Origin of the sequence: Mycobacterium sp. E2699, from assembly GCF_001666745.1 — a bacterium.
Classification (GTDB): domain Bacteria; phylum Actinomycetota; class Actinomycetes; order Mycobacteriales; family Mycobacteriaceae; genus Mycobacterium.
The window spans coordinates 1-230686 of the sequence record NZ_LZJH01000055.1; the positions used below are offsets into that span (position 1 = coordinate 1).

Below are 230686 nucleotides of genomic sequence, written 5' to 3' on the forward strand. Positions count from 1 at the left end.
CCCACCGCGACGATGAACCGCGGGATGAACATCGTGTTGATCAGGCCGTAGAGGGTCGTCAGCACGATCGTCCCGACGCCCCAGAGGATGAGGTCGTAGGCGGCGATCCGCCACGGGGCCAGAAAGGTGTTGCGCTCGTCGTCGCGGGTCGGCATGCGCTCGTCGATCGCCCAGCGCAGGGCGATCACGGTCTGGCGGGTGATCCAATACGTGCCCAGCGCCAAAGCCAGCGCGATGTAGGCCGGCACGACTCCGAACGTGAGCCACGCCGGCGCGTCGTCGAACACGCTGGGTTCCGGAACCGCCACCGTCACGATCAGCATTACCGCGGCGATACCGATGAGGTTCGCACCCAGCACCAGCACGGTCATGATGATCTGGATGCGGATGCGCCGCCGCCGCTGGCTTTCCGTCACCCGCCCGAGGAGCAGCGACCCGTACGCAGGCGTTTCCGGTAGCCGGCCGCTCTGGCGGGTAATCCGCTCGAGCACCCGGCCGATACGTTGTGCCATGCTCTTTTTGGCCGACATGGTGGCGCAAGCCTAATTTGTCGCCCAAGCTCTAAGGTGAGTCGGGTGCGCCTCGTCATCGCCCAATGCACCGTCGACTACGTCGGCCGGCTCACCGCACACCTACCTTCCGCGCGGCGACTGCTGCTGTTCAAGGCCGACGGGTCGGTCAGCGTGCACGCCGACGACCGCGCCTACAAGCCGCTGAACTGGATGAGCCCGCCCTGCTGGCTGACCGAGGAGGACGCCGGACAGGTGCCGCTCTGGGTGGTGGAGAACAAGGCCGGCGAGCAGCTGCGCATCACCGTCGAGGAGATCGAACACGACTCCAGCCACGATCTGGGCGTCGACCCGGGCCTGGTGAAGGACGGCGTCGAGGCCCACCTGCAGGCGTTGCTCGCCGAGCACGTCCAGCTGCTGGGCGAGGGGTACACGTTGGTCCGTCGCGAGTACATGACCGCGATCGGGCCCGTCGATCTGCTCTGCCGCGACGAAAGCGGCGGCTCGGTCGCGGTGGAAATCAAGCGGCGCGGGGAGATCGACGGCGTGGAGCAGCTCACCCGCTACCTCGAGTTGCTCAACCGCGACAGCGTGCTGGCGCCGGTCAAGGGCGTCTTCGCCGCCCAGCAGATCAAACCGCAAGCGCGCACGCTGGCCACCGACCGCGGGATCCGCTGCGTCACACTGGATTACGATCAGATGCGCGGCATGGACAGCGACGAATACCGGTTGTTCTGACGTGCCCAACTAGACTGCGGGGCATGCCTCGGCGCCGCCCACCGCCACGCCGGCAGCGGCCGGCACCCCTGGCGCCGGTCCCGTGCCGGGTCGAGACCGGACCCGACGGCTACGAATACGAGGTGCGACCGGTCGCTGCGGCCCGCGCGGTCAAGACCTATCGCTGCCCGGGTTGCGATCACGAAATCCCTTCCGGCACCGCACATCTGGTGGTGTGGCCGACCGAATCCCCGCAGGGAACCGATGACCGGCGACATTGGCACACCCCGTGCTGGGCCAACCGTGCCACCCGCGGCCCGACCCGCAAGTGGTCGTAGAGGCGAGCCGCTAGGAGGCCGGCTCGACCAGCTCGATCAGGACCCCGCCGGCGTCCTTGGGATGGATGAAGTTGATCCGAGAGTTAGCTGTGCCGCGGCGGGGCGCCTCGTAGACGAGTCGCACACCCTGCTCATGCAGCTGCTCGCAGATGGCGTCCAGATCGCTGACCCGAACGGCCATCTGTTGGATGCCCGGTCCGCGCTTCTCCATGAACTTCGCGATCGTCGACGAGTCGTCGAGCGGGGCCATCAGCTGCAGCTGCGCGGTGGTCCCGGGGACGGCCAGCATCGCCTCGCGGATGCCCTGGTCATCGTTGACTTCCTCGTGCACCAGGATCATGCCGAGGTGGTCGTGGTACCAGGTGATGGCGGCGTCCAGGTCGGCGACCGCGATGCCGACGTGATCGAGGCCGGTCACCAACGAGGTGGCCAGGAGGTGACGGGCGTCAACTTGATCGGTCGTCATCACGTAACGGTAACCTGACGGCAAAGATTGCGCTTCTCCAGGATGCCGAATCGGCCGTCCGGGCACGCTCAGGAGGTTCTCATGACGACGTCGGTGATAGTTGCTGGGGCGCGAACGCCCATCGGGAAGCTGATGGGTTCGCTGAAGGATTTCTCGGCCAGCGATCTGGGCGCCATCGCGATCGCCGGGGCGCTGGAGAAGGCGAGGGTCCCGGCGTCGGCGGTCGAGTACGTGATCATGGGCCAGGTGTTGACGGCCGGCGCCGGCCAGATGCCCGCGCGTCAGGCGGCGGTCGCGGCGGGCATCGGATGGGACGTTCCGGCACTGACCATCAACAAGATGTGCCTGTCCGGCATCGACTCCATCGCCCTGGCTGACCAGCTCATTCGCGCCGGGGAGTTCGACGTGGTGGTGGCCGGCGGCCAGGAGTCCATGACCAGGGCGCCCCACCTGCTGATGGACAGCCGGGCGGGCTACAAGTATGGCGACGTGACGGTGCTCGACCATATGGCCTACGACGGGCTGCACGACGTGTTCACCGACCAACCGATGGGCGCGCTCACCGAGCAGCGCAACGACCTCGACAAGTTCACCCGCCAGGAGCAGGACGAGTTTGCCGCACGGTCCCACCAGAAGGCGGCCGCAGCGTGGAAGGACGGCGTCTTCACCGACGAGGTGGTGCCGGTCAACATCCCGCAGCGCAAGGGTGATCCGCTGCAGTTCGCCGAGGACGAGGGGATCCGCGCCAACACGACCGCGGAGTCCCTGGCCGGGCTCAAGCCCGCCTTTCGCCGCGACGGCACCATCACCGCCGGTTCGGCGTCGCAGATTTCCGACGGCGCGGCGGCGGTCGTGGTGATGAACAAGGCGAAAGCGCAGGAGCTCGGGCTTTCCTGGCTGGCCGAGATCGGCGCGCACGGCGTTGTGGCCGGGCCCGATTCGACGCTGCAGTCCCAGCCGGCCAACGCCATCAAGAAGGCGCTCGGCCGCGAGGGCATCTCCGTCGACCAGCTCGACGTCGTGGAGATCAACGAAGCGTTTGCGGCGGTGGCCTTGGCCTCGACCCGCGAACTGGGTGTCGACCCGGAGATCGTCAACGTCAATGGCGGTGCCATCGCGGTCGGTCATCCGATCGGCATGTCGGGCGCCAGAATCACCCTGCACGTGGCGCTGGAGTTGGCGCGGCGCGGGTCCGGCTACGGCGTCGCGGCCCTGTGCGGGGCCGGCGGTCAGGGCGACGCCCTGATCCTGCGGGCCGGTTAGGCACCTTTGCTGGCGTTGCTGGCATCCGCCGCGCGGAAAAGTTTGTGATCTTGGTCATAACGCCCGATGAGCGCAGGCGCGACCGGGTGGCTCGGTCATCGCAGCGCATGACAAACTTGACGGCGTGACGCGTCCGCGACCCTCGATCGGGCCCGCACTGGCCGGTGCGGTCGACCTCTCCGGGCTCAAGCAGCGAGCCCAACAGAACGCTTCCGCCTCCGGCCCGGCGGGCGCCGCGGCGCCCGCGACGCCAGGTGGCACGGAGGTCACCGAGGCCAATTTCGAAGAGCAGGTGATCGTCCGGTCCGACGAGGTGCCGGTCGTGGTCTTGTTGTGGTCGCCGCGCAGTGACGCGTGCGTCCAGCTCCTCGAGACGCTCTCCGGCATGGCCGCCGAGGACGGCGGCACCTGGGCGCTGGCGACGGTCAACGTCGACGTGACGCCAAGGGTGGCCCAGATCTTCGGCGTCGACGCGGTCCCCACCGTCGTGGCGTTGGCCGCCGGGCAGCCGCTGTCCAGCTTCCAGGGCGTCCAGCCGCCCGACCAGTTGCGCAGATGGGTGGACTCGCTGTTGTCGGCGACGGCCGGAAAGCTCAGGGGCGCAACCGGTTCCGGACAAGCGGAACTGGATCCCGAACTGGCTCGGGCGCGCCAGCAACTCGAGGACGGCGACTTCGACGCCGCCAAAGCGTCGTATCAGGCGATCCTGGACGCCAACCCGGCCAGCGCCGAGGCCAGGGGTGCGATCCGGCAGATCGAATTCCTCACGCGCGCAACGGCACAACGCCCCGATGCCGTCGCGATCGCCGACGCCGCGCCGGGCGACATCGAGGCCGCCTTCGCGGCCGCCGACGTGCAAATACTCAATCAGGACGTGAGCGCGGCGTTCGAGCGCCTGATCGCGTTGGTGCGCAGCACATCCGGCGATGAGCGCACCCGGGTGCGCACCCGACTGATCGAGCTGTTCGAGCTCTTCGATCCCGCGGATCCCGAGGTCGTCGCCGGCCGGCGCAACCTCGCCAACGCGCTGTACTGAGTCGGCCCTTACGGGGCCGACATCCCGTTCGTTCCGGCCAGGCCGAGCAGGCCGCCCGTGCCGCCGTTGCCGCCGTCGCCGAGCGGCACGGCGTTGCCGCCCGCCGCGCCGGCCCCACCGGCGGCGGTGTTGCCGATGAGCACGGAATTACCGCCGGCCCCGCCGGCGCCGAACAGTCCTCCGCCACGCCTGGCGTCCCGTAAGCCACCGGTTGCACCGCCGAGACGGCCGGTCCCACCGATACCGCCGGCCCCCCACAACACGCCGCCGGCACCGCCCGCCCCGCCGATGCCGAAGAGCCCCCCGCTCCCGCCCTTGCCGCCCGGCTGCCCGGGCGCGCCGGCCCCGCCGTTGCCGATCAGGGTTCCGCCGGCGCCGCCCGGCGCCCCGGTGCCCGGCGCCCCGTCGGCGCCGTTGCCGATCAGCGGGCGGCCCAGGAGTAGCTGGGTGGGCGCGTTCAGCGCACCGAGCAACTGCTGCTCCAACGCTTGCAACGGTGACGCATTGGCGGCATCGGTGGCGGCGTACGACGTCGCACCCGCTGCGAGGGCCTGGACGAACTGCGAATGAAAGGCCTCCGCCTGCGCACTGATCGCCTGGTACTCCGCGGCGTGGGCCGAGAGAAGCGCCGCCACGCTCGCCGACACCTCGTCGGCGGCCGAGGCGACCATTCCCGTCGTCGGCGCCGCCGCCGTCGCGCTTGCCGCGCTAATGGTCGAGCCGATATTCGCCAAATCCGACGCCGCCCCCGAAACCATTTCTGGTGCCGCGAACACGAACGACATGCATGCCTCCCAGCGAGTACGGCGAGTTAGCGATGACACCTGGAGAGTGGATCATATCCAGACTTAGCGAAACTGGGAAAGTAGCTGCGCATTACTGGGCCAGCAATTAAATGCTGCTTTACTTATTGCAGTGCACCCGGTATAAGCACCGCCGGTCGTTTGACTATTCGGGTTCGAGCCACAACGCCGACGTGGGCGGCAGGACCATAACGGCCGAGGCCGGGCGGCCGTGCCACGGGTCTTCGGTGGCGTCGACGCCGCCCATGTTGCCGATTCCCGAGCCGTTATAAATGGTCGCGTCGGTGTTCAGCACCTCGCGCCAGCGGCCGGCGCAGGGCAGGCCGAGGCGGTAGCCGCTGTGCTCCGAACCCGCGAAATTGAATACGCAGGCCATCACCGAGCCGTCGTTTCCGTATCGGAGGAAACTCAGCACGTTGTTGGCGGAGTCGTTGGCGTCGATCCAGGAATAGCCGTCGGGAATGGTGTCTTGGCTCCACAGCGCCGGACGGCTGCGGTAAATCTCGTTGATGTCGCGCACGAAGCGTAAAACGCCGTTGGAAAAGCCTTGTTCGTCGAGCTGCCACCAATCCAACCCGCCCTGCTCGGACCACTCGGCGCGCTGACCGAATTCCTGTCCCATGAATAACAACTGCTTGCCCGGGTGCGCCCATTGATAGGCGAGCAGGCTGCGTAGGCCCGCGGCCTTGACGTGGTTGTTGCCCGGCATCCGTCCCCACAGGGTCCCCTTGCCGTGCACCACCTCGTCGTGACTGATCGGCAGCACGTAGTTCTCGCTGAACGCGTACAGCATCGAGAACGTCATCTCGTGATGGTGGTAGCTGCGGTAGATCGGGTCGCGGCTGATGTAGTCGAGCGTGTCGTGCATCCAGCCCATGTTCCACTTCATCGAGAAGCCAAGGCCGCCAAGGTTCGTCGGCCGCGTGACGCCGGGCCACGACGTCGACTCCTCGGCGACCGTGACGATGCCGGGCGCGGCCTTGTGCGCGGTGGCGTTCATCTCCTGGAGGAACTGCACCGCCTCCAGGTTCTCGCGCCCCCCGTAGACGTTCGGGGTCCAGCCGCCCTCGGGCCGCGAGTAGTCCAGGTAGAGCATGGAGGCGACCGCGTCCACGCGCAGGCCGTCGATGTGGAACTCCTCGAGCCAGTACAGCGCGTTGGCCACCAGGAAGTTGCGCACCTCCGCGCGGCCGAAGTCGAAGACGTAGGTGCCCCAGTCGAGTTGTTCCCCGCGCTTGGGGTCGGCGTGCTCGTAGAGCGGGGTGCCGTCGAACCGGCCGAGCGCCCAGGCGTCCTTCGGGAAGTGCGCCGGCACCCAGTCCACGATCACGCCGATGCCGGCCTGATGCAGGGCGTCGACCAGCGCCCGGAATTCGTCCGGCGTGCCGAAGCGCGACGTGGGCGCGTAGTAGGAGGTGACCTGGTAACCCCATGAGCCGGCGAACGGGTGCTCGGCGACCGGCAGCAGCTCCACGTGGGTGAACCCTTGCTCCACAACGTAATCCGTCAGCTCACGGGCGAGCTGGCGGTAGCTCAGGCCGGGACGCCAGGAGCCCAGATGCACCTCGTAGGTGCTCATCGGCTCGAACACCGGGTTGCGCTGCGCGCGCCGCGTCAGCCAGTCGGTGTCCTGCCAGGTGTACTCGCTGCGCGTTACCTTGGACGCGGTGTGCGGGGGCACCTCGGTGGCGAATGCCATCGGGTCGGCGCGTTCGGTCACCACGCCGTCGGCGCCGTGCACGCGGAACTTGTAGAGGCCGTGCAGGGGGAAGTCGGGCCAGAACAGCTCCCACACCCCGGAGGAGCCCAGCACGCGCATGGGCGCCTCGTTGCCGGTCCAGCCGTTGAACTCCCCGATCAGGCTCACGCCCTTGGCGTTGGGCGCCCACACGGCGAACGACACCCCGTTGACCACCCCGTCGGCCGTCGTGAACGAGCGGGGGTGCGCGCCGAGAACCTCCCACAGCCGCTCGTGGCGGCCCTCGCCGAAGAGATGGAGGTCGACTTCGCCCAGGGTGGGCAGGAAGCGGTAGGCGTCGGCGACGACGAACGGATCGGCGCCCTCGTAGGTCACCTCCAGCCGGTAGTCGATGAGGTCGACGAACGGCAGCGACACGGCGAACAGGCCGGAATCGATGTGCTGCAACGGGAACCGATCGTCACCGACGAGCGCGACGACTTCGCGCGCGTGCGGTCGCAACGCGCGGATGACGGTGTGGTCGCCGTACTCGTGGGCCCCCAGGATGCCGTGCGGGTTGTAATGCGCGCCGGCCACCAGGCGCGCCAAGTCGGCTGGGTCGGGCGCCAGATCCAGTCCGGCGAGTTCATCGGTTCGGCTCACAGCCCGTCACCTCCTACGCAGCAGCGTGATTCGGGATTCGTACGGTATGAGTGGCATGTTGATGATGTGCGCGACGGCCCGCGACGGGTCGAGCCTGATGTAGTTCGATTGTCCCCACTGGAATTCCTGACCGGTGATCTCGTCGCGCACCCAAAACCTCTCATAGGGCTCCATACCCAATGCGGCCATGTCCAACCACAGCGTCGCTTCCTCGGGGCCGAACGCGTTGAGTGTCACCACCACCAGCACGCAGTCACCGGTGGCCGGGTCGAACTTGCTGTAGGCCAGGATCGCGTCGTTGTCCGCGCCATGGAAATGAATTGTGCGCAGTTGCTGTAGCGCCGGATGCACCCGGCGGATCGTATTGAGCTGCTTGATGAACGGCTCGAGCGACCGGCCTTCGGCGAGAGCCCGCGCAAAGTCGCGCGGCCGCAACTCGTACTTCTCGGAATCCAGGTACTCCTCGCTGCCCTCGCGCACCGCGCGGTGCTCGAACAACTCGTAGCCCGAGTAGACCCCCCAAGCCGGGCCCATGGTCGCCGCCAGCACGGCGCGGATGGCGAACATGCCGGGACCGTTGTGCTGCAGCACCGCGTGCAGGATGTCCGGGGTGTTGACGAACAGGTTCGGCCGCCGAAAGTCGGCGAGGGCTGCGATGTCGTTGCCGAATTCCGTGAGCTCCCACTTGGCCGTCCGCCAGGTGAAGTAGCTGTAGGACTGCGTGAAGCCGAGTTTCGCCAGGCCGTACTGGCGGGCCGGCGGGGTGAAGGCCTCGGACAGGAACAGCACATCGGGGTCGCTGTCTTTGACCTGACCGATCAGCCAGGCCCAGAAGTCGGGCGGCTTGGTGTGCGGGTTGTCGACCCGAAAGAACTTGATGCCGTGGTCGATCCAGTGCCGAACCACCCGCAGCACCTCGTCGTACAGACCCGCGGGGTCGTTGTCGAAGTTGATCGGGTAGATGTCCTGATACTTCTTGGGCGGGTTCTCCGCGTAGGCGATGGTTCCGTCCGGCAATTCGGTGAACCACTTCCGGTGTTCGCGGGCCCACGGGTGGTCCGGTGCGCATTGCAGCGCCAGGTCCAGCGCCACCTCCATGCCCAGATCTCTTGCGGCGGCGACGAACTCGTCGAAGTCGTCGATCGTGCCCAGGTCGGGGTGAACGGCGTCGTGGCCGCCCTCGTCGCTGCCGATCGCCCACGGCGATCCCACATCGCCGGGAGCGGCGGTCGGGGAGTTGTTGCGGCCCTTGCGGTGTACCTTGCCGATCGGGTGAATGGGCGGCAGATAAACGACGTCGAAGCCCATGTCGGCGATGCGCGGCAGTTGCGCGGCCGCGGTGGCGAAGGTGCCGTGCACCGGCTTGCCGTTCTCGTCCCACCCGCCCGTCGAGCGCGGGAACATCTCGTACCATGCGCCGAAGCGGGCCAGCGGCCGGTCGACCCACACCCCGAACTGTTCACCCCGGGTGACCAGGTCACGCAGCGGGAAGGCGGCCAGCAGCTCCTCGATTTCCGGGCTCAGGGCCAGCGCGGTGCGGGTGACCGGGTCCCCCGGGGCCCGCAATGCCTCGGCGGCCGCCAGCAGCGGATCGCGTCGCGCCCGCGGCATACCGGTCGCCGCGCGCTCGAACAGCGCGGCCCCCACCAGCAGGTCGTTGGACAGCTCCTTCTCGCCCTGACCGGCGTCGAGCTTGGCGACCAGCCCATGCCGCCACGAGTGGATCGGGTCACCCCACCCGTCGACGCGGAAGGTCCACAGCCCGACCCGGTCGGGGGTGAACACACCATGGAAGACGTACGGCTCGACACCCTCGGTCATCGGCAGCAGCAGCGGCTTGATCCGCTGCTGCTCCGCGGTCTTGCCGTCGAGCGCGGGCGCCGGACGTTCGGGCGCCTGGACCGCCTTGATCCGGCGGGATTCAGTGACTTGCGGATAGCGCTGGCCGAGGTAGCGCACGACCAGGGTGGCCGCGACGGCCTCGTGGCCCTCGCGCCAGACGGCGGCGCTGACGGGGACCATCTCGCCGACCACGGCCTTGGCCGGGTACGCGCCGCAGGAGACGACGGGCTGGACGTTATCGATCTCGACACGACCGGGCACAAACACTCCGTTTCGATTGTGTGGCGGGACCGCGCTGTGCGTCGTCGCGGAATGCCTCGCCTCTCAGAAACTTCCTGTCGTGGGGACTTTCCCTGACGGACCGCAGCGTTGCGGCCCCAACAACTAACCGATACCCACCCTAGTGCGCCGTCACACGCCCCCGAGGGGGAACGTCCGTCGGTCGCCCTGCGAGCGCCGGAATCCTCAGTAAGCTAATGACGCGTGAAAGCCCTTCGCCGCTTTACCGTCCGCGCACATTTGCCCGAGCGTCTCGCCGCGCTGGATCAGCTTTCGACCAACCTGCGGTGGTCGTGGGACAAGCCCACCCAAGACCTGTTCGCGACCGTCGACCCGACGCTGTGGGCACGGTGTGGCTGCGATCCGGTGGCGCTGCTCGGTGCGGTGAGCCCGGCGCGGCTCGACGAGCTGGCGCTCGACGAGGAGTTCGTGGGCCGGCTCGATGCGCTCGCCGCCGACCTGAACGATTACCTGACCCGGCCGCTCTGGTATCAGCAGCGCGAGCAGGCCGGCGCCCCGATGCCGGCCGCGATCGCCTACTTCTCGATGGAGTTCGGGGTCGCCGAGGTGCTGCCCAATTATTCGGGCGGCCTGGGCATCCTCGCCGGTGACCACCTGAAGTCCGCGTCCGATCTGGGCGTCCCGCTGATCGCGGTGGGGCTCTACTACCGCTCCGGCTACTTCCGGCAGTCGTTGACCGCGGACGGTTGGCAGCACGAGACCTACCCGGCGCTGGACCCGCAAGGGCTGCCGCTGCGGCTGCTCACCGATGCCGCGCGCGATCCGGTGCTGGTGGAGCTGTCACTCCCGGATTCGGCCCAGCTGCGGGCGCGGGTCTGGGTCGCGCAGGTGGGACGCGTGCCGCTGCTGCTGCTGGATTCCGACGTCCCGGAGAACGAGCACGAACTGCGCGGCGTCACCGACCGCCTGTACGGCGGCGACCAGGAACACCGGATGAGGCAGGAGCTCCTGGCCGGCATCGGCGGGGTGCGGGCGATCCGCGCCTTCACCGCCATCGAGGGGCTTCCGGCTCCCGAGGTGTGGCACATGAACGAGGGCCATGCCGGGTTCCTCGGTGCCGAACGCATCCGCGAGCTGATCACCGATTCGGGCCTGGACTTCGACACCGCCCTAACCGTGGTGCGCTCGGCCACCGTGTTCACCACGCATACCCCGGTGCCGGCCGGCATCGACCGCTTCCCGGTCGACATGGTGCGGCTCTACTTCGACGGTGGTTCCAGCGGCCCGGGCGACGACCCCGATGTGGATGCCAAGGCCAAGGGCGCGCCCGCCCTGCTGCCGGACGTGCCGACCGCGCGGATCCTCGCGCTCGGGGCCGAGGACGATCCGACGAAGTTCAACATGGCCCACATGGGCCTGCGGCTGGCGCAACGGGCCAACGGTGTTTCGCTGTTGCACGGCCGGGTGAGCCGGGCCATGTTCAACGAGCTGTGGCCGGGCTTCGATCCGGACGAGGTGCCGATCGGCTCGATCACCAACGGCGTGCACGCGCGCACCTGGGCGGCGCCGCAATGGTTGCAGCTGGGCCGCGAACTGGCGGGCTCGGACTCCTTCGGTGACCCCGGCGTGTGGCTGCGGCTGCAGGAGGTCGACGCGGGCCACCTGTGGTGGATCCGCTCGCAACTGCGCTCGCTGCTGGTCGAGGACGTCCGGCGCCGGTTGCGCCGCTCCTGGCAGGAGCGCGGCGCGCCGGATGCCGAATTGGGCTGGATAGCAACGGCTTTCGATCCCGACGTGCTCACCATCGGGTTCGCCCGTCGGGTGCCGACCTACAAGCGGCTGACGCTGATGCTGCGGGATCCGGATCGGCTCGAACAGCTGTTGCTCAACGAGGAGAGGCCGATCCAGCTCATCGTCGCCGGCAAATCGCACCCCGCCGACGACGGGGGCAAGGCGCTGATCCAGCAGGTGGTGCGTTTCGCCGATCGGCCGGAAGTGCGGCACCGCATCGCCTTCCTGCCGGACTACGACATGTCGATGGCGCGGCTGTTGTATTGGGGCTGCGATGTCTGGCTGAACAACCCGTTGCGGCCTCTGGAGGCCTGCGGCACCTCGGGGATGAAGAGCGCGCTCAACGGCGGGCTGAACCTGTCCATCCGCGACGGCTGGTGGGACGAATGGTACGACGGCGAAAACGGTTGGGAGATACCGACTGCCGACGGCGTGGCCGACGAGTCCCGGCGCGACGACCTGGAATCCACCGCGCTGTACAACCTGCTGGAGCAGGCGGTGGCACCGAAGTTCTACGAGCGCGACGAACACGGTGTCCCGCCGCGGTGGATCGAGATGGTGCGCCACACCCTGCAGACCCTCGGCCCGAAGGTGCTGGCCTCCCGCATGGTCCGCGACTACGTCGAGCAGTACTACACACCGGCGGCCGAATCGCTGCGCCGGACCACCGCGGCCGAGGACGGCGGCGCCGAGTTCGACGCGGCCCGCGAGCTGGCCGCCTATCGGCGGCGCGCCCGGGAGGCGTGGCCCAAGATCACCATCTCCGACGTCGACAGCACCGGCCTGCCGGACTCGCCGGTGCTCGGTTCCAAGCTGACCCTGACAGCGACCGTGCAGCTGGACGGGCTGGCGCCCGACGAGGTCACGGTGCAGGCGCTGGTGGGCAGGGTGGACGCCGGCGACGCGCTGCTGGACCCGGTCACCGTCGAGATGTCGTACACGGGCACCGCCGAGGGCGGCAACCAGGTGTTCTCGACGACCACGCCGCTGCCGCTGGCCGGCGCGGTCGGATACACGGTCCGCGTGCTGCCCAACAACCCGATGCTGGCCGCCAGCAACGAGCTGGGTCTGGTCACGCTGGCGCGTTAGTGACGATCGCAAGCGCGGGGGACCGGGCGCAGCGGGTCGTCACGCTGGCGTGTCAGAGGTTCTCAGCCGCCGCAGGGCCTCGCGCACCTGCACCGGGTTGGTGGTCTGCCAGAACGGCGGCAGCGACGCGCGCAGGTAGGCGCCGTAGCGCGCGGTCACCATGCGGGAGTCCAGGATCGCGACCACGCCGCGGTCGCTGACGCGACGCAGCAGCCTGCCCGACCCCTGCGCCAGCAGCAGCGCGGCATGGTTGGCGGCGACGGCCATGAAGCCGTTGCCGCCGCGCGCGGCCACCGCGCGCTGCCGCGCGCCCAGCAGCGGGTCGTCGGGCCGGGGGAACGGGATGCGGTCGATCAGCACCAGCGACAGCGACGGGCCCGGCACGTCGACGCCCTGCCACAGCGACAGGGTGCCGAACAGCGAGGTCTCCTCGTCGGCGGCGAACCGCTCGACCAGCGCCGAGGTGCTGTCGTCGCCCTGGCACAACACCGGCGTCGACAGCCGCCCGCGCATGGCCTCGGCGGCGGCGCGGGCGGCCCGCATCGACGAGAACAGCCCGAGCGTGCGGCCGCCGGCCGCGGTGACGAGCTCGGCGATCTCGGTCAGCTGCTCCGCCGAGCCGGTGCCGTCGCGGCCGGGCGGCGGCAGGTGCGCGGCCACGTACAGGATTCCGGCCTTGGCGTGCGCAAACGGCGACCCCACGTCGAGCCCGCGCCAGCTACAGTCCCCGCCCTCGCCGCCGGTCAGCCCCCACGCCGCGGCCATCGCCTCGAACGACCCGCCGATCGCCAGCGTCGCCGAGGTCAATACCGTCGTCGAACGCGAGAACACCTCGCCGCGCAGCAGGGCGGCGACCGACAGCGGCGCCACCCGCAAGACGGGACGCACCGAGCCGCGGTTGTCCTCGTGATCGAGCCAGACCACGTCGCTGCGATCCGGGATGGCCGGGGTGAACGACGCCAGGATCCGCGACGCCGTGTCGGACACCTCACCCAGGGCCGCGACGGCTTCGGCGCGCGCCGCCGCCGCCTTGGGGTCGCCGGTGCTGTCGATCGCCGAGCGTGCCGCGGTTGCCGAGTCGCGCAGCGCCGTCAGGTAGGTCGCCAGCTCGTCGTCGAGGCGATCGATGCGGCCCGGTGTGGCGTCGTGGACGGCCGCGGCGAAGTTGGCGGTCGCCGCCTCGAGCCGCTGGGTCAGTTCGGGGCCCACCAACCGGGCGATCCGCCGCGCGACGACGCCGAGGGCGGCCGACGTCAGCTCCGCGGTGGCCACCGACGTCACCCGGTCGACCAGTTCGTGCGCCTCGTCGACCACCAGCAGCGCGTGCTCCGGCAGCACCGCCGAGTCCGCGACCGCGTCGATGGCCAGCAGCGCGTGATTGGTCACGACGACGTCGGCCCGGCCGGCCTCGCCTCGCGCCCGCTCGGAGAAGCACTCGGAGCCGAACGGGCAGCGCGCCACGCCGACGCATTCCCGCGCCGAAACGCTGACCTGTGACCAGGACCGGTCCGGCACCCCGGGCTTGAGGTCGTCGCGGTCGCCCGAATCGGTCGTCGATGCCCATGCGGTGAGCCGCTGCACGTCGCGGCCCAGCGCGGTGGCCGCGACGGGATCGAACAGCTCTTCCTGCGGCCGCTCGTCCTCGGCGTCGGCGGCCGCGCCGCCGTTGTGGACCTTGTTCAGGCACAAGTAGTTTCGCCGCCCCTTCAACAGGGCGAACCGCGGTCGGCGGGGCAAGGCGCCGGCGAGCGAATCGGCCAGGCGCGGCAGGTCGCGATCGACGAGCTGGCGCTGCAAGGCGATCGTGGCGGTCGACACGACGACCGGCCCGTCCTCGCTCACCGCGCGGACGATCGCGGGCACCAGGTACGCCAGCGACTTGCCGGTGCCGGTGCCGGCCTGCACGACGAGGTGCTCGCCGCTGTCGAAGGCCCGCTCGACCGCGGTGGCCATCTGCAGCTGGCCGGGGCGCTCGCTGCCACCGAGGGCCGCCACGGCGATGGCGAGCAACTCGGGCACGGACAGGGACGCGTCGGACGTGGTCACTCCTCCAGCTCAGGCCCGGATCTGCGTCGTCGGGATCGCGGGCTCGCCGTGCGACAGGTTCAGGCCCTCCCATGGCAGGCTGCGCAGGCCGGCGGCCACCAGCTCGCGCGCCGCCGACAGGCTCGGGCGGCACACCGCCTCCCCGCCGCGGACCAGCGGCGTCGTCAGCGCCCGGTACGGCTCGGCGGTCTCCGGCGGGCGGCCCGCCGGGTACACCATCTCCTCGGTGATCGTTCCGGTCGGGCGTGCCAGCCGCAGCGCCTCCTTGCGGCCGCCCCGGGATTCCTTGTGGCTGCTCCGCTTTTGCACGGGCATCCCGTCCACCTCGACCAGCTTGTAGACCATGCTGGCGGTCGGCGCGCCGGAGCCGGTCACCAGCGACGTGCCGACACCGAAGCTGTCCACCGGCTCGGCGCGCAGGGCGGCAATGCTGAACTCGTCGAGATCGCCCGACACCACGATGCGGGTCTCGGTGGCGCCCAGCCGGTCGAGCTGGTCGCGCACCTGGCGCGCCAGCACCGCGAGTTCGCCGGAGTCGATGCGCACGGCGCCCAGTTGCGTGCCGGCGGCGGCCACCGCGTTGGCCACGCCGGTCGTCACGTCGTAGGTGTCGACCAGCAGCGTGGTACCGGCGCCGAGCGCATCGACCTGCGCGCGAAACGCCGCCAGCTCGTCCGGGCCGTCACGCATGGTGTGCAGCATCGTGAACGCGTGCGCCGACGTGCCCTCGGTGGGTATCCCGTAGCGGCGCTGGGCGCCCAGGTTGGAGGTCGCGGCGAAGCCGGCGATGTAGGCGGCGCGGGCCGCGGCGACCGCCGCCCGCTCGTGGGTGCGGCGCGAGCCCATCTCGATCAGCGGGCGGTCCGCGGCGGCGCTGACCATGCGCGCCGCCGCAGAGGCGATCGCGGTGTCGTGGTTGAAGATCGACAACGCCAGCGTCTCGAGGACCACGCATTCGGCGAAGCTGCCCGTCACGGAAAGCACCGGCGAACCGGGGAAGTACAGCTCGCCCTCGGCGTAGCCGTCGATGTCTCCGCCGAACCGGAAATCGCGCAGGAAGCCCACGGTGTCGGGGTCGAGGAACTCGGCCAGCAAATCGCACGCGTCGTCGTCGAACCTGAACTGCGGCAACGCTTCCAGCAGGCGGCCGGTTCCGGCGACCACGCCGTAGCGGCGGCCGTCGGGCAGCCGGCGGGCGAACAGCTCGAAGGTGGTCCGGCGGTCGGCGGTGCCGTCGCGTAGCGCCGCGGCCAGCATGGTCACCTCGTACCTGTCGGTCAGCAGCCCGGCCAGGACCGGCTCGTTCATTCCGCAACGGTAACGGCTGACGGCGGCGGGCGTGTGTCTCGGTATCGTAGGGGCCATGGTTGTTGCGTCAGCGCCCACGAAACCGGGCACTACCGGGCAACGTGAGTCGGCTCCGGTAGACGTCACGGCCAGCCCGTGGGTCACCATCGTGTGGGACGATCCGGTCAACCTGATGACCTATGTGACGTACGTTTTCCAGAAGTTGTTCGGCTACAGCGAGCCGCACGCCACCAAGCTGATGCTGCAGGTGCACAACGAGGGCAAGGCGGTGGTCTCGGCGGGCAGCCGGGAATCCATGGAAGTCGATGTGTCCAAGCTGCACGCCGCCGGTTTGTGGGCGACGATGCAGCAGGACCGCTGAGGTCGAGGTAGTCCGGGACTCCTTGTGCGCAAATGGAAGCGCGTCGAGACCGCCGACGGTCCGCGGTTTCGGTCCGCCCTGGCCCCCCATGAGGCCACCCTGCTCACGAACCTCGTCACCGCGATGATCGGCCTGCTCGACGAGCGCGAATCCTCAGCGCCCACAGACGAACTCGAGGAGATCACCGGCATCAAGACCGGGCACGCGGAACCGCCGCGAGATCCGACGCTGCGTCGGCTGCTGCCGGATTTCCACAAGCCCGACGACACCGAGAACGAGGACGACGAGAACCGGGCCGCCGGCGACACCCCCGACCGCCTCAACGCCGCGCTGCGCAGCCTGCACGAGCCGGACATCATCGACGCCAAACGCTCTGCCGCACAAAGCCTTCTGAGCACTATTCCGAACAACGGCGGCCGGTTCGAGCTGACCGACGCCGAGGCGAACGCCTGGGTCGCGGCCGTCAACGACATCCGGTTGACGTTGGGGGTCATGCTCGAGATCGGGCCGGACGGCCCCGATCGGCTCCCGGCCGACCATCCGCTGGCGGTGCACTTCGACGTCTACCAGTGGCTGACCGTTCTGCAGGAGTACCTGGTCCTGGCGTTGATGCGGAAGTCGCCCGGATGAATTCGATCACCGACGTCGGCGGCATCCGCGTCGGTCACTACCAGCGACTCGACCCCGACGCGTCGTTGGGCGCCGGCTGGGCCTGCGGCGTGACCGTCGTGCTCACCCCGCCCGGGACGGTCGGCGGCGTCGATTGCCGCGGCGGCGCTCCCGGCACCCGCGAGACCGACCTGCTGGACCCGGCCAACACCGTGCGCTTCGTCGACGCGGTGCTGCTCGCCGGCGGCAGCGCCTACGGCCTGGCGGCCGCGGACGGAGTGATGCGCTGGCTGGAGGAGCGCGGACGCGGCGTGAGCCTGGACGGCGGCGTGGTGCCCATCGTGCCGGGCGCGGTGATCTTCGACCTGCCGGTCGGTGGCTGGGACCGCAGGCCGACGGCCGAGTTCGGCTACGGCGCGTGCGAAGCCGCGGATGCGGGGCCGACGGCGATCGGGACCGTCGGCGCGGGGGTGGGGGCGCGCGCCGGGGTGCTCAAGGGCGGGCTCGGCACGGCCTCGGTGACTTTGACGACGCCGGCCGCTTCTGGCGTCACCGTCGGCGCGATCGTCGCGGTGAACTCCGCGGGTGACGTCGCCGACCGGGCGACCGGCCTGCCCTGGATGGCGAGCCTGATCGAGGAGTTCGCGCTGACGTCGCCGCCGGCCGCGCAGGTCGACGCGTACGCCGAGCTGCCTTCGGCGCTGAACCCGCTGAACACCACCATCGCGGTGGTCGCGACCGACGCCGCGCTGAGCGCGGCCGCGTGCCGGCGCGTCGCGATCGCCGCCCACGACGGCCTGGCCCGCACCATCCGGCCGGCACACACCCCGCTGGACGGCGACACGGTGTTCGCGCTGGCCACCGGGGCGGTCGAGGTGGCCCCGGCGGTCGATTCCAAACCGGTGCCCGCCGCGTTCTCGCCCGAGACGGGGCTGGTCGCCGAGGTGGGCGCGGCCGCGGCCGATTGCCTGGCCCGCGCGGTGCTCGTCGGGGTGTTCGCCGCCGCGTCGGTGGCCGGCATCCCGGCCTACCGCGACGTGCTGCCCGGCGCGTTCGGCTGAGCGGGGAAGTATCGGTCTACCGGCGCCTACGCCGGTAGCCTGGACGGTGCCGAGACCGCGCGAGAAGGGCAGCTATGGGCATGAGCGGGCATGTCGGGCAGCCGCGCACGCCGGCGAAGCGATCAAACAAGCGACCGCCGTGGGCGGTCGGCGCCGCCACCATCCTCACCTTCGTGGCGCTGCTGTACCTCGTCGAGCTGATCGATCAGCTGATGAACCACTCGCTGGACCGCAACGGCATCAGGCCGTTGGAAGCCGACGGGCTGTGGGGGATCATCTGGGCGCCCTTCCTGCACGCGAGCTGGACGCACCTGTTGGCCAACACCGTCCCGGCCCTGGTGCTGGGCTTCCTGATGACCCTGGCCGGCATGTCGCGGTTCGTCTGGGCCACCGCGATCGTGTGGATCGTCGGCGGCTTCGGCACCTGGCTGATCGGGAACTGGGGCGGTTGCCGCTTCGAGTCCGACCACATCGGGGCCTCCGGCCTCATCTTCGGTTGGCTGACGTTCCTGCTCGTGTTCGGGATCTTCGTGCGCAGGTTCTGGGACATCATCACCGGCCTGGTGGTCTTGTTCGCCTACGGCGGCATCCTGGTGAGCGCCGTCCCGGTGCTGGACAAGTGCGGCGGCGTGTCCTGGCAGGGCCACCTGTGCGGCGCGCTGGCGGGCGTCCTGGCCGCCTACCTCCTGTCCGGCCCGGAGCGCAAGGCGCGCGCCTCGAAGAAGGTCGGCGCCCGGCGCCCCAAGACATGAGTTCGCCGTTGGCGCCCGTCGGGGTCTTCGACTCCGGCGTCGGGGGACTGACCGTCGCGCGGGCGATCATCGATCAGCTGCCCGACGAGGACATGATCTACGTCGGCGACACCGCCAACGGCCCGTACGGTCCGCTGACCATTTCCGAGGTCCGCGCGCACGCGTTGGCCATCGGTGACGACCTGGTCGAGCGCGGCGTCAAGGCGCTGGTGATCGCCTGCAACACGGCGTCGGCCGCCTGCCTGCGCGATGCCCGTGAGCGCTACGACGTTCCGGTCGTCGAGGTGATTCTGCCGGCGGTGCGCCGCGCGGTCGCCACCACCCGCAACGGACGCATCGGCGTCATCGGCACGCGGGCCACCATCGCCTCGCACGCCTACCAGGACGCCTTCGCCGCCGCCCGCGACACGGAGATCACCGCGGTGGCCTGCCCGCGGTTCGTCGACTTCGTCGAGCGCGGGGTGACCAGCGGACGTCAGGTGCTGGGGCTGGCCGAGGGTTATCTGGAGCCGCTGCAGCGCGCGCAGGTGGACACGCTGGTGCTGGGCTGCACGCACTACCCGCTGCTGTCCGGGCTGATCCAACTGGCGATGGGCGACAACGTGGCGCTGGTGTCGAGCGCCGAGGAAACCGCCAAGGAGGTGCTGCGGGTGCTCACCGAACAGGACCTGCTGCGTCCCCATGACGCGCCGCCCGCCACCCGCGTGTTCGAGGCGACCGGCGACCCCGACGCGTTCACCAAACTGGCGGCGCGATTCCTGGGTCCCGCGGTGACCGGGGTTCAGCCCGTGCGCCACTCGCACGGCCGGTAGCGCGGCGAGATTCTGGTCACATCAAAGCGGCGATGTTTTCTCCATCGCGCGACCGGGCATGGCACAGTAGTGCCTGTGCGAATAACCGTGCTCGGCTGCTCGGGCAGCGTGGTCGGTCCGGATTCGCCGGCATCGGGTTATCTGCTCAGGGCACCGGACACCCCGCCGCTGGTTCTCGACTTCGGCGGCGGTGTGTTGGGCGCATTGCAGCGCTACGCCGACCCCGGTTCGGTCCACGTGCTGCTGTCGCACCTGCACGCCGATCACTGCCTGGATGTCCCGGGCCTGTTCGTCTGGCGTCGCTATCACCCGTCCAAGCCGCTCGGCAAGGCGTTGCTGTACGGCCCGAGCGACACCTGGTCGCGACTCGGCGCCGCGTCGTCGCCCTACGGCGGCGAGATCGACGATTGCTCCGACATTTTCGACGTTCGTCACTGGGTCGACGGTGAGCCCGTGACGTTCGGCACGCTCACGGTGGTGCCGCGCATCGTCGCGCACCCCACCGAGTCGTACGGCTTGCGGATCACCGATGCCAGCGGCGCGTCGTTTGTCTACAGCGGCGACACCGGACCCTGCGATCAACTCGCGGAGCTGGCCCGCGACGCCGACGTTTTCCTCTGCGAGGCCTCCTGGACGCACGCGCCGGATCGCCCGCCCGCGCTGCACCTGTCCGGCACCGAGGCGGGCCGGGTCGCCGCGCAGGCCGGCGTTCACGAGCTGCTGTTGACCCACATTCCGCCGTGGACTTCGCGCGAGGACGTGATCAGCGAGGCCAAGGCAGAGTTCGACGGTCCGGTGCACGCGGTGGTGTGCGGCGAGACGTTCGACGTCCGCCGCTCCGAAAGGGTCTGAGCACCCGGCGTTGGCTAGGGTTACTGCGTGTCCAAACGAGAAGACGGCCGCCTCGACGACGAGCTTCGCCCCGTGGTCATCACCCGCGGATTCACCGACCACCCGGCGGGTTCGGTACTGATCGAATTCGGTCACACCAAGGTCATGTGCACCGCCAGCGTCACCGAGGGGGTGCCCCGCTGGCGCAAGGGATCGGGCCTTGGGTGGCTGACGGCCGAGTACGCGATGCTGCCGTCGGCCACCCACTCCCGCTCCGACCGCGAGTCGGTGAAGGGGCGGCTGAGCGGCCGCACCCAGGAGATCAGCCGGCTGATCGGCCGGTCGTTGCGGGCGTGCATCGACCTGAGGGCGTTGGGGGAGAACACGATTGCCGTCGACTGCGACGTGCTGCAGGCCGACGGCGGGACCCGCACCGCGGCCATCACCGGCGCCTACGTCGCGCTGGCCGACGCCGTCACCTATCTTTCGGCGGCGGGCAAGCTGTCGGATCCGCGGCCGCTGTCGTGCGCCATCGCGGCGGTGAGCGTCGGCGTCGTCGACGGCCGGGTCCGGGTCGACCTGCCCTACGACGAGGACTCGCGCGCCGAGGTCGACATGAACGTCGTCGCCACCGACACCGGAACGCTGGTGGAGGTCCAGGGCACCGGCGAGGGCGCCACGTTCCCGCGCTCGACGCTGGACAAGTTGCTCGACGTGGCGTTGGCCGCCTGCGACCAGTTGTTCGCCGCGCAGCGGGAGGCGCTCGAGCAGCCGTACCCGGGCGTGCTGCCGGAAGGGCCGCCACCGTCGAAGGCGTTTGGCAGCTGACTGCCAGCCTCGACCCTGGTCTAACTGCCGCGCGGTCTACCACCGCCGACACCGCGGCCAAGACGAGACCCATTCCGGTCAGTCATGACTCGTCCTCCCGCAGTTCGAATATCGGGATGGTGCGCTTGGTTTTTGACTGGTACTTCTCGAACGCGAACGCGGGTACGGCCGCGTTGATCTTGGGGATGATCGTCTCACGTTCGGACGCGTCGAGCTCGTGCGCGACGACGTCGAATGAGGCGGTGGCGACTTCAACACGCGCCCGCGGGTTGGCCCGCAGGTTGTGCACCCACGCCGGATTGATGTCGGCGCCACCGTAACCGGCGACGATCAGCAGCTTGCCGTCGATACGGAAGACCACGAGCGGCGCGACACGCGGCTCGCCGGACTTCGCGCCCTTCGTAGTCAGTAGCAACAGCTCGTTGCCTTCGAATCGGCCGCCGACCTTGCCGGCGTTGGCGCGAAACTCGTCGGTGATGTTGTGATTGAGCGCCTTGAGCGTCTCGGTATCGGGTTTTTGACTCACGCTGGACGCAGCCACTCGATCGACCTGTCTATTCCTGGGAGCGTCCCGTTGTACGCCGTGCGCCGGGCACTGCAGAATGCAGCTCGCGTCGCCGACCCTTCGTGCCCGCAGTCCGTAAGGTGGCCGGGGTGCATCGGCAACGGCCCAGACGCATGTTTAGGAACAGATGATGACCCGGCTGCTGGTTGCCAGCCGCAACCCCAAGAAGCTGGCCGAGCTGCGCCGCGTGCTCGACGGCGCCGGCCTGTCGGGGTTGACGCTGGTCTCGCTGAACGACGTCGCGCCGTTCGACGAATCCCCCGAAACCGGCGCGACGTTCGAGGACAACGCGCTGGCCAAGGCGCGGGACGGGTTCGCCGCGACGGGTCTGGCCTGCGTGGCCGACGACTCCGGTTTGGAGGTGGCCGCGTTGAACGGGATGCCCGGCGTGCTGTCGGCGCGCTGGTGCGGCCACCACGGCGACGACGGCGCCAACACCGCGCTGCTGCTGGCGCAGTTGCGTGACGTTCCCGACGAGCGGCGCGGCGCGGCGTTCGTGTCGGCCTGCGCGCTGGTGTCGCCGTCCGGCGAGGTCGTCGTCCGCGGCGAGTGGCCCGGCGCCATCGCGCGGGAGGCGCGCGGCGACGGCGGGTTCGGCTACGACCCGGTGTTCATTCCTGACGGGGATGACCGCACCGCGGCGCAGTTGAGCCCTGCGGAGAAGGACGCGGTCTCGCATCGCGGCCGTGCGCTGGCGCTGTTGGTGCCGGCTCTGCGGGAGCTGGCGACACCGTAGCGGATGTGATTGAACCGTCCTACAGGCCGAAGCGCGTCTTGACGTCCTTCGTCTGGAAGTGCTCGACGATGATGCCCAGCAGTGGGATGGTGCCCGACAGCAGCACCCCGATGGTCTTGCCGATCGGCCAGCGAACCTTGATCGCGAGGTTGAACGCCGCCAGCACGTAGACGAAATACACCCAGCCGTGCACCACCTCGATCCACCGGATCTCGTGGTGGAAAACGACGTGCGAGACGATCTCGTAGCACAGCGCGATCAGCCACAGGCCCGTCGTCCACGCCATGACCCGGTAGCCGAGCAGTGCGGTGCGGATCTTTTCGACGGGGAAAGCGGGCGCGGGCGCCCCGGGTGTCTCCGGTGTGGTCATGCGGTGGTCCTGTTCTGCTTCTCGGCATCTTCTTTGGCGAGCTCGGCCAGGTAGGCGTTGTACTCCCGCAGCGCGGGATCGTCGATTGTCTGTGGCGCCGCCTTGGGCCGCTCGGGCAGCAGGCCGGCGGGTATCTCGGTCATCTCGCCGCCCGTGCGCGGTGCTGGCGGCGCATCTTCGTAGCGCACGAACTTGCGGTACGCGTACACGCAGAACCACGCGAACAGCGGCCACTGCAGCGCATAGCCCAGGTTCTGGAACGTTCCCGAGACGGATTGGAATCTGGTCCACTGCCACCAGCCCAGGGCCAGGCAGCCGCACGCCGCCACGATCACCAAGGCGATCAGCGCGGGCCTGCGGCGGCGGGTAGTCGGCACCCCTTGAAGGTACCGCTCACGATTTGGGACCGACGAACTCATCGAAGCCGAGCGGTACGATCGGCACGCTGCGGGCGTGGCGAAATGGCAGACGCGATGGTTTTAGGTGCCATTGCTCGAAAGAGCGTGAGGGTTCGAATCCCTCCGCCCGCACCGATGTGGTGAGCCTGAAGGCGCTCGCTCCCGGCGCCACTCAGGAAGCATCCACGGGAATCCACCACCCAGATGCATACGGGGACAACCGGTTGCCGTTTAGGCGCGAGCTGAGCCGGTCTGGTCCGTTTCACTCGCGGGGCGACGGGGGTAAAGAGCTTTAGGGCGCAGCGGGCACGGGCTCGCCGCGCGCTCACTCGGTTCTGGGCGGTCATGATGGCGGCTGCCGAGGGCACCCTTCCCCACAGGTAGAGGTGAAGAAATGCGGAAACCACCAATCATCGCCGCGGGGCTGGCGCTAATCGCCTTGGCGTTCAGCGCCGGGGTCGCGCAAGCCGACTATGTGGATCCGGACCCGAATGATCCCGGTCTCCAGGCCAACTGGCCCTGCGGCGTGACGGTCGGGCCGGTGACCACGAGCACGGGATTGAGGATCATTGGAGTACGCGGCGGCAAGCCGTGCCCACCGCCGCCCGCACCGGCGGAACAACCCTGACGGGTCCGTTAGTCATTCGACGGAACCTCCAGGCCAGTTCGCGCGGGTTCGCTCCCCACTTCTCACGTCGTCAGATGGCGGTCGGCGCGCTCGTGACGGTCTTCTCCAGCACGCGTAGGTGACCGGATCGATCCCAAGCATTCGGCTCGAAAGTTTTGTCGTCGGACAGCATTTCGACGGAGCGGCAGAAGGCGCACAGCTCGGGGCCAAGAGTGGGGTAGCCACACGCGGGGCAGACTTCGACGGTCAAGATTCCCGCACCTCCGGTGATGTCTAGTTGACATGTGTTCAATGAACCTCCGCATACCCCGGTGTCGGCTGGCTAAACGCGGCAAAGGCGCGTCAGACGCTTCACGGCGGGTACATGAACTCGACAGGACAACGGGAGGCGCCATGGACACCGGAGACGGCAAGCCAACATCGAGCGACGAAGCCTTCACCGCAGAAGATGTAAACCTCGCGGAACGCGGGGCCGCACAGGCGCGGGAACGCGCCGCGCACGCGGGACTGTCGGCCGCCCAGAGCATCGCGGCGTCGGCGCAGTGCCACCAACGGCTCGCTCAGGTGCAAGACGAGACCGTCGCGCAGGGAGTTTTGGACGCCGACACGCACCGCGGGTCCGCGATCCGCCACCGCCAAGCGGCCGCCGACGACCGCGAGCTGGCCGAAGCCAAGCGCAAAGAATCCGAAGCCGACCTGACTCTGGGCGAAAATGGCTAGCAATCCGACCGTTCGGTATACGGAACCGGCGTATTCGGCTGTCGGGCAACGGGCTTGGCGCGCACGTTAACACCCAGGCAGCGCGCGTTGTGGCGCCCCGTCGGCATCCACTGAGAGAACACGTGTTTATCGAACGCCACGGCTGGGAAGCCGATGGGGAAGCGTGAGCCGACCGCTCACGGAAGTTTCGATCAAACCGGTGGGACGACTATGGTTTCTCCGCTTCGCAGCCTCACCCGATGGAGCACTGCGCCCGCGAAGGGCGTGCAGACCGCAAGGTCCTGGGTCAATGTGCCGCGCGGTCTGGCCGCCCGGGCGACCACCCCGCTGCTGCCCGACGACTACCTCAAGCTGCTCAACCCGCTGTGGTCGGCGCGGGAGTTGCGCGGCCTGATCGTCGACGTGCGCCCCGAAACCGCCGACTCGGCGACCGTCACGATCAAGCCCGGATGGGGCTTTTCGGGCAGGTACAAGCCGGGCCAATACGTCGGGATCGGCCTGCGGATCGACGGTCGGTGGCACTGGCGCTCCTATTCGCTGACGTCGGTCCCGCGCCGCGACAACAAAAACATCACCATCACCGTCAAGGCCACCCCCGAGGGCTTTTTGTCGACCCACCTGGTCAAGGGCGTCAAACCGGGCACCATCGTGCGCCTGGCCTCACCCAAGGGCGACTTCGCGCTGCCCGACCCGGCGCCGGCCAAGATCCTGTTCATCACCGCCGGCAGCGGCATCACCCCGGTGATGGCCATGCTGCGCACCCTCAAGTCGCGCGGGCAGCAGGCGGACATCGTGCACATCCACTCGGCGCCCAGCGCCGACGACGTGATCTTCCACGACGAGCTGCGCGAGCTGGAGAAAGCACAGCCGGGATATCGACTTCGCTTGCAGCTCACCAAAACTCAGGGCCACCTCGAACTCGACCACCTCGCCGACATCGTGCCCGATTGGCGGGAACGCCCGGCCTGGGTGTGCGGCCCGAACTCCCTGCTGGACGCCGCCGAAGAGGCGTGGAAAGGCGCTGACTGCAGCGATCAGCTGCACATGGAGCGCTTCACCATCGCCGCCACGGACAAGGGCGGGGAAGGCGGCACGGTCACCTTCGCCATATCCGATAAGACCGTCGAAATCGACGGTGCCACATCGATTATGGAGGCCGGCGAACAGGTGGGGATCCAGATGCCCTTCGGCTGCCGGATGGGAATCTGCCAGACGTGCGTGCTGCCGCTCGAGGCGGGTCACGTGCGCGACTTCCGGTCGGGGACCGAACACGGCGCGGGCGACCGCATCCAAACCTGCATCTCCACGGCATCCGGAGACTGCACCATCAAGATCTAGGGGAGAACCGATGGCAATCACCGACATCAAGGAATACGCGCACCTGACCACCGAGGACGTCGAGCAGCTCGCGCAGGAACTGGACGCGATCCGCGCCGACATCGAAGAGTCCCGCGGTGAGCGCGACGCCCGCTACATCCGCCGGTCGATTCAGCTCCAGCGCGCGCTGGCCGCCGGCGGTCGAATCGCGTTGTTCGCCAGCCACAACAAGCTTGCTTGGCTCTCCGGCACCGCCATGCTCGCCATGGCGAAAATCATCGAGAACATGGAATTGGGCCACAACATCATTCACGGCCAGTGGGACTGGATGAACGACCCGGAGATCCACTCCACGGAATGGGAGTGGGACACCACCTGCCCGAGCGTGCAGTGGAAGCATTCCCATAACTTCGTCCACCACAAGTACACGAACGTCGTCGGCCTCGACGCCGACGTGGGCTACGGCATCATGCGCGTGACCCGCGACGAGCCGTGGGAGCCCTGGATGCTCGGCAACCCGATCTACAACATGCTGCTGGGCACGTTCTTCCAGTACGGCGTCGCGTTGCACCACATCGAGACCGCGAAGCTGCGGAAGAAGCAGAAGAGTTACGCCGAGGCGGCCAAGGACCTGCGGGTGATCATGAAAAAGGTCGTCCGGCAGGAGGGGAAGGATTACCTGATCTTCCCCGCGCTGAGCGGGCGCAACTGGAAGCGCACCATCAAGGCCAACATGACCGCCAACCTGATCCGCAACATCTGGGCCTACATGGTGATCTTCTGCGGACACTTCCCCGACGGCGCGGAGAAATTCACCGTCGAGGAGTTCGAGAACGAGACCCATGGGGAGTGGTACCTGCGGCAGATGCTCGGTTCGGCGAACTTCAACGCCGGCCCGCTGATGGCCTTCGTCAGCGGCAACCTCTGCTACCAGATCGAGCACCACCTGTTCCCGGACCTGCCCAGCAATCGCTACGCGGAGATCGCGGTGCGGGTGCGCGAGCTGTGCGACAAGTACGACCTGCCCTACACCACGGGATCCCTTGGCCGCCAATACCTGCAGACGTTCTGGACGATTCTCAAACTCGCGCTGCCCGACAAGCTTCTGCAGGCCACGCCCGACGACGCCCGCGAAACGCGCTCGGAGCTGAGGTTCCGCGTGCGCGAGGGACTACGGGAAAGCTTCACCGATCCGGCCACGGGCAAACGGCGCGGCCTGCGCACGGCCATGCGGGAGTTGCGGGGGTCCGGGCGGGCGGCGTAGCCCCCAGCCGAGTTGACCTTTGGTAAGGCAACCCTTAGTTTGTGGGGGTGAGCTACCGAAGCGAAGGGCGCCGGACGCCATCGGCCGGGCAGGACTGCTGATGGCCCGCGGTTTGCAGGGGGTGATACTGCGCGGCCTGGGCGCCCGGGACCACACCGCGACCGTGATCGAAACCGTCCGCCTGGCACCACATTTCGTGCGGGTCCGATTGGGCTCGCCGACGCTGTTCGAAGACGCGCGGGCCACCCCCGCGGCGTGGCTGCGGTTCTGGTTCCCCGACCCCGAGGGGTCCAACACCGAGTTCCAGCGGGCCTACACCATCTGCGAGGCAGACGCTGACGCCGGGCGCTTCGCGGTCGACGTCGTGCTGCACGAGCCCGCCGGTCCGGCGTCACTGTGGGCACGCACCGTGAAACCCGGCACGACGATCGCGGTCATGTCGATGATGGGGTCGGCGCGTTTCGACATCCCCGAGCAGCAGCCGGCCGGTTACCTGCTGATCGGCGACTCCGCGTCCATCCCGGGCATGAACGGGATCATCGCAACGGTCCCCGACGACGTCCCGATCGAGATGTACCTCGAGCAGCACGACGACCACGACACGCTGATTCCGCTCGCGCAGCACCCCAACCTGCGGCTGCATTGGGTGGCGCGCGGCGACGAGACGTCGCTGGCCGCGGCGATTGAAAGCCGGGACTGGTCGGGGTGGTACGCGTGGGCGACGCCGGAGGCCACGACCCTCAAGCATGTCCGGCGGCGGCTGCGCGACGAGTTCGGATTTCCCAGGGCCGCGATGCACGCTCAGGCGTACTGGCGCACTGCGCGCGCGATGGGCACCCGACGCGGTTAGGCAGGCAGCGCCATCTCGGCGCCGCGGAGCCTCGGCCGCGACGCTTGCCGTATGCCTTACAGTTAGGCAGTCGGTCGACCGTCGGGAGTGCTGGAGGCGTGCAGATGAGTGCTGTGGTGTCGATTCCGCGGTACCCCGGCGACGTGACACCCGAATGGCTGTCGGCGGCGCTGTCCGGGCGCGGCGCACCCGTCGAGGTCTCCGACGTCGACGTGGCTGCCATCGGCACCGGCCAGACCGGCGCGACCTACCGCGTGGCGGCCAGGTATGCGACGGACCCGGGTGGCCTGCCGCAGACCTTTGTGATCAAGCTGCCGGCCCAGGATGACACCGTGCGCGACCGCGTCGTCGTCGGATACCGCAGCGAATGCGCATTCTATTCATCGGTGGCCGATCGGGTGGGGGTGCCGACGCCGGAGTGCTTCTACTGCGAGATCAGCGAGGACGCAATGGATTTCGCCCTGTTGCTCGCCGATCAGGCGCCGGCGGTGCAGGGCGACCAGCTCGCCGGCTGCGGCGAAGCCGAAGCGCACCTTGCGGTGACCGCCCTTGCGGGCCTGCACGCGCCCAGCTGGTGTGATCCGGTCTGGCTGGACTTCCCGGGCATCGCGTTCGCGCGGCCGGACGAAGCCGGGGCCGGCGGCATGGGCGAGGTGGCGAAGATGAGCGCCGACATCACCCTCGAGAAGCTGGGCGATCGAATGACCCCGGAGGACCGCCACACCTTCGGTGCGGCAATGGGTTTGGTGGCGCCGTGGCTGCTGGCCGAGTACGACCGCTTCGCGCTGCTGCACGGTGACTATCGGCTGGACAACATGCTGTTCGACCCGGACCGGACACGGGTCAGCGTGGTCGACTGGCAGACGCTCGGGGTGGGCCTGCCGGCCCGCGATCTCGCCTACTTCACCGCCACCAGCCTGAATCCGGAGCTGCGGGCGACCATCGAGGAAGACCTCGTCACCGCCTATCACCGGGAGCTGTCGCGCTCGGGGCTCAGCGACTACGACCGGGACACCTGCTGGCGCGACTACCGGCTCGGGGTGTTGCAGGCGCCGCTGATCTCTGCGCTCGGGTTCGCCTTCGCGGCCGCCACCGAGCGCGGCGACGACATGGTGCTGGCCATGCTCAGCCGCGGCTGCCGGGCCATCCGCGAACTGGGGACGCTGGAGCTGATCGCCTAGAGGTCGCCGGTGAAATCGGCGGACAACCACTTGTCCGGCCGGATGGTGAACAGCACTTCCTCGACGCCCTCCATGCTGCGGACGAACGCGCGCCCACCTTCCTCGCCCAGGTAGCGAATTGCGATGGCTTCCTGCAGGTCCGCCGGGGCGGGGGTGGTGGTGTCGACGACGCTGCCCTCCACCACCACGTACTGATACGGCGGCTCCTCGCGCTGGACCACCAGCGTCACCGCACCGGCCCGCTGGATGAGCCGAGCCTTACGACTCGACGTCCCGGTCATGATCCGGATGTTGCCGCCGGGCGTGTAGTCGTACCAGATCGGGACGCTGGCCGGCGGCCGGCCGTCGGCGGCGACGGACAGCACGGCGACGTGCGTGGCGGCGAGAAACTCCTGACGTTCGGCTTCGCTGAAACTCCTCATGCGCACTACGAACGCCGGACCGCCAGGGCTATTCCCGGTCAGTACTGCGTCGAGCCCTGGTCCACCGGGATCTGCGCGGCGGTGACATTGCGCGATTCGTCGCTGGCCAGCCAGCACACGGCGTCTGCGACCTCTTCGGGCTCGGCGGCCCAGTTGGGCAAGAACGGCGTGAGCATGTTGGTCAGCTGCGGGTTGGTTTCCATGGCCTTGGCCATCGCCGCGATCATGTCGCCGGAACCCATCGGGGTGTTCACCGGCCCCGGATGCACGCTGTTGACCCGGATCGAGTGTTTGCCCAACTCGGCGGCGAACGCGCGCGCCATCCCCGCGACGGCATGCTTGCTGGTGGTGTAGTGCACCATGAACGGCTGCAGCTTCATGCCGGCCGCGGAACTGATCAGGATGATCGAGCCGCCCCGGCCGCCCTCGATGATCCTTTGGGCGCCGGCCATCACGGTATTCCAGGGGCCGGTGACGTTGATCTCCATGACATCGCCGAACGTCTCTGGTGTGATGTCGTTCCAGGCCTGGGGAGCCGAGATGCCGGCGTTGGCGACGATGATGTCCAGGCGGCCGAGGGCGGCGACGCCGTCGTCGACCACCCGGCGGAGTGCGTCGAAGTCACGAACATCGGTCGCGGTGGCCAAGATTCGACGCCCGGTCCCTTCGACGAGGCGGACGGTCTCGGCGAGGTCGTCGGGCGTGGCCGAATCGTAGGGGACACACGACGGGAGCTTGCCCGCGAGGTCGACGGCGATGACGTCGGCGCCCTCCCGGGCCATCCGAACGGCGTGCGCGCGGCCCTGGCCGCGTGCCGCCCCGGTGATGAAGGCCACCCGGCCCGCGAGCCTGCCGCTCATCGCTGCGCCGCCTTGACGAGATTCGACCCGATGATCAGGCGCTGGATCTCGCTGGTCCCCTCATATAACCGCAGCAGGCGCACGTCGCGGTAGATGCGCTCGACCGGGACGCCGTGCATGTAGCCGCTGCCGCCGTGGATCTGCACCGCGAGATCGGCGACCTTTCCGGCCATTTCGGTGCAGAACAGCTTGGCCGCCGACGGCGCGACCCGGCGGTCGGAATTGGTGACCCACAGCCGCGCGGCGTCGCGGACCAGTGCGCGGCCCGCAAGCACCCCGGTCTGCTGGTCGGCGATCATCGCCTGCACCAACTGAAAGCTGCCGATCGGCGTGCCGCCCTGGGTCGCGGTGGCGGCGTACGCCACCGACTCGTCGAGCGCGCGCTGGGCGGCGGCGACCGCGAGGGCGGCGATGTGCACCCGGCCACGCGCCAGGGAGGTCATCGCCGCCCGGTAGCCGATGTCCTCGCTGCCGCCGATCAGCGCGTCGCTGCCGACGCGGACGTCGTTGAAGGCGACGTCGGCGGTCCACGCGCCCTCCTGGCCCATCTTTGTGTCCTTGGCGCCGACCTGAACGCCCGCTGCGTCCGCCGGCACCAGGAACACGGCGATCCCCGGGCCCTGGTCGTCGGCCGGGCGCGTGCGCGCGAACACCACGAACAGGTTGGCGACCGGCGCGTTGGTGATGAAGCGCTTCTCCCCGGAGATCACCCACTGATCGCCGTCGCGGACGGCCTTGGTCCGCAGGCCGGCCGGGTTGGATCCGGCGCCGGGTTCGGTCAGCGCGAACGAGGCGACGACCTCGCCGGAGGCCATCGACTCCAGCCAGCGGCGCTTTTGCCCGTCGGTGCCGAAGCCGACCAGGACCTGTCCGGCGATGCCGTTGTTGGTGCCGAACATCGACCGCACCGCCAGCGAGGTGTAGCCCAATTCCATTGCCAGCTCGACGTCTTGGACCAGGTTCAGGCCCAGGCCGCCCCAGCGCTGCGGGATCGCGTAGCCGAACAGGCCCATCTTCTTGGCCTGGTCGCGCAGATCGTCGGGCACCCGGTCGTCGGTCAGGATCTCCTGCTCGCGGGGGACGACGGCGGTCCGTACGAAGTGGCGGGTCTGGGCAAGGATGTCCCGGAAGTCGTCGTCGGGCACTTCCTGGACTTCGGCGGTGGTCATGGCGGACGCTCCTCTGTGGCACTCATCGCTCGGGTTACCCACCCGGCGCCGGACGCGATCCTATATGAAATATGATATTTGGCCGTCGGGTACCCCGCGATGGAAGCGAACCCAAAGGGAGGCGTGATTCAGGTGTCGTTGCTCAACGGTCAGACGGCGGTCGTCACAGGAGGCGCACAAGGACTCGGCTTGGCCATCGCGCAGCGATTCGTCGCCGAGGGCGCGCGGGTGGTGCTCGGTGACCTGAACCTGGAGGCAACCGAAGTCGCGGCGAAAGAACTGGGCGGCAGCGATGTCGCGTTGGCGGTGCGCTGCGACGTCACGAAGGTGGCCGATGTCGAAGCCTTGATCCAGACCGCCGTCGAACGTTTCGGCGGCCTCGACATCATGGTCAACAACGCCGGAATCACCCGCGACGCGACGATGCGCAAGATGACCGAGGAGCAGTTCGATCAGGTCATCGACGTACACCTGAAGGGAACGTGGAACGGCATCCGGCTGGCGGCTGCGATCATGCGGGAAAACAAGCGTGGCGCCATCGTGAACATGTCGTCGGTGTCGGGCAAGGTCGGAATGATCGGCCAGACCAACTATTCGGCGGCGAAGGCCGGGATCGTCGGGATGACCAAGGCAGCGGCCAAAGAGCTTGCCTACCTGGGTGTCCGGGTCAACGCGATCGCCCCCGGCCTGATTCGTTCGGCCATGACGGAGGCCATGCCGCAACGCATCTGGGACGAGAAGGTGGCCGAGATCCCGATGGGTCGCGCCGGTGAGCCCAGCGAAGTCGCCAGCGTCGCCCTGTTTCTGGCCTCCGATCTGTCGTCCTACATGACGGGCACCGTCATGGAGGTCACCGGCGGCCGGCACATCTGAGCGGAGAACTGGCAATGCGCGAAACCGTGATCTGCGAGCCCGTCCGCACGCCGATCGGCCGCTACGGCGGAATGTTCAAGTCGCTGACCGCCGTGGACCTCGGGGTGGCCGCCCTCAAGGGGCTGCTGGAGCGGACCGGGATTTCGCCCGAGGCGGTCGAGGACGTCATCCTCGGGCACTGCTACCCCAGCAGCGAGGCGCCCGCGATCGGGCGCGTCGTCGCGCTGGATTCCGGACTGCCGGTGACGGTTCCCGGGATGCAGGTCGATCGGCGCTGTGGGTCGGGCCTGCAGGCCGTGATCCAGGCGTGCCTGCAGGTCGGCAACGGCGACAACGACCTCGTCATCGCCGGTGGCTGCGAAAGCATGAGCAACGTCGCGTTCTACTCCACCGACATGCGTTGGGGCGGTGCGCGTAGCGGAATCCGGGTGCACGACGGGCTCGCACGCGGGCGCACGACCGCCGGCGGCCGCCACTACCCGGTGCCGGGCGGGGTGCTGGAGACAGCCGAGAATCTGCGCCGCCAGTACGGCATTTCGCGCCTCGAGCAGGACGAGCTGGCGGTGCGCTCGCACCAGCGCGCGGTGGCCGCGCAGAAGGACGGCCTGATGGCCGAGGAGATCATCCCGGTCTCGGTAAGCACGCGCCAGGGCGAGGAGCTGATCGACACCGACGAGCACCCGCGCGCCGACACCTCGGTGGAGTCGCTGGCCAAGCTCAAACCCGTTCTGCTGGGCGAGGATCCGGAGGCGACGGTCACCGCCGGCAACGCCAGCGGTCAGAACGACGCCGCGTCGATGTGCGTGGTGACCACGCCCGAGAAGGCGGCCGAATGCGGGCTGACGCCGTTGGTCCGCCTGGTGTCCTGGGGGTCGGCGGGCGTGGCGCCCAACGTCATGGGCATCGGGCCCGTGCCGGCCACCGAGGTCGCCCTCGCCAAGGCGGGCCTGCGGCTCTCCGACATCGACGTCATCGAGCTGAACGAAGCCTTTGCCGCGCAGGCGCTTGCGGTGATGCGGGAATGGAATTTCGGCGCCGCCGACCACGACCGCACCAACGTGCACGGGTCGGGGATCTCGCTGGGCCATCCCGTCGGCGCCACCGGCGGCAGGATGCTGGCCACGCTGGCGCGCGAACTCGAACGCCGCGATGCCCGCTATGGGCTGGAGACGATGTGCATCGGCGGCGGACAGGGGCTCGCCGCGGTGTTCGAGCGGGTCGCCCCGGCATGACCGGCCCGTTGAGCGGCCTCACCGTCGTCGAGGTGTCGAGCTTCGTCGCCGCACCGCTGTGCGGCATGACGCTGGGTCAGCTTGGCGCTCAGGTGATCCGCATCGACCCGATCGGCGGGGCCTCCGACGTCCAGCGCTGGCCGCTGGCCGCGGGCGGCGCGTCGATCTACTGGACCGGGTTGAACAAGGGAAAGCGTTCGGCCACCATCGATCTGCGCTCGGCCGAGGGCCAGGAGCTGGTACAGCGCCTCATCGTCGAGGGCGACGGCGTCGTCGTCACCAACGCCGCCGGCCTGTCCTGGCTGAGCCATCAGGTGCTGGCCGCCAAGCGTTCCGACGTCATCCACGTCCAGCTGCTGGGGCGCGGCGACGGTTCCACCGCGGTGGACTACACCGTCAACGCCGGTGTCGGGTACCCGCTCGTCACCGGTCCGGCCGGGCACGCCGGCCCGATCAACCACGTGCTGCCCGCCTGGGACGTGTGCTGCGGCCTGTACGCGGCCCTCGCGGTCGTGGCCGCCGTGCGCCGCCGGGACCGGGCGGGCGAGGGGGCACGCGTCAGCCTGGCGCTGGAGGACGTGGCGCTGGCCACGGCGGGAAATCTCGGGCTGCTGACCGAGCCGCAGGTCAACGGGACGCAACGACAGCGGTTGGGCAATGCCATCTATGGCCAGTACGGCCAGGACTTCGACAGCCGCGACGGGGCCGCGTTCATGGTGGTCACGTTGACGCGCAGGCACTTTCGCGATCTCGTCGACGTTACCGGGACCGGTGCGGCGGTGTCGGCGCTCGAGGGCGCCCTGGGCGTGGACTTCGGGTCGGAGGGCGACCGTTATCGCTACCGCGACGCGCTGTCGGGGCTGTTCGCCACCTGGTTCGCCGACCACTCGGCCGACGAGATCACCGCCGCGCTGGCGGGCACCACGGTGTTGTTCGAGCGCTACAGCACCTTCGCCGACGTCGCGGCGGGGCCGAAAGTGACCGCCAATCCGCTGTTTTCGCGGCTGCACCAGCCTGGCGTCGGGGACTACCTCGCCGCGGGCCTGCCGGTCGCGTTCGACGGCGCCCATCCCGCCGGCGCGCCGGCGCCCGCGCTGGGACAGGACACCGCCGACGTCCTCGCCGGGTGCCTGGGGCTTTCGACCGCCGACATCGCGCGTTTGACCGACGCGAAAACGATCGCCTGAAGGGACCGCCCGTGACCAAGCTCGCCCAAACCCTCGGCCTGACCGAGTTCCAGACCGAAATCATCGCCACGGTGCGGCAATTCGTCGACAAGGAAGTCATCCCCAACGCGCCGGAACTCGAACGCGGCGACATCTACCCACAGCACATCGTCGACCAGATGCGCGAGATGGGGCTGTTCGGGCTGATGATCCCGCAGGAGTACGGCGGGCTGGGGGAGTCGCTGTTGACCTATGCGCTGTGTGTCGAGGAGCTGGCGCGCGGCTGGATGAGCGTTTCCGGGGTGCTCAACACTCACTTCATCGTGGCGTACATGCTGCGCCAGCACGGTACCGACGCGCAGAAGCAGCGGTTCCTGCCGCGGATGGCGACCGGCGAGTCCCGGGGCGCGTTCTCCATGTCCGAGCCGGAGCTGGGCTCCGACGTCGCCGCGATCCGGACCCGGGCGGCGCGCAACCCGGACGGGAACTACACCATCAACGGGCAGAAGATGTGGCTGACCAACGGCGGCAGTTCGACGCTGGTCGCCGTGCTGGTGCGCACCGACGAGGGCGCCGACAAGCCGCACCGCAACCTGACCGCCTTTCTTGTCGAAAAACCAACGGGCTTCGGTGAAGTCGTGCCCGGCCTGGTGATCCCCGGCAAGATCGACAAGCTGGGCTACAAGGGCATCGACACCACCGAGCTCATCTTCGACGGCTACCAGGCCGGCGCCGACGACGTCCTCGGCGGCACGCCCGGTCAGGGCTTCTTCCAGATGATGGACGGCATCGAAGTCGGCCGGGTCAACGTCTCGGCGCGGGCGTGCGGCATCGGCATCCGCGCCTTTGAGCTCGCCGTGCGGTACGCCCAGCAGCGGCACACCTTCGGCAAGCCGATCGCCGAGCACCAGGCCATCGCGTTCCAGTTGGCCGAGATGGCGACCAAAGTGGAAGCGGCGCATCTGATGATGGTCAATGCGGCGCGGTTGAAGGATTCCGGTGAGCGCAATGACGTCGCCGCCGGCATGGCCAAATACCTTGCCAGCGAATACTGTTCGGAGGTCACGCAGCAGAGCTTCCGGATCCACGGCGGCTATGGCTACTCCAAGGAGTACGAGATCGAGCGGCTGATGCGCGACGCCCCCTTCCTGCTGATCGGCGAGGGGACCAGCGAAATCCAGAAGTCGATCATCAGCAAGCGACTGCTCGCCGAGTATCAGGTGTGACGCGATGACCGTTCCGGATTTCGCCGCGCGAACCCAACTTTCCGACGACGTCGCGCGCCTGATCCGTACGAGGATATTCGACGGCGTCTACGCCGCGGGGTCCTACGTCCGGCTGGATCAACTGGCCGCGGAACTGGGAATCAGCGTCACGCCCGTGCGTGAGGCGCTGTTCGCGCTGCGGGCCGAGGGCCTGATCGCCCAGCAGCCGCACCGCGGGTTCGTGGTGTTGCCGGTCACGGGACGCGACGTCGCCGACGTCGCGAACGTGCAGGGTTACGTCGGTGGGGAATTGGCCGCGCGCGCCGCGGTCAACATGACGGACGACCAGCTGCGCGAACTCAAGCAGATCCAGGCCGAACTCGAGGAAGCCTATGCCGGCGCCGACAACGAGCGGACCGTCCGGCTCAATCACGAGTTCCACCGGGCCGTCAACGTCGCCGCGGACTCGCCCAAACTCGCGCAGCTCATGTCGCAGATCACCCGTTACGCACCGGAATCGGTGTTTCCCGCCATCGAGGGCTGGCCGGAACAGTCGATGAAGGATCATCGGCGGATCCTGTCCGCGCTCAAGAAGCACGACGAGGAGCTCGCGCGCGCGGCGATGTCACAGCACCTCGCCGCCGGCGCGGTTCCCCTGATCGCGCACCTGACCGCGCGGGGCGTGGTCGTCGACGGGACCCGTCCGGCGCCGAACTAGTTGTTGCCGAGGCGCACCTGGGCATAGGCTGCCCTCTGAGGGGGCAATGACATAGAGCGAGGAACAGTGCCCCGAAAGATTCGCGCAGCGGCCGTCTTCGTTGCATCCGTCGTGGTGATCGCCCTCGCGCCGCCGGCGAGCGCAGACCTGCTCGATCCGATCCCCGGCAACGGTGTCTTCGTCGTCGGGCCTGACATCGCGCCGGGCCTGTACCACACGGCCGGTTCCGCGTCGGCGTTTGGGGTTTGGATCAACAACGTGCCGACCCAGGACTCCATGTGCGCATGGTTCACCTACAGCACGCCGGACGCGAACAAGGACCACGTACTCCAGACGAACATGTCCGTCGGTCCGATGTACGCGAACATCAACACGTCGGTCAAGGCGTTCGAGTCGCAGAACTGCCAGCCCTGGACGCGGGTCCCCTAGGGCGGATTCGCTTCGATCAACATCTCGCGCAGCCGCCGGGTGTCGACCTTGCCGGTGGCGCCGCGCGGTACGTCATCGTCGGATTCCAGCAATACCCAGACCGTCGGAACCTTGAAGGCGCTCAGCAACTCTCGGGCCGCGCCACGCAGCTGGTCGGCGGTCAAGTCGCTATCGCATACCACCGCCGCTCCAACCCGTTCGCCTTGGGTGCCGGGCAGATTGGTGACGTGGGCGTTGTGGACGCCCTCGATGGCGCGCAGCGCCCGCTCCACCTCGCCGGGGTAGACGGTGGCGCCGCTGACCTTGAACATGTCGTCGGAGCGGCCGTGGTAGAACAGGAACCCGTCGTCATCGAGGCGGCCGAGGTCGCCGGTGGGGTAGAAGCCGTCCGGGGTGAACAGCTCCTCGCGGCCGCGACGGCAGATGCCGCGCAGCGTGTGGGGTCCGCGGATCTGGATCTCGCCAACGGATCCCGGCGGCACCGGCCCTCCGCCATCGGTGTCGACGATGCGGACTTCCATGCCGGGGAACGGTTTCCCGCAGCTGCCCCACGCCGACGCCGGCATGTCGGTGTCGGCGGCGTACCCGCAGTACGGCCCGAACGCCTCCGTCATGCCGAACAGCGTGGCCCGGGCTCCCGGTTGGGCCCGCCGGTCGGGGGGCAGCAGGGCCTCCAGGCTGCCCGGTCGCAGCGCCGACAGGTCGGCGCCCACCGTGCCGGCGTGCCGCGCCAGCGCCTCGGCCTGATCCGGCCACCCGCGAAACACCGTGACCCGCTCGGCTTCCAGCAGCCGCAGGGTCGTCTCTGGTCGCGGAATTTCCTCGGTCACCAGGGTGGCACCGGCCAGCAGCGTGGACAGGATCCCGCTGCCGAAGCCGCCTACCCAGAAGAACGGCATCGGCAGATACAAGCGGGTGTCGGACGTGATGCAGCGCGCCGCAAGGCCCGCTCGCACCGCGCCCAGCGCGCTGCCGTGGGAGTGGATGACGCCCTTGGGCGTTCCGCTGCTGCCGGAGGTGAACATGACGACCAACGGGTCTGCAGCCGTGACTGTTTCGGTGAGTGCGTCGACAATCCGCCGGGCCGGGCCGGCGGCGGCGCGCGCCAGGTTCTCGGCCGGCCAAACCCCGCGCAAGGCGGGGAGCTCGAGGGGCGGCACGGCTTGCAGGTCATCCAGGTAGCGGTGGCCGCGGAACTCCTCCACGCTCACCAGGAACTGCACCGACGCCGTCCGCAGCTGCGCGACGAGTTCGCCGGGCCGCAGCAGGGTGCTCAACGGGACCAGCACGGCGCCAATGCGGGCCACGGCGATCGCCACCTGTACCCAGCGGGCGCCGTTCGGCATGATCAGGCCGACGCGGGTGCCCTTGCCGACGCCGGCTTCGACCAAGACTGCGGCTAATTGGCTTGTGGTTGCGTCGAGTTCGCGATAGCTGATCCGCGCCGACGGGTCGATCACCATCGGCTTGGCGCCGTGCCGCGCGGCGCGGGACCGCACGAGTCGGTCGATGATGGCCTCAGTCATCGAACAGCTTTCTCAACCGCTTCGCGTCGACCTTGCCACTGGACAGCAGGGGAACCTCCGCCGGCGCCAGTGCGACGAATCGCTTGGGAATCTTGTACGAAGACAACTCCTCCTTGAGACGCTCCCGCAGCGCGACCTCGTCAAGGTCCGGCTGCGCAACCACGGCAACAACCAGCTCTCCACGTTGCGCGTCGGGAATGCCCATGACGTGAGCCTCCGCGCCGGTGACCTTCGCGATCGCCTTCTCCACCTCGGCCGCCGAGACATTGGCACCCGCCGTCTTGATCATTCCGCTGATCCTGCCGACGAAATAGAAGAACCCGTCGGCGTCGGCGCGCACCAGATCGCCGGTGTGGAACCAGCCGTCGGCGTCGAAGCACTCCTCGCGGCTGCGCTTGCAATAGCCCTGCATCACATACGGCCCGCGGATGCACAGCCCACCAACACCCGACGCATCCGGCTCCACAATCATGGTGTCGAATCCGGGCGCCGGCTTGCCGAAGGATCCGCGTCGCACCTCGGGCTGGTCGGATTCGTCACCGCTGATCAACACGACGCTCCCGGCCTCGGTCAGCCCCAGCATGTTGTGCCGCAGCTCCGGGTCGGCCGGTCGCGCTCCGGGCGCCATGATCGGGTAGAGGTTGCCGCGGCGCATCGACGACAGATCGCGCCGGGGAAAGCTCGGGTGCTCCGCCAGGTGGGCGATCCCGGCCGCGAAACCATTGGTGATTGTGGGCTTTTCGGCCTCCAGCAGGTCGAGCGTCTCACCGGCATCGGTGGCATTGGAGCACACCAGCGTCGACCCGGCGACCAGCGTGGCGAGCAGGCCGAACGCGAATCCGCCGATCCAGAAGAATGGCGAATTGCAGAACAGCCGGTCCGCCGCCGTCAGACCGCGGATGTCGTTGAGGTTGCGCTGATGTCCGAGCAGGCCGGCGTGCGTGTGCATGACCCCCTTCGGGGCGCTGGTGGAGCCGGACGTGTACACGATGGCCAGCAGATCGCAGCCGTCGACGTCGTTCTCCATCGCCGCCAGCAGTGCGGGGTCGACGTCGCCCGCGAGCCGGTGCGCCCGTTCGGGATGGAGCACGACGTGGCGCAGTTGCGGCGTGGCGGGGACGAACAGCCGGTCGTCGGAGTCCAGGTCGGCATGCGCGAGCACTTCGGCCAGTCGTCGCAGGTAGTCGTGGGAGCGAAACGACGGCGTGGCCAACAGGATTTCGGTGTCGCTGTCGACCAGCTGCTCGCGCAGCTCCCGGGCGGTGGCGAACGTGGAGAACGGGACCACGACCGCGCCGATCCGCGCCGCCGCCAGCATGCCGACGACGAACTCGGCGCCGTTCGGGTAGAGCAGTCCCACGTGGGTGCCCTTGCCCGCCCCGCGCGCGATCAGCCCGCGGGCCAGCTCGGCGGAACGGCGGTCCGCCTCGGCGTAGCTGATGCGCTCGTCGTCGCAGACCAGCAGGGGGTGGGCGCCGCGCGAGCGGGCTTGGCGCCGCAGGGTTTCCGCGACCGTCAGCGAGTCACCCGGCATGGTCGCGCCGGGCTGTGACCTCCGAGGAGCCGCCGAAAAAGAGCCTGACCGCCGCGAGATCGGGCTTGCCCGAAGGAGTCCGCGGGATGGCGTCGACGATCGCGATCTCGGTGGGGATTTCGTAACGGGCCAGTCGGGTCCGCAGATAATCCAGCAACGCGTCGGTATCGGCCGAGTCGCGCAGCTGCACCATCGCGACCGGGGTCTCACCGAGGCGTCGATCGGGCCGCCCGACGACGGCTGCGCCCACTACCGCGGGGTGGCCCTCCAGCGCGATGCGCACCTCGTCGGGCATCACCTTGAACCCGCCGCGGATGATGGCCTGGTCGGCCCGCCCGACGATCCAGAGGAAGCCGTCGGCGTCGATGCGCGCCAGATCCGTCGTCCGCATCCAATCCGCCGCCGGGCCCAGTTGCCCCGGCTTGACCTCCAGCAGACCGACCCGGTCCGGCGCGAGGGTCGCCCCCTCGTCGTCGACCACCCGAAGCTGCGCGCCCGGGTTGGCCCGGCCCACGCTGCCGCGCTTGGCGTGCCAGTACTGCCGGTGGTCGGCGAGGGTCCAGCCGGCGACGCCGCCGCCGAATTCCGTTGCGGCATATGACGTCAGCACCGGGATGCCGTACTTGTCGGTGAAGGCGTCGGCGTCGTCGGCCGAAAGCGGGGCCGTGCCGCACGTGACGGCGCGGATGCTGTCCAGGTCGGCCCGCGTGAGATTGGAGTGCAGCACCGTTCGCAGCGCGGCCGGCACGAGCGACACGGTGCGGGGCCGGTGCCGGCGCACCGCCTCGGCCCAGGCCTCGAGCTCGAATCGTTCCAGCAGCACAAAGGGTCTGGCCTCGGCGACGCACTGTAGGACGCGGAAGACGCCGCCGATGTGCACCAGCGGCGAGTTGACGATCGCGACGCCGCGGCGCGGCTCTGTCGGCGCCGGCGTGGCGACGGGGTCGGCGCCCATCACGCTGCGCGCCAGCATGTCGTAGCTGAGGTCGATCCGTTTGGGCGGTCCGGTCGTTCCGCTGGTCAGCATGCGCACCGCCACGCCGTGCTCCGCGCTGGGTGCTTCGGCAGGGCGGGCCGAGGCGTTTTCCAGAGCAGCCGAAATCGCCAGCGTCGCGGTTCCCGGTGGAACCAGCGCTGCCAGATCGTCGGCCTCGCCGATGATCAGCGGCAGCCGCAGGGCGGCGATGTCGGCGCGGGTGCGCTCGTCGCCGCGGGCGGGGTTGATCGCCACGACCGTCCCGCCGCCCAGCAGCACCCCGAGGAAGGCCGCCACCTGGCCGGGCCGGTTGCGCAGCAGCATCCCGACGCCCGCGCTTGCACCGGCGAGGGGCGCGATGCTGCGCGCCGCGTCGCCCACCCGCCGCCACGAGAACCATTGGCCCTCATACTCGATCGCGTGCGCGTCGGGACGCAGATCGAGCACGTCGGCGATGCGCCGACTCAGCGGATGCATCAGCGGATCTTCGGCTCGCGCGCGCCGGCCTCGCCGTGCCTTGCGGCCAGTTCGGCGGTGCCAAGCGGGTTGCCCAGCCGCGTGTAGATGAGCCCCTGTTCCATGGCGGCGCGGTAGGGCTTGTCCAGCGATTCCCAGATCGCCTTCACGGTGCCCTGGGTGGCCGACGGCGGCTTGGCGGCGATCGTCGCGGCGATCTGGTGGGCGCGGTGCCACAGCTGGTCGGCGGGGACCACCTCCGTCACCAACCCGATGCGCAGCGCGGTGTCGGCGCCCACCCGCTCGTCGTTGCCCATCAACGCGATCCGCAACGTCTCGCCCAGGCCGATGCGCCGCATCAGGCCGATGGGTTCCAGCGCGCACACCAGGCCGGCCGAGACGTGGGAGTCGAAAAACGTTGCGCCCTCGGAGCAGATGACCACGTCCGATTCGTTGATGAAGTAGAAGGCCCCCGCGGTGCACATGCCCTGGACGGCGCACACCACGGGCTTCCACATCTTCTGCCACTTGGGGCTGAGCGCCTCGCCCGGATCCTCGTGATTCCAGACGTTGTCGGGTTGGCCGTACGGCGTCTTGATGTCGAGTCCGGCGCTGAACGCCCGGTCGCCGGCAGCCCTCAGCACCACCGCGTGCACCGACTCGTCGAGTTTGACGGTGCGCCAGGCGCGGGCCATCTCCTCGCACATGGTGCGGTTGAACGCGTTGAGCTGCTCGGGCCGATTGAGCGTGATGGTGGCGACGTGGTCGCCCGCGTCGACGTCGAGCAGGATGGTTTCGAACCGCGGTGCCGTCACCGGCATTTCCAATTGGGTTGACGTTTCTCGACAAAGGCCCTGGGGCCTTCCTGGGCGTCCTCCGTCCGCAGCACGCGTTCGCGGAAGGTTTCGGCGAGTATCTCCGCCTCGTGCAGCGGCACGTTCAGGCCCTTGAGAATGGCCAGCCTGGTGCCCCGGACCGCCAGCGGCGCATTGGAATTGACGATGTCGGCGATCTCGCGGGCCCGCTCCAGCAGTCGGTCGTGCTCGACGATTTCGCTGATCAGCCCGAGATCGTAGGCGCGTTGCGCGCTCATCCGCTCGTGCCTGCCCATCAGGGCCATCCGCAGGGCGATCGAGCGGGGCAACACCCTGGATATCCGCACCAGTTCGCGACCGGCCACCAGCCCGATGCTGACGTGCGGATCGAAAAAGGTCGCCTGCTCGGATGCGATGACGATATCCGTCGTGGTGACCCAATCCATGCCGGCGCCGCAGCACAGACCGTTGACGGCGGTCAGCACGGGTTTGGCCATGGTGCGAAACGGGGGAGTGCCCTCCTGTGGGGCCTCCCACTGGTCATACGTCGAGAGGTACGGCCGCTCGTAGATCACCTTGCCGTCTTCGGGGATCTCTTTGACGTCGGCGCCCGTGCAGAACGCGCGGCCGGTGCCGGTGACGATGAGCAGCCACACGTTGTCGTCGTTCTCGGCCTCGTCGTAGGCGGCGCGCAGTTCGGTGATCATGTGCGGGCTGAGCGCGTTGAGGGCCTCCGGGCGGTTCAGTGTGAGGGTGGCGGTATGCCCATCGACCTCGTACGTGATGGTGTCGAACGTCGGCATGTTCATCGGCCCTCGAACTTCGGTGCACGTCGTTGCTGAAAGGCTTGCAGTCCCTCTTTGAAATCGCTTGTCCGGCAGGACAGTTCCAGATTGAACAGCTCCTGCGTCATGGATTGGGCCAGTGTCGCGTGCTGGCCGAAGCTCAGCGCCTGCTTGGCCAGCCCGATCGCGGCGGTCGGCCCGCCGGCCAGGCGCTCCAGCAGCGTGTCGGCCGCAGCGTCGAGTTCGGCCCCGCTCACCGCTTGGTGGATCAGGCCCCAGTCCGCCGCATCGGCCGCGCCGACCTTCTCGCCGAGCAGCAGCATCCGCCTGGCCCGCGCCACACCGACCAGTCGGGGCAGCAGCCACGTGGACCCCGAATCGGGGCTGAAGCCGCGTTCCACGAACGGTTCCCAGAACACCGCGTCGTCGGCGGCGACGGCGAAGTCGGCGGCCAGCGCGAGGTTGCAGCCGAAGCCCACCGCCCAGCCCCGCACGCTGCAGACCACCGGCAGCTGGATGCTCGCGACGAGTTCGATCACGCGGTGGGCGGCGTGCGGGATCCGGCGCACCAGATCGCCGGCGCGCGGGCGCTGACCGCGGGGATCGTTGGCGGCCACCCAGTCGGCGCCGGCGCAGAAGTCGTCCCCGGCGCCACCGATGTGAATCGCGCGCAGCGAGTCGTCGGCGGCGGCATTCGTCAGCGCGTCGACCAAAGCCTCGATCATCAAGTGGGTCAACGCGTTACGCCGGGCGGGACGGTCGAGGGTGACCCGCAAGACCGCGCCCTCGCGGCACGCCGTCACCGAACCGTCGGCGCCGGCCGTATCGGCCTCGTGATCCACCGTGTACCCGGCCTTTCCCCGCCGATACGGTTACCCATACAGTAGGCAATACGATTGATACGAGGTATAAGTTAGCAAGGAAACGCTAACGACGGAACAACCGGGTGAGCCCGGTGAAAGCGGGCAGCATGGTCGGTGACGCGAAATTCGGCGAAGCGCCGCTTGCCCAGACGGTGGTGGCCGCCGGCGCGATGCGTCGACTCAGCTCGCTGCTGCTGTCCCTCGAGCACCCGCATCCGACCGTGGATGCCATGCTCGCGAGGTTCGCCGAGTGGGAGGGCGAGCTGGCCCCCGCGGCCGCGGCGGACCCGGCGCCGCGGATCGGCGAGATCCCCGACGATCCCCGGCGGGTATATCTGAACCACGCCACCGACATCGGCGCCTACAACCCGTGCTTTCCCGAATACCGGTTCGATCAGCTCGACGCCGAGAAAGCCACCGGGCTGGTGTGCTTCCCGCTGGTCTACGAGGGGCCACCGGGGTTGGTGCACGGCGGTTTCCTCGGCGTCTTCTTCGACTGCGTGATCCAGCACCACAATTGTGTCACCGGTCTTTCCGGCAAGACGCGCTCGCTGCTGGTCAACTTCCGCCGGCCGACGCCGGTGCTCACCGAACTACGTTTCGACATCGATCGGTCTCCAGTCGAGCGGGGCATCACGTCGACGGCGCGGCTGCTGCTCGGCGACGAGGTGCTCTGTACGGGCGAGGTCACCACCTTGGCGTCACCGCCCGAGCAGCTGACCGGATTCAAATTCGGCAGGCGGCGAAAGGAATCCGACAGGTGAGCTCCTCCAACGTTTCCGACGAACGGGTGCTCTTCGAGGTCGAACCCGATCGGCGCATCGCGACCATCACCCTGAACAACCCGAAGCGGCGCAATTCTTACGACGCCACGATGCGCGAGGCCATCGCCCGCTGCCTGGATCGCGTGGCCGACGACGACGACCTGACGGTGGTGCTGTTGCGCGGCGCCGAGGGCGTCTTTTCCACCGGGGCCGACATGAACAACGCGTATGGCTGGTACGGTCCCGGCAGCGACGACCAGGCCACCCGCCGCCCCAGTCAGCGCCGCCGGCTCACCGTGGACCGCAAGTCTTTTGGCTTCTACCACAACCTCATGGGCTTCCCGAAGGTGACCGTGGGCGAGATCGCCGGCTACGCGCTGGGCGGTGGGTTCGAGATGGCGCTGATGATGGACATCTCGGTCATCGCGCGTGACACCGAAATCGGCATGCCGGCGACGCGCTTCCTCGGCCCGGCGCTGGGCAGCCTGCATATGTTCTTCCACCGGCTGGGCCCGGTGCTGGCCCGGCGTCTGCTGCTGACGGGTGACATCATCCAGGCCGGCGAGATCGGGCACCTCGGAATCTTCACCGAGACATGCGATTCCGGCTCGGTGACGGCGCGGGCGCGGTATTGGGCGGAGAAGGCGGCGAAGATGCCCGCCGACGGGGTCGTCATCGCCAAGGAAGCGTTTCGCCTCGTCGAGCAGACGCAGGTGTACAACGGCGAGGAAGTCGCGAGCTATCTGTTCCATGCCTTCGGGACCAACCTGCAATTCGCTCCCGGCGAGTTCAATTTCGTCAAAACCCGCGCACAGCACGGCGCCAAGGAGGCGTTCCGGCTGCGCGACGAGCACTTCCACGTACCGGAGCCGGAGGCATAACCAGGCGTTCACGCCGAGCGTGCAGTTAGGGCGAAAAATCGGCCAAAAAGCCGCCGTGAGTTCACGTTCGGCGGTGCGCAGCGGCGAGGTCGGTCCTAACGCGCGGCTGCGGCCTTGCTCCGTCCGCCGCGCTGGGCCGTCGACTTGGCCGCCTTGCGTGGCCGGGACGCCGCGCCCTTGGCGCCCTTTTCGATCAGGCTGCCGGCGTGGTCGAGGATGCAGTCCAGCCCGAACTCGAAATTCGCTTCGTCGGGAGCCCCGATGCGGTGTCCCTGGCCGGTCACCTGGGCGATCAGCGGGGTAGTGGCCGGATCGATGGCCACCGCGTCCTCGATGGCGCGCGGTCCGCTGTCCGGCGTCTGGTTCTTGTCGTAGAGCCGTTGCAGCACCACCGAACCGCGGACATGTAGCGAGACCGCGGAATAGGTGTCGAAGGCGTCCTCGGGCGACAGGCCGGCCTCCACGAGGTTGGCGATCGCGCGCTCCATCTCCTGAGCGCCCACCCGCGCCGCCTTCGGGCTCAGGGCGGCGCGAATCAGAATCAGGTCGCACAGAATCGGGTTGCCCATGAATGTTTTACGCATCAGGCGGGCGTGGTTGCGCAGCGTCTCGCGCCAATCGCTGGCCTCGACATAGGGGGTGGCGAAAACGTACTTGCCCAGGGCGCGGTCGGTCATCGCGTTGAGCAGATCGTCCTTCTTGCGGAAGTACCAGTAGATGCTGGTGACGCCCACGCCGAGGTGTTTGCCGAGCAGCGGCATGCTCAGGTTGTCGATCGACACCTGCTCCGCGAGTTCGAATGCACCGCTGATGATGTCGTCGGGGTTGATGGACCCGCGTTCGCGTCGTTGACGCTTATCAGCGGTTGCCTGCTTTGCCACTACGGGCACCTCCATCAGGATCTGACCTTGCCACCGGTATAGTGAAATCTACCGGTAGTTCCTCTCTGACCTGCGCATACGCAGGCGTGTCGACGCGTTTTCCGTCTGCTACTGTAATACCTATCGTAGGCTTTTTGGTAAAACGGCTGGACACATGGATCTAGGGCTGGCGAATGCCACGGCCGTCGTGGTCGGTGGTAGCCGCGGGATGGGCCTGGCAACGGCCCGCTGCCTCGCCGATGAAGGAGCCCGGGTGGCGGTGGTCGGGCGCAGCCGCGACGCGCTCGATTCCGCGGTGGACGATTTGACGCGACGCGGCAGCCCGGAAGCGCTCGGGCTCGCGGCCGATATCGGCGATGCCGCCGCGGTCGACAAGGTGTTCGCCGATCTCGCCGGGCGCTGGGACGGCGAACTCAACGTGCTCATCAATACGGTCGGCCCGGGCGCAGCGGGCCGCTTCGAGGACCTGACCGACGACGAGTGGCACCGGGCCGTCGAGGACGGGGTCATGGGCATGGTGCGTTGCGTCCGTTCCGCACTTCCCCTGCTGCGCAAGGCGCAATGGGCCCGGATCGTCAACTTCTCGGCGCACTCGACCCAGCGGCAAAGCGTACTGCTGCCCGCCTACACGGCCGCCAAGTCGATGCTGACCAGCGTCTCGAAAAACCTCTCCTTGCTGCTGGCGAAGGACGAGATCCTGGTCAACGTGGTCTCTCCCGGCAGTATCGCGTCCGAGTCACTCGTCGGCTGGGCGACGTCCGTCGGCGTCGACGGCACCGACCCCTACGCCCTGATGGACGCCATCGCCGAGCATTTCGGCCATCCCGCGCAGATGCCGCGGGCCGGCCTGCCGGAAGAAATCGGCCCGGTCGCCGCGTTTCTCGCGTCGCGGCGCAACTCCTACATGACCGGCGCCAACATCAACGTCGACGGTGGTTCGGACTTCACCTGACCCGAAATCGTTTGGCCGACAGAAGGAGTCATTGTGGCGACGGCGAGTGAGGCGCGCACCTGGGCGCGGGCGGCATTGCGGGGGATCGGCGACTCCCTCTACACGCCGTTCTGCGGGACCGACGGCGACGACATCGACTGGGACGCCTATCGGACGCTGGTGCGCTACTGCGTCGGCGATCTCGGGCACCCGATGTTGTGGTGTACCAGCGGCATCGCCGAGTTCTGGTCGCTGACCCTCGAGGAGCGAAAACGCCTGTTGGAGGTGGCAATTGAGGAGTCGCGCGGCCTGAATCCCGATGTCGTCGTGCAGGCCTGCACGGCGGCGACGTCGGCCAAGGACTGTTTGGAATTGACCCGGCACGCCCAGGAGGCGGGCGCCGACATCGCCTACATCCAAACGCCGATGATGGAGGCGCACGGCGGCGAGGGCGTCTTGAGGTTCTTCAAGTACATCGCCGCGCGCACCGATATCGCGTTGGGCATGTTCAACTCCCCGTCCTCCGGCTACGTCCTGACCCCGGCGGAGAGCGCGCGAATCTGTGCCGAGGTGCCCGCCGTGTGCGCCACCAAGGAGGGCGCCTTCCGGCCGGAGGCGAGCCGGCGCCTGCACGAATTGGCGCCCGACCTCGCGGTCTGGGAATGCGACCGGACCGTGTACCGCGCCGGGTGGCTGCGCGCCGGTATCGTCTGCCCCGCACAGCTGGGCACCGCCGGCTATCTGTTCGAGACCCCGCAACGGCGGTTGTTCTCCGAATATTGGGAGCTGGTCGTCAACGACAAGCTCGTCGAGGCGATGGATTACGGGCGCGAGTCCGGCATGGACCAGTTCGGCCTCGACATAGGCTCGTGGTGGACGTGCTACCCGGGGCGATCGGACTACTTCACCCACTGGGGCGGCGCATTCAAATACGCCGCATCGCTGCTCGGGCTGCCGATCGGCGACTACCCGCATTCCCGACCGCCGCAGGCGGAGCTGCCGCCCGAGGCGAAGGACCAGATCGAGAACGCGTACCGACGCCTCGGCCTGATCGAAACCGTGTTGCGGTAGAACGACTTACGCATCGAAGCGGGCCCGCTGTGAACCGGGCCCGCTCCGTATGACCAGCGGTTAGTTCTGCTCGGCCCGCTCGCGCTCCTCGGCCGCCTTCGCCTTGCCGCGCGCCTTCTCCGCCGCGGCTTCCTTGCGTGCGACATTGCGCTGCGCGTCAGCCTTGTCCTGCTGGGCTTCGCCTTCGTTGACCAGGTCATTGCTGCCGATGACCGTGCCGATCAACTCCTTGGCGTTGCCGATCACGCCTTCGACGATTCCCCGAATGGCCTGGACCGGCCCGCTCTTGGCGTCAACCATTGCATCTCCCTCCCATTGATGGATGGCTTGCCTTGCAGGCTTCCCGCACACGCCACCTACGCAAACATCTCGCCCAGGTGGCCGACGCCACAGCCTCAATCCGCCAGGACCGGCGCCTCCGGCTCCGCTTGCGACTGACGGTGCCTGGTCCACGCCCGCAACGCGAGCCCGGCCACAACGCCGATCAGCGCGGCCCAGAAGAGGATCTGCGCGCCCGTCACCGCCAGCTCGGCCCGCAGCACCACCGAGCGCACCCGGCGCAGGCCCCTCCACGCTGTGTTCACGAGTCATCGATAACCCCCGCATGGCCATCCCAAACCCCTGCACCCGCGGTTAGGATCGGACGGTGCTCACGCTGGGTGTCATCGGCTGGATCGTCGTCGGGGGCTTGGCGGGCTGGGTGGGCAGCAAAATCACGGGGACCGACGCCCAGATGGGGCTGCTGCTCAACATCGTGGTCGGTGTGGTCGGTGGATTGCTCGGCGGTTTCGTCCTACGCGGCCTGGGTGTCGACGTCAATGGTCGGGGTCTGTTCTTCTCCTTCCTGACATGTCTGTTGGGGGCCGTGATCCTCCTGGCGATCGTCAAGCTGGTCGCCCGGCGGCGGCCGTCGCGCTGAGTGCGGCCGCGCCCGGCTGAACGCGCCGAAAAACGCTGTGTGGTCGCGGTTCGCGTGCAGGTAGCGCCGGTTGTGGAATGCGCTACCGATAGGTATACAGTATGCGTACAAAGTCGGACGATTATCGGGTGCGCGAGCGTGAGGAGGTGCCGCGACAGGTGTCCGGCAGCGACGGTGCTTCCGAAGACGCGGTGCTCTACGAGGCCACGGCGAGCGGTGTCGCCATCCTGACATTCAATCGCCCGGATCGCCTCAATGCCTGGGGCCCCGACATCGCCGCCGCGTTCTACGCCGGAATCGACCGCGCCGAACAGGATCAGGACATCCGGGTGATCGTGGTGACCGGTCGGGGCAAGGGATTCTGCGCCGGCGCGTATCTGGGCGCGCCGAGTTCGGCGGCGACTTACGACAAGACGATGGAGAAGGCGGCCCAGACCGACCTTGCCGCATTGGTCGGCGAGCGCCCACCCCACTTCGTCACCACGCTGCGCAAGCCCGTCGTCGCGGCGATCAACGGGGCCTGCGTCGGCATCGGTCTGACCCAGGCCCTGATGTGCGACGTCCGCTTCGCGGCCACCGGGGCCAAGTTCGCCGCCGTGTTCGCCCGCCGCGGACTGATCGCCGAATTCGGCGTCTCCTGGATTCTTCCGCGGCTGACCAGTTGGGGAGTGGCCCTCGACCTGTTGCTCAGCGGCCGCACCTTTCTCGCCGAGGAGGCGGCCGAGCTGGGCCTCGTCAAAGAAGTCGTCGCCCCCGAAAGCCTGATGTCGCGTGCCCTCGAGTACGCCGAGGACATCGCGCGAAACTGTTCGCCCGCTGCGATGGCGGTGATCAAACAGCAGGTCTATGGCGACGCCACCCGCGACGTCGTAGACGCCACGGCGCGGGCCGAGGTTCTGCTGCACGAGGCGATGCCGCGACCGGATGTCATCGAAGGGATCACCAGCTTCCTCGAGAAGCGCCCGCCCCAATTCCCTTCTTTGTTGGGGAAGCTCACTTCAACAGAAGCTTAGTTTTGCCGGTTGCACCGGAAAGGATGATCATGGCCGACTTGGATTACCGGGCGATCGACGTCGACAACCACTATTACGAGCCGCTGGACGCCTTCACCCGCCACTTGGACAAGAGGTTCAAGCGACGCGGCGTGCAGATGCTCAGCGACGGCAAGCGCACCTGGGCCGTGATCGGGGACCGCGTCAACCACTTCATCCCCAACCCCACCTTCGACCCGATCATCGTGCCCGGCTGCCTGGACTTGTTGTTCCGCGGCGAGATCCCGGAGGGTGTCGATCCGGCCTCGCTGATGAAGGTGGAGAGGCTGAGCGACCACCCCGAGTACCAGAACCGCGAGGCGCGGATCGCTGTGATGGACCTGCAGGACATCGAGACGGCTTTCATGCTGCCGACTTTCGGTTGCGGCGTCGAGGAGGCGCTCAAGCACGACATCGACGCGACGATCGCGTCGGTCCACGCATTCAACCTCTGGCTCGACGAGGACTGGGGCTTCGATCGGCCCGATCACCGGATCATTGCCGCGCCGATCATCTCCCTGGCCGATCCGGCCGCGGCGCTCGAAGAGGTCGACTTCGTGCTGGCGCGCGGCGCCAAGCTGGTGCTGGTACGGCCGGCGCCCGTGCCCGGCGTGGTCAAGCCGCGGTCGCTGGGCGATCCCAGCCACGACCCGGTGTGGGCCCGGCTGGCCGAGGCGGGCGTGCCGGTGGGCTTCCACCTCAGCGACAGCGGCTATTTGCACATCGCCGCGCAATGGGGCGGCAAGGCGACCTTCGAGGGATTCGGCGAAAAGGACCCGCTGGACACGGTGCTCCTCGACGACCGCGCCATCCACGACACGATGGCCTCGATGATCGTGCACGGCGTGTTCACCCGCCACCCGAAACTCAAGGCGGTCAGCATCGAAAACGGCTCCTACTTCGTGCACCGGCTAATCAAGCGGCTGAAGAAGGCGGCCAACAACTATCCGCGGCATTTCCCCGAGGACCCGGTCGAGCAGTTGCGCAGCAACGTCTGGATCGCGCCCTACTACGAGGACGACCTGGAGGAGCTCGCCGACGCGATCGGCATCGACAAGATCCTGTTCGGGTCCGACTGGCCGCACGGCGAAGGCCTCGAGTCGCCGGTGTCCTTCACCGGAGAGCTCGTCGGCTTCAGTGCTTCCGACGTCCGAAAAATCATGCGCGACAACGCCCTCGACCTCCTCGGTGTCCAGGTCGGATCGTCCGCCTAGCCGCTGACACCATGAGCGAGTGGACCGTGGGCGCCGTTCTCGACGCCATCGCCGACGTCATCGGAGACCGTCTGATGACCGTCTGCGGTGACCGCCGAAGCACGTTCGCCGAATCGGCGGCCCGCACCACCCGGCTGGCGAACTTTCTGCACGGCAAGGGGTTTGGCGCCCACGCCGAGCGCGAGACGCTCGAACCTTGGGAATGCGGCCAGGACCGCGTCGCGCTGCTGATGTACAACGACCTGTACCCCGACATGGTGATCGGATGCCTCAAAGCGCGCACCGTCCCGGTCAACGTCAACCACCACTACTCGCCGCGCGAAATCGCCGACCTGCTCGCCTACGTGCGGCCCCGGGCAATCATCTACCACCGCGCCCTCGGCGCCCGGTTCGCCGATGTGCTGCCCCCCGATGGGACCGAGCTGCTGATCTCCGTCGACGATGGCAGCGGCGCGCCCGAACTGCCGGGCGCCGTGGCGCTGGACGACGCCCTGGCCGCCGGCGACCCGAACGCGCGCCCGGTGGGTTCGCCGGACGACGTGATCATGATGTGCACCGGCGGAACGACCGGCCGCCCCAAGGGAGTCCTGTGGCGCCAGAGCGACATGTACGTGTCGTCCATGGTCGGAGCCGACCACGACAGCGTCACCGAGATCCACGACAAGGTGCGCGGTGGCGGTCCGCCGTGGTTCGCGGTTTCTCCCCTGATGCACGCGGCGGGCATGTGGACCGCGTTCGCGGCGCTGTGCGCCGGGCTGCCGGTCGTTCTCTACGACGACCGCAACAAGCTCGACGTGCGTTCGGTGTGGGAAACCGCAGAGCGGGAGAAGGTGGGCATGATGACGATGGTCGGCGACGCGTACGCCGGGCCGCTGATCGCCGAACTCCGCGCGCGTCGCTACGACCTCTCCTCGCTGAACGCCATCGGCACCGGCGGGGCCGCCACCAACGCGAAATACAAACGGGCACTGATGGAATGCCTGCCGCACGTCACCATCATCGAGGGCTATGGGTCGTCCGAGAGCGGCAACATGGCGTTCGGGCACAGCCGCGAGGGGACCGCCAGCGAGACGTTCCAACCCAGGGAGGGGGCCACCGTCGTCTCCGCCGACCGCACGCGCTTCCTGCGCCCCGGCGAACAGGAGGTCGGCTGGGCCGCGAGGACGGGCCGGATTCCGCTCGGCTACTTCGGCGACGCCGAGGCCACTCGGCTTACCTTCCCGCAGATTGACGGCCGCCGCGTGGTCATCCCCGGCGACCGGGCCTCTCTCGAAAAAGACGGTACCATAAGGCTTTTCGGTCGCGACTCGTTGGTCGTCAACACGGGCGGCGAGAAGGTGTTCGTCGAAGAGGTCGAAGAGGTGCTGCGCGCGCACCCGGGCGTCGCCGACGCCCTGGTGGTGGGACGGCCGAGCGAGCGGTGGGGGCAGGAGGTCGTCGCGCTCGTCGCTGTGCACCCGGGCGGCGACCTGAGCGCCGACGGGCGGGCGCTCTACACCTTCTGCACCTCGCAGCTGGCGCATTTCAAGGCGCCCAAGGCGTTCATCTTCGTCGCGCAGATCCAGCGACTCGGCAACGGCAAGCCCAACTATCGATGGGCCCGCGAGCAGGCCGAACAGAAGGTGCCATGAACACCAAAGCGATTGACTGCCTGGTCAACGTGCATTTCGGGGAGTCCGACGCACAGCCCGCCTGGATGCTCAAGGTCCGCGACGACTACTTCAAGGGCCCGGAGTCGATGTTCGCGCCGGTCGATCTGGCCGAGCTGCTCGACGAGATGGACGCCCACGGCGTGCAGAGGGCGATCCTGATGGACTCCCTCGCCGGCCCGTCCACCACCGCGCGCAAGTTCGTCGAGGCCAGGCCGGACCGGTTCGCCCTGGCGATGGGCGGGGTCAACCTGCTGCGCCCGGTGCGGTCGCTGCGCGAACTGACCGCCGCCGTCGGCGACCTGCCGGTCGCGTATGCCGTCGTGGGACCCAGCTTTTGGGGCGACGGGCAATACCCGCCCAGCGACGCCGTGTACTACCCGCTCTACGCGAAGTGCGCGGAGCTGGAACTGCCGCTGTGCGTCAACACCGGCATCCCGGGCCCCCCGATTCCCGGCGAGGTGCAGCATCCGATGCACCTGGACCGCGTCTGCGTGCGGTTCCCGGAGCTGAAGCTGTGCATGATCCACGGGGCCGACCCGTGGTGGGACGTCGCCATCCGGTTGCTGCTCAAATACGCCAACCTGCGCCTGATGACGTCGGCGTGGTCGCCCAAGCGACTGCCGGAAAGCCTGCTGCACTACATGCGCACGCGTGGCCCGGACAAGGTGATCTACGCGTCGGACTGGCCGGTGCTGCGCATGCACCGGGTGATCCCCGAGGCCCGAGCGCTGGACCTGCCGCCCGAAGTACTGGACAACTACCTGTACAACAATGCGCAGGAATTCTTCTTCGGGAAGGACCATTGACCATGGACCGCTTCGAGCTGCGCAGACTCGACTACAGCCTGTCCGATGACCACGTGGCGCTGCAAGACGCGTACAAGCAATTCTTCAAGACGCACTGCTCGATCGAAACGGTCCGCGCGGCAGAGCAATCCGGTTTCGACCGGAACCTGTGGGAACGGCTGTGCGCCATGGGCGCGACGACGATGGCGCTGCCGGAGTCCTGCGGCGGCGACGGCGCGACACTCGTCGACCTCACCCTGGTGGCCGAGGAGATCGGCCGGTCGCTGGCCCCGGTCCCGTGGATCGACCACGTGTGCGCCACCCGGCTGCTGGCACGCCTCGGCGCCGACACCGCCGGTGTGGCCAGTGGTGAACAGCTGGCCGCGCTCGACGCGCGCATCGACGCCGGGCCGGGTGTGCGCCTGATTCCGACGGGCTCGATCGCCGACCACATCGTCGTCCGCGACGGCGACCGGGTGGTGCGGCTGACCTTCGGCACCCGGCCGGCGAAGGTGGACAACATCGGCCGGTTGCCGATGGCCTGGGTGGATCCGGCCGCCGCCGACACCCGCGCGGTGGTGGCCGAGGGGCCCGACGCGGTGGCGAGTTACCAACGGGCCCTGGACGAATGGCGGCTGCTCACCGCGGCGGCGCTGGTCGGCCTGGTCGAGGAGACGATGACGATCGCCGCGGAGTTCGCCAAGACCCGCTACACGCTGGGCGTGCCGATCTCCACGCTGCAGGCGATCTCGCACCCGTTGGCGAACATGGCGATCACCGTTCAGGGCGGGCGTAACCTCGCCCGCCGGGCCGCCTGGTTCCTGGACAACGAACCCGACGAACGCCCCGACTTGGCGCCGTCGGCTTTCGTCTTCATGGCCGAGGAGGCCGCCAAGGCCGCCACGATGGCGGTGCACATCCAGGGCGGCCTGGGGGTGTCCTCCGAGGCCGCGGCCACGGCGTATCTGGTGCGGGCGCGGGGCTGGCCGCTGGCCGCCGGCGATCCGGGCGCCACCGCCGCGCGGGTCGGCGAGCTCGTCGCGGCCCGCGAGACCGCACGCCGGCCGGCCTAGGGTAGGAGCGAAAAGAATGGACTTCTCCCGAGTCGAGCTGTCGACGGAAGACGAGGCCTTCCGCGACGAGGCGCGGAATTTCCTGAGCACCCACATGACCGAAGAGGTCCGGCGTCGCGATCGCGAGACGGGCGACAACTTCGACGAGGGTCTGCACCTGAAGTTCGGCGCCGCAGGCTATTTGGAGGCAGAGTGGAAACCGGAATCCGAGGGCGGGTTCAGCCGGCTCCGGCGCCGCATCTGGGAGCTGGAGAAGCGGCGGGTCCACGTGCCCTGGGTGACCTGGGGGACCACCGCCATGGTGGCCCGCTCGGTTGCGAAGTTCGGGTCGCCCGAACTGCGCGACGAGGTGCTGCCCAAGGTTTTCAGCGGCGAGGTTCGGCTCTGCCTCGGCTATACCGAGCCCGAAGGCGGTTCCGACGTCGCCACCTGTAAGACCCGCGCCGTGCGGGAGGCGGATGGATCGAGCTGGGTCATCAATGGCTCCAAGATGTTCACCACCGGCGCGCATAACTGTCAGTACGTGTTCCTGATCACCAACACCGACCCCGACGCGCCGAAACACAAGAGCCTGACCATGTTCCTGGTCCCGCTCGACTCGCCGGGCATCGAGATCCAGGGCATCCGCACGGTGGACGGCGACCGGACCAACATCGTCTACTACAGCGACGTTCGCGTCGACGACAAGTACCGGCTCGGCGACGTGAACGCGGGCTGGACGGTGCTGCGCGAGCCGCTCAACGTCGAGCACGGCGCGGTCGCCGCAGCGCCTGACGGTCTGCAGGACACCTCAATCATGATGCACCAGGCGGGATTCATGGCCGAGGCCGTCGACAAGGCCGCGGCCCGCGTCAGCCGGCCCGACCCCGACGGGGGCCGGCTGATCGACGACAAGTCCGTCGCCTACCGCCTGGGCCGCAGCGCTGCTCGATTGGAAGTCGCGCTATCGTCCCCGAGCATCTTCGGCCGCGTCGCGATCGCGCAGACGATGCGCGACATCTCGCCGGACCTGATGGACATCCTCGGCGCGGCCTCTGCCTTGCCATACGGGACCGACGGAGCCGCCGACGACGGCAGCGCCGAGTACGCCTACCGGTTCGCCCCGCTGGTGGGCATCTATGGCGGCACGCTGGAGGTGTTCCGCAACATGATCGGCCAGTACATGCTCGGCCTGGGCAAGCCGAATTACTCACCGCCAGTGCAGAAGACGCCGTAGCCGTTCGCGCGGCCGTGCCGAGCAGCTAGTGCGTGACGACGGCCTTCTCCGCGCCGATGCCGGTAAGCGAACGGACCTCCATCTCGGCGTTGCGCACGGGATCGCCGCGATCGGGCGACGACAGCGTGCCGGCGATGCCGAGGATGAACGACAGCGGGATCGACACGATGCCCGGATTGGAGAGCGGGAACCAGGCGAAGTCCGCGCCGGGGATCATCGCGGCTTTGGCGCCCGACACCGCGGGGGAGAAGACGATCAGCACGATGGTCGAGATCAGGCCGCCGTACATGCTCCACAGCGCGCCGCGGGTGTTGAACCGCCGCCAATACAGCGAATACAGGATCGTCGGCAGGTTGGCCGAGGCCGCGATCGCGAACGCGAGCGCCACCAGGAAGGCGACGTTCTGGCCGTTGGCCAGGATGCCCAGCGCGATGCCGAATATGCCCAGCACCACGGCGGTGATGCGGGACACCCGCACCTGTTCGCTCTCGGTCACCGTGTGGCGCTTGATCAGGCTGGCATAGATGTCGTGGGCGAACGACGTCGACGCGGTGATCGTCAGACCCGCGACCACGGCGAGGATCGTCGCGAATGCCACCGCGGAAATGACGCCGAGCAGGACCACGCCGCCGAGCTGGAACGCCAGCAACGGTGCCGCCGAGTTCTGGCCGCCGGCGGCCTTGAGGATCCGGTCGGGCCCGACGACGGCGGCGGCGCCATAGCCCAGCGCCAGCGTGAACAGATAAAACGCGCCGATGAGGCCGATGGCCCAGACCACCGACCTCCGCGCCTCTTTCGCGGTCGGCACCGTGTAGAAACGCATCAACACATGGGGCAGGCCCGCGGTGCCCAGCACCAGCGCAAGGCCCAGCGACAGCAGGTTGATCTTCGACGTCGTCGACCCACCGTATTGCGCGCCGGGGGCCAACACGTTGCGGCCGCCGACGCCCTTGGTGGTGGCGTGCGAGACCGCCGACTGCGCCGACCCCAGGATGTCGGAGAAGTTGAAGCCGAACTTCGCCAGCACCATCACCGTCATCGTCGCCGCACCGAGTATCAGCAGCACGGCCTTGATGATCTGCACCCACGTGGTGCCCTTCATCCCACCAACCAGGACGTAGACGATCATCAGAACACCGACGACCGCGATGACGATCGACTCACCAAGGCGCCCTTTGACATTGAGCAGCAGGGCGACCAAACCACCCGCTCCGGCCATCTGCGCGAGGAGGTAGAACAAGGACACCGTCAGCGTCGAGATCGCAGCGACCAGCCGCACCGGGCGCTGCCTGAGCCGGAAGCTCAGCACGTCCGCCATGGTGAATTTGCCTGTGTTGCGTATCAGTTCGGCGACCAAGAGCAGGGCCACCAACCAGGCCACCAGGAATCCGATCGAATACAGGAACCCGTCGTAGCCGTAGACCGCGATCGCGCCGGCGATGCCGAGGAAGCTGGCCGCGGAAAGATAATCGCCGGCGATGGCGATGCCGTTCTGCGGGCCCGTGAACGCCCGGTCGGCGGTGAAGAACTCGGTCGCGGTGGCGTTTCGCTGGCTGGCCCGGATCACCACGTACAGGGTGATCAGGACGAAGACCGCGAAGATCGCGATGTTGGCGATGGGATTCCCGATCGTCTGCTGACCGGCGGCCAGTAGGGTCATGAAGCCTGGCCTTCCGCGCGAATTGCTGCGGCTCTCGGGTCAAGCTCCCGGTCCGCGAACCTTACGTAGAGCCCGGTGATGATGAATGTCGTCAGGAATTGGCCCAGTCCGATCAGCAGTCCGACGTTGACGTTCCCGAAGACCTTGGTCGCCATGAAGTCGTGCGCGAAGGCGCCCAACAGCACGTAGGCGGCGTACCAGGCGAGGAAGAGCGCCGTCATCGGAAACACGAACCGGCGTAGTTTGCGCCGAAGTTCGGCGAACTCGGGGCTCGCCTGGATGGTTACGAAGTGCTCATCCGCGGCCAGTGGGACGTCCTCGGATGGAAATTCGGTAGTAGACACCGCAACTCCTGACCTCGACTTCGAGCAGGTTTTTCCGGCGTTAGCCTACGAGCAAACCCGATGACAACAGCAGTGCGATTTCTGCCTGGGATTTAAATTAACCCTGACGTCGCTGCGTGGGCACCCGGCGGCAACCCGATCAAGGGCGTTTGTTAATCCGGTGGGTTAGGCGCTCGGCGCGGCTGTGGCATCGCTCTTGAAGGCCTCGCGGCGGACCATCTCCCACATGGTCGGAATGTGTTGGGTTGTCGAGATGACAACGGTCCTGGATCGTGTGGTGCCGTCTTGGGCAAGTTTGACGAGGTAGTCCGCCAGGTCGACGCGCGCCGTGAAGGCGCCGACCGGATCAAATTCTCCCGCAACATAACTCGTCAACTCCGTTAAATCGAACAACCCGGACGGACGCACGATCGTCCAGTCCAGGCCGCTCTCGCGCACCACCGCTTCCATCCGGCGGTGTCCTCGTAGACGGTCTTGCCGATGGTCCGGGTGATGATCGGCTCGAACAGCCGCTACGCCAGTGGCGCACGGCGCCGGCCGCGCGCCGCGTAGGCGCCGGTGGAACTCACCACGACAAGCCGGATGACGCCCGACTCGCGCATCGCGTTCACGATATTGCGGGTGCCGACGGAATACGTGTCGACGGGCCTGCGCGTGAACGGCACGCCGAGCGTCGACAGCACGGCGTCGGCGCCCGCGACGATCCCGGCGAGGTCATCGCGCCGCACGTCCGCGCCCGCGACGGTCAGCCGCGCGGCGGAGATGGGGAACTGGTCGGGCCGACGGGTCACGGCCACCGCTCGTCGCTCCCGGCGCGGTTCAAGCGATTGCTCCCGAGTCCTTGAGTTCGGCGATGCGGTCCCAGTCCATGCCGAGCTCCATCAGCACGAGCTCGGTGTGCTCGGATGCCTGCGGCGCCCGAGTGGTCACCAGCGGCTCGTGATTGAACTGAACGGGGCCGCGCACGACGCGGAAAGGCTTTCCGCCACCGGCCAGTTCGACCTCGGAGATCATGTCGTTGGCGATGGCCTGCTCGTCGTCGACCAGGTCGAGGAGGCTCTGGAAGGGCGCCCACTGGCCCTTCATCGTCTTCAGGTGCTGGCGCCAGTAGCCAAAGGGCTTGGCCGCGAAGGCCTTCGCGATAAGCTCGGCGGCCGCGTCGGCGTTTTGGATCAGCGGGAGCACCTCGGAAAACCGGGGATCGTCTGCGGCCTCCGGGATGCCGAGGTGCTCGAAGGTGTCACGAATCAAGCCGGTCGGGCTGATGATGCACAGGTTGATCGTGCCGCCGTCGGAGGTTTCGTAGTTACCCATGAAGGGATTGACGGATCGCGCGCCGGGACCCGGCATGGGCGTGCGCATCACCTCGCCGGTCTCCATGCCCTGCGTCACGCTGGCCCCGGCGGCCCACCAGGCGGTGCTCAACAGCGAGACGTCGAGCTCGACGGCCTCGCCGGTGCGTTCGCGATGCAGCAGCGCAGCCGCGATGCCGCCCGCGATGAACATGCCGCCGATTGAGTCGCCGAACGCGGGAATGCCCTGTCCCAGTGCGCCGCCCAGCTCCGCCGGAGTCAGCGCGTAGCCGATGCCGCTGCGCGTCCAGAACACCGTGCCGTCGTAGCCGCCGATGTCGCGCTCGATCCCCTTGTCGCCGTGCGCCGAACCGCGCGCATAGACGATGTTCGGGTTCACCGCGCGGATGTGCTCGACGTCGAACTTGTGCTTCTGGCGCTGCGCGGGAAGGTAATTGGTGAGGAACACGTCGGAGGCCTTGGCCAGTTCGTAGATCACTTCCTGACCGCCCGGTGTGGCGATGTCGATGCCCACGCTGCGCTTGCCCCGGTTGGGATGCTCCATGAGCGGGTGTCGCTCGGGGTCGACCTGGATGCCGCCCATGTTGAGGAAGCCGCGCTGGGTGTCGCCGCGCAGTGGGTGCTCGACCTTGATGACGTCCGCGCCCCAGTCGGCGAGGATGGCCCCCGCCGCCGGGACGAAGGTGAATTGCGCTAGTTCGAGGACCCGGAAGCCCGACATGACTTTTACCATTTTCGGACCCTACTTCGCGTCGAACGTGACCGGAAGCGCGGTCGGCGAACGGAAGGGCTGGCCGTGGATGTGTGGGTCGCCGGCGGTCAGCAGGTTGAGGTTGGTCAGCCGATTCAGCAGGCATTCGAGGGCGACCCGCGTCTCCAGCCGCGCCAGGTTCAGGCCAAGGCAGGTGTGCTCGCCGGCGGCGAAGGAGATGTGCGGCAGGTGCGGACGGAAGACGTCGAATTCTTCGGAACGTGGCCAGCGCCGCTCGTCACGATTCGCGGAACCGATGCACACTCCGACCACGGCGCGGGCGGGGATCTCCACACCGTCCAGTTCGGTGTCCTCCGTGGTGAATCGCTGCACCGTGGTCAGCGGGGTCTCGTAGCGCAGCCCCTCCTCGATCGCCTGGCCGATCAGCCCATGGTCCGCCTGAACCGCCGCGAACTGGTCGGGATGGGTGAGCAACAGATACAACAGGTTTCCCGACGACCGGTAGGTGGTCTCCAGGCCGGCGGGCAGCAACAGGCGCAGGAAGGAGTAAATCGCCTCGTCGCTGAGCTTTTCGCCGTCGATCTCGGCGGCCACCAGGTCGCCGATGATGTCCTCGGTGGGCGCGGACCTGCGTCGCTCGATCTGCTCGAGGAAGTAGTCCTTCAGCGCCGCCGACGCCTCGAAGGCCCGCTCGTAATTCACGTGGTAGCTGATCAATTCCACCGCGCGCCGGCGAAACACCGGCAGGTCTTCGGCCGGCAGGCCCAGGAGCTGGGCGATGACCCGGGTGGGAAATTCGAAGGTGAACTGCCGGACCAGGTCGGCCTCGCCGGCGTCGATGAACTCGTCGATCAACGTGTTGCAGATCGGCCTTACGATGGCGGGCTCCCACCGGGCCAGCGCCCTGGACTTGAACGCCGCCGAGACCAGATTGCGATGGTCGCGGTGCTCCTTGCCCTCCATCGCCAGAATCGTCGGCCCCATGAAGAGTCCGATCGTTTTGTCATACGGTGCGGAGCTGAACACCCGGCCGTCCCGGAACACCGTGTTCACCGCGTCGAACGACACCGCCGAATACTCGCGCTTGGGCAGCAGCGACTCCGGCGTCTTGGAATAGTCCATGACCGTGCCGCGGAAGGCGCCGGCCTGCCGGCGCTTGTGGGCGAAGAAGGGGTAGGGGTCACGCAGGCTGACGGTCTCCGGGCCGGTGTGGACGTTGGTCGTCACCTAGATCTCCAGCATCTTCCGCAGGAACGGGCGGTCCTTGCGCAAGATCCTACTGTAATTCTTACAGTAGACAACATGGGGTCGGGGCTGGTTGCGGCCGATCCCCGTCGTTTCCCCGTCCGGACCGACCCGTCCGTAACATGATCCCCCAGCGCGCCGTCCGGTACCGCGCCTGTTCATCGCCGAAGAAGGTGACCTGATGACGGTCGAAACGATCGCCGACGGGCTGGGCTTCACCGAAGGACCCGCCTATCTGCCGGACGGCAGGGTCGCGCTGGTCTCGGTCACGCACGGCTGTGTATACATCGTCGACCCGGCCGGCGGCTCGCCGGAAAGGATCGACACGGGTGGCGGGCCCAACGGCCTGTGCGTCGGGTCCGATGGATCCATCTTCGTCGCCCAGAACGGCGGCAGTTTCGGTTCCGACGCGACGGAGCCCGGGGTGCAGGTCATCCGCGACGGCCGGGTCGACTACCTCGCCGAAGGCATGGACGCGCCGAACGATCTCGCGTTCGGGCCCGACGGCCGGCTGTGGGTCACCGACACCCGCGCCGAAATGGAGCTCTTCCACCCCGACCAAAGCAAGCGCGGATGGCTGTGGACCGTCGATGCCGACACCGGCGCTAAGGATTTGATCCTCGAAAACGGGCCGGTCTGGATCAATGGCCTTGGCTTCAGCCCGGATTGGCGCCGACTGCTGGTGACCGCCACGTCCGGCGCGCAGCTCGTGCGCTATCCGATCGGAGCGACGGGCTCCCTCGACGGCACCGCCGGTGACGTGCTGTGCACCTTCGAGCGCGGCTGGCCGGCGGGAATGGCGGTTCGGGCTGATGGGGCCTGCTGGGTGGCGTTGACGGGCGGTGACCGGCTCGACCTCGTCGGCGAGACGGGCCGGATCCTGGATGCGATCGTCCTGCCCGGCGGGTCACTGCCGACCAACGTGTGCGTGCGACAAGGCCGCGACGAACTGCTCGTCACCGCCTCGTATCGTCAGGCGCTGTTGAGAATTCGGCTCCCATCACCGGTTTGAGGTGTCAGCCGGTCACCGCCTGCTCGCGCGCCCACCGGTAGTCGGCCTTGCCCGACGGACTGCGCTCGATCACCGGACGGAAGACGATCGCCTTGGGAAGTTTGTAGCGCGCCAACGACTTCGCCGCGTGGGTGACGAGCTCGTCGGCGTCGGCACTTGCACCCTCGGCGAGCGCGACGATGGCCACCACCTCCTGGCCCCAACGTTCGCTGGGCCGCCCGGCGACCACCACGTCGGCCACCGCGGGATGCGATGCGATCGCGGTTTCGACCTCCTCGACGAAGATCTTCTCGCCGCCGGAATTGATGGTCACCGAGTCGCGGCCCAGCAATTCGATGGCGCCGTCGGCGCGGTGGCGCGCGCGGTCGCCGGGGACGGCATACCGCACGCCTTCGATCACCGGGAAGGTCTTGGCCGTCTTGGCCGCATCGCCCTTGTAGCCCAACGGAACATAGCCACGTTGTGCGAGCCAGCCCATACCGTCGTGACCGGGCCGAAGGATCGCGGACAGATCCTCGGCCACCACGAAGGTGTCGGGCCCGGCGTTGAACGTTCCGGTCGACACCGCGCCCGGGGCGGACAGGTGGTGCATCTGCGCCCCGGTCTCCGAGGATCCGACGCCGTCGACCACGACGGCGTTCGGCAGCGCCTCGATCAGGCGTTGCTTGACGTACGGCGTCAACAGCGCGCCGCCGTTGGCGACCACGGCCAATGACGACACGTCGGCGGTGCCCTTCTCGATGGCGGCCACCAGCGGTCGCGCCATCGCATCCCCGACGACCGTCACCACGCTGACCCGCTCGCGCTCGATGGTGCGCACCACGTCGTCGGCGTCCAAATGGTCTACGACAGAGGGGAAGACGACGGACTGCCCGGTCGTGATCGCGGTCATCACGCTCCACTGGGCGGCGCCGTGGATCAGTGGCGGCAAGATCAGCAACTTGGTGCCCGGGCCGGTGCTCAGCCGCGCAACGATCTCCTCGACCGACGCTGATGGCTCGCCGGTCATCAGGTTCCGCCCGCCGAATGACGTCATGAAGATGTCGTGCTGACGCCACAGCACACCCTTCGGCATCCCCGTCGTGCCGCCCGTGTAGAGCACGTAGAGGTCGTCGGGCGAATGCTGCACGGGCGGCGGCTCCGGCGCGCTGGACGCCAGCGCGGCCTCGTAATCCACTGCGCCGTAGATCAAGTCGTTGCCCGAGTCGTCGGCGATCTGTATCAGGACGCGCAGCTGCGGCAGCTCCGGCAGGATCTCGGCGACCCGCGGCGCGAACGCTGAGTGATAGATCAGGGCGGAGGCCCCGGAATCCGCCAGTAGGTATTGCAGCTCGCTTTTGACGTAGCGGAAGTTGACATTGAAGGGGGCGACCCGCGCGGCAAAGGCGCCCAGCAGGGCCTCGATGAACTCGTTGCCGTTGTAGGCGTACAGGCCGAGCAGGTCCTGGCCGACCTCATGGCCCGCGAGCGCGGAACGTTCGGTGTGACACCCCAGACCGCGCGAGTGCAGGTATGCGGCAAGCCGGTTCGCCCGCTCCAGGACCTGCGCATAGCTGTATCGGCGGTCGCCCCGGATCACCAGGTCGCGGTCCGGGATTGCCGCGGCGACGGCTTTGGCGACCTCGGGCACGGTGAATTGCGTTGTGGTGTCGGACATCGTGCCTCTCACGGCTGGTGGGGTAGCAGGCGGACCATCAGGCCGTCGGCCTCGCTGAGCAGCGTGCCGTCGGCAGCCGTCATGGTAGCCGCAACGAAGAATTTCCTGCCGTCGACGTTCGTAATCCGGCCACGGGCGGTCAACGGTTCGTCGATCGGGGTGATGTTGCGATAGTCGACGTGCAGGAAGGCGGTGCGGGTGGGCGGGCAGCCCGCGGTCGAGACGACCATCCCGAACAGCCAGTCGTAGAAGAGCGGGATCATGCCGCCGTGCACGGCGTTGTTCCCGCCGACGTGGGCGCGGGAGAAGTGCCCGTCCATTGTCACCCCATCCGGCCCCGATTCCGTGACCAGCCAGGGCGGCAGCAGCGGGTGCCCCAGCCCGGGCAGCTCGATGACCCGCCCGCCAGGTGCCGCGCCTTCGGCCACCTGATGCCCGTCCAGCAGCGCGCACGCCCGTTCGACGTGCTCGGCCGCGGCCTCCCACGCCGAGCTATCGGTGGAGACGGTGAGATCCTGCAGGCGGCGCAGCGCGGCGACGAACCGGCCCAGCCCGGCGGGCGCCTGCTCGGCCGGCTTGATCTCGGGGAACCCGCCGCGAACCCCGGGCTCTGTCTCGGTCATGGGCGCTCCCACGCCCGAAGCAGGTCGTCGGTGGTGGTGATCGTCGCGAGCAACGACAGCGTGTTGGCGATGATGGCGGCGCCGTACTCGGCGGGCACGCCGGCGACCGCGTCTTTGGGCACGACGACGCGGTAGGCGGCGTTGACCGCATCCATGACGACGTTGGGTATCGCGATGTTGAGCGACACGCCCACCACGACCAGGGTGGTGACCCCGAGGTTGCGCAGCACCGCGTCGAGGTCGGTGCCCCCCATAGGTCCGACGCCGTGCCAGCGGCTGAGGACCAGATCCGTTGGCTCGGGCCCTAGTTCGGGCAGCAGGGCGGCCCCGGGTGTGCCGGGGGTGATGTCGATGCCCCCTCCTCCGATGGCGAAGATCTTGGCGTTGTGGTTGGAGCCGAGCCCGTCGGGGCGCCGGCGGACCAGGCAGTGCACCACCCGCACACCGGCGGCCCGGGCCGCGGGCAACAGCCGCACGATGTTCGGCAGGGCGAATCGGCGCGCCTCGGTGGCCAGCATCCCCAGGCCGGCGTTCGGGCCCATCACGGCGCCCTGGCACTCCTGGGTGACGATCGCGGTGTGCTCGGGCGCCGCGAGGTCCTCCAGCGCCGTCATGCCGGCACTTCGTAGAACTGGGTCGCCCATTTGCGCAGTGCCATATACCCTTTCGCATCCGCCTTGGACAGGGCCGGACGATCGACGTACTTCTGGTAGCGCCAGATTTGCAGGTCGTCGAAGACGGTGGACAGGAACTGCTTCTCGATGACGTCACGCAGCGTGCCCTGCGGCACGTCGGCGGTGTCGCCGGGGACCCGCGGCCACCGGATCGAATAGAACAGGTCGGAACACTCGTCGTCGACCGGTGTGCAGGTGAAGATCAGCCGGTGATTCTGCGCCCCCTCGAAGACGCTGATAGCGCCGCCGAGGCCGAACAGGTGGCTGTGGAAGCGCAACGCGAGATCCTCGGGGTCGTCGCTGCGCGCGTCCGGCCACCCCGCGACGAACTGCCACTCGTGGTCGACGATCTTCCAGTCCAGCACCCGCGGCGTCACCGTGGCGTGGTGCACGTACTCGAAATGGGCGCCGAGGTGCTTGCAGTGCGCCTCCGGCACATGGAGCTCACCGGACTCGTCGCGGTAGGCCACCAGGTCCTCGCCGAAATAGTGCAGCGGCCGGACCTCGCCGGTCGGGAACTCGGGCGACCACCCGACCATGAACCACCCGGTTACCTTCCAGGTGAAGGGCACTTTCACGCCGGGCCTCCGATTGATTGATACTAAGCCGTTTACAGTATAGATTTCAGCAGTTCCTCGATCATGCGGCAAGGGAGCTTTATGGAACGCTTCTACGCCCTGGTGATCGGCGCCGGATTCTCCGGGCTCTACATGCTGCACCGGCTGCGGGAGCTGGGCATTCGGACCCGGGTGCTCGAGAAAGCCGAAAACGTCGGCGGCACCTGGCTGTTCAACCGGTATCCCGGCGCACGCTGCGACATCGAAAGCATCGAGTACTCCTACAGCTTCTCCGACGAGATTCAGCGGGACTGGGTGTGGACGGAGTCCATGCCGGCTCAGCCCGAGATCGAGGCCTACCTGAACTTCGTCGCCGACCGCCTGGATCTGCGCCGCGACATCCAGTTCCACACCGAGGTCGTCGCGATGGCCTTCGACGAGGACGCCGGGGCATGGGTGGTGCGAACCGCTGCGGGCCAGACGTTCAGGGCCCCGTTCGTCATCGCAGCGACCGGCATCCTGTCGGTGCCGCTGGAACCCGGCATCCCCGGGATGGACACCTTCGCCGGAACCTCGCTGTTCACCAGCCGCTGGCCAAGGGCGGGTGTCGATCTCACCGGGAAGCGCGTCGGTGTCATCGGCACCGGCTCGACCGGCGTCCAGCTCATTCCGGTCGTCGCCCGGGAAGCCCTGCGGTTGACGGTGTTTCAGCGCTCGCCGGCGTACACGCTGCCGTGGCGGGTGCGGCGCCTGGAGCCCGGCGAGCTGGACGAGATGAAGGCCCGCTACGACGAGATCCGGGCGGCGCAGCGGGCCCATCCGGTCGGCGCGGCGCGGCTGAGCGCCTTCTCGGTGCTGCTCGGGATGCTAGGCAGGCCGCCGCTGAAGTCGGCGACCCGCGAGGAGCAGCTGCGCGCCATCGAGGACAACGGCATCCTCGGCGCGCTGAACTGGGGAGACATCTTCTTCGACATCGAGGCCAACCGGATGGCCGGCAAGCTGTACGGGGAGGCGGTGGCCAGGATCGTCAAGGACCCGGACACCGCGACCGCCCTGGTGCCCGATCATCCGTTCGGCTGCAAGCGACCGATCATCGACCAGGGGTACTACGAGACGTTCAACCGGGACAACGTCACGCTCGTCGACCTGCGCGCGGCGCCCATCCGCGAGGTGACGCCGACCGGCATCCGCACTGACCGGGGTTGCCACGAAATGGACGTCATCGTCTACGCCACCGGATTCGACGCGATGACCGGCGCGCTCAGCCGCATCGACGTCCGCGGCCGCGGCGGCATGTCGCTCGGCGATTTCTGGGCCGGCCACGGGCCGCTGTCGTACCTGGGGTTGGCGGTGGCCGGCTTCCCGAACCTGTTCACCATCCAGGGGCCCGGGAGTCCCAGCGCCGCAACCAACTTCGTGGCCGCGCTGGAGCAGCACGTGGAGTGGATCGGCGACTGCATCGCCCACCTGCGCGGCAACGGGATCCGCACCATCGAGGCGACGCCCGCGGCCCAGCAGGAGTGGATCGACCACGCCACCGCACTCGTCGCACCGACCGTCCTGATGCACCCGTCCTGCAACTCCTGGTACAACGGTGGCAACGTGCCCGGCAAGAAACGGATGTATATGGGCTATACCGGCGGAATCCCCGAATACCGGCGCCGCTGCGACGAAATCGCGGCCGGCGGATACACCGGCTTCAAGCTGGCGTAATGCTGCGCCGCGCACTGGACGTCACCCGCGAGCTGGGCATGCTGCTGCCGCGCACGGTGTCCGGCCTGAACGAATCAACGGGCTGGGCCCCGGTATCGCCGCGAGGCGTCCGGCAATTCGGCGAGGTCATGCTGGATGAGCTTGTACTGAGCGGCTTTTCGCTGCTGAGCGGCAGTCCGCCCGCGCCGCGGCCGCGGGAGGCCTGCGCGGCGGCGGCCGAGGAATTGTCGGCGCTGGGCATCGACGGGGCGCATGCCGAGCCGGAGCCGTTGCGGGCGACCTCGGTGCAGCGGCGTCGGATCGCCGGCCTGGCCTACGAGGGGATGACGTTCGAACACGATCCGAGGCTGCCGGCAACGCTGGAGGCCGACGGCCTGGGCGGCCCGGCGCGGGCGGTGGTGCACGTGTGCCGGCACCGCGGCGGCCCCCGGCCGTGGCTGGTCTGGGTTCACGGCGCCGGCCAGGGCGGCACGGAGGACCTGTTGCTGTCCCGCATCGGCCGCATCCATCACGGGCTGGGGTTCAACGTCGCCATGCCGGTGCAACCCGGTCACGGTTGCCGGCGCGGTGAATGGCCGGCCTACCCCGACGTGGACCCGCTGGGCAACGTCGCGGGCATGATGCGCGCGGTGTCGGAGGTTCGCGCCGTCGTGCGCTGGGTGCAGCCGCAGGCGAGCGCCGTTGTGGTGGCAGGCATTTCGATGGGGACGCCGGTGGCCGCGCTGGTTTCCCATCTCGAACGGCAGGTCGACGCGGTGGCGCTGTACACCCCGATCCTGGGGCTCAACGCGATGATCGCGCGACACATGGGGCGCTTCGGGCACTCACGCGCGGGATTCCGCGAGCTGCTCGGGTCTCCGGAGGTGTCGAGGCTCACGTCGGTGATCGACCCGCTGCGGGCCGAACCCGCGCCGCCGCCGCAGCGCCGGCTCATCGTCGGGGCGTGGCACGACCGGATGGCGATGCGCGAGCCCGCCGAAGCGCTGCAGGAACGCTGGGGCGGCCAGCTGTACTGGTACGACGGCGGCCACGTCGGTCACATCTTCTCCCGGCGCGTGCTCAAGGTGACCGAGCGCTTCCTGGGCGAGGTGGCCGGGTGACCACGCGGACGGCGCGCGAGGTGGTCGAGCTCTACAACCTGGTGGTCTGGAACGAGCGCGACCTCGCGTTGGCCGGGGAGTTGTTCGCCGACACCGTCGTCCGGCACGAGGTGGGCGAGGCGCACACGCTGACCCACGCGCAGGCGGTCCGACGCATCGCCGACGTCTGGGAGATGTTCGACCGGTTGCGCTTCGATCTCAACATCGTGGTCGCCGGTGACGACGGCGAGCACGTCGCGATCGTCTACGACTCGACGATGACCACCACGGACGGCGCCGACACCCACGTCGCCAGCATCGAGGTGTTCCGCGTCGTCGCCGGCAAGATCGTCGAGGTCTGGAATTGCGGCTACCAGCAAGGGGTTTGGAATTGAGCGAGCGCGCACTGGACGAGCTGGGCTACTACCTGCTGGCCGGCGCCGGCGGCGAGGGGCCGGCCACCCTGATGGACGAGGCCCGCCGCGGCGAGGAACTCGGGTTCGGTACCGCTTTCATCTCCGAGCGCTGGAACGTCAAGGAAGCGTCCTCGCTCGTCGGGGCGGCCTGCGCGGTGACCAACCGAATCCAAATCGCCACGGCCGCTACCAATCACAACACCCGCCACCCGCTGATCACCGGATCCTGGGCGACCACCATGCACCGCCTTTCCGGCGGGAGGTTCACGCTCGGCATCGGCCGCGGCATCGCCGCCATCTACGGCGCGTTCGGCATCCCGGCCGTCACCACGGCGCAGATGGAGGACTGGGCACAGGTGATGCGCCGGCTGTGGCGGGGCGAGCTGATCTTCAACCACGACGGCCCGATGGGCAAGTACCCGATCCTGTTCCTCGATCCGGACTTCAACGAGGACATTCGCCTGGCGCTGGTGGCCTTCGGACCCAACACGCTCGCCCTCGGCGGCCGAGTCTTCGACGACGTCATCCTGCACACCTACTTCACCCCGGAGACGCTGCAGCGCTGCGTGGCGACCGTCAAGACCGCCGCGGAGCGGGCCGGGCGCGATCCCGACGCCGTGCGGGTGTGGTCGTGCTTCGCCACGGTCGGCGATCACCTTCCCGAACAGCTGCGGCTGAAGAAGACCGTCGCGCGCCTGGCCACCTACCTGCAGGGCTATGGCGACCTGATGGTGCGCACCAACGGCTGGGATCCGGCTGTGCTGCAACGCTTTCGGGAAGACCCGGTGGTGACGTCGATCGCGGGCGGCATCGACCACAAGGCGACGCCGGAGCAGATCGAGCACATCGCGACGCTGATTCCCGACGAATGGCTGCAGCCTTCGGCCACCGGGTCGGCCAGCCAGTGCGCCGCGCGCATCCGCAAGGAGTTCGACTACGGGGCCGACGCGGTGATCCTGCACGGCGGCACACCCGACGAACTCGAGCCCGTGGTGGCCGCCTATCGGTCGGGCGCCTAGGTAACGCGAGCAGACGCAAAAGCCCCCAATTTCACGGCGAAATGGGGGCTCTTGCGTCTGCTCGCGGGAGAAATTTAGGGCATGATGACCGTGCGCGCAACGGGTTCGGCGGCCGCCTGCCGGCTGGACAGGCCGCGCCGCAACGAGGCGAGCAGCGCGTCGCGCGTCTCGCGGGGATCGATGAGCTCGTCGAAGCCCATGTGCTCGGCCGATCGATACGACGCCTGCAGCTCGGCGCTGCGCAGCTTGGCGGACAGGTCCTCGCCGGCGTGAGATGCGCGGGTGAGCGCCGCCGCGCTCATCGCGCCCATCGTCGCCCCCGGGTAGGCGAAGGTCGCGACCTGATGGTCGAAACTCAACAGCGACATCACCATCGAGCCGAACCCGTACGCCTTGCGCAGCGTCAGGTGCAGCTTCAGCGTGGTGGCCGCGGTCTGCGCCGCGAACATGCGCGCACCGGCGCGCAGCACGCCGCTGCGCTCGGACCGGCTGCCCGGCAGCATGCCGGGATTGTCGGCGAGGAACACGATCGGCAGGTGGAACGAGTCGGCCACCATGATGAAGTGCGCCGCCTTGTCGGCTGCGTCGGCATCGATGGAGCCGGCCAGCACCTTGGGCTGGTTGGCCACCACGGCAACGGGGTGGCCGCCTAGATGGGCCAGCGCGCAGATGACCGCCTTGCCGTACAGCGGTTGCACTTCGAACCAGTCGGGACTGTCGAAGACCGCGTCGAGCACCGCGCGCATGTCGTAGACGCGGCGGTTGTCGCGGGAGACGATGTCGAGCAGCTCCGGCGTCGGCCGGGGCTTCGCCGCATCCGAGCCCGGCAGTGCGGGTGGGTACGACCACGCGCTGGGCGGGAAGTACGACAGGTAGCGCCGGATCTCGTCGAGGACAGCCTCGTCGTCCTCGGCGACGTTGTGGATGACGCCGCTGGGTATGGCGACGTCCGGCCCGCCGAGGTCCTCCTTCGAGATGTCCTCTCCGGTCGACTCTTTGACGACGGGCGGTCCGGCGGTGAAGATCGCGCCCCGGGCGCTCATGATCCGGAAGTCGCAGACCGGGGCCACCAGCGCGCCGTGCCCGGCGGAGGGGCCGAGCACCGCGGCGACCGTCGGGACGCGGCCCGAGCACTGCGTCTGGGCCAACAGGTCGGTGGGGCTGCGCCCGTAATGCCCTCCGGTGGGCCGAAATCCGGCGCCTTCGAGCAGCATCACCAGCGGAATCTTGTCCCGCAGCGCCAGTTCGGCGATGCGGTATCGCTTGGAGTTGCCCCCCGGGCCGATGCTGCCGGCCATGGTGGTGAAGTCCTCGGCGCCCAGCATCACCGGCGAGCCGTTGATCTCACCGGAGCCGACGATCAGTGCGTCGGCCGCGACGTCGCCGCCGACCAGCGTGCCGAACTCGCGGAAGGTGCCGGGGTCGAGGAGTCGCTCGATTCGCGCGCGGGCGTCCAGCTTGCCCTTGTCGCGATGCTTGCCGAGGCGTTCCGGGCCGCCCATTGCGCGCGCATGCTGGCGGCGACGCTCGAGGTCGTCGAGCGTTTCGCCCCAATCTTGGGCTTTCGTCATGCCTATGTCCTACCATGCCCACTCGACCGGCAGGGTCACATACTGGATTGCTTACTGTAAAGTTACCCGCATGGGTAGCAGCCCCCGCCTCAAGCTCGACGGGGGCATCCCCAATCAGCTCGCCGAGGTGCCGTTCGTCGCCGGCGCCCTGGAGAAGGACGGGTACGACGCCGGGTGGACCGCCGAAACCAGCCATGATCCGTTCTTTCCGCTGCTGTTGGCGGCCGAACACACGTCGCGGCTCGAGTTGGGCACCAACATCGCGGTCGCGTTCGCCCGCAACCCGATGATCGTCGCCAACATCGGCTGGGACCTGCAGGCGTATTCGCAGGGCCGGTTCATCCTCGGCCTCGGCACTCAAATCCAGCCCCACATCGAGAAGCGGTTCAGCATGCCGTGGAGCCGTCCGGCGCCCCGGATGCGCGAATTCGTCGCCGCGCTGCACGCGATCTGGTCGGCGTGGAAGGACGGCACCAAGCTTCGGTTCGAGGGCGACTTCTACACGCACAAGATCATGACGCCGATGTTTACGCCTGAGCCGCAGCCTTATCCGCCGCCGAAGGTGTTCCTCGCCGCGGTCGGCGAGACGATGACCGAGATGTGCGGCGAGGTTGCCGACGGTCACCTCGGCCACCCGATGGTGTCGAAGCGCTACCTGGAGGAGGTGACGCTGCCGGCGTTGCTGCGCGGGATGCAGCGCTCCGGGCGCGATCGCGGCGTCTTCGAGGTGTCGTGCGAGGTGCTGGTCGCGACCGGCGGGAACGACGACGAGCTGGCAGCGGCCAGCACCGCGGTGCGCAAGCAGATCGCGTTCTACGGATCGACGCCGGCCTATCGCAAGGTCCTCGAACTCCACGGCTGGGACGACCTGCACACCGAACTGCACCGGCTCTCCCTGGCGGGGGAGTGGGACACCATGGGTTCGCTCATCGACGACGAGATGCTCGCGGCTTTCGCCGTCGTCGGTCCGGTCGACACGATCGCGGCCGGTCTGAAGAGCCGCTGCGAGGGCGCGGTGGACCGGGTCCTGCCCATCTTTTTGACCGCTTCGCAAGCCTGTATCTCTGCCGTGGTGAAGGAGTTTCGCGAGTGAGCACGTCGACGATGGACGAGGCCGCCAAGCTGTTGACGGACCCGCTGGCCTACACCGACGAGCGGAGGCTGCACGCGGCGCTGGCCCACCTGCGCGCCTGCGCGCCGGTGTCGTGGGTCGACGTGCCGAACTACAAGCCGTTCTGGGCGATCACCAAGCACGCCGACATCATGGACATCGAACGCGACAACATGCTGTTCACCAACTGGCCGCGCCCCGTGCTGACCACCGTGGAGGGTGACGAGCAGGCGCTCGCGGCCGGGGTTCGCACCCTGATCCATCTGGACGACCCGCAGCACCGGGTGGTGCGCGCGATCGGCTCCGATTGGTTTCGCCCGAAGGCGATGCGGGCGTTGAAGGTTCGCGTCGACGAACTGGCCAGGATCTACGTCGACAAGATGCTGGCGGCGGGGCCCGAATGCGACTTCGTGCAGGAGGTCGCCGTCAATTACCCGCTCTACGTGATCATGTCGCTGCTCGGGCTGCCCGAGGCCGACTTCCCGCGCATGCTGAAACTGACCCAGGAGCTGTTCGGCAGCGAGGACGCCGAATTCAAACGGGGCACCACCAACGAGGACCAGTTGCCCGCGCTGTTCGACATGTTCCAGTACTTCAACGGGGTGACCGCGTCGCGCCGCGAGCATCCGACCGAGGACCTCGCGTCGGCCATCGCCAACGCCCGCATCGACGGCGAGCCGCTCTCGGACATCGAAACCGTCTCGTACTACCTCATCGTGGCCACCGCGGGGCACGACACGACCAGCGCGACCATCTCCGGCGGCATGCAGGCGCTGATCGAGAACCCGGACCAGCTGGAGCGCCTGCGCGACAACCTCGACCTGATGCCTTTGGCGACCGAGGAAATGATCCGCTGGGTCACCCCGGTCAAGGAGTTCATGCGCACCGCGGCCAAGGACACCACCGTGCGCGGAATACCCGTCGCCGCAGGCGATTCCGTGTTGCTGTCCTACGTGTCGGCCAACCGCGACGAGGATGTCTTCGACGACCCGTTCCGCTTCGACGTCGGCCGCGATCCCAACAAGCATCTGGCCTTCGGCTACGGCGTGCACTTCTGCATGGGGGCGGCCCTGGCCCGCATGGAGGTCAACAGCTTCTTCTCCGAGTTGCTGCCGCGGCTGAGATCCATCGAGCTGACCGGCGAACCCGAACTGACCGCCACCACCTTCGTCGGCGGGCTCAAACACCTGCCGGTGCGCTACTCACTGACGTGATTCCCTAGCCTCTAGGCAATGGGGCGCAGGACGATCGTCATCACCGGTGCCAGCGACGGCCTCGGCGCCGCCGCGGCCCGCCGGCTGCGCCGGTGCGGCCACGACGTCGTGGTCGTCGGCCGGGCGCCCGATAAGACCGCCGCGGTGGCCGCGGAACTGGGCGCCGACCACTTCGTGGCCGACTTCGCCGACCTGTCTCAGGTGCGGGCCCTCGCGGACCAGGTTCGCGCGCGGTGCCCCCGTATCGACGTCTTGGCCAACAACGCCGGGGGCATGTTCACCAAGGCCCGGCGCACCGTCGACGGGCACGAAATGACCCTCCAGGTCAACTACCTGGCGCCGTTTCTGCTCACGACGCGGCTGCTGGACCTGCTCGTCGAATCCCGAGCCACCGTCATCAACACCACCAGCTCATCGCACAAGCTGGTTCCCCGCGTGAGAGTTTCCGATCTGGAGGACACGAGCGGGCGCCGACCCAGCTCCGCTTACGCGCTGACCAAGCTCGCAATCGTCTTGTTCACCAGGGAATTACATCGGCGATACCACGACCAGGGCTTGTCAGCCGCGACGTTTCACCCCGGCTTCGTCAACTCCAATTTCGGCGAGGCGTCGGGATCACGGTTTCTGGTGTTCATGAAGTACCGGGTGCCGATCTCGGCCCGGTTCACCGTCACCGCGGACGAGGCGGCCGACCAGCTGGTCCGGCTGGCGACGAGCGTGCCGGGCGTGGACTGGACTGCCGGCGAGTACTACGCGAAGGGCAAGCTCGCCAGGGCCAACCGCGCGGCCTACGACCCCGTTCTTGCCCGCGAGTTGTGGGATCGCACCCTCTCGAACATCGTGTGACCGCCAGGAGTGTCCAATGGCAGTCGGCGGTGGGACCAAAGTCACCAGTATCCGCCACGCCGGGACATGACCACCAAGGTGCCCGTGTCCCGCAGGATGATTCGTACATGCAGCACAGCAGCGCCTCGACATCTCTCACCCATCCGGTGGTCACCGTGACGATCGGCGAGCACCGCGGCAGGACCAACGCGAAGGCCGAGTTGCAATGGTGCGGTGCGCATTTGGCCGGTGTCGGCGTCGCGTATCGTCATCCGGCCGACTGCCTGGCACGGGCGGCCCGCCACGAACTGGCGACGGCTCGGGCGCTGGCGGACCTGGCGGACCAGCTCACCGAGCTGTCCCGCGGCACGGCCTAAGGGTTACCTGCGAAGCCGAGTGCCGCTATGACGACGACCTGGCCGACGCAGCACAGCAACGGTACGAAAAACGCTCGTCTTCGCGTCCTCCTGCGCCAGATGACGAGGGCGAGGTCGAGGACCATCAGCACCACGCTGACGCCTATCGCGATCGGGGCCCCATTGCTGCGCCAGGGGTTACTGCAGTCGAGATTGTGATACCGGCACCTCGACTCCAAGTATTCCTGCTCGTTGGCGAGGCTGGCCGCCATCCCTATCGTGTACAGCACCAGCAAGCCGTGCACTACCAGCAGCAGAACGGTCACGGCTGTGTCGGCCAAGCGTCGGGGGACGGGAGACTGGCCGGTTGACATGGTCTGATTATCCACACCCTGGCAACCGGCGGCAGTGGGATTTACGCTCGCGGAACGGCCTGAAGCAGAAGGGAAGCCCATGCCAGGTATCCACCACGCCGCGATCTGCACCGCCGACGTCGAACGCTCGATGAAGTTCTGGCGCGACGGCCTGGGATTCACCGAACTTTTCGACCACGCCTTCACCGGGGACTGGCCTGAACTCTTTGGCGCAAAGACCGATCGCCTGCGGTCGGTGTTCCTTGGCGATCCGCAGGCGCCCGACACGGGCATCGTGGAGTTGGTCGTGTTCGAGGGAGCCGACAAGGCGCCGGCGATACCCCAGGGGCCCCGGCACGGGTTCTTCCTGCTCTCCCTGCAGTGTGAGGTCGACCAGACGCTCTCCGCCCTGGCCGCACTGGGTTTCGCCGACGGCGTGCGCCGCATCAGCGTGCCGGCCCCGGGCGGCGCGACGGTCCCGATGGCGGTGGTCACCGCGCCCGACGGCGTGCTCGTCGAGTTGATCGGGCCCGCGCGATGACCGCGCTGGTGACCGGCGGCGCGTCCGGCATCGGTCGCGAGGTCGCCGCGCGGCTGCGCGAGGCCGGTCACGACGTCGTGGTGTGGGACCTGTCCGGCGGCGACATCGGCTGCGATGTGAGCGATCCCGACGCGGTATCGGCGGCGATGGAACAAACCGTGCGCGACCACGGCGCGCCCAACCGGATAGTGACCTGCGCCGGGATCGGCGCGTCGGGCCTGCTGCTCGAACAGCCGACCGCCGAATGGCAACGGGTCTTGGCGGTCAACCTCACCGGCACCTGGCTGACGATCCGGACGGGGGCACGGGCCATGATCGACGCCGGCGTGGGCGGCTCGATCGTCGCGGTATCGAGCATCAGCGGCACCCTGGCGGATCGCGACATGGGGGCCTACTGCGTCTCCAAGGCGGGCGTCGACATGCTGGTGAGGGTCGCCGCCGTCGAATGGGGCGTGCACGGCATCCGGGTCAACGCCGTGGGACCCGGCGTCACCCGCACCCCGATGCTGGCCAAGCCCGAACAACTGCCCGGCTGGGTGGAGGGCCTGTCCGAGCGCACGGCGTTCGGGCGCCTGGGCGAGGCCGCCGATGTGGCCGGCGCCATCGTGGGCGTCCTCGAATTGCCCTGGGTCACAGGTCAAATCGTGCACGCTGACGGCGGCCTGGCGTTGCACAGCCCCATCGACGCGTACGGCCAACTCCAGCGGGTGCTGGCCGGCGAGGACGTCAGCCGATCCCGAAATCGATGATGCCCCGGACGATCTTGCCGTCGAGCAGGTCGGCGTAGGCGTCGTTGACGTCGTCGAGGCGATAGCGCCTGGTGATCATCTCGTCGAGCTGCAGCTGCCCGGTCTCGTAGAGCCTGGCCAGCCTGGCGACGTCCGCCTTGGGGTTGCACGAGCCGAAGATGGTGCCCGCCAGCGTCTTGTTCATCAGGATGAAGTCCTGCAGGTCGATCTTGACCGACCGGGTCAACTGCGACGTCATGCCGGTGAGCACGCACGTCCCGCCCTTGCGGGTCAGCTGCACCGCGTCGCGCACGTCCTCCGGGCTGATCAAGGACGGCGAGACCACCACCGCGTCGGCCATCACCCCGTACGTCAGGCCACGCACCAGGTCCAAAGCCTCGGCCACGCTTGCGGCGCTGTGCGTCGCGCCGAACCGCAGCGCCGACTTCTGCTTGAACTCAACGGGATCGACCGCGACGATCTGCGCCGCTCCGTTGATCCGGGCGGCCTGGATCGCGCCGGTGCCGATGCCGCCGACGCCGATCACCACGACGGTGTCGCCGGCGCGCATGTTGGAGCGGTTCGCGACCGAACCGTAGCCGGTCGGAATGGCGCACGACAGGAGCGCGCTCGGGGCCAGTGGCAGGTGTGGCTCGATCTTGACGAGCGAATTCGTCGACACCACCGTGTGTTCGGCGAACGCACCGACCTTGGCGATGTGGCCCAGGTTCCGGCCGTCGGCGGTGTGGTGGCGGAAGGTGCCGTCGGTGGGCATGCCCGGGACCATGGTGCCGATGCCGACGTCGCACAGGTACTCGATCCCGCTCGCGCACCAGCGGCACTGCCCGCAGACGGCGACGAACGACATCACCACGTGATCCCCGGGCGCGAAATCGGCGACGCCCGGCCCGACTTCGCGCACGATGCCGGAGCCCTCGTGGCCCCCGATCATCGGGAACATGGTTGGCAGGCCGAGGGATCGCATCACCTCGTTGGGCGCCGACATGTCGCCCTTGAGGATGTGGTCGTCCGAATGGCACAGCCCGGCGGCGGCCAGTTGGACCAGGACCTCGCCCGCGCGGGGCGGGTCGAGCTCGAATTCCTCGACAGACCAAGGGCCGCCGACGTCGTGCAGGATTGCGGCGCGGCTTCTCATGCGGCCGGGTCGAACGTGACGGGCAGCTTGTTGGGTGACCGGAATGTCAGCCCGACGATCCTGGAGTCCTCGCCGGTTCCGTCGTCGGGGACGAGGGCCAACTCGCTGACGCGGTCGAACAGGCTGTTCAGCATGACGCGCGTCTCCAGCCGCGCCAGGTGCATGCCGAGGCACATGTGGATGCCGGCGGCGAACGCGATGTGGGCGTGCCGCGGCCGGTGAATGTCAAAGGTGTCGGGGTCGGGCCAGCGGCTTTCGTCGCGGTTGGCCGAGCCCATGCACATGTCGATTTGGGCGTCGGCCGGTATTGTCTTGCCGCCTATTTCGATTTCCTCGGTGGTGGTGCGCATGACCATGGTCAGCGGCGTCTCGACCCGGAGGCCCTCCTCGATGGCGGCCGGGATCAGTGACCGGTCCCGCTGGACCATCGCCAGCTGCTCGGGGTGGGTCAGCAGCAGGTACAACAGGTTGCCCGACGAGCGATAGGTGGTCTCCAGGCCGGCCGGCAGCAGCAGTCGCAGGAACGCGATGATCGCCTCGTCGGTGAGCTTCTCGCCGTCGATCTCGGCGGCGACCAGGTCGCCGATGATGTCGTCGGTGATCTTGCGGCGCCGTTGCTCCACCTGGTCGAGGAAGTAGCCGTGCAACTCGGTGGCCGCGTTGAGCCCGGCCTCGATGTCGGTCTGGATCGAGATGAGGTCGAGGGATAACCGCCGGAACATGCCGAGATCCTCGGCGGGCAGGCCGAGCAGCGTCGCGATGATCCGCGTCGGAAACTCGAACGTCAGGGCCTTCACCAGGTCGGCGTGGCCGTCGTTCTTGATCTCATCGATCAGTCGATCGCAGACCGGCCCGATGACCGACGGCTCCCAGCGCTCCAGCGCGGTGGCCCGGAAGGCCTTGGCGACCAGGCTGCGGTGGTCGTGGTGCTCCTTGCCGCCCATCGCCAGGATGGTGCGGCCCATCACCAACCCGATCGTCTTGTCGTACGCGGCCGAGGTGAAGACGCGGTCGTCGCGGAAGGCCTGGAACACCCCGTCGTAGCCGAACAGAACCCACTCGTCGGCGGGCCGCAATTCCTCCGGCATCTGCGAGTGGTCCGTCAGCGCACCGTGCCACACGGGATCGGTGCGCCGCATGTATTCGAAGAACGGATACGGGCTGGTTTCGCCGGTGAGGTCTAGGGTGACGGGCTGGCCGTCGGGATCCGTGCTGAGCGTCATTCGCGCTCCTCCTGGGCGGCAATTCAACGCCGGATAGGTGGCGGGGGGAATAATCGCTATCATAGTATAAATAGCAACCAAGCTTAACGGCTTGTGGTGTCTTCCAGGAGGCGGTGACTCTCAGGTGCCTCAGCGGCAATTCGTGTGCTCCCTCGACGAGCTCCCGCCCGGCGGGATGAAACTGGTCGACGTCGGAAAGTTCGGCGTCGGCGTCTACAACGTGCGCGGTGAGCTGTACGCGATCGTCAATTACTGTTCACACGAGGGCGCGCCGCTGTGCCTTGGCCTGATCGGCGGCACCAACGAGCCGGCTCCGGAATCACCCGACGGCATGCGCCGCGTGCGCGACGGGCAGATCGTTCGATGCCCTTGGCACAACTGGGAATTCGATCTCGCCACGGGCCAAAACGTGGCCGATCCGAGCCGCCGTGTCCGCACCTACCCGGTCGATGTCACCGACGGGGAGGTGTATTTGACCGCATGAGCCCCATGATCATTGACGCATGCGTGCAACCGCACTTCCGCTACAACGCCGAGATACGGCGTTACCTACCGCCCGCCCACCAGCTGCGGTCAATCCCCGACGTCGAGCAGCAGTGGTATCAGGCGCCCGGCGGTGACTACCGGGAGGACCTCTACGGGGAGCACTACCCGGGGTCGGATCCAGAGACCGTGAGCCGGCACCTGTTCGGCGACACGGGCGTCAATTACGCCATTTTGAACCCGCTGACCCGGGGCAACATCGCCGATTACCTGCTGAACAGCCGAATCTGCGGGGCGGTCAACGACTGGCTGCTCGATCGTTGGCTGGAGCCCGACCGCAGCGACCGATACACGGACCGGTTTCTGGGCACCATCCGCGTCAACCCCGAGGACCCGAGGGGCGCGGTCGCCGAGATCGAGCGCCTCGCCGGTCACCCGAAGCTGGTGCAGGTCGGTGTCCCCCTGCAGTCGCGCGAGCCTTACGGCAAGCCGATGTTCGAGCCCATCTGGGAGGCCGCCGCCGCGCACGGGTTGCCGGTCGCGGTCCACATCAACGGCGGCAACGGCGTCGACCACCCGCCGACCTTCGCCGGGCACGCGCACACCTACCCGGGCTATGCGGCGTTCATGCCGCTGAACTACTTCGTGCACCTGGCCACCCTCATCATCGAAGGCGTCTTCGGCCGGCACCCGGGCCTGAAGTTCGTGTTCGCCGACGGCGGCTACGACATCCTCACCCCGCTGATGTGGCGGCTGGACACCTTCTGGTTGTCGATGCGCGACCAGACGCCTTGGGTCGACCGCTATCCCAGCGAATACCTGCCCGGCCACGTCCGGTTCTGCTCCTCGGCGTTGGACGGCCCCACGGAGGCCGACGCGATGCAGCGGTGGATGGACTTCACCGGCAAGTCCGACCTGCTGATGTACGGATCGGGCTACCCCCACTGGTCCACCTCGCCGCCGGAGGCGATCGCCGAGGGGCTGGACGCCGACCAGCGCGAAAAGGTGTTGTGGCGCAACGCCAGTGAACTCTACGGGCTGAAGGAGCGTGTGCGATGACAACGATCGAGCGGATGGCACCGGAGACCAACCAAGAGATCGCGGTCACCATCGTCGATACCGACGTGCACCCGTTGCCGGTCTCGGCCGAGGTGCTCAAGTCCTACGCGCCGCCCGAATGGGTGGACAAGATCTGGCCGACGGGCAACGCGGTCAGCCCGGTGCCGCACTTCTACGACACCCCGGACTCGTACAAGACGATGTCGCTGCGCCTGGACGCCGCGCCGCCCGGCGGCGGAGTCGCCGGCAGCGACCCGGATTTCGCCGCCAAACAGTTGCTGCTCGACGCCGGCGTCAGCATCGCGACGCTGGAACCCATGTGCGACGCGCAACTGCCGCAGGCCGAGCACGTGCTCAAGTCCACCCACAACGACTGGCTCGCCGACGTCTGGCTCGACAAGTGCAACTGGCACGGCCGCTGGCGCGGCTCGATCAGCATCAGCGCGCAGACGCCGGAACTGGCCGCGCGCGAGGTGGAGCGGTGGGCCGGGCACCCGTACATGGCCCAGGTGCTGATGACACCCCAAACCCGCGGAATCCCTTTCGGGAACCCGCATTTCGACCCACTCTACGAGGCGGCCTCGCGCAACGGCTTCCCGGTCGCCACGCACCTCATGGGCCAGACACCGTTCGAGCTGATCCCGATCTACCCGGTCGGCAACCCCGCGCACTGGCACGACTTCTTCGCGTCCTGGCCGCTGCTGTACGTCTCGCACCTGATGAGCCTGGTGTTCGACGGCGCCTTCGACCGCCACCCCGATTTGCGGGTGGTCTTCGTCGAAGGCGGCTTCACGTGGGCGATGCCGGTGATGTCGCGGATGGACCGGATCTGGGAGGCCCGCCGCGGCGACCTGCCGCACGTGCGCCGGCGCCCGTCGGAGTACGTGCGCGAACATGTCCGGTTCACCACCCAGCCGCTGGAAGACGTCGACACCGTGCAGTTCCGCGAGTACCTGGAGATGATGGACCTCGGCGACAACCTGATGTTCTCGACGGACTACCCGCACTGGAGCTACGACTCGCCCACCTACGCGATCAACCGGTTCCCCGCCGACCAGCGGGAGCGAATCATGCGCGGCAACGCGACCGCCCTGTACGGGCTGCCGGCCACGGTCAAGGCGCTGCCCGGAGAACGGTGACGCGTTGGCGGACCTGACGCAGACCAACCTGACACGGCCGCAAGGCCTGACCCGCATCGACCCGGCGTTGCGGGAGGCCGCAATCGACTTGGGCGTCGTGGAGTTCCGCGCCGAGACGCTGCCCGCCGAGCGGCAACGGGCCAACCTGCGCGCCGCGGAGCGGGCCGCGGCCGTCGACACCGACGGCGTCGCAGTGGATTCGCGATCCATCGCCGGTCCCGACGGCCGGCGGCTGGACCTTCGCCTGTACCGCGGGGGCGCGGGATCCCCTGCGCCCCTGGTGGTGTACGCCCACGGCGGTTGCTTCGTGACGGGCAGCCTGGACACGGATCACGCCGAGTGCGTGGAGCTGGCCCGTGCCGCCGGCTGTCTACTCGTGTCCGTCGACTACCGGCTGGCGCCGGAAAACCCGTGTCCGGCGGCGCTGGCCGACGTCGAGGCGGCCCTGCGCCACGTCGTCGCTAATCCCGCCGAGTTCGACGCCGACCCCGGCCGCATCGCGGTGATGGGCCGGGATGCGGGTGCGGCGCTGGTCGCGGGTCTCGCCCAGCGGATGTTCGACGAAGAAGGACCGCCGATCCTGGTGCAGATCCTGCACCAGCCGATGCTCGACTCCGACACCACGCCGTCGCGCCGCGAATTCCAGCGCACTCCGGGCCTGAACGGCCCTGCAGTCAGCCGCGGGTGGGGCCACTACCTGGGTCACGCGTCCGCCGGCGGTCAAGACGTTCCCGCCCACCGGGCCAATCTCGAGGGGCTGCCGCCGGCATTCATCAGTTGTTCGGAAATCGACCCGTGCCGCGACGAGGCCATCGACTATGCCAACCGGCTGCTACACGCCTATGTGCACACCGAATTACACGTCATCGCAGCGACATTCAACGGCTTCGATTCGCTGGTTCCCGATTGGATTGTCTCCCGGGAGAACCGTGCGTTGCACGCGCAGACGCTGCGCCGCGTCTTCGCGATGTAGGCGGCTAGACCGGACTGAACTTGGTGATGAGCCAGTTGCCGCCGACCCGGCTCATCTTCACCAGCACGCTGCGGACCGCCACGGACGGCTGCGGGCTGTCCTTGGTCGTGGTGACCTGATCGACGAAAACCAGGGCGACGGCCGAATCGGGATGCAGCTCGGACACGGCGGCGCCGGTCACCTTGGCGGTGGTCTTCATCGACTTCTGCTTGGCCATCGGGGCCACGGTCTGTTGACTGAATTGGTCGTAATAGGACAAGAAATCGCCGGTGAGATGCGACCTGGCCTTCGCGAAGTCCTTGTCGAGCGAGTCGGCCGAGTACGACAGCAACGCCACCGTTGCCTCGGACGCGGCCGCGGCCACCGTTCGGGCGACGTCGTCGTTGGTTTGTTGATCGGGCCGGTACCAATCGAAGTACAGCCACGTCGCCACCCCGCCCGAAACCAGCAGGAGCACAACCAGAACCGACGCGATGGCTTTGCGCAGCCCCGGGGAAAGGATGCGGCGCGACGGCTCGCCCTCCTCGGGGGAGTCCTCCTCCTCCGCGGTCTCTTCGGCCTCGACTTCCGGCTCGGCACCCGGTGCAGCCGAATCGATGTCGCGCACATCTTCGGTCACGGTACGTACTCAACTTTCGACATCTTGTACTGCCCGGCGACATTGGCGACCGTCACGCGCAGCCGCCAGACCAAGGGCGGCACGTCCTTCCCGGGCGGGGAATTGGTGACCTGCGAGGTCGCCGAGACCAACACCACCGCGGAGTTCCCGTTGAGGGATTCCAGCGCGGCGGCGTTCACGGTTCCCTCGGTGACCGCCTTCGACTGGGTGACCACCGAGATGAAGTCGTTGGCCCGTTGCTGGAAGTCGTCTTTGAATTGGCCTGTGGAGCCGTCGATCACGCGCTGGATGTCTTCCTTGGCCTTGTTGTAGTCGAGCGAGATCATGTTGAGGACGTTCTGCTTGGCCCCGGCGACGAACGCGGCTTCCCGCTGTTGGTGCCGGGTGGCGTCGCGGTGTTGAACCACCATGTAGGCGCTCACCGCGGCGAAAGCGACGACCGCGATCGCGGTGGCCACCGCGGCGATCGCCGGCAGCCGCCGTCGCCAGCCCGCTTGCTCCGTGACGGACTCGTCGTAGTCCGTCTCGTATTCCTCGTCGGCGGCCTCGTCGTAGTCCTCTTCGTAGTCTCCTTCGTAAGCCTCGTCGTCGTATGCCTCGGCATGGGCGGGCCGGCCGAGGGCCTCGCGCCGCAACCGGGCGGCGGCGGCGCGGGCCTTGGCCGCGGCGGCCAGCGCCTCGGCCGCGGCGGCCTCCGCCGCCTGCGCCTCTTCGAGCAACGCCTTCGCGTCGGGGTCCGGCTCAGCCATCGCGATTACCGCTCGTCACGACCATTATCGATTGCACTCCGGTATCTCTTACGGTATTGCTCGTTGCTAACATCAGAATCCCCAGCGAATCCCGACGAGAACCGACCAGGCGGATGATCAACCACCCACGCTTTCTCCCGAATGCTCCGGCATCATGACCGCTGTCGACTCTCCCGAAAAGATACTCTTCGCTTCCACGACCCAGGCCTTTCTACAAAAAGAAGCGCCGCTGCGTCGCGTGCGGGAATTGCACGCGGCCGGCCAGTCCTTCGACCCGGCGTGGTGGCGACGCGCCGCCGAACTCGGCTGGACGGCCCTGCTGGTGCCCGAGGAGCTGGGCGGCGGCAGCGTCTCGGGCAGCGGTCTCGAGGACCTGGCCATGGTCGCCGAACAACTCGGCAAAACCGTCGCGCCGGGACCGCTGTATCCCGTCAGCGTGGTGCTGGCCGCGCTCGCCGAGTGCGCCGACCCGCGGTCGCACGTCGACACCATCGAGTCGCTGATGTCCGGCGCAACCGTCGCGTCGTGGGCGGTCTGCGAGCCGGGCCGGGCCTGGGAGCCGCTGGACCCGTCGGCGGCGGCCACCCGGACGGACGCCGGCTTCACCATCACCGGCACCAAGGACCGGGTCGAGGCCGGCGCCCAGGCCGCGGTGCTGCTCGTCGTGGCGCGATGCGGCGGCGAGATTCGTCAGTTCCTGGTCCCGACGGACGCAGCGGGCGTCCGCATCGAACCTCAGCAGTCGGTCGACCTGGTCAAGCAATACGCGCGCGTGCATTTCGACGCGGTGGTCGTGGGGCCGTCCGCGGTTGTCGGCAGCGCGACCGAGACCGCCGCCCTGATCGACCGGCAGAGCCAGATCGCCCAGGTGCTGCAGTGCGCCGAGGTAGTCGGCATCCTGCAGACGGTGTTCGACTTCACCGCGCAATGGGCGCTGGACCGGCACACCTTCGGCCGCCCGCTGGCGTCCTACCAAGTGCTCAAGCACGGGTTCGCCGACATGAAGTTGTGGCTGGAAGCGTGTCGCGCCACCACGGCGGCCGCGGTCGCCGACGTCGCCGCCCGCTCGCCCAACGCGGGCCTGTCTGCCAGCATCGCCAAGTCCTACGTCGGTGAGATGGCCGTGCGGGTCGTCCAGGCGTGCGTGCAGATGCACGGCGGCATCGGCGTCACGTGGGAACACGACCTGCACCTGTACCTGAGGCGAGTTACGTTGTACCGCTCCATGTTCGGCACGCCCGAGGAACACAACCTTCGCGTGTACGCGGCGGAGAAGGCGGCCCGATCGATGACGAACGCCGGATGACCACCACGGAATCGGTTACGGCGTTCGCCGCGCGCGCCCGGGAGTGGCTGGCGGACAACATGCCCGCGATCGACCCCGAGCACCCGCCGCCCGCCCCGCGCGACGACGAGCGGTCGTGGCGGCGCGCCCGAGAATTGCAAAAGCGGCTCTATCAAGCGGGATTCGCGGGCATTTGCTTCCCCCGCGAATACGGTGGACTGGGCCTGGATTACGAATACCAGAAGGCGTTCGACGCCGAGTCCTTCGGCTACGAGATGCCGTTGATCCTCAACACCCCCACGTTCACCATCTGCTGCGCCACGCTGCTCGACACCGGCACCGAGGAGCAAAAGAGGCGCCACATCGCCGCGGCGCTGCGCGGCGACGAGGTGCTGGTGCAGCTGCTGAGCGAACCCAGCGGCGGCTCGGATCTGGCCGGTGTGATCACCCGGGCCGAACGGCGCGGCGACCGTTGGGTGATCGACGGAGCCAAGACGTGGAGCACCAGCGCGTTCGCCGCCGACTACGGACTGTGCCTGGCGCGCACCGACTGGGATGTGCCCAAGCACGAAGGGCTGACCATGTTCCTGGTGCCCATCGCCCATCCGGGAATCACGTTGCGGCGCATCACGATGCTGAGCGGATCCACCGAGTTCTGCGAGGAGTTCCTGGACGGTGTGGACGTGGGCGACGACGCCGTCGTCGGCGAGGTCAACGGCGGCTGGGCGGTGGCCTCGCGGCAGCTGTACCACGAACGGCGGGCGGTCGGGCAGGGTTCGGAGTTCGCCAGTGGCAGCGGCAGCGAGGGCGGCTCTTCCAAGCCCGTCGACTACGTGGCCCTCGCCGAGAAGACGGGCCGGGCCGACGACGAACGCGTCCACGAGATGGCCGGCCGGGTGCTCGTGCACCGCGCGGTGGCCGAGCAACTGATCGACCACGTGTTCCGCAACGTCCGGGACGGCGTGCTGCCACCCGCCGCCGGAACGTTGATCAGGCTCTTTCACTCCGAGACTGTGACCCTGGACATGGACACCGCCCTGGCGATCGCCGGAAGTGCCGGAGTCGTGGGGGAATTCGGCGAGGGACTGGAGACTGGGCTGAGGTACCTGTCCCGGCAGAACGTCGCCATCGGCGGCGGCACCACCGAGATGGCGCGCAACGTCATCGGCGAGCGCGTGCTGGGCTTCCCGCGCGAATACGCCGCCGACCGTGGGGTGCCGTTCAGCCAGGTCCGGCACGGCCAGGGTCTGGATCAACGCTGACGTTGTTGACAAAGGGCATCTGGACCAGCGACAGGACGTGATGGGCCGGGCTGCCCGGAGGGGCCACCAGCACCAAGGCGCCACCCTGCGTCTGGGCCCGGTCGCGGGCGGCGGCCAGCGCGCTGACGCCGGCCGAGCCCAGGTGGGTGACCCCGCTGAGATCGATGGTCAACGACCCTATGCCGGAACGGCTTTCGACGGCGATCTGCCGGTCCAGGGTGGATGCGGTGGTGGTGTCGACGTCGCCGCTGACGACGATGTGGCCGGCACCTCCGACCAGGGAGACGAATTCGGAGTTGACGGGTCGCCGGCGGGTGGACCGGCTGACGGTCGCGGCGGTGATGAAGTTGGCCGGGCGCGACAGGCGGTGCGTCAGGCTGGCGGTCGTACCGCCGTCGTCGTGCGTGACCTGCGCCTGGGACACCAGCGCTTCGGCCATCGCGAGTCCGCGCCCGCGGCCCTGCTGGCCCTCGCGGTAGTCCTTCCAGTGCCCGTGGTCGATCACCGAGGCATGCAGGTTGCCGTCGCCGGACAGCGCGGCCTCGACGATGACGTCATTTGGCGCACCATGGGCCGCGGTCGCCGCATACCCGTGCTCGACAGCGTTTTCCACGAATTCGGAGACCGCGTGCACGATGTCGCAGATGTCGTCGGCGTCGGCGCCGATCTCCGTGAGCCAGCCGCGGAGCCGCGTGCGGATCGTGCGCGCGGCCTGGATCGTCGCGTCCACCGTGACGCGCAGCGGTGCCGGTGGCGTGCGCCGTTGCGCCGCAAGCAGGGTGACGTCGTCCTGGTAACCGGTCGACCGCAGCAGCAACTCCAGTGTCTCCGAGCAGAGCCGGTCGATCGGGCGTCCCGGCGCGCCGATGACGAAGCCGCCGCTGCCGTCGGCGATATTCGCCGCCAATTCGGCGAATTCCGCGGTGCTGGCGCCCAGCGGCCGGCCCGGGCGTTCGATCAGGCCGTCGGAATAGAGCAGGACCGAGTCGCCCACCTCCAGCACCTCCGTGCGCACCGGAAATCCCGTGCCGCTGCCGAGAGGTCCCGCGCCCGACGGCTCGGCGTACCGCGAGACGGCGCCGGCGCTCACCAGTAGCGGTGGCGGGTGTCCGGCTGTGCAGTACTGGAATTCGCCCGTCACGAGGTCGAGGGAACCCACGCACAGGGTGGCCGACTTCGACCCCGGCACATGTTCACAGAAGCGATCGAGCGCCTCGAGCGCCTCGATGATGCTGTGCCCCAACGCAATCTGCATCCGCAGTGCCGTGCGCAATTGCGACATGACCGCCGCGGCCTCGACGCCATGGCCGACGACGTCGCCCACGACGAGAACCAGCCGGTCCCCGAGGGCCATGGCGTCGAACCAGTCGCCGCCGGCCGCGGTGTCCTCCGCGGCGACGAGATACTCCGCGGCGATGTCGGCGCCCGGAACGACCGGCACCGACGGGGCCAGCAGCGCCTGCTGCATGACGATGGCCGAATCTCGCACGCTGCGGTAGCGCTCGGAGAGCTCATCGATCCGCGCCTCGGCGGCCGCCCGTGCCCGCACCCGCTCGGTGACATCGTCGAAAATGATCTGCACACCCTCGACCGACCCGTCGTCCCCGCGGCGCGGTGTGACCACGAAGTCGAAGTATCGTTCCTGGATGCCCGACCCGTCGTAGTCGGCCTGCAGCCGCCACTCCGTCCCGGATTGCGGTTCGCCGGTTTCGTACACCTGGTCGAACATCTGATAGATCTGCTGGCTCTCCAGCTCGGGGAACACCTCGACCGCACGCTTTCCCACCGGGTTGCCCGTTGGATTGAACGCCCGGTAGGCCGCGTTGACCGCGACAAACCGGTGCTCGGTGCCTTTCAGGCCGACCAGCATCGCCGGAACATTCTCGAAGACGCGGCGAACTTCGTCCGCCGCACCAACGGTCTTGTCCCAATCCTTTTTGGCGACCATCTGGCCGTCCCTTCGAGGTGTTTGCACACGTAGATAATCAGATTATCAACGCCCGCCACGTAATCACCCGATCAGTTCGTTTGGCGGCCACGCCGCGCAGCGTCGGCGGCCCGCGGCGGTTACGCCGGGCGTGTGCGGGTACCTCCGGTCAGATGAGCGATCCGGACGCCGTCATCGGAGGACCTGGAAGCGATCCTGCGCCAGCACGGCCACCAAACAACCGCCGACGTTCGCCTCGCGGTGTTCGAGACCAGGGGCGTCGTCTCCATCCTCGACGACGCCGACCGCTCAGGCTGAGACCGGCTTTTTCGCGGGCTCGGACACTTTCATCAGTTTCATGAGGTTGCCGCCCATGATCTTGGCAACGTCCTCCTCGCTGAAGTCGGTCAGCTCGTCGACGAAGGAGATGGGGTCCTTCAGGCCCTCGGGGTGCGGCCAGTCCGAGCCGAAGAGCACCCGGTCGGTGCCCACCATCTGGACGATCTCGGTGAACCGGTCCTCCCAGAACGGGGTGATGTACACGCAGCGCTTGAACGCCTCGATGGGGTCCTCGCTGAACGACTGGGGCATCTTCTTGTAGACGCCCTTGAGGCCCTTGAACAGGTCGGGCACCCAGTCGGCGCCGTTCTCGATCGACAGGATCCGCAGCTCCGGGTTGCGCGACAGCGCGCCGTGGCACACCAGCGCACCCATGGCGTCCAAGATCGGCCGGTGGCCCATCGCGAAGCTGCGGAACGCGGTCGGCTTGAACGGCAGGAACTCGTCGCCGGGCTCCCACACGTTCGCGAATTCCGAGTAGCCGCTGTCCGAGGCGTGCATCGACACCGGGATCTCGGCCTTGATGCAGGCCTGCCAGAACGGGTCGAACTCCTCGAGGCCGAACGACCGGCTGCCCTTGTATCCGGGCACCGGCGCCGGGCGGACCAGCACGGTGCGGGCGCCGCGCTCCAGGACCCACTCGAGTTCTTCGAGCGCACGCTCGACGATGGGCAGGGTGATCACAGGGGTGGCGAAGATGCGGTCCTGGTAGTTGAACGACCACTGCTCGTACATCCACTGATTGAGCGCGTGGATGACGTCGTGGGTCATCTCCGGGTCGTCCTTCATGCGCTCCTCGACCAGGCTGGCCAGCGTCGGGAACATCAGGGCATAGTCGATGCCCAGTTCGTCCATGACCTCGAGTCGCGCGCCCGGTTCGCGGAAGGCGGGGATGGCCTTCATCGGCTCGCCCAGGATCTCGCGGTAGCTCTTGCCCTGCGCGCCGTGGCGGAAATAGTCTTCCTGGGCTCCCGGGCGTGCCACCACCTCGAACGTCGGGTTGGGGATGTACTCGCTGATGTGGCCGCGTACCACGATCTTGGTGCGACCGCGCACCTGCACGTAGTCGATGACGTTCTTGCGCTTCTCCGGCAGGAACTTGGTCAGCGCCTCCTGCGGTTCGTACATGTGGTTGTCGGCGTCGAACACGGGGAAGGAAAGTTCGCGAGACGGCATGGCGATCTCCTTGGGAGAAGTCTTGGATTCTCGGTAGGTGGTAATGACGTTACCACTTCTGCCGAGCGGCGTGTAGTGGCCTAGTCGCCGGCCCGCAGCCCCGCCGTCGGGGTCGTTCCGCTGATGATCGCGAAGTTCACCGTCGCGGTCGCGGCGAGTTCGTCGCCGTCGCCGTAGATGTCGACCTGCATGACCATCGCCCGGCGACCGGCTCGCAACATCCGCGGCACCGCGCGCGCGGCGCCCTGCTTGATCGGCCGCAGGTAGCGGACGAAGAGGTCGGCGGTCGTCATCGTGGTTCCCGGCTGCAGGTATTCCAGCCCGAACTGTCCGCCCGCGACGTCGACGAGCGTGGCGATCAGGCCGCCCTGCAGGGCGCCGGAAGTGTTGGTCACGTGCGGGCTGACCGGCATCGTCATCGCGAATTCGCCATTGTGGGTGCCAGGCCGCATGCCGATTTGGGCGAACAGTTCGGCCAGCGAGGGCTGGGCCGTCTCCTCGTCGGTGTCCCGGATGCCGAGCGCGCGGCTGCAGAAGTCGTACAGCTGGCCGGCGTCGATCGGTGTGCTGATCAATTCCGTTCCGAGCCAATGCAATCGCTGCGCGCCCATGATCGTCTGCATGACGATCGCGGCCGCGGACCCGACATCGAGTCCCGGATTGAAGACCCCTTCGGTGATGCCCTGCCCGACGATGTCGCGGATCAGTTGGTGCAGGGGGGACAGCACCCGGGCGTAGTCACGCGGTCGCGTCTCGGCCAGGTGCTGGTTGTAGAGGGTCAGGGCCCTGTTCAGGCTGTCCTGGGTGGTGGACTCCGGTTGCTGGCTGACCCGGTCGATCACCAGCTTCAGCGCGGCCGTGCTGTCCAGCCCGTTGGTCTCGGCGCGCCAGCCCTGCACCGATTGCGCGATGGTCCTGTCGAACAGCGCCAGCAGCAGCTCGTCCTTGCCGCTGAAATGCTGGTAGAACGCCCGCAGCGAGGTCTTCGAGCGCGCGACGACCTCCTGCACGGTGAAGTCGGTGCGTCCCGTTTCGCCCAGTATCTCGACGGCCGTCTTGATGAAGCGGTCGCCGCGCGTCACTTCGGCTTCCTCGTTCGGTTCAGCCATGAGAATGAGGTTACCGCGCGCGGCGCCGCCCGACGACCCGTCGCTCGGTCACGCCTTGGGGCAGAAGATGCCGAGTATCTGCTGGCAGTTGTCTCTGTTGATCAGGGCCGGTGGGGGTGGCGGCTTCGGCGGCGGGTTGTCGCCGTCCCAGATCATGTTGGAGACGTTGCCCATGCCGGGATACAGGTAGTAGTAGGTGTGGCAGACGCTCATGTTCCACCCCCGGAAGGGGTCGGTGACATGGTTACCGTTCGCCGGGAGGGGTTGCCCCGGGCACCAGTGATGGGCGGGGCCCCAATCGGGGTTGTCGGCCTGCGCGGTGCCGGCGCCGAGACCGAGACCGGCGACCACCAGGCCGCCCGACAGCAGGGCACCCGCGAAGACCTTCTTGAACTTCCGGACGGACTGCACGACGCGTTCCTTTCGCTCTTGGCGGCCGCAGGTCACGGCCGACGACTTGCGAAAGCTTCGCGTGTGCTGCCGGCTACCGATCCCAAAAGCCGTCCTTAAAACGGCGGCGGGTCCTCGTCGTCGGCGGGTGGGGGGAGCCTGAAGTAGTTGGGCCTGGCGGCTTTTCGGGCCAGGCGGGCGTTGCGGTTGTGGCGGCGTTCGGTGGCCACCCGCGCGGCGTGGTCTTGCGCGCGGGTCCGTCGCCGTTTGGGCATCATCGCGGTGCGCTCGGCACACGGCTTTTGGGCCGGTGTTTCGGCGGGCGGCATAGCACCGGTCGGTACGCACAGCGCGGGAAACAGCAGCGCGCTGCCCGGGGTGGTGACGTAGGTCTGCCCGGCCGGGGAGGTCAGTACGAGCGTCCCGTCGGGCAACTGCTGGTCGGTCCAGCCGCAGAACGTCTTCACTAAATGATGAGTTCTGCAGTAGCACTTGAGATTTGATGCGTGCGTGCGCCCGCCGGCGGCGTAGGGGATCGTATGGTCGAGGTCGCAGTCGATGGCGGGGTGGTCACAACCGGGCCAGCGGCACGTCAAGTCACGACAGCGTACGAAATCGGCCAGCGCCTTGGACGGCACATAGCCTTTCTCCGGTGGGGCGTCGAGGGGGTGGACGAGGGGCATCAGCTTGGCCGACTTGGCAAGCTCGGCGACCAGGTCGGCGGTGATCAGCCCGTCGGCGCCGAGCGCCGAGGCGGGTGCTGGCGAGCGGCCGTCAACGGTGGCCTGCTCGGCGATCACATGAATCACCACCGGAGCAGCCGGGGGGCGTTTTGCGGCCGCGCAATCAGCTCGCCCGCACCGGCAGCCCAGCCGGTCGGCGCCTGCGGCCAACGCCCCCAGGGCATCGGCGCGGCGCTGGTCGCGAGTGCGCGGATCGTGGGCGCACACCGTGGCCGCTAACGCCGTCAGGCGCTGGTCGAGTGCCTGGGCATCCGGAGTCAACACGGTCGCGCTGATGTCCGAGAGCCCGTCGCCCACCGGACCGATCCAGACCTCGCGGTCCGCCACGCGCTCGCGGCGTCGTCGCACCGCATCGGCGTCAGCTCTGGCCACGATCTTGTCGATTTGGGCGCCCAACCGGCCCTGCGTCATCGACGGCCAGCGCGTCACGGCGGCGGCCAGTTCGGCATCCACCGCCGCCAACACCTCGTCATCGGTGATCAGATCGCTGCGATACACCAAGGTCTGAAACGTCCGGTAGTCGATGTCCCCGGCTTTGAACACCTCACCCACCTTCGGCAGGCGTTCGCGCAGCGCGCGGGCATAGCGCAGCCGACTGCACGCCTGCCCCTGGCTGATCCGCAGGTGCGCGGCGAGCTCCGCGGCCACCGCCGCCATCGTGTCGACGGCCCAGTCCTCGGTGTCCGAACACCGCGACAGTCGGTAAGCAAACAACCGCCCGATCAACTCCAATTGGACCGCGGCCTGCCGGTTCTCGGCGCGCGTCGCCGCGCTGATCTGCTCCAGCAACGCCGCCGACTCCGCCGTCTTGGACGGATGGCACCGTTCGATCATCTCGTCCAACCGGGCAACGGCCTCCCGCGACACCCGCTTCAATTCGAACATGCGTTCGAGTATACCGAAAGCGGCCGACACGGGTCGGCCCGCAGCTGGTCGCGCCGAGCGTCGAGGCCGAGCGCTGATTGGTGAGGTGCTGTGGCGGTGGCGGCGGGCATAGGATGGCCGCTATACGCCCGTGGGGAGGTAATCGGCGATGGTTTTTGCGATGGAGCCGGCGGAAGTGAGGGCTGCGGCCGCGGCCCAGGCGGAATTGGCTGCCCAGACTGGCGCTGGTGCGACCGCGGGCGCGCCGACGTTGTTGGGAGTTCTGCCGATGGGTGCGGATGCCGATTCGGCGGAGTTCGCCGCGGCACTGGCCGCGGTGGGTGCGGCTTATGTGGCGACGGCTGCCGAGCATGCCGCCCAGCGCGGGCTGTTTTCTGATGCCCAGTCGTTGGCGGGGGTGACGACGGTGGCCAGTGAGGCGGTCCGCGCGGCGGCGATCTCGCTGTAGCGGTAGGGGAGTTGCAATGGGGCATCCGTGGCCGACGTTCAGCCCGGAGGCCAACTACACGGCGTTGATGTCGGGGTCGGGGCCGGCGTCCACGCTGGCGTATTCCGAAACGCTGAGCGCTGAGGCGACGAATCTGCAGACGATCGCGGCGACCTCGACGGTGTCCGGCGGAGCAACCTACGGCACGAGTTGGCAGGGCGCGGGTGCGGCGGCCTCGGCAACGTCGCAGACCGCGCTGGATACCCAGCATGAATTGCTGGCCGCGGCGTTGTTGGAGAAGGTGCCGCATGTGGCGGCGGCGGCTGCCGCTCATCAGACGGCGTTGGCGTCGATGGTGACCGCTGAGCAGGCGGTGGCCAATCGGATGGAAGAGGCCGCCGATCAGCAGATCAATTTGACCGTGTTGGGGGCGTTGACCCCGCGGATCGCGGCTTTGAATGCGGAGTATTACGGGCAGATGTGGCCGCGCAATGCCGCCGCGGGTGCGGCCTATGGGGCGGTGTTGCGCGCGAGTACGGCGGCGCTCATGGTGCCGTTCCCGCCGGCGGTGGCTGGGGCGCCGGCGGCGGCTGCGGCGGGGTTGGCCGAAAACGCGGCGATGAGCGCGGCCGGGGCGACGATGCAGGCCGGCGAGCAAGCCGTCCAAGCGGCGATTACCCCGGCCATGGCGGTATCGCAGGTGGCCGCGACGTCCCGTGCTGCCCCGATGGCGACCACACACACCCCTGCCCAGCCGGTGGCGAAGGCTCCGCAAGCCCCCTCGGGCATGTTCGCCAGGCCCCCGCAGGCCGCGGTTCCTCCCGCGCCGAACGTGGCGACACCGGGCGGTCAGGGGCTGACCGCTGCCCAGATCGACCAGGCGTTCGCGTCGCGGGCCGAAAGCCTAAGTCCGCGACCAGGATCGGTGCCTGGGCCGAGTTCGGTCGGCAGTTATCCGGGCGCGGGATTGACCAGCTTCGTGCGGCCCCCCGGCGACGGCTTCACCCCACCACCCGCCGAGCAGGCCGGCGGCGCGCGCCCCGGCATGCTCAATGCAGCGGCGCTGCCGGGGCCGGTCGCCGCCGCCCTCCTGACCACCAGCTCACCGACGACGGCCGCGCAGCCGCTGGCCTACGTCCATCCCGAACCGCCCCGGCCCACCGTCGCCACCTCACCGCAACCACCGCAGCTGGACCTTGGCGACACCGCCCAGAAGCTGAAGTCCCCGCCGCAGCCACCGCCGCCGCCGAGCCCGGAGCCAGCCGCGCCGCCGAGCCCCGAGCCTGCCGCGCCGCAAAGCGGTCCGCCCGGGCCGCCGCCGCCCAATAGTGCAGGCCCTGGTGGACCCGGTGGCCCCGGCGCCCAAATGCTCGGCTCCGGTCCGGGCGAAATGCCGCAGGCGCCACCCACCCCGATGCCGCTTGCTCCGACACCGCCCGTTCCGCCGCCTCCCCCTCCGTCACCGGGCGAGCCGCCGCTACGGCCGCCGCCTACCCCTTCGTGGGCCAGCCCACCGGTACCGAAATCGGTGGAGGCAGCGCAACGGGCATACGAGCAGTTGATGAAAGACATCGAGCGCCACAATTCTTGGCGGCCTGACCCCACCAATTTGGATGCGGTGAACGCCTACAACCAAGAAGCCTGGACCTACAATTCGTGGAAGTCGCAGCTTGAAGGGCAATTGAATTCGGCGAACGTACAATACTCGCCTGGCAAAGAGGCCATACGCACGGACATTCCGTCCTGGACGCAGCCGGCGCCAGAGCAGCCCCATGCGCCCGGTGGCCAACCACAGATACCGCAGAACGTGCGAGACACATTGAACCAAATAGACGCTGGGAAATGGCCTCAGGCTGCGAACGCGCCAGGCACTAGGGGAGGGAGGCTCTTTGAAAACGACGGCGATCCATTGCCTACGACGGATGCATCCGGCAAGCCGATTACCTACCAAGAATGGGACGTCAACCCGAAAGTACCGGGCCAGGCCCGTGACGATGAGCGCATCATCACCGGAAGCGATGGATCGGCCTGGTACACCACCGATCATTACGGCACATTCCACAGGATTCGTTAGCGGAGGCACAGAACTGTGAACTTAGCCGAGTTCGTCTTAGGGGCGGCAGCTCACGAGGCGTGCATTGGTCTACACCGCGCGATGCCAACGCCTTTGGTGCCTCCGGTCGGCGTCGAGCTTCGAACGGTCGACGCAGCGCACATGAAAACGCTCGATGCTCTCTTCGACGCCTTCGCCAAAGCGTGGCACTTCCCGCCATGGTTCGGGCGCAATATGAACGCATTTAATGACTTCATGCGCGACTTGGACAACATGATTAATACGGCCGAAGGTAAACCGCCCGCTCCCGGTTACCTAACTGATATAACTGACGCGCAGTTGCTTCTGATTGATCAACCCGAAGCATTTTCCTGGTTTGCCAAGAAAATCGCTTTCTATCGAGATTACTATCGTGACGAAGCTGACCCGCCAGCAGCATTCGGCCTATTGCTGTCGGCTCCGACCAGTGAACTCGACGCAGTTCGCGAGCGGTGGCAATCCGCCGGCGTTCCTGTCGTGACCGTTGCCGTCTGACCATGGACTTAGCCGAATTCGCTCAAGGGGCCGCTGGTCACGAGGCGTGCGTGGGTGTCCACGGCCCCATACCCCCGACTTTGGTGCCCCCTGTCCGGTTCGAGCTTCGAAAAATCGAGGGCTTACACACCACGACTCGCGATGCGCTTTACGACGCCTTCGCCGAGGCATGGCACTTTCCGCCATGGTTCGGGCGCAACATGGATGCATTCGATGATGTAATGCGCGACTTGGACAACATGGTGACCACAGCTACCGGAAGGCCACAGGCTCCCGGCTATCTCACACTGATAACCGATGCACATCTCATCCTCGCCGAACAACCCGACCGCTTCTCGTGGTTTGCGAACACCATGCCCTTCTACAGGGATTACTACCGTGACGAACTCAACCCACCCGCCGCCTTCGGCTTGTTGCTTTCCACTCCTGCCGACCACGTCAACGCAGTTCGCGAGCGGTGGCAAACCGCCGGCATCCCTGTCGTGACCGTTACCGTCTGAGCACGGTTTGGCTAGAACTGCGCATTGGACATCGAAGCGGGTTCCCGCGATCGCCCGCGTGCGGCAGACTGTCGCCCGGCCCCGCGCCGAAGTGCAGGGCGATGAGCCGACTTCGGGCCGCTAGCCGCCCCGCGCCTCGATCATCGCCGAACGATTGACCTTCGTGGCCGCGGTGCGCGGGATCGCGTCGACGAACTCGACGGTTTTCGGCGCCTTATAGTGCGCGAGCCGGCTCTTGGCGTACTCGATCACCTGTTCTTCGGTCAGTGACGCGCCGTCGGCGAGCTGAACCACCGCGTGCACGCGTCGGCCCCACCGCGCGTCGACGAGCCCGATGACCACCACGTCGGCGATGTCCGGATGGCCCGCCAGCGCCGACTCCACCTCCGCCGGAAAGACATTGGCGCCGCCGGTGACGATCATGTCGACGCGGCGGTCGACGATGTAGAGGTAGCCGTCCTCGTCGAGGTACCCGATGTCGCCGGCGGAACGGAAGCCGTCGTCGGTCGACGGCAGCGGCGCCGCCCCGCCCAGGTATCGCGATCCCGCGGCCATCGGTGAACGCAGGTAGACCTCGCCGTGTTCGCCGGGCCCCAGAGGTGTCCTGCCGGCGTCCAGGATCCGGATCTCGGTGTCCCGGAACCCGCGTCCGACGCTGCCAGGATGGGCGAGCCACTCGTCGCCGCGCAATGCGGTGAGTCCGAGGTTCTCGGTCATGCCGTAGGCGGACACGATCTGTTCGGGGCTCAGCAGCTCGAACCAGGTGTGCATGAGCGACGGCGGCATCACCGCGGCGCCCTGCAGGATGAACACGACGCTGGACAGGTCGCGCTGCCGGATGTCGGGCCGCGCCGCGATACGCGCCAGCATCGTGGGCGTGGCCGTGAAGTTGGTGATCCGGAAGCGCTCGATCACGTCCAAAACCAGTGCCGCGTCGAACTTTTCGAGCACGACCAGGTGGTCACCGGCCAGGAGGAAGAAGAAGGTGGCGAAGCCGTTGGTGTGGTACATGGGCGCGGGCACCATGATGGTCTGCGGCTGCGCGACCGGTGTCCAGTTCGACAGGAACGGCTCGCCGTGCTGCGGCGTCCACAGCGACGGCGCCAAGCTGAGGATCACCTTGGGGACACCGGTGGACCCGCTGCTGCAGATCCCGTTGGCGTGGGGGGAGACCGCCGCGGGCAGCGGGCTCGCGGATTCGCCGGCCGCGCGCGACTGCAGCTCCCACCGGGTTCGTTCGTCGACGACGACGGCGGGGGAGATCACGTCGCGTACCCGGTCGCGTTCCCATTCGGGCAGATCCCAATGCATGGGGACGGGAACCGCGCCGATCTTCCAGCACCCCAGCGCGGCGAGCATCAGGTGCACTGAGTTCGGGATAGCAAGGGCGACAAGGGAACCCGGGCCGGCGCCGTTGGCCGCCAGCGCACGCCCCCACTGGTTGGCGCGGGCGTCGAGTTCACCGAAGGTCAGCGACTCGGAGGTGCCGTCGAGTGCGACGACGGTCACCGCCGGAGCGTCGCGCCGTTCTTCGGCGAGCTGCTGGAGTTTGGTTCCGAACGGGATGCCGTCTTCGAGCGGGTTAAGAGCGACGCCCGATTCAACAGGCTCGGTCGTCATGCGGGTACCGGCCCGCTGAACAGCGTCTCCAGGTGGCCGTCGCGCACGTCGGGAATCAGGCGCAGCGCCAGCGCCTCGGCGCTCAGCGGCAACCGGATCAGCGGCTGGGTGTGCCGGTCGAGAACGCTGACGTCGGACTCGTCGCAGAAGCCCAGGGCGCCGAGGAGCTGGTGCGAGGTGCGCAGCACCTGTCGCGCGGTGTCGGCGGCCTTGTACCGGAGCAGGAGCGCGTCGGCCGAATGCACCTGCACCGGTAGCGATTCCGGTCGGGAAACGGTATATTTCGCGAGTTCGTAGAGGCCCCGCACCCCGACGGCGGCGTCCGCCACCGCGAACCTGACGGCCTGGAAGTCCGCCAGCGGCTTGCCGAACTGCACCCGGGCGCGTACGTGGTCGGTGACGATGTGCAGCGACTGCTGCAGGGCTCCCAGAATCCGCCATGATCCCAGCACGAGATGAAGGTTAACGTCGCCGACCGGAACGGTCCCGTCGGGTGCGCTCAACGTGGCCGGCACCAGAAACGGACCCAGCTTGGAGGTGGTGCGCGACGCCGCCCGCAGGCGGTAGCGGTGACCGTCCAGGTCGGCGGCGACCCACTCGCCCGGCAGGTCGCCGTGGTCGATGCGCGGCGCCTCGGGGTTGACCAGCGCCAGGCGGGCGCCGTCGATCGCCAGCAGTTCTTCGACGACGGGATAGGGCAGGGCGCTGGCGCCGGCGGCCTGGCAGAGTACCGCGGCGGCCAACAGGTCATCGTTCGACGACCGCACGTCGAGGTCGAACGCGCCGACGTCACTCAGGGCCATGCGCGCCGCATCCCGCACACCGTCGTCGGCCTCGGCGCGCAGCGCCGCCGGGGGACCGCCCAACCGGGTGAGTCGCTTCGCGGCGACGGCGGCGAAGTCGCTGATATCCTGCGGCAGTTCGGTTTTCACCTGTGCTCTCCCAGAACGTCGCGTGCCACCAGCATTCGCTGCACCTCGATGGTGCCCGATGCCACGGTGGCGGCCTGTGCGTAGCGCCAATGGTCCTCGATGGCCCCGTGTAGCGGCGCCGACGTGCCGCTGTCGAGTGCCGTGGGACCCAGCACGTCGAAGAGCAGCTCGGCAACTTGTTGGTCGCAGGTGGTGGTGGCGATGCGGGCGGCGCTGGCCGCCGCGCCGGCCGACGGGTCGTCCTGCAGCGAGATGGCCCGGTACGCCAGCAGCCTGGCCACCCGTAAGTCGGCGAGCGCGCGCACCCAGCGGGCGCGAATGGACTCGGGCAACGAGTCCCAGTCCTCGCCGAGCTGCCTGCGCATCCGGTCCAGCAGCGACTCGCACCGCGCGTAGCGCGCGATGCCGACCCGCTCGAACGCCAGCGCCTCGCGCATCACCCGCCACCCGTCGCCGACCTCGCCGAGGACGTCGCCGGGGAAGGCCTGCACGTCGTCGAGGAACATCTCGTTGAGGTGATGGGGTCCCAGCATCGACCCGATGGGCCGCACGGTGAAGCCGGGCCGGTCCATCGGGATCAGAAAGAGTGTGAGCCGCTTCGGTTTTGGGGCCTCCGGATCGGTGCAGGCGGCCAGCACGCACCACGATGCCATCAGCGCGTACGACGTCCACACCTTCTGGCCGGTGATGCGCCAGCCGTCGCCGTCTTTGACCGCGCGGGTGCGCAGCGAGGCGAGGTCGGTCCCGGCCTCCGGCTCGGAAAAGCCCTGGCACCAGATGACGTCGCCGGAGGCGATGGCCGCCAGGTGCTTGGCCTTCTGCTCCGCCGTGCCGTAGCGCATCAGCGCGGGGCCGACCCAGTTGATCCCCATGTACTGCGGTCCGCGCGGCTCGTGCTGCGCCCACATCTCCTCGCGCAACACCGTCTGCTGCCACACCGAACCACCGCCGCCGCCATGCTCTTTCGGCCATGCCAGCGCCAGCAGGCCCTCGGCGGCCAGCAGCTTGCAGAACGTCTCGGTGGTGGCCAGATCCTGCGGATTCTCGGTGCAGGCGCCGAGAAAGTCGGCGGGGATGTGCTGAGAAACCAGCTCGCGCAGATGGTTTCGCAGTTGTGCGGCGTCCTCGCCGAGGTCATAATCCATCGTGGTCATCCCTTCGGCAGCCCGAGCAGCCGCTCGGCGATGATGTTGCGCTGCACTTCCGACGTTCCGCCGTAGATGGTCGCGGCGAGCGCGTCCTGGCGTTCGAACAGCAGATCCGGATCGCTCACCCCATCCTGTCCCTGAGCGACCGCGGCCAGCTCCCAAACCCGTTGCAAGGTAACGGATCCAAGCAGCTTGAGGATGTCGGCCTCGGGGCTGGGCCGGCCCGCCAGCTCGTTGCCGAGCGCGCGGTATCCGGTGGCCCGCAGCGCCTCGGCGTCGGCGAGCAGCGAGCCGAGCTCGGCGCAGATGTCGTCGGTCGGCCGCGCCCGGCGCACCGCGTCGAGCCCGCGCTTGATCTCGACCCAGTTCATGATCCAGATCATCTGTCGTTCGTGATGCAGCGACGACAGCGCCACGTTCCAGCCGCCATGCAGCGGCCCGAGCAGGTTCTCGACCGGCACCTCGACGTCGTCGAGGAAGACCTCGCAGAACGTCTCGTCGGAGATCGATGCCATGCGGATGGGTTCGACCCGCACCCCGGGCGCCTGCAGGTCGAGGATCAGGCAGGAGATGCCGCGGTGCTTGGGTGCCTCGGGATCGGTGCGGGCATACAGGGTGCACCACCGCGACAGGTGGGCCTGCGTGGTCCAGATCTTGTGGCCGTTGACGCGGAAGACTTGACCATTGGGGCCATCGCGCTCGGCCCGGGTGCGCAGCCCGGCGAAATCGGATCCCGCCTCCGGCTCGGACATGCCCAGCGCCCACCATTCGTCGCCGCGCAGCAGGGGAACCAGTAGCCGGTCGATCTGGGCGGGTGTGCCGAACTGACGGATGCCCGGCGCGGCAACGCCGGGCCCCTGGATGTTGGGCAGCTTGGGCGCGGAGCGCAGCGCGCCCTCGATCCGGACCTCCATCGCGTCGCGCAGACCCAGCGACCGGCCGCCGTGCTCGCGGGGCCAGGTCGGCTGGAGCCATCCGGCCTCGAACGCGGCCCGCTGGTAGTCCCGCCGCAGCGTCAGGTCCCAGCGGTACTCGCGATACCGCTCGTAGTAGTCCTTCGGCAGAAAGTCGGACAGCCACCTGCCGAATTCCTCAACGACAGCCGTCATCCCGCGCCTCCCGCGAACCGGCGGCCCACCTCGTGGTAGAGCGCGCGGCTGTCGCCCAGCAGTGCGGCGCCCTGCCAGGCGTGCCGGACGTAGAGGTGGATGTCGTGCTCCCAGGTCTGACCGAGCGCGCCGTGCACCTGCACCGCGGTGCGAGCGCAATTCACCGCCGCATCGCCGGCCGCCGCCTTGGCCAGCGCCGCGGCGGTCCAGGCGTCCCCGGCGTCCGGATCGGCGAGCCGGGCCGCGGCCGCATAGGTGAGACTGCGCGCGCGTTCCACGGCGACGTGGTTGTCGGCCAGCGCGTGTTTGACCCCCTGGAAGGCTCCGATCGGCGCGCCGAACTGGCGGCGCGCCTTGGCGTGCTCGACCGCGCGGTGCAGCGCGCCGCTCGCCACGCCGACCAGGTCGGCGGCCGCGGCCACCAGCGGCGCGGCCAGCGCCGCCTCGAGCTCCACCGCCGCGGCGGCCACCGGCTCGGCCTCGATCTCGACGTCGGCCACCGGTTGGGCGGGGTCGGTCGACTCGACCGGCACCACGGTCACGCCGCCGGCACTGTCGCAGCGCGCGACCGCGACCATCACACCGTTGTCGGCGTGCGCCAGCGTGACCACCAGTTCCGCGCGGGTCAGGTTCGGAACCGCAACGGCCCGTCCGCGCAGGCGTCCGCCGCGCAAGGTCATCGGTGCGCCCGGCAGGCGGGACCCTTTCGCGTGGACGGCGAGCGTGGCGACGACGCCGCCGGCGATGTCGGCGAGCACCGCGTCCAGGCCGCTGGACCGCAGGGCGCCCGCGGCCAGGCCGACGCTGCTGAGCAACGGGATCGGCGCGAGCGCGGCCCCGCATTCCTCGAGGACCACCGCGGTCTCGACGGGCCCGTAGTCGCCGCCGTCGGGCGAGGCGAGTTCCGTCCAGCCCAGGTCGACGACCGTCTTCCACGGGGCACGCCAGCGTTCGGGGTCCGTCAGGGCCTGGCGGGCGGCGTCGGGGGGACACTCGGTGCGCAGGATGCCGCGCACGGTGTCGCGCAGCGACAGCTGCTCCGAAGTCAGACCGACATCCATAAGACCCCTAACATAATAAAAATAGTAAACTAGCGGCTTTGTTGCAATCGGCGCGAGCATAGGTGGCCCCATGGTGGAGTGGTATCTGTTCCTGCCGCAGGTGCGGTTGTCTCCGGCCGACATCGCGGAGCGGGCCCGCCATGCCGAGGCCGGCGGTTTCGACGGGGTGGCGTTCATCGATCACCTCGAGGCGCCGGGGCTGGCCGACGAAAACATTTGGGAGGCAATGGGCATCGCCACCTGGGTGGCGGCCAAAACGGAGCGGTTGCGGATCGGCCACCTGGTGCTGTGCGACGCCTTCCGGCACCCCGCCGTGCTCGCCAAGCAGGCCGTCACCCTCTCGGACGCGTCGGGGGGCAGGTTCGAGCTCGGCCTCGGCGCAGGGTCCTGGCCCGCCGAATTCACCAGATTCCATGTAGGCCAGCAGGATCCGAAGGCCAGGGTCGCCGAGCTCGGGCGGCACCTCGAGCTGATCAGGCAGTACTGGGGCGACGACGAGGGCGACGCCGCGCAGGCTCCGCGCAGATCCCATCCCATACCGCTGGTCCTGGGTGGCACCGGGCCCCGGATGATGGAACTCGTTCGCAGATACGCGGATTGGTGGAACGTGCCGGCCAACCACCTGGACAGGTTGCCCGAGCTGGCACCCGCAGCGGGGCCGGCGCGCGTGTCGGTCCAGCAGATGGTGGGATTTGTCCGGACAGGCAGCGACCCGGACAAGGTGCGCGAGGTGAGTGCCCGGCGATTCGGCAACCTGGGGTCGGGCCTGGTCTGCGGGGACGCCGACGAATTGATCGGGCACTTCGCCGGCCTGGCCGCCCAGGGCGTGCAGCGGTTCTACGTGTGGTTCGCCGATTTCGCGGTCCCGGATTCGCTGCACGAGTTCGGGGAGTCGGTGATCAAGGCGTTCGCTGGCGCCGGCGCCGGGCTTCCGTAGGAACCACCGGCGGCCGGGCGTACGGACCGCGTTGCACGGCGGACAGCCGGATCTCCGGCAGGTCGACGGACGGGTCGACCGTGTCGAGCCAGGCGACCGCCTCGGCGACGTCGGACACCTGGATCGCGTACATCTCGAAGGGAACGTCCTGCAGCATTTCGGTTTCCACCGGGCCGGGCGTCACGATGTGCACGGCGATGCCGTCGCGGTCGACCTCGAGCGCCAGGGCGCGGGCAAACGCGTTCATGCCGGCCTTCGACGCCGAGTAGGCCGTCCGCGCCATCATCGGCTCATGCGCCGCCGAGGAAGAGATGAACACGAACCGGGAGCCCGCGCGCATCAGGGGCAGCGCGGCGGCGGTCACCACGAAACACGAATCCAGGTTCGCCGAGAGGATGGTCCGCCACTGCTCGAACGTCTGCTTGCGCGCGTAGGTTCCGCCCAGCGTGCCGGCCGCGTGCACGACGAGGTCGATCCTCCCCAAACCGCTTATGGCGGAGGCGAATCCGTCGGGGTCGGACGCGTCGGCCACGAGGTGGCGGGCGCCCAGCTCCGCCGCGGCCGCGCGCAGCGGGGCTTCGCGCCGCGCCGCGAGCACCACGTCGTAACCGAGCTCGCTCAGCTTGCGGCCGCAGCCCTTGCCGATCCCGCCGCTGCCGCCGGTGACTAGTGCGGTTCGCATCAACGTCAGGGACGCCGGATGTCCCGCGAGCGGGACCCCGAACGCGAAAGGGCCTGCGGCGACAGCGCATAGATGCGTTGGTCGGGCCGGCCCGACAGCACATAGGTCTGCGTGTCGGCGAGGTGGCGGCCGGCGATGCGGCGCGCGCGGTCGACGTCGCCCTCCGCGATGGTCTCGGTCAGCTTGACGTGGGTGGCGAGCACCGCGCGGCGTTGCGCCAGCGAGGGGTAGGTGCCGCTGGCCGCGCTCTCATCCGCCCAACGCTGCTCGTGACTCGTCCACAGGGTCTCCAGGCTGCCCACCACGGCGATGATGGTGTGATTCCCGCACCCGCGGACCACGAGATCGTGGAATTCACGGCCGATTTCGGTAAAGAGCCGGCCGTCGTCGAGATTTTCTGCCATCGACTCGTTGACCCGCTTGAGATCCGGCACCAGTGTGTCCGCCCGGTCGGGCCGCTGGGCCGCCAGGGCGGCGCAGGCCGGTTCGAGCTCCCGCAGCGCGAAGCCCAGGTCGGCGACCTCGACGGACTCGCTCTGCAGCAACAGGCCGAGCATGTAGGCCGCGCTGGTCTTGGCGGGCGCGTGCACCACGGCGCCGCCGCGGTTGCCGCGCCGGACCGAGACGAGCCCCTCCGTCTCCAGGATTCGCAGCGCCTCGCGCAGGGACACCAGGCTGACGTTGAACTGCTCGACGAGCACCTCCTGGCGCGGCAGGAGATCGCCATCGGCGAGTTCGCCGTCGATGATCTGGCGGCGTAACTCGTCGGCTACGATTTCGGCGATCCTCGGCGCCGAGAGTCGGCGACGGGCGTCTTGGCCAATTCCCAGGGTGGTCATCCAATCCTCGCGTGCTCGGCTGGCTTAGCTATTTTAGCAGTAATGGTATAAATAGCCGGGTGAGGCGCGAGCCCGGCCGTCGGCCGACACCGCTCGACGCGTTGCGTGTCGTCGAGATCAGCGACCGGATAGCCGGCAGCTATTGCGGCAAGCTCCTGGTCGATGCCGGGGCGCAGGTGCGCAAAGTCGAGCCGCAGCAAGGGGATTGGCTGCGTCGGTACTCGGCCACCTGCTCTCCGGTGCCCGACGGCGACACCTCGCCGTTCTTCGACTATCTCAACGCCGGCAAGCGCAGCCTGACCGTCGCGGCAAACTCCGAGCGATACCGCGCCATCCTGGCCGCCGCCGACGTCGTGGTCATCACCGCGGGCCGGTCGCGGGCGGCGGCGCTGGGCGTCGATCCGCAACGGTTGCTCGCCGAATCGCCGCAAGCGATCGTCGTCACCATCTCCGACTTCGGTTGGGACGGACCGCATGCCGACCGCGCCGCCAGCGAATTCACCCTGCAGGCCTGGGCCGGCTCGCCGGGCTTTCGCGGCGATCCCGCGGGGCCCCCGATCGCGATCGGCGGCGACCTGGGGGAGTACATGGGCGGGGTGTACGCGGCGTTCGGCGCACTGGCGGTGCGCCGACGCGTCGAACGCGGCGGACCCGGCGAGCACCTCGACCTGTCCATGCTCGAGGCGTTGACCGCGATGCAGAGCAGCGAATGGTTGCATTCGCAGTTGCTGCGCGTCCCGCCGATCCGCCGGACCCTCGAGGTGCCTTCCATCGAACCGGCCAAGGACGGCTACGTCGGGATCACGATGGTCACGGGCCAGCAGTGGCTCGACTTCTGCGCGATGGTCGAGTGCCCCCAGCTGGAAGAGATCGAACAGCTGCGTTTCCAGATCGGCAGGTGGGCCTACCGCGACCTGATCCGGGAACAGATCGGCCCGTGGCTGGCCGAACGGACCGTCGCGGAGATCGTCGAGCTCGGGCAGCTGTTCCGGCTGCCGATCGCGGCGCTGGGCAACGGCTCAACCATCCGTGATCTCGAGTACGTCAAGCAACGAAACGTGTTCGCCCGCAACCCCGCCGGCTTTCACCAACCCCGGCCGCCGTGGCTGATGTCGGCGTGCGCCCCCGCGCCGCCGGGCACCACACCGGCGCTTGGTGACGCCAACGCCGAGGAGCCCTGGGAGAGAAGAGAGTCCGGGGACTTGGCGCCGCGGGGGCTGCCGCTCGAAGGGGTGCGCATCGTCGACCTCACCGCGTTCTGGGCCGGACCGGCCGCGACACACCTGCTGGCCGCGTTCGGCGCCGACGTGGTCAAGGTGGAGTCGATCCAGCGGCCCGACGGCATCCGCTACTCCGGCGGGATGCGCACCGACGTGGACGACTGGTGGGAGTACGGCTGGGTGTTCCACGCGATGAACACCAACAAACGTTCCGTCACACTGGATTTGGGTTCCGCTGAGGGACGCGAGCTGTTCAAGAACCTGGCGGCCGGCGCGGACGTCGTGATCGAGAACTTCTCACCGCGGGTGATGGAGCAGTTCGGCCTCACCGCCGACGTGTTGTTGAACGTGAACCCCAGGCTCGTCGTCGCCCGGATGCCGGCGTTCGGGCTGGACGGCCCGTGGCGTGACCGGGTCGGATTCGCCCCGACCATGGAGCAGATCGCCGGGCTGGCCTGGGTGACGGGGTTGCCGGAGGCCCCGCCGGTGACGCCGCGCGGGGCCTGCGATCCGCTGGCCGGCGTGCACGCCGCCTTCGCCGTGCTGGCCGCGCTGAGCTTCGCCGAACGGACCGGATCGGGCCAGCAGGTCGAGCTGCCGATGCTGGAAACGGTGCTCAACGCCACCGCGATACAGGCGATCGAGGCCGAGGTGTTCGGGGTGACGCTGGGCAGGCGAGGCAACCGCGGCCACTGCGACGCCATCCAGAACCTCTACCGGTGCGCCGGTGAGGACGACTGGATCGCCGTCACCGTGCGCGACGACCGGCAATGGCTGGCCTTGGTCGGGGTGATGGGCCGGCCCGCCTGGTGCGACGAGCGGCTGGCCACCGCCGCCGGACGGCGCGAGCGGGCCGACGAGGTCGATGGCCGGCTGCGGGACTGGTTCGCCGGGCAGCCGCTGGAGTCGACGGTGGAGCGGCTGGCCGGAGCCGGCGTTCCCGCCGCGCCCGTGGTGTCGCCGTCGGCGGTGACCGGGAACCCGCAACTGCGGGACCGGGGATTCCTCGAGGCACTGAGCCACCCGAGCACCGGCGCGGGCCTGTATCCCTGCCCGCCGTTCGCCAAGCTGACCGGCCAGGACAGGTGGCTGCTGCGCCCACCGCCGAGGCTCGGCGAGCACAATGGGGAGGTGCTGCGCGATCGGTGCGGGCTGACCGACGAAGAACTGGCCAGGCTGGCAAGCAGCGGAGTGATCGGGACCCGTCCGAAGGGCCTCGAGAAATGAGCGTTGAGGAGGGCGTGCGATGCGCGTGACGGTCGACGAAAACCTGTGTGAGGCAAATGGTTTCTGCGAGTCGCTCGCCCCGGAGGTGTTCGAACTGGGCGACGAGGACGTGGTGCAGATCGCCGACGGCCCGGTGCCGCCGCGGCTCGAGATCGACGTGCGGGCCGCGGTGGACCAGTGCCCCAAGGCCGCGCTGCGGCTGATCGATTGAGCTAGCGGCGCTCGTTCAGCGATATCGCCATCTCGTCGTAGATCGACATGTTGGTGAGCAGGTTCGGGTAGGCGACGGTGGCCGGACCGAGGGCGATGTCGTCGCAGCGCAGCAGCAGTTCGTCGAGCACGGCGCGAAGCTCCGCGCGGGCCAGCATGGCCCCCAGGCAGTGATGCGGTCCGCCGCCCCCGAAGGCGACCTGCGGATTGGGCTGGCGTCCGATGTCGAAGGTGAAGGGCGAGGAGAACACCTCCTCGTCGCGGTTCGCCGAACGCAGCATCGAGACCACCCGCTCGCCCTTCGCGATGTGCTGACCGTCCATCTCGACGTCGACCTTCGCGGTGCGCGTCCAGTAGGCGACCGGTGACGCCCAGCGCAACACCTCCTCGACTGCGCTCGGACGCAACGCTTCCTGCTCGCGGTACCGCTCGATCTGCTCCGAGTTCTCCACGAACGCCTGCACCCCGATGGCCAGCGCGTTCTTGGTGGTGTCGCTGCCGGCGAAGGTCAGCACGAAGAAGAAGAACTCCAATTCGTTAGGGGGCAGGCTGAATTCATCCCCGTCCTCGCCCGTGATAACCGCCGTGGCCAGTGTGCTCCAGATGTCATCGCCGGGATTGCGCCGTTTCTCCGCGGTGAGCTCCATCGCGTAGCCGAAGACGGTGGCGTAGAGATCCGTATAGTCCTGCCAAGTCGGCCGCGCCCCAGGGGAGTTGGCCTTCAGGATGCGGTCCAGGGAATCGAAGATTCGCGGCCGGTCCGCCTCCGGTATGCCGATGATGTCGCCGATGACCGTCATCGGCAGGGCGTCGGCCACGTCCTCGATCCAGTCGCCGCCGCCCCGCTCGAGCAGCCGGTCGATCATCGCCGCTGCGCGCGCCCGGATACCGTCCTCGAGTTTGCCCACCGCGCGGGGGTTGAACGCACCGGAGATCAGCTTGCGGCGCTTGTTCAGCCCCGGCGGGTCCATGTTGATGATCGTCGGATAGGACGCGAACATCCCGACGGGCTGGATGAGCGGGCCGTCCACCGCGGTGAAGGACTCGGTGTCGCGGTGCAGCCGGACCGCGTGCCGGTGCTTGGTCGCCACCCAGAAGTCGCGCTGGACCGCCTCGGCGACCCCCGGCGTCAGGTCGTGGCGGAACAGGGGCCTGCTTCGTCGCAGCTCGGCGAACAGCTCGTCGGGAAAACCGTTGCGCCACAAGGCGAAATCGGATAGGTCGACTGCCGTAGCCGTCATCTGTAACCCCGCTCTGCGCGGACATGGCTGTGCGCGCGTTGACGTTCTATGCTTAAGATAGTAAAAATAGATCCGGTCGTCGAACTTGGAGCACTCGTGACGGACACTCTTTCGGACTCGGCATCGGATTCGGCCGCGGATCCCTCGGAACGCGAATTCGGGCAGGCCGGCATCGCGCTGTCGACCTACCGCTTCCCGACCGGCTGGTTCATCGTCGCCTTCGCCTCCGACCTGGCCGCCGGCCAGGTCAAGCGCGCGCACTACTTCGGCGAGGAGCTCGTGCTGTTCCGCACGGAGTCCGGCCGGGTGCATGTCATGGACGCCTACTGCCAGCACCTCGGCGCCAACCTGGGCGTCGGCGGCACCGTGGAGGGCGAGAACATCGTCTGCCCGTGGCACGGCTGGCGGTGGCGCGGCGACGGCACCAACGCGCTGATCCCGTACAGCAAGATCGGCTGCAAGAACAACGTCCGGATCCGCACCTACCCGAGCGTGGAGTGGTACGGGTTCATCCTCGCGTGGCACGAGCGGCACGGCCGGGCCCCGTACTGGCAGCCCCCGGTCCTGCCCGAGCTGGAAACCAACGAGTACTACCCGCTGCACCCGCACACCCAGATGCTCAACCGGGTCAAGGTGCACCCGCAGATGATCATCGAGAACGCCGCCGACCCGTACCACGTTCAATACGTGCACAAGGCCGCCAACCCCGCCACCACCGCCTCGTTCGAGGTGTCCGGCTACCACCTGCACGCCACCGTCCACGCGCATTTCGGCGGCGGGCGCGCGTCGACCTGGTTGACCCCGAACGGGCCGGTCGACGCCAAGATCATCTACGACAACTACTCGTTGGGCCTGGGACTGGTCCGCTTCCCGAGCGAACTGGTGGCGACCGTCCAGGTGACCGGGCAGACCCCGGTCGACGAGGACTACACCGACTACTTCTATACGCAGGCCTCCATCCGCGAGCCCGGCGACACCGGCGACGTGCCCACCGGCCGCGCCGCCAGGTTCCTGGCGCTGCAGCAAGAGGTCATCAAGCAGGACTTCTTCACCTGGGAGAACATGAAGTACCTCGAGAAGCCGAACCTGGCTCCCGAAGAGGCGCACGACTACGCCGCACTTCGGCGCTGGGCGCACCGCTTCTACCCGGGCCCACAGCCCTCGTCGTCGGACTTCGGCTACACCGCCGACGGTGAGCCGGACCCGGCGGCCGCGAAGGCCTGATGCCGCGGCCCACCGACTTCGGGGTCGACAGCTTCACCGTGCCGGCCGTGCTCGATCGGCGGGCCCGGCAGCACCCCGACCGGGTGATGATGTCGATCGCCGGCGTGGACGTCACCTTCGAACAGATGCGGCAGCGTTCCCGCGCGGCGGCGAACATGCTGGTCGGGCTGGGCGTCGGTCGCGGCGACTGCGTGGCGTTGTTCACCGCCACCTGCCCGGAATGGGTGTACTTCTGGCTGGGCGCGGCGCGCATCGGCGCGGTGAGCGCGGCGGTGAACGCGGCGAACAAGGGAGAATTCCTGCTGCACACGCTGCGGCTGGCGCGGGCAAAGGTGATCCTCACCGATCCCGAACGGCGGCCCCGCGTCGACGAGGTCGTCGACCAGCTCGACACCGTGACCGGCGTTGTGGTGCAAGACGATTCGCTGACCGCGACGTTGCACCTGGACGCCGAGGTTCCGGTGTCCGACACCCCCGCCGGCCCGACGGAAGTGGGGGTGCTGTTTTACACGTCGGGCACCACCGGGCCCTCGAAAGCCGTTGCCACGACCTGGCATTACCTGTTCTCGGTGGCCGCGACCGCCGCGTCGGCCTGGGAGTTCGGCCCCGGGGAGGCGCTGTGGACGGCGATGCCGCTGTTCCACCTCAGCGCGGCGCCAAGCGTGCTGGCCCCGATGCTGGTGGGGGGAACGACCGTGTTGGCCAAGGCCTTTCACCCGGGCCAGGTGTGGGACGACATCCGCGCCCGCGGCGCCGTCGGTTTCGCCGGCGCCGGCGCGATGGTGTCGATGCTGCAGAATTTGCCCCCGGACCCGCGGGACGCGCAGCTGCCGCTGCGGTTCATCTCGGCGGCGCCCATCGACGCCAAGTCCTACCGCGACATCGAAAAGCGTTACGGCTGCCGGATCGTCACGATGTACGGGATGACCGAGGCGTTCCCGATCGCCGTCAAAGGCGTGTCCGACGAGGGGGTGCCCGGGACGTCGGGGCGGCCGAATCCCGATTTCGACGTTCGCATCGTCGACGAGCACGGCGATCCGCTGCCGCCGGGGACCGTCGGCGAGATCGCGTGCCGCCCCAGGTCCCCGCACGTGATGAGCGAAGGCTACGTCGGTGCCGATTCGCGGGTGGAGCCGCACCCGGAGTGGTTTCGCACCGGCGATTTGGGCAGACTCGATGCCGACCAGAATTTGACATATGTGGACCGCGTCAAAGACTCGTTGCGCAGGCGCGGCGAAAATGTCTCCTCGGTGGAAGTGGAGGCCGTCGTCATGCGCCACCCGGCCGTGGCCGAAGCCGCGGCGGTCGGGGTACCCAGCGAGTTGGGCGAGGACGACATCCTGTTGGTCGCGACGTTGCGACCTGGCGCCACACTGGATTGCGCCGAGTTGCTCGATTTCTGCGCGGCCCGGATGCCGTACTTCTGCGTGCCGCGATACGTGGAGACGGTCGATGAACTCCCGAAGAACGTCATCGGACGGATACGTAAAGATTTGTTGCGTAGTCGTGGCTTAAATGAGGCCACTTGGGATCGCGAAGAACACGGTTATATCGTTAGTCGCTAAGTTAAGTTAGTGTTACATGAGACAATTTTTCCGTCATTTCCCTACAGAGGCTGGAGAGCCACGATGACGCTGACCTATCAACAAGAGCAGTTCCTCGACGCCGCGACGGGGCGCGCTGCCATCCTCGACCTGAGCGCCCGGCACAACCGGGCCTACTCCGACGGCGACCGCGAGCGCTGGATCGCCACCTTCCGCCACTCCGGCGCCAGCTACACCCGCGACGGCGACCTGTTCACCGATCTGCGCGCGGCCTTCGACGGCGGCGACGGGCAGCGCCTTGTCACCCTCGATCACGAGATCCACATCGACGGCGTCAACGCCAGCCAGCGCTGCGTCGCGGTGTTGTTCGCCGCCATGTATGGCGACACCACGCTCCGGGCCACCGGGACCTTCCGGGACACGCTGATCTACGAACGCGGCGGCTGGTACTTCACTTCCCGTGTGCTCGCCTGGGATTCGGTGCCGAGCCGGCACCCGCTCGTCATGTGAGCGACACCGCTACGTGGATCCGGACCTCAGCTACCAGCTGGCCTTCGGCAGCTACGAAGACGCGCTGCGCATGGTCGGCGCCAAGAGCGAACCGCGCACCGCGGCGACCCCGGTCAGCGGCGCGCGCATTCAACTGTTCGCCGCGATGGTCCACGACGGGAATCGTTCGTATTGGGACGCCGAGTTCGCCCTGGAGCGATGGGGCGGGCTGCTCGCGCCGCCGGCTCTGTTGATGGGTTGGCTGATACCCCCGCCCTGGGAGCCGGCCGGTCGGCCACCGGTGGCGTCGGTGGTGCTGCGGGTGCCGTTGCCGGGCACGACGTTCATCAACGCGGCCAACGACGTCGAGCTTCTGCGGCCCATCGTCGAGGGGGATCTGCTCACCGTCGTCGAGGAACTGGTGTCGGTGTCGCCGGAGAAGCGGACCCGGTTGGGCGTCGGTCATTTCGTCGAGACCCTGGAGACCTATCGCCGCCAAGACGGTGCCGTGGTGGCCACGTGCCGCAATACCTTGTTCCGCTTCACGCCCGCGGCGCCGTCGTGACCGACCTGGCCTGGGACGAGATCGCCGTTCCCGTCGACCTGCCCGAGGTGGTCGATCACATCAGCTACCAACGGGTGGTGGAGAACGCCGGAGCGACCTGGGATTACTTTCCGGGCCATTTCGATCCCGCCTACGCTCAAAGCCAGGGCAATCCCACGATCTACGTCAACACCATGCACCTCGCGGGATTCGCCGACCGCGTCGCGACCGACTGGGCCGGGCCGGGCAGCCGCGTGGTGCGCCGCTCGATGCGGCTGGCCGGGTCGATCTACGCCGGGGACACCATGATCGGGCGGGGCCGCGCGGTGGCCAAGCGGCGCGACACCTCGGCGGACCCGCCGCGCTGCCTGGTCGACATCGAAATTCAGGTGACCAATCAGCATGGCGCGCTGTGCTGTCCGGTCGAGCTCACCCTGCAGCTGCCCGAAAGTCGTTGACATTCAGCCGCTATAGCGGCGGCAACTTCCCCTTGCACACCAGCGTCTGCAGCTCGACGTACTCGTGCAGACCCTCCGGGCCGAACTCGCGACCGATGCCCGACTGCTTGAAGCCGCCGAACGGCGCGCCGATGTCGAGCGTGTACATGTTGATGCCGTAGGTGCCGGTGCGCACGCCGGACGCGATCTCCAGGCCGTGCGCGACATCGGAGGTCCACACCGAACCGGCCAGGCCGTAGTCGCTCTCGTTGGCGATTCGGATCGCGTCCTCCTCGTCGCGGTAGCGCAGCACGGTCAGGACCGGGCCGAAGATCTCCTCCCGGGCGATGCGCATGTCGTTGGTGGCGTCGGCGAACAGCGTCGGCCGCACGTACCAGCCGCGCTCCGACGGGCTGTCGTCGCCGCCGAGCACGATGCGGGCGCCCTCGGCGCGGCCGGACTTGATGTAATCCTGGACCCGGCGCTGTTGCCGTTGCGCCACAAGGGGCCCGATGTCGGTGGCCTGGTCGGCCGGGTCGCCGACGGTCAGCGCCGACATCATGTCGGCCAGCGCGTCGACGACCTCGTCGTGGCGGCGGTCGCTGACCAGGATGCGGGTCTGGGCGACGCACGCCTGGCCGTTGTTCATCAGCCCGGCGGTTTTCAGCCCGGCCGCCGTCTTGGCGATATCGGCGTCGTCGAGGACGATCGCCGCCGACTTGCCGCCCAGTTCGAGGCTGTAGCGCTTCAGCTGCTCGCCGCAGAGTGTGGCGATCCGGCGCCCGACCGCGCTGGACCCGGTGAACGCGATCTTGTCCACGCCCGGATGGCGCACCAGCGCCTCACCGACGTCGGTGCCCCCGGGCAGCACGGACACCACCCCGTCGGGCAGACCGAGCTGTTCGATCATCTCCGCCAACCACAAAGCGTCCAAGGGCGTTTCGGGCGCGGGTTTGACGATGACCGTGCAGCCGGCGATCAGGGCCGGGATGAGCTTGGGCATGATCAGGAATTGCGGCACGTTCCACGGCACGATCGCGCCGACCACGCCGACGGGAGCTCTGTTCAGGTGCACCTCGCCGAGCACGCCCTGGCGGCGTTCGGTCCACGGGAAGTCGCGCGCGGCGGCCAGCGAGAGGTGGATCAGCGATGCGGCGGCCGCCCCTTGGCCGAGCCGGCTGAAACTGCGCGGCGACCCCATCTCGTCGGTGATCAGGTCGGCCATCCCGTCCATATGACCGGCGTAGATCGCGGCGAGCTGTTCGACCTTGGCCATCCGCTCGGCGTGCGTCATGCGCGGCCAGGGGCCGTGGTCGAAGGCGTGCCGCGCGGCGGCGACGGCGGCGTCCACGTCCTCGGGCCCGGCCGCCTGGACGTGGCCGACCGGTTCCTCGGAGTGCGGGGAGATCACCGCGAGCTGCTGCGGGTTGGCGGGTTTGCGCCACTGCCCGCCGATGAAGATCTCGTCGTAGGAGCGATGGCGGGAATTTTCTGTCATCGCGCACTTCCTCGAGGGTTGGGGCCGCGACCGTGACTGCGCTATTGACGCTAACATAGCTAAAAAAGCAGCGAGGCCTGACATGAGCAGCGATTGGCGCAGTTACCCGTTCCGGTTGGTGCCCGGCGATTCCCAGCTGGATTTCCCGGCGGCCGAAGGCGAACACCCGGACCAGGAATCCGACACCTGGTTCCTCGCCGGCCGGCTCGATGCGACCGGCAGTGACCGGTCGTTCGCCTTTTTGACCATCTTCAACAAGAACCGTCCCGGTGGGACGGTGGTTGCGGACTTCTACACCATGGCGCTGTTCGATCTGGACACCGGCGACTACGGCACCTATACGGACTACGACATGCCGCCGGCCAACATGGAGCCCGGGGCGCGGCGCAAGCTGGAGACGGCGTCGGGTCATCTCGACATCAGCTACCACGGCGACGCCGGCACCGCGTCGTGGATCACCTGCCGCGGCGCCGACGGGAACCTGCTGCCGTTCACCTACCGGGTCAGCCTGGTGGGCGTGGACCACTCCGGCCGGCCGATGCGGCTGGACCTCGCCGTGACCCCCACGCGCGCACCGACACCGGTGGGCGCATCGAAGTACAACGGGAAGATCGTCTGCTTCGGCCAGAGCGAGACGTACTCGTATTTCCAGACCGGAATGACGATGACCGGAACCCTGCGCTGGGGCGGCGTTGTCGAGCAGGTGTTCGGCAGCGGCGGGCACGTCGACCGGCAGTGGTTCCCGAAGTACGCCGGTGGCGGGGGATCGGGCGGCGACCCGCGCGCCAGGTCGCACGAGTGGCGCACCATCAGCTTCGACAACGGCGTGGATCTGAGCATCTGGCGCCAGTTCGACCGCACGAACGGCAATGCGCTGCAGCCGTTCACCGGAGTGACGACGAGCCATCCCGACCCGGCGATAGCACCCGAGTGCGCCGAGGACGTCGAGGTCACGATCAGCAGCTACGTACGCTGGCCGGAAGCGGTGCGGCCGCTGGTGCGCCCGGTGGCCCCGGCCCGATACATGCCGGACCGGCACCGGATCACCTGCGCCACATTGCGATTGGACATCGTGGGGGAGCCGATGGTGCCGGCCCCGGCGCACGGCCTGCCGATCGAATACATGGAGGGCCCCTACCGCTACCACGGAACGCTATGGGGAAAACCCGTGGCCGGATTTGCGTTCAACGAGCGCTCGCTGGCGCTGTACCGGGATTGGGAGCTGGTCGAGGTGCTGGCCACCACCGTCGCCAACGTCGAACCACCCGCCCCGGACCTGCAGACGGCGGTGGACAGGTTGGTGGAGTTGGTGGGGGCCGGCCGCCGCGGCGAAGCGGTCGAGCTGCTGACCGGGGTCACGCCCGTCGAAAACGCGGCACTGGCAACCCTTCTCGAGGACCTTATCGCGGTGCTTTCAGCGCCTGGGCCCAGCTGAGGTGGCGATGCTGTAGCCCGGGTTCGTTGCGCCCGAACAGCAGGTGATCGCGGACGCCCGATTCGAGATTGGTTTGCAGGCCCTCGACCAGTCGGTAGTCCTCGTCGCGCACCGTGGCGTGCGCGTAGTCGAAGACGGCCTGGGCGCCGGCGGCCACCGACTCGTCGGAGAGGTCCAACGGTGTCGAGTTCTGGTGCACGGTAACCGACCTGCCCGGGCGGTCGGCCGGATAGATCCGGAACAGCTCGCCGTTCGCGATGGTCACCGACAACACGATGTTGGGGAACAGCGCGTAGATGACGACCATGTTGTGCAACGGGTCCCAGCGCTCCTCCGGGACGCCGTCGAGTTCCTGAATCGTGTTGAGCGGGAAGATCAGCCGGTGGTGCAGGCCGTACGAGTCGAACACCGTGCAGTTGCTGCGGGCGATGGTGGCGAAGGTCTGCCGGTGCACCGTGGCGAAATGATAGTTCTCCGAGAACGTGTCGACCGCGAGCTTCCAGTTGATCGGGCAGTCGAGCACCTTCTCGCCCAGTGGGGACCACCGCCCGATGCCCCACGAATCGAGCTCGTCGGCCAGCGGTCCCAGGTGCGCGGCGACGTCCAGGTGCGCGCCGGGATCCATTGCGACCCAGAGGAATCCCGCATATTCGGTGGCCGGCAGCTCGGTCAAGCCATCGGACTCGATCGCCACGTCAGGAAAACCCTCGCGTCCCGGAAGCGCCACCAAGCGCCCATTGTTGTCGTACGTCCACGCGTGGTACGGGCAGGTGAACCGCTTCGCGGTGCCACAACCGGTCACCACCTGCGACTGGCGGTGCAGGCAGAGGTTGTCGAACGCCTTGACCGATCCGGCGGAGGTGCGGGTCAGCAGGATCGACCGTCCCAGCACCGTCTTGGTGCAGTACGCGCCCGGACCGGGCAGCTCCGAAACGTAGCCGACCAGTTGGGGACTCGCCATCAGCATCGCGCGCTCCCGGTCGTGGCGCTCGATCGACGTGTAGTCGGCCGCGTCAACCATGTGCACGCCGGGCGCGAGGTCGGTCGTCTTGTCGCGGGCCAGCTTCAGGGCACGCCGTGTCAGGTCGATGAGCTGGTCGCGATCCATACGCTCAGTACAGACCTTGCCACGGTTGTAAGGTCAAGCCGTGGTTGAGCAGTTGCTCATCGGCGACGTCGCGGCCCTGACCGGGATCGCGTCGGGCCGCATCCGCCACTACGAGAAGATCGGGTTGCTGCGCGCCGATTACCTCAGCAACGGCTATCGGGTCTTCGACGTCGACCAGGTGCTCGAGCTGTTGCGCATCGACCTGATGAGAAGCCTCGGGGTCGGCATCAACGACATTCAGCGGTTGCTCGACGGCGGCAACACCACCCTGGCCGAGTTGCTCGACGACCACCGCGCCCTGCTGGTGCGCGAGCGCGACCGGTTGGACCAGCTGATCGCCGCGATCGACGCGGCCACCGGCACCGCCGCTCCCGACGGTAACGAACGCCTGCTACGCCGGCTGGCGACGCGGCATCGCGACAGCATCGGCGTCATCGGCAGGCTCACCGCCCCGCTGTCCGCGCCCGTCACCGCGATGTACGCCGACCTGTTCGATGAGTGGGATTTGCCGGTTCCCCCGCTGTTCGGGCAGATGGCGCTGCCGCCGGCCGCCAGCACGCTGCTCGAGCGACTGGCCGAGACTCCGGGGCATCAGGTTCTGTTCGACAGATTGCGCGCACTCGCCGGCGATGTTGTCGCGTTGGGCGAAAGCGACTCTGCCGCAACGGAACTCGCGCGACGCTGGATCGATGAACAGCTGGCCGACCCGTTGCCCGACGACGTGGTCGGCGTGCTGCGCGGTGTTCAGCCGCTCTTGGGGCACGACCCGGTGATCGTCCAGGGATTCCGGGCCTGGGCCGGATCGATCAGCCCGGCGGCCGAGCGGTTCCTCGATGAGATCGTCCAGCAGACCGCCCGGCGCGGTCTCGAGACCGTCAGCGTCATCGTGCTGCCCGCCGATGCGGCAATGTGATGCAGATGTGACTGCTGTGGCGAGTGTGCTATTTGATACGTGTGTCGTACCCTGTGGCATGTGTCGGTCTCGCGCCGCGACGTGCTCAAATTCGCGGCCGCGAGCCCCGCTCTGCTAGGGCTGGGCGTCGCGGCCGCCTCGCTGCGCGCCGCGCCGGCCCAGGCTTCGCTCGGCACCTTGCTCGACTACGCCGCCGGCGTCATCCCGGCCAGCCAGATCAGGGCGGCCGGGGCGGTGGGATCCATCCGGTACGTCTCCGACCGCCGCCCGGGCGGCAACTGGATGCTCGGCAAGCCGATTCAGGTCGGCGAAGCCCGCGACCTGAGCAGCAACGGCCTCAAGATCGTCTCCTGCTACCAGTACGGCAAGGGCAGCACCGCCGACTGGCTGGGCGGGGCCGCCGCGGGGCTGCAACACGCGCAGCGCGGCATGCAGTTGCACGCCGCCGCCGGCGGTCCGGCGAACGCCCCGATCTACGCATCGATCGACGACGACCCGTCATACGACCAGTACAAGCAGCAGGTCGTTCCCTACCTGCGGTCGTGGGAGTCGGTGATCGGGCACCAGCGGACCGGCGTGTACGCCAACTCGAAAACCATCGACTGGGCGCTGCACGACGGCCTGGGTTCATACTTCTGGCAGCACAACTGGGGCTCACCCAAAGGTTTCACCCATCCGGCCGCGAGCCTGCACCAGGTCGAGATCGACAAGCGCAGCGTCGGCGGGGTCGGGGTGGACATCAACGAAATCCTCAAACCCGAATTCGGGCAGTGGGCCTAGGGGCCGCAACCGCCCAAATCCCAGCAAACACTCGTTCGCTCATCTTCGGGGGCGGCGGACCGGCGCCACGCGCCTGACGCGGCACCGGGGGCGGCCAAGCGACGCGAATCTTTTAACATAACGATTACATAACAATCATGCCTTGAACAGCGCAGTTGTGGCTACTCGACCGTAACCACCTGCATGCAGCAGGTTTGTTCACGGCGCCCGCGCGGCCGGTTCAACGCCGTGTTACCCAGGACACGGTTACCCGTGCGTAGAACTCGCCAGTAACCGATCGACATGCAAAAAGGGCACTGATCCTTATGACACTCTTAGTACAGCCGATGCGGTCCGCCGCCCCTCCCGCGCCATCGGGGCGGCCGCCGGCAACACACCGGCCAGCCGTCCTCCGGCTGTGATTCGACGGGGAATCGCGTTATGTAAGCAGGCCCATCCGTCGGGACCGGCCGAACGACCGAGATGTAAAGACGCAAGCAGGGGAGATACAGAAGGTGACGATCCACGAGCACGACCGGGTGTCCGCCGACCGCGACGGGACTGGCCCGCACAACACGGATGCTCTGGTCGACCGCCTGACGGCCGGCGAGTCCTACGCCATCGCCTTCGGTGGCCAGGGCAGCGCCTGGCTGGAGACCCTCGAGGAGCTGGTGTCCTCCGCGGGGATCGAATCCGACCTGGCGACCCTGGTCGGCGAGGTGGAACTCCTGCTCGAGCCGGTGGCCAAAGAGCTGGTCGTGGTGCGTCCGATCGGTTTCGAACCGCTGAACTGGGTCCGCGCTCTGGCGGCCGAGGATCCCGTCCCGTCGGACAAGCATCTGACGTCGGCGGCGGTGTCGATCCCCGGCGTGCTGCTCACCCAGATCGCGGCCGCGCGTGCCCTCGCCCGGCAGGGTATGGACTGGACCGCGACGCCGCCGGTGGCGGTCGTCGGGCACTCGCAGGGTGTGCTGGCCGTCGAGGCCTTCCGGGCCGCGGGGGCCCGCGACGTCGAACTGCTGGCCCTGGCGCAGCTCATCGGTGCGGCCGGGACGCTGGTGGCCCGCCGGCGCGGGATCTCCGTGCTGGGTGACCGGCCGCCGATGGTGTCGGTGACCAATGCCGACCCGGACCGCATTCGCCGGCTGCTCGACGAGTTCGCGCAGGACGTGCGCACCGTGCTGCCCCCGGTGCTGTCGATTCGCAACGGCCGGCGGTCGGTGGTCATCACCGGCACCCCGGAGCAGCTCTCGCGCTTCGAGCTGTACTGCCGGCAGATCTCCGAGAAGGAGGAGGCCGACCGCAAGAACAAGATCCGCGGCGGCGACGTCTTCGCGCCGGTCTTCGACCCGGTCCGGGTGGAGGTGGGCTTCCACACCCCGCGGCTGTCCGACGGCATCGACATCGTCGCCGGCTGGGCCGAGAAGGTCGGCCTCGATGTCGAGCTGGCCCGGAAGCTGACCGAGGCCATCCTGGTCGACGGCGTCGACTGGGTCGACGAGATCACGCGCGTTCACCAGGCCGGCGCGCGGTGGATCCTCGACCTCGGGCCCGGCGACATCCTGACCCGGCTGACTGCGCCGGTCATCCGCGGCCTCGGCATCGGCATCGTGCCCGCGGCGACCCGCGGCGGTCAGCGCAACCTGTTCACCGTCGGGGCCGTGCCCGAGGTCGCGCGCGCCTGGTCGACTTACGCCCCGACCGTGGTCTCGCTGCCCGACGGCCGTGTCAAGCTGTCCACGAAGTTCACCCGGCTGACCGGGCGGTCGCCGATCCTGCTCGCGGGCATGACACCGACCACCGTCGACGCCAAGATCGTCGCCGCCGCGGCCAACGCCGGGCACTGGGCCGAGCTGGCCGGCGGCGGGCAGGTGACCGAACAGATCTTCGCCGATCGCATCGAGGAGCTGTCGGGGTTGCTCGAGCCCGGACGCACCTATCAGTTCAATGCGCTGTTCCTCGACCCGTACCTGTGGAAGCTCCAGGTCGGCGGCAAGCGGCTGGTGCAGAAGGCGCGCCAGTCCGGCGCGGCGATCGACGGTCTGGTGATCAGCGCCGGCATCCCGGACCTCGAGGAGGCCGTCGAGCTGATCGGCGAGCTCAACGATGTCGGCATCAGCCACGTGGTGTTCAAGCCCGGCACGGTCGAGCAGATCCGCTCGGTCATCCGCATCGCGACCGAGGTGCCGACCAAGCCGGTGATCGTGCACATCGAGGGCGGCCGCGCCGGCGGCCACCACTCCTGGGAAGACCTCGACGACCTGCTGCTGGCGACCTACTCGGAACTGCGCTCGCGTCCCAACATCACCGTCTGCGTCGGCGGCGGCATCGGCACCCCCGAGCGGGCGGTCGAGTACCTGTCGGGGCGCTGGGCCGAGTCCTACGGCTTCCCGCTGATGCCGATCGACGGCATCTTGGTCGGCACCGCGGCGATGGCGACGCTGGAGGCCACCACCTCCCCGTCGGTCAAGCGGATTCTCGTCGACACCACCGGCACCGACCAGTGGATCAGCGCCGGAAAAGCCCAGGGCGGCATGGCTTCCAGCCGCAGCCAACTCGGGGCCGACATCCACGAGATCGACAACAGCGCCTCCCGTTGCGGCCGGTTGCTCGACGAGGTCGCCGGTGACGCCGAGGCGGTCGCCGAGCGGCGCGACGAGATCATCGCGGCGATGGCCAACACCGCCAAGCCGTATTTCGGCGACGTCGCGGAGATGACCTACCTGCAGTGGTTGCGGCGCTACGTCGAACTGACCATCGGCGAGGGCAATTCGACCGCCGACACCGCCGCACCGGGCAGCCCCTGGCTCGCCGACACGTGGCGCGACCGATTCCAGCAGATGCTGCAGCGGGCCGAAGCGCGCCTGCACGCAAAGGATTTCGGCCCCATCGAGACATTGTTTTCTGGTTCGACCGACTCCGACCTGCTGCAGAACCCCGACGAGGCGATCGCGACGCTGCTTGCGCACTATCCCGACGCGGAATCGGTGCAGCTGCATCCGGCAGATGTTCCGTTCTTCGTCACGCTGTGCAAGACGCTGGGCAAGCCGGTCAACTTCGTGCCCGTCATCGACAAGGACGTGCGGCGCTGGTGGCGCAGCGACTCGCTGTGGCAGGCCCACGACGCCCGCTACGACGCCGACCAGGTCTGCATCATCCCGGGCACGGCGGCCGTGGCCGGGATCACCCGGATGGACGAGCCCGTCGGCGAGCTGCTGGACCGCTTCGAGCAGGCCGCCATCGACGAGGTGCTGGCGTCCAACGGTCAGCCCCGGTCCGTCACCTCGCGCCGGCTGGGCCGCCCGGACGTGACCGGGCCGCTGGCCGTCGTACTGGACGCGCCGGACGTGCAGTGGGCCGGGCGCACGACCACCAACCCGGTGCATCGCATCGCCGACCCCGCTGACTGGCTGGTGCACGACGGGCCCCAAAGCCGCCGCGCCACACACTCTTCCACGGGCGCGCAGCTTTCCGTCGACGGCGAGCGCGTCGTCCTGAGCGTGCCGCTGTCGGGCACCTGGATCGACATCCCCTTCCAACTGCCCGCCAACACCGCCGACGGCGGCACCCCGGTGGTTTCCACCGAGGACGCCACGATCGCCATGCGCGCGGTCCTGGCGATCGCCGCGGGGGTCGACGGGCCGGACTTCCTGCCCGCGGTCACCGACGGGACGGCCACCGCGACGGTGGACTGGGACCCCGAGCGGGTCGCGGACCACACCGGCGTCACGGCCACGTTCGGCGAGCCGCTGGCGCCCAGCCTCACCACGGTGCCCGACGCGCTGGTCGGCCTCTGCTGGCCGGCGGTTTTCGCGGCGATCGGGTCGGCGGTCACCGACGCCGGCGTGCCGGTGGTAGAGGGCCTGCTGAGCCTGGTGCACCTGGACCACGCCGCCCACGTCGTTGGCAAGTTGCCGACGGTGCCGGCGCAATTCACCGTGACGGCAACGGCTGCGCGGGCCGTCGACACCGACATGGGCCGCGTGGTCGGAGTATCGGTGACGATCAAGTCGGCCGAGGGGGACCTGATTGCCGCGCTGACTGAGCGTTTCGCGATTCTCGGGCGCACCGGTACCGCCGAGCTGACCGATCCGGTCCGGGCCGGCGGAGCGGTGTCCGAGAACGCGACCGACACCCCGCGGCGCCGCCGCCGGGACGTCACGCTGGCCGCGCCGGTCGACATGCGCCCCTTCGCGGTGGTCTCCGGTGACCACAACCCCATCCACACCGATCGGGCGGCCGCGCTGCTGGCCGGCCTGGAATCGCCGATCGTGCACGGCATGTGGCTGTCGGCCGCCGCGCAGCACGCCGCGACCGCCACCGACGGTCAGGCCCGCCCGCCCGCGCGCCTGATCGGCTGGACCGCGCGATTCCTGGGCATGGTGCGTCCCGGCGACGAGGTCGACTTCCGGGTGGACCGCGTCGGAATCGACCGGGGCGCAGAGGTTTTGGAGGTGGCCGCGCGCGTCGGCTCGGATCTGGTCATGTCGGCGACCGCGCGGCTGGCCGCCCCGAAGACGGTCTACGCGTTCCCCGGCCAGGGCATCCAGCACAAGGGCATGGGAATGGAGGTCCGGGCCCGCTCCAAGGCCGCCCGCAAGGTGTGGGACGCCGCCGACAAGTTCACCCGTGACACGCTGGGCTTCTCGGTGCTGCACGTGGTGCGCGACAACCCGACCAGCATCATCGCCAGCGGTGTGCACTACAACCACCCCGAGGGCGTGCTCTACCTGACGCAGTTCACCCAGGTCGCTATGGCCACCGTGGCGGCCGCCCAGGTCGCCGAGATGCGCGAGCAGGGCGCCTTCGTCGAGGGCGCCATCGCCTGCGGCCACTCCGTCGGCGAGTACACCGCCCTGGCCTGCGTGACGGGCATCTATGAGCTGGAAGCCTTGCTGGAGATGGTGTTTCACCGCGGCTCGAAGATGCACGACATCGTGCCGCGCGACGAGCTCGGCCGCTCCAATTACCGATTGGCGGCGATCCGGCCCTCGCAGATCGACCTGCCCGACGACGAGGTTTCGGCTTTCGTCGCCGGAATCGCCGAGAGCACAGGTGAATTCCTCGAGATCGTGAACTTCAACCTCCGTGGGTCGCAGTATGCGATCGCCGGCACGGTGCGCGGTTTGGAGGCCCTGGAGGCCGAGGTCGAACGCCGCCGCGAGCTGACGGGTGGGCGGCGATCGTTCATCCTGGTGCCCGGCATCGACGTGCCGTTCCACTCGCGGGTGCTGCGCGTCGGCGTCGCCGAGTTCCGTCGTTCGCTGGAGCGGGTCATGCCGCGCGACGCGGACCCCGACCTCATCATCGGGCGCTACATCCCGAACCTGGTGCCGCGGCCGTTCACGCTCGACCGTGACTTCATCCAGGAGATAAGGGATCTGGTGCCGGCCGAGCCGCTCGACGAGATCCTGGCCGACTACGACACCTGGCGGCGCGAGCGGCCGGCCGAAATGGCGCGCACCGTGTTCATCGAGCTGCTGGCGTGGCAGTTCGCCAGCCCCGTGCGCTGGATCGAAACCCAGGACCTGCTGTTCATCGAGGAGGCCGCGGGCGGTCTGGGCGTCGAGCGGTTCGTCGAGATCGGTGTGAAGTCCGCACCGACCGTCGCCGGGCTGGCCACCAACACGCTGAAGCTGCCCGAATACGCGCACAGCACAGTGGAAGTGCTCAACGCCGAGCGCGACGCCGCCGTGCTGTTCGCCACCGACACCGACCCCGAGCCGGAGCCGGAGGAGGCGGCGGAGCCGGTCGCCGAGGCTGTCGCGACCGACGCCGCCGTGGAGCCCGCGCCCGCGCCGGTGCCGGCCGCGCCGTCCGGAGCCGCCCGCCCCGACGACATCGGGTTCGACGCCGCCGACGCCACCCTGGCGTTGATCGCGCTGTCGGCCAAGATGCGCATCGACCAGATCGAGGAACTCGACTCCATCGAGTCCATCACCGACGGCGCGTCCTCGCGGCGCAACCAGCTGCTGGTCGACCTGGGTTCGGAGCTGAATCTCGGCGCCATCGACGGTGCCGCCGAGGCCGACCTGGCCGGGCTGCGGGCACAGGTCACCAAGCTGGCGCGAACGTACAAGCCTTACGGCCCGGTGCTTTCCGACGCGATCAACGATCAGCTGCGGACGGTTCTGGGCCCCTCGGGCAAGCGTCCCGCCGCCATCGCGGAACGGGTCAAGAAGACCTGGGAGCTCGGCGACGGCTGGGCCAAGCACGTCACCGTCGAGGTGGCGCTGGGCACCCGCGAGGGCACCAGCGTTCGCGGCGGCGCGATGGGCCACCTGCACGAGGGCGCGCTGGCCGACGCCGCCTCCGTCGACAAGGTGATCGATGCCGCGGTCGCCTCGGTCGCTGCACGGCGCGGCGTCTCGGTGGCGCTGCCGTCGGCCGGCGGCGCGGGCGGTGGCGCGACCATCGACGCGGCGGCGCTGAGCGAATTCACCGACCAGATCACCGGTCGCGACGGCGTGCTGGCCTCGGCCGCCCGCCTGGTGCTGGGCCAGCTGGGCCTCGACGATCCGGTGAGCGTGTCACCGGCTGCCACCGACGCCGAGCTCATCGACCTGGTCACCGCCGAATTGGGCGCGGACTGGCCGCGTTTGGTGGCGCCGGTGTTCGACTCGAAGAAGGCCGTCGTGTTCGACGATCGCTGGGCCAGCGCCCGCGAGGACCTGGTCAGGCTGTGGCTGGCCGACGAGGGCGACATCGATGCCGACTGGGTGCGGCTCTCCGAGCGATTCGAGGGTGCCGGGCACGTCGTCGCGACCCAGGCCACCTGGTGGCAGGGCAAGTCGCTGGCCGCCGGGCGTCAGATCCACGCGTCGCTGTACGGCCGGATCGCTGCCGGCGCGGAGAACCCGAACCCGGGCCCCTACAGCGGCGAAACCGCCGTGGTGACAGGGGCTTCCAAGGGTTCGATCGCCGCGTCGGTGGTTGCGCGACTGCTCGACGGCGGCGCCACCGTCATCGCAACGACGTCGAAGCTCGACGACGAACGGCTGGCGTTCTACCGCGGGCTGTACCGCGACCACGCCCGCTACGGCGCCGCGCTGTGGGTGGTGGCGGCCAACATGGCGTCCTATTCCGACATCGACGCACTGGTCGAATGGGTCGGCACCGAGCAAACCGAAAGCCTTGGGCCGCAGTCCATTCACATCAAGGACGCGCAGACGCCGACGCTGCTGTTCCCGTTCGCGGCGCCGCGCGTGGTCGGGGACATGTCGGAGGCGGGTTCGCGCTCCGAGATGGAGATGAAGGTGCTGCTGTGGGCCGTGCAGCGACTGATCGGCGGGCTGTCGAAGATCGGCGCCGAGCGCGACATCGCGTCGCGGCTGCACGTGGTGCTGCCCGGTTCGCCCAACCGCGGAATGTTCGGCGGCGACGGCGCTTACGGGGAAGCCAAGTCGGCACTCGACGCGCTGGTGAGCCGCTGGCACGCCGAATCGTCGTGGGCGGCCCGAGTCAGCCTGGCGCACGCGCTGATCGGCTGGACCCGCGGCACAGGGTTGATGGGCCACAACGACGCCATCGTCGACGCCGTCGAGGAGGCGGGCGTCACCACCTACTCCACCGACGAGATGGCCGCGATGCTGCTCGCCCTGTGCGACGTGGAGTCCAAGGTGGCCGCGGCGAGCAAGCCGATCGAGGCCGACCTGACCGGCGGGCTGGGCGACGCCCAGCTGGACATGGCCGAGTTGGCCGCCAAGGCGCGCGAGGAGATGTCGGTCGAAGCGGCCGCCGAGGACGACGGCCCGGCCGAGGGCACCATCGCCGCGCTGCCGTCGCCGCCGCGGGGATTCACCCCGGCGCCCCCGCCGGAGTGGGACGACCTCGACGTCGACCCCGCCGATTTGGTGGTGATCGTCGGCGGCGCCGAGCTCGGCCCGTACGGTTCGTCGCGCACCCGATTCGAGATGGAGGTCGACAACGAGCTGTCGGCGGCCGGCGTGCTGGAGCTGGCGTGGACCACCGGGCTGATCCGCTGGGAGGACGATCCCCAACCCGGTTGGTACGACACCGCATCCGGCGAGCTGGTCGACGAGGCGGAACTGGTCGAGCGCTACCACGACACCGTGGTGGAGCGCTGCGGCATCCGTGAGTTCGTCGACGACGGCGCGATCGACCCGGATCACGCGTCGCCGCTGCTGGTGTCGGTGTTCCTGGAGAAGGACTTCGCGTTCGTGGTCTCGTCGGAGGCCGACGCGCGCGCCTTCGCCGAGTTCGATCCGGAGCACACGATCATCAGGACGGTGCCCGACTCGAGTGACTGGCAGGTCATCCGCAAGGCCGGCACCGAGATCCGGGTGCCGCGCAAGACCAAGCTGTCGCGGGTCGTCGGCGGCCAGGTGCCGACCGGGTTCGACCCGACGGTGTGGGGCATCGGTCCCGACATGGCGAGTTCCATTGACCGCCTTGCGGTCTGGAACATCGTCGCGACCGTCGACGCGTTCCTGTCCGCCGGCTTCAGCCCGGCCGAGGTGATGCGCTACGTCCACCCCAGCATGGTGGCCAACACGATGGGCACCGGCATGGGCGGTGGCACGTCGATGCAGACGATGTACCACGGAAACCTGTTGGGCCGTAACAAGCCGAACGACATCTTCCAGGAGGTCCTGCCGAATATCGTTGCCGCGCATGTGGTCCAGTCCTACATCGGCAGCTACGGCGCCATGATCCACCCGGTCGCCGCGTGCGCGACCGCGGCGGTGTCGGTCGAGGAGGGCGTCGACAAAATCCGGCTCGGCAAGGCCGAAATGGTGGTCGCCGGCGGCATCGACGACCTCACGCTGGAGGGCATCATCGGCTTCGGTGACATGGCGGCCACCGCCGACACCGGCATGATGCGCGGCCGGGGCATTCACGACTCGAAGTTCTCGCGACCCAACGACCGTCGCCGGCTCGGCTTCGTCGAGGCTCAGGGCGGCGGCACCATCCTGCTGGCGCGCGGCGACCTGGCGCTGAAGATGGGGCTGCCGGTGCTGGCGGTGGTGGCCTTCGCGCAGTCCTTCGGCGACGGCGTGCACACCTCGATCCCGGCCCCGGGCCTCGGGGCGCTGGGCGCGGGCCGCGGCGGCAAGGAGTCGCCGTTGGCGCGGGCGCTGGCCAAGCTCGGCGTGGGCGCCGACGACGTCGCGGTGATCTCCAAGCACGACACGTCGACGCTGGCCAACGATCCCAACGAGACCGAGCTGCACGAGCGGCTGGCGGACTCGCTGGGCCGCTCCGAGGGCGCGCCGCTGTTCGTGGTGTCGCAGAAGAGCCTCACCGGTCACGCCAAGGGCGGCGCGGCGGTCTTCCAGATGATGGGGCTGTGCCAGATGTTGCGCGACGGGGTGATCCCGCCCAACCGCAGCCTGGACTGCGTCGACGACGAACTGTCCGGCTCCGCCCACTTCGTGTGGGTGCGTGACACGCTGCGGCTCGGCGAGAAGTTCCCGCTGAAGGCGGGGATGCTGACCAGCCTCGGGTTCGGCCACGTGTCCGGCCTGGTGGCGCTGGTGCACCCGCAGGCGTTCATCGCCGCGCTGGACGCGGATCAGCGCGCCGATTACCAGCGGCGCGCGGATGCCCGGCTGCTCGCCGGGCAGCGCCGGCTGGTCTCGGCCATGGCCGGCGGCCCGCCGATGTACCAGCGGCCGCCGGGCCGTCGCTTCGACCACGACGCGCCGGAGAAGCGCCAGGAGGCGGCGATGCTGCTGAATCCGGCCGCCCGGCTCGGCGAAGACGAGGCTTTTGTCGTATGACGTCGCCGATCCGATAACCTGGCCAGCCATGGGCATTGTCGGAGTGGGGATCGATCTCGTCTCCATTCCTGATTTCGCCGAGCAGGTCGACCAGCCGGGCACCGTCTTCTCCGAGACGTTCACGCCGGGCGAGCGGCGCGACGCCTCGGACAAGAGCTCGTCGGCCGCGCGTCACCTGGCCGCCCGCTGGGCTGCGAAGGAGGCGGTGATCAAGGCGTGGTCGGGCTCCCGGTTCGCCCAGCGGCCCATGCTGCCGGAGGACATCCACCGCGACATCGAGGTGGTCACCGACATGTGGGGCAGGCCGCGGGTGCGGTTGACCGGTGACATCGCCAAGCACCTGGCCGACGTGACGATCCACGTGTCGCTGACGCACGAAGGGGATACCGCGGCCGCGGTCGCCATCTTGGAGACTCCTTGAGCGCGAGCAGACACAAAAGCGCCGCGACACGCCGGGAAGCAGGGGCTTTTGTGTCTGCTCGCGAGATAACGGAGCGCGTGCGCGACGTGTTGCCGTCGGTGCGCCGCGATCTCGAGGACCTGGTGCGCATCGAATCGGTCTGGGCCGACCCGGGCCGGCGCGACGAGGTGCACCGCAGCGCGCGGGCGGTGGCGGACCTGTTGTCGCAGGCGGGTTTTGGGGACGTGCGCATCGTCAGCGAGGGCGGCGCGCCGGCCGTCATCGCGCGGCATCCGGCGCCGCCCGGGGCGCCGACCGTGCTGCTGTACGCGCATCACGACGTGCAGCCCGAGGGCGACCCCGGCCAGTGGGCGTCGCCGCCCTTCGAGCCCACCGAACGCGGCGGGCGGCTCTACGGCCGCGGCAGCGCCGACGACAAGGCCGGCATCGCAACGCATTTGGCGGCGTTCCGGGCGCACGGCGGCCGGCCGCCGGTGGGCGTGACGGTCTTCGTCGAGGGCGAGGAGGAATCCGGCTCGCCGTCGCTGGGCCGGTTGCTCGCCGCCCACCGGGACGCGCTGGCCGCCGACGTGATCGTCATCGCCGACTCCGACAACTGGAGCACCGACGCCCCGGCGCTGACCGTGTCGCTGCGCGGGCTGGCCGACTGCGTCGTCGAGGTCGCCACCCTCGACCACGGGCTGCACTCCGGCCTGTGGGGTGGCGTGATTCCCGACGCGCTCAGCGCGCTGGTGCGGCTGCTGGCCAGCCTGCACGACGACGACGGCAACGTGGCGGTGGAAGGCCTGCACGAAACCGACGTCGCCGCACTGAATTTCCCGGACTTTCCGGCCGAGCGGGTTCGCGCCGACTCGGGCCTGTTGGACGGCGTGTCCGAGATCGGCTCGGGCCCGGCGCCGCAACGGCTCTGGGCCAAACCGGCGATCACCGTGATCGGCATCGACACCACTCCCGTCGACGCCGCGTCCAACACCCTGATCCCGCGGGCGCGGGCCAAGGTCAGCATGCGCGTGGCGCCCGGCGGCGACGCGGCGGCGCATCTGGACGCACTGACCGCGCACCTTCAGCGGCACGCGCCCTGGGGCGCGCGGGTCACCGTGACCCGTGGAGAAATCGGCCAGCCCTATGCCATCGAGCCCACCGGCAAGGTCTACGACGCCGCGCGGGCCGCGTTCCGCGAGGCGTGGGGCGCCGAGCCGATCGACATGGGGATGGGTGGCTCCATCCCCTTCATCGCCGAGTTCGCCGCCGCGTTCCCGCAGGCCAAGATCCTGGTCACCGGCGTCGAAGATCCCGCGACGCAGGCGCACAGCATCAACGAGAGCCTGCATCTGGGCGTGCTGGAGCGCGCGGCGGTCGCCGAGGCGCTGCTGCTGGCGGGCCTGAGTTAGAGCAGCGCAGCCGTGGCCGGTGACCACGAGTTTTGTTTCTGCTGAGCGCTTTCCGCGGCGCGCCTTCAGATACCGAGTTCCTGTTTGATCTGCGGCCAATAGCCAAACGCGTCCGGAGTGATGAAGGCCCAGTCGTGTGTTTCGCCGGCGGCCAGTACGAAACTGATCGGAGCCCCTTGGGCGGCGGCTTCTTGCTGCAGGACCCACACGTCGGGTGCGGTGATGTCCTGGGTGCCCGCGTAGACCGTGGTGGGCGGGAGCCCGTTGAGCGGCCCGTTCAGCGGGCTCACCTCATAGTTGTTGGCGGGCAGATTGCCCGCCCACTGCTTGGCGATCTGTTGAATGGTCGAGACGGGGGGCAGCCAGGAACCCCGGATCGACCCGATGCTCGGATTGCTCCAGGACAGGTCTACCGGGGGAGACAGCAACACCATCGATGCCGGCACCGTCTCGTTGTTGACCACCAGGTACTCGACAGACGCGAGCGCGATGTTTGCTCCCGCCGAGTCCCCGAGCACGCTGACGTGGGACGCGCCGTGGGCGGCGATTTCCGAGGAGATCAGGCCCGCCATCTTGGGCACCACCACACCGGCGGTGCCGCCCTGCTGCACCAACGGGTAGATCGGCACTTCGATGGTCGCGCCGGTCTGGTGGGCCATCGCCGTGTAGGCGAGCCAGTGGAAGATCAAGGGCGGAAAGATACCCGCACCGCCGTGAATGGCCACCACGTAGTTGCCGTCTGGATGGGCCGGGGTGATCTGCACGACGCTCATGCCGTCATACGTGGTGTGCTGGACGGTTTCACCGAGCAGCAGCGTCAACAGCTTCGGTGGGGAATTGCCAACCAACAGCGATAGTGGCGGGGCGTTGCTGGCAAGCAGCGCGAGAAGGGGCGAATTCGGCATCACAAACTGGCTGTCGATCACGGGCAGGTTCATGAAAGCCCCCACCGCCCGCAATATCACCGCGTCTTCCAACCTGGTCAGCGGCGACGGTGTGCCGGTGAAGGTCCCTGGCTGCGTTGCCGGGAATGGCGGTTCAGCCGGCGTCCCGAAAATACCGGTGACCAGCGTGTTTCTCGCCAGCTGAATTTCCTGCTGAACGAGGACGAAGGTGTTTCCGAGGGCGGGCGCGTTGAGCAGGGCCTGGATCTCCTGTTCGAGGGTCTGCGCGGGGCCGGCCGCCAGCGTTACCACGCCGGCGGCCTCGGCGCCGGCGTAGGAGCCCGCAGTCGCCTGCACCGCCCGCACAAACTGGTCGTGAAACGCCGCCGCCTGCGCACCCAGTGCCTGAAACTGCCGGCCGTGGGCGGAGAACACCGCCGCAATGGCCGCCGACACCTCATCCTCGGCCGCGGCCAGCACCCCCGTAGTCTGGGCCGCCGCCGCCGCGTGCGCTGCGCTGAGCGCCGAGCCTATTGTCGCCAAATCCGTTGCGGCCGAAGTCATTATCTCCGGCGCCGCGATGACGTACGACATGTCGGTCCACCTTCGAGCCAGCCCCTGGTTGTCGCTAGCCCCGGCGGTCCTCCACCCGTCAGAACAGGATGCTCAATTGTCCCGCGGTGCTGCGATGCGGCATAGAGTAAACGGCTACTCGATTTCCTCGCGCCGGCGCGGCGGTGGCCGTAACTCGACTAGAGCGAAAGGTCGCGCCGAAGTTTGGCGACGTGGCCGGTGGCCTTGACGTTGTACTGCGCGACGGCGATTTTGCCCTTCTCGTCGACCAGGCATGTCGAGCGAATCACGCCGGTGACGGTCTTGCCGTACATCTGTTTTTCGCCGTACGCGCCCCAGGCCGTCAGCACTTTGCGGTCGGGATCCGACAGCAGCGGAAACGTCAACTTTTCGGCATCCCGGAACTTGGCGAGCTTCTCCGGCTTGTCCGGCGAGATGCCCACCACGTCCACGCCGGCGTCGTTGAGGTCACGGAGGTTGTCGCGAAAGTCGCAGGCCTCCTTGGTGCATCCGGGGGTGGAGGCGGCGGGATAGAAGTACACGATGACGCGGCGTCCCTTGAAGTCGGCCAGTGACACCTTGTTGCCATCGGCGTCCGGCAGGCTGAACGAAGGCGCCTTGTCGCCAGGGGCGAGTCGCGTGGTCTCGGTCAACGTAAGTCCCTTCTGTTCACCGCGGCGTCGGGGTTGTCCCCGGCTGATCTAGGGTAGTTCCGGCAGGTGCACTAGCCGGAAATGGGTGACTTGGAGGACAGACACGTGGCGGACCGGGACCCCGAGGCCATCAAGCGGGACATCGATGTGGCCCGCGACCAGCTGGCGGCCACCGTCGATTCACTCGCCGAGCGGGCCAACCCTCGCCGCCTCGCCGACGACCTCAAGGCGCGGGCGGTGGAATTCGTGAAGAAGCCGGTGGTGATCGCCTCGCTGGTCGGCATCTCCTCGGTCGTCGTGATCGTGGCGGTGCGCAGGATCAGGGACCGCTGAGGTCGGGATATCCCGCTCCCAGTGCAGCAAGTAGCGGGTGTTGATTATCGCGCCGCTTTGGCGGCTTCGCGCCGAGCCTTCTCTTTCACGTGGGCCGAGCAGCAATGTCCCAGATCGCAATGGAACCGGTCACTGCATTCATGCGAACAATAAACTGATGCGGCCGGAAGCCAATCCGGGTCGGACAAGTCACGCCGTCGGTCGTTGGGATCGAAAGTATGGCCGCAATGTACGCAGGTCTTGACCTTGGTCTTGGTAGCCATGTCGGTCAGCGTACGCGCCGAGGCCCTGAATCTGTGCTGGTTTCAGACCCGCGGCGAACAACCGGCGTCCGTGCAAACCGGCTGCCCCTAGCGAATCCTTTCTGAAACCAAATCAGCCTGGTTCGATCCTCGCTGTCGCCGCGGTTCGACACGACCGCGCGGCCATCTCGATGACACCGACGGCCATGAGGTCGACACACAGCAAGACCAGTGCCGTGCAGCGAAATCGATTGTGGCGCGGCATGATTCAATGCCGCCGACTCAAACGACCGTCCCCGAGAGCTTTCCGCCTCACCGCACGATCGTGTGTGTCCCTTGTAGAGCGTCGCCATGTGCTGTCTGTGCGGGACAAGTGGCGTGGTGGCGCGCCGATCCGTGGTGACGGCGCACCGCGCAGGAATTAACGCGGCAGGCATCGCGTTGGCTAGCGGTGGCGCGGGCGACGAGATGCCTAAATAATTAGCCCGTCGCGCATTCCTATCGGGGGGGACGGTGTTGACGCTTCTCAAGCGGGCATGGGTTGGGCTGGTCGTCGTCGTGGCGGTGGTCATCGGCGGCGTCGCGGTGGACCGCCTCAGCGGCGTCTTTCCCGGACCCGGCCTACCCAAGCCCGACCCGCGCGATGCGACCCCGCCCTACGCGGCCAAGACCGCGGTCTACGAAATCCTGGGACCACCCGGGACAACCGGCGTCGTCAACTGGATGGATGCCGACGCCCAACCGCAGCAGGCGAACTTCACCACGTTGCCGTGGTCGCAGACGATCGTTGCGGAAATGCCCGGCATCTTCGCCTACGTGGTCGCCCAGGGCGACAGTCCCTCCATCGGCTGCCGGATCACCGTCGACGGCAAATTGGTCGATCACCAACAGGTCAACACGCGTGATGCGCAGGTTTCCTGCTTGGACAAATCCGCGTGACCGTCGACACGAGCGACACGAGCGACACGGACCAAATACCCGTCGCGCAGCGCGCCGAAGTCGAGCACAAACCGCGGCTGGCCCGCACCATCCGGCTCCTGGCGCTGCCGATCGTGGTGATCTGGCTGCTGATCGCGGTCGGCGTCAACGTCTTCGTCCCGCAGTTGGAGAAGGTCGCCGAGGATGTCTCCGTGCCACTCTCGCCATCCGACGCGCCGTCGGTGACCGGGATGAAGCACATCGGGGAGAAATTCAAGGAGTACGACTCCGACAACCTCGTCCTGGTGACCTTGGTCGGCGACAAGCCTCTCGGCCAAGACGCCCACCGGTATTACGACGATCTGGTCAAGAAGCTGAAGCAGGACACCGAACATGTCGAGCATGCGCTCGACTTCTGGGGGCAGCGGTTCACCGCCTCGGGTGTCGAGAGCTATGACCACAAGTCCGCCTACGTCCAGGTCAACCTGCGCGGTGACCAGGGCGGCGCCGTCGGCGACAAGTCGGTTGACTCGGTTCGCAAGATCGTCGGGGACTCCAAGCCGCCGCCGGGGGTGAAGGCCTACGTCGCGGGTCAGGGAGCCCTGACCGACGACACGATCGTCGTGGGCAACGCGAGCCTGTTCAAGATGACGATCATCACCATCGTGATCATCGCGGTGATGCTGATGTTCGTCTATCGGTCCGTCGGCACCGTGCTGCTAACGATGGTGATTCTGTTCGTCGGACTGGCCACCGGCCGAGGCGTGGTGGCGCTGCTGGGCGACACCGGCATCATGGGGCTGTCGACCTTTGCCGTCAACCTGCTGACGGCACTGGCCATTGCCGCGGGTACCGACTACGCGATCTTCATGGTCGGCCGCTACCAGGAGGCCCGCGAGCGGGGACTGGACCGTGAAGCCGCCTACTACGACACCTTCGCCGGGGTCAGCAAGGTGGTGCTGGGTTCGGGTTTGACGATCGTCGGGGCGCTGGCATGCCTGCATTTCACGCGGCTGCCCTACTTCAGTTCGCTGGCGTTTCCGTGCGCGATCGGTCTGCTGGTGGTGGTGGCCGCCGGGGTGACCCTGACGCCGGCCCTGATCGTGGTCGCGAGCGGCTTCGGATTATTCGATCCGAAGCGGAAGTTCAACTACACCCGGTGGCGCCGCCTGGCGACGGCCATCGTGCGGTGGCCGGCACCCATCCTCGCCAGCTCCGTCATCCTGGCGATCGTCGGCGCCATTGGGCTGATGGGCTTCAACCCGCGCTACAACGACTTGTACTACCTGCCCAAGAGCGCCTCGTCGGTCCAGGCGTACGACGCGGCCGATCAACACTTCACCCAGGCGCGGCTGAACCCGGACATCCTGATGATCGAATCGGACCACGATCTGCGCAACCCCACCGACATGCTGGTGCTGGACAAGATCGCCGGAGCCATTTTCCGGGTGCCCGGCATCGAACGGGTGCAGAGCATCACCAGGCCCCTCGGGCCACCGATCCAAGATGGGTCCGTGCCGTTCCAGCTCAGTGTGCAAACCGCGCCGATCCGCGACAACCTCGACTACCTGAAGGCCCGCGTCGGCGACATCAAGAAAATCACGGGCTTCCTCGACACCCAGATCGCCCTGTTGGAGCGCCAGTACGCGGTGACCCAGAAGCTCGCGGACGCCGCGGACGACAGCTCGAAAACCACGGCGGAGACGGCGGCCATCACGGACGAGATCCGGGACCACATAGCGGATTTCGACGACTTCTGGAGACCGATCCGCAGCTACTTCTACTGGGAGCGGCACTGCTACGACATTCCGATCTGCTGGTCGTTACGAAGCCTGTTCGACGCCCTCGACGGGTTCGATCAACTGGCCGAAAAGTTTCACGCCCTGACCGGCGACCTGAACCACACGGCTGCGGCCACACGCGAGTTGCTGGCCATCATTCCGGAGAACATCGCCGTCACGAAGTCGATCCGCGATACGACCCTGACCATTTACAGCACATTCGACAGCCTCATCGATCAATTCGACCGGCTGACCGATACGAACGCCGTGATGGGCAAGTCGTTCAACGACTCTCAGATCGAGAGCCTGTTCTACCTGCCGCCCGAGATCTTCGGTAACCCGGACTTCCAGCTTGGCTTGCGTTTGATGGTGTCACCGGACGGCAAGGCCGCTCGCTTCATCATCACTCACGCGGTGGATCCGGCGACGACGCAAGGAATCTCGTCCGTCGACAAGGAACGCCAAGCGGCCAAGGAGGCGCTGAAACTCACCTCGCTGCAGAACGCCGACATCTATCTCGGCGGTACGGCCGCGACGTTCAACGACATCGCCAACGGCGCGAAGTTCGACCTGATGATCGCCGGGGTGGCCTCGATCGTGCTGATCTTCATCATCATGGTGCTCGTCACCCGCGCCTTGGTCGCCGCGGGCGTGATCGTCGGCACGATCGTGATGTCGCTGGGGGCCGCGTTCGGGTTCTCGACACTGATCTGGCAGCACCTTCTTCATTTCCAGTTGCACTGGGTGGCAACCGAATTCGCGCTGATCGTGCTGTTGGCCGTGGGTTCGGACTACAACTTGATGCTGGTGTCGCGAATCGAGGAGGAGATCGGGGCGGGCCTGAAAACGGGATTGATCCGCGGCATGGGTCTCACCGGCCCGGTGGTGACCGCCGCCGGTCTGGTGTTCGCGGTCACCATGGCCACGATGATCACCAGCGATCTCCGGGCGATCGGCCAGTTCGGCACGACGATCGGGCTCGGCCTGATGTTCGACACGTTCGTCGTGCGATCGCTCATCACGCCGTCGATCATGACGGTGATGGGACGCTGGTTCTGGTGGCCGAAGCGGGTGCGGGTCCGCCCGGCCAGCCAGATGCTTCGGTCCGTCGGGCCGCGCCCGCTGGTTCGTGCGCTGCTGTACCAGCCGCGGCACGCGGTGCCGCCGGGTCCGCAAACCTAGCATCCGGCACAGGACCCGCCGAGATGCGCCTGTTCAAGTGCGCCGTCAGGGTTTCGAACCCCGGACCCGCTGATTAAGAGTCAGCTGCTCTACCAACTGAGCTAACGGCGCCGTGTACGGCCGAGACCGCGTAGGCGACAATAACAGGCGTCCTGCCGCCAAGCGAAATCCCGATGTCGTCCAGGATACCCGTCGAGCGGCGGGTGGACGGCCCCTACCCGGGTGGCGCGGGAAAGGTCTTGTTCGCCAAGAACTGTCAAAAAAGCGTCCCGCAATAAGGGGCGCGCTCGACGCTGAACGCGGCATCGAGGTCCCGCAGCGCACCGGGACGCAGCTCGGTGATGCGGTCGGCTCGCGCCAGTTGGGACACGCGGTGCGCGCCCATATAGATCGTCGCCAATTCGGCCAGACCGATCTCGATGTCCGCGGGCCCGTCATGCGGCGTGCATTTACCCGTGCCGTCGCGGGTCTGGAGCAGGAATCGCCCTCCCGCGAGGTTGAGCGGGTCTGTGACGTCCAGCACGACGTCGGTGTCGGCGGAGTAAACCCGTGCGCCAAGGACTTCGGGCACATCGTTGATCCGCACCCACAGAAAATCGCTCACGCCGGCGGTCTGCGCGGCGCGCTGGTCGCGCAGCTTGAGGGGCAGCGCGTCGTCGACCGGCACGTCGATCTCGATGTTGTCGAACATCTCCAGCGCCAGCAGACTCTGCAGCAGCTCGCTGTGGGCCTCGCCCGTGATCGAGAAGAAGTCCTCGACGATCACCGAGCCGAATGGCGGCCGAAAGGCGTGTTTGCCCGCGCCGATGACGCGGTAGGCCAGAAAGCCGTCCGGATGGACGGTGAAGTTCAGGGCGGATCCATTGCCGCGCTGCGTGGGCCTGTCCTCCAAAAAGTCGGCCCACCATGCGTCGTCGCGTTCCACCGCGCCAGCGGTCACCGCGCACCACCGGTCGTAGATTTCGGGCAGGAGGCGTCGCGCCTCCTCGGCGTTGACCTCGCGCGCCCGGCTTCCGCTCGGAGCGGCGCGCAGCTTCGCGAAGCGGCGGTCGATGGAGTAGGAGCGGGTGTAGCTCGCCACACCGGCGCCAAATCCGTCGTACATCGCGGTCTGGGTCGGCACGCCACAGACGACCGGGTAGCCCCGCTCCAGCAGCTTTCCCAGCCCTTGGGCGCTGAGCTGTGCCCAGATGCCCGTTCCCTGGTGGGTCGATGCGACGGCGATCATCGTCAGCCACGCGGCGCGCAGGCTGCCGCCACCGGGCACGGTGAGCCGCGCGCGGTAGATGATGGACGTCCCCACCAGGATCGGATTCTCCGGGTCGGACACATCCTCGGCGACGAGGATGTCCTCGAGTTCGACGCGGCGTTTCCAGGCTTCCACGGCGCGCGGGTCCACCGGATCCCCGAACGTGCGGGCCTGGTTCTCATAGACCGCCTGCCAGTCATCTTCGGTTGGATGTCTGATCGTGATGGCGTCGTCCCTCGTGTTCATCGCTCATCCAATCTGCTTGTAGCCCAGCCGAACCGGCGCTCCCCCCACCGAATCCGCTTACCGGGGATCGCTCGCGTCCGATACCCGGGTGGTTGGCCGCCAAACCCCGAGTCGCGCCGCGGCGGGTCAGACCGGCCCTGTCTGGGTATAGCGATACCCCATGCTGCAAGGAATCACTCGGCTTGCCATCGCCGCGCCGCGCCGCATCATCGCGGTCACGGTCCTGCTCCTGCTGGGGGCGGCAGTCTTCGGCATCCCGGTGGTCAACAAGCTGTCGGGCGGCGGATTTCAGGACCCGACGTCGGAGTCCGCGCGGGCGACCGCCGTGCTCAGGGACCGATTCAACCAAACCGACCAGCAGATGGTGATCGCGGTGACGGACCCCACCGGCGCCCGCAGCGATCGTGCGCGCCAGGTCGCCAGCGACATCGTCGACCATCTGAAACGGTCGCCGTGGGTCTTGAACGTGTCCTCGGCGTGGACGGACGCGCCGCGGGTCGCCGCCCAGCTGATCAGCAAGGACCACACGTCCGGGCTGATCGTGGCCGGCCTGAGGGGCGGGGAGAACGACGCCCAGAATTACGCCGGCACGCTCACCCGCGAACTGGTGCACGACCGCGCCGGCGTCACCGTGCGCGCGGGCGGCATGGCCGTTGCGTATGCCCAGATCAACGACCAGAACGCGCGCGACTTGATGCTGATGGAGTCCATCGCGATTCCGCTGAGCTTCGCGGTGCTGGTGTGGGTGCTGGGCGGTGTGGTGGCGGCGGCGCTCCCGGTCGGCATGGGCGCCCTCGTCATCGTCTGCACCATGTCGGTGTTGCGGCTGATCAGTTTCGCCACCGACGTCTCGACGTACGCCCTGGACCTGAGCATCGCGATGGGCCTGGCCCTGGCGATCGACTACAACCTGCTGATCATCAGCCGCTACCGCGAGGAGCTGGCACGGGCCGCCGACGGGGAGCAGGAGCTGTTGCGGGCCATGGCTCGAGAACGGGCGCTGCTCCGGACCATGGCCACCGCCGGCCGCACCGTGCTGTTCTCGGCGACCACCGTGGGGTTGTCGATGGCGGTGATGGCGCTGTTCCCGATGTACTTCCTGAAGTCGTCCGCCTACACCATCGTTGCCGCCGCGGTCATCGTCGCGCTCGCCTCCGTCGTGGTGACCCCGGCGGCGATTGCGCTGCTGGGTCCCCGGCTGGACGTACTGGACGTGCGCCGGTGGTTCGCTCGCCGGGTGCCGCCCCGGGCGCCGTCGTGGCGCGACCACGCGCACAAGCCGGTCTACTCGCTGTTCTGGTACCGATCGACCAAGTTCGTCCTGCGCCACGCCCTGCCGGTCGGGCTCAGTGTCGTCGCGCTGCTGCTGTTGCTGGGCGTCCCGTTCCTCGGGGTGAAGTGGGGCTTTCCGGACGAGCGCGTACTGCCCCCGTCCGCGTCGGCGCGCCAGGTCGCCGACATGCTGGACAACGATTTCGGCAACGGGTTCGGGACCTCGGTGTCCGTCGTCGTCCCCGACGCCCGGGGCGTGACCCCCGCCGACCTGGAGCGCTACGCCGCGGACCTGTCCCGGGTGCCCGACGTCTCCGCGGTCACCGCGCCGACCGGGACATTCGTCGGCGGATCCCCGGCGGGACCGCCCGCCGCGGCCACCGGCATGGCCGACGGCAGCGCGTTCCTGACCGTGGCCACCACCGCGCCGCTGTATTCGCAAGCCTCGAACACCCAGCTCGACCGCTTGCACGGGGTCCCCGGGCCGGCGGGGCGATCCGTCGAGATGACCGGCCTGGCGCAGATCAACCGCGACAGCGTCAACGCGATCACCACTCGGCTGCCGATGGTGCTGGCGCTGATCGCCCTCATCACCTTCACGCTGCTGTTCTTGCTCACCGGCAGCGCGGTGCTGCCGCTGCAGGCGCTGGTGTGCAACGTGTTGTCGTTGACGGCGGCATTCGGCGCGATGGTGTGGATCTTCCAGGACGGCCACCTCGGCGCGCTCGGGACCACACCCAACGGGACCCTGAACGCCAACATCCCGGTGTTGTTGTTCTGCATCGCGTTCGGGCTGGCCATGGATTACGAGGTTTTCCTGGTCTCGCGGATCCACGAGTACTGGCTCGCCTCTCCGCTCGCCCGGGAGGCGCGCCCGAATCCCGGCGAGGCGCACGCCGTGACCGACGAGAGCACGGCGCTTGGTCTGGCCGGCATCGGCCGGGTGGTCACCACCGCCGCGGTGGTGATGTCGATTTCGTTCGCCGCGCTGATCCCCGCGCACGTGTCGTTCATGCGAATGCTCGGTCTCGGCCTCACGCTCGCCGTGCTGGCCGACGCCACCCTGGTGCGGATGGTGCTGGTCCCGGCGTTCATCCACGTGCTCGGCCGGTGGACGTGGTGGGCGCCCGCGCCGCTGGCCTGGCTGCGCGAACGGTTGGCGACGGGCGAAGCCGCCGCCGCCTTGGTGGCGCGGCGGCGCTGGGCCACCGATGAGCACGACCCGCGGCAGCCCCTGATCAAGCGGTGGCCCACGAGGGCCGTGACCGACCGTGGTTAGCGCCGCCCTGCTCGCCACGGGTTCCGCGCTGTGCATCGCCGTCGGCGACGTCCTCCAGCAGCGGGCAGCGCACTGCATCACCGACAGGTCGGTGGGCCACATCGAATTGTTCGCCCGGCTGCTGCGCAACCGGCGGTGGTGGTGGGGAGCCCTGCTGCTCGTCGCGAGCATCGCGTTGCAGGCGGCCGCGCTGGGGCGGGGATCGGTGCTGCTGGTGCAGGCGCTGTTGATGCTTTCGCTGCTGTTCGCGCTGCCCATCAATGCCAGGTTGTGGCATCGCACGGTGAGCGCCCGCGAGTGGATCTGGGCCGGGTTGCTGACCGCCGCCGTGATCGTGGTCGTCGTCGTCGGCAGTCCGCAGGCCGGACGGTCGAGTGCCGCCCTGGGAGCGTGGGCCGTCGTGGCCGCGGTCCTGGCGCCGCTGCTCGTGACGTGCGTGTCGGCAGGCCGAATTCGGGGTGGTGCCGTGGCCGCCACGCTGTTCGCTTTCGTGTCGGGATCGCTGTGGGGGGTTTTCGCGGTGCTGACCAAAGAGGTCGTCGCCCGGCTTGGCGACGGCGGGTGGGCGGCGGCCCGAACCCCCGAGTTCTACGCCTGCGTGCTGGCGGCGGTGGGCGGTGTGGTGTGGAGCCAGGCGGCGTTCCGGGCGGGGCCCCTGACCGCCTCGATGCCGACCCTGCAGGTGTCGCAGCCCGTGGTGGCCGCGGTCCTGGGCGTTGTCGTCCTCGACGAGACGCTCGACAACGGTCGCGCCGGAATGATCGCCCTGGGCGCGGCCGCGGTGGTGATGACGGCAGCCATCGTCAAACTCGCGCGCGTCGAGGCCGTCGCGACCCGCGATCGGGTCGACGCCCGGCGGCGACACGCGGTCAGCCAACCGGTGTAACGGTTGAATCGCTGAACCGCCCATGTCGCGTCGTGGGCGGCCGAAAAGCCATTACAATGCTTCCACTGTTTCTGGTCAGCGGTGACCACACGATGCCGATCGAATTGGAAGGTCACTCGATGACCCCTTTGCGCAAACGCCGACCGTGGCTGGTTGCCGCCATGGTCGTGTTTGCTGTCGTCGGCGTTGCGTGCAGCAGCACCCACACCGCCGCGCCGGCGAAGGTCATCTTCGACAAGGGGACGCCGTTCGGCGACCTGCTGGTGCCGAAGCTGACCTCCTCGGTCAACGATGGGGCCGTCGGCGTCACCGTGGATGCGCCGGTGACGGTGAGCGTCGCCGACGGCGTGCTCGGCTCGGTCACCATGGTCAACGAGAACGGCAGGTCGATCAGCGGTCAGCTCAGCCCCGACGGGCTGCGCTGGTCGACGACCGAGCAGCTGGGCTACAACAGGCGCTACACGCTCAACGTCAAGGCGCTGGGCCTGGGTGGCGCCGCGACCCGCCAGATGACCTTCCAGACCAGCTCGCCGGCCCACCTGACGATGCCCTACGTCAACCCCGGCGACGGCGAGGTCGTCGGCATCGGCGAGCCCGTGGCGATCCGCTTCGACGAGAACATCGCCAACCGCGCCGCGGCCCAGAAGGCCATCGTCATCACCACCAACCCGCCCGTCGAGGGTGCGTTCTACTGGCTGAACAATCGCGAAGTGCGTTGGCGCCCAGAGCATTACTGGAAGCCGGGCACGGCCATCGACGTGGCGGTCAACACCTATGGCGTCGATCTGGGCGACGGGATGTTCGGCGAGGACAACGTCAAGACGCACTTCACGATCGGCGACGAGGTGATCTCGACCGCCGACGACACCACCAAGATGGTGACCGTGCGGGTCAACGGCGAAGTGGTCAAGACCATGCCGACGTCGATGGGCAAGGACAGCACCCCGACCGCCAACGGCGTCTACATCATCGGTGGACGCTTCAAGCACATCATCATGGATTCGTCGACGTATGGCGTTCCGGTCAACTCGCCCAACGGGTATCGCACCGAGGTCGAGTGGGCCACGCAGATGTCGTACAGCGGCGTCTTCGTGCATTCGGCGCCCTGGTCGGTCGGCGCGCAGGGTCACACCAACACCAGCCACGGGTGTTTGAACGTCAGCCCGAGCAACGCGGAGTGGTTCTACGACCACAGCAAGAGCGGCGACATCGTCGAGGTCGTCCACACTGTGGGGCCGACGCTGCCGGGCACCGAGGGACTGGGCGACTGGAACGTCCCGTGGCCGGTGTGGAAGGCCGGGAACGCCGACACCTGACGAGCTTTCGGCGCAGGTCACGTTTCATTCACGAATTGGCGACCTGTGTGGCGTAAGGTGCCGGCCCATGAATACTCCTTCGCCCGGGCCAGGGTGGTGGCTGGCCTCCGACGGCAACTGGTATCCGCAGCGGTGGGAAACCACCTTCGTGCACTACACGAACGAGTCCCTCGCGGCGGTGATCGACGAGGCGAGTCGCCAGTCGAAGGTTTATGGAGAACAGGGCTGGGAGATCGTCGGCTCCTCGGTGCAGCGCAGTCAGGTCGCCCGCCGGTTCAAGGAGTACGACAGCGGCGGGGATCATTATTTCGAGTGGAGCATCGTCTGCACCCTGAAGCGGCCTCTGGCACCCGGGCAGGCCGCCGAAGGGTCCTCCGGCTCGTTGGGTTGAGTCGGGCGACTCGAACCGCGACCTGCTCGCCGGCGAAGACGCCCAGTCGGCGCGGAAGTTCATTGGCGGCGGCGGTTTGGTCATCATTGTTTCGCTGCAACGGATTTGGTAGCGATCGACGTGGCTTTCGTCTCGCCGGTTGAGGGCGCCCGGGATGGGAGGAAGTGGAAATGAAACCACCGCACGACGATTCCATCTGGCCCGACGACACCCGCCGCGCCGCCGTGACACTCGCGCTAGCCGCGGCCGCCGACAGCGACATGCGGTTCCAAGACATGATCGACTCGATCGAGGACGCGCTGAACAGCGGACGGAACCTGCAATTCGTCCTGGAGTTGGTCCGGCTGCTCACGGCCGAAGTAGGGGAACAGTTCGCAAGCCCCGAGAGCGCCGCCGCTTACCGGCAGATGGCGGCGGAAGCCCGGGCGTACGAAGACGATATGCGCGCGCACGGAGAATGGCGCAACGACGACCATGAACGCAGTTAATCGATTCGCCGCCCGCGAGTAGGAAAAGATTAAAATCTGCCGATGAAATCGCAACGCGCCGCCGTTGCTGCCCTGGTAGCCGGGATCCCGCTGATGACCGCCCCGGGAGCCGCGGCCGATCCTCCCGCCTACGCCGTCGTCTACACCGTGAACTCGGACGCCCCGCTGGCGGATGTGTCGTACTTCGACGCGGCCGCCAACCTGCAGTTGGTGAGCAACCCGCCCAATCCGTGGTCCCTGACGTTTACGACGACACCGTCCGGAGGAACGTACAGCTACGGCACGTTGTCGGTTTCCGGGACCACGACCGGCCGGCAGGTGTCTTGCCAGATCACCGTGAATGGATCGGTCAAGGAACAAAAATCCGCCTCCGGTCAGAACGCTCACGTCAACTGCACGTCGCTCGGACTGCCCGGAGACTAGGGGGGCCAGGAAGTGGAGGGGCCAACTACCACTTCTGACGCGGTGGGGTGGCTGACGGGACTCGAACCCGCGACACCCAGGATCACAACCTGGTGCTCTACCAGCTGAACTACAGCCACCATTGCCGCGAGCCGGCATCCGGCCAATGAGCGGCGACCACCGATACTAGCCGGTCGGTGGCTCGGAGTCCGAATCGATTGCTCTCGTGGCGTTCGCTGGGCCTTGGAGGTCGGTGACCACGGTCTCGATTTCGCTGATGGACGGACCCGGCGGCGGCACGAACGCGGTGCGCCGGTAGTAGCGCAGTTCGCGGATGGACTCGTGGATATCGGCCAGCGCCCGGTGCGCGAGCCCCTTGGCCGGCTGGCCGTAGTAGATGCGTGGGTACCAGCGCCGGCAGAGTTCCTTGATCGAGCTGACGTCGATCATCCGGTAGTGCAGGTAGGAGTCCAGCTTTGGCATGTCGCGGGTGATGAAGGCCCGATCCGTGGCGATCGAGTTGCCCGCCAGCGGTGCGGTCTTGGGTTGCTTGACGTGGGCGGTGACGTAGTCGAGCACCATCGCCTCGGCGGTCGCCACGTCGACGGTGGAGGCCCTGACCTCCTCGACCAGCCCCGAGCGCGAGTGCATCTCGGCGACCACTTCGATCATCGACGACAGCGCGGCGTCCTCGGCGTGGATCACCACATCGACTCCGTCGCCGAGCACGTTCAGCTCGGCGTCGGTGACCAGGACCGCGATCTCGATCAGCTTGTCCGAGCTCAGATCCAGCCCGGTCATCTCGCAGTCGATCCACACCAATTCGTCGCGCACAGCGCTCAGCGTAGGCGTGCATCGGGCCCGCGCGAGCCCTGCCCCCGCCCGCTCCCGGCAAGTAGGGTGAGCGTTGCGACCGGGACGAAGGGCGAGCGATGACCACCGATTCAGCGGCGACACCCGCACAGCGAATCGCCAACGGCTACGCCGTCGAAGGCCAGGCGCTGGAGTTGGGCACGGTCGTCGTCGACGGCGTGGCGGACCCGACTGCGCAGATTCGCATCCCGCTGGCGACTGTCAACCGGCACGGCCTGGTGGCGGGCGCGACCGGAACCGGCAAGACCAAGACGCTGCAACTGATCGCCGAGCAGCTCAGCGCCGCCGGCGTGGCGGTGTTGATGGCCGACGTGAAGGGCGACCTGTCCGGTCTGGCCCGCCCCGGCGAGGCCAACGACAAGACCGCAGCGCGCGCGAAGGACACCGGCGACGACTGGCGGCCGGCCGGATTCCCGGTGGAGTTCTTGTCGCTGGGCACCGGGGGAGTGGGCGTGCCGGTGCGGGCGACCGTTGACAGCTTCGGGCCGGTGCTGTTGTCGAAGGTGTTGGGGCTCAACGCCACTCAGGAGTCGACGCTGGGGCTGATCTTCCATTGGGCCCAGCAGGCCGGGCGACCGCTGGTCACCCTGGGGGATCTGCGCGGCGTCATCAGCCACCTGGCCGGCGACGAGGGCAAGGCCGACCTGAAGGATCTGGGCGGGGTGTCGTCGACGACGGCGGGGGTCATCCTGCGGGCGCTGGTCAACCTCGCCGGCGAGGGCGGGGACACGTTCTTCGGCGAGCCGAAGCTCGACCCGCAGGATCTGCTGCGCGTCGACGGCGGGCACGGCATCATCTCGCTGCTGGAGTTCAGCGGCCAGTCGGTGCGGCCCGTCATCTTCTCCACCTTCCTGATGTGGCTGCTGGCCGACCTGTACGCCAAACTGCCCGAGGTCGGCGACATCGACAGGCCCAAGCTGGTGTTTTTCTTCGACGAGGCGCACCTGTTGTTCGCCGACGCCTCCAAGGCCTTCCTCGAGCAGGTCGAACAGACCGTCAAGCTGATCCGCTCCAAGGGCGTCGGGGTCTTCTTCTGCACCCAGTTGCCCACCGACATACCCAACGACGTGCTGTCCCAGCTGGGCGCGCGGGTCCAGCACGCGCTGCGGGCGTTCACCCCCGACGACCAGGCGGCGCTCGCCAAGACCGTCCGCACCTACCCGAAAACCGATGTGTACGACCTGGAATCGGCGCTGACCTCGCTCGGCATCGGGGAGGCCGTCGTCACCGTGTTGTCCGAGAAGGGCGCGCCGACGCCCGTCGCGTGGACCCGCATGCGAGTCCCGCGGTCGCTGATGGCCTCGATCGGCACCGAGGAGATCGTAGCGGCGGCCAAAAACAGTCCGCTGCAGGCGAAGTACGGTCGAACTGTTGAACACGAACCGGCGCAGCCCCAGGCCGGGTCGCCAGTTCCGCAGGCCCAGTCCGGCTATCCGCCCGTGCCCGCGGACTCGGTGCCCCCTGCCATGCCGGAGCCCTTCGAGCCGAAGGGGCCCGGCTTGCTGGAACGGCTGTGGCGCGACCCGGAAGTGCAAAGAGCCGTTGACACGGGACTCCGCGAGGTCATCAGAGCCAAGTTCGGCCGCGGCGGCGGCAGCCGAAAGTAGCGCCTAACCGCCGCCGAGCTTCTTGTAGAAGCTGCCCACGATCGGCGCCACGATCGCGCGCGGCGCGTACCCGCTGGCCACCGACATGGCCTTGGACGTCAGGCCGGGGACGATCCGCATCTTGTTGCGTTCCAACGCATCCAGCGATACGCGGGCGGTGTGCTCGGTCGAGATCCACAGGAAGTCCGGCACCAGCTTTTCGACCAGCGACCGTTCGGCGTCGTCGGGCAGATCGGTGCGCACCGGGCCCGGCGCCAGCAGCGTGACGTGCACGCCGGAGCCGCGCAGTTCACCGCGCAACGATTCGCTGAAGGTGTTCGCGAACGCCTTGGTGGCCGCATAGGTGGCGTTGTAGGGGATCGGCGAATTGCCCGCCGCCGAACCGGAAATCAGGATGCCGCCGGCCCCGCGCTCGACCATGCCCGGCAGCACGGCAAGCGTAAGATCATGCACCGCAACGGCATTCAGTTGCACCTGGGCCTTTTCGCCCGCCGGGTCGAGGCCCGCGACGGGACCGAACGTCGCGGTACCCGCATTGGCGCACAGGATCGAGATGGGCCGGGCCGCCAACTCGTCGCACAGCTTCGCCCGTTCCGTCGGGTCGGCCAGATCGGCGGGCCGCACCTCGACGGTCACACCGAACTTCTCGGTCAGCCGGGCCGCCAGGTCGTTGAGCAGGTCCTCGCGTCGCGCCGTGACGATCAGGTGGTGCCCGCGCGCGGCGAGTTCGGTGGCCAGCGCCGCGCCGATGTTTTGCGAAGCCCCGGTGACAACGGCGCGAGCGTCGGGACTGGGAGCTGGTACCGGCATGCGGCCAATGGTAGACAGCGACGAGACTTATACAGTTCGGGGCATGAGTCAGCGTCCGGGCGCACCCGTGCCATCGCAGGTGGCGGCGTGGGCGCTGTGGGACTGCGGCTCCCTGGGCATGAACGCCATCGTGGCGACCTTCGTCTTCTCGGTCTACCTGACCGGCAGCGTGGGAGCGGGCATGTCCGGCGGTACGTCACCCGCGAGTTGGCTGGGTCGCTCGCTCGCCATCGCGGGGTTGACCATCGCGGTGTTGGCGCCGCTCGTCGGGGTATGGGTAGAGGCCCCGCACCGTCGGCGGGTGGCGCTCACGGTGTTGAGCGGTCTCGCCGTCGCTTCAACGAGTTCGATGTTCCTGATCCGCGACGACCCGAGCTATCTGTGGGCGGGTCTGGTGCTGCTGTCGACCACGGCCGCGTGCGGCGACCTGGCCGGGGTGCCGTACAACGCCATGCTGCGTCAGGTCTCGACGCCGCAGACGGCGGGCCGCATCTCCGGCCTGGGCGCGGCCGCAGGGTTCACCGGCAGCGTGGTTTTGTTGCTGCTGGTCTATTTCGGTTTCATCTCCGGCACCGGCCCGGTGCGCGGGCTGCTGCACGTGCCCGTCCATGACGGACTCTACGTCCGGACGGCGATGCTGCTGACCGCGGCGTGGTTTGCGGTGCTGGCGCTGCCGTTGCTGTTTGTCGCCCACCGGCTGACGGACGTCGGCGAGACTTCGCGTCCGACCGGCATGCTCGGCGGCTATCGCAAGCTGTGGGCAGAGGTGAGCGCGGAATGGCGCCGCAACCGCAACCTGGTCTACTTCCTGGGGGCCAGCGCGCTGTTCCGCGACGGGCTGGCGGCCATCTTCGGCTTCGGCGCCGTGCTCGGCGTCAACGTATACGGCCTGTCGCAGGCCGATGTGCTGGTGTTCGGCGTGGCGGCGAGCGTCGTGGCCGCAATCGGCGCGGTGACCGGCGGGTTCGTCGACCACCGGATCGGATCCAAACCGGTCATCGTGGGATCGCTGGTGGCGCTCATCGCCGTGTCGGCCACCCTGATGGCGTCGTCCGGCGCGCATGCCTTCTGGCTGTGCGGACTGCTGCTGGCCGTGTTCGTCGGTCCGTCCCTGTCGTCGTCGCGCGCCCTGTTGCTGCAGCTGGCCAAGCACGGCGGCGAGGGCGTCGCGTTCGGGCTCTACACGATGACGGGGCGGGCGGTGTCGTTCGTGGCGCCGTGGCTGTTCTCGGTGTTCGTCGACGCGTTCGGCGCCGTGCGCGCCGGGGTCGGCGGGATATGCCTGGTCCTGATCGCCGGGTTGCTGGCGATGCTGGCGGTTCGTGTTCCGGCGCGCGGCCAACAGCACGCGCAGGCCTAGCTATACATCTAGCCCCGCGCGTCGCAAATCGTCAGGCCCGCCCCGGTGCGCTGGCTCACCTGGATCCCGGCGATGGTGACGGAGCAGCTGACTTCGTGGCCGAAGTTGACGATGGTGACATTCGCGGGGTGCGCGGCCGACTTCGACAGACTGACCTCTTTGGTCCAGGGCAGCGCGACATTGAACTCGGTCTGGACGACGTCGCCGGTGCCGATGTACACGATGCTGAGCGCGCGGCCTTCGCCGGTGACGCTGTAGACGACGTCCTGCATCGCGCCCGGGCTGGTCGTGTCGGTCGGCGGGCCCGACGCGGTCGGCGGCGGCACTGGCCGGAAGGTGCGTGACGGCGGCGACGTCCGCGTCGACGGGGTCGGCGTCGGGGTCTCGCTCGTTTCGGGCATGGCGGGCAGCGGCGGGACCGCGGTCTGTGTCTTGATCGCGTTGTTGGCGAGGACCAGCGCGATCACCAGCGCGACGACCAACAGCACCGCAGCCCCGGCGGCCAACCACAACCATCGCGACGACTTGGGGCCCACGGGCGGCGGCGGAGGCAGGCCCCCGGCCGGCGCCTCGCCCGACGGGGGCAGCTCCTGTTGCCAGTACGCCGGGAGCTGCTTGGTGTCGTTGAGGTTCGACGCCCACTGCGGGCTGTACCCGCCGTAGGTGGATGCGTAGGGCCCCGTCTGGTCGGCGTACGCCGGGTCGGCGGGCGGCGGATACGGAGAACCCGGCGATCCGGCGGGTCCTGACCCCGATAGAGGGGGACTAAACCGCTCGGTTCGACGTGGATCGTTCATGTCCACCTCATGGCTTGCAGGGTACCTAAGCGCGGGCCCTGCGTGAGCGCCTTCCTGTTGATGCCAAATTCAGGGGCACTGATGGCCGGCGGTCAGCGCGGCGACGGTCATGGCCCGCATGACGGCGCGCGACCGCGCCGCACCGGCGGCCTTGCCGCGCGAATCGTCCGGGGACTTCATGCTGTGCGGCGTCGAATTGAGCAGGCCGAATGTCGCGTGCGCCGCCAGCCGGGCGTCGGCCTCGGCCAGCTTGGGGTTGAGCTCCCGCAGCACCCCTACCCACACCTCGACGTATTGGCGCTGCGCTTTGCGCACCTGCTTCTCGGCGGCTTCCGGGAGGTGTGCCAGGTCGCGGTCCTGGATGCGGATCAGGTCCGGCTCGCCCAGCGCGAAGTCGAGGTGGAAGTCGATGAGGTCGTCCAGCGCGGCGGCCGCGTCGACATTGCGTGCCCGCGCATCCCGCGCACCGGCGAGCAGGCGGGTGCTGATTCCGACGAGCAACTCGACAAGCAGCGACTCCTTGTTGGGGAAGTGGCGGTAGATCGCGGGGCCGCTGACACCGGCGGCCGCGCCGATGTCCTCCAGGCGGACGGCGAGGAAACCGCGCTCGGCGAAGAGGCGCTCGGCGGCCGACAGGAGCTGCTGGCGCCGATCGGATTTCAACCGGCTGCGGCGATTTGGGAGATCGGGCTGTGGCGCGGACGTCGTCATGGCGCCCTCCGTCTCGCCCGTTCGGTTAATCGCCACTAACTTAGCACGGGTTATCGGCTCGCGCGTGACCAGCACTGAGCGCCGCCGGCGCCCTGGACTCGGCGGTGCGGGCGATGGTATCCTCGCACTGAGTTAATGAAGATTAACTGAAATCGGAGGCTGCTGGGCGATGGACAAGGTGGTGGCGAGTGCCGCCGAAGCGGTCGCCGACATAACCGACGGGTCGTCCTTGGCGGTCGGGGGATTCGGGTTCTGCGGCATCCCGGAGGCACTCATCGCGGCGCTGGTCGACAGCGGCGTCCGCGACCTCGAGACGGTGTCCAACAACTGCGGCGGCTACGGGGTGGGGCTGGAAGCGCTGTTGCACCACAAGCGAATTCGCCGGGCCGTCGCCTCGTACGTGGGCGACAATAAGGAATTCGCCCGCCAGATCCTCGCCGGTGAACTCGAGGTGGAGCTGACCCCGCAGGGCACGCTGGCGGAGCGACTGCGCGCCGGTGGCGCGGGAATCCCGGCTTTCTACACGCCCGCCGGAGTCGGCACCCCGGTCGCCGACGGCGGCTTGCCGTGGCGCTACGACGCGGCCGGCGCGGTGGCGGTGATGTCGTCCCCCAAGGAGACCCGCGAATTCGACGGCGTGACCTACGTTCTCGAGCGCGCGATCCGCACCGACTTCGCGCTGGTGCACGCCTGGAAGGGCGACCGGCACGGAAACCTGGTCTACCGGGCGTCCGCCGCCAACTTCAATCCCGACTGCGCGATGGCCGGCAGGATCACCATCGCCGAGGTCGAACACCTCGTCGAGCCAGGGGAGATCGATCCGGCCGCGGTGCACACCCCCGGCGTCTTCGTTCACCGGGTCGTCCATGTGCCCAACCCCGCCAAGCCCATCGAGAAGGTGACGGTGCGCCCGTGAGCTGGACGAGGGAGGGCCTGGCCGCCCGGGTGGCCGCCGAATTCGAGGACGGCCAATATGTCAACCTCGGGATCGGGATGCCCACGCTGGTTCCGAACCATATCCCCGACGGCGTCACCGTCGTCATCCATTCGGAGAACGGGGTGCTCGGCGTCGGGCCTTATCCGCGGGCCGGGGATGTTGACGCCGACCTGATCAACGCTGGCAAGGAGACCATCACCACGATGCCCGGCGCGGCGTTCTTCGGCTCCTCGGCCTCGTTCGGAATCATCCGCGGCGGGCACCTCGATGTCGCGGTGCTTGGGGCGATGCAGGTTTCGGCCGCCGGCGACCTCGCCAATTGGATGATTCCGGGAAAGCTGGTCAAGGGCATGGGCGGCGCGATGGACCTGGTGCACGGCGCCCGTAAGGTGATCGTCATGATGGGCCACACCGCACGCGACGGCACCCCGAAAATCGTTGAGCGGTGCACCCTTCCGCTGACCGGCGTGGGGTGTGTCGACCGCATCATCACCGACCTCGCCGTCATCGACGTGTGCGACGACGGCCTGCACCTCGTCGAGACGGCCCCCGAGGTGTCCGTCGACGAGGTGCTCGCCAAAACCGAACCGCCCCTTTCGCTGACCGGGAGGCAGCCGTGAGCACTGCTGTCAGAACCGCGCCGTCGTTCGCCGACGAACACCGGCGGCTGATCGCCGAGTTGAACGCCAAGCTGGCGGCCGCGGCGTTGGGCGGCAACGAGCGCGCGCGGGAGCGCCACGTCAGCCGCGGCAAGCTGCTGCCCCGCGAGCGGGTGGATCGCCTGCTCGACCCGGGCAGCCCGTTTTTGGAGCTGGCCCCGCTGGCCGCCAACGGCATGTACGACGACGAGTCCCCGGGCGCCGGGATCATCACCGGGATCGGCCGGGTGTCGGGGCGCGAGTGCATGGTCGTCGCCAACGACGCGACGGTCAAGGGCGGCACCTACTATCCGATGACGGTCAAAAAACACCTGCGCGCGCAGGAGGTCGCGCTGCAGAACCGGCTGCCGTGCATCTACCTGGTGGACTCCGGCGGCGCGTTCCTGCCGCGCCAGGACGAGGTTTTTCCCGACCGTGAGCACTTCGGGCGGATCTTCTACAACCAGGCGACCATGAGCGCCAAGGAAATCCCGCAGGTGGCCGCGGTCCTCGGTTCGTGCACGGCGGGCGGCGCCTACGTGCCGGCGATGAGCGACGAGGCCGTCATCGTCCGCGAGCAGGGCACCATCTTTCTGGGCGGGCCGCCGCTGGTGAAAGCCGCCACCGGCGAGATCGTTTCGGCCGAGGAACTCGGCGGCGGCGACCTGCATTCGCGTGTTTCGGGCGTCACCGACCACCTGGCCGACGACGACGAGCACGCACTGCGCATCGTCCGCTCGATCGTGGCCACCTTCGGCCTCTGCGAGGCCCGCCAATGGGAGGTGCTGCCGTCGATCGAACCGAAGCACGCGCAGACCGAGCTCTACGACGTCGTGCCGCCGGATCCGCGCGTGCCCTACGACGTCCACGAGGTGATCGTCCGACTGGTCGACGGCAGCGAATTCAGCGAATTCAAGGCCCACTACGGCAAGACGCTGGTGACGGCGTTCGCGCGCATCCACGGCCACCCCGTCGGCATCGTCGCCAACAACGGCGTGCTGTTCAGCGAATCCGCCTTGAAGGGCGCCCATTTCATCGAGCTGTGCGACAAGCGCAGGATCCCGCTGCTGTTTCTGCAGAACATCGCCGGCTTCATGGTCGGCCGCGACTACGAGGCCGGTGGCATCGCCAAGCACGGCGCCAAGATGGTTACCGCCGTGGCCTGCGCGCGGGTGCCCAAGCTGACCGTGGTGATCGGCGGATCCTACGGCGCGGGCAACTATTCGATGTGTGGGCGGGCGTATTCGCCGCGCTTCCTGTGGATGTGGCCCAACGCCCGCATCTCGGTGATGGGCGGCGAACAGGCCGCGTCGGTGCTCGCCACGGTGCGCGGCGAGCAGCTCTCCGCGGCGGGCAAGCCGTGGTCGGCCGAGGAAGAGGAGGCGTTCAAGGCGCCCATCCGAGCACAGTATGAGGACCAGGGCAACCCGTACTACTCGACGGCGCGCTTGTGGGACGACGGCATCATCGATCCGGCCGATACCAGAACGGTTCTGGGGCTTGCCCTTTCGGCGTGCGCCCACGCGCCGCTGGAACCGGTCTCCTACGGCGTATTCCGGATGTGAGGCTATGTTCGACACCGTCTTAGTGGCCAACCGCGGCGAGATCGCCGTGCGGGTCATCCGGACCCTGCGCCGGCTGGGCATCCGCTCGGTCGCCGTCTACAGCGACCCCGACGCCGGCGCGCGACACGTGCTCGAGGCCGACGAGGCCGTCCGGCTCGGCCCCGCCGCGGCGCGCGACAGCTACCTCGACATCGACAAGGTGGTCGACGCCGCGGTGCGCACCGGCTCCGAGGCGGTCCACCCGGGCTACGGCTTCCTCTCGGAGAACGCGCATTTCGCCGCGGCCTGCGAGCGCGCCGGGGTGGTGTTCCTGGGACCGCCCGCGCGGGCGATCGAAGTGATGGGCGACAAGATCACCGCCAAGAACGCCGTCGCCGCCTTCGACGTGCCGGTGGTGCCGGGCGTGGCCAGGCCGGGCCTGACCGACGACGAACTCGTCGCGGCGGCCGACGAGGTCGGCTATCCGGTGCTGATCAAGCCGTCGGCGGGCGGCGGCGGCAAGGGCATGCGGCTGGTGGAGGACCCGTCGCGGCTGCGCGAGGCGCTGGTGAGCGCCCGCCGCGAGGCCGGCTCCTCGTTCGGCGACGACACGCTTTTTCTCGAGCGGTTCGTGTTGCGGCCCAGGCACATCGAGGTGCAGGTGCTCGCCGACACGCACGGCAACGTGATTCATCTGGGCGAGCGCGAGTGCAGCCTGCAGCGGCGCCACCAGAAGGTCATCGAGGAGGCGCCCTCGCCGCTGCTCGACACCGAGACGCGCGCCCGGATCGGGGCGGCGGCCTGCAACACAGCCCGCAGCGTCGACTACGTCGGGGTCGGGACGGTGGAGTTCATCGTCTCGGCCGACCGCCCCGGCGAATTCTTCTTCATGGAGATGAACACCCGCCTGCAGGTGGAACATCCGGTCACCGAGGCGGTCACCGGCCTCGACCTGGTCGAGTGGCAGCTGCGGGTCGCCGCCGGCGAGAAGCTCGGATTCGCCCAGGACGACATCGAATTGAGCGGGCACGCGATCGAGGCCCGCGTGTACGCCGAGGACCCGGCCCGCGGGTTCCTGCCCACCGGCGGCCGGGTGCTGCAGGTGTTCGAACCGTCCGGCGCCGGGGTACGGGTGGACTCTTCGCTGCTGGCCGGCACGGTGGTCGGCAGCGACTACGACCCGATGCTGAGCAAGGTGATCGCCCACGGGGACGACCGCGAGGAGGCCCTCGCGAAACTCGATCGGGCGCTGGCGGACACGGTGGTCCTGGGCGTGCAGACCAACGTCGAATTCCTGCGCTTCCTGCTGGCCGACGAGCGGGTGCGCGCCGGCGACCTGGACACCGCGCTGCTGGACGCACGGCTGGCGGACTTCGCGCCGGCCCCGGCGCCCGACGACGTGCTCGCCGCGGGCGGCCTGTTCCGCCAGGTGGTCTTGGCCCGGCGCGCCGGGGGCGACCCGTGGGCGGTGCCGACCGGATGGCGGGTCGGCGGGGGCGCGGCGCCGGTGCGCACCGACATGCAGACCCCGCTGCGCAGCGAGACCGTGTCGGTCTGGGGCACCCCCGAGGCCGCCAGGGTGCAGGTCGGCGACGGTGAGATCCGTTTCGCCCGTGCGCAACTTGACGACGCACGCATCAGCGTGACGTTGGACGGGACGCGACGCGAGTACTGGTGGGCCGAGGCCGACCGGCACCTGTGGATCGCCGACGAGCGGGGGACCTGGCACCTGCGCGAGGCCGAGGAGCACAAGATCCACCGCGCCGCAGGGGCGCGGCAGGCCGAGATCGTGAGCCCGATGCCCGGCAACGTGATCGCCGTGCAGGCCGAATCCGGCGCCGAGGTCTCCGAAGGTGACGTGGTGGTGGTCGTCGAGGCGATGAAGATGGAACATTCGCTGGCCGCACCGGTTTCGGGGCGGGTGGAGGTGCTGGTCTCCGTCGGCGACCAGGTGACGGTGGACCAGGTGCTGGCCCGGCTCAGTGAAGAAAGCGAAAGCAAGGACGAGACATGACGACATCCATTACAGGGACGCTGCCCAAGGAGTACGAGGACCTTCGCGACACGGTGGCCGACTTCGCGCGCACCGTCGTCGCACCGGTGTCGGCCAAACACGATGAGGAGCACAGCTTTCCGTACGAGGTCGTCGCCAAGATGGGCGAGATGGGCCTGTTCGGCCTGCCGTTCCCGGAGGAGTACGGCGGCATGGGCGGCGACTACTTCGCGCTGGCGCTGGCGCTCGAGGAGCTCGGCAAGGTCGACCAGTCGGTGGCGATCACGCTCGAGGCCGGCGTCGGCCTCGGCGCGATGCCGATCTACCGGTTCGGCACCGAGGAGCAGAAACACAAGTGGCTGCCGGACCTGACGGCGGGCCGGGCGCTCGCGGGTTTCGGGCTCACCGAGCCGGGAGCCGGTTCCGACGCGGGCGCCACCCGCACCACCGCGCGGCTCGACGATGGCGAGTGGGCGATCAACGGCACCAAGCAGTTCATCACCAACTCGGGCACCGACATCACCTCGCTGGTCACCGTCACCGCGGTCACCGGAACACTCGCCGGTGGCAAGAAGGAGATCTCGACGATCATCGTACCCAGCGGCACAACGGGTTTCACCGTCGAACCGGTCTACAACAAGGTCGGCTGGAACGCATCCGACACTCACCCGCTGACCTTCGCCGACGCCCGCGTCCCGGAGGACCATCTGCTGGGCGCCCGCGGCACCGGCTACGCCAACTTTCTGTCCATCCTCGACGAGGGCCGCATCGCGATCGCCGCGCTGGCGACGGGCGTCGCACAGGGGTGTGTCGACGAAAGCGTCAAGTACGCCAAGGAGCGCCAGTCGTTCGGCCAGCCGATCGGTTCCTACCAGGCGATCAGCTTCAAGATCGCCCGGATGGAGGCCCGCGCCCACGTGGCGCGCACGGCGTATTACGAGGCGGCCGCAAAGATGTTGGCGGGCAAGCCCTTCAAGAAGGAGGCGGCGATCGCGAAGATGATCTCCTCCGAGGCGGCGATGGACAACGCCCGCGACGCCACGCAAATTCACGGCGGCTACGGCTTCATGAACGAGTATCCGGTGGCGCGCCACTACCGCGACAGCAAGATCCTGGAGATCGGGGAAGGGACCACGGAGGTGCAGCTGATGCTCATCGCGCGATCGCTGGGGCTGTCGTGAGCCGCGCCGGCGACGATAATGCCGGCGTAGCCGGGATCGAGGAGTGGCGCCCATGACGGACGGCAAGTCGATTGTCCAGCGGGGCTTGTGGTTTGAGGAGTTCGAGGTCGGCACGACCTACCTGCACCGGCCCGGCCGCACCGTCACCGAGGCCGACAACGTGCTGTTCACCACGCTGACGATGAACAGCCAGTCGCTGCACCTCGATGCGGCCTGGGCCGCCGAGCAGCCCGGGTTTCGGGGCGAGCGGCTGGTGAACTCGATGTTCACCCTCTCCACGCTGGTGGGGCTCTCGGTGACGCAGCTGACCCTCGGCACCATCGTCGCCAACCTCGGCTTCTCCGAGGTGTCGTTCCCCAAGCCGGTCTTCCACGGCGACACCCTGTACGCGGAGACCGTGTGCACGGGCAAGCGCGAGTCGAAGAGCCGGCCGGGAGAAGGCATCGTCACCCTGGAGCACACCGGCCGCAACCAGAACGGCGACGTGGTGGCGCGCGCGGTGCGGACCACGCTGGTGCAGAAGCGGCCAGACACCGAGGAGTCGTAATGGATCTGCGTGACGTCGGACCCGGCTGGCTATTCTGCCCGGCCGACCGCCCGGAGCGTTTCGCCAAGGCCGCCGCGGCTGCCGACGTGGTGATCCTCGACCTCGAGGACGGCGTGGCGGAGGCGGACAAGCCCGCCGCCCGCAAGGCGCTGCGGGAGACCCCGCTGGATCCCGCGCGCACCGTGGTGCGCATCAACGCCGCGGACACCGACGAGCACGCCCGCGACCTGGACGCCCTGGCCGACACCGCCTACACGACGGTGATGCTCTCCAAAACCGAATCCGCCGCGCAGGTGACCGCGCTCGCGCCACGCGACGTGGTCGCGCTGATCGAGACCCCGCGGAGCGCGGTCTTCGTCTCCGAGATCGCCGCCGCGCAGGGCACCGCGGCCCTGATGTGGGGCGCCGAGGACCTGGTCGCCACGCTCGGCGGCAGCTCCAGCCGGCTGGCCGACGGCACCTACCGCGACGTCGCCCGCCACGTCCGGTCCGCGACCCTGCTGGCGGCGTCCGCCTTCGGCCGGATTGCGCTGGACGCCGTGCACCTGGACATCCGCGACATCGACGGCCTGCGGGCCGAGGCCGACGACGCCGTCGCCGTGGGGTTCGACGGCACCGTCTGCATCCACCCGACCCAGATACCCGTCGTCCGCGAGGCCTATCGCCCCAGCGAGGAGAAGCTGGACTGGGCGCGCCGGGTGCTGGCGGCGGCGCGGTCGGAACGCGGGGTGTTCGCGTTCGAAGGGCAGATGGTCGACTCGCCGGTGCTCAAGCACGCCGCGATGTTGCTGCGGCGGGCGGGGGAGCAGCCCGCGTCCGGCTAAAGCGACACGCTGTCGCCTCGACCGTGATCAACGCGGCGTCTTCGCATTTGGGCGCATAATGGGGAATACGCCAGTCTCGCGTCGAGCGGAGGCTTCCGGGTAGCTGGCGGGCGCCAAGGAGGCGGCATGGCGGATGTGACTCAGACGCCGATGACCGTCGACCTCGAGCCGGTGCAACTCGTCGCCTCCGACCGCACGCCGACGCCCGAAAACCGCTACGGCCGCGACCTTCCGCCGGAAACTCTGTGCTGGCTCTACGAGATGATGGTGGTCACCCGTGAGCTGGACACCGAATTCGTCAACCTGAAGCGCCAGGGGCAACTGGCGCTGTTCGCGTCGTGCCGTGGCCAGGAGGCCGCGCAGGTCGGCGCCGCGGCCTGCCTGCGCAAGACCGACTGGCTGTTTCCCCAGTACCGCGAACTCGGCGCGTATCTGGTGCGCGGCATCCCGCCCGGACACGTCGGCGCGGCGTGGCGCGGAACGTGGCACGGCGGGCTGGAATTCACCAGGAAATGCTGCGCCCCGATGTCGATTCCGATCGGCACCCAGACCCTGCACGCCGTCGGCGCGGCGATGGCCGCGCAACGCCTGGGCGAGGATTCGGTGACGGTGGCGTTCCTGGGCGACGGCGCAACCAGCGAGGGCGACGTGCACGAGGCGCTGAACTTCGCGGCAGTCTTCGTCGCGCCGTGCGTGTTTTACGTGCAGAACAACCAATGGGCGATCTCGGTGCCGGTGTCCAAACAGACCGCCGCGCCGTCCATCGCGCACAAGGCGATCGGCTACGGGATGCCCGGAATCCGGGTGGACGGCAACGACGTGCTGGCGTGCTACGCGGTGACGGCCGAGGCCGCCGCCCGCGCCCGGGCAGGTGGCGGCCCGACGTTGATCGAGGCGGTCACCTACCGGCTCGGCCCGCACACCACCTCCGACGATCCGAGTCGCTACCGGACACAGGACGAGGTGGACCGGTGGGCGGCACTGGACCCGATCCCGCGCTACCGCAACTACCTTCGGTGTCAGGGGCTGTGGTCGGAACGCCTGGACGAGCGGGTCGCCGCCCGGGCGAAGCGCATGCGAACCGAACTGCGCGACGCGGTGTTCGATGCGCCCGACTTCGACGTCGACGACGTGTTCACCACGGTGTACGCCGAGATCACGCCGGGACTGCAGGCGCAGCGCCAACAGCTGCGGGCCGAGCTGGGGAGGCTCGAATGACCCAGCTCGCCGACTCCCCGGCCGGCGTCGCGCTCGGCGCGCCACCGTTGACCATGGTGCAGGCGCTCAACCGCGCGCTGCGCGACGCGATGGCCGCCGACGATCGGGTCCTGGTGTTCGGCGAGGACGTCTCGGTCGAGGGCGGGGTGTTCCGGGTCACCGAGGGGCTGGCCGAAACATTTGGTGAAGCAAGGTGTTTCGACACGCCGCTGGCCGAGTCCGCGATCGTCGGCATCGCGATCGGCCTGGCGCTGCGCGGCTTCGTGCCGGTGCCGGAGATCCAATTCGACGGATTCTCCTACCCGGCCTTCGACCAGGTGGTCAGCCATCTGGCGAAGTACCGCACCCGCACCCGCGGCGAGGTCAACATGCCGGTCACCGTCCGCATCCCGTCGTTTGGCGGGATCGGTGCGGCCGAGCACCATTCGGATTCCACCGAGTCCTATTGGGCGCACACCGCCGGGTTGAAGGTGGTGGTGCCGTCCAACCCGGCCGACGCCTATTGGCTGCTTCGCCACTCCATCGCCTGCCCCGACCCGGTGATGTACCTGGAGCCCAAGCGGCGCTACCAGGGCCGCGGCTCTGTCGACACCGGCCGGCCCGAACCGCCGATCGGGCGGGCCGTGGTGCGCCGGCCCGGCCGTGACGTCACCGTCGTGACCTACGGCAGCCTGGTGAACACCGCGGTGGCCACCGCGGAAGATGCTCAGCGCCGGCGCGATTGGAGCCTCGAGGTGATCGACCTGCGGTCGCTGGTTCCGCTGGATTTCGACACCGTCGCAGCCTCGATCCACCGGACCGGGCGCTGCGTGGTGTTGCACGAGGGGCCGCGCAGCCTGGGCTACGGGGCGGGGCTGGCCGCGCGGATCCAGGAGGAGATGTTCTACGAGCTGGAGGCGCCGGTGTTGCGCGCCTGCGGTTTTGACACGCCTTACCCGCCGGCACGGTTGGAGGGCTTGTGGTTGCCGGGCCCCGACCGGCTGCTGGACTGCGTCGAGCGCGCGCTGAGCCTGCCGTGAGCACCGATCACCGGGTTGAGGCCTTCCGGGTTCCCGATCTCGGCGAGGGACTCGAAGAGGTGACCGTGTCGTGCTGGTACGTCGAGGTCGGGGCCGACGTCGAACTCAACCAGGTGTTGTGTTCGGTGGAGACCGCCAAGGCCGAGGTCGAGATCCCGAGCCCCTACGCCGGGCGAATCGTGGAAACCAATGGCGCCGAAGGCGACGTGCTCAAGGTCGGCGCGGTGCTGGTCCGGATCGACACCGCACCCGGCCAGGCCGCGGCGCCGACGCTGGTCGGCTACGGCGCCGACGCGGGCATCGACGCCAGCCGGCGGACCGGCCGGCCGCTGGCCGCCCCGCCGGTGCGCAAGCTGGCCAAGGAGCTTTCGGTCGATCTCGCCTCGCTGCGGCGTGACGCGGGTGAGTTGATCACCCGTGCAGACGTGCTCGCGGCCGCCCACGGGGCGGGAGACGACGTTCGGCCGGTCCGCGGCGTGCAGGCCCGGATGGCGGAGAAGATGGCGTTGTCGCACAGGGAGATTCCCGCGGCGAAAGCCGGCGTCGAGGTGGATTGCACGGCGCTGCTGCGGCTCGGCGACCGGGCTGGCGATCCCGAGGTCACGCCGTTCGCGCTGACGCTGCGGCTGCTCGTTATCGCCCTGCGCCACAACACGATTCTCAATTCGACCTGGGTCGACTCGCCCGAAGGACCACGGGTGCACGTCCATCGGGCGGTGCATCTGGCGTTCGGCGTGGCCACCGAGCGCGGGCTGCTGGTCCCGGTGATCGCCGACGCCCAGAAGATGACGACGCGCGAGTTGGCCGGCCGGACGGCGGAATTGATCAGGGGTGCGCGGGAGGGCACCCTGACGCCCGCCGAGCTGACGGGCTCGACCTTCACGGTGTCGAACTTCGGGGCCCTTGGCGTCGACGACGGCGTGCCGGTGATCAACCACCCCGAAGCGGCGATCCTGGGCATGGGGGCGATCAGGCCGCGCGCGGTGGTCGTCGGCGGTGAGGTTGCCGTCCGGTCGACGATGGCGCTGGCGTGCGTGTTCGACCACCGCGTCGCCGATGGCGCTCAGGTGGCGCGGTTCCTCTGCGGGCTGAGGGATCTCATTGAGTCTCCCGAGACCGCCGTGCTTGACCTGTAGCGTCGTCGGTTTCCCCGAGATGTAAGCCAGTGCGATGCGCGCCGGCGTGTCGTGTGCGTAATTTATGTGTCGCGCGCTCCGGCCCGCCTATTTGCGTCGCGCCGCGGCCAATCTGCTTGCGAATTCCGGCGATTGGATGGAGGACGCCTGGGGGCCGAGCTCGGTGCGCATGGCGAGGTCGTGCTGCTCGCTGTCCAGCGCCCCCGGGCTGATCGTGGCGCGCATGGTCGCTTTGGTCGCCAGCACCACCTCCCGGGGGGCCGCCGCGGGACCCGCGGCCAGCTCCAGGGCCGCCGCGACCGGGTCGTCCGCGACGCTCAGCGCCAGGCCGTGCCGCACAGCGGATTCGGCGTCGAAGCGCATCCCGAACAGCAACGCCGCCCGCGCCACCTGCGGGCCGACCGCGCGCTGCAGCATCCAGGTCGCGCCGCCGCCCGGATGCAGCCCGAGCTTCTGGAACCGGGCGTCGAACAGCGCGCCGGGCCCGGCGATGCGGACGTCGGCGGCCAGCGCGAGGTTCAGGCCCGCGCCGACGGCGGCGCCGTTGACCGCGGCGATCGTGGGCAACCGGCAATTGCCGACGGCCATGAAGCCGTCATAGAGCCGCCGCAGCCCCGCCTCGGCGGACCCGCCGCCGGCGGCGCCCAAGGCGCTGAGGTCGGCCCCGGCGCAAAACGCCTTGCCGGCGCCGGTGACCACGACGGCGTGCACGTCGTGATCGGCCTCGGCCCGCTCCACGGCGGACCGCAGCAGCGTCGACATCTCGTCGGTCAGGGCATTGCGCCGGTCGGGATCGTTCACGGTGATCAGCGCGACGTGAGCGTCGACGCTGAACAGGACGGGATCGGGCTGGTTCATGGCTACCTAAGGTACTTGGCTTGCTCACCAGCGCGGATGCCCGCCAAGAATCCGTTGAGGATCCCTCCAGCCCGCCCGCTGAGGCTCGAGGCGACCCACGACGCATCCGACAGGAGGAGGGACCCATGCGCACCGCGGCGGAGCAGAAGGCGAACAGGAAACTCGGATACCTCCGGCTGGCGATGGTCTCTTCCGTTACGGCCGTGCTCATCGCGCTCGGGATGGGTGCCGCCTACATCAGCACTCCGTCCGCGGGCCAGTTGTGCTCGGACCGCAACGCCAGCACCCGCGACGCGGCCGGCCGCACCATGTGGTGCAACCCGTCGACGTCCTCAGGCGGGGCCGCGGTTTGGCAGTACGCGGCCGGCTCCTAGTCGGTGAAGTCGATTCGAACCGACACGGGAGCCGTCTCCAGCGCCCTCACCATCGTGGCCCCCAGTCGCCCGAACTTGCGGCCCCGCGCGACGACGTCGTCGTCCGGCCTGAATGTCGCGACCCCGGTGCGCCACCGACCGCCCTGTCGCACACGGACATTGGCGTTGTCGGCGATATTTCTGCCCCAACCGGAGCGCATGCCGTGCTGGCAGATCACCCACGCCCCGTCGTTGTCGAATTGGGCCGACACGGGGACCCGGCGTGGCTGTCCCGTCTTGCGGCCGATCGTCTCGAGCTCGGTGGCCAAGGCGGTGCGCACCCCCAATCTGCTCAACCCCTTCACCGCCGGATTGAGCAGATAGCGTCCGAGCGCGCGCTCTCGGCGGAACTTTCGCAGCGTTTTGTCCGGGTTGGTGCTCGTCATGGCGGTCTCCAAAAGTCGGGGTGCTTCCCAGCAGGTTAGTAGACCGATCGGTATAGTACAAGCGAACAGCTGTGCTAAGCCGGAAGGTGGCGACCATGTCCGCGCGAGACGCCCTCATCGCGAGTGTCACGGGATTGGTGCGACGGCGAGGTGTCGCCGGTACGGGCCTCAATGCGCTCTTGGAGGACAGCGGCGTCGCGCGCAGAACCGTTTACCTGAACTTTCCCGGCGGCAAAGCCGAACTGATCGCTGAAGCCACCCGCCTGGCGGGACGGGAGTTGACCACGGTGATCGGGTCGGCGGACGAGGGGGGCGATCCCGCGCAGACGGTCCAGAGCTTCATCGACGAGTGGAAGGCCCAGCTGACGGCGACGCAGCTGGAGGCGGGCTGCCCCATCGTCGCCGCGATCCTCGGCCGGTCGGAGGCGCCGGCGGCCGCGGAGGCGGCTCGCGAGGCCGTCGACGGGTGGCGGGCGATCCTCGCCGAGCGGCTGGTCAGCGCCGGCGCCGCTCCCGCCAGTGCGCGCTCGTTGGCGACGCTCACCGTCGCCGCCATCGAAGGCGCGGTCATCCTTGCGCTGGCGACCCAGTCGACGGCCGCACTCGACGATGTCGGGCGCCACCTGATCGAAGTCATCAGGCTCCACCTGCCCGACCGGTAGGCGCCGTCCGCGTCCGCAAGGACCCTTGTACCGCAACGTGTTTGACGCCGATTGAACGCACCCTCGTCACCGAGCCCAACGCTCTGAAAACGCCCGTGCTCGGCGCCGGCCCCCGCCGGCCGGTGGCGGCCGGTGCCTGGCTGCGCCGGTTTCGCCGACGCCCTGCCGGTTCATGGGTATCGTCAAGCGCTGTGGTTGAGTCTTCCATCCCCGCGGCGCTGCGGCACCATGCCGGCGTGCGGCCCGACGAGACAGCGTTCACTTACGTCGATTACGAGCACGACGGGGACGGTGTCGCGCACAGCCTGACGTGGTCGCAGCTGTATCGGCGGACGCTGAACCTCGCCGACGAGCTCAGGGCTCGCGGGTCAACCGGGGACCGCGCCGTGATTCTGGCGCCGCAAGGACTCGAGTATGTCGTCGGGTTTCTGGGCGCGTTGCAGGCCGGCCAGGTCGCCGTTCCGCTGTCGATGCCGGTGGGGGGCGCCAGCGACGAGCGTGTCAGCGCCGTCCTCCGCGACGCGTCGCCGTCGACGATCCTGACGGCATCCGCTGCCGTCGGCGCCCTCGCCGAGTACGCGCAGGGCGAGCCCGGGGAGAGCGCGCCGTCGCTCATCGCGGTCGACCTGCTTGACCTCGACGCGCAGCGAGCAACCGCCGACGACAACGACAGCCTGACCGGCATTGCGCACCTGCAGTACACCTCCGGGTCGACCCGCACCCCTGCGGGAGTTGTGGTCTCGCACAAGAACATTCGGGTCAACTGCGAGCAGATCATGGCGATGTACTACGAGGCGGACGGGGGGATGGCGCCGCCCGACACCACGGTGGTGTCGTGGCTGCCGTTGTTCCACGACATGGGGTTGATCCTGGGCATCGCGTTCCCGGTGCTGTGGGGATTCCCCACGGTGCTCACCAGCCCGCCGGCGTTCCTGCAGCGGCCGGCGCGGTGGATGCAGATGCTGGCGAGCAACCCGCACGCCTTCTCGGCAGCGCCCAACATCGCCTTCGAACTCGCGACGCGCAAGACGTCGGACGACGACCTGGCCGGGCTCGACCTGGGAGGCGTCCACACCATCCTCAATGGCGCCGAACGCGTGAACCCCCCGACGCTGTGGCGCTTTGCCGACCGCTTTGCCCGCTTCAACTTCCGCCCCGAGGCGCTGCGTCCGTCCTACGGGCTCGCGGAGGCCACGCTCGTGGTGGCGACCCGCGAAGCCGGTCACCCGCCGGTAACCGTGTGTTTCGAGTCGGAGCAGATGACCGACGGCCATGCGGAGCGGTGCGCGGACGGGGAAGGCATCCCGCTGGTCAGCTACGGCACACCCAAGTGGCCGATCGTGCGCATCGTCGACCCCGAGACGAGCATCGAGTGCCCGGAGGGAACGGTCGGCGAGATCTGGACGATCGGCGAGAACGTCTGCGCCGGCTATTGGCAGAAGCCCGAGGAGACCGAACGCGTCTTCGGCGCAAAGATCGTCGGTCCGTCGGCCGGCACACCCGAAGGGCCCTGGCTGCGGACCGGGGACTTGGGCTTCTTCGCCGGCGGCGAGATGTTCATCGTCGGCCGCATCAAGGATCTCCTGATCGTCTACGGGCGCAACCATTCTCCCGACGACATCGAGGCGACGATCCAGGAGATCACCAAAGGCCGCTGCGTGGCGGTGGCGGTTTCCGACGACGACGGCGTTGAGCAGCTGGTCACCATCGTGGAGCTCAAGCCCGGCGGCGACTCCGAAGAAGCCGAGATGCGGAAGCTGACCTCCACCAGGCGGGAGATCACCGCGGCGATTGCGAGGACGCACGGCTTGAGCGTCGCGGATCTCGTTCTGGTGCCGCCTCATTCGATTCCGCTCACCACGAGCGGCAAGGTGAGGCGCCGGGACTGTCTGAAGCTGTATCAGCAGGGCTCGTTCACCCGCTTGGATGCGGCGATGCGCCGGCCGAAGCGGCGCGTGCCCGAAGATACTGCCGCGGCCCCCGGGTCCGACTCGGGATGGGCCCAACGCCTGCGCACCATGCAGCAGCAGCGACACGACCTGCTGTTGGGGATGGTGTGCCGCCAGGTGGCAACGGTGTTGGGCAACCCCAGCCCTGACGACATCGACCCCGAGTGTCCGTTCCAGGATCTTGGATTCGACTCGGTTAAGGCCACCGAATTGCTCGACCGGCTCAGAACCGAAACCGAGCTGGCATTGCCGCCCACGCTGGCCTTCGATTACCCGACGCCGGACGAGTTGGCCGCCCACCTGGGCCAGCTGCTGAGCGGGTCGGTTGCGGCGGCTCCGGCGGCGGGTTCGCGGGTGGAGTCCGACGAGCCGATCGCGGTGGTGGGCATGGCTTGTCGGTTCCCGGGTGGGGTGGATTCGCCGGCGGCGTTGTGGGACTTGGTGGCCGGCGGCACCGAGGCGCTGGGGAATTTTCCGGCCGACCGAGGCTGGAACCTGGCGGAGCTGTTCGATCCCGATCCGGACGCGGTGGGCAAGACCTACACCCGCGTGGGGGGGTTTCTGGCCGACGCCGCCGACTTCGACGCGGACTTCTTCGGCATCTCGGCGCGCGAGGCCCAAACCATGGATCCTCAGCAGCGGTTGCTGCTGGAAGTGTGCTGGGAAGCGTTGGAGGCGGCCCGGATTGATCCGGCGGGACTGGCGGGTTCGCAGACCGGGGTGTTCGTCGGGGCGTGGTCACAGTCTTACGGTTCGGGCGGTTCGGAGGGGGTGGAGGGCTACGCGCTGACGGGTCTGTCCACGAGTGTGGCCTCCGGCCGTGTCGCGTACGCGCTGGGGTTGCAGGGCCCCGCCATCACGATCGACACGGCGTGCTCGTCGTCGTTGGTGGCCGCGCACCTGGCGTGTCAGTCCCTGCGCAACGGCGAGTCGGTTCTCGCCCTGGCCGGCGGTGCGACGGTGATGACCACGCCCTCGGTGTTCACCGAGTTCGCCCGGCAACGTGGGTTGGCCGCCGACGGCCGTTGTAAAGCGTTCTCGGCCAACGCCGATGGCACCGGTTGGGGCGAAGGCGCGGCGGTGCTGGTGCTGGAGAGGCTCAGCGACGCCGAGCGCAACAACCATCCGGTATTGGCGGTCATCGCGGGATCGGCGATCAACCAGGACGGCGCCTCCAACGGGTTGACCGCCCCGAACGGGCCCGCGCAACAACGCGTCATCGCTCAGGCGGCGGCCAACGCCGGGATCGGGCTCGACCAAGTCGACGTGGTGGAGGCGCACGGCACCGGCACCGCGCTGGGCGACCCGATCGAGGCCGGTGCTCTGATCGCCACCTACGGCGCCGCTCGCACCAAAGAGCACCCGTTGTGGTTGGGTTCGATCAAGTCGAACATCGGCCACACCCAGGCCGCGGCCGGGGTGGCCGGGATGATCAAGATGATCGAGGCTCTCAACCACGACAGCCTGCCGCCGACGCTGAACGTCGATCGGCCCAGCCCGCACGTGGATTGGTCGGCCGGCACGGTGCGGCTGCTCACCGAGCCGGTGGCGTGGCCGCACACCGGCCATCCGCGCACCGCGGCGGTGTCGTCGTTCGGGATCAGCGGCACCAACGCGCACCTGATCCTCCAACAATCCCCCGGCCCGGCAGCCGAACTGCCCGAATCACCCGAGCCCGATGCCCGGTTTGGTGTGCGGTTGTGGCCCGTGTCGGCGCGCACCGGCGCGGCGTTGTCCGCGCAGGCCGACCGGCTGCATCACCACCTCGTCTGCCACCCCGAACTCGATCTCACCGATGTGGCCTACAGCCTGGGCACCACCCGCACCCATCACCCGCATCGGGCCGTGATCACCGGCGCGGTGGACAGCGCCGATCCGCGCAAAGACCTGCTCGACGCGCTGCAGGCGCTGCGTGACGGCCAACCCCACCCGCAACTGACCCAGCATCATCACCTGGCCCACCTTCGGGGCAAGACCGTGTTCGTCTTGCCCGGACAGGGCGCCCAGTATCCGGGCATGGGTCGCGAGCTCTATGAACACCACCGCGTGTTCGCCGACACCGTCGATGCCTGCGACGAGGCGCTGCGCCCGTTCACCGACTGGTCGGTGCGCGACGTGCTGCTACAGGACCCGGGCGCCCCGGCGCTGGACCGCGTCGAGGTGGTCCAGCCGGTGCTGTTCACGATGATGGTGTCGCTGGCCGAGGCGCTGGCCGGCTACGGCGTCCTTCCCGACGCGGTGATCGGTCACTCCCAGGGCGAGATCGCCGCCGCGTACATCGCCGGGGTGCTGTCCTTGCCCGAGGCGGCCAAGGTGGTGGCGTTGCGCAGCCAGGCGCTCAGCGATTTGCGCGGCACCGGGGGCATGGCCTCGGTCCTGCTGGACGCCGAGCAACTCACGCCACGCCTGCAACCGTGGGGTGCGGCGTTGAGCATCGCCGCGATCAACGGCCCGTCACACACCATCATCAGCGGCGACCCCGCGGCCCTCGAGGAGTTCGCCGCGGCCTGCGAGCGCGACGGAGTCCACATCCGCCAGATCGCGGTCGATTACGCCTCGCACTCGGCCCAGGTCGAACCGGCACGGGAGCGGCTGCTGGCCGGGCTGGCCGACCTTACTCCGGCGCCCGCCCGCGTCGCGCTGTATTCCACAGTGGGGCAAGCCCTTTCGTCCGATCCGCTGGACACCACCACGATGGACGCCGACTACTGGTATCGGAATCTGCGTGAGCCGGTGCGGTTCCATGACCGGGTCATCGAGCGTCTGGCCGCGGGCGAGTGCACATTCGTGGAGCTGTCCCCGCACCCGGTGCTGGCCCCGGCGATCACCGACACCCTGGCCCAGGCCACGGGGCGCACGCAGTCGGCGGTGGTGATCATGTTGCACCGCGACCGCCCCGACCAGGACAGCCTGGCCATCGCGCTGGCGCAGCTGCACAACCACGGTCACAGCCCGTCGTGGCCGGCGCTGTATCCGCACGCGCACACCGTCGCCCTGCCCACCTACCCCTTCGAACACCGCCGCTTCTGGCTTTCCCCGGCCCCGACCGGCGACGCCGGCGGACTCGGCCTGGACCGAGCCGAACATCCGCTGCTGGGCGCGGTGGTCGCGCTGGCCGGCCAGGACGAGGTCATGGTCACCGGGCGGCTGTCCACCGGCACCCAGGGCTGGCTGGCGGGCCATGGGGTCAACGACACCGTGCTGTTCCCGGCGACGGGGTTCATCGAGGTCGTCCTGCGGGCCGGCGAGTTCGCAGGTTGCCCGGTGATCGACGAGCTGGTCCTGCACACGGCCCTGACCCTGTCGGAGCAGGCGCCCGCCGACCTGCAGATCCTGGTGCAACCGTTCGACGAGGACGGGCGGCGCCCGTTCACCGTGCACTCGCGCACCGGCGGCCGGCACGCCGACGCGTGGACGCTGCACGCCAGCGGCGCGCTGACCGCCGACCAGCCCGCCGGCGGGCCCCCTCTCGCGGCACCGGCCGTGGAGGCCCTCGACCAGGACGACTTCTACGAGGGGCTGGCCGAGCGGGGCTACCGCTACGGCGGTCTGTTCCGGTCGGTGCGCGGGATCGGCACCGACCCCGCCCGGCCCGACGTCGTCTATGCCGAAGTGGCGTTGCCCGCGGGGACCGATGTCGCCGGCTACGGCATCCACCCCGCCCTGCTCGACGCCGCCCTGCACCCGTTGGCCGCGATGCTGGACCGCACCGGCGAGGCCGACCCCGCCTCGCTGCGAATTCCCTACGCCTTCACCGGTATCAGCCTGTATGCCACCGCGGCCACCCAGCTGCTCGTTCAGTTGACCCGCACCGGCGAGGACACGTTTGAGCTGCGCGCCACCGACCCCACCGGCGCACCGGTGATCACCATCGGCGCGTTGACCATGCGCGCCGTCTCCGACCAGATCGGCCGGCCGACCCCGATGGCCGGGCTCTCCGACAGCCTGTTCGAGCTGACCTGGCCGTTGGCGCCGGATCTGGCCGGTTCCGCGGATGATCAATCCCCGGACCCGGTGATATGGCGGCTGTCGCAGGCCGAGGAGGAGCTAGCGGATGCCGATCCGCTGCGGCGTGCGCACGCCCTGACCCAGCACGTCCTGGCCCGGCTACAGAGCTGGCTGGCCGGGCCCGACGGCCATCTGGTGATCGTCACCCGCCACGCGGTCAGCGTCGGCGCCTATGACGGTGACCCCGATCTGGCTCATGCCGCCGCCTGGGCGCTGATCCACACCGCTCAGAACGAGCACCCTGGTCGCATTACTTTGCTCGACATCGATGAATCGGCCGCGACCGAGGAGAAACTGTCGACCGTCGCCTCGACGCGGCCGGCCGGCGAGCCGCAGCTGGCGCTGCGCAACGGCGTCGTCCACATTCCCCGCCTGACCCGCGCCGGAACCCTGGTCCCGCCGGATGCCCCCACCTGGCAGCTGGGCATCACCCGCAAGGGCGACTTGGCCAACCTGGCCCTGCTGCCCACCGAGCCGCCAAAGACGTTGGCGCCGGGGCAGGTTCGCGTTCAGGTCCGCGCGGCAGGACTGAACTTCCGCGACGTCGTCGTGGCGTTGGGCGCCATCCCCGACGACGGCCTGGGCAGCGAGGCCGCCGGGGTGGTCATCGACGCGGCCCCCGGGACATCGTTGCGGCGCGGTGACGCCGTCATGGGCCTGTTCCCGCACAACGCCTTCGCGCCCACCGCGATCGCCGACGAGCGGATGGTGGTGCCCGTCCCGACCGGATGGTCGTTCACCCAGGCCGCATCCGCGCCGATCGTGTATCTGACCGCCTATATCGCTCTGGTCGAGATCGCCGGGCTGTCGGCCGGGCAGCGGGTGCTCATCCACGCCGGCGCCGGTGGCGTCGGTCAGGCTGCCATCCAGATCGCGCGCCACCTCGGCGCCGAGGTCTACGCCACCGCCCACCCGGACAAGCATCGCGTGCTCACCGAGATGGGGGTCGACCCCGGGCGCATCGCGTCGTCGCGGACGCTGGATTTCGTCGACACCTTCAAGACGGCAACGGACGGGCGGGGCATGGACGTCGTGCTCAACAGCCTCGCCGGCGATTTCGTCGATGGCTCACTGCAACTGCTGCCGCGCGGGGGCAGCTTCGTGGAGATCGGCAAGACCGACATCCGCATGGCGGCCGACGTCGCCGCGTCCCATCCCGGGGTCGACTATCGGGTGTACGACTTGTCCAGCGCCCCACCAGAATCCCTGCGACCGGCCTGGGCCGCGCTGACCGAGTTGTTCGCCGCCGGTGCGCTCAAGCCGTTGCCCGCCACGAGCTATGGCATGGTGAACGCCCCAGCAGCCTTCCGCGACATGAGCCAAGCCCGCCACACCGGAAAGATCGTCCTGATTCCGCCCGCCGTGCCGGACCCCGAAGGCACGGTGCTGATCACCGGTGGCACCGGGACGCTGGGCGCGCTCTTCGCCGAACATCTGGTCACCCGGTACGGCATCGAGCACCTGCTCCTGCTGTCCCGCAGCGGACCCGACGCCCCCGGGGCCGGCGAACTGCAACAACGTCTGGCGCGGCTGGGCGCCCAGGTCGCCATCACCGCGTGCGACACCGGCGACCCCGCCGAGTTGGCCGCGGCCCTCGACTCCGTCGCCGACGGCCACCCGTTGACCGCGGTCATTCACGCCGCCGGCGTCCTCGACGACGCCGTGATCACCGAACTGAGCCCCCGGCAACTCGATTCGGTCCTGGCCGCCAAGGCCGACGCCGCCTGGCACCTGCATCGCCTGACCGCCGACCGCGACCTGGCCGCGTTCGTGTTGTTCTCCTCGGCCGCCGGAATACTGGGCGGCCCGGGGCAGGCCAACTACGCGGCCGCCAACGCATTCCTGGACGCGCTGGCCCGCCACCGCCACCACACCCAGCGCGAGGCCACCAGCGTGGCCTGGGGCTATTGGCAAACCCGCAGCGGCATGACCGCCCACCTCACCACGAGCGACCTGACCCGCCTCGCCGGCAGCGGTCTGACCCCCATCACCGACGAGCAAGGTCTGGCCCTCTTCGACGCCGTGCTCATGAGTCAACGACCCAATGTTGTTGCCAGCCCGCTCAACACCGGCGCGTTGGCGCGCCAGGCCCGCCACAACACGCTGGACCCGATTTTGTCCGCCCTGACCCACATCCGCCCCCGCGCCGCCGCCGCCAGCCCCCGCACACTGGCCGCCCGCCTGGCCGCCGAAACACCCCGGCAACGGCTCGACACCCTCACCGCGATGGTCACCGCGACCACCGCCGCGGTGTTGGCCCACCCCGATCCGGCCGCGCTCGACCCCGACCGTCCCTTCAAGGACCTCGGCATCGACTCGCTGACCGCACTGGAGCTGCGTAACACCCTCAACCAGCGCACCGGCCTCGCCTTGCCGGCGACGCTCGCGCTCGATCACCCCAGCCCCACCGCGCTCGCGTCCCACCTCGCCGAGCTGCTCACCGGCACCGCGGCGCCCGCCGCTCCGTTGGCGCAGGTCAGCACCAATGGCGTTGAGCCGGTGGACGATAGGCTCGCGTACCTGGACCAGGCCGCGTTTCTCGCGCTGCGCGCGGTGCACGGCGCGTTGATTCAGGTCACGTGGATCTACAACCGTCCCGTCGACGTCGAGGGGCTGCGGCGCTTCCACCGCAACCTGGGACGCGGGTTGCTGGGGCGCAGGATCGAGCGGTCCGCGCTGCCGTTCGCGCGTGATCGCTGGGTCATGGCCCCGGCGCCGGCCGACATCGATTTCGCCGCGACGCCGCGGCCGCGCGCCGACGTGAACGCCTGGGCCGATGAGCGGGCGCGCCTGCCCATCGATCCGGAGTGGGGACCGGCCTGGCATCTCGGGGTGCTTCCGCTGCAGGACGGCGGTACCGCGGTGAGCCTGGTCGCGTCGCACACGATCGTCGACGCGATCGCTTTCGGGCAGGCGATCGAGGATGCCGCCGAGGGCAGGACGCGCGAATTCGGTTATCCGCCTGCGGGATCGCGCCCGCTGGGGCGGGCGTTGCGCGAGGACCTGCGGCAGACCGTCAAAGACCTGCCCGACGTGGCGCACGCGTTGGGCGCCGTAGCCCGACGGGCCCGGCGCGACCGACATGAGCTCAGATCGTCGATGAAGGCGGCACCGCCGGCGCCGAGGACCTCGAATGGCGATCAGACGGTGGATGTGCCCGCCCTGACCGCCTTCGTGGACCTGGCGGAATGGGATGCCCGCGCCAAAAGCCTTGGTGTGAGCAGCAACTCGCTGGTGGCGGGGATCGCGTGCAGGCTCGCGGTGCGGGTCGGGCGCGTTCAGGACGACGGGACGGTCACGCTGCGATTCCTCGTCTCGTTGCGCACCGACGGCGATACGCGTGGAAATGCCCTCACCAGTGTCGACGTCACCGTCGACCCCAGCCACGCGCCGACGAACCTCGCGGACATGCAAGCCAAGATCACGCACGGAATCCTGGCGGCGATGGAGGACCCCGACAACGAGTGGCTGGCGCCGCTGCCGCTGGCCGCGTTGACACCGGTGTGGGCGGCCCGGAAGGTCGCCGGGATGGCGGCCGGCGGCTCCACCTTGCCGGTCACCTGCTCCAACGTGGGTGACCTGTCCCCGGCGGCGAACCGGCCCGACGGCACCGATGCCGACTACGCGTACCTGAGGAACCTCGAACCGGACATCAAGAGGAGCACGCTCGAGGCAATGGGGGGGCAGCTGTTCCTGGGTTCGGGGCGGGGCGGCGGGAAGATGTTCATCAGGATCTCGGCCTATCTGCTCGGCCGGCCGAACACCAAAGACGCGTTGCGGGAAAGCGTTTCGGCCGCCTTCGCCGAATTCGACCTGCACGCGGAGATCGACGGCTGACGGCAGGTTTTCGGGGCGCGCCATTGCCATGGTGCGGTGCTTCTGTTCCACCCGCGCGTGGGAATCTCCGCGCAGCTGTACAGCGCGGTCCGAGAAAGCTCGTTCTTTACCGCGGGATCGTGTGGATCTACGATGAACGCAAAATGAATACAGGGTGAACGAGCTGCTTGGCTTGCAGCGCCGCGCCGGCGACCCGGCCGGTGCGCGTTGGGGGGGTGACGATCACGACCCGACCTCCGTCATGCGACGGCCCTATCAGAACGGAATCCGCCCGATGTTCACCGGCAGGACCGGCCACCCCAGTGCTGCGGGCGTCGCGATCGTGGCGCTCACCGGCGCCGCGATTCTGCGCGGCGGTGCCGCAGCGGCCGACTCGAACCAGGACGACCAGTTCTTGGCGTTGCTCGATCAGCAGGGAATCCCCGCATTGCAGGGCGTGCCCAGCCTCATCGACACGGCCCACGACGTTTGTCGCACACTCGATGCCGGCATGTCGGCTTCCGGTCTGGTGGACGCGATGGTGGACAACGCGTTCGGCATCGACCCGAGCGAACGCCAATACGCGCCCGGTCGCCTCGCGCGGACGGAGGCCCGCTTCATCACCGCAGCGGTGGGGGCGTACTGCCCCCACAACCAAGGCAAGATCGCCTCGATCCGGGCCAACCGCGCGGGATGGGAGGGGTCGGCGCGCCGGGTCGTCGTAGTTCCCTCCGGCGAGATCACCGATCCCAACCCGCCGCCGACCCCGGCAGCACCGCCGCCGGCGGCGCAGATCCGCGCGCCGCGCCAGCCCGTGGCGGCGCCGCCACCACCGAAACGACCGCCACCTCCACCACAACAGGTGCAGCCTCCGCCGGAGCAGCCGCCGCCCGCACCGGACCAGGCGGAGCCTCCTGCTCCAAGTCCGCAGCCGGGGGGCTCACCCGGCAATGCCGGCGGTGTCGGCGGCGTCGGCACCGGCGGTGCTGGCACGGCCGGCGGCGGTCCGGTCGATTCGTCGCCCGGGTTCGTCCGGCTCGCGCCGTGACGGACGTCGGTGGGCGCGTCTGCCAACCCTCGCGGCGGTCCGCAGTAATGAATTCGTTGCACCGCAACGCATTTAGGACAGAAGTAGCATCGGCGTCACCTGACGCCGCATCGTGGTCATTGGCGATGAAAAACGATCAGCGGGAACCCGTCCCCCAAGACGTGCGTCAGAGCCGCCCCGCCACGAAAGTCGCTGCCTGACTGGGCATTCCGTTGTGGGTGTAGGAAAGGTGCTCGGGGGAGAACAACTCGTCGTGCGTCGGCAGCGTCAGCAGCGCGCCCGGAGCGCATACCGGATCACCGGGCGCACACAAGTCAACGGCCTTCGCCCCGTACCACGGGCTGAGCTCAGTTATCGGCGCTCCCAAAAATCTCCCGGACGGATTGCCGAACGTGGCGACCGCGGCAACGTGATCGGCCTCGTCGGACGTGAGAATGTCGGGGACCAAGCCCGCGACCGGCGCACGGGCGATAGTGGTCAGATCGATCACGCCCGCGCCTTGGGAATACCCGCCGAGGACCAGCTTGGTGTTCGGACAGGTCGCAACCATGGACCGAACGTGAGCGTGCGCGTCGTTGGCGCCGGCCGACGCGGAGGGGGCGAGATCGTCGCCGGCGGGGTAGTTGACCGGGTACACCCCAACAGACCGGCCCCCGACCTGCGAGCGCAGGGCATCGATGAATTGCTGTCCGACCGCGCCAACACCGGGTGCCTCGTCGGTGCCGCGGGCGAAAGTCACCTCGGCATCAGGGCATGCAGCGGCGGAGGCCGGCCCAGCGAGGATCGGTGCGCTCAGCAGCGCCGCCGAGGCGGTGACCACGGCGGTACCCAGCAAATGGGAGAATCGGTGTGCTTTCACGTCCCAATGCTGACACGCGCAGTGCATTGCGCGACACCCCTGAGCGTCTGATTATTCGAGCGCCGCTTTGGCCGCCAGCAAACCGAAAAGCCAAAGCGGCCTCACATACCAAGTCCGTAATATCGCGTCATGAGGCTTGTCGGGATAACACCAGGCGCGCAGCGTGTCCTCAGCCTGACGGCCGCCACTCCGCTAGCGGCCGCATTGGCTATTGCCCAGGCGGCGACGCCTTCCCCGATCGCGGGACTGATTCCCGCGGCATCCGCGGCCTGCCCCGACGCCGAGGTGGTTTTCGCTCGCGGGCGAGAGGAGCCACCCGGCGTCGGCGCAGTCGGAGACGCATTCGTCAATTCGCTGCGCGGCAAGACGCGAATGTCGATCGGGGTCTATGGGGTGAATTACCCCGCCAACATCACCACGGGCAGCGGCGCGAACGATATCGGCGCCCACGTCGAATCGATGGCCAGAAGTTGCCCGAACACCCGCATCGTGCTCGGCGGCTACTCGTTGGGCGCTGAGGTGGTTGACCGTGCGATGTGGGCTGGGCTGCCGCCGGGTGTGGATCAGCACATCGCAGCGGTCGCGTTGTTCGGTAATGGCACCCACGGGCTGGCCCCCGCGTTCGCCGGCAAGACGATCGACCAGTGCGCCGCCGGCGACCCCATCTGCGGGAGAGGCACGAATTGGCCGTCGCACCTGCAGCCCTCATACATCGGTTCCGGGCTGGTGGACCAGGCCGCCGGCTTCGTCGCCGGGAGGCTCTAGGGCAGGGCTGACGGCGTTCAGCAGCTTCAGCTCCTCGGCCAGCACGTCGATCATGAACCGGATCTGTTCGGACGAGTGGCAGCTGGTGACGAAGAAACGCAGACGGGCCTGATCTTCCGGCGCGGCGGGGAAAAGGACCGGGTCGGCATAGATGCCGCGCCGCACCAGAGCGTCCGACAGTCGCAGCGCTGTGATCGAGCTGCCGACGATGCAGGGGATCTTGTTGGCGCCCTCGCTGTCACCGGTGTGGATGCCGGCTTCTTGCGCCAGCCTCGCGAAGAGCGCGGCGTTCTCGCGCAGCCGGCGCAGGTGTTCGACCAGCGCGGGGCGCCCGGTGGCCCTTTGTTTTGGCGCCGCGGGGGCGATCAGGTCGAGGCCGCGGGTGGTATTCATGCTCTGCTCCGTTTCCGTCGTGGGGCGCGACCCGAGCGCGCCCCGGTCACCGGTAGGAGAGTCGAAAGGGTCTTACGCAGACACTTTTTCCGGAACTTTTTCAACCAGTGACCGGGTGACGGTCGCGACCACACGCGGAGTTGCCGATCGGGTCTGTCTCGACGCTTCCGACGCGACGCGAACGAAGGATTTCTAACCCGTTTGGAGATAACGGATTTGACTCGGGCAGGCGGCCGGTGGATTTCGGCGAACGGCCTTTGTCGTCGGGACCACTCGACGTGGATTGAACGATCCCTCGATCCCGACTCACGTTCGCGGTGAGCACACACTTTTTCGACGTTGACATCGCCAATCCGCCGCGTCGTAAACTATCGAAATCAGATCGTCAGCTAACAGAAATGTCGGCTCTTGATCAGGACGAAGCGGACTTTAGATTTCCTCGGGAAGCTCCATCCAACTACGTCTCATCGGCAGATCGGCTGGATTGATTCAACGGTTAAGGGAGTCGGAATGAAGTTGACGCTTACCCGCCTTGGCGCTGCGGTAGTGGGTTGTGCTGCGGCGTGCGTGTTTTCGACCGCGGTCGCCAGCGCCGATCCACCCGACCCGCATCAGCCGGACATGACGAAGGGCTACTGCCCGGGTGGGCGATGGGGCTACGGCAATTTGGCGGTGTGCGATGGCGAAAAGTATCCCGACGGGTCATTTTGGCACCAGTGGATGAAGACCTGGCTTGTCGGCCCGCAGTTTTACTACGACTGTGTCGGCGGCGACGAACCTCTCCCCGGCCCGCCGCCGCCGGGTGGCTGCAACGGTGCGATTCCTACCGGCCAGCCGGCCCCGCCCCCGACGTGATCGGCGCAGCGGCCGCGAATCACTCCCGAGTTTCGACCTCGATGCGCTTGGCCGTCGGGCCACCGTTGGGCACCGGCACCGAGATCGCCAGGATGCCCTTTTCGTAGGTGGCATGGACGTCGTCGACGTTGGCACCGGCGGGCAGCGGAACCGAGCGCGCGAAGGCTCCATAGCTGAACTCGGACCGGCCGTGGGACTCGACGGCCTGGCTGCGCACCGCCTTGATGGTGAGCATTCCGTCGTGCACGGTGATGTCGATGTCCTTCGCGGGGTCGACGCCGGGAATCTCGGCGCGCACCTCGTAGCGGCCATCGTTGATCTCGTCCTCGACGCGGAGGAGGTTGCGGTCGAACAGCGGACGCAGGCCGGCCAGCAGGGGAGTGCCGCTGAAGAGCTCGGCGAGATCGGGCACCAATGTTCTGGGTTGACGCTGGACTGGCAGAGTTGCCATGGAATCTCCTGAAATCGTTGCATCGCTTTCGATTTCGATCGAACCACTATGCCGTCCGCGGTGCCAGACGGCGCGCGTCGATGTTGCCAAGAGATTCATTGCGCGTTAAACCGGGCGGCGGTGTCCCACGCGGCGCCGTCGGCGTGTTCAGCCCACCCTCTTCAGGGTGTAGTGGGCCATCGTCCGTTTGGGGTCGTCGGCGAGCCTCTTCACCTCCTGGCGGATGGGTTCCACGGCGCCGCCCAACACGCCGGGGCAGCCGTCCGGGCACCGGACTTCCCACCATGAGTCAGACCGGTGTGGCGGCCACGCCCCGAGCTGTCCGCCTCTGGGCTGATAGCCGATCTCGTCGGCGAACTTCCTGAGGTTGCCGACGTGATGCTGTTCCGGGCAGAAGAGCGAAACATCGATTCCGAGGTTCTCGTTCATGGCCGCCATTCTCCCTCGCAACGGCGTGACCACAATCACGGCCGCTGCGGGCGCCTCCATGGTGTAGTCACTTGACTACAGTGCTCCGCCTGTGGTGTAGTCAAGTGACTACGCCTCCCGAGGAGAACGAACCATGACCACAGCAGCCGCGCGGGATCGCGGAAGCGATCTCGCCATGAACTTCGCCCTTGCAGCACCCAGCGGTGCAACCTGCGTCGGCGACTGGGAAAGCATCGGCGCGGGCTTCAGGGTGTTCGACGGCCCGGAGTGGAGAATCGAGCACGTCACCAAGCGTGGTCGGCGCGCCGACGTCGGCCATATCGTCGTGTCCGTCATCGGCCGGCAGTACGCGGATGGGCACGCCGAGCGCGAGATCATCATCGACGGCGCCGACGCTCCGGTCATCACGCCTTCCGAAGCGCGCAAGCTGGGCAGGGCGTTGATCGCCGCCGCGGACGCCGCTGACGGGTGACAGCGAAGGGCCGTCGCGCACACCTTGCGGTCACGCCGTGCAAGTCAGGGATGCGTCACGAGATATGTCTCGTTGTTCAACCCTGCCGTGAGTTCGTCGACGTTGAAGGGGCGGTCGAGTCGCGCGTGCAACGCTTTCGGCTCGAGCAAGAGGCTGATTTCTGCGGTTTGCCGCGCGAAGAGTCGTCCGATGAGCGGGTAGATGCGACGCATGATCGCCCGCTCCGCGGATGTGCACCGTGAGGCGCAGTAGCCGACATGGCCGATCTCGTCTGTGAGAATCTCGCTGTAAAGCAATTCAATTCGTTCGGCGACCGCGGGTTCATCGGCGAACAGTTTGATGCCGACGCGACGCAATTCGTCAAACATGATGCAGCCCGCCATCTCAGCGGCTCCGACGAACATGAAGCCGAGCCGCGGGGGCAGGAACACGCCCGTCTTGACGAACTGCCGCATCACAAACGGCGGCGGGACCACCTGGAAGGTCAGATCGAACACGTCCAGCGCATATGCCAGCAGCCTGGTGTGGTAGTGCTCTTCAAGCTCGAGGTAGACGTTCTCGGGCGGCAGGCTCTCATCACTGTTGCGCCCGTAGGTTTCGCCCAACCCCACCCCGAATCGTTCCGCCTGGTTCAATTTGGCCGTCGCCAACAGGAACAACATTTTGTCGTCCAAGCCGGGCTCGGGACGCCTACGCCGCAAGTTGCGCAGGAAGGTCGGCCGGTCGGCGGGATGGGCCGACCGTACGGGATTGGCTTCAAGTTCGTTGAAGAACTTCTCGCGCTTGGCCAGCCGTCGGTTGAGCAGATCGGCCTCACCGTCACGCTCAGCCAAAAAGTCCCGGTAGCCCTCTATTCCTCCGCGTCTCATCGGTTCTCCATTCCTTTGACAATGGTGGTGACGTATCGGTCCAGGAACCCGGCATCGTGCGCCCCGGTGGCCAGCAGCGCGAAGAGGCCGGTGAGGAAGAAGGTGCCAAGCTCCTGGGGGTCCGCCTGCGGGGGAACTTGCCCTGCTTGTTGTGCCCGGCTGATTTCGCCCACCACAAACTCCGCGAGCGGGTGTTGTCCCAACTCCTCTTCAACTGGGCGGGTCGAGGAGAAGTGCAGTCCGAGCATGTCGCGAAACACCACTGCGCCGAGTCGCCGTTCCGCGTCGAGGATGTGCCGCACCACTCGTGTCAGAACGGATTCCAGGTCGCCCTCGGCCTCACCAAGGTCGTCGACAATCCGAACCTCCTCTTTGCGCTCCACTTCGACGAGGACGTGTTCCTTTGTCGGGAAGTGGAAATAGAAGGTTCCTCGTACGACACCCGCCACGGTCGCGATCGCGCTGACATCGGCGGCGGCGAGCCCGCGCCGCGAAATCTCGTCCAGCGCTGCGTCGAACAGGCGCTCTCGCGTCTCGAGTCTCCGCGCTTCGCGGACGCTTCTGGCTGGTGACTCAGCCACCGACTCCATACGTCGGAACGCTACGCTCACTCGCTGACAGCTGTCAATGACAGGCGTCAGCGACAGAAAAGGCTCCTGCCGAGCTGTGCGGGGACTAGTTCGGAGAACTGTCCCGGGGCTCGTCCTCCTTGCTTGCTACATCGACCTGCGCGCCGCTGAGACCGGCTCGTCGCGGTCCGCTCGGGCCGCGCCCGCGGCGAGGTGCTTGAGTAGCTCGGCCTGGATGAGCCGGCGCCCGGGCGCGAGCCGATGCGAGAGCCCGTTCAGCAGGATCAGCGTGCGCCCGACGAGCGCGAAGTCCTCCGGGATCTTGCGCAGGCTCGTCTCGCCCAGGATCTCGAAGAAGCCGGCCTCGGTATCGCTGTCGCCGATCGTCATCAGCATCAGCGTGCGCAGGTTGTCGGGTTTCATCGAGGCGACGTCGAAGCCGAGCTGCTCGGCCGCGGCGAACGCGGATCGCGAGTCGCCAATCATCGAACAGACCATCATCGTCGCGACGAGCCGCGCGAAGCCGGGCGGCAGCTCCTTGGCCAAACCGAAGTCGAGGAGGCCGATCCGGCCGTCGGGGAGGATCAGCAGGTTCCCGGGGTGCGGATCGCCGTGGAAGAAGCCCTGCTCGAAGATCATCGTGCCGTAGAGCGCGCCGATCTTGCGCGCGATCTCCGTGAGCTTGTGGCCCGCCGCGACCAGCTCCTTCGTGCGCGCGACCTGGATGCCCTCCAGGTACTCGAGCACAATCATGTTGTCGCCGCACAGCTCCGGATGCACGCGCGGGACGACCACGAAGTCCATGTCGGTGAGGCTTTCCGCGAGCCGCTCGGTCGAGCGCGCCTCACGCGCGAAGTCGAGCTCGAGCTCGATGAAACGCGTCGTCTCGGTGACGAGCGCTCGCAGGTCGATGCGCCGCTGCACGAGCATGACAATCCCGACCACGCGGCGCAGCATGCCGAGGTCGAGCGGGATGATCTTCGGGATCTCGGGGTAGCGGATCTTCAGGACGACCTGGCTGCCGTCGCGCAGCGTCGCGCGGTGCACCTGCGCCAACGAAGCGGCGGCGAGGGCCCGGCGATCGACCGTCGCGAACACCTCGTCGAGGGGGCGGCCGAGGTCGCGCTCGACGAGCGGCCGCAGCGTCTCGAAGGGCCGCGGCGGCACCGCATCGTGGAATTGGCTCAGTTCCTCGATGAAGGGCGCCGGTAAGAAGTCGGCCCGTGCGCCCTGGATCTGGGCGGCCTTCGTGAAGGCGCCGGCCAGCGAGAGCGCGACGTGCTTGATCTCGCGGGCCGCCGCGCGGTGGGCGCGCTGCCAGTCGGCGTCGGTCGTCGGCCATCGAGCCGTGCGATCGCGCGCCAGGAGCAGCAGGTAGCGGGGCATGACGCGCACGACGGCAAGCACCACGCGCAGGACTCGGACGGCTCGGAAGTGTCGGATCACGAAGCAGCAGCGCGCCTTTGCTATCGAGCTGAAGATGCAGGGTGCGCTTCGCTTGAGGCGATCGTTGGCACGGTGTTATTGTTGCCGGTCACCCGGTCATTCTCAACATTGCGCTCGTCCAGGGGATCCCGCCATGACGTCTCGTACCTGGCAGCGCTCGGCGCCCTCTCCCGACCGGTCGTCACCCCATGCTTCTTCTAACGGCTCCGCTGAGTTCGACCTGCTCCTGCCGCTGCGCAGCGCCGGCTCGCTCGAGAATCCCTACCCGATCTACTCCGTGATCCGCACCGTGCGGCCCGTGCTCGAGGTGCCGGTCCCGGACTACGCCGGCCCCGGCATGTGGATGCTCACGCGCTACCGCGACGTCCACTCGGTGCTGCGTGACCCGCGCTTCTCGGTCGAGCGCCTGCGCGCGCCGCTCATGCGCGAAAACCTCGACCGCATGCCGGAGTTCCTGCGCCAGAGCGCGACTGGCAGGCGCTCGATGCTGGTCATGGACCCGCCCGACCACACGCGCGTCCGCAAGCTCGTCAACAAGGCCTTCACACCCAAGCGCATCGCCGCGCTGCGCGGTCACGTCGAGGCGATCGTCCGCGAGCTCGTCGACGAAGCGCACGCCAAGGGCATCTTCGACCTGATCCACGACCTTGCCGAGCCGCTCCCGGCAATCGTCATCGCCGAGCTGCTCGGCGTCCCGGTCGAGGACCACCGTCAGTTCCGTAGTTGGTCGAGCGCGATGATCAACGGCGTCGGGTCGACGAGCGCGGAGGCGCGCGCAACCGGCGCCGAGGCGGCGCGGCAGATCTTCGACTATCTCGCCGACATCATCGCCGCCCGCCGCCGCGCCCCGCGCGAGGACCTGATCAGCGCGATGATCGCGGCTCAGGAGGAGCGCGACGCGCTCACCGACGCCGAGCTGCTCGCAACCGGTAACCTGCTGCTGCTTGCCGGCCATGAGACGACGACGAACCTGATCGGCAACGGCACGCTCGCCCTGTTGCGCGAGCCCGATCAGTGGACGCGGCTGTGCAACGATCGCGCGCTGCTCCCGACCGCGATCGAAGAGCTGCTCCGCTACGACGGACCCGTGCAGGCGACGGTGCGTGTCGCGCTCGAAGACGTCGCGATCGACGACCAGGTGATCCCGGAGGGCGCACTCGTGCTCGTGAGCATCGGCTCGGCGAACCACGACCCCGACATGTTCGACGACCCCGACCAGCTTCACCTCGCGCGCAACCCAAACCCGCACCTCGCGTTCGGATTCGGCACCCACTTCTGCCTCGGGGCGCCGCTTGCAAGGCTCGAGGCGCAGCTCGCGTTCGACGCGCTGACGAAGCGGTTCCCGGGGCTCTCGCTCGTGGAGGACCTCCCCGTGTACCGGGCGAATCCGGTGCTGCGCGGGCTCACGAGCCTGGAGGTGGCGGCGTAGGCGGTCGGGGCAGCCCTCAACCGCACACCGCTCGACTCGGAAACACTGTCACCCATCAGCCGAAGACGAACTGTCACGCATCAGCCGAGGTCATACACGCTTGCAGTGCCCCCGGCACGACTCGAACGTGCGACCTAGGGATTAGAAGGCCCTTGCTCTATCCACCTGAGCTACGGAGGCAATGTGCAGGTCAGTCTATCGAACGCGACACGCCCGAAGGACTCGCCGAACGCGACGCGCCCGAAAGGTCTTCCAGCGGAGCGCTTATCGGATATCGTGTGAGCCTCGACACACGTAGAACACCGGTTGATAAACAACCGTTCACCGCAACGAAGCGTGTGCATAACGTCGAGGGGTGCGTTGAATGAGCGTGGCCTTGAACTTGACTTCGCGGTGCTCGTGGGCCGGCGCCCAGGCACTGCGGCTGGCCGCCGACGCCCGGGACACCTACCGAGCCGGGGCGTTGTTGCTGCGCGGCTCGCCGTTCGCGGTCGGCTGGGTGGCCGGCTGGCTGTCCACGGAGTTTCCCCCGCACGTCGTCACCGGGCATGCGTTGACCCGGGTCTCGCGGCCCTCCATCGGGCGTGTCGGCGCCACCTGGGCCGCGCAGAAGGCCGATGAGGCCCTCACCGCCGCGCTCGAGGAATGCTTCGGGCCGGACTTCCGGGACCTGGTGCGCCACCCGGCCTGCGGCCCGTCCCCGTGCGCCTCGCGGGGCGGCCTGCTGCGCAGGCCCGGGCCGCACCGCCGCTACGCGGCGCAGACCTCCGACATCCCCTACGGCCCGGGCGGCAGCGAACACCTGCTCGACATCTGGCGGCGGGAGGACACCGCGCCCGGGCGCCGCGCGCCGGTACTGATCCAGGTCCCCGGAGGCGCGTGGGCGGTCAACGGCAAGCGTCATCAGGCCTACACCCTGATGAGCCAGATGGTCGAACTCGGCTGGATCTGCGTCTCGATCAACTACAGCAGGAGCCCGCGCTGCACCTTCCCGACGCACCTCATCGACGTCAAGAGGGCGATCGCGTGGGTCCGCGAGAACATCGCCGACTACGGCGGCGATCCCGACTTCATGGCGATCACCGGCGGGTCGGCGGGCGGACACCTGGCGTCGCTGGCCGCGCTCACGCCGAACGACCCGCGGTTCCAACCGGGCTTCGAGGACGCCGACACCAGCGTGCAGGCCGTCGCGCCGTATTACGGCGTGTACGACTTCACCGACGCCGAGAACATGCACGAGTTGATGCTGCCGTTCCTCGAGCACTTCGTCCTGAAGACCCGCTACCACGAAAACCCGGACCGGTTCCGGGCGGCGTCGCCGATCACCTACGTGCACCACCAGGCTCCGCCGTTCTTCGTGCTGCACGGCGACAAGGACGAACTGGTGCCCAGCGGGCAGGCCCGTGCCTTCTGCACGGCCTTGCGGGAGGCCGGGGCCGCCACCGTGGGCTACGCCGAACTCGCCAACGCGCACCACGCCTTCGACATCACCCCGACGGTCCGGTCGCGGCTGGCCGCCGGCGCCGTCGCCGACTTCCTGGGCGTCGTTTACGGGCGGCGCGCTTACCCATTGACGGATTCGGTGCCGGTGCCGGCAACGTCCGCCAGCTGAGCGGTCGCCAAGCTTCGCGCGGCGGATCGCGCCTTTCACCCCCGCGGCAACCCGACTAGCGTTGGGTGAACGATCCGGTAAGAGGCAGGTCCGGGGCAGGAGGCTTGGTCGGCGGTGACAACGTTGGCGCGTCGGGTTGAACATGGCTGAGTCGGGCGGGGGCGTCACATTGTCCGACGAGCTCGGACCCGTCGACTATCTGATGCATCGGGGTGAGGCGAATCCCCGGACCCGGTCGGGGATCATGGCGCTGGAGATCCTGGACTCGACGCCGGACTGGACCCGGTTCCGCACCCGGTTCGAAAACGCCTCCCGACGTGTGCTGCGGCTGCGGCAAAAGGTTGTCGTGCCGACGCTGCCGACGGCCTCTCCGCGTTGGGTGGTCGATCCCGATTTCAACCTGGACTTCCACGTGCGCCGGGTCCGCGTGTCCGGGGCCGGAACGTTGCGCGAGGTGTTCGACCTCGCCGAAGTGATCCTGCAGTCGCCGTTGGACATCTCCCGGCCGTTGTGGACGGCCACCCTGGTGGAGGGCCTGGCCGACGGCAAGGCGGCGACGCTGCTGCACGTCAGCCACGCCGTCACCGACGGCGTCGGTGGCGTCGAGATGTTCGCCGAGATCTACGACCTCGAGCGCGACCCACCGCCGAGGCCGACGCCGCCACAACCCATTCCGCAGGACCTGACGCCCAACGACCTGATGCGGCAGGGCATCAGCCGCCTGCCCTTCGCCCTCGTCAACGGCGTCGTCGGCGCGGTGGCGGGGGCGGTGTCGGCGGCCGGCAAAGCGGTGCTCGACCCCGTTTCCACCGTCGGGGGAGCGGTTGGTTACGCCATGTCCGGGGTGCGGGTGATGAACCGCGCCGCCGAGCCGTCGCCGCTGCTGCGCCGGCGCAGCCTGGCCACCCGCACCGAAGCGATCGACATCCCGCTCTCCGACCTGCACAAGGCCGCCAAGGCGGGTGGCGGATCGATCAACGACGCCTACCTCGCCGGCCTGTCGGGCGCCCTGCGCCGCTACCACGTGGCCCTCGGCGTGCCGATCAGCACCCTGCCGATGGCGGTGCCGGTCAACCTGAGGGCCGAGGCCGACACGGCCGGCGGCAACCGGTTCACCGGCGTCAACCTGGCGGCGCCCCTGGGCACCGCCGATCCCGTCGCCAGGATGAAGAAGATCCGCGCCCAGATGACACAGCGCCGCGACGAGCCGGCGATGAACATCATCGGTTCGATCGCCCCGGTGCTGAGCGTGCTGCCCACCGCGGTGCTCGAGGGGATCACCGGCTCGGTGATCGGCTCGGACGTGCAGGCCAGCAACGTTCCCGTCTATCCCGGTGACACCTACATCGCGGGTGCAAAGGTGTTGCGGCAGTATGGCATTGGCCCGCTGCCCGGTGTGGCGATGATGGTGGTGCTGATCTCCCGCGGCGGCTGGTGCACGATCACCGTGCGCTACGACCGCGCGGCCGTGCGCAACGAGGCGTTGTTCGCCCAGTGCCTGCTGGAGGGTTTCGACGAGATCCTGGCGCTGGCCGGTGATCCGGCGCCGCACGCGGTGCCCGCCTCGTTCACCGAACCGGCCGTTTCGTCGCGATCGGCGGCGGGCTCATGAGCGCGTCCGACGAGCGGGGCGCCCCAAAGCCGGGGCAGGACATGCGGTTGCCCGGCTCGGTCGCCGAGATCATGGCCAGCCCGCCCGGCCCGAAGATCGGCGCGTTTTTCGACCTGGACGGGACGCTGGTCGCGGGCTTCACCGCCGTCATCCTGACCCAGGAGCGGCTGCTGCGCCGCGACATGGGCGTGGGCGAACTGCTCAGCATGGTGCAGGCCGGGCTGAGCCACACCCTCGGCCGCATCGAATTCGAGGACCTCATCGGCAAGGCCGCCGCGGCGCTGGCCGGGCGACTGCTGGACGATCTGGAGGAGATCGGCGAGCGGCTGTTCGTCCAACGCATCGAATCGCGGATCTATCCCGAAATGCGCGAGCTGGTGCGGGCCCACGTGGCCCGCGGACACACCGTGGTGTTGAGTTCGTCGGCGCTGACCATCCAGGTCAACCCGGTGGCGCGGTTCCTCGGGATCTCCAACATGCTCACCAACAAGTTCGAGACCAACGAGGACGGCATGCTCACCGGCGGCGTGCAGAAACCGATCCTGTGGGGCCCGGGGAAAGCCGCTGCGGTGCAACGATTTGCGGCCGAGAACGGCATCGACCTCAAGGACAGCTACTTCTACGCCGACGGCGACGAGGACGTCGCCCTGATGTATCTGGTCGGCAATCCGAGGCCGACCAACCCCGAGGGCAAGATGGCCGCCGTGGCCAAGCGCCGCGGCTGGCCGATCCTGCGATTCGACAGCCGGGGTCGCCTCGGCCTGCGGCGGCAGATACGAACCCTTGCCGGCTTCGGCTCGATGTTTCCCGTCGCCGCCGGCGCGGTGGGCATCGGCGTGCTGACCCGCAGCCGACGCCGCGGCGTGAACTTCTTCACCTCGACCTTCTCCCAGTTGTCGCTCGCGATCGCCGGGGTGCAGCTCAACGTGATCGGCGAGGAGAACCTGAACGCACAGCGTCCCGCGGTCTTCATCTTCAATCACCGCAACCAGGTTGACCCCGTCATCGCCGGCGCGCTGGTGCGCGACAACTGGGTTGCCGTGGGAAAGAAGGAACTGCAAAAAGACCCGATCATGGGAACGCTCGGCAAGCTGCTCGACGGCGTGTTCATCGACCGCGACGACCCGGTCGCCGCCGTGGAGACGATGCACACGGTCGAAGACCGCGCCCGCAACGGGCTGTCGATCGTCATCGCCCCCGAGGGCACCCGGGTCGACACCACCGAAGTCGGGCCGTTCAAGAAGGGCCCCTTCCGCATCGCGATGGCGGTGGGCATCCCGATCGTGCCGATCGTGATCCGCAACGCCGAGATCGTCGCCGCCCGAAACTCCACCGTGATCAACCCCGGCACCGTCGACGTCGCGGTGTTCCCGCCGATTTCGGTGCAGGACTGGACGATTGAGAACCTGCCCGAGCACATCGCCGAGGTGCGTCAGCTCTACCTGGACACGCTGGCCAACTGGCCGGTCGACGAACTGCCGAAGGCCGACCTGTACGCGGAGAAGAATGCCGCGAAAAAGGCCAAGCCCCCCGCGAAGAAGGCGCCGGCCAAGAAGGCTGCCGCGAAGAAGGCGCCGGCCAAACCAAAGCCGGCGAAGTCGAACCCCAACGCATCCGAGGTCTCGCTGAAAGACGGTGAGGCACAACAGCCTCGAGGGCGGCCGTGACCAAACCGGCCGTGAATGTCAGCGCAGTCCTGGCCGCCCAAGATTCGCTGATATTGGCGTCCATGACCTCGCCGGTCGAGCGGGAACTGGTCATGGCCTGGGTCAGCCGGCAGCGCGCCGCCGCCCCCGAGATCGCCTTCGACGTGTTGACGTTGCCGCAACCCGATGCACCGCCGGCGGCGCTGTCGGAGCTTGCCCAGCGGCTGGAGTCCGAATCGAACGACGACCGGTCGGTCGTCCCGGTGCGGGTGTTCTGGCTGCCGCCGGCCAATCGCGGCAGGGTCGCACAGTTGGCCGGGTTGCTCCCCGGCCAGGATCCCTACCACCCCAACCAACGTCAGCAACGACACATCGTGCGCAACGACCCGCAACGCGCGCGGGTGGTGGCCGGCGAGCCGGCCAAGGTTTCCGAACTCCGCCAGCAGTGGCGCGACACCACCGTCGGCGAGGACACGCACGACTTTGCGCATTTCGTCACCCGCCGCGCCATCCTGGCGCTCGAGCGCGCCGAGTACCGGATCCTCGGACCGCAATACAAGTCGCCGCGGCTGGTGAAGCCGGAGATCTTGGCGTCCACGCGTTTTCGCGCGGGCCTGAAGCGGATCCCGGGCGCCACCGTCGAGGAAGCCGCCAAGATGCTCGACGAACTCGCCACCGGCTGGAGCCGGGTGTCCGTCGACCTCGTCGGCGTGCTCGGCCGGGCGCTCAGCCGCGGATTCGACCCGGACATCGACTACGACGAGTATCAAATCGCGGCCATGCGCGCCGCGCTGGAAACCCATCCGGCCGTGCTGCTGTTCTCGCACCGCTCCTACATCGACGGCGCGGTGGTGCCGGTGGCGATGCAGGAGAACCGGCTCCCGCCGGTGCACGTGTTCGCAGGCATTAACCTGTCTTTCGGGGTGATGGGGCCGCTGCTGCGCCGATCCGGAGTCATCTTCATCCGCCGCAACATCGGCGGCGACCCGCTCTACAAGTACGTGCTGCGCGAGTACGTCGGCTACATCGTCGAGAAGCGGTTCAACCTGAGCTGGTCCATCGAGGGCACCCGTTCCCGGACCGGAAAGATGTTGCCGCCCAAGCTCGGTCTGCTGTCCTACGTTGCCGACGCATACCTGGACGGCCGCAGCGAGGACATCCTGCTGCAGCCGGTGTCGATCGGATTCGATCAGCTGCACGAGACCGCCGAATACGCCGCCTACGCCCGCGGCGGTGAGAAGACGCCCGAGGGCGTCGTCTGGCTCTACAACTTCATCCGGGCCCAAGGCGAACGCAACTACGGCAAGATCTACGTCCGCTTCCCCGAGGCGGTCTCGATGCGGCAGTACCTCGGCCCGCCGCACGGCCCGCTCGCGCAGGATCAGGACGCCAAACGCCTTGCGCTGCAGAAGATGTCGTTCGAGGTGGCGTGGCGGATCCTGCAGGCGACGCCGGTCACGGCCACGGGCTTGGTGTGCGCGTTGCTGCTGACCACCCGCGGCGCCGCGCTGACGCTCGGACAGCTGCACCACACCTTGCAGGACTCGCTGGACTATCTCGAGCGCAAGCACAACCCGATGTCGACGAGCGCCCTGCGGCTGCGCACCCGCGACGGGGTGCTGGCCGCGGTCGACACGCTGTCCAACGGGCATCCCATCACCCGGGTCGACGGCGGCCGGGAGCCGGTGTGGCTCATCAGGCCCAACGAGCAACACGCCGCGGCCTTCTACCGCAACTCGGTGATCCACGCCTTCCTGGAGACCTCGATCGTCGAACTCGCGCTCGCTCACGCGAGGCGGGTCGACGGCGATCGCGTCCAGGCGTTCTGGGTCCAGGCGATGCGGCTGCGCGACCTGCTGAAGTTCGACTTCTATTTCGCCGACTCGGCGACGTTCCGCGACAACATCGCCGAAGAGATGGCGTGGCACGACAATTGGGAGGCCCAGGTTGCCGCCGGCGGCGACGCCATCGAGGCGATGCTGTTCGCCAAGCGTCCGTTGATGTCCGACGCCATGCTGCGGGTCTTCTTCGAGGCGTACGAGATCGTCGCCGACGTGTTGCGCGATGCCCCGGCCGACGTCGGCCAGAAGGAGCTGACGGCGTTGGCGCTGGGGGTCGGCCGGCAATACGTGGCCCAGACCCGGGTCCGCAGCAGCGAATCGGTGTCGACGCTGCTGTTCGCCACCGCGTACCAGGTTGTGGTCGACCAAGGCCTGATCGCGCCCGCCGACGATCTCGCCGACCGGCGGATCGCATTCCGGCGGGAGCTGCGGGACATCCTGCATGATTCCGACTACGTGGCACGGATCGCGCGGAACCAGTTCGTCGCGCGCGAGGCCAAGGCGCGTCTGGACGGTCACACTCGCTAGTCGGGGTGCGCGCAATACGCTGGGTGCATGACGATCGACCAGCAGGTAGCCGCACGCCGCGCGTTGGTGTGGCCGGTGCTGATCGGCGTCGCCGTGCTGGCGGGCTGCACGGCCGCGGGGATCGGGGCGCTCTCGCTGGCCGACGCCCTGTCCGCCACCGGATTGCCCGATCCGGGGCCGGCGACCACGCTGGGGCTGCCCTTCGTCCGGGCGGCGGGGGAGATCGCCGCCGTCCTGGCCGTCGGGTCGTTTCTCTTCGCGGCGTTCATGGTGCCCCCGCAGACCAGCGGGGTGCTCGACGCCGGGGGGTACCGCGCGCTCCGGGTCGGGACGGTCGCCTCGGGTGCGTGGGCGGTGTGCGCCGCGCTGCTGGTCCCGCTGACCATCTCGGACGTGTCGGGGCACCGGCTGACCGACCTCGACCCCGGCGCGATCTGGTCGCTGGCCGGCCTGATCAACACCGCCTCCGCCTGGCGCTGGACCGCGATCCTGGCCGCGGTGGTCACGCTGGCGAGCCTGCCGGTGCTGCGCTGGTCCTGGGTGCCGGTGCTGCTCGCCGCGTCGCTGGTGACGCTGATTCCGCTCGGGCTGACCGGTCACTCGTCGGCCGGCGGCTCGCACGACCTGGCCACCAACAGCCTGCTGATCCACCTCGTCGCCGCCAGCCTGTGGGCGGGCGGCCTGCTCGCGCTGCTCGCCCACGCGCTGCGCCGCGGTGAGCACATCGGGCTGGCGGTGCGGCGCTTCTCGAGGGTTGCGCTGTGGTGCTGGGTGGCGATGGCGCTCAGCGGATTGGTGAACGCGCTGGTGCGGGTGCTGCCGTCGGACCTGCTGACCACCGATTACGGGCGGCTGGTGGTCGCCAAGTTCGTCGCGCTGTGCGCGCTGGGCGCCCTCGGGTGGCGCCAGCGCCGCTCGGCGGTGGCGGCGTTGCAAGCCGACGAGAGCCGGTCCCGAGGGCGCCGGGCGCTGATCAGGCTCGCGCTGATCGAGGCCGCGGTGTTCGGCCTCACCTTCGGCATCGCGGTCGGGCTGGGCCGCACCGCGCCGCCGCCGCCGCCCGCCCGGCTGCCCACGATTCCCGAGGCCGAGATCGGCTACGACTTCGACGGCCCGCCCACCGTGGCGCGCATCCTGTTCGACTGGCGCTTCGACCTGATCTTCGGCACCGCCGCGATCGTGTTCGCCGCGCTTTACGTGGCGGGGGTCGTGCGGCTGCGCCGCCGCGGGGATCGCTGGCCGCCGGGGCGGACCGCGGCCTGGCTGCTGGGCTGCCTGGCGTTGCTCTTCGTCACCTCGTCGGGCGTCGGCCGCTACATGCCGGCGATGTTCAGCATGCACATGGTCGCCCACATGGGGCTCTCGATGCTGGTGCCGATCCTGCTGGTGCTGGGCGCCCCGGTCAGCCTGGCGCTGCGGGCCCTGCCCGCCGCCGGCCGCGACGATCCGCCCGGCGTGCGGGAGTGGCTGCTGGCCGCGCTGCACAGCCGCTATTCACGATTCGTCACCAACCCGATCGTCGCCACCGTGCTGTTCGTCGCCGGCTTTTACGGGCTGTATCTGTCGAACCTGTTCGACACCGCGGTCAGCAGTCACGCCGGGCACCTGGCGATGAACGTGCACTTCCTGGTCAGCGGCTACGTGTTCTATTGGATCGTCATCGGCGTCGACCCCACGCCGCGGCCGATCCCACCGCTGGCCAAGGTCGGCGTGGTGTTCGCGTCCCTGCCGCTGCACGCGTTCTTCGGGGTGGTGCTGATGGGCACCCGAAAGGTGCTCGGCGCCGACTACTACCGCTCGCTCGGATTGCCCTGGCACACCGACCTGATCGGCGACCAGCATTTGGGCGGCGGAATCGCTTGGGCCGCAGGCGAAGTCCCGCTGGTGATCGTGATGATCGCGCTGCTGGTGCAGTGGGCGCGCAGCGACAAGCGCACCGCCCGGCGGCTGGACCGCGCGGCCGAACTCGACGACGACGCCGAGCTGACCGCCTACAACGCGATGCTGGCCGAGCTGGCGGGGCGGGAAACGCCGGGGCGTTCGCCGCGTTGAGTCCGCGAGCGTAACGCCACTGCGAAATCCGCGACCAATTCTCGCGGTGAGGTTGCGCTCGCGCGCCGGCGTGCGACCTCGTATTCAGGGTGCGATGTCGTCGGTCAAGATTGGTCGATGCGCATCTACTCGGTGGATTGCTTCACTGACCGTCCTTTCGCCGGGGGCCCGGCTGCGGTCTGTGTACTCGAATCGGGTTGGCCTGAGGCTGAGTGGCTCCAACAACTGGCGGCCGAGTTAAACCTGCCCGCCACCGCATTTGTTCGTCGTGATCAGCCACAGTCGGAGCTGCGATGGTTCAGCCCGCAAACCGAACTGGCGTTGTGCGGCAGCGGAACCCTCGCCGCCGCGCACATCGTGTGGGAGACCGGCGACCGGGCCGATGCTCTGGAGTTCGCTTCTCGTGGAGGCATCCTCGGCGCGCGCCTGGAACGCGACCGACGAATCACGTTGGACTTCCCCGCCGACAATCCTCATCCGTTGCGAGTATCGTCAAAACTCGTTGCAGCACTTGGTGTTACGCCCTGTGATTCGGCGCGCGGAAGGCTCGACCTGCTCGCCGAACTAGATTCCCCGCAAAGCGTGCGCGGGTTGACCCCAGACCTGGCGGCGGTGGCCGCCCTCGACGCCCGTGGTCTCATCGTCACCGCGCGCGGCGAGGACGAAAGCGACTTCGTGTCCCGCTTCTTTGCGCCCGCTGCCGGTATCGACGAGGACCCAGTGACTGCGTCCGCGCATTGCACTCTCGGAGCCTACTGGTCGAAGAAACTGGCAAAGACAGCCTTGGTCGGCCTGCAAGTATCACCTCGTGGTGGGCGCATCGACCTGCAACTCCGCGACGGCCGGGTTGACCTGACCGGTCGCGCGGTCACAATCACCCGTGGCCGGCTGGCGATCTGAGTCAATAAGCCGGGTCGAGAACGAAGCCCGTACCGGGAAGTCGAGACGTGTACCGAAACGCGGCGGCTTTACGGGCCGGCGTCGTCCGAGGTGGAGTCGGAACCTCCGCATGTCAAGGACGCTGTCGGCCACGAGCATCGGGTCCACACTTGATCGAGGTTTGACTTGACCGACTCGGCTCCCGATGGAAGCGGGGCGCGTTCCACCGAGCTGTATACGGCCTCCATGCATGACTGCACAACCGCACGTGCTCGTCGCACCCCCATGCCCCAGGATGCGGCTTCGGCGGCCAGGTCATCGACGTTGATGTTGTCAATCCTCGTCTCACCGTTGATCACATGGCCTGTGCTTCTGAATGCGGGATCCAGGTACATCACCGGCGCGGCATCGTAGATCGGGGCCAGGGAAACGCTGCCATCGCGGCTGATCATCACTGAATAATTTTTGGAGTGGGCGTCGGCGTTACCGATCACCACGTTGAACGTCACAGCCTGCAGCAAGGCCAACCGAAACTGGTCGGGGTCCAGCGCCCTAGGTGCGGCCGCGCGCGCTACGCGACGTAGCCTCGACCCCAAACGTGCTGCTTCGCTGGTGCTTTCGTACTTGGCCTGAGGATCGAGACCCAGCGCTTGACAGAAATCCTCCTGATGCAGGCGGTAACCGTCAGGTCTTCGGTCGTACCGGACAACGACGACGGCCTCGCGCCCTGCGAACCGCTCTAAACGGGACGCCGCAGCGTTTATGCCCGTTGCCCGCGCCACTCGCAGTGCCCAGTCTTCCGTCTGGACGAGATGCTTCACGGCGCCACCCAGCGGCTCGGGCTTGACGATGTGCGTCGAGGCCGCGCCCGCTTCAGGCCAGCCCCATCCGCCGTCGGGGAGAGCTACCAACAGCACTTTGTCCTGGATGCCGGCCAGCGATGCCTGCGGTGTGGCGCCATCGGGCAGGTGGTACGTCGGCAGGTCCGCGATAAGACTCTCTACCTCCCGCTTGGTCAACCGGCGGACCTGGCCGGCGCCGGGCTTTGTCTCGGCGGCGAGGACCTGCACGGCGCCGGCACATTCCGCGCCGACCCGTTCTAACAGCGTCATCGTGTCGTTGATTGGTACGCCGGCTTCTGTGGCGATGTGACGGCGCAGGTTGCCCTCCGGCAGGAGACCTTCGATGAACGCCGACACCTGCAACGCGCCGTCCCTGTCTTGGATTGGACGTGGTGAAATGGGCAGAGCCAAAGACAGGACTCGACTCCCGTCGCCGAAGGTGTCGAGCGCCTCCTCGGTGAATTCCAACCGCAGGCGGAATCGGCGTGGCTCGGTCAGCCTCGCGATGTGCACGCCGTACAACCAGACGTCAAGCGCCTTACGCGCCATCGATCACCGCCACGCGGGAAAACTTCGGTACCAGCGCGAGCGCCATTCCGCACTCCGACAATGCGCGCAGCGCTATATCGACGCTGACAGATTCCCCCCGCTCAAGGCGGGAGATGGTCATACGAGTGACCCCGATACGGTCAGCGAGCTCACCCTGGTGAAAGCCTCGAGCCTGGCGCGCCCGACGCAGGCGTTCGCCGAGTTCGACGGTGTCGTACACCAGCGCGATAGGATGATTCATATTTTGATCATACGAGGCATTTGCCGGAATGCTCAATATTTCAATCATAGGGCGCTGAGCGCCAGATGATCGATATTTCGAGCATGGCAGATCATGGTCCTTCTGATCGAAATATGTAGCCGTCCCCGGGCCAAGGGCCTGCATGGAACACGCTCCGGACCAGCCGACGAACTGATCCACAGCCACGGTTTTCTCCACAGGAGCCGCGGATGGACGTGGTCTCAACTCAGAATCCGTCTCTGGTGCCCGGCTGAATGGCGATCGGATAGGGCGGTGAGGCGCTCACCGCGCCAACAGAGAAATGCAACCGAGAAGGGATCAGCCCATGTTCGAAACCCCGCTTACCGTGGTCGGCCACATCGTCAACAACCCCGAACGCCGACAGGTCGGCACCCAGGAGGTCATCAAGTTCCGCGTCGCCAGCAATTCCCGGCGGCGCACCGCCGACGGCGGCTGGGAGCCGGGCAACTCGCTGTTCATCAACGTCAACTGCTGGGGCAAGCTGGTCACCGGCGTGGGCGCCGCGCTGGGCAAGGGCGCACCGGTGATCGTGGTGGGTCACGTCTACACCAGCGAGTACGAAGACCGCGACGGCAACCGCCGCTCGTCGTTGGAGATGCGCGCGACGTCCGTCGGGCCCGACGTGTCCCGCGCGATCGTGCGCATCGAGCGGCCCGGCTACACCGGCCCGACGACCGAGGACGCCACTGCGCCGCCGGCGGACGCGACAGACACGCCCGGCGTGGACGCCGACGCCGGGGACGGCGCCGAGGCCGCCGACACCGGGCCGCTGCCGCTGTCGGCTTAGCTGCGGGATCAGCGCCGCGGCGCGGTGCCTAGGATGGTCCGCGAGAACTCTCTCAAAGACCAGAAAGGCACAACCGCGGCATGGCTGAGTTCATCTACACGATGAAGAAGGTCCGCAAGGCGCACGGCGACAAGGTGATCCTGGACGACGTCACGTTGAGCTTCTTCCCGGGCGCCAAGATCGGTGTCGTCGGGCCCAACGGCGCCGGTAAGTCGAGCGTCTTGCGGATCATGGCCGGTCTGGACAAGCCCAACAACGGCGAGGCGTTCCTGGCCCCCGAAGCGACCGTCGGCATCCTGCTGCAGGAGCCGCCGCTGAACGAGGAGAAGACGGTCCGCGGCAACGTCGAAGAGGGCCTGGGCGACATCAAGGTCAAGCTCGACCGCTTCAACGAGGTCGCCGAGCTGATGGCCACGGACTACTCCGACGAGCTGATGGAGGAGATGGGTCGGCTGCAGGAGGAACTCGACCACGCCGACGCGTGGGACCTCGACTCCCAGCTGGAGCAGGCGATGGACGCGCTGCGCTGCCCGCCGCCCGACGAGCCGGTCACCAACCTGTCCGGCGGTGAGCGCCGGCGAGTGGCGCTGTGCAAGCTGCTGCTGTCCAAACCGGACCTGCTGCTCCTCGACGAGCCGACCAACCACCTGGACGCCGAAAGCGTGCAGTGGCTCGAGCAGCACCTGGCGGCGTACCCGGGCGCGATCCTGGCGGTGACCCACGACCGGTACTTCCTGGACAACGTCGCCGAGTGGATCCTCGAGCTGGACCGCGGCCGCGCCTACCCCTACGAGGGCAACTACTCGACCTACCTGGAGAAAAAGGCCGAGCGGCTGGCGGTGCAGGGCCGCAAGGACGCCAAGCTGCAGAAGCGGCTGACCGAGGAGCTGGCCTGGGTCCGGTCCGGGGCCAAGGCGCGTCAGGCCAAGAGCAAGGCCCGCCTGCAGCGCTACGAGGAGATGGCCGCGGAGGCCGAGAAGACGCGCAAGCTCGATTTCGAGGAAATCCAGATCCCGGTCGGGCCGCGGCTGGGCAACCTCGTCGTCGAGGTGGAACACCTCGACAAGGGCTTCGGCGGTCGCACCCTCATCAAGGACCTGTCGTTCACCCTGCCGCGCAACGGCATCGTCGGGGTCATCGGCCCCAACGGCGTCGGCAAGACCACGCTGTTCAAGACCATCGTCGGGCTCGAGCAGCCGGACAGCGGCACGGTCAAGGTCGGGGAGACCGTCAAGCTGAGCTACGTGGACCAGTCCCGCGCCGGCATCGACCCGAAGAAAACGGTGTGGGAAGTGGTCTCCGACGGGCTGGACTACATCGAGGTCGGCCAGAACGAGATCCCGTCGCGGGCCTACGTGTCGGCGTTCGGTTTCAAGGGTCCCGACCAGCAGAAGCCGGCGGGTGTGCTGTCCGGTGGTGAGCGCAACCGCCTCAACCTCGCTCTCACGTTGAAGGAGGGCGGCAACCTCATCCTGCTGGACGAGCCGACCAACGACCTGGACGTCGAGACCTTGAGCTCGCTGGAAAACGCGCTGGAGAAATTCCCCGGCTGCGCGGTGGTGATTTCGCACGACCGCTGGTTCCTCGACCGGACCTGCACGCACATCCTGGCGTGGGAAGGCGACGAGGACAACGAGGCCAAGTGGTTCTGGTTCGAGGGCAACTTCGGGGCATACGAGGAGAACAAGGTGGAGCGGCTCGGCGCTGACGCCGCCAGGCCGCACAGGGTGACCCACCGCAAGCTGACGCGCGACTAGTGTCAGGGCTGCCCCGCTGAGCAGCGGGGCGATCGGGCGCAGCGCCCCGCGACGATGCGAGTTGGGAGCAATCGGCATGGCGATCGATCCCGGTGCCAAGCAGGGTTTCAAGCCGTGGACCACGTTCAGCACGAGTGACGACATTCCCGACTGGATCGCGAATGCCTACATCGAGAGCTATCGCGGTCCGCGCGGCGACGAACCGAGCGCCGCGGGATCCGACCGCGTCGACCCCGCGGCCATGGTGACCCCCGCGATGCTGCGCGCGCACTACCGACTCGGTGAGTGCCGCCCGGAACGCGGCAGTTGCGTCTGCGTCCACCCGGCCGACGATTCCGACGGGTTCGGGCCCGCACTGCAGGTCGTCACCGCCCACGGCAGCATGCTGCTCGACTCCGTCACGGTGCTGCTGCACCGGCTCGGCGTCGGCTACGGCGGCATCATGACCCCGGTGTTCGACGTCCATCGCAACGCCGAGGGCGACCTGATCAGCGTCGAACCCAAGGCGCCCGGCACGTCGCAATTCGACGGTGAGGCATGGATATACGTTCCGCTGTCGCCGTCCGTCGACAGCAACGCCCTCGCCGAGGTCGAGCGGCTGCTGCCCAAGGTGCTGACCGACGTCGAGCAGGTCGCCACCGACGCTTCGGCGATGATCACCGCGCTGAGCGATCTCGAAGCGGCCGTCCAAGCCAACGCCGGCGACCGCTATTCGGCGCCCGACCGCGAGGACGTCGCCGAGCTGTTGCGTTGGCTGGGCAACGGGAATTTCCTGCTGCTGGGCTACCAACGCTGCCGGGTGCACGACAGCCAGGTTTCCCCCGACGGGTCGCCCGGCCTCGGCGTGCTGCGCACGCGCACCGGCTCGCGGCCCCGGCTGACCGACGACGACCACCTGCTGGTGCTGGCGCAGTCCGTCGTCGGCAGCTACCTGCGCTACGGCGCCTACCCGTACGCGATCGCGGTTCGCGAATACGGCGACGGGGACGCTGAAGGCGGGGTGACCGAGCACCGCTTCGTCGGGCTCTTCACGGTCGCCGCCATGAACGCGGACGTGCTGGAAATCCCCATGATTTCGCGTCGGGTGCGCGAAGCGCTCACGATGGCCGACAGCGACCCCATCCACCCGGGCCAGCTGCTGCTCGACGTCATCCAGACCGTCCCGCGCTCGGAGCTGTTCACACTCAGCGCCGAACGGCTGCTGGCGATGGCCAAGGCGGTGGTGGACCTGGGATCCCAACGCCGCGCATTGCTGTTCCTGCGCGCCGACCGGCTCCAGTACTTCGTCTCGTGCCTGGTCTACGTGCCCCGCGACCGCTACACCACCGCGGTGCGGTTGCAGATCGAGGACATCCTGGTCCGCGAATTCGGGGGCACCCGCCTGGAATTCACCGCCCGGGTCAGCGAATCGCCTTGGGCGCTGATGCATTTCATGGTCCGGCTACCCGAATCCGCCGCGCCGGTCGACGTTTCGGAAGACACCCGCGTCCGGATCCAGGGGCTGCTGAGCGAGGCCGCGCGCACCTGGGGGGACCGCCTGATCGCCGCCACCGCGGTCGGCACACCCGCCCACGCCGACGCCGAGCACTACGCCACCGCCTTCTCGGAGGTGTACAAGCAGGCCGTCACGCCCGAGGACGCCATCGAGCACATCGCGATCATCAATGAGCTCTCCGATGATTCGGTCAAGCTGGTGTTCTCCGACCGCGGCGAGGACGGCGCCGCCCAGCTGACCTGGTTTCTCGGCGGACACACCGCGTCGCTGAGCCAGCTGCTGCCGATGCTGCAGAGCATGGGCGTCGTCGTGCTCGAGGAGCGGCCGTTCACCGTCACCCGGCCGGACGGGCTGCCGGTGTGGATCTACCAGTTCAAGATCCAGCCGCATCCGACGATCCCGTTCGCGACGTCGGCGTCCGAGCGCAACGCCACGGCGGAGCGGTTCGCCGACGCCGTCACCGCCATCTGGCAGGGCCGCGTCGAGATCGACCGGTTCAACGAGCTGGTGATGCGCGCGAGGCTGACCTGGCAGCAGGTGGTGCTCATGCGCGCCTACGCAAAATACCTGCGCCAGGCCGGCTTTCCGTACAGCCAGTCCTACATCGAGTCGGTGCTCAACGACCATCCCTCGACGGTGCGGTCGCTGGTCACTCTGTTCGAGGCGCTCTTCGACCCGAGGGCATCCTCTCTCAAGGGGTCGCCCACGAGCCGGGACGCGCAGGCGGCCGCCGCCGCGGTCGCCGCGGACATCGACGCGTTGGTGAGCCTGGACACCGACCGCATCCTGCGCGCGTTCGCGTCGCTGGTGCAGGCCACCCTGCGCACGAATTACTTTGTGACACGGGAAGGTTCGGCCCGGGCCCGAAACGTGTTGGCGCTCAAGCTGGATGCCCAGCTGATCGACGAGCTTCCGCTGCCGCGGCCCAAGTACGAGATCTTCGTCTACTCGCCCCGGGTCGAGGGCGTGCACCTGCGGTTCGGCCCGGTGGCGCGCGGGGGCCTGCGGTGGTCGGACCGCCGCGACGACTTCCGCACCGAGATCCTGGGCCTGGTCAAGGCGCAGGCGGTGAAGAACGCCGTCATCGTGCCGGTCGGGGCCAAAGGCGGTTTCGTCGTCAAGCGACCGCCACTGCCCACCGGCGACGCGGCCGCCGACCGCGACGCCGGCCGCGCCGAGGGTGTCGCCTGCTATCAGCTGTTCATCTCCGGGCTGCTCGACGTCACCGACAACGTCGACCACGCAACGAAACAGGTCAGCCCGCCGCCCGAGGTGATCCGGCGGGACGGCGACGACGCCTACCTGGTGGTGGCCGCGGACAAGGGCACCGCCACGTTCTCCGACATCGCCAACGACGTCGCCAAGTCCTATGGGTTCTGGCTGGGCGACGCGTTCGCGTCCGGCGGATCGGTGGGCTACGACCACAAGGCCATGGGCATCACCGCCAAGGGCGCGTGGGAGGCCGTCAAACGGCACTTCCGGGAGATGGGCGTCGACACCCAGACCGAGGACTTCACCGTCGTCGGCATCGGAGACATGAGCGGCGACGTGTTCGGCAACGGCATGCTGCTGAGCGAGCACATCCGGCTCATCGCCGCCTTCGACCACCGGCACATCTTTCTCGACCCGGAACCCGACGCCGCGTCGTCGTGGCGGGAGCGCAAGCGGATGTTCGGGCTGCCGCGATCCAGCTGGGACGACTACGACAAGTCGTTGATCAGCGAGGGCGGTGGGGTGTACAGCCGCGAACACAAGGCGATTCCGGTCAGCCCGCAGGTCCGCGAGGCCCTCGGCCTCCAGGGTGACGCCACCGAAATGTCCCCGCCCGACCTGATCAGGGCGATCCTGCAGGCGCCGGTCGACCTGCTCTTCAACGGCGGCATCGGCACGTACATCAAGGCCGAGTCCGAATCCGACGCCGACGTGGGCGATCGCGCCAACGACCCGGTGCGGGTGAACGCAAACCAGGTGCGCGCCAAGGTGATCGGGGAGGGCGGCAACCTCGGCGTGACGGCCCTGGGCCGCGTCGAGTTCGACCTGTCCGGCGGGCGCATCAACACCGACGCGATGGACAACTCCGCCGGGGTTGACTGTTCCGACCACGAGGTCAACATCAAGATCCTGATCGACTCGCTGGTCACCGCCGGCAAGGTCAAGCCCGAAGAGCGCAAGGAGTTGCTGGAGTCGATGACCGACGAGGTCGCGCGCCTGGTGCTCAAGGACAACGAGGACCAGAACGACCTGATCGGCACCAGCCGCGCCAACGCGGCCAGCCTGCTGCCGGTGCACGCGATGCAGATCAAATACCTCGAGGAGCGCGGCCTCAACCGGGAATTGGAGGCGCTGCCGTCGGAGAAGGAGATTCACCGGCGCACCGACGTCGGCATCGGGCTCACCTCTCCCGAGCTGTGCACCCTGATGGCCCACGTCAAGCTGGCGCTCAAAGAGGACATGCTGACCACCGAACTGCCGGAGCAGGACGTGTTCGCGTCCCGGCTGCCGCTGTACTTCCCGAGGCCGCTGCGCGAACGGTTCACCCCCGAGATCCGGACCCACCAGCTGCGCCGGGAAATCGTGACCACCATGTTGATCAACGATCTTGTCGACGCCGCGGGCATCAGCTACGCATCCCGGATCACCGAAGACGTCGGAGTCGGGCCGATCGACGCGGTGCGCACCTACGTCGCCACCGACGCGATCTTCGGGGTGAGCCAGATCTGGCGGCAGATCCGGGCGGCGGACATCCCGGTCGCGCTGTCGGACCGGTTGACGCTGGACACCCGGCGGCTGATCGACCGCTCCGGGCGCTGGCTGCTCAACTACCGCCCGCAACCGCTGGCCGTGGGCGCCGAGATCAACCGGTTCGCCGCGAAGGTCAGGGAGCTCACGCCGCGGATGTCGCAGTGGCTGCGCGGTGACGACAAGGCCATCGTCGAAAAGGAAGCGGCGGAATTCGCGTCGGAGGGCACACCGGAAGACTTGGCGTACATGGTCGCCGCGGGCCTCTACCGCTTCAGCCTGCTCGACATCATCGACGTCGGCGACATCACCGAAATCGACACCGCCGAGGTCGCCGACACCTACTTCGCGCTGATGGACCGGCTGGGCACCGACGGCCTGCTGACCGCGGTCTCCGAGCTACCCCGACACGACCGCTGGCAATCGTTGGCGCGCTTGGCGATTCGCGACGACATCTACGCCTCGCTGCGATCGCTGACGTTCGACGTGCTCGCCGTGGGGGAGCCCGACGAAAGCGGCGAGGAGAAGATCGGTGAGTGGGAACAGATGAGCGCGTCACGGGTGGAGCGGGCGCGTCGCACGCTCAGTGAGATACAGGAAAGCGGGGCAAAGGATCTCGCGACGCTTTCGGTGGCCGCCCGGCAGATTCGCCGCATGACCCGCACCAGTGGACGGGGATCGTCGAGTTGAGCGTCGGTTTCGTCGCGCCCGTGCCGGTGCGCTGGTCGGACATCGACATGTACCAGCACATCAACCACGCCACCATGGTCACCATCCTGGAGGAGGCGCGGGTGCAGTTCCTGCACGAACCGTTCGCGGCCGACATCACGACCATCGGCCTGCTGATCGCCGACGTGCGTGTCACCTACAAGGGTCAGCTGCGCCTGACCGATTCGCCTCTGCAGGTGACCATCTGGACCAAGCGGGTGCGGACGGTGGACTTCACGCTGGGCTACGACGTGCGATCGGTCAGCGCCGATGCGGGGTCGAGGCCCGCCGTCATCGCCGAGACGCAGTTGGCCGCCGTCCACATCGAGGAGCAGCGGCTGGTGCGACTCTCGCCGCACCATCGGGAGTACTTGCAACGATGGCTCAGGGAGTGACCGCCGAGCGCGGCCTCTGGTTGCCTGATACGGCGCACCGCGCGGACCTCGCCGCGTTCGTCGACCACGCGATGCGCCTCGACGACGCCGCGGTCATCCGGCTGCGGGCCCGATCGTCCGGCCTGCTGACCGCCTGGGTGGCAACGGGTTTCGACGTGCTGGCCAGCCGGGTGGTCGTCGGGCGGGTGCGCCCCGACGACCTGTCGGTGGCCGCGGACACGCTGGCGCGCGGCCTGTCGGCTGCGGACGCCTCGGGCTACGTCGACCCGGGCTTCGCGATGGACTCCGCGTGGCGGGGCGCGCTGCCCCCCGAATCCGGGTTCACCCACCTCGAAGACCTGCCGGCCCGGGTGATGCTGGACCTGGCGCAGCGCGGCGCGCGACTCGCCAAGGAACACGGCAGTTCGCACGGCCCGCCGGTTTCGTTGCTCGACCAAGAGGTCGTCCGGGTCAGCGCGGCCTCTGAAGGGGCCAATGTCAGCGTCGGGCTGCCGATGCGCTGCGTGTTCGCTTTGACCGCAATGGGTTTCCTGCCGACCTCACCCGACGCGATCGGCGCCGACGAGATGGTGCGGGTGCGGGTAGTGCCGTCGTGGCTGCGGGTCGACGCCAAGTTCGGCTCGGTGTACCGGCGCCGTGCCCACGCGGCGCTCGTGGTGCGCTGACTTGCTGCGACGCTCAGACCAGCCAGGCCGCCGCGTCGGGCGGCAACTTGCCGTCCACCAACGGCGCGCTCGCCAGCAGGAGTTCGCCCGGTGGCAACACCATCGGGCGGCGGCCGGCGTTCAGGGCGCACACCAGGCCACCGCGCCGCCGAAATATCAGCGTGTCGCGCGTCGCCGCCTGCCAATCCAGGCCGCCGCCCTCGAATTCGGACCGCTCCCTGCGCATTCCGATTGCGCGCCGGAAAAAAGACAGCGTCGAGTCGGGATCTTCGCGCTGCTTTTCGACGGTCAGCGTCGCCCAGTCCGCAGGCATCGGCAACCAGGTGTCGGTCGACGTCGAGAACCCGAACGGCGGCGCGTCACCCGACCAGGGCATCGGGACCCGGCACTTGTCGCGGCCGCGTTCGGTGTGCCCGGAGCGTTCCCACGTCGGGTCCTGCAACACCTCGTCGGGCAGGTCTACATCGGGCAGACCAAGCTCCTCACCGTTGTAGATGAACACCGCGCCCGGCAGGGCGAGCATCACCATCGCCATCGCCCGCGCCCGGCGCAGGCCGACCTCGCCGCCGCCGTACCGGGTGACCTCCCGGCCCACGTCGTGGTTGGACAGCGTCCACGTCGGTGTGGCGTCTTCGATGGCCGTGGCCGCCAGCGAGTTGTCGATCGCGTCGTGCACCTGGGTCGCGTCGAAGTCGATCTTGGTCAGCCGGAAGTTGAAGCCGAGATGCAGTTCGTCGGGCCGCAGATACTCGGCCCACCGGGCGTTGTCCATGACCCACACCTCGCCGATGGTCACCGCCCCGGGATAGTCGTCGACGATCGCGCGGATGCCGCGATGAATCTCGTGCACGCTCGGGTGGTTGAAGCGCGGGTCGTCGTCGCTGTGGCTCAACACCTTGATGTCGTCCTTCGCGTCGGGAAGTTCCGACGGCTTGGCCATCCCGTGCGCGACGTCGATGCGGAAGCCGTCCACGCCGCGTTCCAGCCAGAACCGCAGCGTCTTCTCGAAGTCGTCGAACACCTCCGGGTGTTCCCAGTTCAGGTCCGGTTGCTCGGCGTCGAACAGGTGCAGATACCACTGGCCCGGGTTGCCGTCGGGTTCGACGATGCGCGTCCAGGCCGGTCCGCCGAACACCGACGTCCAGTTGTTCGGCGGCAGCTCGCCGAGGGGACCGCGGCCGTCGCGAAAGTAATAGCGCTGCCGCGCGTCGGTGCCCGGCCCCGCGGCCAGCGCCGCCTGAAACCAGGGGTGCCGCGAGCTGGTGTGGTTGGGCACCACGTCCATGGTGACCTTGAGGCCCCGCTGATGCGCCGCCGCGATCAGTCGCTCGACCGCGGCCATGCCGCCGAACACCGGATCGATGTCACGCGGATCCGCCACGTCGTAGCCGTGGTCGGCCATCGGCGAGACGGTGACCGGGTTCAGCCAGATCGCGTCGACACCCAGGTACGACAGGTGTTCCAGCCGTGCGGTCAGGCCGTCCAGGTCACCGATCCCGTCGCCGTCGCTGTCGGCGAACGACCTCGGATAGACCTGGTAGAAGACCGCGCTCGACCACCACGGCTCGTGGCTCATACTGCTCCGTTCGGTAACTGGGCGTCAGAACGATGAATTGACCAAGGAGTGCGCGGCCATTTCGAGGTATTCAAGCAACTCGCGACGGTGCGCCTCGTCGAGGGTTTCCGAGTCGATGGAGGCGACCGCGGTGTGCATGCACCGCAGCCAGGCGTCGCGCTCGATGGGCGTGATCCGGAACGGGGCATGCCGCATCCGCAGCCGCGGGTGCCCGCGGCGCTCGGAGTAGGTGCGGGGCCCACCCCAGTACTGCTCGAGGAACATCCGCAGTCGCTCCTCGGCGCCGGCGAGGTCGTCCGCGGGATACAGCCGACTCAGGATCTCGTCCTCGGGGACCTGCTCGTAAAACCGCGACACGATCGCGTTGAAGGTTTCGGCACCGCCGACAGCGTCGTAAAAGCTCACCTGGTCCATCGCCCACCATTGTGGTGCATCGCCCCGAGGGCAACCGCGGGCCGCCCCTTGTGTTCACCGGATTGACACGGCGCGCACCAGCAATAAGGGTGCGTTTGGCGGCGAATCATGGTGGACTATCCGCGGAGGATCTATGGCGCATGGCAAGAGACGCCGCAGCCACCGCAGTTCCGGTGCCGCGGCAGGGTTGACCGGGCCCCCAACCGCGTCGTGCCTGCACAGCGTCGAGACCCATCCGCCCACCCGCCACGACAGCGCCTCGATCTGGAGCCGACGGCGGGTGCTGCTGCTGAACTCCACCTACGAGCCGCTGACCGCGCTGCCGATGCGGCGGGCCATCGTCATGGTGATCTGCGGCAAGGCCGACGTGGTGCACGACGACCCGGCCGCGCCGGTCATCCACTCGGCGAGCACGTCGATCGTGGTGCCGTCGGTGATCCAGCTGCGGTCCTACGTGCGGGTCCCGTACCGGGCGCGGGTGCCGATGACCCGCGCCGCGCTCATGCACCGCGACCGTTTCTGCTGCGCCTACTGCGGGGCGAAGGCCGACACCGTCGACCATGTGGTGCCCCGCAGCCGCGGCGGCGACCACTCCTGGGAGAACTGCGTCGCGTGCTGCTCGACCTGCAACCATCGCAAGGGCGACAAGCTGCTCGCCGAGCTGGGCTGGACGCTGCGGCGGGCGCCCCTGCCGCCGACGGGCCAGCACTGGCGGCTGTTGTCGACGGTCAAGGAACTGGACCCGGCCTGGGCCCGGTACCTCGGCGAAGGCGCGGCCTGACCAAATCTCATGTCCGAGTGTGCGGGCGGCGCACCCGGTGGGATACGGTTTGCGTCGTGAGCCTTGCAGAGATTCACCTGTACTTTATCGGGATTCCGCTGGTGTTGGTCGTCGTGCTGTCGGCGCTGATCTGGTCGCACAAGGGACCCCACCCCGCGACGTACAAGATGTCGGAGAAGTGGACCCACCCGCCGATCCTGTGGGCCGCCATCGACGAAGACGTCGGGCGCGCGCACGGCGGTCACGGGGCATCGGAGTTCTCGGTTGGAGGTGGCGCCAGTGGCACGTGGTGAGGTCGCGACGGTCGAGCACGCCGGGCTGCCCAAGGGTTCGGTGATCACCACCAGCGGACGGGTCTCGGCCGTGACCGAGCCGGGCGAGCTGTCGGTGCACTACCCGTTCCCGACGAAGGACCTGGTGGCCATCGACGACGCGCTGAAGTACGGCTCGCGGGCGTCGCGGGCGCGGTTCGCCATCTACCTCGGCGACCTCGGTAACGACACCGCCGCGCGGGCCCGCGAGATCCTGGCCGACGTGCCGACGCCCGACAACGCGGTGCTGCTCGCCGTCTCGCCCAACCAGCACGCCATCGAGGTGGTCTACGGGTCGGCGGTCCGGGGGCGCGGCGCCGAGTCGGCCGCGCCGCTCGGGGTCGCCGCCGCCGCGTCGGCGTTCGAGCAGGGCAACCTGGTAGACGGGTTGGTCAGCGCGATCCGGGTGCTCAGCGCCGGCATCTCGCCGGCCTAGTTCCGGCGCCGAGACTGCGACCAGAGCGAAGGTTGGCTCCTTTTCGACACGCTGAGCGCAGGCTCGATCAGGACGCGTCGAACTGGCGGGCGCGCAGCGAACGCTTGATCCCGGCCTGGCCTTCCAGCACCAGTCGCCGCAGGGCGGGCGGAATGTCGGGGTCGGCGAGGAACTGGTCGGCGGCCACGATGGCGGCCTCGCTGATGTCCCAGTGCGGGTAGAGCCCGATCACCACGGTCTGGGCGACCTCGCTGGATCGCCGCGTCCAGACGCCGAGGATCGCCGCGAAGTAGCGCGCGGTGAACGGCTCGAGCAACTCGTGCTGCCCGGGCGGCGCGATGCCGGCGATCATCGAGCGCGCCGTGATGTTGGCCAGGGTGTCGTCCTCGACCACGGTGGTCCAGGCCTCCTCCTTGACCGCCAGCTGGGGCCGCGCCGCCGCCGCCTGGGCGCCGTGGCGTTTCCCCGCGGCGGTCGGGTCGCGCCGCACCTCGGCGTCGATGAACGGTGTGGCGGGCCCGTCGGCGTCGATCTCGCCGGCGGCGGCCAGCGCGGTCACGATCCGCCAGCGCAGGTCGGTGTCGATGTCGAGGCCGGGCAGGCCGAGGTCGGCGGGGTCGCGGTCGAGCAGGTCGGCCAGCACCACGACGTGCTTGGTGGACAGCACCGACGTGCACAGCGTGTTGACGAACGCGAGCTGGTGATCCGATCCCGGTTGCGCCGCGCGCGCCAACTCCAGCAGCCGGTCGGCGAACTGCGGCCAGCCGTGCTCGCGCGCCCACCCCGGCTCGGCGTAGGACGCCAGTGCCGTCTGCGCCTGCATCAGCAGCCGTTGGGCCACCCCGACCTCGGTTTCGGCCGGCACGCCGCCGGAGACCAGTGCCACGAAGTCGCGGGCGCGCAGCTCGGCCTCGCGGGTCATCTCCCAGGCCGCCGACCACACCAGCGAGCGGGGCAGCGGCTCGGCGATGTCGGCGATGCGCTCCAGCGCGGTCTGCAACGACTGGGCATCGAGCCGCAACGAGCAATAGGTCAGGTCGTCGTCGTTGACCAGGATCAGCTTGCCCCGCGAAACCCCAACCAGCGCAGGGACTTCCGTCTGTGCACCCTCGACGTCGAGCTCCTCCCGGTGCACGCGCACCAGCTTGCCGGCGCCGTTTGAAGCGTCGTCGTCGTAGATGCCCACCGCCAGCCGGTGCACCCGCGTCTCACCGGCCCCCGGCTCGGCGCCGCTCTGAGTTACCGCGAACCTGGTGAACCTGCCGTCGGCGTCGACGTCGAAGTCGGGTCGCAGCGTGTTGAGCCCGGTGGTCTTCAGCCACTGCCGGCCCCAATCGGACAGGTCGCGACCGGACGCCTGCTCCAGCGCGGCGATCAGATCGTCGAACGTGGCGTTGCCGTAGGCGTGCGTGCGGAAGTAGTCGCGCAGCCCGGCCAGGAAGTGCTCCAGCCCGACGTAGGCGACCAGCTGCTTGAGTACCGAAGCGCCCTTGGCGTAGGTGATCCCGTCGAAGTTCACCTCGACGGCGGCCAGGTCGGGGATCTCGGCGGCGATCGGGTGCGTCGACGGCAACTGGTCCTGACGGTACGCCCACGACTTCTCGACGGTGGCGAACGTCGTCCAGGCCTCGGTGAATTCGGTTGCCTCGCTTTGACACAGCACCGACGCGAAGGTGGCGAACGACTCGTTGAGCCACAGGTCGTCCCACCACGTCATGGTGACCAGGTCCCCGAACCACATGTGCGCCATCTCGTGCAGCACGGTCTCGGCGCGCCGCTCGTACGAGGCGCGCGTGACCTTGCTGCGGAAGACGTAGTCCTCGAGGAAGGTCACCGCCCCGGCGTTTTCCATGGCGCCGGCGTTGAACTCGGGGACGAACAGCTGGTCGTACTTGCCGAACGCGTAGGGCAGGCCAAAGTTCTTGTGGTAGAAGCCAAATCCCTGCTTGGTCTCGGTGAACAATCGCTCGGCGTCCATGTATTGCGCCAGCGATGCCCGGCAGTAGATGCCCAGCGGGATCTCGCCGTGCTCGTCGGTGTAGCTGTCCCTCCACTCCGCGTACGGCCCGGCGATCAGCGCCACCAGGTAGGTGCTCATTCGCGGCGTGGTGGCAAAGGTGTGCACGCCGTCCTGCACCGACTCGGGCGCGCCGTTGGACACCACCTTCCAATGCCGGGGGGCGACCACCCGCACGTCGAACGTCGCCTTGAGGTCGGGCTGGTCGAAGCAGGCGAACATGCGCTTGGCGTCGGCGGTTTCGAATTGCGAATACAGATAGGTCTCGTCGTCCACCGGGTCGACGAAGTGGTGCAGCCCCTCGCCGGTGTTCGAATAGCGGCAGTCGGCGTCGACGACGAGGGTGTTCCGTTTGTCGAGCCCGGTGAGCGGGATGCCGAGCGACTCGTCGTATCCGGACACGTCGAGCTCGCGGCCGTTGAGTGTCGCGCTGCGCACCGTCTCGGCGGCCAGGTCGATGTACGTGTCGGCACCGGGCAGCGCGTCGAACACCACGGTCGTGGTGGACCGGAAGGTTCGCTCGCCCGGCGCCCCCTTGCCGTCGGTGACATCGAGGGCGATCTGGTAGCTGTCGACGGTGATCAGGGCGGCGCGTTCGACGGCCTGGTCCCGGGTCAGATTAGGAAGGGCCACGCGTACAACTTAGTCCCGCGCAGGACGGGAACAGCCGCGAGCGGCCTACGGTTGTGCTGAAGGTGTCTTGACCGACGAAAGGACTGCGCTATGCCCGAGAAGAACCGAGCCGACTTCTGGTTCGATCCGCTGTGCCCTTGGTGCTGGATCACGTCGCGCTGGATCCTCGAGGTGGAGAAGGTCCGGGACATCGACGTGCACTTCCACGTGATGAGCCTCGCGATCCTCAACGAGAACCGCGAAGGCTTGCCGGACAAATACCGCGAGATGATGAAGCACGCCTGGGGCCCGGTGCGGGTGGCGATCGCCGCCGAGCAGGCCCACGGCGCCAAAGTGCTGGACCCGCTGTACACCGCGATGGGCACCCGGATTCACAACGAGGACAACAAGAACCTCGACGAGGTCATCAAGCTGTCGCTGGCCGACGCCGGCCTGCCCGCCGAGCTCGCCGAGGCGGCGCAAAGCGATGCCTACGACGACGCCCTGCGCAAGAGCCACCACGCCGGCATGGACGCCGTCGGCGACGACGTCGGCACGCCGACCATCCACGTCAACGGGGTGGCGTTCTTCGGGCCGGTGCTGTCGAAGATCCCGCGCGGCGAGGAGGCCGGCAAGCTGTGGGACGCGTCGGTGACGTTCGCGTCGTACCCGCACTTCTTCGAGCTCAAGCGGACCCGCACCGAGAAGCCCGAATTCGACTAGCCGATGCGGTGGGCGCCGCTGTGTAAGGATTGCGGGCATGCGCGTCTACCTCGGCTCCGACCACGCCGGATTTGAGCTCAAGCAGCAGATCATCTCCCATCTCAAAGAGGCCGGGCACGAGCCGATCGATTGCGGCGCCTTCACCTATGACGCCGAGGACGACTACCCCGCGTTCTGCATCGCGGCAGCCACGCGCACCGTCGCCGACCCGGACAGCCTCGGCATCGTCCTGGGCGGTTCGGGCAACGGTGAGCAGATCGCGGCCAACAAGGTGCCGGGGGCCCGCTGCGCGCTGGCGTGGAGCGTCGAGACCGCGACGCTGGCCCGCGAGCACAACAACGCGCAGTTGATCGGCATCGGCGGCCGCATGCACACCGTGCCCGAGGCGCTGGAGATCGTCGACGCCTTCCTCAGCGCGCAATGGTCGAAAGCCGAACGCCACCAACGTCGTATCGACATCCTCGCCGAGTACGAACGCACCCACCAAGCGCCGCCGGTGCCCGGCGCGCAGGGCTGAGCGTGCCCGAGGGGCACACCCTGCACCGGCTGGCCCGGCTGCATCAACGCCGATACGGCGGTGCGCCGGTCGCGGTGTCGAGCCCGCAGGGCCGGTTCGCGGGAGCGGCGGCCGTGGTGGACGGCCGGGTGCTGCGACGGACCAGCGCCTGGGGCAAGCACCTGTTTCATCACTACGACGGCGGCCCGATCGTGCACGTGCATCTGGGCCTCTACGGCGCATTCACCGAGTGGGAGCGCGCCGCCGGGGAGCCGCCACCCCCTCCGGTCGGGCAGGTGCGGATGCGGATGGTCGGGGAGGGCTACGGCACCGACTTGCGCGGTCCGACCGTGTGCGAAGTCATCGACGAGGGCCAGGTCAGCGACGTGGTGGCCAGGCTCGGTCCCGACCCGTTACGCAGCGACGCCGACCCGTCCTGGGCGTGGGCCCGAATCGCCAAGTCCCGCAGGCCCATTGGGGCACTGCTGATGGACCAGACGGTCATGGCCGGCGTGGGCAACGTCTACCGCAACGAGTTGCTCTTCCGCCACCGCATCGATCCCTTCCGGCCCGGCCGGGGGATCGGGGAGGCGGAGTTCGACGCGGCCTGGACCGATCTGGTGGCGTTGATGAAGGTCGGCCTGCGCCGCGGCAAGATCGTCGTGGTGCTGCCCGAACACGACCACGGTCCGCCGTCATACCGGCCGGGGCGGCCACGGACATACGTGTACCGGCGCGCGGGGGAGGCCTGCCGGGTGTGCGGCGGCCCGATCCGTACGGAGGTGCTGGAGGGGCGAAACGTGTTCTGGTGCCCGGCCTGCCAGACGTGACCAACCTCACCGCGGCGCGGATCGAGGAATCGCCAGGTCGGCGGGGCCGGCGCCGGCTGACAGGAAACGCTCAGCAAGAAACGCTGGCGTCTATTGTTTGAGGGCCGCTCCGGCGGGGGTATTGGTAGCGACCGTGAAACCTCTTCCACTTTTAGCTGCAACCGTTTTCGCGATAATCGTCGGTCTCGGGCTGGGCGGCCTCGGCGCCGCCACCGAGGCCCACGCGCAGCCCGGGCCGTTCCCGCAATGGTGCCCCGGCGACTTCTGGGATCCGGGCTGGGGCGACAACTGGGACCGCGGGCATTGCCACGACAACTGGCGCGGTCCCGGCCCGAACCCGCACCCCGAGCCCTGGCGCGGACCGGGCGGTCCGGGCGGTCCCGGCTGGGATCATCGCTGACACTTATCCGATCAACCGCGCCCTGCCGATGACCGTTCGGCAGGGCGCGGGTTTATGCCGAGGCGCGCTCGACGAGGCCGAGCGCGGCGTAGACCTCGTCGCTCAATGCGAGGCTGCGCGGATCGGCATTCGCCTTGGTGGCGTCGAAGCGATTCGCCACGTAGGCGTAGCCGATCCCGTGTTCCAGGTCGACGAACCCGAACGAACCGCCGAGGCCACCGTGACCGAAGATCCGGGGGTTGGGTCCGTTGACGCAGCGCTGGTTGAGCATGTAGCCCAGACCCCACCCGTGGTCGGCGACCCGCGGGCCCAGCACCAAGTCGGTGTCGAAACCGCCCTGCGCGACCCTGACCAGTTCCATGTGCTCACGGCTGAGGAGCTTCTCCTGCGCGAGCGCGTTGTAGAAGGTCGCCAACCCCAGCGCCGACACCTGGCCGTTGGTGCCGGGGAACTCCAGCTCACGCCACAGCCCCAGGTCGTGAGAGCCCAGTTCGTCGTCGGGCGCGAACCCCATCGCGATGGACAGCCCCGCCTTCGGGTGTTCGGCCAGGCTGGTCGGGTAGCCGGGGGCTTGTGCCTCGGCCAGCAGGTCCCTGGCGTGCGGCTTGTTCACCCGCTCGGCGCAGCGGCGCTGCTCGGCAAGGGGCAGTCCGATGTGGACGTCGGCGCCCAGGGGTTCGGCGATCTCGGTGCGCAGGTAGTGGCCGATGGTGCGGCCCGTTACGCGGCGGAAGACCTCGCCGAGGATGAAGCCGAACGTGGTCATGTGGTAGCCCTGTGCGGTGCCGGGCTCCCACCAGGGGTCGGCAGCGGCCAGTTGATCGCAGACGAAGTCCCAGTCGGCGACGTCTTCCCAGCGCATGCGGGTGCGCGGCCCGATGACGCCGGAGCGATGGCCCATCACCATCGCCAACGTGATGGCTTCCTTGCCCGCCTGACCGAACTCGGGCCAGTAGCGCGCCACCGGCGCGTGCAGGTCCAGCTCGCCGCGGTCGGCCAGCTGGTGCACGCAGGTGGCCGACAGGCCCTTGGTGCCGGACAGCACCGTCGTCAGGGTGTCTTGTCGCCAGGGCCGGGTGCCGGCGGCGTCGGCCCAGCCGCCCCAGAGGTTGACGACGAGGTCGCCGTCCACCCACACCGCCACGGCCGCGCCGACCTCTTTGCCCTGCGCAAAGTTGCGCTCGAATGCGTCGCGGACCCCGACGAAGTCGGTCGCGCACGAGCCATGGATGTCGGCGTGGCGCATGGCCTCCCCCGGTTGCACAGGTACCTTCCCGAGCGGGCGACGGGAATCGAACCCGCGTAGCTAGTTTGGAAGACTAGGGCTCTACCATTGAGCTACGCCCGCAAGCTTTAGTCGAGCGAGACTGTATCTGGCGGCGAACATCAAATCTAATCGAAGCGGTTTCGTGATGGCTCCGTGAGGTCCGGGGCTCGTGCAGGTCCCCTGCGAAGCCGCCGCCCCCGGGCCGTAGGATTTCGAGGTCAGCGCGGGGTGTAGCGCAGCTTGGTAGCGCATCCGCTTTGGGAGCGGAAGGCCGCAGGTTCAAATCCTGTCACCCCGACCACACACTGCGCCGATCCACCGAAACACCGAGGAGCAAACCCGTGAAGAGCAGCGTCGAGCAGTTGAGCCCCACCCGGGTGCGCATCAACGTGGAGGTGCCGTTCACCGAGCTCGAGCCCGATTTCCAGCGGGCCTACAAAGAGCTGGCCAAGCAGGTGCGGCTGCCCGGGTTCCGGCCCGGCAAGGCGCCCGCGAAGCTGCTCGAGGCCCGGTTCGGCCGAGAGGCGATGCTCGACCAGGTCGTCAACGACGCTTTGCCCGCCCGGTATGGGCAGGCGGTCGCGGAGTCGGAAGTCCACCCCCTGGGACAGCCGGAGATCGAGGTCACCAAGAAGGAGTACGGCGGGGAGCTGACGTTCACCGCCGAGGTCGACGTCCGCCCCAAGATCGCCCTTCCGGACCTGGGCTCGCTGAAGGTGTCGGTCGCCCCGGTCGACGTCAGCGAAGACGACGTCGAGGCCGAGCTGGAGTCGTTGCGCGCCCGGTTCGGCACGCTGACGGGGGTCGAGCGGCCGGTGGCCGACGGCGACTTCGTCTCGATCGACCTGTCGGCCACCGTCGACGGCGAGGAGGTGCCGAACGCGACCGCCGAGGGACTCTCGCACGAGGTCGGTTCCGGACGGCTCATCGCGGGCCTGGACGACGCACTGGTCGGCCTGTCCGTCGACGAGTCACGGGTATTCACCGCGCAGTTGGCGACCGGCGAGCACGCCGGCAAAGACGCGCAGGTCACCGTCACGGTCAGGTCGATCAAGGAACGCGAACTTCCCGAGCCCGACGACGAATTCGCCCAATTGGCCAGCGAATTCGACACGATCGACGAGCTGCGGTCCAACCTGCGCGAGCAGGTCGGGCGAGCCAAGCGCGCCCAGCAGGCGGAGCAGATTCGCGACGCCGCGATCGACGCCCTGCTCGAGCGGGTCGACGTTCCGCTGCCCGAGTCGATCGTTCAGGCCCAGGCCGACACCGCCGTGCACAACGCGCTGCACGGCTTCGACCATGACGAGGCCAAGTTCGCCGAGGCGCTCCGCGAGCAGGGCAAGTCACGCCAGCAGTTCGAGGTCGACGCCCATAACGCCGCCGAGTCGGACGTCAAGAAGCAGCTCTTGTTGGATGCGGTGGCCGACGAGCTGGAAATCCAGGTCGGCCAGCAGGACCTGACCGAGCGGCTGCTGATGACCGCCCGGCAGTACGGCATCGAGCCGCAGCAGCTGTTCGCCTATCTGCAGGAGAACAACCAGCTGCCCGCCATGTTCGCCGACGTGCGCCGCGGGCTGGCCATCGCCGCCGTCGTCGAGGCCGCGACGGTGACCGACACCGACGGCAACGCCATCGACACGAGCGAGTTCTTCGGCAGGCGCCCGGAGGGCGACGAGGCCGAGCCGGAGGCGGAGGCCGAGGAGGCCGACAAATCAGGCCCGGAGGGCGACGAGGCCGAGCCGGAGGCGGAGGCCGAGGAGGCTAAGGCCGAGGAGGCCGGCGCCGCCGACGACGAAGCGGAGTGACCCGTCATGACGCTGTGAGCGAACGCGCCCATTTCAGGGCTGCGCGGCCGCCCAACAGCGGACCTGGTTGGTTAGGGTCGGAACAGAGAAGAACTCGAGAAAGCAGGTAACCCAGTCGTGACTGACATGCGTTCGCCCTCGCAGGGTCTCAACCTCACGGACTCGGTCTATGAGCGCTTGCTCTCCGAGCGCATCATCTTCCTGGGTTCGGAAGTCAATGACGAGGTCGCGAACCGGCTGTGTGCGCAGATCTTGTTGCTCGCCGCCGAGGACGCGGACAAGGACATTTCGCTGTACATCAACTCGCCCGGCGGGTCCATCAGCGCCGGGATGGCCATCTACGACACCATGGTCTTGGCGCCCTGCGACATCGCCACCTACGCGATGGGCATGGCCGCCTCGATGGGTGAGTTCCTTCTGGCGGCCGGCACCAAGGGTAAGCGGTACGCGCTGCCGCACGCCCGGATCCTGATGCACCAGCCGCTGGGCGGGGTGACCGGCAGCGCGGCCGACATCGCCATCCAGGCCGAGCAATTCGCCGTCATCAAGAAAGAGATGTTCCGGCTCAACGCCGAATTCACCGGGCAGCCGATCGAGCGAATCGAGGCCGACTCCGACCGCGATCGCTGGTTCACCGCGCAGGAAGCCCTCGAATACGGTTTCGTCGACCACATCATCACCCGCGCCGCTCACTTCACCAACGGAGAAGCCCAGTGAATCCTCTAGACCCTCAGCTCCAGCCCCAGGCGCGGTACATCCTGCCGTCGTTCATCGAGCACTCCAGTTTCGGTGTGAAGGAGTCGAACCCCTACAACAAGCTGTTCGAGGAACGCATCATCTTCCTCGGCGTGCAGGTCGACGACGCGTCGGCCAACGACATCATGGCGCAGCTGCTGGTGCTGGAGTCGCTGGACCCCGACCGCGACATCACCATGTACATCAACTCGCCCGGCGGCGGGTTCACGTCGCTGATGGCGATCTACGACACCATGCAGTACGTGCGCGCTGACATCCAGACGGTGTGCCTGGGCCAGGCCGCCTCGGCCGCCGCGGTGCTGCTGGCCGCCGGGACCCCCGGCAAGCGGATGGCACTGCCCAACGCGCGTGTGCTGATCCATCAGCCGTCGCTGTCGGGCGTGATCCAGGGACAGTTCTCCGACCTGGAGATCCAGGCCGCCGAGATCGAGCGCATGCGCACGCTGATGGAGACCACGCTGGCCCGCCACACCGGCAAGGACGCCGCGACCATCCGCAAGGACACCGACCGCGACAAGATCCTGACCGCCGAAGAGGCCAAGGACTACGGGATCATCGACACCGTGCTGGAGTACCGCAAGCTCTCGGCGCAAACCGCTTAGCGACATTCGCTGAGCGTGAACTCACGGCGAGTTTTCGGCTGATTTTTCGCCCTGACGACACGCTCGGCGAACGTCGGCGATATCAGAGGGGCCCACCCGGCAACATCCGCCGACAATCCGCGCCCCGGCCGCCACCCACTCCCGCGCCAGCTGCGCGGAGAAGCGCCGCGCACCAACCCAACCACGGCCATCCCAGCGCTCCCCGCTGTTCGGGTAGACGATCACCGGCTTGCCGACGCTCGCGGCCACGCCGATCGCCGGCACCACGTCGTCGGGCGCGCAGCAGTTGACGCCGATCGCGACGATCTCGGGGACCCCGGCCGCCACGGCGAATGCGTCGGCCAACGGTTGGCCGGCGCGGGTCCGGGTCCCGTCGATCGTGTAGCTCAGCCAGGCCGGCACGCCCGCGGAGCGGACCAGGTTCACCAGCGCCTCGGCCTCGTCGGCGTCGGGCACCGTTTCGCACGCCAGCACGTCGGCCCCGGCGTCCGCCAAAACCTCCAGCCGGGGCCGGTGCCACCGCGTCAAGTCCGCGACCGACAGGCCGTAGCGGCCCCGGTATTCGGACCCGTCGGCCAGCGCGGCGCCGTACGGGCCGACCGACGCGGCTACGACGAGCCCGTCGGCGCCGGCCTGCTCGCGCGCGGCCTTCGCGAGCTCCACGCTGCGGCGCAAGAGGGTCTCGGCCTCGCGCCGGCCGAGCCCGTGCGCCGCGAAGCCCGCGAACGACGCCTGGTAGCTGGCCGTCGTCGCGATCGTGGCGCCGGCCTGAAAGTACGCGGCGTGCGCGGCGATGATCTCGCGTGGCGCGTCGGCCAGCAGCCTGGCCGACCACAGCGGGTCGGAAAGGTCGAAACCGCGCGCCTCCAGCTCGGTGGCCAACCCGCCGTCGCTGATGACCACGGACTCGCTGGGCTCGCCAAACCCGACTGCCAACCCCACCCGGTAAATGTAGGGTTGTTGGAGCGGACCGGACTCGCTCGGGTCACGACCGCGACACGCCAAAGGCACGGAATGCGCGTCTCGGCGAGTGACGGGGGCCGTCTGGCTATATGTTTCTTCAGACAGAAGAGCATGAAGGTCCCACGAACTCCCTCGAATATCAACGACGCGATTCGGCGGTAATGGTCGCGGGGGGCACGAGCAAGCGGGTAGCGTCGGGGAATACATGCGGCACAGCAAGACGAACGGCGAATAAGGAAGTAGGCCCTCAGCACCATGGCGCGCATCGGAGACGGCGGTGACCTGCTTAAGTGCTCCTTCTGCGGGAAGAGCCAAAAGCAGGTAAAGAAACTCATTGCTGGCCCCGGTGTCTACATCTGCGATGAGTGCATCGACCTCTGCAACGAGATCATCGAAGAGGAACTCGCCGACGCCGACGACGTCAAGCTCGACGAACTGCCCAAGCCCGCCGAGATCCGGGAATTCCTGGAGGGCTACGTCATCGGGCAGGACACCGCGAAGCGCACGCTGGCCGTCGCCGTCTACAACCACTACAAGCGGATCCAGGCCGGCGAGAAGGGCCGCGACTCCCGGTCCGAGCCGGTGGAGCTGACCAAGTCCAACATCCTGATGCTCGGGCCCACCGGCTGCGGCAAGACCTACCTGGCGCAGACGCTGGCCAAGATGCTCAACGTCCCCTTCGCCATCGCCGACGCCACCGCGCTGACCGAGGCCGGCTACGTCGGCGAGGACGTCGAGAACATCCTCCTCAAACTCATCCAGGCCGCCGACTACGACGTCAAGCGCGCCGAGACCGGCATCATCTACATCGACGAGGTCGACAAGATCGCCCGCAAGAGCGAGAACCCGTCGATCACCCGTGACGTCTCCGGCGAGGGCGTCCAGCAGGCGCTGCTGAAGATCCTGGAGGGCACCCAGGCGTCGGTGCCCCCGCAGGGCGGCCGCAAGCACCCGCACCAGGAATTCATCCAGATCGACACCACCAACGTGCTGTTCATCGTCGCGGGTGCGTTCGCCGGGCTGGAAAAGATCATCTACGAGCGCGTCGGCAAGCGCGGCCTGGGCTTCGGCGCCGAGGTCCGCTCCAAGGCCGAGATCGACACCACCGATCACTTCGCCGAAGTGATGCCCGAGGACCTGATCAAGTTCGGCCTGATCCCCGAGTTCATCGGACGGCTCCCGGTCGTCGCGTCGGTCACCAACCTGGACATGGAGTCGTTGGTCAAGATCCTGTCCGAGCCGAAGAACGCTCTGGTCAAGCAGTACACCCGTCTGTTCGAAATGGACGGCGTGGAACTGGAATTCACCGACGACGCGCTGGAGGCCATCGCCGATCAGGCGATCCACCGCGGCACCGGCGCGCGCGGCCTGCGGGCGATCATGGAAGAGGTCCTGCTGCCGGTGATGTACGACATCCCGAGCCGCGACGACGTCGCCAAGGTCGTGGTGACCAAGGAGACCGTGCAGGACAACGTGCTGCCGACGATCGTGCCGCGCAAGCCGTCGCGCAGCGAGCGCCGCGACAAGAGCGCCTGACAACTCGCCGGTCGGCGGGCCGCGCATCTGGGTATTAGATGCGCATGCCGCCCGGTGTTGAGCACCCCGTCGCAGTTCCGCGCCGACTGGCGCGCGCGCTGGACGTACTGAATTTTCTGCTGGCCGACGTTCGCGACGGGCTGGGCCCGTACCTCTCCATTTACCTTCTGCTGACCCACCATTGGGACCAGGGCTCGATCGGGTTCGTCATGGCGGTCGGCGGCATCGGGGCGATCATCGCCCAGGCGCCGGCCGGCGCGCTGGTGGACCGGACGACCGCCAAGCGGGCGGTGATCATCGCCGGCGCGCTGGCGGTCACCGCCGGATCGCTGGCGATGCCGTTGTTCCCCGGCTTCTACTCGATCTCGGTCCTACAGGCCCTGACCGGGATCGCCGGTTCGGTTTTCGCGCCGGCCTTGGCCGCGATCACCCTGGGCGTGGTCGGTCCCCGCCTCTTCTCCCGGCGGGTCGGCCGAAACGAGGCGTTCAACCACACCGGCAACGCGTCCGCGGCGGCTGTCACCGGCGGCCTGGCCTATTTCTTCGGACCGGTCGTGGTGTTCTGGGTGCTTGCCGCGATGGCGGCCGGCAGCGTGATCGCGACGCTGCGCATCCCGGCCGACGCGATCGATCACGACGTCGCGCGCGGCATGGACCACGCCCCCGGCGAGCCGCACCGGCAACCGTCCGGGCTGGCCGTGCTGCTGCACAACCGCAGGCTGCTGATCTTCGCCGCGACGGTCGTCGCCTTTCACTTCGCCAACGCGGCGATGCTCCCGCTGGTCGGTCAGCTGCTGGCGCTGCACAACAAGGACGTCGGGACCGCGCTGATGGCTGGCTGCATCGTGGCCGCGCAGGTGGTGATGGTGCCGGTCGCCTACGTTGCCGGGGCCAAGGCCGATTCCTGGGGGCGCAAGCCGATCTTCCTGGCCGGATTCGCGGTGCTCGCCGCGCGCGGCTTCCTCTACACGCTGTCGGGCAACTCCTATTGGCTGGTCGGCGTGCAACTGCTCGACGGCGTCGGCGCCGGTGTGTTCGGCGCGCTGTTTCCGCTCGTCGTGCAGGACGTGACGCACGGGACCGGCCGGTTCAACGTCAGCCTGGGGGCGGTGACGGCCGCGACGGGCATCGGCGCCTCGGTGTCGAACCTCGTCGCGGGCTCGATCGTGGTCGCGGCCGGCTACAACGCCGCCTTCGCCTTCCTCGGCGTCTTGGCGGCCGCGGGGTTCGTCCTCTATCTCGTCGCGATGCCGGAGACGGCCCCCCGGCAACCAGCCGTCGCTTCCGCGCAACGAACGTGACCAATACCACAGTTTTGGCCTGACCGCACCGCCGGCGCTGGCTGACTTCGGCATCGGGTGCAAAACCGCTGCGTGCAATGCTTTCGAGACGTCCATGCTCGCCTAAAAGGAGTGCCATAATTGGTACTACTAGTGACACACAAGCTTGACGGCGCGGGAGCGGCCAAAATGGCGCGTAACGTGAAGCTCCAGCGCGGTGCCTATCCGGATAACGAATGGAAGGCGGATACGTGGATCCGAACGGCAGCGGAGCCGGGTCTGATTCTCGCAATGGCTCCTCTGGGAATGGGTCGTCCGATCGTCAGCGCATAGAACAGGTCGTCATTCGATTCGCCGGGGACTCAGGCGACGGCATGCAGCTGACCGGTGACCGGTTCACCTCGGAGGCAGCCCTGTTCGGAAACGACCTGGCGACCCAGCCGAACTACCCCGCCGAGATCCGCGCCCCCGCAGGCACATTGCCCGGGGTCTCGTCCTTCCAGATCCAGATCGCCGATTACGACATCCTGACCGCCGGCGACCGCCCCGACGTGCTGGTCGCCATGAACCCCGCGGCGCTGAAGGCCAACATCGGCGACTTGCCCCGCGGCGGAATGGTCATCGCGAACTCCGACGAGTTCACCAAGCGCAACCTGACGAAGGTGGGCTACGTAACGAACCCGCTGGAGTCCGACGAGCTGTCCGACTACGTCGTGCACTCCGTCGCGATGACGACGCTGACGCTCGGCGCCGTCGAGACGATCGGGGCGTCGAAGAAGGACGGCCAGCGGGCCAAGAACATGTTCGCCCTCGGCCTGTTGTCGTGGATGTACGGGCGGCCGATCGAAGCCAGCGAGAAATTCATCCGCGAGAAGTTCGCCCGCAAGCCCGACATCGCCGAGGCCAACGTGCTCGCGCTGAAGGCGGGCTGGAACTACGGCGAGACCACCGAGGCGTTCGGCACCACCTACGAGGTCTCCCGGGCGTCCCTGCCGTCGGGCGAATACCGCCAGATCTCCGGCAACACCGCGCTGGCCTACGGCATCGTCACCGCCGGTCAGCTGGCCGGCATCCAGGTCGTGCTGGGCAGCTACCCGATCACACCCGCCTCCGACATCCTGCACGAGCTGTCCAAGCACAAGAACTTCAACGTGATCACCTTCCAGGCCGAGGACGAGATCGGCGGCATCTGCGCGGCGATCGGCGCCTCCTACGGCGGAGCCCTCGGCGTCACCAGCACGTCGGGACCCGGCATCTCGCTGAAATCCGAGGCGCTGGGCCTGGCGGTGATGACCGAGCTGCCGCTGCTGGTCATCGACGTTCAGCGGGGCGGGCCGTCGACGGGGCTGCCCACCAAGACCGAGCAGGCCGATTTGCTGCAGGCGCTGTACGGCCGCAACGGGGAATCGCCCGTCGCGGTGGTGGCGCCGCGGTCGCCGTCGGACTGCTTCGAGACCGCCATCGAGGCGGTGCGCATCGCGGTGTCGTACCACACGCCGGTGATCGTGCTGTCCGACGGCGCGATCGCCAACGGTTCCGAGCCGTGGCGGATCCCGGACGTCGGCTCGCTGCAGCCCATCACGCACACCTTCGCCAAGCCCGGCGAGCCCTTCCAGCCGTACAACCGTGACCCGGAGACGCTGGCCCGGCAGTTCGCCGTCCCGGGCACCCCCGGGCTCGAGCACCGCATCGGCGGGCTGGAGGCCGCCAACGGCTCCGGCAACATCTCCTACGAGCCGGTCAACCACGACCTCATGGTTCGCATCCGCCAGGCCAAGATCGACGGCATCGCCGTCCCCGACCTGGAGGTCGACGACCCGACCGGTGACGCCGAGCTGCTGCTGATCGGCTGGGGCAGCTCGTACGGTCCGATCGGCGAGGCCTGCCGGCGCGCGCGGCGCAAGGGCATCAAGGTCGCCCACGCCCATCTGCGCCACCTCAGCCCGTTCCCGGCGAACCTCGGCGACGTGCTGCGGCGCTACCCGATGGTGGTGTGCCCGGAGATGAACCTGGGCCAGCTGGCGCTGATCCTGCGCGGCAAGTACCTGGTCGAGGTGCAATCGGTCACCAAGGTTCAGGGCGTCGCGTTCCTCGCCGACGAGATCGGGCGCCTCATCCGAGCCGCGCTGGGCGGCACGTTGGCCGAAATCGAGCAAGACAAGAAGATGGTCGCCAGAATGGCGGCAGCAACGGTGGGAGCGGGAGCTAGCGAATGACCGACCTGGTTGGCGCAGACCTCGGGGTCACCCCGAGGCTGACCAAGAACGACGGGGTTCCGACGGTGTCTGCCGGGGACCCGCCCCAGAAGGCCAAGGACTTCACCAGCGACCAGGAGGTGCGTTGGTGCCCGGGCTGCGGTGACTACGTCATCCTCAACACGATCCGCAACTTCCTGCCGGACCTCGGGCTGCGCCGCGAGAACATCGTCTTCATCAGCGGCATCGGCTGCTCCAGCCGGTTCCCCTACTACCTGGAGACCTACGGGTTCCATTCGATCCACGGCCGCGCGCCGGCGATCGCGACCGGTTTGGCGCTGGCCCGGGAGGACCTGTCGGTGTGGGTGGTCACCGGCGACGGCGACGCGCTGTCGATCGGCGGCAACCACCTGATCCACGCGCTGCGCCGCAACGTCAACATCACCATCCTGCTGTTCAACAACCGGATCTACGGCCTGACCAAGGGCCAGTACTCGCCCACCTCGGAGGTCGGCAAGGTCACCAAGTCGACGCCGATGGGTTCGCTCGACCAGCCGTTCAACCCGGTGTCACTCGCGCTGGGCGCCGAGGCGACGTTCGTCGGTCGCGCGCTGGACTCCGACCGCACCGGGCTGACCGAGGTGCTGCGCGCCGCCGCCGGACACCGCGGCGCCGCGGTCGTCGAAATCCTGCAGGACTGCCCGATCTTCAACGACGGCTCCTTCGACGCGCTGCGCAAGGAGGGCGCGGAGGAGCGGGTGATCAACGTCCACCACGGCGAGCCAATTGTGTTCGGCGCCAACGGCGAATACTGCGTGGTCAAGTCCGGCTTCAGCCTGGAGGTGGCCAAAACCGCCGACGTGAGCGTCGACGAGATCGTCGTGCACGACGCGCACGCCGACGACTCGGCCTACGCGTTCGCCCTGTCGCGGCTGTCGGATCAGAACCTCGACCACACCGTGCTGGGCATCTTCCGTAACATCAGCCGGCCCACCTACGACGACGCGGCACGCTCCCAGGTCCGCGCCGCGCAGGCATCGAAGCCGTTCGACTCCGCCGCCCTGCAGTCGCTGCTGACCGGGCGCGACACCTGGACCGTCGACTGACGTGGGCGAGCAGATGCCCGACGCAGTGTCACTGGCCGGGGTGATAGTCGCTGGGGGAGAGTCGCGGCGCATGGGCCGCGACAAGGCCACCTTGCCGGGCCCCGGGGGAACCGCCACGATGGCCGAGTATGTCGTCGGCATCGTCGCGCAGCGCTGCGAACCGGTGTTCGTGATGGCCGCCCCGGGACAACCGTTGCCGGCCCTGCAGGCCCGGATCATCCGCGACGACGTGCGCGGGCTGGGACCGCTGCCGGCCACCGGGCGGGGACTGCGCGCGGCCGCGGAGGCGGGCGCGCGGTTGGCCTTCGTGTGTGCCGTCGACATGCCGCTGCTGAGCGCCGATGTGATCGACGACCTCGTCCGCCTCGCCACCGAGACCAACGCCGAGGTGGTGTTGCCGTGGGACGGTCGCAGCCACTACCTGGCGGCGGTGTATCGCACCGACCTGGCCGATCGGATCGAGGCGCTGGTCGCCGCCGGCGAGCGCAAGATGAGCGCCCTGATCGACGCATCCGACGCCCAGCAGATCGTGCTGCCCGATTCGCGCCCGCTGACCAACGTCAACACCGACGCCGAACTGCGCGCGGCGGTGGGAACCGGCGCCTGAGCGCCGGCGCCCGCATTGTTGCATCGGCTCAAGCCGTCCCATTGATCATGTGGGGCGGGCAATTTTTTCGTCTCTGCCATTCTTTTGAATGTTAAGGCCATTTACAACACTTACTTTTCGGCCGTCTCGATAATGGCGAAGTGCCGGCGGCCGTTATCGGTGTGCCGTATCGCCTTGCCGCAGCGCGCTTTTCGGCCCCGACGCGCGGAAAAGGAGCGCCGACGGAACGTTGGGAAACATCTGCCGGGAGCGGACGATTCAGTCGTGCGGCGATTTGCCGCGCATCTGAAAGGCATTGATAGATAAGCTAATTCGAGTTAAGACAAGCTGTATTTGGCGGAAACCCTGGTGGCGCAGACGCTTTCGTCCTAACCATCGCCCCGTTCACTCTTTTCCGGCATGTCGGCCCTCCGCGATGCGTATCTTGTTGTATTTTGCGCCGGTTCGCCGCAGGCGCATGAATGTCGTCGACGGTTCCGTCGACCCGCGGTGGCCGCCGCAAGCGCGTGTGCCAGGTCACAAAAAGGCCGTGATTCGGCTCACGATCTGGTTGTTATGGCCAGTACTGGGCACCGGCCAAAAACGCATTGCTGACCTGCGGATTCGATTATGCGATCGCTGTGTGATCGGCTCGTTATCGATCCGAGATATCGATTTTCCGAAGATGACGAACGCGGCCAGGTTTCGTACGGTCCCTGGTAGCCCGAAAACGGGTTGACGGAAAAGTAATCAACAATCGAATCACGGACCCGCGTGCGAGCGGGGCTGCGGGCGGCATGCGCCGCGCCGCGGCCCGGGGTTCTACCCCGCCGGGCATATCGAGCGCCCGCCGCTGTCGTGCCAGAACGAGACGGCACGTCCCTAGAGCACCTTCGAGCACCAATCACGACCTTCGACCCACCCCGGTGGGTCTGCTTTGGCGCGCGCGCACCGCGAAAGGAAGAAATTTGAAGAACGTCCGCAAGACGCTCATCCTCGCCGCGATCACCGGCACGCTGGTGACGGTGCCCTCCGCCACCGCCACCGCGGAACCGATGGGCTTTGACCCGAACGTTCCCCCCGCCGGGGCGGCCGCGCCCGTGGGCTTCGACCCGAACGTTCCGCCGCCCCCGGTGCCGGACGCCGGCGTCGGTTGACGTGCCTCCCGCGCCGGCGCCCACGGGCTTCGACCCCAACGTTCCGCCGCCGCCCCCGGCGCCGGACGCCCCGCCGCCTCCGCCGGTGCACAAGGCGTACAGCGTGAACTGGGACGCCATCGCGCAGTGCGAGTCGGGCGGCAACTGGGGGATCAGCACCGGTAACGGCTTCGCCGGTGGCCTGCAGTTCACCTCGAGCACCTGGCACGCCAACGGTGGGTCGGGGTCGCCGGCCAGCGCCAGCCGCGAGGAGCAGATCCGGGTGGCCGAGAACGTGCTGCACACGCAGGGCATCGGCGCGTGGCCGGTGTGCGGTCGGCGCGGCTGACCATCACCTCTTGAGGGGTAAGTAATGCCGGGCCTTGCGCCCGGCATTACTTGTCCGCGGGTAGCGTCGGGCCGGTGACCGCAACGCCGCGCGAGTTCGACATCGTGCTGTACGGCGCGACCGGCTTCGTCGGGAAGCTGACCGCCGACTATCTGGCCCGCGCCGGCGCGGGCGCGCGGATCGCGTTGGCCGGCAGGTCGCCGGACCGGCTGCGCGCCGTCCGCGACACCCTGGGCGAATCCGCCCGGGACTGGCCGATACTGGCCGCCGACGCCGCACAGCCGTCGACGCTGGACGAGATGGCGACTCGGACGCGGGTCGTGATCACCACCGTCGGGCCCTACAGCCGCTACGGCTTGCCCCTGGTCGCCGCCTGCGCCGCGGCGGGCACCGATTACGCCGACCTGACCGGCGAGGCGACGTTCGTGCGGGAAAGCATCGATCGCCACCACAAGCAGGCCGCCGATACCGGCGCCCGCATCGTGCACTCCTGCGGCTTCGACTCGGTCCCCTCGGATCTCACCGTATACGCGCTGTACCGGGCCACACGGCGGGATGACACGGGCGAGCTCGCCGACACGCACCTGGTGGTGCGCTCGTTGTCCGGTGGGTTGTCCGGCGGCACCATCGCGTCCGGAGTGGAAATCATGGACACCGCGTCGCGCGACCCCGAGGCGCGCCGCCAGCTCGCCGACCCCTACACGTTGTCCACGGACCGCGGCGCGGAACCCGAACTCGGCCGGCAGCCGGATCTGCCCTGGCGTCGCGGTCGATACATCGCGCCGGAGCTGGGCGGGGTGTGGACCGCGGGATTCATGATGGCGCCCTACAACACTCGCATCGTGCGGCGCAGCAACGCGCTGCTGGACTGGGCGTACGGCCGGCGGTTCCGCTACGACGAGAACATGAGCGTCGGGTCGTCCGCGCTCGCGCCGGTGGCCTCGGCCCTCGTCAGCGGCGTCGGCAACGCGATGCTGGGCCTGGGCAGCCGCTACTTCCGGTTCCTGCCGCGCCGCCTGGTGGAGAGGGTTCTGCCCAAACCGGGTACGGGTCCGAGCGAGGCGGCCCGCGAGCGCGGGTACTACCGCATCGAGACCTACACCACCACGACCACCGGCGCCCGCTACGTCGCGCGCATGGAGCAGCAAGGAGACCCCGGCTACAAGGCGACCGCGGTGCTGCTGGGCGAGTGCGGCCTGGCGCTCGCGCTGGATCGCGACACACTCTCCGACCTGCTCGGCGTGCTGACCCCGGCGGCCGCGATGGGCGACGCCTTGCTGGCGCGATTCCCCGCCGCCGGCGTGTCTTTGCAGACCGAACGGCTGGGCTGACCCGGGCCGCCCCAACGGCTTTCGGTCCCCACCTGATGGGTCTACTGTCATAAGCGACTTGGCTCTACTCAACGAAGGTGGACACACCGATGGCCGGTCTCGACGATCTCTACGCCCAGATTCCCACTTCTGAAATCGCAAGCAGGCTGGGCGCCGACGAAGACGACGTCGACAACGCCGTTCACACGTTGGTGCCGCTCCTGCTCGGCGGCCTGCAGCAGAACTCCCAAGACCCCGAGCACGCGAGCAGGATCGAATCCATGGCTACCAGTCACGCCGCGCCGGGCCTGCTCGACGTCGGCGGCGGTCAGCAGGCGGTCGCGACGCTCTTCGGCGGTGCCGATGCCGACCAGGTCGCATCCGCGCTGGCCGATCGGGGGGCCGGCAACCGTGACCTGCTCAAGCAGTTGCTGCCGATAGTGCTCCCAATCGTGCTGGCATACATCGGAAAACGGCTCGGCCCAGGCGGCGAGGCCGGCGCATCGAAACCGACGGAGGCGGCCTCCGGTGGCGGGCTCGGCGAGGTGCTGGGCAGCATCCTCGGTGGCGGCTCCGGTGACAAATCCCTTGGCGGAATTCTCGGCGACGTGTTAGGCGGCAAGGGGGGCGCGCTCGGCGATCTCCTCGGCAGCCTGCTCGGCGGCAAGAAGTAGCGCGGCTCCCATCGCAATTGTCCGCATTGTTCACGGGCACTTAGCGGATGGTTTCGATTGCGTCGATTTCGGGGCTGCCTTAAACGAACCAAGATGAGTAGGTTCGTCCTTATCGGACAAGGCAAATGACGTCTGACCCCAATCGGCCGGACGACGACGAGAGGGGAATGCAATGTCGGACACGCTCACCGCGGGGCAGAAGCTGGTGCGAGGGGAGTCGCTCACCTCGCACAACGGTGCCTACACCCTCACATTGCAAGACGACGGCAACCTGGTGCTGGCATCTCGCGGCCAGGCGCTCTGGGCCACCGGGACCGACGGCCAGGACGTCGTGCGCGCCGAGGTGCAGCCCGACGGCAATTTCGTGGTGTACACCGCGGACAAACCGGTGTGGCACAGCGACACCGAGGGCAAGAAGGACGTCAAACTGGTGCTACAGGACGATCGCAATCTGGTCCTGTACGCCGCCGACGGGCCGGCCTGGTCGACAAAGACTGAGACGGACGCCCCGCCGCCGCCGGCGCCCGAGGCCGCCACGGCCCCCGAGGAGCCGGCAGCCGAGGAAGCCGCCGCCGAGGAACCGGTCGCCGAAGCCGCGGCCGAAGAGCCCGCCGTGCCCGAAGAGCCCGCCGTTCGGACGTACACCGTCGAGCCGGGCGACAGCCTGTGGGCCATCGCGGAGCGCTTCTACGGTGACGGAAGCAAATTCCAGGTGATCGCGGATGCCAGCGGTGTCCCCAACCCGGACCTGATTCAGCCCGGTCAAGTGCTGACCATTCCCTGACCGTCGGGGCGGTGACAGCGGTCGAATCCGTGTGACCAGGCGGATTCGGCCGCTTACACGCGGGCAAACGTGTCTCCCTAGAATTGACCGGTGACCGCCAGCCCCCGCCCCACCGCCGACCTGCCCAAGTCGTGGGATCCGGCCGCGATGGAGGGCGCCATCTACCAGAGGTGGCTGGACGCGGGCTACTTCACGGCGGACGCGAGCAGCGCGAAGCCGGCGTATTCGATCGTCCTGCCGCCGCCGAACGTGACCGGCAGCCTGCACATGGGCCACGCGCTGGAACACACGATGATGGACGCGCTGACCCGCCGCAAGCGCATGCAGGGCTTCGAGGTGCTGTGGCAGCCGGGCATGGACCACGCGGGCATCGCGACGCAAAGCGTGGTGGAGAAGCAGCTCGCGGTCGACGGCAAGACCAAGGAGGACTTCGGCCGGGAGCTGTTCGTCGAGAAGGTGTGGGACTGGAAGCGCGAGTCCGGGGGCGCCATCGGCGGGCAGATGCGCCGGCTCGGCGACGGCGTGGACTGGAGCCGCGACCGGTTCACCATGGACGAGGGCCTGTCGCGGGCGGTGCGCACCATCTTCAAGCGGCTCTACGACGCCGGGCTGATCTATCGGGCCGAGCGGCTGGTGAACTGGTCTCCGGTGCTGCAGACGGCGATCTCCGACATCGAGGTCGTACACGAGGAGGTCGAGGGCGAGCTGGTCTCGTTCCGCTACGGGTCGATGCGCGACGACGAGCCGCACATCGTGGTCGCGACCACCCGGGTGGAGACCATGCTGGGCGACACGGCCATCGCCGTGCATCCCGACGACAAGCGCTACACACATCTGGTCGGGACCAGGCTGCCGCACCCGTTCGTGGACCGCGAGCTCGTCATCGTCGCCGACGAGCACGTCGACCCCGAGTTCGGCACCGGTGCGGTCAAAGTCACGCCCGCGCATGATCCCAACGACTTCGAAATCGGGCTGCGGCACAACCTTCCGATGCCGAGCATCATGGACACCAGGGCCGTCATCACCGGCACGGGAACCGAATTCGACGGCATGGACCGATTCGAGGCCCGCGTCGCGGTGCGCGAAGCACTGGCCGCGCAGGGCCGCGTCGTGCAGGAGAAACGGCCCTACCTGCACAGCGTCGGACATTCGGAGCGCAGCGGTGAAGTCATCGAACCGCGCCTGTCGCTGCAATGGTGGGTCAGGGTCGAATCGCTGGCGAAGGCCGCCGGCGATGCGGTTCGCAACGGGGACACCGTGATTCACCCCGCCAGCCTGGAACCGCGTTGGTTCGGCTGGGTCGACGACATGCGCGACTGGTGCATCTCGCGCCAGCTGTGGTGGGGCCACCGCATCCCGATCTGGTACGGGCCCGATGGCGAACAGGTGTGCGTCGGTCC

The 230686-nt window shown here is 68.4% G+C and carries 203 protein-coding genes, 6 tRNA genes and 6 pseudogenes (1 of these 215 cut by a window edge); 134 read left to right on the top strand and 81 right to left on the bottom strand.

The window, feature by feature from the left end; genetic code table 11:
* Nucleotides 1-530: pseudogene (locus A5696_RS07495) on the bottom strand (hypothetical protein); the annotation flags it as partial.
* Between the two features lie 45 nt (nt 531-575).
* Here A5696_RS07495 and nucS point away from each other — a divergent pair.
* Together nucS and A5696_RS07505 are read left to right on the top strand one after the other, a co-directional pair.
* The gene (nucS, locus tag A5696_RS07500) at nt 576-1247 is read left to right on the top strand and encodes an endonuclease NucS (RefSeq protein WP_067875790.1); all 672 of its coding nucleotides are present in this window, start codon (nt 576-578) and stop codon (nt 1245-1247) included.
* Nucleotides 1248-1270: 23 nt separating this feature from the next.
* Entirely contained in the window at nt 1271-1564 is a 294-nt protein-coding gene (locus A5696_RS07505; protein ID WP_067875793.1) for a hypothetical protein, read from the top strand.
* Between the two features lie 10 nt (nt 1565-1574).
* Here the strand turns inward: A5696_RS07505 and mce are convergent, their stop codons facing one another.
* Complete coding sequence (gene mce / locus A5696_RS07510; protein WP_108637400.1) at nt 1575-2033, bottom strand: methylmalonyl-CoA epimerase; 459 nt, start codon at nt 2031-2033, stop codon at nt 1575-1577.
* Between the two features lie 78 nt (nt 2034-2111).
* On the opposite strand from mce, the gene A5696_RS07515 reads away from it, so the two are divergent.
* Nucleotides 2112-3293: an acetyl-CoA C-acetyltransferase gene (locus A5696_RS07515; RefSeq protein WP_067875800.1), complete on the top strand. Its 1182-nt coding sequence runs from the start codon at nt 2112-2114 to the stop codon at nt 3291-3293.
* Between the two features lie 124 nt (nt 3294-3417).
* Nucleotides 3418-4329 (top strand): co-chaperone YbbN, encoded by a 912-nt coding sequence (locus A5696_RS07520; RefSeq protein WP_067875803.1) that lies wholly within the window; start codon nt 3418-3420, stop codon nt 4327-4329.
* A gap of 11 nt (nt 4330-4340) precedes the next feature.
* Here the strand turns inward: A5696_RS07520 and A5696_RS07525 are convergent.
* From A5696_RS07525 to A5696_RS07535, 3 genes and pseudogenes are all read right to left on the bottom strand, one after another.
* Nucleotides 4341-5114, bottom strand: a pseudogene (locus A5696_RS07525) (PE family protein); the annotation flags it as partial.
* A gap of 163 nt (nt 5115-5277) precedes the next feature.
* Complete coding sequence (gene glgB, locus A5696_RS07530; RefSeq protein WP_067875808.1) at nt 5278-7473, bottom strand: 1,4-alpha-glucan branching protein GlgB; 2196 nt, start codon at nt 7471-7473, stop codon at nt 5278-5280.
* A 6-nt stretch (nt 7474-7479) separates the two neighbouring features.
* Entirely contained in the window at nt 7480-9576 is a 2097-nt protein-coding gene (locus A5696_RS07535) for an alpha-1,4-glucan--maltose-1-phosphate maltosyltransferase (protein ID WP_231964259.1), read from the bottom strand.
* Between the two features lie 222 nt (nt 9577-9798).
* On the opposite strand from A5696_RS07535, the gene glgP reads away from it, so the two are divergent.
* Nucleotides 9799-12435 carry an alpha-glucan family phosphorylase gene (gene glgP / locus A5696_RS07540; protein WP_067875813.1) on the top strand — a complete coding sequence of 879 codons (2637 nt, stop codon included), beginning with the start codon at nt 9799-9801 and terminating at the stop codon, nt 12433-12435.
* Nucleotides 12436-12474: 39 nt separating this feature from the next.
* On the opposite strand, the gene A5696_RS07545 is transcribed toward glgP, so the two are convergent.
* Complete coding sequence (locus A5696_RS07545; RefSeq protein ID WP_067875816.1) at nt 12475-14481, bottom strand: ATP-dependent DNA helicase; 2007 nt, start codon at nt 14479-14481, stop codon at nt 12475-12477.
* A gap of 9 nt (nt 14482-14490) precedes the next feature.
* Nucleotides 14491-15789 carry a nicotinate phosphoribosyltransferase gene (locus A5696_RS07550; protein WP_067875819.1) on the bottom strand — a complete coding sequence of 433 codons (1299 nt, stop codon included), beginning with the start codon at nt 15787-15789 and terminating at the stop codon, nt 14491-14493.
* A 55-nt stretch (nt 15790-15844) separates the two neighbouring features.
* Here A5696_RS07550 and clpS point away from each other — a divergent pair, with 55 nt between their 5' ends.
* The 8 genes and pseudogenes from clpS to rph all read left to right on the top strand — a co-directional run bounded on the left by clpS (nt 15845) and on the right by rph (nt 21043).
* Complete coding sequence (gene clpS, locus A5696_RS07555; protein WP_067875822.1) at nt 15845-16150, top strand: ATP-dependent Clp protease adapter ClpS; 306 nt, start codon at nt 15845-15847, stop codon at nt 16148-16150.
* Between the two features lie 24 nt (nt 16151-16174).
* Nucleotides 16175-16780 carry a DUF2017 domain-containing protein gene (locus A5696_RS07560; RefSeq protein ID WP_067875825.1) on the top strand — a complete coding sequence of 202 codons (606 nt, stop codon included), beginning with the start codon at nt 16175-16177 and terminating at the stop codon, nt 16778-16780.
* Nucleotides 16777-17820 (top strand): P1 family peptidase, encoded by a 1044-nt coding sequence (locus tag A5696_RS07565; protein ID WP_067875828.1) that lies wholly within the window; start codon nt 16777-16779, stop codon nt 17818-17820. The genes A5696_RS07560 and A5696_RS07565 overlap by 4 nt, the downstream gene beginning before the upstream one ends.
* Nucleotides 17821-17826: 6 nt before the next feature.
* Nucleotides 17827-17904, top strand: a pseudogene (locus A5696_RS28250) (hypothetical protein); the annotation flags it as partial.
* Nucleotides 17895-18572: a rhomboid family intramembrane serine protease gene (locus A5696_RS07570; protein ID WP_369803306.1), complete on the top strand. Its 678-nt coding sequence runs from the start codon at nt 17895-17897 to the stop codon at nt 18570-18572. The pseudogene A5696_RS28250 and the gene A5696_RS07570, both read left to right, overlap by 10 nt.
* Nucleotides 18569-19384, top strand: coding sequence for a glutamate racemase (gene murI, locus A5696_RS07575; RefSeq protein WP_067875831.1), 816 nt, complete (start codon nt 18569-18571; stop codon nt 19382-19384). The genes A5696_RS07570 and murI overlap by 4 nt, the downstream gene beginning before the upstream one ends.
* A 69-nt stretch (nt 19385-19453) precedes the next feature.
* Nucleotides 19454-20236, top strand: coding sequence for a cyclic nucleotide-degrading phosphodiesterase (locus tag A5696_RS07580; RefSeq protein WP_067875834.1), 783 nt, complete (start codon nt 19454-19456; stop codon nt 20234-20236).
* Between the two features lie 27 nt (nt 20237-20263).
* Nucleotides 20264-21043 (top strand): ribonuclease PH, encoded by a 780-nt coding sequence (rph, locus tag A5696_RS07585; protein WP_067875837.1) that lies wholly within the window; start codon nt 20264-20266, stop codon nt 21041-21043.
* A gap of 82 nt (nt 21044-21125) precedes the next feature.
* Here the strand turns inward: rph and A5696_RS07590 are convergent, their stop codons facing one another.
* Entirely contained in the window at nt 21126-21569 is a 444-nt protein-coding gene (locus A5696_RS07590; RefSeq protein WP_067875840.1) for a nitroreductase family deazaflavin-dependent oxidoreductase, read from the bottom strand.
* Between the two features lie 166 nt (nt 21570-21735).
* Here A5696_RS07590 and rdgB point away from each other — a divergent pair, with 166 nt between their 5' ends.
* Nucleotides 21736-22344: an RdgB/HAM1 family non-canonical purine NTP pyrophosphatase gene (rdgB, locus tag A5696_RS07595; protein WP_156738292.1), complete on the top strand. Its 609-nt coding sequence runs from the start codon at nt 21736-21738 to the stop codon at nt 22342-22344.
* 19 nt (nt 22345-22363) lie between these two features.
* On the opposite strand, the gene A5696_RS07600 is transcribed toward rdgB, so the two are convergent.
* Both A5696_RS07600 and A5696_RS07605 read right to left on the bottom strand, forming a co-directional pair.
* The gene (locus tag A5696_RS07600) at nt 22364-22714 is read right to left on the bottom strand and encodes a DUF3817 domain-containing protein (protein ID WP_067875843.1); all 351 of its coding nucleotides are present in this window, start codon (nt 22712-22714) and stop codon (nt 22364-22366) included.
* Nucleotides 22711-23091, bottom strand: a complete 381-nt coding sequence (locus A5696_RS07605) for a hypothetical protein (RefSeq protein WP_067875846.1) — start codon at nt 23089-23091, stop codon at nt 22711-22713. Before A5696_RS07605 ends, A5696_RS07600 begins: the two co-directional genes overlap by 4 nt.
* 70 nt (nt 23092-23161) lie before the next feature.
* Here A5696_RS07605 and A5696_RS07610 point away from each other — a divergent pair.
* A tRNA-Leu gene (locus tag A5696_RS07610) sits at nt 23162-23244 on the top strand.
* 566 nt (nt 23245-23810) lie between these two features.
* Here the strand turns inward: A5696_RS07610 and A5696_RS27610 are convergent.
* Nucleotides 23811-23990, bottom strand: a complete 180-nt coding sequence (locus tag A5696_RS27610; RefSeq protein WP_156738293.1) for a hypothetical protein — start codon at nt 23988-23990, stop codon at nt 23811-23813.
* Between the two features lie 143 nt (nt 23991-24133).
* On the opposite strand from A5696_RS27610, the gene A5696_RS07615 reads away from it, so the two are divergent.
* The 5 genes and pseudogenes from A5696_RS07615 (at nt 24134) to A5696_RS07635 (ending at nt 29072) form a co-directional block, all read left to right on the top strand.
* Nucleotides 24134-24460 (top strand): hypothetical protein, encoded by a 327-nt coding sequence (locus A5696_RS07615; RefSeq protein ID WP_067875850.1) that lies wholly within the window; start codon nt 24134-24136, stop codon nt 24458-24460.
* 210 nt (nt 24461-24670) lie between these two features.
* Nucleotides 24671-25798, top strand: coding sequence for a ferredoxin reductase (locus A5696_RS07620; RefSeq protein ID WP_067875854.1), 1128 nt, complete (start codon nt 24671-24673; stop codon nt 25796-25798).
* Nucleotides 25799-25808: 10 nt separating this feature from the next.
* Nucleotides 25809-27041, top strand: coding sequence for a fatty acid desaturase (locus A5696_RS07625; protein WP_067875857.1), 1233 nt, complete (start codon nt 25809-25811; stop codon nt 27039-27041).
* 100 nt (nt 27042-27141) lie between these two features.
* Nucleotides 27142-27885, top strand: a pseudogene (locus A5696_RS07630) (siderophore-interacting protein); the annotation flags it as partial.
* Nucleotides 27886-27995: 110 nt separating this feature from the next.
* A complete protein-coding gene (locus A5696_RS07635; RefSeq protein ID WP_067875860.1) occupies nt 27996-29072 on the top strand; it encodes a phosphotransferase family protein in 1077 nt (358 codons plus the stop codon).
* Here A5696_RS07635 and A5696_RS07640 read toward each other — a convergent pair.
* The 3 genes from A5696_RS07640 to A5696_RS07650 are packed head-to-tail and all read right to left on the bottom strand — an operon-like array spanning nt 29069 to nt 31523.
* On the bottom strand, nt 29069-29494 hold the full coding sequence (locus A5696_RS07640; protein WP_067875863.1) for a pyridoxamine 5'-phosphate oxidase family protein: 426 nt from the start codon (nt 29492-29494) through the stop codon (nt 29069-29071). The two genes, A5696_RS07635 and A5696_RS07640, sit on opposite strands and share 4 nt — an antisense overlap.
* Nucleotides 29495-29532: 38 nt before the next feature.
* Nucleotides 29533-30354: a mycofactocin-coupled SDR family oxidoreductase gene (locus A5696_RS07645; RefSeq protein ID WP_067875866.1), complete on the bottom strand. Its 822-nt coding sequence runs from the start codon at nt 30352-30354 to the stop codon at nt 29533-29535.
* Nucleotides 30351-31523 (bottom strand): acyl-CoA dehydrogenase family protein, encoded by a 1173-nt coding sequence (locus tag A5696_RS07650; RefSeq protein ID WP_067875869.1) that lies wholly within the window; start codon nt 31521-31523, stop codon nt 30351-30353. The genes A5696_RS07645 and A5696_RS07650 overlap by 4 nt, the downstream gene beginning before the upstream one ends.
* Nucleotides 31524-31622: 99 nt before the next feature.
* On the opposite strand from A5696_RS07650, the gene fabG reads away from it, so the two are divergent.
* From fabG to A5696_RS07680, 6 genes are all read left to right on the top strand, one after another.
* On the top strand, nt 31623-32396 hold the full coding sequence (gene fabG, locus A5696_RS07655; protein WP_156738294.1) for a 3-oxoacyl-ACP reductase FabG: 774 nt from the start codon (nt 31623-31625) through the stop codon (nt 32394-32396).
* A gap of 14 nt (nt 32397-32410) precedes the next feature.
* Nucleotides 32411-33628: an acetyl-CoA C-acetyltransferase gene (locus tag A5696_RS07660; protein ID WP_067875872.1), complete on the top strand. Its 1218-nt coding sequence runs from the start codon at nt 32411-32413 to the stop codon at nt 33626-33628.
* A complete protein-coding gene (locus tag A5696_RS07665) occupies nt 33625-34815 on the top strand; it encodes a CoA transferase (RefSeq protein ID WP_067875875.1) in 1191 nt (396 codons plus the stop codon). Before A5696_RS07660 ends, A5696_RS07665 begins: the two co-directional genes overlap by 4 nt.
* A gap of 11 nt (nt 34816-34826) precedes the next feature.
* Nucleotides 34827-36020, top strand: a complete 1194-nt coding sequence (locus A5696_RS07670) for an acyl-CoA dehydrogenase family protein (protein WP_067875878.1) — start codon at nt 34827-34829, stop codon at nt 36018-36020.
* A 4-nt stretch (nt 36021-36024) separates the two neighbouring features.
* On the top strand, nt 36025-36717 hold the full coding sequence (locus A5696_RS07675; RefSeq protein ID WP_067875881.1) for a GntR family transcriptional regulator: 693 nt from the start codon (nt 36025-36027) through the stop codon (nt 36715-36717).
* A 66-nt stretch (nt 36718-36783) separates the two neighbouring features.
* Complete coding sequence (locus tag A5696_RS07680) at nt 36784-37146, top strand: hypothetical protein (protein WP_067875884.1); 363 nt, start codon at nt 36784-36786, stop codon at nt 37144-37146.
* On the opposite strand, the gene A5696_RS07685 is transcribed toward A5696_RS07680, so the two are convergent.
* From A5696_RS07685 to A5696_RS07710, 6 genes are read right to left on the bottom strand one after another with little or no spacing between them, the layout of a single operon-like run.
* The gene (locus A5696_RS07685; RefSeq protein WP_067875887.1) at nt 37143-38672 is read right to left on the bottom strand and encodes a class I adenylate-forming enzyme family protein; all 1530 of its coding nucleotides are present in this window, start codon (nt 38670-38672) and stop codon (nt 37143-37145) included. The genes A5696_RS07680 and A5696_RS07685 overlap by 4 nt on opposite strands.
* Nucleotides 38665-40206 (bottom strand): class I adenylate-forming enzyme family protein, encoded by a 1542-nt coding sequence (locus A5696_RS07690; RefSeq protein WP_067875890.1) that lies wholly within the window; start codon nt 40204-40206, stop codon nt 38665-38667. Before A5696_RS07690 ends, A5696_RS07685 begins: the two co-directional genes overlap by 8 nt.
* Entirely contained in the window at nt 40196-41659 is a 1464-nt protein-coding gene (locus tag A5696_RS07695) for a class I adenylate-forming enzyme family protein (protein ID WP_067875893.1), read from the bottom strand. The genes A5696_RS07690 and A5696_RS07695 overlap by 11 nt, the downstream gene beginning before the upstream one ends.
* Entirely contained in the window at nt 41659-42459 is an 801-nt protein-coding gene (locus tag A5696_RS07700; RefSeq protein WP_067875896.1) for an enoyl-CoA hydratase/isomerase family protein, read from the bottom strand. The genes A5696_RS07695 and A5696_RS07700 overlap by 1 nt, the downstream gene beginning before the upstream one ends.
* On the bottom strand, nt 42450-43262 hold the full coding sequence (locus A5696_RS07705; RefSeq protein ID WP_067875899.1) for an enoyl-CoA hydratase/isomerase family protein: 813 nt from the start codon (nt 43260-43262) through the stop codon (nt 42450-42452). The genes A5696_RS07700 and A5696_RS07705 overlap by 10 nt, the downstream gene beginning before the upstream one ends.
* Nucleotides 43259-44080 (bottom strand): enoyl-CoA hydratase-related protein, encoded by an 822-nt coding sequence (locus tag A5696_RS07710; RefSeq protein WP_067875902.1) that lies wholly within the window; start codon nt 44078-44080, stop codon nt 43259-43261. Before A5696_RS07710 ends, A5696_RS07705 begins: the two co-directional genes overlap by 4 nt.
* 128 nt (nt 44081-44208) lie before the next feature.
* Here A5696_RS07710 and A5696_RS07715 point away from each other — a divergent pair, with 128 nt between their 5' ends.
* Nucleotides 44209-44865, top strand: coding sequence for a hypothetical protein (locus A5696_RS07715; RefSeq protein WP_067876583.1), 657 nt, complete (start codon nt 44209-44211; stop codon nt 44863-44865).
* Nucleotides 44862-45746, top strand: a complete 885-nt coding sequence (locus A5696_RS07720) for an enoyl-CoA hydratase/isomerase family protein (RefSeq protein ID WP_067875906.1) — start codon at nt 44862-44864, stop codon at nt 45744-45746. The genes A5696_RS07715 and A5696_RS07720 overlap by 4 nt, the downstream gene beginning before the upstream one ends.
* A 95-nt stretch (nt 45747-45841) precedes the next feature.
* On the opposite strand, the gene A5696_RS07725 is transcribed toward A5696_RS07720, so the two are convergent.
* On the bottom strand, nt 45842-46642 hold the full coding sequence (locus tag A5696_RS07725; RefSeq protein WP_067875909.1) for a TetR/AcrR family transcriptional regulator: 801 nt from the start codon (nt 46640-46642) through the stop codon (nt 45842-45844).
* A gap of 139 nt (nt 46643-46781) precedes the next feature.
* Between A5696_RS07725 and A5696_RS07730 the strand changes: the two genes are divergently transcribed.
* Nucleotides 46782-47579 (top strand): SDR family NAD(P)-dependent oxidoreductase, encoded by a 798-nt coding sequence (locus A5696_RS07730; protein WP_067875912.1) that lies wholly within the window; start codon nt 46782-46784, stop codon nt 47577-47579.
* A gap of 33 nt (nt 47580-47612) precedes the next feature.
* Nucleotides 47613-48629, top strand: coding sequence for a dihydrodipicolinate synthase family protein (locus tag A5696_RS07735; RefSeq protein WP_067875916.1), 1017 nt, complete (start codon nt 47613-47615; stop codon nt 48627-48629).
* Between the two features lie 60 nt (nt 48630-48689).
* Here A5696_RS07735 and A5696_RS07740 read toward each other — a convergent pair whose 3' ends face one another.
* Both A5696_RS07740 and A5696_RS07745 read right to left on the bottom strand, forming a co-directional pair.
* A complete protein-coding gene (locus A5696_RS07740; protein WP_067875919.1) occupies nt 48690-48929 on the bottom strand; it encodes a general stress protein CsbD in 240 nt (79 codons plus the stop codon).
* A gap of 95 nt (nt 48930-49024) precedes the next feature.
* The gene (locus tag A5696_RS07745; protein WP_067875922.1) at nt 49025-49213 is read right to left on the bottom strand and encodes a hypothetical protein; all 189 of its coding nucleotides are present in this window, start codon (nt 49211-49213) and stop codon (nt 49025-49027) included.
* A gap of 62 nt (nt 49214-49275) precedes the next feature.
* Here A5696_RS07745 and A5696_RS07750 point away from each other — a divergent pair, with 62 nt between their 5' ends.
* The 7 genes from A5696_RS07750 to A5696_RS07780 all read left to right on the top strand — a co-directional run bounded on the left by A5696_RS07750 (nt 49276) and on the right by A5696_RS07780 (nt 56519).
* A complete protein-coding gene (locus A5696_RS07750) occupies nt 49276-49548 on the top strand; it encodes a GlsB/YeaQ/YmgE family stress response membrane protein (protein WP_067875925.1) in 273 nt (90 codons plus the stop codon).
* A gap of 101 nt (nt 49549-49649) precedes the next feature.
* Nucleotides 49650-50561, top strand: coding sequence for an enoyl-CoA hydratase (locus A5696_RS07755; protein ID WP_369803307.1), 912 nt, complete (start codon nt 49650-49652; stop codon nt 50559-50561).
* A gap of 29 nt (nt 50562-50590) precedes the next feature.
* Nucleotides 50591-51793, top strand: a complete 1203-nt coding sequence (locus A5696_RS07760; RefSeq protein ID WP_067876587.1) for an amidohydrolase family protein — start codon at nt 50591-50593, stop codon at nt 51791-51793.
* 11 nt (nt 51794-51804) lie between these two features.
* The gene (locus tag A5696_RS07765) at nt 51805-53424 is read left to right on the top strand and encodes an acyl-CoA synthetase (RefSeq protein WP_067875928.1); all 1620 of its coding nucleotides are present in this window, start codon (nt 51805-51807) and stop codon (nt 53422-53424) included.
* Nucleotides 53421-54251 carry an amidohydrolase family protein gene (locus A5696_RS07770; RefSeq protein WP_067875931.1) on the top strand — a complete coding sequence of 277 codons (831 nt, stop codon included), beginning with the start codon at nt 53421-53423 and terminating at the stop codon, nt 54249-54251. The genes A5696_RS07765 and A5696_RS07770 overlap by 4 nt, the downstream gene beginning before the upstream one ends.
* A 2-nt stretch (nt 54252-54253) precedes the next feature.
* Nucleotides 54254-55303 carry an acyl-CoA dehydrogenase family protein gene (locus A5696_RS07775; RefSeq protein WP_067875933.1) on the top strand — a complete coding sequence of 350 codons (1050 nt, stop codon included), beginning with the start codon at nt 54254-54256 and terminating at the stop codon, nt 55301-55303.
* 16 nt (nt 55304-55319) lie between these two features.
* Nucleotides 55320-56519 carry an acyl-CoA dehydrogenase family protein gene (locus A5696_RS07780; RefSeq protein ID WP_067875934.1) on the top strand — a complete coding sequence of 400 codons (1200 nt, stop codon included), beginning with the start codon at nt 55320-55322 and terminating at the stop codon, nt 56517-56519.
* Between the two features lie 25 nt (nt 56520-56544).
* On the opposite strand, the gene A5696_RS07785 is transcribed toward A5696_RS07780, so the two are convergent.
* The 6 genes from A5696_RS07785 to A5696_RS07805 all read right to left on the bottom strand — a co-directional run bounded on the left by A5696_RS07785 (nt 56545) and on the right by A5696_RS07805 (nt 61775).
* Nucleotides 56545-58179, bottom strand: a complete 1635-nt coding sequence (locus tag A5696_RS07785) for a cation acetate symporter (protein ID WP_067875937.1) — start codon at nt 58177-58179, stop codon at nt 56545-56547.
* Nucleotides 58176-58487: a DUF485 domain-containing protein gene (locus A5696_RS07790; protein WP_156738305.1), complete on the bottom strand. Its 312-nt coding sequence runs from the start codon at nt 58485-58487 to the stop codon at nt 58176-58178. Before A5696_RS07790 ends, A5696_RS07785 begins: the two co-directional genes overlap by 4 nt.
* Nucleotides 58488-58688: 201 nt before the next feature.
* Complete coding sequence (locus tag A5696_RS28665) at nt 58689-58973, bottom strand: NAD(P)H-binding protein (protein WP_255381159.1); 285 nt, start codon at nt 58971-58973, stop codon at nt 58689-58691.
* A 62-nt stretch (nt 58974-59035) separates the two neighbouring features.
* The gene (locus A5696_RS28670) at nt 59036-59314 is read right to left on the bottom strand and encodes an NAD(P)H-binding protein (protein WP_255381160.1); all 279 of its coding nucleotides are present in this window, start codon (nt 59312-59314) and stop codon (nt 59036-59038) included.
* Nucleotides 59315-59342: 28 nt separating this feature from the next.
* Nucleotides 59343-60557, bottom strand: a complete 1215-nt coding sequence (locus A5696_RS07800; protein WP_067875944.1) for a CaiB/BaiF CoA-transferase family protein — start codon at nt 60555-60557, stop codon at nt 59343-59345.
* Nucleotides 60558-60578: 21 nt separating this feature from the next.
* Nucleotides 60579-61775 carry a cytochrome P450 gene (locus tag A5696_RS07805; RefSeq protein ID WP_067875947.1) on the bottom strand — a complete coding sequence of 399 codons (1197 nt, stop codon included), beginning with the start codon at nt 61773-61775 and terminating at the stop codon, nt 60579-60581.
* Between the two features lie 199 nt (nt 61776-61974).
* Between A5696_RS07805 and A5696_RS07810 the strand changes: the two genes are divergently transcribed.
* Nucleotides 61975-62805 (top strand): SMP-30/gluconolactonase/LRE family protein, encoded by an 831-nt coding sequence (locus tag A5696_RS07810; RefSeq protein ID WP_067875950.1) that lies wholly within the window; start codon nt 61975-61977, stop codon nt 62803-62805.
* A 4-nt stretch (nt 62806-62809) separates the two neighbouring features.
* Here A5696_RS07810 and A5696_RS07815 read toward each other — a convergent pair whose 3' ends face one another.
* From A5696_RS07815 to A5696_RS07830, 4 genes are read right to left on the bottom strand one after another with little or no spacing between them, the layout of a single operon-like run.
* Entirely contained in the window at nt 62810-64462 is a 1653-nt protein-coding gene (locus A5696_RS07815; RefSeq protein WP_067875953.1) for an acyl-CoA synthetase, read from the bottom strand.
* Nucleotides 64463-64470: 8 nt separating this feature from the next.
* Complete coding sequence (locus tag A5696_RS07820; protein WP_067875956.1) at nt 64471-65085, bottom strand: PaaI family thioesterase; 615 nt, start codon at nt 65083-65085, stop codon at nt 64471-64473.
* Nucleotides 65082-65699 carry an isochorismatase family protein gene (locus A5696_RS07825; RefSeq protein WP_067875960.1) on the bottom strand — a complete coding sequence of 206 codons (618 nt, stop codon included), beginning with the start codon at nt 65697-65699 and terminating at the stop codon, nt 65082-65084. The genes A5696_RS07820 and A5696_RS07825 overlap by 4 nt, the downstream gene beginning before the upstream one ends.
* Nucleotides 65696-66337: a Rieske 2Fe-2S domain-containing protein gene (locus tag A5696_RS07830; protein ID WP_067875962.1), complete on the bottom strand. Its 642-nt coding sequence runs from the start codon at nt 66335-66337 to the stop codon at nt 65696-65698. Before A5696_RS07830 ends, A5696_RS07825 begins: the two co-directional genes overlap by 4 nt.
* Before the next feature lie 81 nt (nt 66338-66418).
* Here A5696_RS07830 and A5696_RS07835 point away from each other — a divergent pair, with 81 nt between their 5' ends.
* From A5696_RS07835 to A5696_RS07850, 4 genes are read left to right on the top strand one after another with little or no spacing between them, the layout of a single operon-like run.
* Nucleotides 66419-68029, top strand: coding sequence for an NAD(P)/FAD-dependent oxidoreductase (locus tag A5696_RS07835; protein WP_067875965.1), 1611 nt, complete (start codon nt 66419-66421; stop codon nt 68027-68029).
* On the top strand, nt 68029-69129 hold the full coding sequence (locus A5696_RS07840; RefSeq protein ID WP_067875968.1) for an alpha/beta fold hydrolase: 1101 nt from the start codon (nt 68029-68031) through the stop codon (nt 69127-69129). The genes A5696_RS07835 and A5696_RS07840 overlap by 1 nt, the downstream gene beginning before the upstream one ends.
* The gene (locus A5696_RS07845; protein ID WP_067875971.1) at nt 69126-69503 is read left to right on the top strand and encodes a nuclear transport factor 2 family protein; all 378 of its coding nucleotides are present in this window, start codon (nt 69126-69128) and stop codon (nt 69501-69503) included. The genes A5696_RS07840 and A5696_RS07845 overlap by 4 nt, the downstream gene beginning before the upstream one ends.
* On the top strand, nt 69500-70543 hold the full coding sequence (locus A5696_RS07850; protein ID WP_067876588.1) for a TIGR03857 family LLM class F420-dependent oxidoreductase: 1044 nt from the start codon (nt 69500-69502) through the stop codon (nt 70541-70543). Before A5696_RS07845 ends, A5696_RS07850 begins: the two co-directional genes overlap by 4 nt.
* Nucleotides 70544-70617: 74 nt before the next feature.
* Here the strand turns inward: A5696_RS07850 and A5696_RS07855 are convergent, their stop codons facing one another.
* Nucleotides 70618-72114 carry an acyl-CoA carboxylase subunit beta gene (locus A5696_RS07855; RefSeq protein ID WP_067875974.1) on the bottom strand — a complete coding sequence of 499 codons (1497 nt, stop codon included), beginning with the start codon at nt 72112-72114 and terminating at the stop codon, nt 70618-70620.
* A gap of 70 nt (nt 72115-72184) precedes the next feature.
* On the opposite strand from A5696_RS07855, the gene A5696_RS07860 reads away from it, so the two are divergent.
* The 4 genes from A5696_RS07860 to A5696_RS07875 all read left to right on the top strand — a co-directional run bounded on the left by A5696_RS07860 (nt 72185) and on the right by A5696_RS07875 (nt 75641).
* Complete coding sequence (locus A5696_RS07860) at nt 72185-73207, top strand: LLM class F420-dependent oxidoreductase (protein ID WP_067875976.1); 1023 nt, start codon at nt 72185-72187, stop codon at nt 73205-73207.
* Nucleotides 73208-73218: 11 nt separating this feature from the next.
* Nucleotides 73219-74439: a cytochrome P450 gene (locus A5696_RS07865; RefSeq protein WP_067875979.1), complete on the top strand. Its 1221-nt coding sequence runs from the start codon at nt 73219-73221 to the stop codon at nt 74437-74439.
* A gap of 18 nt (nt 74440-74457) precedes the next feature.
* Entirely contained in the window at nt 74458-75285 is an 828-nt protein-coding gene (locus tag A5696_RS07870) for an SDR family NAD(P)-dependent oxidoreductase (RefSeq protein WP_067875982.1), read from the top strand.
* Between the two features lie 107 nt (nt 75286-75392).
* Complete coding sequence (locus A5696_RS07875; RefSeq protein WP_067875985.1) at nt 75393-75641, top strand: dsRBD fold-containing protein; 249 nt, start codon at nt 75393-75395, stop codon at nt 75639-75641.
* On the opposite strand, the gene A5696_RS28255 is transcribed toward A5696_RS07875, so the two are convergent.
* Nucleotides 75638-76075 carry a DUF6264 family protein gene (locus A5696_RS28255; RefSeq protein ID WP_369803309.1) on the bottom strand — a complete coding sequence of 146 codons (438 nt, stop codon included), beginning with the start codon at nt 76073-76075 and terminating at the stop codon, nt 75638-75640. The two genes, A5696_RS07875 and A5696_RS28255, sit on opposite strands and share 4 nt — an antisense overlap.
* On the opposite strand from A5696_RS28255, the gene A5696_RS07885 reads away from it, so the two are divergent.
* Entirely contained in the window at nt 76074-76514 is a 441-nt protein-coding gene (locus A5696_RS07885) for a VOC family protein (protein ID WP_067875990.1), read from the top strand. The two genes, A5696_RS28255 and A5696_RS07885, sit on opposite strands and share 2 nt — an antisense overlap.
* The gene (locus A5696_RS07890; RefSeq protein WP_067875993.1) at nt 76511-77263 is read left to right on the top strand and encodes an SDR family NAD(P)-dependent oxidoreductase; all 753 of its coding nucleotides are present in this window, start codon (nt 76511-76513) and stop codon (nt 77261-77263) included. The genes A5696_RS07885 and A5696_RS07890 overlap by 4 nt, the downstream gene beginning before the upstream one ends.
* Here A5696_RS07890 and A5696_RS07895 read toward each other — a convergent pair.
* Nucleotides 77241-78398 (bottom strand): Zn-dependent alcohol dehydrogenase, encoded by a 1158-nt coding sequence (locus A5696_RS07895; protein ID WP_067875996.1) that lies wholly within the window; start codon nt 78396-78398, stop codon nt 77241-77243. The genes A5696_RS07890 and A5696_RS07895 overlap by 23 nt on opposite strands.
* Nucleotides 78395-79621, bottom strand: a complete 1227-nt coding sequence (locus A5696_RS07900; protein ID WP_067875999.1) for a cytochrome P450 — start codon at nt 79619-79621, stop codon at nt 78395-78397. Before A5696_RS07900 ends, A5696_RS07895 begins: the two co-directional genes overlap by 4 nt.
* A 124-nt stretch (nt 79622-79745) precedes the next feature.
* Between A5696_RS07900 and A5696_RS07905 the strand changes: the two genes are divergently transcribed.
* The 4 genes from A5696_RS07905 to A5696_RS07920 are packed head-to-tail and all read left to right on the top strand — an operon-like array spanning nt 79746 to nt 83275.
* Nucleotides 79746-80105, top strand: a complete 360-nt coding sequence (locus A5696_RS07905; RefSeq protein ID WP_067876002.1) for a Rieske (2Fe-2S) protein — start codon at nt 79746-79748, stop codon at nt 80103-80105.
* Nucleotides 80106-80110: 5 nt separating this feature from the next.
* On the top strand, nt 80111-81163 hold the full coding sequence (locus A5696_RS07910) for an amidohydrolase family protein (protein WP_067876004.1): 1053 nt from the start codon (nt 80111-80113) through the stop codon (nt 81161-81163).
* Entirely contained in the window at nt 81160-82302 is a 1143-nt protein-coding gene (locus A5696_RS07915; RefSeq protein ID WP_067876006.1) for an amidohydrolase family protein, read from the top strand. Before A5696_RS07910 ends, A5696_RS07915 begins: the two co-directional genes overlap by 4 nt.
* A gap of 13 nt (nt 82303-82315) precedes the next feature.
* Nucleotides 82316-83275 carry an alpha/beta hydrolase gene (locus tag A5696_RS07920; protein ID WP_067876591.1) on the top strand — a complete coding sequence of 320 codons (960 nt, stop codon included), beginning with the start codon at nt 82316-82318 and terminating at the stop codon, nt 83273-83275.
* A gap of 4 nt (nt 83276-83279) precedes the next feature.
* On the opposite strand, the gene A5696_RS07925 is transcribed toward A5696_RS07920, so the two are convergent.
* Together A5696_RS07925 and A5696_RS07930 are read right to left on the bottom strand one after the other, a co-directional pair.
* Nucleotides 83280-83894 (bottom strand): hypothetical protein, encoded by a 615-nt coding sequence (locus tag A5696_RS07925; RefSeq protein ID WP_067876008.1) that lies wholly within the window; start codon nt 83892-83894, stop codon nt 83280-83282.
* Complete coding sequence (locus tag A5696_RS07930) at nt 83891-84643, bottom strand: hypothetical protein (protein WP_067876010.1); 753 nt, start codon at nt 84641-84643, stop codon at nt 83891-83893. The genes A5696_RS07925 and A5696_RS07930 overlap by 4 nt, the downstream gene beginning before the upstream one ends.
* 154 nt (nt 84644-84797) lie before the next feature.
* Here A5696_RS07930 and A5696_RS07935 point away from each other — a divergent pair, with 154 nt between their 5' ends.
* Both A5696_RS07935 and A5696_RS07940 read left to right on the top strand, forming a co-directional pair.
* Nucleotides 84798-85949, top strand: coding sequence for an acyl-CoA dehydrogenase family protein (locus A5696_RS07935; protein ID WP_067876013.1), 1152 nt, complete (start codon nt 84798-84800; stop codon nt 85947-85949).
* Complete coding sequence (locus tag A5696_RS07940) at nt 85946-87190, top strand: acyl-CoA dehydrogenase family protein (RefSeq protein ID WP_067876016.1); 1245 nt, start codon at nt 85946-85948, stop codon at nt 87188-87190. The genes A5696_RS07935 and A5696_RS07940 overlap by 4 nt, the downstream gene beginning before the upstream one ends.
* On the opposite strand, the gene A5696_RS07945 is transcribed toward A5696_RS07940, so the two are convergent.
* Nucleotides 87150-89138, bottom strand: coding sequence for a SpoIIE family protein phosphatase (locus tag A5696_RS07945; RefSeq protein ID WP_067876019.1), 1989 nt, complete (start codon nt 89136-89138; stop codon nt 87150-87152). The genes A5696_RS07940 and A5696_RS07945 overlap by 41 nt on opposite strands.
* Before the next feature lie 183 nt (nt 89139-89321).
* Here A5696_RS07945 and A5696_RS29110 point away from each other — a divergent pair, with 183 nt between their 5' ends.
* Entirely contained in the window at nt 89322-89435 is a 114-nt protein-coding gene (locus A5696_RS29110; protein ID WP_369803311.1) for a hypothetical protein, read from the top strand.
* Here the strand turns inward: A5696_RS29110 and A5696_RS07950 are convergent.
* The 4 genes from A5696_RS07950 to A5696_RS07965 all read right to left on the bottom strand — a co-directional run bounded on the left by A5696_RS07950 (nt 89427) and on the right by A5696_RS07965 (nt 93759).
* Nucleotides 89427-90632: an amidohydrolase family protein gene (locus tag A5696_RS07950; protein ID WP_067876022.1), complete on the bottom strand. Its 1206-nt coding sequence runs from the start codon at nt 90630-90632 to the stop codon at nt 89427-89429. The genes A5696_RS29110 and A5696_RS07950 overlap by 9 nt on opposite strands.
* An 80-nt stretch (nt 90633-90712) precedes the next feature.
* Entirely contained in the window at nt 90713-91741 is a 1029-nt protein-coding gene (locus A5696_RS07955) for a hotdog fold thioesterase (protein ID WP_067876025.1), read from the bottom strand.
* 48 nt (nt 91742-91789) lie between these two features.
* Entirely contained in the window at nt 91790-92152 is a 363-nt protein-coding gene (locus A5696_RS07960; protein ID WP_156738296.1) for a hypothetical protein, read from the bottom strand.
* Between the two features lie 95 nt (nt 92153-92247).
* On the bottom strand, nt 92248-93759 hold the full coding sequence (locus A5696_RS07965; RefSeq protein ID WP_067876031.1) for an HNH endonuclease signature motif containing protein: 1512 nt from the start codon (nt 93757-93759) through the stop codon (nt 92248-92250).
* 148 nt (nt 93760-93907) lie between these two features.
* Here A5696_RS07965 and A5696_RS07970 point away from each other — a divergent pair, with 148 nt between their 5' ends.
* The 4 genes from A5696_RS07970 to A5696_RS07980 are packed head-to-tail and all read left to right on the top strand — an operon-like array spanning nt 93908 to nt 97273.
* On the top strand, nt 93908-94207 hold the full coding sequence (locus tag A5696_RS07970) for a PE domain-containing protein (protein WP_067876034.1): 300 nt from the start codon (nt 93908-93910) through the stop codon (nt 94205-94207).
* A gap of 16 nt (nt 94208-94223) precedes the next feature.
* Entirely contained in the window at nt 94224-96260 is a 2037-nt protein-coding gene (locus A5696_RS29115) for a ribonuclease domain-containing protein (RefSeq protein WP_082968956.1), read from the top strand.
* 15 nt (nt 96261-96275) lie between these two features.
* The gene (locus A5696_RS26970; protein WP_156738297.1) at nt 96276-96773 is read left to right on the top strand and encodes a barstar family protein; all 498 of its coding nucleotides are present in this window, start codon (nt 96276-96278) and stop codon (nt 96771-96773) included.
* Between the two features lie 2 nt (nt 96774-96775).
* Nucleotides 96776-97273 carry a barstar family protein gene (locus A5696_RS07980; RefSeq protein ID WP_067876039.1) on the top strand — a complete coding sequence of 166 codons (498 nt, stop codon included), beginning with the start codon at nt 96776-96778 and terminating at the stop codon, nt 97271-97273.
* Nucleotides 97274-97393: 120 nt separating this feature from the next.
* Here A5696_RS07980 and A5696_RS07985 read toward each other — a convergent pair whose 3' ends face one another.
* Genes A5696_RS07985 through A5696_RS08005 form a run of 5 tightly spaced genes read right to left on the bottom strand, consistent with a single transcriptional unit; the run spans nt 97394 to nt 103143 of the window.
* Nucleotides 97394-98893 carry a class I adenylate-forming enzyme family protein gene (locus A5696_RS07985; protein WP_067876042.1) on the bottom strand — a complete coding sequence of 500 codons (1500 nt, stop codon included), beginning with the start codon at nt 98891-98893 and terminating at the stop codon, nt 97394-97396.
* Nucleotides 98890-99825 carry an acyl-CoA dehydrogenase family protein gene (locus tag A5696_RS07990; protein WP_067876046.1) on the bottom strand — a complete coding sequence of 312 codons (936 nt, stop codon included), beginning with the start codon at nt 99823-99825 and terminating at the stop codon, nt 98890-98892. Before A5696_RS07990 ends, A5696_RS07985 begins: the two co-directional genes overlap by 4 nt.
* The gene (locus A5696_RS07995) at nt 99822-100979 is read right to left on the bottom strand and encodes an acyl-CoA dehydrogenase family protein (protein ID WP_197516914.1); all 1158 of its coding nucleotides are present in this window, start codon (nt 100977-100979) and stop codon (nt 99822-99824) included. Before A5696_RS07995 ends, A5696_RS07990 begins: the two co-directional genes overlap by 4 nt.
* Nucleotides 100976-102082, bottom strand: coding sequence for an acyl-CoA dehydrogenase family protein (locus tag A5696_RS08000; protein ID WP_067876050.1), 1107 nt, complete (start codon nt 102080-102082; stop codon nt 100976-100978). Before A5696_RS08000 ends, A5696_RS07995 begins: the two co-directional genes overlap by 4 nt.
* Complete coding sequence (locus A5696_RS08005) at nt 102079-103143, bottom strand: acyl-CoA dehydrogenase family protein (protein WP_067876053.1); 1065 nt, start codon at nt 103141-103143, stop codon at nt 102079-102081. The genes A5696_RS08000 and A5696_RS08005 overlap by 4 nt, the downstream gene beginning before the upstream one ends.
* 70 nt (nt 103144-103213) lie before the next feature.
* Here A5696_RS08005 and A5696_RS08010 point away from each other — a divergent pair, with 70 nt between their 5' ends.
* Nucleotides 103214-104080: an LLM class flavin-dependent oxidoreductase gene (locus A5696_RS08010; protein WP_067876056.1), complete on the top strand. Its 867-nt coding sequence runs from the start codon at nt 103214-103216 to the stop codon at nt 104078-104080.
* On the opposite strand, the gene A5696_RS08015 is transcribed toward A5696_RS08010, so the two are convergent.
* Together A5696_RS08015 and A5696_RS08020 are read right to left on the bottom strand one after the other, a co-directional pair.
* Entirely contained in the window at nt 104043-104762 is a 720-nt protein-coding gene (locus A5696_RS08015; RefSeq protein WP_067876596.1) for an SDR family oxidoreductase, read from the bottom strand. The genes A5696_RS08010 and A5696_RS08015 overlap by 38 nt on opposite strands.
* A gap of 5 nt (nt 104763-104767) precedes the next feature.
* Nucleotides 104768-105601, bottom strand: a complete 834-nt coding sequence (locus tag A5696_RS08020) for a FadR/GntR family transcriptional regulator (protein WP_067876060.1) — start codon at nt 105599-105601, stop codon at nt 104768-104770.
* Nucleotides 105602-105660: 59 nt separating this feature from the next.
* Between A5696_RS08020 and A5696_RS08025 the strand changes: the two genes are divergently transcribed.
* A complete protein-coding gene (locus tag A5696_RS08025) occupies nt 105661-108048 on the top strand; it encodes a CoA transferase (RefSeq protein ID WP_067876063.1) in 2388 nt (795 codons plus the stop codon).
* 19 nt (nt 108049-108067) lie between these two features.
* Entirely contained in the window at nt 108068-108259 is a 192-nt protein-coding gene (locus tag A5696_RS08030) for a ferredoxin (protein ID WP_046185638.1), read from the top strand.
* Between the two features lies 1 nt (nt 108260).
* Here the strand turns inward: A5696_RS08030 and A5696_RS08035 are convergent, their stop codons facing one another.
* Nucleotides 108261-109499: a cytochrome P450 gene (locus tag A5696_RS08035; RefSeq protein ID WP_067876066.1), complete on the bottom strand. Its 1239-nt coding sequence runs from the start codon at nt 109497-109499 to the stop codon at nt 108261-108263.
* Nucleotides 109500-109595: 96 nt separating this feature from the next.
* Between A5696_RS08035 and A5696_RS08040 the strand changes: the two genes are divergently transcribed.
* The 5 genes from A5696_RS08040 (at nt 109596) to A5696_RS08060 (ending at nt 113758) form a co-directional block, all read left to right on the top strand.
* On the top strand, nt 109596-110723 hold the full coding sequence (locus tag A5696_RS08040) for an aromatic ring-hydroxylating dioxygenase subunit alpha (protein WP_197516915.1): 1128 nt from the start codon (nt 109596-109598) through the stop codon (nt 110721-110723).
* Nucleotides 110723-112288, top strand: coding sequence for an AMP-binding protein (locus A5696_RS08045; RefSeq protein WP_067876072.1), 1566 nt, complete (start codon nt 110723-110725; stop codon nt 112286-112288). Before A5696_RS08040 ends, A5696_RS08045 begins: the two co-directional genes overlap by 1 nt.
* A gap of 63 nt (nt 112289-112351) precedes the next feature.
* The gene (locus tag A5696_RS08050) at nt 112352-112777 is read left to right on the top strand and encodes a nuclear transport factor 2 family protein (protein WP_067876075.1); all 426 of its coding nucleotides are present in this window, start codon (nt 112352-112354) and stop codon (nt 112775-112777) included.
* A gap of 70 nt (nt 112778-112847) precedes the next feature.
* Nucleotides 112848-113321: a MaoC family dehydratase N-terminal domain-containing protein gene (locus A5696_RS08055; RefSeq protein ID WP_197516922.1), complete on the top strand. Its 474-nt coding sequence runs from the start codon at nt 112848-112850 to the stop codon at nt 113319-113321.
* Nucleotides 113318-113758: a MaoC family dehydratase gene (locus A5696_RS08060; RefSeq protein WP_067876082.1), complete on the top strand. Its 441-nt coding sequence runs from the start codon at nt 113318-113320 to the stop codon at nt 113756-113758. The genes A5696_RS08055 and A5696_RS08060 overlap by 4 nt, the downstream gene beginning before the upstream one ends.
* A gap of 10 nt (nt 113759-113768) precedes the next feature.
* Here A5696_RS08060 and A5696_RS08065 read toward each other — a convergent pair whose 3' ends face one another.
* Complete coding sequence (locus tag A5696_RS08065; protein WP_067876085.1) at nt 113769-115235, bottom strand: aldehyde dehydrogenase; 1467 nt, start codon at nt 115233-115235, stop codon at nt 113769-113771.
* Between the two features lie 82 nt (nt 115236-115317).
* Here A5696_RS08065 and A5696_RS08070 point away from each other — a divergent pair, with 82 nt between their 5' ends.
* Complete coding sequence (locus A5696_RS08070) at nt 115318-116670, top strand: secreted hydrolase (RefSeq protein WP_067876089.1); 1353 nt, start codon at nt 115318-115320, stop codon at nt 116668-116670.
* Here A5696_RS08070 and A5696_RS08075 read toward each other — a convergent pair.
* Nucleotides 116636-117778 (bottom strand): aromatic ring-hydroxylating dioxygenase subunit alpha, encoded by a 1143-nt coding sequence (locus tag A5696_RS08075; RefSeq protein WP_067876092.1) that lies wholly within the window; start codon nt 117776-117778, stop codon nt 116636-116638. The two genes, A5696_RS08070 and A5696_RS08075, sit on opposite strands and share 35 nt — an antisense overlap.
* Before the next feature lie 40 nt (nt 117779-117818).
* On the opposite strand from A5696_RS08075, the gene A5696_RS08080 reads away from it, so the two are divergent.
* From A5696_RS08080 to A5696_RS08100, 5 genes are all read left to right on the top strand, one after another.
* Entirely contained in the window at nt 117819-118691 is an 873-nt protein-coding gene (locus A5696_RS08080) for a MerR family transcriptional regulator (protein ID WP_067876095.1), read from the top strand.
* A gap of 60 nt (nt 118692-118751) precedes the next feature.
* Entirely contained in the window at nt 118752-119471 is a 720-nt protein-coding gene (locus A5696_RS08085; RefSeq protein ID WP_067876097.1) for a DUF1906 domain-containing protein, read from the top strand.
* Nucleotides 119472-119965: 494 nt separating this feature from the next.
* Nucleotides 119966-129193: a type I polyketide synthase gene (locus A5696_RS08090; protein WP_067876101.1), complete on the top strand. Its 9228-nt coding sequence runs from the start codon at nt 119966-119968 to the stop codon at nt 129191-129193.
* Nucleotides 129194-129221: 28 nt separating this feature from the next.
* On the top strand, nt 129222-129614 hold the full coding sequence (locus tag A5696_RS08095; protein WP_067876104.1) for a holo-ACP synthase: 393 nt from the start codon (nt 129222-129224) through the stop codon (nt 129612-129614).
* On the top strand, nt 129611-131005 hold the full coding sequence (locus A5696_RS08100; RefSeq protein WP_197516916.1) for a dipeptidase: 1395 nt from the start codon (nt 129611-129613) through the stop codon (nt 131003-131005). Before A5696_RS08095 ends, A5696_RS08100 begins: the two co-directional genes overlap by 4 nt.
* A 65-nt stretch (nt 131006-131070) precedes the next feature.
* Here A5696_RS08100 and A5696_RS08105 read toward each other — a convergent pair whose 3' ends face one another.
* On the bottom strand, nt 131071-132483 hold the full coding sequence (locus tag A5696_RS08105) for a PE domain-containing protein (RefSeq protein WP_067876109.1): 1413 nt from the start codon (nt 132481-132483) through the stop codon (nt 131071-131073).
* 158 nt (nt 132484-132641) lie between these two features.
* Entirely contained in the window at nt 132642-133115 is a 474-nt protein-coding gene (bcp, locus tag A5696_RS08110; protein ID WP_067876112.1) for a thioredoxin-dependent thiol peroxidase, read from the bottom strand.
* A gap of 105 nt (nt 133116-133220) precedes the next feature.
* On the opposite strand from bcp, the gene A5696_RS08115 reads away from it, so the two are divergent.
* The 3 genes from A5696_RS08115 to A5696_RS08125 all read left to right on the top strand — a co-directional run bounded on the left by A5696_RS08115 (nt 133221) and on the right by A5696_RS08125 (nt 137571).
* Nucleotides 133221-133448, top strand: coding sequence for a DUF3618 domain-containing protein (locus A5696_RS08115; RefSeq protein WP_067876598.1), 228 nt, complete (start codon nt 133221-133223; stop codon nt 133446-133448).
* A gap of 758 nt (nt 133449-134206) precedes the next feature.
* On the top strand, nt 134207-134629 hold the full coding sequence (locus A5696_RS08120; protein WP_197516917.1) for an MmpS family transport accessory protein: 423 nt from the start codon (nt 134207-134209) through the stop codon (nt 134627-134629).
* Entirely contained in the window at nt 134626-137571 is a 2946-nt protein-coding gene (locus tag A5696_RS08125) for an RND family transporter (RefSeq protein ID WP_067876117.1), read from the top strand. The genes A5696_RS08120 and A5696_RS08125 overlap by 4 nt, the downstream gene beginning before the upstream one ends.
* Before the next feature lie 38 nt (nt 137572-137609).
* Here the strand turns inward: A5696_RS08125 and A5696_RS08130 are convergent.
* Both A5696_RS08130 and A5696_RS08135 read right to left on the bottom strand, forming a co-directional pair.
* Nucleotides 137610-137682, bottom strand: a tRNA-Lys gene (locus tag A5696_RS08130).
* Between the two features lie 145 nt (nt 137683-137827).
* A complete protein-coding gene (locus A5696_RS08135) occupies nt 137828-139066 on the bottom strand; it encodes a GNAT family N-acetyltransferase (RefSeq protein ID WP_067876119.1) in 1239 nt (412 codons plus the stop codon).
* A 160-nt stretch (nt 139067-139226) separates the two neighbouring features.
* Here A5696_RS08135 and A5696_RS08140 point away from each other — a divergent pair, with 160 nt between their 5' ends.
* The 6 genes from A5696_RS08140 to A5696_RS08165 all read left to right on the top strand — a co-directional run bounded on the left by A5696_RS08140 (nt 139227) and on the right by A5696_RS08165 (nt 145121).
* A complete protein-coding gene (locus A5696_RS08140; RefSeq protein ID WP_067876122.1) occupies nt 139227-141617 on the top strand; it encodes an MMPL family transporter in 2391 nt (796 codons plus the stop codon).
* Nucleotides 141610-142503: a DMT family transporter gene (locus tag A5696_RS08145; protein WP_067876125.1), complete on the top strand. Its 894-nt coding sequence runs from the start codon at nt 141610-141612 to the stop codon at nt 142501-142503. The genes A5696_RS08140 and A5696_RS08145 overlap by 8 nt, the downstream gene beginning before the upstream one ends.
* Before the next feature lie 92 nt (nt 142504-142595).
* Nucleotides 142596-143819, top strand: a complete 1224-nt coding sequence (locus A5696_RS08150; protein WP_156738306.1) for an Ig-like domain-containing protein — start codon at nt 142596-142598, stop codon at nt 143817-143819.
* Nucleotides 143820-143886: 67 nt separating this feature from the next.
* Nucleotides 143887-144210, top strand: a complete 324-nt coding sequence (locus A5696_RS08155) for a hypothetical protein (protein ID WP_067876128.1) — start codon at nt 143887-143889, stop codon at nt 144208-144210.
* 170 nt (nt 144211-144380) lie between these two features.
* Nucleotides 144381-144698, top strand: coding sequence for a hypothetical protein (locus A5696_RS08160; RefSeq protein ID WP_156738298.1), 318 nt, complete (start codon nt 144381-144383; stop codon nt 144696-144698).
* A 42-nt stretch (nt 144699-144740) separates the two neighbouring features.
* Entirely contained in the window at nt 144741-145121 is a 381-nt protein-coding gene (locus tag A5696_RS08165; protein ID WP_067876134.1) for an MmpS family transport accessory protein, read from the top strand.
* 43 nt (nt 145122-145164) lie between these two features.
* Here A5696_RS08165 and A5696_RS08170 read toward each other — a convergent pair.
* A tRNA-His gene (locus A5696_RS08170) sits at nt 145165-145240 on the bottom strand.
* 46 nt (nt 145241-145286) lie between these two features.
* The gene (gene orn, locus A5696_RS08175; protein ID WP_067876137.1) at nt 145287-145934 is read right to left on the bottom strand and encodes an oligoribonuclease; all 648 of its coding nucleotides are present in this window, start codon (nt 145932-145934) and stop codon (nt 145287-145289) included.
* 98 nt (nt 145935-146032) lie between these two features.
* Between orn and A5696_RS08180 the strand changes: the two genes are divergently transcribed.
* On the top strand, nt 146033-147580 hold the full coding sequence (locus A5696_RS08180; protein WP_067876140.1) for a helicase HerA-like domain-containing protein: 1548 nt from the start codon (nt 146033-146035) through the stop codon (nt 147578-147580).
* Between the two features lie 3 nt (nt 147581-147583).
* Here A5696_RS08180 and cmrA read toward each other — a convergent pair whose 3' ends face one another.
* Complete coding sequence (gene cmrA / locus A5696_RS08185; protein WP_067876143.1) at nt 147584-148390, bottom strand: mycolate reductase; 807 nt, start codon at nt 148388-148390, stop codon at nt 147584-147586.
* Between the two features lie 43 nt (nt 148391-148433).
* On the opposite strand from cmrA, the gene A5696_RS08190 reads away from it, so the two are divergent.
* Nucleotides 148434-149750, top strand: a complete 1317-nt coding sequence (locus tag A5696_RS08190; protein WP_067876146.1) for an MFS transporter — start codon at nt 148434-148436, stop codon at nt 149748-149750.
* 8 nt (nt 149751-149758) lie between these two features.
* Here A5696_RS08190 and A5696_RS08195 read toward each other — a convergent pair whose 3' ends face one another.
* The gene (locus A5696_RS08195; protein ID WP_067876606.1) at nt 149759-150547 is read right to left on the bottom strand and encodes a hypothetical protein; all 789 of its coding nucleotides are present in this window, start codon (nt 150545-150547) and stop codon (nt 149759-149761) included.
* A 69-nt stretch (nt 150548-150616) separates the two neighbouring features.
* On the bottom strand, nt 150617-151258 hold the full coding sequence (locus A5696_RS08200; protein WP_067876149.1) for a TetR/AcrR family transcriptional regulator: 642 nt from the start codon (nt 151256-151258) through the stop codon (nt 150617-150619).
* 169 nt (nt 151259-151427) lie between these two features.
* Between A5696_RS08200 and A5696_RS08205 the strand changes: the two genes are divergently transcribed.
* From A5696_RS08205 to A5696_RS08250, 10 genes are all read left to right on the top strand, one after another.
* The gene (locus A5696_RS08205) at nt 151428-152174 is read left to right on the top strand and encodes a CoA transferase subunit A (RefSeq protein WP_067876152.1); all 747 of its coding nucleotides are present in this window, start codon (nt 151428-151430) and stop codon (nt 152172-152174) included.
* Nucleotides 152171-152815: a 3-oxoacid CoA-transferase subunit B gene (locus A5696_RS08210; protein WP_067876154.1), complete on the top strand. Its 645-nt coding sequence runs from the start codon at nt 152171-152173 to the stop codon at nt 152813-152815. The genes A5696_RS08205 and A5696_RS08210 overlap by 4 nt, the downstream gene beginning before the upstream one ends.
* Nucleotides 152812-154398, top strand: a complete 1587-nt coding sequence (locus A5696_RS08215; RefSeq protein WP_067876156.1) for a carboxyl transferase domain-containing protein — start codon at nt 152812-152814, stop codon at nt 154396-154398. The genes A5696_RS08210 and A5696_RS08215 overlap by 4 nt, the downstream gene beginning before the upstream one ends.
* 4 nt (nt 154399-154402) lie before the next feature.
* Nucleotides 154403-156391: an acetyl/propionyl/methylcrotonyl-CoA carboxylase subunit alpha gene (locus A5696_RS08220; RefSeq protein WP_067876159.1), complete on the top strand. Its 1989-nt coding sequence runs from the start codon at nt 154403-154405 to the stop codon at nt 156389-156391.
* Nucleotides 156388-157551 carry an acyl-CoA dehydrogenase family protein gene (locus tag A5696_RS08225; RefSeq protein ID WP_067876162.1) on the top strand — a complete coding sequence of 388 codons (1164 nt, stop codon included), beginning with the start codon at nt 156388-156390 and terminating at the stop codon, nt 157549-157551. The genes A5696_RS08220 and A5696_RS08225 overlap by 4 nt, the downstream gene beginning before the upstream one ends.
* 52 nt (nt 157552-157603) lie before the next feature.
* Nucleotides 157604-158098 (top strand): MaoC family dehydratase, encoded by a 495-nt coding sequence (locus A5696_RS08230; protein ID WP_067876166.1) that lies wholly within the window; start codon nt 157604-157606, stop codon nt 158096-158098.
* On the top strand, nt 158098-158922 hold the full coding sequence (locus A5696_RS08235; protein WP_067876169.1) for a CoA ester lyase: 825 nt from the start codon (nt 158098-158100) through the stop codon (nt 158920-158922). Before A5696_RS08230 ends, A5696_RS08235 begins: the two co-directional genes overlap by 1 nt.
* A 126-nt stretch (nt 158923-159048) precedes the next feature.
* Nucleotides 159049-160140 (top strand): pyruvate dehydrogenase (acetyl-transferring) E1 component subunit alpha, encoded by a 1092-nt coding sequence (gene pdhA, locus A5696_RS08240; RefSeq protein WP_067876172.1) that lies wholly within the window; start codon nt 159049-159051, stop codon nt 160138-160140.
* The gene (gene bkdB, locus A5696_RS08245) at nt 160137-161159 is read left to right on the top strand and encodes a 3-methyl-2-oxobutanoate dehydrogenase subunit beta (protein WP_067876174.1); all 1023 of its coding nucleotides are present in this window, start codon (nt 160137-160139) and stop codon (nt 161157-161159) included. Before pdhA ends, bkdB begins: the two co-directional genes overlap by 4 nt.
* Nucleotides 161156-162295, top strand: a complete 1140-nt coding sequence (locus tag A5696_RS08250) for a dihydrolipoamide acetyltransferase family protein (RefSeq protein ID WP_067876176.1) — start codon at nt 161156-161158, stop codon at nt 162293-162295. Before bkdB ends, A5696_RS08250 begins: the two co-directional genes overlap by 4 nt.
* An 87-nt stretch (nt 162296-162382) precedes the next feature.
* Here the strand turns inward: A5696_RS08250 and A5696_RS08255 are convergent, their stop codons facing one another.
* Nucleotides 162383-163153, bottom strand: a complete 771-nt coding sequence (locus tag A5696_RS08255) for an enoyl-CoA hydratase (protein ID WP_067876179.1) — start codon at nt 163151-163153, stop codon at nt 162383-162385.
* 125 nt (nt 163154-163278) lie between these two features.
* Between A5696_RS08255 and A5696_RS08260 the strand changes: the two genes are divergently transcribed.
* Nucleotides 163279-163527, top strand: coding sequence for a hypothetical protein (locus A5696_RS08260; RefSeq protein ID WP_067876182.1), 249 nt, complete (start codon nt 163279-163281; stop codon nt 163525-163527).
* Here A5696_RS08260 and A5696_RS08265 read toward each other — a convergent pair.
* A complete protein-coding gene (locus A5696_RS08265) occupies nt 163524-163952 on the bottom strand; it encodes a nitroreductase family deazaflavin-dependent oxidoreductase (RefSeq protein WP_067876608.1) in 429 nt (142 codons plus the stop codon). The genes A5696_RS08260 and A5696_RS08265 overlap by 4 nt on opposite strands.
* A gap of 95 nt (nt 163953-164047) precedes the next feature.
* Here A5696_RS08265 and A5696_RS08270 point away from each other — a divergent pair, with 95 nt between their 5' ends.
* The 3 genes from A5696_RS08270 to A5696_RS08280 all read left to right on the top strand — a co-directional run bounded on the left by A5696_RS08270 (nt 164048) and on the right by A5696_RS08280 (nt 175435).
* A complete protein-coding gene (locus A5696_RS08270; RefSeq protein WP_067876612.1) occupies nt 164048-164614 on the top strand; it encodes a TetR/AcrR family transcriptional regulator in 567 nt (188 codons plus the stop codon).
* A gap of 191 nt (nt 164615-164805) precedes the next feature.
* Nucleotides 164806-174408, top strand: a complete 9603-nt coding sequence (locus A5696_RS08275) for a type I polyketide synthase (RefSeq protein WP_067876185.1) — start codon at nt 164806-164808, stop codon at nt 174406-174408.
* A 274-nt stretch (nt 174409-174682) separates the two neighbouring features.
* Nucleotides 174683-175435, top strand: coding sequence for a DUF732 domain-containing protein (locus tag A5696_RS08280; RefSeq protein WP_067876616.1), 753 nt, complete (start codon nt 174683-174685; stop codon nt 175433-175435).
* A gap of 166 nt (nt 175436-175601) precedes the next feature.
* On the opposite strand, the gene A5696_RS08285 is transcribed toward A5696_RS08280, so the two are convergent.
* Nucleotides 175602-176294 carry a cutinase family protein gene (locus A5696_RS08285; protein WP_304442249.1) on the bottom strand — a complete coding sequence of 231 codons (693 nt, stop codon included), beginning with the start codon at nt 176292-176294 and terminating at the stop codon, nt 175602-175604.
* 129 nt (nt 176295-176423) lie between these two features.
* Here A5696_RS08285 and A5696_RS08290 point away from each other — a divergent pair, with 129 nt between their 5' ends.
* Entirely contained in the window at nt 176424-177059 is a 636-nt protein-coding gene (locus A5696_RS08290; RefSeq protein ID WP_067876190.1) for a cutinase family protein, read from the top strand.
* Here A5696_RS08290 and A5696_RS08295 read toward each other — a convergent pair.
* Nucleotides 177000-177452 (bottom strand): hypothetical protein, encoded by a 453-nt coding sequence (locus tag A5696_RS08295; protein ID WP_067876193.1) that lies wholly within the window; start codon nt 177450-177452, stop codon nt 177000-177002. The two genes, A5696_RS08290 and A5696_RS08295, sit on opposite strands and share 60 nt — an antisense overlap.
* Before the next feature lie 510 nt (nt 177453-177962).
* Between A5696_RS08295 and A5696_RS08300 the strand changes: the two genes are divergently transcribed.
* On the top strand, nt 177963-178307 hold the full coding sequence (locus tag A5696_RS08300; protein ID WP_067876197.1) for a hypothetical protein: 345 nt from the start codon (nt 177963-177965) through the stop codon (nt 178305-178307).
* 19 nt (nt 178308-178326) lie between these two features.
* Here A5696_RS08300 and A5696_RS08305 read toward each other — a convergent pair whose 3' ends face one another.
* Nucleotides 178327-178758 (bottom strand): Hsp20/alpha crystallin family protein, encoded by a 432-nt coding sequence (locus A5696_RS08305; RefSeq protein WP_067876200.1) that lies wholly within the window; start codon nt 178756-178758, stop codon nt 178327-178329.
* 147 nt (nt 178759-178905) lie between these two features.
* Nucleotides 178906-179187 (bottom strand): hypothetical protein, encoded by a 282-nt coding sequence (locus A5696_RS08310; protein ID WP_156738299.1) that lies wholly within the window; start codon nt 179185-179187, stop codon nt 178906-178908.
* A gap of 133 nt (nt 179188-179320) precedes the next feature.
* Here A5696_RS08310 and A5696_RS08315 point away from each other — a divergent pair, with 133 nt between their 5' ends.
* Nucleotides 179321-179659, top strand: a complete 339-nt coding sequence (locus A5696_RS08315; protein ID WP_231964261.1) for a hypothetical protein — start codon at nt 179321-179323, stop codon at nt 179657-179659.
* Nucleotides 179660-179703: 44 nt separating this feature from the next.
* Here the strand turns inward: A5696_RS08315 and A5696_RS08320 are convergent, their stop codons facing one another.
* The 3 genes from A5696_RS08320 to A5696_RS08330 all read right to left on the bottom strand — a co-directional run bounded on the left by A5696_RS08320 (nt 179704) and on the right by A5696_RS08330 (nt 182507).
* A complete protein-coding gene (locus A5696_RS08320; RefSeq protein WP_067876206.1) occupies nt 179704-180528 on the bottom strand; it encodes a hypothetical protein in 825 nt (274 codons plus the stop codon).
* Nucleotides 180525-181118 carry a TetR/AcrR family transcriptional regulator gene (locus A5696_RS08325; protein ID WP_067876210.1) on the bottom strand — a complete coding sequence of 198 codons (594 nt, stop codon included), beginning with the start codon at nt 181116-181118 and terminating at the stop codon, nt 180525-180527. Before A5696_RS08325 ends, A5696_RS08320 begins: the two co-directional genes overlap by 4 nt.
* A gap of 126 nt (nt 181119-181244) precedes the next feature.
* The gene (locus A5696_RS08330; protein WP_067876213.1) at nt 181245-182507 is read right to left on the bottom strand and encodes an AarF/ABC1/UbiB kinase family protein; all 1263 of its coding nucleotides are present in this window, start codon (nt 182505-182507) and stop codon (nt 181245-181247) included.
* A gap of 313 nt (nt 182508-182820) precedes the next feature.
* On the opposite strand from A5696_RS08330, the gene A5696_RS08335 reads away from it, so the two are divergent.
* Nucleotides 182821-183972: a cytochrome P450 gene (locus tag A5696_RS08335; protein WP_156738300.1), complete on the top strand. Its 1152-nt coding sequence runs from the start codon at nt 182821-182823 to the stop codon at nt 183970-183972.
* Nucleotides 183973-184078: 106 nt separating this feature from the next.
* On the opposite strand, the gene A5696_RS08340 is transcribed toward A5696_RS08335, so the two are convergent.
* Nucleotides 184079-184152, bottom strand: a tRNA-Arg gene (locus A5696_RS08340).
* A 184-nt stretch (nt 184153-184336) separates the two neighbouring features.
* Here A5696_RS08340 and A5696_RS08345 point away from each other — a divergent pair.
* The 6 genes from A5696_RS08345 (at nt 184337) to A5696_RS08370 (ending at nt 194163) form a co-directional block, all read left to right on the top strand.
* Nucleotides 184337-185584, top strand: a complete 1248-nt coding sequence (locus A5696_RS08345; protein WP_067876216.1) for an alpha/beta hydrolase — start codon at nt 184337-184339, stop codon at nt 185582-185584.
* Nucleotides 185585-185726: 142 nt separating this feature from the next.
* Nucleotides 185727-187196 (top strand): wax ester/triacylglycerol synthase family O-acyltransferase, encoded by a 1470-nt coding sequence (locus A5696_RS08350; protein WP_067876219.1) that lies wholly within the window; start codon nt 185727-185729, stop codon nt 187194-187196.
* The gene (locus A5696_RS08355; RefSeq protein ID WP_067876222.1) at nt 187193-188863 is read left to right on the top strand and encodes an HAD-IB family hydrolase/lysophospholipid acyltransferase family protein; all 1671 of its coding nucleotides are present in this window, start codon (nt 187193-187195) and stop codon (nt 188861-188863) included. Before A5696_RS08350 ends, A5696_RS08355 begins: the two co-directional genes overlap by 4 nt.
* Nucleotides 188860-191211, top strand: coding sequence for a glycerol-3-phosphate 1-O-acyltransferase (locus tag A5696_RS08360; RefSeq protein WP_067876224.1), 2352 nt, complete (start codon nt 188860-188862; stop codon nt 191209-191211). Before A5696_RS08355 ends, A5696_RS08360 begins: the two co-directional genes overlap by 4 nt.
* A gap of 27 nt (nt 191212-191238) precedes the next feature.
* Nucleotides 191239-193263, top strand: a complete 2025-nt coding sequence (locus A5696_RS08365; protein ID WP_067876227.1) for a cytochrome c oxidase assembly protein — start codon at nt 191239-191241, stop codon at nt 193261-193263.
* A gap of 117 nt (nt 193264-193380) precedes the next feature.
* Nucleotides 193381-194163 (top strand): PhzF family phenazine biosynthesis protein, encoded by a 783-nt coding sequence (locus A5696_RS08370; RefSeq protein ID WP_067876230.1) that lies wholly within the window; start codon nt 193381-193383, stop codon nt 194161-194163.
* 68 nt (nt 194164-194231) lie between these two features.
* On the opposite strand, the gene A5696_RS08375 is transcribed toward A5696_RS08370, so the two are convergent.
* Nucleotides 194232-195533: a type II toxin-antitoxin system HipA family toxin gene (locus tag A5696_RS08375; RefSeq protein WP_067876233.1), complete on the bottom strand. Its 1302-nt coding sequence runs from the start codon at nt 195531-195533 to the stop codon at nt 194232-194234.
* Entirely contained in the window at nt 195523-195960 is a 438-nt protein-coding gene (locus A5696_RS28280; RefSeq protein ID WP_231964262.1) for a helix-turn-helix domain-containing protein, read from the bottom strand. The genes A5696_RS08375 and A5696_RS28280 overlap by 11 nt, the downstream gene beginning before the upstream one ends.
* A gap of 139 nt (nt 195961-196099) precedes the next feature.
* Between A5696_RS28280 and A5696_RS08385 the strand changes: the two genes are divergently transcribed.
* The 5 genes from A5696_RS08385 to A5696_RS08405 all read left to right on the top strand — a co-directional run bounded on the left by A5696_RS08385 (nt 196100) and on the right by A5696_RS08405 (nt 204341).
* Nucleotides 196100-196582, top strand: coding sequence for a single-stranded DNA-binding protein (locus A5696_RS08385; RefSeq protein WP_067876239.1), 483 nt, complete (start codon nt 196100-196102; stop codon nt 196580-196582).
* An 80-nt stretch (nt 196583-196662) separates the two neighbouring features.
* A complete protein-coding gene (ettA, locus tag A5696_RS08390) occupies nt 196663-198339 on the top strand; it encodes an energy-dependent translational throttle protein EttA (RefSeq protein WP_067876242.1) in 1677 nt (558 codons plus the stop codon).
* A 76-nt stretch (nt 198340-198415) separates the two neighbouring features.
* On the top strand, nt 198416-203263 hold the full coding sequence (locus tag A5696_RS08395) for an NAD-glutamate dehydrogenase (protein ID WP_067876245.1): 4848 nt from the start codon (nt 198416-198418) through the stop codon (nt 203261-203263).
* Nucleotides 203260-203676, top strand: a complete 417-nt coding sequence (locus tag A5696_RS08400; RefSeq protein ID WP_067876248.1) for a thioesterase family protein — start codon at nt 203260-203262, stop codon at nt 203674-203676. The genes A5696_RS08395 and A5696_RS08400 overlap by 4 nt, the downstream gene beginning before the upstream one ends.
* Complete coding sequence (locus A5696_RS08405) at nt 203661-204341, top strand: hypothetical protein (RefSeq protein ID WP_067876251.1); 681 nt, start codon at nt 203661-203663, stop codon at nt 204339-204341. The genes A5696_RS08400 and A5696_RS08405 overlap by 16 nt, the downstream gene beginning before the upstream one ends.
* A 13-nt stretch (nt 204342-204354) precedes the next feature.
* On the opposite strand, the gene A5696_RS08410 is transcribed toward A5696_RS08405, so the two are convergent.
* Nucleotides 204355-205917, bottom strand: a complete 1563-nt coding sequence (locus A5696_RS08410; protein ID WP_067876255.1) for a glycoside hydrolase family 13 protein — start codon at nt 205915-205917, stop codon at nt 204355-204357.
* 24 nt (nt 205918-205941) lie between these two features.
* On the bottom strand, nt 205942-206331 hold the full coding sequence (locus tag A5696_RS08415; RefSeq protein WP_067876258.1) for a globin: 390 nt from the start codon (nt 206329-206331) through the stop codon (nt 205942-205944).
* 133 nt (nt 206332-206464) lie between these two features.
* Between A5696_RS08415 and A5696_RS08420 the strand changes: the two genes are divergently transcribed.
* The 3 genes from A5696_RS08420 to A5696_RS08430 are packed head-to-tail and all read left to right on the top strand — an operon-like array spanning nt 206465 to nt 207859.
* Nucleotides 206465-207112: an HNH endonuclease gene (locus tag A5696_RS08420; RefSeq protein ID WP_067876260.1), complete on the top strand. Its 648-nt coding sequence runs from the start codon at nt 206465-206467 to the stop codon at nt 207110-207112.
* Nucleotides 207113-207168: 56 nt separating this feature from the next.
* Nucleotides 207169-207405, top strand: coding sequence for a hypothetical protein (locus tag A5696_RS08425; RefSeq protein WP_067876263.1), 237 nt, complete (start codon nt 207169-207171; stop codon nt 207403-207405).
* The gene (locus A5696_RS08430; protein WP_067876266.1) at nt 207392-207859 is read left to right on the top strand and encodes a DUF5130 domain-containing protein; all 468 of its coding nucleotides are present in this window, start codon (nt 207392-207394) and stop codon (nt 207857-207859) included. The genes A5696_RS08425 and A5696_RS08430 overlap by 14 nt, the downstream gene beginning before the upstream one ends.
* 67 nt (nt 207860-207926) lie before the next feature.
* Here the strand turns inward: A5696_RS08430 and pepN are convergent, their stop codons facing one another.
* The gene (gene pepN / locus A5696_RS08435) at nt 207927-210509 is read right to left on the bottom strand and encodes an aminopeptidase N (RefSeq protein WP_067876269.1); all 2583 of its coding nucleotides are present in this window, start codon (nt 210507-210509) and stop codon (nt 207927-207929) included.
* Between the two features lie 90 nt (nt 210510-210599).
* Between pepN and A5696_RS08440 the strand changes: the two genes are divergently transcribed.
* The 4 genes from A5696_RS08440 (at nt 210600) to A5696_RS26985 (ending at nt 212937) form a co-directional block, all read left to right on the top strand.
* Complete coding sequence (locus A5696_RS08440) at nt 210600-211211, top strand: Rv2466c family mycothiol-dependent reductase (RefSeq protein ID WP_067876272.1); 612 nt, start codon at nt 210600-210602, stop codon at nt 211209-211211.
* A 37-nt stretch (nt 211212-211248) separates the two neighbouring features.
* Complete coding sequence (locus A5696_RS08445) at nt 211249-211728, top strand: ribose-5-phosphate isomerase (RefSeq protein ID WP_067876275.1); 480 nt, start codon at nt 211249-211251, stop codon at nt 211726-211728.
* 2 nt (nt 211729-211730) lie between these two features.
* Complete coding sequence (locus tag A5696_RS08450) at nt 211731-212537, top strand: Fpg/Nei family DNA glycosylase (RefSeq protein ID WP_067876277.1); 807 nt, start codon at nt 211731-211733, stop codon at nt 212535-212537.
* Between the two features lie 133 nt (nt 212538-212670).
* The gene (locus tag A5696_RS26985) at nt 212671-212937 is read left to right on the top strand and encodes a hypothetical protein (RefSeq protein WP_082956475.1); all 267 of its coding nucleotides are present in this window, start codon (nt 212671-212673) and stop codon (nt 212935-212937) included.
* A 52-nt stretch (nt 212938-212989) separates the two neighbouring features.
* On the opposite strand, the gene A5696_RS08455 is transcribed toward A5696_RS26985, so the two are convergent.
* Both A5696_RS08455 and A5696_RS08460 read right to left on the bottom strand, forming a co-directional pair.
* Complete coding sequence (locus A5696_RS08455) at nt 212990-214183, bottom strand: serine hydrolase domain-containing protein (protein WP_067876622.1); 1194 nt, start codon at nt 214181-214183, stop codon at nt 212990-212992.
* Between the two features lie 31 nt (nt 214184-214214).
* A tRNA-Gly gene (locus A5696_RS08460) sits at nt 214215-214285 on the bottom strand.
* 143 nt (nt 214286-214428) lie between these two features.
* On the opposite strand from A5696_RS08460, the gene A5696_RS08465 reads away from it, so the two are divergent.
* The 4 genes and pseudogenes from A5696_RS08465 (at nt 214429) to clpP2 (ending at nt 217367) form a co-directional block, all read left to right on the top strand.
* Nucleotides 214429-214505 (top strand) — tRNA-Pro (locus tag A5696_RS08465).
* Between the two features lie 40 nt (nt 214506-214545).
* Nucleotides 214546-215940: pseudogene (tig, locus tag A5696_RS08470) on the top strand (trigger factor); the annotation flags it as partial.
* A gap of 195 nt (nt 215941-216135) precedes the next feature.
* Complete coding sequence (gene clpP1 / locus A5696_RS08475; RefSeq protein WP_067876284.1) at nt 216136-216726, top strand: ATP-dependent CLP protease proteolytic subunit ClpP1; 591 nt, start codon at nt 216136-216138, stop codon at nt 216724-216726.
* Entirely contained in the window at nt 216723-217367 is a 645-nt protein-coding gene (gene clpP2, locus A5696_RS08480) for an ATP-dependent CLP protease proteolytic subunit ClpP2 (RefSeq protein ID WP_067876287.1), read from the top strand. The genes clpP1 and clpP2 overlap by 4 nt, the downstream gene beginning before the upstream one ends.
* Nucleotides 217368-217388: 21 nt before the next feature.
* Here the strand turns inward: clpP2 and mmuM are convergent, their stop codons facing one another.
* Nucleotides 217389-218309, bottom strand: coding sequence for a homocysteine S-methyltransferase (mmuM, locus tag A5696_RS08485; protein ID WP_067876290.1), 921 nt, complete (start codon nt 218307-218309; stop codon nt 217389-217391).
* Between the two features lie 276 nt (nt 218310-218585).
* Between mmuM and clpX the strand changes: the two genes are divergently transcribed.
* From clpX to A5696_RS08540, 10 genes and pseudogenes are all read left to right on the top strand, one after another.
* Nucleotides 218586-219866: an ATP-dependent Clp protease ATP-binding subunit ClpX gene (gene clpX, locus A5696_RS08490; RefSeq protein ID WP_067876293.1), complete on the top strand. Its 1281-nt coding sequence runs from the start codon at nt 218586-218588 to the stop codon at nt 219864-219866.
* Between the two features lie 44 nt (nt 219867-219910).
* Entirely contained in the window at nt 219911-221167 is a 1257-nt protein-coding gene (locus A5696_RS08495) for an MFS transporter (RefSeq protein ID WP_067876296.1), read from the top strand.
* Nucleotides 221168-221397: 230 nt separating this feature from the next.
* Entirely contained in the window at nt 221398-223362 is a 1965-nt protein-coding gene (locus A5696_RS08500) for a 2-oxoacid:acceptor oxidoreductase subunit alpha (RefSeq protein ID WP_156738302.1), read from the top strand.
* Nucleotides 223359-224447 carry a 2-oxoacid:ferredoxin oxidoreductase subunit beta gene (locus A5696_RS08505; protein ID WP_067876302.1) on the top strand — a complete coding sequence of 363 codons (1089 nt, stop codon included), beginning with the start codon at nt 223359-223361 and terminating at the stop codon, nt 224445-224447. Before A5696_RS08500 ends, A5696_RS08505 begins: the two co-directional genes overlap by 4 nt.
* Nucleotides 224448-224460: 13 nt before the next feature.
* The gene (gene mobA, locus A5696_RS08510; RefSeq protein WP_067876626.1) at nt 224461-225054 is read left to right on the top strand and encodes a molybdenum cofactor guanylyltransferase; all 594 of its coding nucleotides are present in this window, start codon (nt 224461-224463) and stop codon (nt 225052-225054) included.
* Between the two features lie 947 nt (nt 225055-226001).
* Nucleotides 226002-226518 (top strand): annotated as a pseudogene (locus A5696_RS29120) (transglycosylase family protein).
* A 74-nt stretch (nt 226519-226592) separates the two neighbouring features.
* Entirely contained in the window at nt 226593-227849 is a 1257-nt protein-coding gene (locus A5696_RS08525) for a trans-acting enoyl reductase family protein (RefSeq protein WP_067876307.1), read from the top strand.
* An 89-nt stretch (nt 227850-227938) separates the two neighbouring features.
* Nucleotides 227939-228502 (top strand): DUF937 domain-containing protein, encoded by a 564-nt coding sequence (locus A5696_RS08530; RefSeq protein ID WP_067876310.1) that lies wholly within the window; start codon nt 227939-227941, stop codon nt 228500-228502.
* Between the two features lie 172 nt (nt 228503-228674).
* Complete coding sequence (locus tag A5696_RS08535) at nt 228675-229286, top strand: LysM peptidoglycan-binding domain-containing protein (RefSeq protein WP_067876313.1); 612 nt, start codon at nt 228675-228677, stop codon at nt 229284-229286.
* Between the two features lie 90 nt (nt 229287-229376).
* Nucleotides 229377-230686: the 5' end (the start) of a valine--tRNA ligase gene (locus A5696_RS08540; RefSeq protein WP_067876316.1), read on the top strand. It continues 1348 nt past the right edge of the window; 1310 of the gene's 2658 nt are visible here — the first part of the coding sequence; its start codon is at nt 229377-229379; its stop codon lies off the right edge, out of view.

Coding starts and splice junctions, on each gene's coding strand:
- A5696_RS08305 (WP_067876200.1), bottom strand. CDS start 178,758: ATGGCAACTCTGCCAGTCCAGCGTCAACCCAGAACATTGGTGCCCGAT.
- murI (WP_067875831.1), top strand. CDS start 18,569: ATGAGTTCGCCGTTGGCGCCCGTCGGGGTCTTCGACTCCGGCGTCGGG.
- pdhA (WP_067876172.1), top strand. CDS start 159,049: ATGGCGGATGTGACTCAGACGCCGATGACCGTCGACCTCGAGCCGGTG.
- A5696_RS07665 (WP_067875875.1), top strand. CDS start 33,625: ATGACCGGCCCGTTGAGCGGCCTCACCGTCGTCGAGGTGTCGAGCTTC.
- A5696_RS07965 (WP_067876031.1), bottom strand. CDS start 93,759: ATGTTCGAATTGAAGCGGGTGTCGCGGGAGGCCGTTGCCCGGTTGGAC.
- A5696_RS08315 (WP_231964261.1), top strand. CDS start 179,321: ATGACCACAGCAGCCGCGCGGGATCGCGGAAGCGATCTCGCCATGAAC.
- A5696_RS07825 (WP_067875960.1), bottom strand. CDS start 65,699: ATGACGGCGCTGGAGGACCTCGCGGCGCCCGAGCACACCGCGATCGTC.
- A5696_RS07705 (WP_067875899.1), bottom strand. CDS start 43,262: ATGAACATGCCGACGTTCGACACCATCACGTACGAGGTCGATGGGCAT.
- A5696_RS07860 (WP_067875976.1), top strand. CDS start 72,185: ATGGGTAGCAGCCCCCGCCTCAAGCTCGACGGGGGCATCCCCAATCAG.
- A5696_RS08320 (WP_067876206.1), bottom strand. CDS start 180,528: ATGAGACGCGGAGGAATAGAGGGCTACCGGGACTTTTTGGCTGAGCGT.
- A5696_RS07570 (WP_369803306.1), top strand. CDS start 17,895: ATGGGCATGAGCGGGCATGTCGGGCAGCCGCGCACGCCGGCGAAGCGA.
- A5696_RS07840 (WP_067875968.1), top strand. CDS start 68,029: ATGCTGCGCCGCGCACTGGACGTCACCCGCGAGCTGGGCATGCTGCTG.
- clpS (WP_067875822.1), top strand. CDS start 15,845: ATGGTTGTTGCGTCAGCGCCCACGAAACCGGGCACTACCGGGCAACGT.
- A5696_RS07685 (WP_067875887.1), bottom strand. CDS start 38,672: ATGACTGAGGCCATCATCGACCGACTCGTGCGGTCCCGCGCCGCGCGG.
- A5696_RS08065 (WP_067876085.1), bottom strand. CDS start 115,235: ATGACAGAAAATTCCCGCCATCGCTCCTACGACGAGATCTTCATCGGC.
- A5696_RS08415 (WP_067876258.1), bottom strand. CDS start 206,331: ATGGACCAGGTGAGCTTTTACGACGCTGTCGGCGGTGCCGAAACCTTC.
- A5696_RS07810 (WP_067875950.1), top strand. CDS start 61,975: ATGACGGTCGAAACGATCGCCGACGGGCTGGGCTTCACCGAAGGACCC.
- cmrA (WP_067876143.1), bottom strand. CDS start 148,390: ATGCCGGTACCAGCTCCCAGTCCCGACGCTCGCGCCGTTGTCACCGGG.
- A5696_RS08205 (WP_067876152.1), top strand. CDS start 151,428: ATGGACAAGGTGGTGGCGAGTGCCGCCGAAGCGGTCGCCGACATAACC.
- A5696_RS08070 (WP_067876089.1), top strand. CDS start 115,318: ATGAGCAGCGATTGGCGCAGTTACCCGTTCCGGTTGGTGCCCGGCGAT.
- A5696_RS07955 (WP_067876025.1), bottom strand. CDS start 91,741: ATGGCTGAACCGAACGAGGAAGCCGAAGTGACGCGCGGCGACCGCTTC.
- A5696_RS07980 (WP_067876039.1), top strand. CDS start 96,776: ATGGACTTAGCCGAATTCGCTCAAGGGGCCGCTGGTCACGAGGCGTGC.
- A5696_RS07985 (WP_067876042.1), bottom strand. CDS start 98,893: ATGACGACCGAGCCTGTTGAATCGGGCGTCGCTCTTAACCCGCTCGAA.
- A5696_RS08105 (WP_067876109.1), bottom strand. CDS start 132,483: ATGTCGTACGTCATCGCGGCGCCGGAGATAATGACTTCGGCCGCAACG.
- A5696_RS07690 (WP_067875890.1), bottom strand. CDS start 40,206: ATGCCGGGTGACTCGCTGACGGTCGCGGAAACCCTGCGGCGCCAAGCC.
- clpP1 (WP_067876284.1), top strand. CDS start 216,136: ATGCGTTCGCCCTCGCAGGGTCTCAACCTCACGGACTCGGTCTATGAG.
- A5696_RS07700 (WP_067875896.1), bottom strand. CDS start 42,459: ATGCCGGTGACGGCACCGCGGTTCGAAACCATCCTGCTCGACGTCGAC.
- A5696_RS28255 (WP_369803309.1), bottom strand. CDS start 76,075: ATGGGCTTCCCTTCTGCTTCAGGCCGTTCCGCGAGCGTAAATCCCACT.
- A5696_RS08375 (WP_067876233.1), bottom strand. CDS start 195,533: ATGGCGCGTAAGGCGCTTGACGTCTGGTTGTACGGCGTGCACATCGCG.
- A5696_RS07650 (WP_067875869.1), bottom strand. CDS start 31,523: ATGACCACCGCCGAAGTCCAGGAAGTGCCCGACGACGACTTCCGGGAC.
- A5696_RS08135 (WP_067876119.1), bottom strand. CDS start 139,066: ATGAACACGAGGGACGACGCCATCACGATCAGACATCCAACCGAAGAT.
- A5696_RS07505 (WP_067875793.1), top strand. CDS start 1,271: ATGCCTCGGCGCCGCCCACCGCCACGCCGGCAGCGGCCGGCACCCCTG.
- mobA (WP_067876626.1), top strand. CDS start 224,461: ATGCCCGACGCAGTGTCACTGGCCGGGGTGATAGTCGCTGGGGGAGAG.
- A5696_RS08535 (WP_067876313.1), top strand. CDS start 228,675: ATGTCGGACACGCTCACCGCGGGGCAGAAGCTGGTGCGAGGGGAGTCG.
- A5696_RS07855 (WP_067875974.1), bottom strand. CDS start 72,114: ATGACGAAAGCCCAAGATTGGGGCGAAACGCTCGACGACCTCGAGCGT.
- A5696_RS07915 (WP_067876006.1), top strand. CDS start 81,160: ATGACAACGATCGAGCGGATGGCACCGGAGACCAACCAAGAGATCGCG.
- A5696_RS08235 (WP_067876169.1), top strand. CDS start 158,098: ATGGATCTGCGTGACGTCGGACCCGGCTGGCTATTCTGCCCGGCCGAC.
- fabG (WP_156738294.1), top strand. CDS start 31,623: ATGGAAGCGAACCCAAAGGGAGGCGTGATTCAGGTGTCGTTGCTCAAC.
- A5696_RS07695 (WP_067875893.1), bottom strand. CDS start 41,659: ATGCATCCGCTGAGTCGGCGCATCGCCGACGTGCTCGATCTGCGTCCC.
- A5696_RS07645 (WP_067875866.1), bottom strand. CDS start 30,354: ATGAGCGGCAGGCTCGCGGGCCGGGTGGCCTTCATCACCGGGGCGGCA.
- A5696_RS08420 (WP_067876260.1), top strand. CDS start 206,465: ATGGCGCATGGCAAGAGACGCCGCAGCCACCGCAGTTCCGGTGCCGCG.
- A5696_RS07675 (WP_067875881.1), top strand. CDS start 36,025: ATGACCGTTCCGGATTTCGCCGCGCGAACCCAACTTTCCGACGACGTC.
- A5696_RS07775 (WP_067875933.1), top strand. CDS start 54,254: ATGGACCGCTTCGAGCTGCGCAGACTCGACTACAGCCTGTCCGATGAC.
- A5696_RS08155 (WP_067876128.1), top strand. CDS start 143,887: ATGAATACTCCTTCGCCCGGGCCAGGGTGGTGGCTGGCCTCCGACGGC.
- A5696_RS08150 (WP_156738306.1), top strand. CDS start 142,596: ATGCCGATCGAATTGGAAGGTCACTCGATGACCCCTTTGCGCAAACGC.
- A5696_RS08505 (WP_067876302.1), top strand. CDS start 223,359: ATGACCGACCTGGTTGGCGCAGACCTCGGGGTCACCCCGAGGCTGACC.
- clpX (WP_067876293.1), top strand. CDS start 218,586: ATGGCGCGCATCGGAGACGGCGGTGACCTGCTTAAGTGCTCCTTCTGC.
- A5696_RS08310 (WP_156738299.1), bottom strand. CDS start 179,187: ATGAACGAGAACCTCGGAATCGATGTTTCGCTCTTCTGCCCGGAACAG.
- A5696_RS07870 (WP_067875982.1), top strand. CDS start 74,458: ATGGGGCGCAGGACGATCGTCATCACCGGTGCCAGCGACGGCCTCGGC.
- A5696_RS08290 (WP_067876190.1), top strand. CDS start 176,424: ATGAGGCTTGTCGGGATAACACCAGGCGCGCAGCGTGTCCTCAGCCTG.
- A5696_RS07900 (WP_067875999.1), bottom strand. CDS start 79,621: ATGACGCTCAGCACGGATCCCGACGGCCAGCCCGTCACCCTAGACCTC.
- A5696_RS08445 (WP_067876275.1), top strand. CDS start 211,249: ATGCGCGTCTACCTCGGCTCCGACCACGCCGGATTTGAGCTCAAGCAG.
- A5696_RS07885 (WP_067875990.1), top strand. CDS start 76,074: ATGCCAGGTATCCACCACGCCGCGATCTGCACCGCCGACGTCGAACGC.
- A5696_RS07800 (WP_067875944.1), bottom strand. CDS start 60,557: ATGTCGGGCTTCCGGGTCCTCGAACTAGCGCAATTCACCTTCGTCCCG.
- A5696_RS08270 (WP_067876612.1), top strand. CDS start 164,048: ATGTCCGCGCGAGACGCCCTCATCGCGAGTGTCACGGGATTGGTGCGA.
- A5696_RS07725 (WP_067875909.1), bottom strand. CDS start 46,642: ATGGAGGTGCCCGTAGTGGCAAAGCAGGCAACCGCTGATAAGCGTCAA.
- A5696_RS08220 (WP_067876159.1), top strand. CDS start 154,403: ATGTTCGACACCGTCTTAGTGGCCAACCGCGGCGAGATCGCCGTGCGG.
- A5696_RS08410 (WP_067876255.1), bottom strand. CDS start 205,917: ATGAGCCACGAGCCGTGGTGGTCGAGCGCGGTCTTCTACCAGGTCTAT.
- A5696_RS08095 (WP_067876104.1), top strand. CDS start 129,222: ATGGGCATTGTCGGAGTGGGGATCGATCTCGTCTCCATTCCTGATTTC.
- A5696_RS08160 (WP_156738298.1), top strand. CDS start 144,381: ATGAAACCACCGCACGACGATTCCATCTGGCCCGACGACACCCGCCGC.
- A5696_RS07755 (WP_369803307.1), top strand. CDS start 49,650: ATGCGTACAAAGTCGGACGATTATCGGGTGCGCGAGCGTGAGGAGGTG.
- A5696_RS29115 (WP_082968956.1), top strand. CDS start 94,224: ATGGGGCATCCGTGGCCGACGTTCAGCCCGGAGGCCAACTACACGGCG.
- A5696_RS07815 (WP_067875953.1), bottom strand. CDS start 64,462: ATGTCCGACACCACAACGCAATTCACCGTGCCCGAGGTCGCCAAAGCC.
- A5696_RS08530 (WP_067876310.1), top strand. CDS start 227,939: ATGGCCGGTCTCGACGATCTCTACGCCCAGATTCCCACTTCTGAAATC.
- A5696_RS08050 (WP_067876075.1), top strand. CDS start 112,352: ATGACGCTGACCTATCAACAAGAGCAGTTCCTCGACGCCGCGACGGGG.
- A5696_RS08255 (WP_067876179.1), bottom strand. CDS start 163,153: ATGAACCAGCCCGATCCCGTCCTGTTCAGCGTCGACGCTCACGTCGCG.
- A5696_RS07895 (WP_067875996.1), bottom strand. CDS start 78,398: ATGAGAAGCCGCGCCGCAATCCTGCACGACGTCGGCGGCCCTTGGTCT.
- A5696_RS08030 (WP_046185638.1), top strand. CDS start 108,068: ATGCGCGTGACGGTCGACGAAAACCTGTGTGAGGCAAATGGTTTCTGC.
- A5696_RS08075 (WP_067876092.1), bottom strand. CDS start 117,778: ATGGATCGCGACCAGCTCATCGACCTGACACGGCGTGCCCTGAAGCTG.
- A5696_RS07890 (WP_067875993.1), top strand. CDS start 76,511: ATGACCGCGCTGGTGACCGGCGGCGCGTCCGGCATCGGTCGCGAGGTC.
- rdgB (WP_156738292.1), top strand. CDS start 21,736: ATGATGACCCGGCTGCTGGTTGCCAGCCGCAACCCCAAGAAGCTGGCC.
- A5696_RS07765 (WP_067875928.1), top strand. CDS start 51,805: ATGAGCGAGTGGACCGTGGGCGCCGTTCTCGACGCCATCGCCGACGTC.
- A5696_RS08345 (WP_067876216.1), top strand. CDS start 184,337: ATGAGCGTGGCCTTGAACTTGACTTCGCGGTGCTCGTGGGCCGGCGCC.
- A5696_RS07730 (WP_067875912.1), top strand. CDS start 46,782: ATGGATCTAGGGCTGGCGAATGCCACGGCCGTCGTGGTCGGTGGTAGC.
- A5696_RS07600 (WP_067875843.1), bottom strand. CDS start 22,714: ATGACCACACCGGAGACACCCGGGGCGCCCGCGCCCGCTTTCCCCGTC.
- A5696_RS08000 (WP_067876050.1), bottom strand. CDS start 102,082: ATGACGGCTGTCGTTGAGGAATTCGGCAGGTGGCTGTCCGACTTTCTG.
- A5696_RS07970 (WP_067876034.1), top strand. CDS start 93,908: ATGGTTTTTGCGATGGAGCCGGCGGAAGTGAGGGCTGCGGCCGCGGCC.
- A5696_RS08190 (WP_067876146.1), top strand. CDS start 148,434: ATGAGTCAGCGTCCGGGCGCACCCGTGCCATCGCAGGTGGCGGCGTGG.
- A5696_RS07770 (WP_067875931.1), top strand. CDS start 53,421: ATGAACACCAAAGCGATTGACTGCCTGGTCAACGTGCATTTCGGGGAG.
- A5696_RS08165 (WP_067876134.1), top strand. CDS start 144,741: ATGAAATCGCAACGCGCCGCCGTTGCTGCCCTGGTAGCCGGGATCCCG.
- A5696_RS08300 (WP_067876197.1), top strand. CDS start 177,963: ATGAAGTTGACGCTTACCCGCCTTGGCGCTGCGGTAGTGGGTTGTGCT.
- A5696_RS07780 (WP_067875934.1), top strand. CDS start 55,320: ATGGACTTCTCCCGAGTCGAGCTGTCGACGGAAGACGAGGCCTTCCGC.
- A5696_RS07820 (WP_067875956.1), bottom strand. CDS start 65,085: ATGACCGAGACAGAGCCCGGGGTTCGCGGCGGGTTCCCCGAGATCAAG.
- A5696_RS07715 (WP_067876583.1), top strand. CDS start 44,209: ATGGTCGGTGACGCGAAATTCGGCGAAGCGCCGCTTGCCCAGACGGTG.
- A5696_RS08015 (WP_067876596.1), bottom strand. CDS start 104,762: ATGCGAACCGCACTAGTCACCGGCGGCAGCGGCGGGATCGGCAAGGGC.
- A5696_RS08405 (WP_067876251.1), top strand. CDS start 203,661: ATGGCTCAGGGAGTGACCGCCGAGCGCGGCCTCTGGTTGCCTGATACG.
- A5696_RS08140 (WP_067876122.1), top strand. CDS start 139,227: ATGCTGCAAGGAATCACTCGGCTTGCCATCGCCGCGCCGCGCCGCATC.
- A5696_RS07945 (WP_067876019.1), bottom strand. CDS start 89,138: ATGGTCGCCAAAAAGGATTGGGACAAGACCGTTGGTGCGGCGGACGAA.
- A5696_RS08295 (WP_067876193.1), bottom strand. CDS start 177,452: ATGAATACCACCCGCGGCCTCGACCTGATCGCCCCCGCGGCGCCAAAA.
- A5696_RS07660 (WP_067875872.1), top strand. CDS start 32,411: ATGCGCGAAACCGTGATCTGCGAGCCCGTCCGCACGCCGATCGGCCGC.
- A5696_RS08180 (WP_067876140.1), top strand. CDS start 146,033: ATGACCACCGATTCAGCGGCGACACCCGCACAGCGAATCGCCAACGGC.
- A5696_RS08005 (WP_067876053.1), bottom strand. CDS start 103,143: ATGGATGTCGGTCTGACTTCGGAGCAGCTGTCGCTGCGCGACACCGTG.
- A5696_RS07635 (WP_067875860.1), top strand. CDS start 27,996: ATGAGTGCTGTGGTGTCGATTCCGCGGTACCCCGGCGACGTGACACCC.
- ettA (WP_067876242.1), top strand. CDS start 196,663: ATGGCTGAGTTCATCTACACGATGAAGAAGGTCCGCAAGGCGCACGGC.
- A5696_RS08495 (WP_067876296.1), top strand. CDS start 219,911: ATGCCGCCCGGTGTTGAGCACCCCGTCGCAGTTCCGCGCCGACTGGCG.
- A5696_RS07935 (WP_067876013.1), top strand. CDS start 84,798: ATGACCGCTGTCGACTCTCCCGAAAAGATACTCTTCGCTTCCACGACC.
- A5696_RS08265 (WP_067876608.1), bottom strand. CDS start 163,952: ATGACGAGCACCAACCCGGACAAAACGCTGCGAAAGTTCCGCCGAGAG.
- A5696_RS08225 (WP_067876162.1), top strand. CDS start 156,388: ATGACGACATCCATTACAGGGACGCTGCCCAAGGAGTACGAGGACCTT.
- A5696_RS08385 (WP_067876239.1), top strand. CDS start 196,100: ATGTTCGAAACCCCGCTTACCGTGGTCGGCCACATCGTCAACAACCCC.
- A5696_RS08280 (WP_067876616.1), top strand. CDS start 174,683: ATGTTCACCGGCAGGACCGGCCACCCCAGTGCTGCGGGCGTCGCGATC.
- A5696_RS08455 (WP_067876622.1), bottom strand. CDS start 214,183: ATGCGCCACGCCGACATCCATGGCTCGTGCGCGACCGACTTCGTCGGG.
- A5696_RS07565 (WP_067875828.1), top strand. CDS start 16,777: ATGAATTCGATCACCGACGTCGGCGGCATCCGCGTCGGTCACTACCAG.
- A5696_RS07835 (WP_067875965.1), top strand. CDS start 66,419: ATGGAACGCTTCTACGCCCTGGTGATCGGCGCCGGATTCTCCGGGCTC.
- A5696_RS07740 (WP_067875919.1), bottom strand. CDS start 48,929: ATGGTTGACGCCAAGAGCGGGCCGGTCCAGGCCATTCGGGGAATCGTC.
- A5696_RS08230 (WP_067876166.1), top strand. CDS start 157,604: ATGACGGACGGCAAGTCGATTGTCCAGCGGGGCTTGTGGTTTGAGGAG.
- A5696_RS07625 (WP_067875857.1), top strand. CDS start 25,809: ATGGCAATCACCGACATCAAGGAATACGCGCACCTGACCACCGAGGAC.
- A5696_RS07995 (WP_197516914.1), bottom strand. CDS start 100,979: ATGACCACGATGGATTATGACCTCGGCGAGGACGCCGCACAACTGCGA.
- A5696_RS07550 (WP_067875819.1), bottom strand. CDS start 15,789: ATGAACGAGCCGGTCCTGGCCGGGCTGCTGACCGACAGGTACGAGGTG.
- A5696_RS08055 (WP_197516922.1), top strand. CDS start 112,848: ATGGTCGGCGCCAAGAGCGAACCGCGCACCGCGGCGACCCCGGTCAGC.
- A5696_RS07865 (WP_067875979.1), top strand. CDS start 73,219: ATGGACGAGGCCGCCAAGCTGTTGACGGACCCGCTGGCCTACACCGAC.
- A5696_RS08395 (WP_067876245.1), top strand. CDS start 198,416: ATGGCGATCGATCCCGGTGCCAAGCAGGGTTTCAAGCCGTGGACCACG.
- A5696_RS28665 (WP_255381159.1), bottom strand. CDS start 58,973: ATGGAAGCGGTGGTGCGCGAGAGCGGCCTGGACTGGACGATCGTGCGT.
- A5696_RS08370 (WP_067876230.1), top strand. CDS start 193,381: ATGCGCATCTACTCGGTGGATTGCTTCACTGACCGTCCTTTCGCCGGG.
- A5696_RS08350 (WP_067876219.1), top strand. CDS start 185,727: ATGGCTGAGTCGGGCGGGGGCGTCACATTGTCCGACGAGCTCGGACCC.
- A5696_RS08010 (WP_067876056.1), top strand. CDS start 103,214: ATGGTGGAGTGGTATCTGTTCCTGCCGCAGGTGCGGTTGTCTCCGGCC.
- A5696_RS07615 (WP_067875850.1), top strand. CDS start 24,134: ATGGACACCGGAGACGGCAAGCCAACATCGAGCGACGAAGCCTTCACC.
- A5696_RS07930 (WP_067876010.1), bottom strand. CDS start 84,643: ATGGCTGAGCCGGACCCCGACGCGAAGGCGTTGCTCGAAGAGGCGCAG.
- A5696_RS07950 (WP_067876022.1), bottom strand. CDS start 90,632: ATGCCGTCTCGCGAACTTTCCTTCCCCGTGTTCGACGCCGACAACCAC.
- A5696_RS08440 (WP_067876272.1), top strand. CDS start 210,600: ATGCCCGAGAAGAACCGAGCCGACTTCTGGTTCGATCCGCTGTGCCCT.
- A5696_RS08020 (WP_067876060.1), bottom strand. CDS start 105,601: ATGACCACCCTGGGAATTGGCCAAGACGCCCGTCGCCGACTCTCGGCG.
- A5696_RS07760 (WP_067876587.1), top strand. CDS start 50,591: ATGGCCGACTTGGATTACCGGGCGATCGACGTCGACAACCACTATTAC.
- bkdB (WP_067876174.1), top strand. CDS start 160,137: ATGACCCAGCTCGCCGACTCCCCGGCCGGCGTCGCGCTCGGCGCGCCA.
- A5696_RS08035 (WP_067876066.1), bottom strand. CDS start 109,499: ATGACGGCTACGGCAGTCGACCTATCCGATTTCGCCTTGTGGCGCAAC.
- A5696_RS07640 (WP_067875863.1), bottom strand. CDS start 29,494: ATGAGGAGTTTCAGCGAAGCCGAACGTCAGGAGTTTCTCGCCGCCACG.
- A5696_RS08045 (WP_067876072.1), top strand. CDS start 110,723: ATGCCGCGGCCCACCGACTTCGGGGTCGACAGCTTCACCGTGCCGGCC.
- A5696_RS07940 (WP_067876016.1), top strand. CDS start 85,946: ATGACCACCACGGAATCGGTTACGGCGTTCGCCGCGCGCGCCCGGGAG.
- A5696_RS08260 (WP_067876182.1), top strand. CDS start 163,279: ATGCGCACCGCGGCGGAGCAGAAGGCGAACAGGAAACTCGGATACCTC.
- A5696_RS07785 (WP_067875937.1), bottom strand. CDS start 58,179: ATGACCCTACTGGCCGCCGGTCAGCAGACGATCGGGAATCCCATCGCC.
- A5696_RS07910 (WP_067876004.1), top strand. CDS start 80,111: ATGATCATTGACGCATGCGTGCAACCGCACTTCCGCTACAACGCCGAG.
- A5696_RS08200 (WP_067876149.1), bottom strand. CDS start 151,258: ATGACGACGTCCGCGCCACAGCCCGATCTCCCAAATCGCCGCAGCCGG.
- A5696_RS08355 (WP_067876222.1), top strand. CDS start 187,193: ATGAGCGCGTCCGACGAGCGGGGCGCCCCAAAGCCGGGGCAGGACATG.
- A5696_RS07620 (WP_067875854.1), top strand. CDS start 24,671: ATGGTTTCTCCGCTTCGCAGCCTCACCCGATGGAGCACTGCGCCCGCG.
- A5696_RS07875 (WP_067875985.1), top strand. CDS start 75,393: ATGCAGCACAGCAGCGCCTCGACATCTCTCACCCATCCGGTGGTCACC.
- A5696_RS08325 (WP_067876210.1), bottom strand. CDS start 181,118: ATGGAGTCGGTGGCTGAGTCACCAGCCAGAAGCGTCCGCGAAGCGCGG.
- A5696_RS08365 (WP_067876227.1), top strand. CDS start 191,239: ATGACGATCGACCAGCAGGTAGCCGCACGCCGCGCGTTGGTGTGGCCG.
- A5696_RS08195 (WP_067876606.1), bottom strand. CDS start 150,547: ATGAACGATCCACGTCGAACCGAGCGGTTTAGTCCCCCTCTATCGGGG.
- A5696_RS07515 (WP_067875800.1), top strand. CDS start 2,112: ATGACGACGTCGGTGATAGTTGCTGGGGCGCGAACGCCCATCGGGAAG.